204 protein-coding genes and 3 pseudogenes (2 of these 207 only partly in view) are annotated in these 227,279 nt (G+C 70.8%); 101 read left to right on the top strand and 106 right to left on the bottom strand.

Annotated elements, in window-relative coordinates; all coding sequences use genetic code 11:
* The 3 genes in view from ABFX55_RS47510 to rocD are tightly spaced (at most 48 nt apart) and all read left to right on the top strand, a layout consistent with a single transcriptional unit that may run on beyond the window.
* On the top strand, positions 1-144 hold the end of the coding sequence (locus ABFX55_RS47510; protein ID WP_346130602.1) for an Lrp/AsnC family transcriptional regulator. 369 nt of this gene lie to the left of the window's left edge; 144 of the gene's 513 nt are visible here — the last part of the coding sequence; its start codon lies beyond the left edge, outside the window; the stop codon is at positions 142-144.
* Positions 145-192: 48 nt separating this feature from the next.
* A complete protein-coding gene (gene ddaH / locus ABFX55_RS47505) occupies positions 193-990 on the top strand; it encodes a dimethylargininase (protein WP_346130600.1) in 798 nt (265 codons plus the stop codon).
* 1 nt (position 991) lies between these two features.
* On the top strand, positions 992-2,200 hold the full coding sequence (gene rocD, locus ABFX55_RS47500) for an ornithine--oxo-acid transaminase (protein ID WP_346130598.1): 1,209 nt from the start codon (positions 992-994) through the stop codon (positions 2,198-2,200).
* Positions 2,201-2,253: 53 nt separating this feature from the next.
* Here the strand turns inward: rocD and ABFX55_RS47495 are convergent, their stop codons facing one another.
* The 4 genes from ABFX55_RS47495 to ABFX55_RS47480 all read right to left on the bottom strand — a co-directional run bounded on the left by ABFX55_RS47495 (position 2,254) and on the right by ABFX55_RS47480 (position 6,314).
* Complete coding sequence (locus ABFX55_RS47495) at positions 2,254-3,477, bottom strand: CU044_5270 family protein (protein ID WP_346130596.1); 1,224 nt, start codon at positions 3,475-3,477, stop codon at positions 2,254-2,256.
* On the bottom strand, positions 3,470-4,045 hold the full coding sequence (locus tag ABFX55_RS47490) for an RNA polymerase sigma factor (RefSeq protein WP_346131467.1): 576 nt from the start codon (positions 4,043-4,045) through the stop codon (positions 3,470-3,472). The genes ABFX55_RS47495 and ABFX55_RS47490 overlap by 8 nt, the downstream gene beginning before the upstream one ends.
* A 66-nt stretch (positions 4,046-4,111) precedes the next feature.
* Positions 4,112-4,750: a class I SAM-dependent methyltransferase gene (locus ABFX55_RS47485; protein ID WP_346130594.1), complete on the bottom strand. Its 639-nt coding sequence runs from the start codon at positions 4,748-4,750 to the stop codon at positions 4,112-4,114.
* A 52-nt stretch (positions 4,751-4,802) separates the two neighbouring features.
* Positions 4,803-6,314, bottom strand: a complete 1,512-nt coding sequence (locus ABFX55_RS47480; protein WP_346130592.1) for an alkaline phosphatase D family protein — start codon at positions 6,312-6,314, stop codon at positions 4,803-4,805.
* A gap of 183 nt (positions 6,315-6,497) precedes the next feature.
* On the opposite strand from ABFX55_RS47480, the gene ABFX55_RS47475 reads away from it, so the two are divergent.
* Positions 6,498-7,775, top strand: a complete 1,278-nt coding sequence (locus ABFX55_RS47475) for a Glu/Leu/Phe/Val family dehydrogenase (RefSeq protein WP_346130590.1) — start codon at positions 6,498-6,500, stop codon at positions 7,773-7,775.
* Positions 7,776-7,857: 82 nt separating this feature from the next.
* The gene (locus ABFX55_RS47470; protein WP_346130588.1) at positions 7,858-8,337 is read left to right on the top strand and encodes a cupin domain-containing protein; all 480 of its coding nucleotides are present in this window, start codon (positions 7,858-7,860) and stop codon (positions 8,335-8,337) included.
* A 4-nt stretch (positions 8,338-8,341) separates the two neighbouring features.
* Here ABFX55_RS47470 and ABFX55_RS47465 read toward each other — a convergent pair whose 3' ends face one another.
* Positions 8,342-8,713, bottom strand: coding sequence for a VOC family protein (locus tag ABFX55_RS47465; RefSeq protein WP_346130586.1), 372 nt, complete (start codon positions 8,711-8,713; stop codon positions 8,342-8,344).
* Positions 8,714-8,957: 244 nt separating this feature from the next.
* Here ABFX55_RS47465 and ABFX55_RS47460 point away from each other — a divergent pair, with 244 nt between their 5' ends.
* Positions 8,958-9,917: a trypsin-like serine peptidase gene (locus tag ABFX55_RS47460; protein WP_346130584.1), complete on the top strand. Its 960-nt coding sequence runs from the start codon at positions 8,958-8,960 to the stop codon at positions 9,915-9,917.
* 90 nt (positions 9,918-10,007) lie between these two features.
* Here the strand turns inward: ABFX55_RS47460 and ABFX55_RS47455 are convergent, their stop codons facing one another.
* From ABFX55_RS47455 to ABFX55_RS47445, 3 genes are read right to left on the bottom strand one after another with little or no spacing between them, the layout of a single operon-like run.
* Positions 10,008-10,901: a Gfo/Idh/MocA family protein gene (locus ABFX55_RS47455; protein WP_346130582.1), complete on the bottom strand. Its 894-nt coding sequence runs from the start codon at positions 10,899-10,901 to the stop codon at positions 10,008-10,010.
* Positions 10,898-11,809 carry an NAD-dependent epimerase/dehydratase family protein gene (locus ABFX55_RS47450; RefSeq protein ID WP_346130580.1) on the bottom strand — a complete coding sequence of 304 codons (912 nt, stop codon included), beginning with the start codon at positions 11,807-11,809 and terminating at the stop codon, positions 10,898-10,900. Before ABFX55_RS47450 ends, ABFX55_RS47455 begins: the two co-directional genes overlap by 4 nt.
* Positions 11,810-11,865: 56 nt before the next feature.
* Positions 11,866-12,246, bottom strand: a complete 381-nt coding sequence (locus ABFX55_RS47445) for a YrdB family protein (RefSeq protein ID WP_346130578.1) — start codon at positions 12,244-12,246, stop codon at positions 11,866-11,868.
* An 86-nt stretch (positions 12,247-12,332) separates the two neighbouring features.
* On the opposite strand from ABFX55_RS47445, the gene ABFX55_RS47440 reads away from it, so the two are divergent.
* Positions 12,333-13,031, top strand: a complete 699-nt coding sequence (locus ABFX55_RS47440; protein WP_346130576.1) for a TetR/AcrR family transcriptional regulator — start codon at positions 12,333-12,335, stop codon at positions 13,029-13,031.
* 76 nt (positions 13,032-13,107) lie between these two features.
* On the opposite strand, the gene leuA is transcribed toward ABFX55_RS47440, so the two are convergent.
* Together leuA and ddaH (ABFX55_RS47430) are read right to left on the bottom strand one after the other, a co-directional pair.
* Positions 13,108-14,814 (bottom strand): 2-isopropylmalate synthase, encoded by a 1,707-nt coding sequence (gene leuA / locus ABFX55_RS47435; RefSeq protein WP_346130574.1) that lies wholly within the window; start codon positions 14,812-14,814, stop codon positions 13,108-13,110.
* Between the two features lie 154 nt (positions 14,815-14,968).
* Positions 14,969-15,730, bottom strand: coding sequence for a dimethylargininase (ddaH, locus tag ABFX55_RS47430; RefSeq protein WP_346130572.1), 762 nt, complete (start codon positions 15,728-15,730; stop codon positions 14,969-14,971).
* Positions 15,731-15,768: 38 nt separating this feature from the next.
* Between ddaH (ABFX55_RS47430) and ABFX55_RS47425 the strand changes: the two genes are divergently transcribed.
* From ABFX55_RS47425 to ABFX55_RS47405, 5 genes are all read left to right on the top strand, one after another.
* A complete protein-coding gene (locus tag ABFX55_RS47425) occupies positions 15,769-16,014 on the top strand; it encodes a DUF2630 family protein (protein ID WP_346130570.1) in 246 nt (81 codons plus the stop codon).
* A gap of 66 nt (positions 16,015-16,080) precedes the next feature.
* Positions 16,081-17,067 carry a GNAT family N-acetyltransferase gene (locus tag ABFX55_RS47420; RefSeq protein ID WP_346130569.1) on the top strand — a complete coding sequence of 329 codons (987 nt, stop codon included), beginning with the start codon at positions 16,081-16,083 and terminating at the stop codon, positions 17,065-17,067.
* A 325-nt stretch (positions 17,068-17,392) separates the two neighbouring features.
* A complete protein-coding gene (locus tag ABFX55_RS47415; protein WP_346130567.1) occupies positions 17,393-18,706 on the top strand; it encodes an MFS transporter in 1,314 nt (437 codons plus the stop codon).
* A gap of 13 nt (positions 18,707-18,719) precedes the next feature.
* The gene (locus ABFX55_RS47410; RefSeq protein WP_346130565.1) at positions 18,720-19,382 is read left to right on the top strand and encodes a response regulator transcription factor; all 663 of its coding nucleotides are present in this window, start codon (positions 18,720-18,722) and stop codon (positions 19,380-19,382) included.
* A complete protein-coding gene (locus tag ABFX55_RS47405; RefSeq protein ID WP_346130563.1) occupies positions 19,379-20,791 on the top strand; it encodes a sensor histidine kinase in 1,413 nt (470 codons plus the stop codon). The genes ABFX55_RS47410 and ABFX55_RS47405 overlap by 4 nt, the downstream gene beginning before the upstream one ends.
* 59 nt (positions 20,792-20,850) lie before the next feature.
* Here the strand turns inward: ABFX55_RS47405 and ABFX55_RS47400 are convergent, their stop codons facing one another.
* Positions 20,851-21,771, bottom strand: coding sequence for a TAXI family TRAP transporter solute-binding subunit (locus ABFX55_RS47400; protein ID WP_346130561.1), 921 nt, complete (start codon positions 21,769-21,771; stop codon positions 20,851-20,853).
* Between the two features lie 278 nt (positions 21,772-22,049).
* Here ABFX55_RS47400 and ABFX55_RS47395 point away from each other — a divergent pair, with 278 nt between their 5' ends.
* The 8 genes from ABFX55_RS47395 to ABFX55_RS47360 all read left to right on the top strand — a co-directional run bounded on the left by ABFX55_RS47395 (position 22,050) and on the right by ABFX55_RS47360 (position 29,412).
* Positions 22,050-23,588, top strand: coding sequence for an endonuclease/exonuclease/phosphatase family protein (locus ABFX55_RS47395; protein WP_346130560.1), 1,539 nt, complete (start codon positions 22,050-22,052; stop codon positions 23,586-23,588).
* A 75-nt stretch (positions 23,589-23,663) separates the two neighbouring features.
* Entirely contained in the window at positions 23,664-23,966 is a 303-nt protein-coding gene (locus ABFX55_RS47390; RefSeq protein ID WP_346130558.1) for an urease subunit gamma, read from the top strand.
* On the top strand, positions 23,963-24,274 hold the full coding sequence (locus ABFX55_RS47385; RefSeq protein ID WP_346130556.1) for an urease subunit beta: 312 nt from the start codon (positions 23,963-23,965) through the stop codon (positions 24,272-24,274). The genes ABFX55_RS47390 and ABFX55_RS47385 overlap by 4 nt, the downstream gene beginning before the upstream one ends.
* Positions 24,267-25,964 carry an urease subunit alpha gene (locus ABFX55_RS47380; protein WP_346130554.1) on the top strand — a complete coding sequence of 566 codons (1,698 nt, stop codon included), beginning with the start codon at positions 24,267-24,269 and terminating at the stop codon, positions 25,962-25,964. The genes ABFX55_RS47385 and ABFX55_RS47380 overlap by 8 nt, the downstream gene beginning before the upstream one ends.
* A complete protein-coding gene (locus tag ABFX55_RS47375) occupies positions 25,964-26,635 on the top strand; it encodes an urease accessory protein UreF (protein WP_346130552.1) in 672 nt (223 codons plus the stop codon). The genes ABFX55_RS47380 and ABFX55_RS47375 overlap by 1 nt, the downstream gene beginning before the upstream one ends.
* Before the next feature lie 12 nt (positions 26,636-26,647).
* The gene (ureG, locus tag ABFX55_RS47370; protein ID WP_346130551.1) at positions 26,648-27,319 is read left to right on the top strand and encodes an urease accessory protein UreG; all 672 of its coding nucleotides are present in this window, start codon (positions 26,648-26,650) and stop codon (positions 27,317-27,319) included.
* A 125-nt stretch (positions 27,320-27,444) separates the two neighbouring features.
* Positions 27,445-28,242: an urease accessory protein UreD gene (locus ABFX55_RS47365; protein ID WP_346130550.1), complete on the top strand. Its 798-nt coding sequence runs from the start codon at positions 27,445-27,447 to the stop codon at positions 28,240-28,242.
* Between the two features lie 216 nt (positions 28,243-28,458).
* On the top strand, positions 28,459-29,412 hold the full coding sequence (locus tag ABFX55_RS47360) for a helix-turn-helix domain-containing protein (protein WP_346130548.1): 954 nt from the start codon (positions 28,459-28,461) through the stop codon (positions 29,410-29,412).
* A gap of 65 nt (positions 29,413-29,477) precedes the next feature.
* Here ABFX55_RS47360 and ABFX55_RS47355 read toward each other — a convergent pair whose 3' ends face one another.
* Both ABFX55_RS47355 and ABFX55_RS47350 read right to left on the bottom strand, forming a co-directional pair.
* Complete coding sequence (locus tag ABFX55_RS47355) at positions 29,478-33,218, bottom strand: S8 family serine peptidase (RefSeq protein ID WP_346130546.1); 3,741 nt, start codon at positions 33,216-33,218, stop codon at positions 29,478-29,480.
* A 263-nt stretch (positions 33,219-33,481) separates the two neighbouring features.
* Positions 33,482-33,943, bottom strand: coding sequence for a MarR family winged helix-turn-helix transcriptional regulator (locus ABFX55_RS47350; RefSeq protein ID WP_346130544.1), 462 nt, complete (start codon positions 33,941-33,943; stop codon positions 33,482-33,484).
* Between the two features lie 101 nt (positions 33,944-34,044).
* Between ABFX55_RS47350 and ABFX55_RS47345 the strand changes: the two genes are divergently transcribed.
* Both ABFX55_RS47345 and ABFX55_RS47340 read left to right on the top strand, forming a co-directional pair.
* Positions 34,045-35,256 (top strand): MFS transporter, encoded by a 1,212-nt coding sequence (locus ABFX55_RS47345; RefSeq protein ID WP_346130543.1) that lies wholly within the window; start codon positions 34,045-34,047, stop codon positions 35,254-35,256.
* 123 nt (positions 35,257-35,379) lie between these two features.
* Positions 35,380-35,853, top strand: coding sequence for a hypothetical protein (locus ABFX55_RS47340; RefSeq protein ID WP_346130541.1), 474 nt, complete (start codon positions 35,380-35,382; stop codon positions 35,851-35,853).
* Between the two features lie 132 nt (positions 35,854-35,985).
* Here the strand turns inward: ABFX55_RS47340 and ABFX55_RS47335 are convergent, their stop codons facing one another.
* Complete coding sequence (locus ABFX55_RS47335) at positions 35,986-38,352, bottom strand: ATP-binding cassette domain-containing protein (protein WP_379479201.1); 2,367 nt, start codon at positions 38,350-38,352, stop codon at positions 35,986-35,988.
* Positions 38,353-38,515: 163 nt separating this feature from the next.
* Here ABFX55_RS47335 and ABFX55_RS47330 point away from each other — a divergent pair, with 163 nt between their 5' ends.
* Positions 38,516-39,265: a MerR family transcriptional regulator gene (locus ABFX55_RS47330; protein WP_346130538.1), complete on the top strand. Its 750-nt coding sequence runs from the start codon at positions 38,516-38,518 to the stop codon at positions 39,263-39,265.
* A gap of 19 nt (positions 39,266-39,284) precedes the next feature.
* Here the strand turns inward: ABFX55_RS47330 and era are convergent, their stop codons facing one another.
* The 10 genes from era to ABFX55_RS47280 all read right to left on the bottom strand — a co-directional run bounded on the left by era (position 39,285) and on the right by ABFX55_RS47280 (position 48,341).
* Positions 39,285-40,187: a GTPase Era gene (era, locus tag ABFX55_RS47325; RefSeq protein WP_346130536.1), complete on the bottom strand. Its 903-nt coding sequence runs from the start codon at positions 40,185-40,187 to the stop codon at positions 39,285-39,287.
* A 14-nt stretch (positions 40,188-40,201) separates the two neighbouring features.
* Positions 40,202-40,684, bottom strand: a complete 483-nt coding sequence (locus tag ABFX55_RS47320; RefSeq protein ID WP_346130535.1) for an NUDIX domain-containing protein — start codon at positions 40,682-40,684, stop codon at positions 40,202-40,204.
* A gap of 1 nt (position 40,685) precedes the next feature.
* Positions 40,686-41,006: a cytidine deaminase gene (locus ABFX55_RS47315; RefSeq protein ID WP_346130533.1), complete on the bottom strand. Its 321-nt coding sequence runs from the start codon at positions 41,004-41,006 to the stop codon at positions 40,686-40,688.
* A gap of 9 nt (positions 41,007-41,015) precedes the next feature.
* Positions 41,016-41,675 (bottom strand): hypothetical protein, encoded by a 660-nt coding sequence (locus ABFX55_RS47310; protein ID WP_346130532.1) that lies wholly within the window; start codon positions 41,673-41,675, stop codon positions 41,016-41,018.
* A 401-nt stretch (positions 41,676-42,076) separates the two neighbouring features.
* A complete protein-coding gene (locus ABFX55_RS47305) occupies positions 42,077-43,369 on the bottom strand; it encodes a hemolysin family protein (protein WP_346130531.1) in 1,293 nt (430 codons plus the stop codon).
* Positions 43,366-43,842 (bottom strand): rRNA maturation RNase YbeY, encoded by a 477-nt coding sequence (gene ybeY, locus ABFX55_RS47300; RefSeq protein ID WP_346130529.1) that lies wholly within the window; start codon positions 43,840-43,842, stop codon positions 43,366-43,368. Before ybeY ends, ABFX55_RS47305 begins: the two co-directional genes overlap by 4 nt.
* Before the next feature lie 49 nt (positions 43,843-43,891).
* Positions 43,892-44,926: a PhoH family protein gene (locus ABFX55_RS47295; protein ID WP_346130527.1), complete on the bottom strand. Its 1,035-nt coding sequence runs from the start codon at positions 44,924-44,926 to the stop codon at positions 43,892-43,894.
* 90 nt (positions 44,927-45,016) lie between these two features.
* A complete protein-coding gene (locus ABFX55_RS47290; protein ID WP_183657746.1) occupies positions 45,017-45,361 on the bottom strand; it encodes a histidine triad nucleotide-binding protein in 345 nt (114 codons plus the stop codon).
* A gap of 9 nt (positions 45,362-45,370) precedes the next feature.
* The gene (locus tag ABFX55_RS47285; protein WP_346130525.1) at positions 45,371-46,675 is read right to left on the bottom strand and encodes an extracellular solute-binding protein; all 1,305 of its coding nucleotides are present in this window, start codon (positions 46,673-46,675) and stop codon (positions 45,371-45,373) included.
* Position 46,676: 1 nt separating this feature from the next.
* A complete protein-coding gene (locus ABFX55_RS47280) occupies positions 46,677-48,341 on the bottom strand; it encodes a hypothetical protein (RefSeq protein ID WP_346130523.1) in 1,665 nt (554 codons plus the stop codon).
* A gap of 563 nt (positions 48,342-48,904) precedes the next feature.
* On the opposite strand from ABFX55_RS47280, the gene ABFX55_RS47275 reads away from it, so the two are divergent.
* The gene (locus tag ABFX55_RS47275; protein WP_183660508.1) at positions 48,905-49,384 is read left to right on the top strand and encodes a SigE family RNA polymerase sigma factor; all 480 of its coding nucleotides are present in this window, start codon (positions 48,905-48,907) and stop codon (positions 49,382-49,384) included.
* Positions 49,381-50,007, top strand: a complete 627-nt coding sequence (locus ABFX55_RS47270) for a hypothetical protein (RefSeq protein ID WP_346130521.1) — start codon at positions 49,381-49,383, stop codon at positions 50,005-50,007. The genes ABFX55_RS47275 and ABFX55_RS47270 overlap by 4 nt, the downstream gene beginning before the upstream one ends.
* 7 nt (positions 50,008-50,014) lie before the next feature.
* Here the strand turns inward: ABFX55_RS47270 and ABFX55_RS47265 are convergent, their stop codons facing one another.
* From ABFX55_RS47265 to hrcA, 3 genes are all read right to left on the bottom strand, one after another.
* Complete coding sequence (locus ABFX55_RS47265) at positions 50,015-50,746, bottom strand: 16S rRNA (uracil(1498)-N(3))-methyltransferase (RefSeq protein WP_346130519.1); 732 nt, start codon at positions 50,744-50,746, stop codon at positions 50,015-50,017.
* 129 nt (positions 50,747-50,875) lie between these two features.
* The gene (dnaJ, locus tag ABFX55_RS47260; RefSeq protein ID WP_346130517.1) at positions 50,876-52,012 is read right to left on the bottom strand and encodes a molecular chaperone DnaJ; all 1,137 of its coding nucleotides are present in this window, start codon (positions 52,010-52,012) and stop codon (positions 50,876-50,878) included.
* Positions 52,013-52,023: 11 nt separating this feature from the next.
* Entirely contained in the window at positions 52,024-53,028 is a 1,005-nt protein-coding gene (hrcA, locus tag ABFX55_RS47255) for a heat-inducible transcriptional repressor HrcA (RefSeq protein ID WP_183657729.1), read from the bottom strand.
* 207 nt (positions 53,029-53,235) lie between these two features.
* On the opposite strand from hrcA, the gene ABFX55_RS47250 reads away from it, so the two are divergent.
* The gene (locus ABFX55_RS47250; RefSeq protein ID WP_183657725.1) at positions 53,236-54,054 is read left to right on the top strand and encodes a DUF3097 domain-containing protein; all 819 of its coding nucleotides are present in this window, start codon (positions 53,236-53,238) and stop codon (positions 54,052-54,054) included.
* Complete coding sequence (locus ABFX55_RS47245) at positions 54,051-54,686, top strand: DUF4870 domain-containing protein (protein WP_346130515.1); 636 nt, start codon at positions 54,051-54,053, stop codon at positions 54,684-54,686. The genes ABFX55_RS47250 and ABFX55_RS47245 overlap by 4 nt, the downstream gene beginning before the upstream one ends.
* Here ABFX55_RS47245 and ABFX55_RS47240 read toward each other — a convergent pair.
* A complete protein-coding gene (locus tag ABFX55_RS47240) occupies positions 54,670-55,593 on the bottom strand; it encodes a formylglycine-generating enzyme family protein (RefSeq protein WP_446686024.1) in 924 nt (307 codons plus the stop codon). The two genes, ABFX55_RS47245 and ABFX55_RS47240, sit on opposite strands and share 17 nt — an antisense overlap.
* 73 nt (positions 55,594-55,666) lie before the next feature.
* Here ABFX55_RS47240 and ABFX55_RS47235 point away from each other — a divergent pair, with 73 nt between their 5' ends.
* The 3 genes from ABFX55_RS47235 (at position 55,667) to ABFX55_RS47225 (ending at position 59,407) form a co-directional block, all read left to right on the top strand.
* A complete protein-coding gene (locus ABFX55_RS47235) occupies positions 55,667-56,227 on the top strand; it encodes a PadR family transcriptional regulator (RefSeq protein WP_346130511.1) in 561 nt (186 codons plus the stop codon).
* Positions 56,224-57,987, top strand: a complete 1,764-nt coding sequence (locus ABFX55_RS47230; RefSeq protein ID WP_346130510.1) for a sulfatase-like hydrolase/transferase — start codon at positions 56,224-56,226, stop codon at positions 57,985-57,987. The genes ABFX55_RS47235 and ABFX55_RS47230 overlap by 4 nt, the downstream gene beginning before the upstream one ends.
* 79 nt (positions 57,988-58,066) lie before the next feature.
* Positions 58,067-59,407 (top strand): MFS transporter, encoded by a 1,341-nt coding sequence (locus tag ABFX55_RS47225; RefSeq protein WP_346130508.1) that lies wholly within the window; start codon positions 58,067-58,069, stop codon positions 59,405-59,407.
* Here ABFX55_RS47225 and hemW read toward each other — a convergent pair.
* A complete protein-coding gene (gene hemW, locus ABFX55_RS47220; RefSeq protein ID WP_346130507.1) occupies positions 59,372-60,592 on the bottom strand; it encodes a radical SAM family heme chaperone HemW in 1,221 nt (406 codons plus the stop codon). The genes ABFX55_RS47225 and hemW overlap by 36 nt on opposite strands.
* Before the next feature lie 112 nt (positions 60,593-60,704).
* Here hemW and ABFX55_RS47215 point away from each other — a divergent pair, with 112 nt between their 5' ends.
* Entirely contained in the window at positions 60,705-61,952 is a 1,248-nt protein-coding gene (locus tag ABFX55_RS47215; protein ID WP_346130505.1) for a glycoside hydrolase family 18 protein, read from the top strand.
* Between the two features lie 875 nt (positions 61,953-62,827).
* Here ABFX55_RS47215 and ABFX55_RS47210 read toward each other — a convergent pair.
* The 3 genes from ABFX55_RS47210 to lepA all read right to left on the bottom strand — a co-directional run bounded on the left by ABFX55_RS47210 (position 62,828) and on the right by lepA (position 65,450).
* Positions 62,828-63,115: a hypothetical protein gene (locus ABFX55_RS47210; protein ID WP_346130504.1), complete on the bottom strand. Its 288-nt coding sequence runs from the start codon at positions 63,113-63,115 to the stop codon at positions 62,828-62,830.
* A gap of 71 nt (positions 63,116-63,186) precedes the next feature.
* Positions 63,187-63,375 carry an ATP-binding protein gene (locus ABFX55_RS47205; protein ID WP_346130502.1) on the bottom strand — a complete coding sequence of 63 codons (189 nt, stop codon included), beginning with the start codon at positions 63,373-63,375 and terminating at the stop codon, positions 63,187-63,189.
* A gap of 245 nt (positions 63,376-63,620) precedes the next feature.
* Positions 63,621-65,450, bottom strand: a complete 1,830-nt coding sequence (lepA, locus tag ABFX55_RS47200; protein ID WP_346130500.1) for a translation elongation factor 4 — start codon at positions 65,448-65,450, stop codon at positions 63,621-63,623.
* A 55-nt stretch (positions 65,451-65,505) separates the two neighbouring features.
* Here lepA and ABFX55_RS47195 point away from each other — a divergent pair, with 55 nt between their 5' ends.
* The 4 genes from ABFX55_RS47195 (at position 65,506) to ABFX55_RS47180 (ending at position 68,962) form a co-directional block, all read left to right on the top strand.
* Positions 65,506-66,498, top strand: a complete 993-nt coding sequence (locus ABFX55_RS47195) for a glycoside hydrolase family 18 protein (RefSeq protein ID WP_346130499.1) — start codon at positions 65,506-65,508, stop codon at positions 66,496-66,498.
* Positions 66,499-66,667: 169 nt separating this feature from the next.
* On the top strand, positions 66,668-66,940 hold the full coding sequence (gene rpsT / locus ABFX55_RS47190; RefSeq protein WP_183657694.1) for a 30S ribosomal protein S20: 273 nt from the start codon (positions 66,668-66,670) through the stop codon (positions 66,938-66,940).
* A 404-nt stretch (positions 66,941-67,344) separates the two neighbouring features.
* The gene (locus ABFX55_RS47185) at positions 67,345-68,274 is read left to right on the top strand and encodes an ABC transporter ATP-binding protein (protein ID WP_346130497.1); all 930 of its coding nucleotides are present in this window, start codon (positions 67,345-67,347) and stop codon (positions 68,272-68,274) included.
* On the top strand, positions 68,264-68,962 hold the full coding sequence (locus ABFX55_RS47180) for an ABC transporter ATP-binding protein (protein WP_346130495.1): 699 nt from the start codon (positions 68,264-68,266) through the stop codon (positions 68,960-68,962). Before ABFX55_RS47185 ends, ABFX55_RS47180 begins: the two co-directional genes overlap by 11 nt.
* Here ABFX55_RS47180 and ABFX55_RS47175 read toward each other — a convergent pair.
* Positions 68,919-70,097: an MFS transporter gene (locus ABFX55_RS47175; protein ID WP_346130493.1), complete on the bottom strand. Its 1,179-nt coding sequence runs from the start codon at positions 70,095-70,097 to the stop codon at positions 68,919-68,921. The genes ABFX55_RS47180 and ABFX55_RS47175 overlap by 44 nt on opposite strands.
* 100 nt (positions 70,098-70,197) lie before the next feature.
* On the opposite strand from ABFX55_RS47175, the gene ABFX55_RS47170 reads away from it, so the two are divergent.
* Positions 70,198-70,623 (top strand): MarR family winged helix-turn-helix transcriptional regulator, encoded by a 426-nt coding sequence (locus ABFX55_RS47170; RefSeq protein WP_346130491.1) that lies wholly within the window; start codon positions 70,198-70,200, stop codon positions 70,621-70,623.
* 4 nt (positions 70,624-70,627) lie between these two features.
* Here the strand turns inward: ABFX55_RS47170 and holA are convergent, their stop codons facing one another.
* Both holA and ABFX55_RS47160 read right to left on the bottom strand, forming a co-directional pair.
* Positions 70,628-71,566: a DNA polymerase III subunit delta gene (holA, locus tag ABFX55_RS47165; protein ID WP_346130489.1), complete on the bottom strand. Its 939-nt coding sequence runs from the start codon at positions 71,564-71,566 to the stop codon at positions 70,628-70,630.
* A 38-nt stretch (positions 71,567-71,604) separates the two neighbouring features.
* Positions 71,605-72,546 (bottom strand): AraC family transcriptional regulator, encoded by a 942-nt coding sequence (locus ABFX55_RS47160; protein WP_346130488.1) that lies wholly within the window; start codon positions 72,544-72,546, stop codon positions 71,605-71,607.
* A 71-nt stretch (positions 72,547-72,617) separates the two neighbouring features.
* On the opposite strand from ABFX55_RS47160, the pseudogene ABFX55_RS50110 reads away from it, so the two are divergent.
* The 3 genes and pseudogenes from ABFX55_RS50110 to ABFX55_RS47150 form a co-directional block, all read left to right on the top strand.
* Positions 72,618-72,671 (top strand): annotated as a pseudogene (locus ABFX55_RS50110) (hypothetical protein); the annotation flags it as partial.
* A gap of 10 nt (positions 72,672-72,681) precedes the next feature.
* Positions 72,682-73,941, top strand: a complete 1,260-nt coding sequence (locus ABFX55_RS47155; protein ID WP_346131465.1) for an NAD(P)H-binding protein — start codon at positions 72,682-72,684, stop codon at positions 73,939-73,941.
* The gene (locus ABFX55_RS47150; RefSeq protein WP_346130486.1) at positions 73,938-74,600 is read left to right on the top strand and encodes a nuclear transport factor 2 family protein; all 663 of its coding nucleotides are present in this window, start codon (positions 73,938-73,940) and stop codon (positions 74,598-74,600) included. The genes ABFX55_RS47155 and ABFX55_RS47150 overlap by 4 nt, the downstream gene beginning before the upstream one ends.
* Positions 74,601-74,847: 247 nt before the next feature.
* Here the strand turns inward: ABFX55_RS47150 and ABFX55_RS47145 are convergent, their stop codons facing one another.
* The 6 genes from ABFX55_RS47145 to ABFX55_RS47120 form a co-directional block, all read right to left on the bottom strand.
* Entirely contained in the window at positions 74,848-77,019 is a 2,172-nt protein-coding gene (locus ABFX55_RS47145) for a ComEC/Rec2 family competence protein (protein ID WP_346130484.1), read from the bottom strand.
* Positions 77,020-77,983: 964 nt separating this feature from the next.
* A complete protein-coding gene (locus ABFX55_RS47140) occupies positions 77,984-78,955 on the bottom strand; it encodes a helix-hairpin-helix domain-containing protein (protein ID WP_346130482.1) in 972 nt (323 codons plus the stop codon).
* Between the two features lie 637 nt (positions 78,956-79,592).
* Positions 79,593-80,405, bottom strand: coding sequence for a DegV family protein (locus ABFX55_RS47135; protein ID WP_346130480.1), 813 nt, complete (start codon positions 80,403-80,405; stop codon positions 79,593-79,595).
* Between the two features lie 14 nt (positions 80,406-80,419).
* Positions 80,420-81,628, bottom strand: a complete 1,209-nt coding sequence (gene hutI / locus ABFX55_RS47130; protein WP_346130479.1) for an imidazolonepropionase — start codon at positions 81,626-81,628, stop codon at positions 80,420-80,422.
* A 440-nt stretch (positions 81,629-82,068) separates the two neighbouring features.
* A complete protein-coding gene (hflX, locus tag ABFX55_RS47125; protein WP_183657666.1) occupies positions 82,069-83,475 on the bottom strand; it encodes a GTPase HflX in 1,407 nt (468 codons plus the stop codon).
* A gap of 64 nt (positions 83,476-83,539) precedes the next feature.
* Complete coding sequence (locus tag ABFX55_RS47120; RefSeq protein ID WP_346130477.1) at positions 83,540-84,235, bottom strand: DUF4097 family beta strand repeat-containing protein; 696 nt, start codon at positions 84,233-84,235, stop codon at positions 83,540-83,542.
* 114 nt (positions 84,236-84,349) lie between these two features.
* On the opposite strand from ABFX55_RS47120, the gene aceB reads away from it, so the two are divergent.
* From aceB to ABFX55_RS47095, 5 genes are all read left to right on the top strand, one after another.
* On the top strand, positions 84,350-85,945 hold the full coding sequence (aceB, locus tag ABFX55_RS47115) for a malate synthase A (protein ID WP_346130475.1): 1,596 nt from the start codon (positions 84,350-84,352) through the stop codon (positions 85,943-85,945).
* Between the two features lie 27 nt (positions 85,946-85,972).
* Positions 85,973-87,412 (top strand): FAD-binding oxidoreductase, encoded by a 1,440-nt coding sequence (locus ABFX55_RS47110; RefSeq protein ID WP_346130473.1) that lies wholly within the window; start codon positions 85,973-85,975, stop codon positions 87,410-87,412.
* Entirely contained in the window at positions 87,412-88,749 is a 1,338-nt protein-coding gene (locus ABFX55_RS47105) for an FAD-binding oxidoreductase (RefSeq protein ID WP_346130471.1), read from the top strand. The genes ABFX55_RS47110 and ABFX55_RS47105 overlap by 1 nt, the downstream gene beginning before the upstream one ends.
* A gap of 5 nt (positions 88,750-88,754) precedes the next feature.
* Positions 88,755-90,014, top strand: a complete 1,260-nt coding sequence (locus tag ABFX55_RS47100) for a (Fe-S)-binding protein (protein ID WP_346130469.1) — start codon at positions 88,755-88,757, stop codon at positions 90,012-90,014.
* Positions 90,015-90,189: 175 nt separating this feature from the next.
* On the top strand, positions 90,190-90,933 hold the full coding sequence (locus tag ABFX55_RS47095) for an IclR family transcriptional regulator (protein ID WP_379479205.1): 744 nt from the start codon (positions 90,190-90,192) through the stop codon (positions 90,931-90,933).
* 15 nt (positions 90,934-90,948) lie between these two features.
* Here the strand turns inward: ABFX55_RS47095 and ABFX55_RS47090 are convergent, their stop codons facing one another.
* Positions 90,949-91,842: an SPFH domain-containing protein gene (locus tag ABFX55_RS47090; RefSeq protein ID WP_183657654.1), complete on the bottom strand. Its 894-nt coding sequence runs from the start codon at positions 91,840-91,842 to the stop codon at positions 90,949-90,951.
* Positions 91,843-91,971: 129 nt separating this feature from the next.
* Between ABFX55_RS47090 and ABFX55_RS47085 the strand changes: the two genes are divergently transcribed.
* Complete coding sequence (locus tag ABFX55_RS47085; protein ID WP_183657650.1) at positions 91,972-92,184, top strand: DUF2277 domain-containing protein; 213 nt, start codon at positions 91,972-91,974, stop codon at positions 92,182-92,184.
* A gap of 31 nt (positions 92,185-92,215) precedes the next feature.
* Entirely contained in the window at positions 92,216-94,120 is a 1,905-nt protein-coding gene (locus ABFX55_RS47080; RefSeq protein ID WP_346130465.1) for a hypothetical protein, read from the top strand.
* On the opposite strand, the gene ABFX55_RS47075 is transcribed toward ABFX55_RS47080, so the two are convergent.
* Positions 94,101-94,607, bottom strand: coding sequence for a hypothetical protein (locus ABFX55_RS47075; protein ID WP_346130464.1), 507 nt, complete (start codon positions 94,605-94,607; stop codon positions 94,101-94,103). The genes ABFX55_RS47080 and ABFX55_RS47075 overlap by 20 nt on opposite strands.
* A 93-nt stretch (positions 94,608-94,700) precedes the next feature.
* On the opposite strand from ABFX55_RS47075, the gene ABFX55_RS47070 reads away from it, so the two are divergent.
* The 3 genes from ABFX55_RS47070 to ABFX55_RS47060 are packed head-to-tail and all read left to right on the top strand — an operon-like array spanning position 94,701 to position 97,116.
* Positions 94,701-95,381 (top strand): response regulator transcription factor, encoded by a 681-nt coding sequence (locus ABFX55_RS47070; RefSeq protein ID WP_183657641.1) that lies wholly within the window; start codon positions 94,701-94,703, stop codon positions 95,379-95,381.
* Positions 95,378-96,619, top strand: a complete 1,242-nt coding sequence (locus ABFX55_RS47065) for a sensor histidine kinase (RefSeq protein WP_346130463.1) — start codon at positions 95,378-95,380, stop codon at positions 96,617-96,619. Before ABFX55_RS47070 ends, ABFX55_RS47065 begins: the two co-directional genes overlap by 4 nt.
* Before the next feature lie 35 nt (positions 96,620-96,654).
* Positions 96,655-97,116, top strand: a complete 462-nt coding sequence (locus tag ABFX55_RS47060; protein WP_346130461.1) for a PepSY domain-containing protein — start codon at positions 96,655-96,657, stop codon at positions 97,114-97,116.
* 1 nt (position 97,117) lies between these two features.
* On the opposite strand, the gene ABFX55_RS47055 is transcribed toward ABFX55_RS47060, so the two are convergent.
* The 6 genes from ABFX55_RS47055 to miaA form a co-directional block, all read right to left on the bottom strand.
* Positions 97,118-97,783 (bottom strand): HNH endonuclease family protein, encoded by a 666-nt coding sequence (locus ABFX55_RS47055; protein ID WP_346130459.1) that lies wholly within the window; start codon positions 97,781-97,783, stop codon positions 97,118-97,120.
* A gap of 138 nt (positions 97,784-97,921) precedes the next feature.
* On the bottom strand, positions 97,922-98,680 hold the full coding sequence (locus tag ABFX55_RS47050) for an SDR family NAD(P)-dependent oxidoreductase (protein ID WP_346130457.1): 759 nt from the start codon (positions 98,678-98,680) through the stop codon (positions 97,922-97,924).
* Positions 98,681-100,963, bottom strand: a complete 2,283-nt coding sequence (locus ABFX55_RS47045; protein WP_346130455.1) for a tetratricopeptide repeat protein — start codon at positions 100,961-100,963, stop codon at positions 98,681-98,683.
* A gap of 19 nt (positions 100,964-100,982) precedes the next feature.
* Positions 100,983-101,738 carry an SCO6745 family protein gene (locus ABFX55_RS47040; RefSeq protein ID WP_346130453.1) on the bottom strand — a complete coding sequence of 252 codons (756 nt, stop codon included), beginning with the start codon at positions 101,736-101,738 and terminating at the stop codon, positions 100,983-100,985.
* A gap of 42 nt (positions 101,739-101,780) precedes the next feature.
* Complete coding sequence (gene dapF / locus ABFX55_RS47035; RefSeq protein ID WP_346130451.1) at positions 101,781-102,587, bottom strand: diaminopimelate epimerase; 807 nt, start codon at positions 102,585-102,587, stop codon at positions 101,781-101,783.
* The gene (gene miaA, locus ABFX55_RS47030) at positions 102,584-103,477 is read right to left on the bottom strand and encodes a tRNA (adenosine(37)-N6)-dimethylallyltransferase MiaA (RefSeq protein WP_346130449.1); all 894 of its coding nucleotides are present in this window, start codon (positions 103,475-103,477) and stop codon (positions 102,584-102,586) included. Before miaA ends, dapF begins: the two co-directional genes overlap by 4 nt.
* Positions 103,478-103,545: 68 nt before the next feature.
* Between miaA and ABFX55_RS47025 the strand changes: the two genes are divergently transcribed.
* Positions 103,546-103,833: an antitoxin gene (locus ABFX55_RS47025; protein ID WP_346130448.1), complete on the top strand. Its 288-nt coding sequence runs from the start codon at positions 103,546-103,548 to the stop codon at positions 103,831-103,833.
* A gap of 42 nt (positions 103,834-103,875) precedes the next feature.
* On the opposite strand, the gene ABFX55_RS47020 is transcribed toward ABFX55_RS47025, so the two are convergent.
* The 6 genes from ABFX55_RS47020 to ABFX55_RS46995 all read right to left on the bottom strand — a co-directional run bounded on the left by ABFX55_RS47020 (position 103,876) and on the right by ABFX55_RS46995 (position 111,254).
* Positions 103,876-104,403 (bottom strand): methylated-DNA--[protein]-cysteine S-methyltransferase, encoded by a 528-nt coding sequence (locus ABFX55_RS47020; RefSeq protein WP_346130446.1) that lies wholly within the window; start codon positions 104,401-104,403, stop codon positions 103,876-103,878.
* 77 nt (positions 104,404-104,480) lie between these two features.
* Positions 104,481-104,735, bottom strand: a complete 255-nt coding sequence (locus ABFX55_RS47015) for a hypothetical protein (RefSeq protein ID WP_346131509.1) — start codon at positions 104,733-104,735, stop codon at positions 104,481-104,483.
* 280 nt (positions 104,736-105,015) lie between these two features.
* Positions 105,016-106,344, bottom strand: coding sequence for an FAD-binding oxidoreductase (locus tag ABFX55_RS47010; protein ID WP_346130445.1), 1,329 nt, complete (start codon positions 106,342-106,344; stop codon positions 105,016-105,018).
* Between the two features lie 11 nt (positions 106,345-106,355).
* Positions 106,356-108,206, bottom strand: a complete 1,851-nt coding sequence (locus tag ABFX55_RS47005; protein ID WP_346130443.1) for an ABC transporter ATP-binding protein — start codon at positions 108,204-108,206, stop codon at positions 106,356-106,358.
* Between the two features lie 5 nt (positions 108,207-108,211).
* Positions 108,212-111,049: a type 2 lanthipeptide synthetase LanM family protein gene (locus tag ABFX55_RS47000; RefSeq protein WP_346130442.1), complete on the bottom strand. Its 2,838-nt coding sequence runs from the start codon at positions 111,047-111,049 to the stop codon at positions 108,212-108,214.
* A 16-nt stretch (positions 111,050-111,065) separates the two neighbouring features.
* Positions 111,066-111,254 (bottom strand): DUF6229 family protein, encoded by a 189-nt coding sequence (locus ABFX55_RS46995; RefSeq protein ID WP_346130440.1) that lies wholly within the window; start codon positions 111,252-111,254, stop codon positions 111,066-111,068.
* Positions 111,255-111,339: 85 nt separating this feature from the next.
* On the opposite strand from ABFX55_RS46995, the gene ABFX55_RS46990 reads away from it, so the two are divergent.
* Entirely contained in the window at positions 111,340-111,990 is a 651-nt protein-coding gene (locus tag ABFX55_RS46990; protein ID WP_346130438.1) for a response regulator, read from the top strand.
* On the opposite strand, the gene ABFX55_RS46985 is transcribed toward ABFX55_RS46990, so the two are convergent.
* Positions 111,965-113,203 (bottom strand): sensor histidine kinase, encoded by a 1,239-nt coding sequence (locus tag ABFX55_RS46985; RefSeq protein WP_346130436.1) that lies wholly within the window; start codon positions 113,201-113,203, stop codon positions 111,965-111,967. The two genes, ABFX55_RS46990 and ABFX55_RS46985, sit on opposite strands and share 26 nt — an antisense overlap.
* Positions 113,204-113,326: 123 nt before the next feature.
* Here ABFX55_RS46985 and ABFX55_RS46980 point away from each other — a divergent pair, with 123 nt between their 5' ends.
* The 3 genes from ABFX55_RS46980 to ABFX55_RS46970 all read left to right on the top strand — a co-directional run bounded on the left by ABFX55_RS46980 (position 113,327) and on the right by ABFX55_RS46970 (position 115,118).
* The gene (locus ABFX55_RS46980; RefSeq protein ID WP_346130435.1) at positions 113,327-113,476 is read left to right on the top strand and encodes a hypothetical protein; all 150 of its coding nucleotides are present in this window, start codon (positions 113,327-113,329) and stop codon (positions 113,474-113,476) included.
* 103 nt (positions 113,477-113,579) lie between these two features.
* Positions 113,580-113,918, top strand: a complete 339-nt coding sequence (locus ABFX55_RS46975; protein WP_346130433.1) for a hypothetical protein — start codon at positions 113,580-113,582, stop codon at positions 113,916-113,918.
* Positions 113,919-114,221: 303 nt separating this feature from the next.
* Positions 114,222-115,118 (top strand): ribonuclease Z, encoded by an 897-nt coding sequence (locus ABFX55_RS46970; protein ID WP_346130431.1) that lies wholly within the window; start codon positions 114,222-114,224, stop codon positions 115,116-115,118.
* Positions 115,119-115,128: 10 nt separating this feature from the next.
* Here ABFX55_RS46970 and ABFX55_RS46965 read toward each other — a convergent pair whose 3' ends face one another.
* From ABFX55_RS46965 to miaB, 5 genes are all read right to left on the bottom strand, one after another.
* On the bottom strand, positions 115,129-115,971 hold the full coding sequence (locus ABFX55_RS46965; RefSeq protein ID WP_346130429.1) for a class III extradiol ring-cleavage dioxygenase family protein: 843 nt from the start codon (positions 115,969-115,971) through the stop codon (positions 115,129-115,131).
* 178 nt (positions 115,972-116,149) lie between these two features.
* Positions 116,150-116,881, bottom strand: a complete 732-nt coding sequence (locus ABFX55_RS46960; RefSeq protein WP_346130427.1) for an isocitrate lyase/PEP mutase family protein — start codon at positions 116,879-116,881, stop codon at positions 116,150-116,152.
* A 136-nt stretch (positions 116,882-117,017) separates the two neighbouring features.
* A complete protein-coding gene (locus tag ABFX55_RS46955) occupies positions 117,018-117,593 on the bottom strand; it encodes a prolipoprotein diacylglyceryl transferase (RefSeq protein WP_346130425.1) in 576 nt (191 codons plus the stop codon).
* Between the two features lie 331 nt (positions 117,594-117,924).
* Complete coding sequence (locus tag ABFX55_RS46950; protein ID WP_346130424.1) at positions 117,925-118,059, bottom strand: hypothetical protein; 135 nt, start codon at positions 118,057-118,059, stop codon at positions 117,925-117,927.
* A gap of 203 nt (positions 118,060-118,262) precedes the next feature.
* Complete coding sequence (gene miaB, locus ABFX55_RS46945) at positions 118,263-119,735, bottom strand: tRNA (N6-isopentenyl adenosine(37)-C2)-methylthiotransferase MiaB (RefSeq protein WP_346130422.1); 1,473 nt, start codon at positions 119,733-119,735, stop codon at positions 118,263-118,265.
* Positions 119,736-119,859: 124 nt separating this feature from the next.
* On the opposite strand from miaB, the gene ABFX55_RS46940 reads away from it, so the two are divergent.
* The 5 genes from ABFX55_RS46940 to ABFX55_RS46920 are packed head-to-tail and all read left to right on the top strand — an operon-like array spanning position 119,860 to position 125,007.
* Complete coding sequence (locus ABFX55_RS46940) at positions 119,860-120,609, top strand: amino acid ABC transporter ATP-binding protein (RefSeq protein ID WP_346130420.1); 750 nt, start codon at positions 119,860-119,862, stop codon at positions 120,607-120,609.
* 14 nt (positions 120,610-120,623) lie between these two features.
* A complete protein-coding gene (locus ABFX55_RS46935) occupies positions 120,624-121,499 on the top strand; it encodes a glutamate ABC transporter substrate-binding protein (protein WP_346130419.1) in 876 nt (291 codons plus the stop codon).
* A 60-nt stretch (positions 121,500-121,559) separates the two neighbouring features.
* Positions 121,560-122,228 carry an amino acid ABC transporter permease gene (locus ABFX55_RS46930; RefSeq protein ID WP_183657598.1) on the top strand — a complete coding sequence of 223 codons (669 nt, stop codon included), beginning with the start codon at positions 121,560-121,562 and terminating at the stop codon, positions 122,226-122,228.
* Positions 122,225-123,139: an amino acid ABC transporter permease gene (locus ABFX55_RS46925; RefSeq protein WP_346130417.1), complete on the top strand. Its 915-nt coding sequence runs from the start codon at positions 122,225-122,227 to the stop codon at positions 123,137-123,139. Before ABFX55_RS46930 ends, ABFX55_RS46925 begins: the two co-directional genes overlap by 4 nt.
* A gap of 38 nt (positions 123,140-123,177) precedes the next feature.
* On the top strand, positions 123,178-125,007 hold the full coding sequence (locus ABFX55_RS46920; RefSeq protein WP_346130415.1) for a S9 family peptidase: 1,830 nt from the start codon (positions 123,178-123,180) through the stop codon (positions 125,005-125,007).
* 134 nt (positions 125,008-125,141) lie between these two features.
* Here ABFX55_RS46920 and rny read toward each other — a convergent pair whose 3' ends face one another.
* From rny to recA, 4 genes are all read right to left on the bottom strand, one after another.
* Positions 125,142-126,761: a ribonuclease Y gene (gene rny / locus ABFX55_RS46915; protein ID WP_346130413.1), complete on the bottom strand. Its 1,620-nt coding sequence runs from the start codon at positions 126,759-126,761 to the stop codon at positions 125,142-125,144.
* Positions 126,762-127,727: 966 nt separating this feature from the next.
* Positions 127,728-128,417, bottom strand: a complete 690-nt coding sequence (recX, locus tag ABFX55_RS50105; protein WP_379479198.1) for a recombination regulator RecX — start codon at positions 128,415-128,417, stop codon at positions 127,728-127,730.
* 1,921 nt (positions 128,418-130,338) lie between these two features.
* Positions 130,339-130,461: a hypothetical protein gene (locus ABFX55_RS46905; protein ID WP_346130410.1), complete on the bottom strand. Its 123-nt coding sequence runs from the start codon at positions 130,459-130,461 to the stop codon at positions 130,339-130,341.
* 13 nt (positions 130,462-130,474) lie between these two features.
* The gene (recA, locus tag ABFX55_RS46900; protein WP_183657590.1) at positions 130,475-131,581 is read right to left on the bottom strand and encodes a recombinase RecA; all 1,107 of its coding nucleotides are present in this window, start codon (positions 131,579-131,581) and stop codon (positions 130,475-130,477) included.
* A 236-nt stretch (positions 131,582-131,817) separates the two neighbouring features.
* On the opposite strand from recA, the gene ABFX55_RS46895 reads away from it, so the two are divergent.
* A complete protein-coding gene (locus tag ABFX55_RS46895; protein WP_346130408.1) occupies positions 131,818-132,087 on the top strand; it encodes a hypothetical protein in 270 nt (89 codons plus the stop codon).
* Here ABFX55_RS46895 and ABFX55_RS46890 read toward each other — a convergent pair.
* On the bottom strand, positions 132,070-132,495 hold the full coding sequence (locus ABFX55_RS46890; RefSeq protein ID WP_346130406.1) for a MarR family winged helix-turn-helix transcriptional regulator: 426 nt from the start codon (positions 132,493-132,495) through the stop codon (positions 132,070-132,072). The two genes, ABFX55_RS46895 and ABFX55_RS46890, sit on opposite strands and share 18 nt — an antisense overlap.
* A gap of 54 nt (positions 132,496-132,549) precedes the next feature.
* On the opposite strand from ABFX55_RS46890, the gene ABFX55_RS46885 reads away from it, so the two are divergent.
* Positions 132,550-132,903, top strand: a complete 354-nt coding sequence (locus tag ABFX55_RS46885; protein ID WP_346130405.1) for a DMT family transporter — start codon at positions 132,550-132,552, stop codon at positions 132,901-132,903.
* 12 nt (positions 132,904-132,915) lie between these two features.
* A complete protein-coding gene (locus tag ABFX55_RS46880; RefSeq protein WP_346130403.1) occupies positions 132,916-133,236 on the top strand; it encodes a DMT family transporter in 321 nt (106 codons plus the stop codon).
* On the opposite strand, the gene ABFX55_RS46875 is transcribed toward ABFX55_RS46880, so the two are convergent.
* Together ABFX55_RS46875 and ABFX55_RS46870 are read right to left on the bottom strand one after the other, a co-directional pair.
* The gene (locus ABFX55_RS46875; protein ID WP_346130402.1) at positions 133,214-133,750 is read right to left on the bottom strand and encodes an AAA family ATPase; all 537 of its coding nucleotides are present in this window, start codon (positions 133,748-133,750) and stop codon (positions 133,214-133,216) included. The genes ABFX55_RS46880 and ABFX55_RS46875 overlap by 23 nt on opposite strands.
* 31 nt (positions 133,751-133,781) lie before the next feature.
* Positions 133,782-133,977 (bottom strand): annotated as a pseudogene (locus tag ABFX55_RS46870) (DUF3046 domain-containing protein).
* 45 nt (positions 133,978-134,022) lie between these two features.
* On the opposite strand from ABFX55_RS46870, the gene ABFX55_RS46865 reads away from it, so the two are divergent.
* The gene (locus tag ABFX55_RS46865; RefSeq protein WP_183657573.1) at positions 134,023-134,217 is read left to right on the top strand and encodes a hypothetical protein; all 195 of its coding nucleotides are present in this window, start codon (positions 134,023-134,025) and stop codon (positions 134,215-134,217) included.
* 4 nt (positions 134,218-134,221) lie between these two features.
* Here ABFX55_RS46865 and ABFX55_RS46860 read toward each other — a convergent pair whose 3' ends face one another.
* A complete protein-coding gene (locus ABFX55_RS46860; RefSeq protein WP_183657570.1) occupies positions 134,222-134,710 on the bottom strand; it encodes a VOC family protein in 489 nt (162 codons plus the stop codon).
* 41 nt (positions 134,711-134,751) lie between these two features.
* Positions 134,752-136,071, bottom strand: coding sequence for a pyridoxal phosphate-dependent decarboxylase family protein (locus ABFX55_RS46855; RefSeq protein ID WP_346130400.1), 1,320 nt, complete (start codon positions 136,069-136,071; stop codon positions 134,752-134,754).
* A gap of 117 nt (positions 136,072-136,188) precedes the next feature.
* On the opposite strand from ABFX55_RS46855, the gene ABFX55_RS46850 reads away from it, so the two are divergent.
* From ABFX55_RS46850 to ABFX55_RS46840, 3 genes are all read left to right on the top strand, one after another.
* Complete coding sequence (locus ABFX55_RS46850; RefSeq protein ID WP_346130398.1) at positions 136,189-141,282, top strand: Lhr family helicase; 5,094 nt, start codon at positions 136,189-136,191, stop codon at positions 141,280-141,282.
* Positions 141,283-141,358: 76 nt separating this feature from the next.
* Entirely contained in the window at positions 141,359-142,258 is a 900-nt protein-coding gene (locus ABFX55_RS46845; protein WP_346130396.1) for an oxidoreductase, read from the top strand.
* A 14-nt stretch (positions 142,259-142,272) separates the two neighbouring features.
* On the top strand, positions 142,273-143,244 hold the full coding sequence (locus ABFX55_RS46840) for a phosphotransferase enzyme family protein (protein WP_346130395.1): 972 nt from the start codon (positions 142,273-142,275) through the stop codon (positions 143,242-143,244).
* On the opposite strand, the gene ABFX55_RS46835 is transcribed toward ABFX55_RS46840, so the two are convergent.
* From ABFX55_RS46835 to ABFX55_RS46815, 5 genes are read right to left on the bottom strand one after another with little or no spacing between them, the layout of a single operon-like run.
* The gene (locus ABFX55_RS46835) at positions 143,228-149,557 is read right to left on the bottom strand and encodes an amino acid adenylation domain-containing protein (RefSeq protein ID WP_346130393.1); all 6,330 of its coding nucleotides are present in this window, start codon (positions 149,555-149,557) and stop codon (positions 143,228-143,230) included. The two genes, ABFX55_RS46840 and ABFX55_RS46835, sit on opposite strands and share 17 nt — an antisense overlap.
* On the bottom strand, positions 149,550-150,515 hold the full coding sequence (locus tag ABFX55_RS46830; RefSeq protein WP_346130391.1) for an alpha-ketoacid dehydrogenase subunit beta: 966 nt from the start codon (positions 150,513-150,515) through the stop codon (positions 149,550-149,552). Before ABFX55_RS46830 ends, ABFX55_RS46835 begins: the two co-directional genes overlap by 8 nt.
* Positions 150,512-151,372: a thiamine pyrophosphate-dependent dehydrogenase E1 component subunit alpha gene (locus ABFX55_RS46825; protein WP_346130389.1), complete on the bottom strand. Its 861-nt coding sequence runs from the start codon at positions 151,370-151,372 to the stop codon at positions 150,512-150,514. Before ABFX55_RS46825 ends, ABFX55_RS46830 begins: the two co-directional genes overlap by 4 nt.
* Positions 151,369-152,739, bottom strand: a complete 1,371-nt coding sequence (locus ABFX55_RS46820; protein WP_346130388.1) for a condensation domain-containing protein — start codon at positions 152,737-152,739, stop codon at positions 151,369-151,371. Before ABFX55_RS46820 ends, ABFX55_RS46825 begins: the two co-directional genes overlap by 4 nt.
* Positions 152,732-154,114, bottom strand: coding sequence for a class I adenylate-forming enzyme family protein (locus ABFX55_RS46815; protein WP_346130386.1), 1,383 nt, complete (start codon positions 154,112-154,114; stop codon positions 152,732-152,734). The genes ABFX55_RS46820 and ABFX55_RS46815 overlap by 8 nt, the downstream gene beginning before the upstream one ends.
* 183 nt (positions 154,115-154,297) lie before the next feature.
* Between ABFX55_RS46815 and ABFX55_RS46810 the strand changes: the two genes are divergently transcribed.
* The 4 genes from ABFX55_RS46810 to ABFX55_RS46795 are packed head-to-tail and all read left to right on the top strand — an operon-like array spanning position 154,298 to position 163,600.
* On the top strand, positions 154,298-160,285 hold the full coding sequence (locus ABFX55_RS46810) for an amino acid adenylation domain-containing protein (protein WP_346130384.1): 5,988 nt from the start codon (positions 154,298-154,300) through the stop codon (positions 160,283-160,285).
* Positions 160,282-160,518, top strand: coding sequence for an acyl carrier protein (locus ABFX55_RS46805; protein WP_346130382.1), 237 nt, complete (start codon positions 160,282-160,284; stop codon positions 160,516-160,518). Before ABFX55_RS46810 ends, ABFX55_RS46805 begins: the two co-directional genes overlap by 4 nt.
* A complete protein-coding gene (locus ABFX55_RS46800; protein ID WP_346130380.1) occupies positions 160,515-161,750 on the top strand; it encodes a condensation domain-containing protein in 1,236 nt (411 codons plus the stop codon). Before ABFX55_RS46805 ends, ABFX55_RS46800 begins: the two co-directional genes overlap by 4 nt.
* Entirely contained in the window at positions 161,747-163,600 is a 1,854-nt protein-coding gene (locus ABFX55_RS46795) for a N,N-dimethylformamidase beta subunit family domain-containing protein (RefSeq protein ID WP_346130379.1), read from the top strand. Before ABFX55_RS46800 ends, ABFX55_RS46795 begins: the two co-directional genes overlap by 4 nt.
* Here the strand turns inward: ABFX55_RS46795 and ABFX55_RS46790 are convergent.
* Positions 163,567-164,184 carry a M15 family metallopeptidase gene (locus ABFX55_RS46790; protein WP_346130378.1) on the bottom strand — a complete coding sequence of 206 codons (618 nt, stop codon included), beginning with the start codon at positions 164,182-164,184 and terminating at the stop codon, positions 163,567-163,569. The genes ABFX55_RS46795 and ABFX55_RS46790 overlap by 34 nt on opposite strands.
* A 45-nt stretch (positions 164,185-164,229) precedes the next feature.
* Positions 164,230-165,390: an ROK family transcriptional regulator gene (locus ABFX55_RS46785; protein ID WP_346130376.1), complete on the bottom strand. Its 1,161-nt coding sequence runs from the start codon at positions 165,388-165,390 to the stop codon at positions 164,230-164,232.
* Positions 165,391-165,554: 164 nt separating this feature from the next.
* Here ABFX55_RS46785 and ABFX55_RS46780 point away from each other — a divergent pair, with 164 nt between their 5' ends.
* From ABFX55_RS46780 to ABFX55_RS46765, 4 genes are all read left to right on the top strand, one after another.
* A complete protein-coding gene (locus ABFX55_RS46780; RefSeq protein WP_346130375.1) occupies positions 165,555-166,886 on the top strand; it encodes an extracellular solute-binding protein in 1,332 nt (443 codons plus the stop codon).
* A gap of 2 nt (positions 166,887-166,888) precedes the next feature.
* Positions 166,889-167,896, top strand: a complete 1,008-nt coding sequence (locus tag ABFX55_RS46775) for a carbohydrate ABC transporter permease (protein ID WP_346130374.1) — start codon at positions 166,889-166,891, stop codon at positions 167,894-167,896.
* Positions 167,893-168,744: a carbohydrate ABC transporter permease gene (locus ABFX55_RS46770; RefSeq protein ID WP_346130373.1), complete on the top strand. Its 852-nt coding sequence runs from the start codon at positions 167,893-167,895 to the stop codon at positions 168,742-168,744. Before ABFX55_RS46775 ends, ABFX55_RS46770 begins: the two co-directional genes overlap by 4 nt.
* A 216-nt stretch (positions 168,745-168,960) precedes the next feature.
* Positions 168,961-170,394: a glycoside hydrolase family 3 protein gene (locus ABFX55_RS46765; RefSeq protein WP_346130371.1), complete on the top strand. Its 1,434-nt coding sequence runs from the start codon at positions 168,961-168,963 to the stop codon at positions 170,392-170,394.
* Between the two features lie 41 nt (positions 170,395-170,435).
* Here the strand turns inward: ABFX55_RS46765 and ABFX55_RS46760 are convergent, their stop codons facing one another.
* Positions 170,436-171,596, bottom strand: a complete 1,161-nt coding sequence (locus ABFX55_RS46760; RefSeq protein WP_346130370.1) for an ROK family transcriptional regulator — start codon at positions 171,594-171,596, stop codon at positions 170,436-170,438.
* Between the two features lie 52 nt (positions 171,597-171,648).
* On the opposite strand from ABFX55_RS46760, the gene ABFX55_RS46755 reads away from it, so the two are divergent.
* Together ABFX55_RS46755 and ABFX55_RS46750 are read left to right on the top strand one after the other, a co-directional pair.
* Positions 171,649-173,634: an endonuclease/exonuclease/phosphatase family protein gene (locus ABFX55_RS46755; RefSeq protein ID WP_346130368.1), complete on the top strand. Its 1,986-nt coding sequence runs from the start codon at positions 171,649-171,651 to the stop codon at positions 173,632-173,634.
* An 8-nt stretch (positions 173,635-173,642) separates the two neighbouring features.
* Positions 173,643-174,092, top strand: coding sequence for an RrF2 family transcriptional regulator (locus ABFX55_RS46750; RefSeq protein ID WP_183657517.1), 450 nt, complete (start codon positions 173,643-173,645; stop codon positions 174,090-174,092).
* On the opposite strand, the gene ABFX55_RS46745 is transcribed toward ABFX55_RS46750, so the two are convergent.
* Positions 174,023-175,234 carry an MFS transporter gene (locus ABFX55_RS46745; RefSeq protein WP_346130366.1) on the bottom strand — a complete coding sequence of 404 codons (1,212 nt, stop codon included), beginning with the start codon at positions 175,232-175,234 and terminating at the stop codon, positions 174,023-174,025. The two genes, ABFX55_RS46750 and ABFX55_RS46745, sit on opposite strands and share 70 nt — an antisense overlap.
* Before the next feature lie 240 nt (positions 175,235-175,474).
* On the opposite strand from ABFX55_RS46745, the gene ABFX55_RS46740 reads away from it, so the two are divergent.
* Positions 175,475-176,062, top strand: a complete 588-nt coding sequence (locus tag ABFX55_RS46740; protein WP_346130364.1) for a TetR/AcrR family transcriptional regulator — start codon at positions 175,475-175,477, stop codon at positions 176,060-176,062.
* Positions 176,049-176,828: a DNA-formamidopyrimidine glycosylase family protein gene (locus tag ABFX55_RS46735; protein ID WP_346130363.1), complete on the top strand. Its 780-nt coding sequence runs from the start codon at positions 176,049-176,051 to the stop codon at positions 176,826-176,828. The genes ABFX55_RS46740 and ABFX55_RS46735 overlap by 14 nt, the downstream gene beginning before the upstream one ends.
* 13 nt (positions 176,829-176,841) lie before the next feature.
* Here the strand turns inward: ABFX55_RS46735 and ABFX55_RS46730 are convergent, their stop codons facing one another.
* The 14 genes from ABFX55_RS46730 to ABFX55_RS46665 form a co-directional block, all read right to left on the bottom strand.
* Positions 176,842-177,198 (bottom strand): helix-turn-helix domain-containing protein, encoded by a 357-nt coding sequence (locus tag ABFX55_RS46730; RefSeq protein WP_183660494.1) that lies wholly within the window; start codon positions 177,196-177,198, stop codon positions 176,842-176,844.
* Positions 177,199-177,454: 256 nt separating this feature from the next.
* On the bottom strand, positions 177,455-177,958 hold the full coding sequence (locus ABFX55_RS46725) for a CinA family protein (RefSeq protein WP_346130361.1): 504 nt from the start codon (positions 177,956-177,958) through the stop codon (positions 177,455-177,457).
* 4 nt (positions 177,959-177,962) lie between these two features.
* Positions 177,963-178,535 (bottom strand): CDP-diacylglycerol--glycerol-3-phosphate 3-phosphatidyltransferase, encoded by a 573-nt coding sequence (pgsA, locus tag ABFX55_RS46720; RefSeq protein WP_346130360.1) that lies wholly within the window; start codon positions 178,533-178,535, stop codon positions 177,963-177,965.
* The gene (gene rimO / locus ABFX55_RS46715) at positions 178,532-179,941 is read right to left on the bottom strand and encodes a 30S ribosomal protein S12 methylthiotransferase RimO (RefSeq protein ID WP_346130358.1); all 1,410 of its coding nucleotides are present in this window, start codon (positions 179,939-179,941) and stop codon (positions 178,532-178,534) included. Before rimO ends, pgsA begins: the two co-directional genes overlap by 4 nt.
* A 56-nt stretch (positions 179,942-179,997) precedes the next feature.
* The gene (locus tag ABFX55_RS46710) at positions 179,998-180,768 is read right to left on the bottom strand and encodes a helix-turn-helix domain-containing protein (RefSeq protein WP_346130357.1); all 771 of its coding nucleotides are present in this window, start codon (positions 180,766-180,768) and stop codon (positions 179,998-180,000) included.
* A 77-nt stretch (positions 180,769-180,845) separates the two neighbouring features.
* Entirely contained in the window at positions 180,846-183,347 is a 2,502-nt protein-coding gene (locus ABFX55_RS46705; protein WP_346130355.1) for an FtsK/SpoIIIE family DNA translocase, read from the bottom strand.
* 56 nt (positions 183,348-183,403) lie between these two features.
* Complete coding sequence (locus ABFX55_RS46700) at positions 183,404-184,420, bottom strand: LacI family DNA-binding transcriptional regulator (RefSeq protein ID WP_346130353.1); 1,017 nt, start codon at positions 184,418-184,420, stop codon at positions 183,404-183,406.
* Positions 184,411-185,538 carry an alpha/beta hydrolase family protein gene (locus ABFX55_RS46695; protein WP_346130351.1) on the bottom strand — a complete coding sequence of 376 codons (1,128 nt, stop codon included), beginning with the start codon at positions 185,536-185,538 and terminating at the stop codon, positions 184,411-184,413. The genes ABFX55_RS46700 and ABFX55_RS46695 overlap by 10 nt, the downstream gene beginning before the upstream one ends.
* 3 nt (positions 185,539-185,541) lie before the next feature.
* Positions 185,542-186,828 carry a Gfo/Idh/MocA family protein gene (locus ABFX55_RS46690; protein ID WP_346130349.1) on the bottom strand — a complete coding sequence of 429 codons (1,287 nt, stop codon included), beginning with the start codon at positions 186,826-186,828 and terminating at the stop codon, positions 185,542-185,544.
* 61 nt (positions 186,829-186,889) lie between these two features.
* A complete protein-coding gene (locus tag ABFX55_RS46685) occupies positions 186,890-188,164 on the bottom strand; it encodes an ABC transporter substrate-binding protein (RefSeq protein ID WP_346130347.1) in 1,275 nt (424 codons plus the stop codon).
* A 43-nt stretch (positions 188,165-188,207) separates the two neighbouring features.
* Positions 188,208-188,978, bottom strand: a complete 771-nt coding sequence (locus tag ABFX55_RS46680) for a carbohydrate ABC transporter permease (protein ID WP_346131463.1) — start codon at positions 188,976-188,978, stop codon at positions 188,208-188,210.
* Between the two features lie 76 nt (positions 188,979-189,054).
* The gene (locus ABFX55_RS46675; RefSeq protein WP_379479193.1) at positions 189,055-190,056 is read right to left on the bottom strand and encodes a carbohydrate ABC transporter permease; all 1,002 of its coding nucleotides are present in this window, start codon (positions 190,054-190,056) and stop codon (positions 189,055-189,057) included.
* A 290-nt stretch (positions 190,057-190,346) separates the two neighbouring features.
* Positions 190,347-191,303, bottom strand: a complete 957-nt coding sequence (locus ABFX55_RS46670) for an aldose epimerase family protein (protein WP_346130345.1) — start codon at positions 191,301-191,303, stop codon at positions 190,347-190,349.
* Positions 191,300-192,295 carry a LacI family DNA-binding transcriptional regulator gene (locus ABFX55_RS46665; protein WP_346130343.1) on the bottom strand — a complete coding sequence of 332 codons (996 nt, stop codon included), beginning with the start codon at positions 192,293-192,295 and terminating at the stop codon, positions 191,300-191,302. The genes ABFX55_RS46670 and ABFX55_RS46665 overlap by 4 nt, the downstream gene beginning before the upstream one ends.
* A 238-nt stretch (positions 192,296-192,533) precedes the next feature.
* On the opposite strand from ABFX55_RS46665, the gene ABFX55_RS46660 reads away from it, so the two are divergent.
* The 5 genes from ABFX55_RS46660 (at position 192,534) to ABFX55_RS46640 (ending at position 198,707) form a co-directional block, all read left to right on the top strand.
* Entirely contained in the window at positions 192,534-193,427 is an 894-nt protein-coding gene (locus ABFX55_RS46660) for an NAD-dependent epimerase/dehydratase family protein (protein ID WP_346130342.1), read from the top strand.
* A gap of 1 nt (position 193,428) precedes the next feature.
* Complete coding sequence (locus ABFX55_RS46655; RefSeq protein ID WP_346130340.1) at positions 193,429-194,304, top strand: 5-dehydro-4-deoxyglucarate dehydratase; 876 nt, start codon at positions 193,429-193,431, stop codon at positions 194,302-194,304.
* Positions 194,301-195,353 (top strand): mandelate racemase/muconate lactonizing enzyme family protein, encoded by a 1,053-nt coding sequence (locus ABFX55_RS46650; protein ID WP_346130338.1) that lies wholly within the window; start codon positions 194,301-194,303, stop codon positions 195,351-195,353. The genes ABFX55_RS46655 and ABFX55_RS46650 overlap by 4 nt, the downstream gene beginning before the upstream one ends.
* On the top strand, positions 195,341-197,239 hold the full coding sequence (locus ABFX55_RS46645) for a DUF6807 family protein (protein WP_379479191.1): 1,899 nt from the start codon (positions 195,341-195,343) through the stop codon (positions 197,237-197,239). Before ABFX55_RS46650 ends, ABFX55_RS46645 begins: the two co-directional genes overlap by 13 nt.
* A 91-nt stretch (positions 197,240-197,330) precedes the next feature.
* Complete coding sequence (locus ABFX55_RS46640; RefSeq protein WP_346130334.1) at positions 197,331-198,707, top strand: pectate lyase family protein; 1,377 nt, start codon at positions 197,331-197,333, stop codon at positions 198,705-198,707.
* 53 nt (positions 198,708-198,760) lie between these two features.
* Here the strand turns inward: ABFX55_RS46640 and ABFX55_RS46635 are convergent, their stop codons facing one another.
* Positions 198,761-199,555, bottom strand: a complete 795-nt coding sequence (locus ABFX55_RS46635) for an NAD-dependent epimerase/dehydratase family protein (protein WP_346130332.1) — start codon at positions 199,553-199,555, stop codon at positions 198,761-198,763.
* A 136-nt stretch (positions 199,556-199,691) separates the two neighbouring features.
* Between ABFX55_RS46635 and ABFX55_RS46630 the strand changes: the two genes are divergently transcribed.
* From ABFX55_RS46630 to ABFX55_RS46610, 5 genes are read left to right on the top strand one after another with little or no spacing between them, the layout of a single operon-like run.
* Positions 199,692-200,999 carry an ABC transporter substrate-binding protein gene (locus tag ABFX55_RS46630; RefSeq protein WP_346130330.1) on the top strand — a complete coding sequence of 436 codons (1,308 nt, stop codon included), beginning with the start codon at positions 199,692-199,694 and terminating at the stop codon, positions 200,997-200,999.
* Positions 200,996-201,922 carry a carbohydrate ABC transporter permease gene (locus ABFX55_RS46625; RefSeq protein ID WP_346130328.1) on the top strand — a complete coding sequence of 309 codons (927 nt, stop codon included), beginning with the start codon at positions 200,996-200,998 and terminating at the stop codon, positions 201,920-201,922. The genes ABFX55_RS46630 and ABFX55_RS46625 overlap by 4 nt, the downstream gene beginning before the upstream one ends.
* Positions 201,919-202,779, top strand: coding sequence for a carbohydrate ABC transporter permease (locus ABFX55_RS46620; RefSeq protein WP_183657466.1), 861 nt, complete (start codon positions 201,919-201,921; stop codon positions 202,777-202,779). Before ABFX55_RS46625 ends, ABFX55_RS46620 begins: the two co-directional genes overlap by 4 nt.
* 52 nt (positions 202,780-202,831) lie before the next feature.
* A complete protein-coding gene (locus ABFX55_RS46615) occupies positions 202,832-203,578 on the top strand; it encodes an IclR family transcriptional regulator (RefSeq protein WP_346130326.1) in 747 nt (248 codons plus the stop codon).
* Positions 203,579-203,608: 30 nt separating this feature from the next.
* Entirely contained in the window at positions 203,609-204,511 is a 903-nt protein-coding gene (locus ABFX55_RS46610) for a 5-dehydro-4-deoxyglucarate dehydratase (protein WP_346130324.1), read from the top strand.
* Between the two features lie 127 nt (positions 204,512-204,638).
* Here ABFX55_RS46610 and ABFX55_RS46605 read toward each other — a convergent pair whose 3' ends face one another.
* A complete protein-coding gene (locus ABFX55_RS46605; RefSeq protein WP_346130322.1) occupies positions 204,639-206,066 on the bottom strand; it encodes an aldehyde dehydrogenase (NADP(+)) in 1,428 nt (475 codons plus the stop codon).
* 113 nt (positions 206,067-206,179) lie between these two features.
* Between ABFX55_RS46605 and ABFX55_RS46600 the strand changes: the two genes are divergently transcribed.
* Entirely contained in the window at positions 206,180-207,436 is a 1,257-nt protein-coding gene (locus ABFX55_RS46600; protein WP_346130320.1) for a glucarate dehydratase family protein, read from the top strand.
* Positions 207,437-207,601: 165 nt separating this feature from the next.
* Positions 207,602-208,789, top strand: a complete 1,188-nt coding sequence (locus ABFX55_RS46595) for a hypothetical protein (RefSeq protein ID WP_346130319.1) — start codon at positions 207,602-207,604, stop codon at positions 208,787-208,789.
* A 66-nt stretch (positions 208,790-208,855) separates the two neighbouring features.
* Here the strand turns inward: ABFX55_RS46595 and ABFX55_RS46590 are convergent, their stop codons facing one another.
* From ABFX55_RS46590 to ABFX55_RS46580, 3 genes are read right to left on the bottom strand one after another with little or no spacing between them, the layout of a single operon-like run.
* Positions 208,856-209,344: a DUF402 domain-containing protein gene (locus tag ABFX55_RS46590; RefSeq protein ID WP_346130317.1), complete on the bottom strand. Its 489-nt coding sequence runs from the start codon at positions 209,342-209,344 to the stop codon at positions 208,856-208,858.
* Positions 209,341-209,973: a response regulator gene (locus ABFX55_RS46585; RefSeq protein WP_346130315.1), complete on the bottom strand. Its 633-nt coding sequence runs from the start codon at positions 209,971-209,973 to the stop codon at positions 209,341-209,343. Before ABFX55_RS46585 ends, ABFX55_RS46590 begins: the two co-directional genes overlap by 4 nt.
* Complete coding sequence (locus ABFX55_RS46580; protein WP_346130313.1) at positions 209,970-211,058, bottom strand: sensor histidine kinase; 1,089 nt, start codon at positions 211,056-211,058, stop codon at positions 209,970-209,972. The genes ABFX55_RS46585 and ABFX55_RS46580 overlap by 4 nt, the downstream gene beginning before the upstream one ends.
* A gap of 87 nt (positions 211,059-211,145) precedes the next feature.
* Between ABFX55_RS46580 and ABFX55_RS46575 the strand changes: the two are divergent.
* The 3 genes and pseudogenes from ABFX55_RS46575 to ABFX55_RS46565 form a co-directional block, all read left to right on the top strand.
* Positions 211,146-211,787 (top strand): annotated as a pseudogene (locus ABFX55_RS46575) (ABC transporter ATP-binding protein); the annotation flags it as partial.
* A 74-nt stretch (positions 211,788-211,861) separates the two neighbouring features.
* Positions 211,862-212,614, top strand: a complete 753-nt coding sequence (locus ABFX55_RS46570; protein WP_346130312.1) for an ABC transporter permease — start codon at positions 211,862-211,864, stop codon at positions 212,612-212,614.
* The gene (locus ABFX55_RS46565) at positions 212,611-213,378 is read left to right on the top strand and encodes an ABC transporter permease subunit (RefSeq protein ID WP_346130311.1); all 768 of its coding nucleotides are present in this window, start codon (positions 212,611-212,613) and stop codon (positions 213,376-213,378) included. Before ABFX55_RS46570 ends, ABFX55_RS46565 begins: the two co-directional genes overlap by 4 nt.
* Before the next feature lie 78 nt (positions 213,379-213,456).
* On the opposite strand, the gene ABFX55_RS46560 is transcribed toward ABFX55_RS46565, so the two are convergent.
* Positions 213,457-215,142 (bottom strand): ribonuclease J, encoded by a 1,686-nt coding sequence (locus ABFX55_RS46560; protein WP_183657435.1) that lies wholly within the window; start codon positions 215,140-215,142, stop codon positions 213,457-213,459.
* 60 nt (positions 215,143-215,202) lie between these two features.
* The gene (dapA, locus tag ABFX55_RS46555; protein WP_346130309.1) at positions 215,203-216,117 is read right to left on the bottom strand and encodes a 4-hydroxy-tetrahydrodipicolinate synthase; all 915 of its coding nucleotides are present in this window, start codon (positions 216,115-216,117) and stop codon (positions 215,203-215,205) included.
* Positions 216,118-216,502: 385 nt separating this feature from the next.
* On the opposite strand from dapA, the gene ABFX55_RS46550 reads away from it, so the two are divergent.
* Both ABFX55_RS46550 and ABFX55_RS46545 read left to right on the top strand, forming a co-directional pair.
* The gene (locus tag ABFX55_RS46550; protein WP_346130307.1) at positions 216,503-217,225 is read left to right on the top strand and encodes a GntR family transcriptional regulator; all 723 of its coding nucleotides are present in this window, start codon (positions 216,503-216,505) and stop codon (positions 217,223-217,225) included.
* A gap of 290 nt (positions 217,226-217,515) precedes the next feature.
* On the top strand, positions 217,516-218,205 hold the full coding sequence (locus tag ABFX55_RS46545; protein WP_346130305.1) for a JAB domain-containing protein: 690 nt from the start codon (positions 217,516-217,518) through the stop codon (positions 218,203-218,205).
* Between the two features lie 40 nt (positions 218,206-218,245).
* Here ABFX55_RS46545 and ABFX55_RS46540 read toward each other — a convergent pair whose 3' ends face one another.
* Positions 218,246-219,118: a hypothetical protein gene (locus ABFX55_RS46540; RefSeq protein WP_346130303.1), complete on the bottom strand. Its 873-nt coding sequence runs from the start codon at positions 219,116-219,118 to the stop codon at positions 218,246-218,248.
* A gap of 250 nt (positions 219,119-219,368) precedes the next feature.
* On the bottom strand, positions 219,369-219,668 hold the full coding sequence (locus ABFX55_RS46535; RefSeq protein WP_346130302.1) for a transposase: 300 nt from the start codon (positions 219,666-219,668) through the stop codon (positions 219,369-219,371).
* A 151-nt stretch (positions 219,669-219,819) separates the two neighbouring features.
* Between ABFX55_RS46535 and ABFX55_RS46530 the strand changes: the two genes are divergently transcribed.
* Positions 219,820-220,425, top strand: a complete 606-nt coding sequence (locus tag ABFX55_RS46530) for an RNA polymerase sigma factor (RefSeq protein ID WP_346130300.1) — start codon at positions 219,820-219,822, stop codon at positions 220,423-220,425.
* The gene (locus tag ABFX55_RS46525) at positions 220,422-221,543 is read left to right on the top strand and encodes a CU044_5270 family protein (protein WP_346130299.1); all 1,122 of its coding nucleotides are present in this window, start codon (positions 220,422-220,424) and stop codon (positions 221,541-221,543) included. The genes ABFX55_RS46530 and ABFX55_RS46525 overlap by 4 nt, the downstream gene beginning before the upstream one ends.
* 690 nt (positions 221,544-222,233) lie before the next feature.
* Here the strand turns inward: ABFX55_RS46525 and ABFX55_RS46520 are convergent.
* Positions 222,234-222,530, bottom strand: coding sequence for a hypothetical protein (locus tag ABFX55_RS46520; protein ID WP_346130297.1), 297 nt, complete (start codon positions 222,528-222,530; stop codon positions 222,234-222,236).
* A gap of 109 nt (positions 222,531-222,639) precedes the next feature.
* Between ABFX55_RS46520 and ABFX55_RS46515 the strand changes: the two genes are divergently transcribed.
* Entirely contained in the window at positions 222,640-223,128 is a 489-nt protein-coding gene (locus ABFX55_RS46515; RefSeq protein WP_346130295.1) for a GntR family transcriptional regulator, read from the top strand.
* A gap of 26 nt (positions 223,129-223,154) precedes the next feature.
* Positions 223,155-223,634 (top strand): GntR family transcriptional regulator, encoded by a 480-nt coding sequence (locus ABFX55_RS46510; RefSeq protein WP_346130293.1) that lies wholly within the window; start codon positions 223,155-223,157, stop codon positions 223,632-223,634.
* A 120-nt stretch (positions 223,635-223,754) separates the two neighbouring features.
* Here the strand turns inward: ABFX55_RS46510 and ABFX55_RS46505 are convergent, their stop codons facing one another.
* Positions 223,755-224,051: a hypothetical protein gene (locus ABFX55_RS46505; RefSeq protein ID WP_346130291.1), complete on the bottom strand. Its 297-nt coding sequence runs from the start codon at positions 224,049-224,051 to the stop codon at positions 223,755-223,757.
* A gap of 325 nt (positions 224,052-224,376) precedes the next feature.
* Here ABFX55_RS46505 and sigJ point away from each other — a divergent pair, with 325 nt between their 5' ends.
* On the top strand, positions 224,377-225,336 hold the full coding sequence (gene sigJ / locus ABFX55_RS46500; RefSeq protein WP_346130289.1) for an RNA polymerase sigma factor SigJ: 960 nt from the start codon (positions 224,377-224,379) through the stop codon (positions 225,334-225,336).
* A gap of 45 nt (positions 225,337-225,381) precedes the next feature.
* Positions 225,382-225,606, top strand: a complete 225-nt coding sequence (locus ABFX55_RS46495; RefSeq protein WP_346130287.1) for a hypothetical protein — start codon at positions 225,382-225,384, stop codon at positions 225,604-225,606.
* A 9-nt stretch (positions 225,607-225,615) separates the two neighbouring features.
* Here the strand turns inward: ABFX55_RS46495 and ABFX55_RS46490 are convergent, their stop codons facing one another.
* Both ABFX55_RS46490 and ABFX55_RS46485 read right to left on the bottom strand, forming a co-directional pair.
* Complete coding sequence (locus ABFX55_RS46490; RefSeq protein ID WP_346130285.1) at positions 225,616-226,638, bottom strand: acyltransferase family protein; 1,023 nt, start codon at positions 226,636-226,638, stop codon at positions 225,616-225,618.
* On the bottom strand, positions 226,628-227,279 hold the 3' end of the coding sequence (locus tag ABFX55_RS46485) for an alpha/beta hydrolase (RefSeq protein ID WP_346130283.1). 971 nt of this gene lie beyond the right edge of the window; 652 of the gene's 1,623 nt are visible here — the last part of the coding sequence; the start codon falls outside the window, past its right edge; it ends in the stop codon at positions 226,628-226,630. The genes ABFX55_RS46490 and ABFX55_RS46485 overlap by 11 nt, the downstream gene beginning before the upstream one ends.

Below are 227,279 nucleotides of genomic sequence, written 5' to 3'. Positions count from 1 at the left end.
GCGGCCGAGCCGTTCGTCGTCAGGACCAAGAGCTCGATCGTGCTCTCCCGTCTGGTGGACGACGCGCAACGGATCGGCGCGACGCGGCGGCAAGACGCAACGGACCCGCGCGAACACGCAATACCAGCAGCTTGGCCTGCGTAAACGCTGTTCCTAGGCTTACGGCGTCCCCTTCGACGTTGGAGCCGCAGCATGCCCAAGCACTACCTGATGTGCCGCCCTGACTTCTTCACGGTGGAGTACGCGATCAATCCGTGGATGGACCCGGAGGCGGGCGCCGACCGCGACGTGGCCGTCAGGCAGTGGGAGGGGCTGAAAGCCGCCTACGAGGCTCTCGGTCACACGGTCAGCCTGATCGACCCGATCGAGGGCCTGCCCGACATGGTGTTCGCGGCCAACGGCGCGCTCGTGGCGGGCGGCAGGGTCTACGGCGCGCGCTTCGCCTTCCCCGAGCGGGCCGCCGAGGGCCCCGCCTACCTGAACTGGTTCGCCGAGCGCGGCTTCCCGACGCACGAGGCGGTCCATGTGAACGAGGGCGAGGGCGACTTCCTCGCGATGGACGAGGTGATCCTGGCGGGCACCGGCTTCCGCACCTCGCGGGAGGCGCACGGCGAGGCGCAGGAGTTCCTCGGCCGCCCCGTCGTCTCGCTGACGCTGGTCGACCCGCGCTTCTACCACCTCGACACCGCGCTGTTCCCCCTGCACGGGCGGAATATCGCCTACTACCCTGGAGCGTTCTCCGAGGGGAGCCTTCGCGTCCTGCGCAGGATGTTCCCCGACGCCGTGATCGCGGGCGCCGACGACGCCGAGGTGCTCGGCCTCAATGCGGTCAGCGACGGCGAGCACATCGTGATCAACTCGGAGGCCCACGACCTCCAGCTCGACCTCAAGCGGCGCGGATACGAGGTGATCCCCGTCGAGCTCGCCGAGTTGCGCAAGGCAGGCGGGGGTCCCAAGTGCTGCACACTGGAAATCAGGGGGGAAAACTGACATGACCACGAGCGCAGAACACATCGATGTGAGCGAGCGCCGCAGCGCCCACAACTATCACCCGCTGCCCATCGTCATCCACGAGGCGCACGGCGCCTGGGTGACCGACGTGGAGGGCAAGCGTTACCTGGACTTCCTGTCCGGTTATTCCAGCCTCAACTTCGGCCACGGCAACCCGAAGATCCTCCAGGCGGCGCACGAGCAGCTCGACAACCTCACCCTGACCAGCAGAGCGTTCTACCACGACCAGTTCGCCGCCTTCTGCGCCGGCCTGGGCGACCTGACCGGCAAGGACATGATCCTGCCGATGAACACCGGCGCCGAGGCCGTCGAGACCGCGATCAAGGTCGCCCGTAAGTGGGGCTACCAGGTCAAGGGCGTCGCCCCCGAGCAGGCCAACATCATCGTGATGGAGGACAACTTCCACGGCCGCACCACCACGATCATCAGCTTCTCCACCGATCCCGACGCACACGACGACTTCGGGCCCTACACACCCGGGTTCACGGTCGTGAAGTACGGCTCGGTCGAGGCGATCCGCGACGCGATCGACGCCAACACGGTGGCGGTGCTGCTGGAGCCGATCCAGGGCGAGGCGGGCGTGCTGGTGCCGCCGGACGGCTACCTGCGCCAGGTGCGTGAGCTGTGCACCTCGCAGGGCATCCTGATGATCGCCGATGAGATCCAGTCCGGGCTCGGCCGCACCGGCAAGACCTTCGCCTGCGACCACGAGGGCGTCGTGCCCGACATGTACATCCTGGGCAAGGCGCTGGGCGGCGGGGTGGTGCCGGTCAGCGCCATCGCGGCCGACGAGGACGTGCTCGGCGTGATCAAGCCTGGCCAGCACGGCTCCACCTTCGGCGGCAACCCGCTGGCGTGCGCGGTGGGCAACGCGGTGATCGAGATCCTCAACACCGGTGAGTTCCAGGAGCGCGCCGCCCAGCTCGGCGAGGTGCTGCACGCCAGACTGCGCGAGATGATCGGCCACGGCGTGGTCACCGTACGCGGGCGGGGACTGTGGGCCGGAGTCGACATCGACCCCTCGCTGGCCACGGGGCGCGAGGTGTCCAAGGCGCTGATGGCGCGTGGCGTGCTGGCCAAGGACACCCACGGCTCCACGATCAGGCTCGCCCCGCCGATCGTGATCTCGCAGGAGGATCTCCTGTGGGCCGTGGACCAGCTGGCCGACGCGATCGCCTCGTTCAGGTAACGCTCAAGGAGGTACGGCTCGCGCCGCGAGGGCGGGAGCCGTACCTCCTGGGATCAGCCCGTCCTGGTGGGCACGGCAGTGGCCGTCACGGGATCGCCGGGCGTCTCGGTCGGAATGGGCGTGGGCTCGATCGACTCCGGCGCCGAGGGGTCGGCCGAGCGCCTCGACTTCGCCGGAGGTGAGGGGATGGGCGTGGGCTCGACGTCGGGCGCCGTCGCCGTCGGGGTCGGCTTCGCCGGCTCCTGCGAGGGCGTCGGCTGCGGGTCGCACGCGCTGTCGTGCCCCGCCGTCGGAGCGTCGGGCAGGGTGTCCACGACCGAGACCGCCGTCTGGGCCGTGAGAGCCAGCAACGTGCCTGCCGGAGCCTTCGCGGCCTTCTCGTCGACGACCGTGTCCCGCTCGCCCATGAACACGAACGTCTCGGGGTCGAAGATGAGCTGCTCCATCGTTCCCTGCTCAGGGGCCGCCCTGCCGAGAGCGGTCCCCTTGCGCCCCGCCCCGTCCTCCACGCCTTCGGCGACCTCCACCCCCGGCAGCTCCTTCATCGCGGCGAACAGCGCGGCGCGCTGCGCCTTCGGCACGTAGGTCTCCCTGATCAGGTCGGCCGCGGCGCGGAAGGCGTCGTCGTTGGTGGTCTTGGCCCGCTTGGCGAGGAAGTCCTTCATGCGCCCGGGATCGTCCGGCAGCGTGGACAGGAAGGCGTAGTCGTTGCGGAAGGCCCCGAGGGTGTCGGGGCACGAGGCCACGCGGTGCCAGTCGGTTCCCTGCCACTTCTGGGCCTGCTCCGGCAGCGGCCAGCCAGGGAACTGCCTGGGCTCCATGCCCTCGATCGACATCAGCCCGTCGGCGCTGGCGTCCGCCGAGCGCCACAGCTGCCGCTTGGTCCTGTAGAGGTAGCGCGACTCCTGCTCGCCGAGGGAGTAGGAGGGGTACATCGTCTCCGACTCCACCAGGACGAACTGCCCCGGCTTCGGGTCGAGCTCGCCGCCCACGCCCACCGTGACCGCGTCCGTGGGAGGGGCCACCGTGACCGCCCCCGCGGGACGGGCCGCCGTGCCGTCCCGCGGGGTGGACGACAGCGTGAACGCCACGCCGCCGACCAGCGCCACGGTCAGCCCGAAGGCCCCCGCGGCCTGCCAGCCCAGGCGCGGAAATCTGAATCCCCGTCTGGCCCTGGTCTCCTCCAGCAGCCGCCTGCGCGCGGCCTCGCGCGCCTCCCGCGGGTACGGCGGGACGTCCGGGCGTCCCTCGGCGAAGATCCTGATCTCGTCATCCATGCTCGGGCTCCTCTCGGAAAGGGTCGATGCCGCCGAGGGCCCTGCGCACCTTGGTCCTGAGCCGGTGCAGCCGGGAGCGGACAGTGCCGACGGGGATGTCCAGCGCGAGCGCCACATCCTCGTAGGTCAGGTCCGCCCACGCCACCAGCAGCAACAGATCCCTTTCGGCCGCCGAGAGCCGCGTGAGCGCCTTGGCGAGCCTGGGCTGAAGCTGCTCGGCGGTGACACGGTCGGCGCTTCGCTCGTCGAAGGATCCGGGCCTGTCGGGCGCCAGCCGTGCCATGGCCTGGGTACGGCGGCGCTCTGCCCTGCGGTGCTGCGCCACGACGTTGGTCGCGATGCCGTACAGCCATGGCCTGGCGTCCGGTCGCGTGCGGTCGTAGCGCGCCCTGCCGCGGAAGGCGGCGAGGAACACCTCGCCCACGGCGTCCTCGGCCAGTTCGGGGCCGAGCCGCCGTGCGGCGTACCTGAAGATCTCATCGGCGTGCCGGTCGAACAGCGTCGCGAACAGCTCGGGTTCGCTCATTGACTGTCCGACCAGCGTCGCGTCGTCCAACGCCTGCGCCATCACCACGGGAGGGAGTCCTTTCTGCGGTCATTCAGTACTTGGCCGCAGGCCGGAGTCCGGTTCCACCTACTTTGCGAGCCCCCACACGAGCAGCCCCTCGGGCGCGTCCTCCCGCGTGAAGCCCGCCTCGGTCAGCTCGGCGACCAGGGTGGCGAGCGAGGGCCTGTGGGTGACGCTGTCGACGACGTCCTCGCTGATGACCTCGCCCCCGTGCCTGATCACGTAGCGGAAGCGGGCCGAGATGCGCTCGCCTTCGACCTCGAGCGTCCTGCCCCACAGCTCGTAGGTGTGCCTGCCGACCCGGTAGGAGGCCATCTCCGCGTCGTCGCCAGGCGTCGGGGCCTCTCGCTCCCTGAAGTTGAACACCAGCCGCCCGCCGGGGACGAGCTGCCTGGCGAGGGTCGCCCAGAGGCTCGCGCGGTCCTCGATCGAGTAGAGGACGGCGATCATCACGATCATGTCCACCGGCTCGTCGAGCTCGACGTCGAGCGCGCCGTACGGCAGGACGGTCACCCGCTCCAGCAGCTCGCGCCGGCCCGCGAGCCTGGACAGCAGCACCGAGCGCATGCCGAGCGAGGGCTCGAGGGCGAAGATCTCGCCGTCGGTCGCGTCGGCGATGACCTCGGTGATGAGGCCGGTGCCCGCGCCGATCTCCAGCACCGAGCCCTTCACCAGCGCAGGCAGCTTCTCCCGGATCTCGGGCACGTGCCCGTCCTCGTGCCACAAGTCATAAAAAGGGACAGCCACGGCATATTGGTCAGAGGTCATGCACAGTTTCTAGCGGATCCAGCGTCTCGCCGTACCAGGTAACGGTGACCTTCTCGGAGAAGTCCAGCGACGCGAGCGCGTTCTGGAACATCGGCCCCTTGGTCACCCTCCACCGGAACGGCGGGCGGGGGATGCGGGCGAGCCTGGCGAGCGTGCCGCCGATGAGCGTGGCGACGCCGAACTGGGTGAAGATGTTGGCCAGGCGCAGCGCCATGCTCAGCGGGTTGCGGATCGGCGAGCAGACGACCTGGTAGATCCGCCCCGGAGCCTGCGCCAGGTAGGAGTAGTGCACATCGCCGGAGAGGATGAAGACCGGCTTGTCGATCTTGATCAGGAGCCTGGACAGGTCGTCGAAGGAACGACGGAAGGCGCCCCAGTGCTCCAGGTCGAAGGCCTGCCTGAAGATCTCGGACGCCCGCGCGACCAGCCTGCCCCACTTCCCGTCGCACAGCGCCTCGTTCCAGTTCTGCACGAAGTGGACGCCCTCGGGCAGCAGGAACGGGATCGACGAGCCGATGATCAACCGCCCGCTCGCCCCCTCGATCTGCTCCTCCAGCCAGGCCCACTCCCCCGCGTCGAGCATCCTGCGGTCGCGGGGGGTCAGCTGCCTGGCGCACCGGGTGTCGATGATGATGAGCCTGGAGTGCCCGAGGTCGCGGGCGTAGCTCCACCTGTTGCTGGTCGGCTCGGCGTCGGCCTGGTAGGCGAACTCGTCGAGTGCCGTGGCGCCCTCGCCCGCGCGCAGCGCCGTCAGCAGCGGATCGTCCGCGCGCTCCTCCGGTGAGAGGTTGCCCAGGTGCTGGTAGACCCAGTACGCCCCGAGCCCCGCCACGACCCGCCTGCGCCACCAGGTCGTCCTGGCCATCTTGATGCGCCAGTCCTTGGAGGTGTTCCAGTCGTCGCGCAGGTCGTGGTCGTCGAAGATCATCGCTGTCGGCACGGTCGACAGCAGCCACCTGATGTCGGGGTCGCTCCAGGCGGTCCTGTAGAGCTCGGCGTACTCCTCGAAGTCGGCGATCTCCTTGGCGGGCTCCTCGCCCGGCTTCCTGCGCCCCGCGATGAACTCCTGCATCCTGGGCGAGGGTTTGTCGGCGTAGACCTGGTCGCCGAGCATCAGCAGCAGGTCGGGCAGCGGCTCCCCGCTGCGGGCGTAGGCGCGCAGCACGTCCACCCCGTGCGTGGCGGTGTGCGCCGCGTCATGGGGCACGCTGGTACGGCACGAGCCGAACATCACCCTCTCCGGCCCTTCGGGCGGCAGCAGCCTGATGCGGCTGGGCCTGTCGCTCTCGGGCCACACCTGCTCGCCGTTCAGCTCGACGGTGTACTCCCCCTCGAACCCCTCCAGATCGACGATCGCGTAGTGGTGTCCGTGCACGGCGAACGTCGGGGTCCCCCACCGCCCGCACACCGTGACCACGCAGGGCTCGGACGTCTCCACCCAGATGGAGGCGCGGGTGGAGTCGACGTAACGCAGCATCGGACCGACGACCAAAGATGACATCCGAGTCCTTCGTTGTGACAATTCGGCGCGGTTTCACTCTCAAGACTGCCAGAGTGGCACGTTCCCATAGTGCTCATGTCCGGCTTGGATTCTGGCTAGGCTGATCGCCTACAGAACCGCCCATGGGTTAAGCAATGGCGCTTTTCCCTCTTTTGGGCGTACATAACAGGAGGAACTCCTTCCATGAGCGTCATGGTGCCGTCAAGGACGCCGGCCCTGATCACCCCTGGACAACAGGCCCTCGACTCCGCTCTCCACCAGCTCGGCCAGGCCGCCGAGGAGCTCGGTCTCGACGACGGGCTGCGCACGATGCTCGCCACGCCGCGCCGCTCGCTGACCGTCTCGGTTCCCGTCCGCCGCGAGGACGGCAGCCTGGACGTGGTGCAGGGCTTCCGGGTCCAGCACAACGTCTCGCGCGGCCCCGCCAAGGGCGGCATCCGCTTCCACCCCTCCACCGACATCCACGAGGTCACCGCGCTGGCCATGTGGATGACGTGGAAGTGCGCGCTGGTGGGCATCCCGTACGGCGGCGCCAAGGGCGGCGTCTCCGTCGACCCCACCGTGCTCAGCACGCGCGAGCTCGAGCGGCTGACCCGCCGCTACGTCAACGAGATCCTGCCGCTCATCGGCCCCGAGAAGGACATCCCCGCGCCCGACGTCGGCACCGACGAGCAGACCATGGCGTGGATCATGGACACCTACAGCGTCAACGCCGGGTACTCGGTGCCCGGTGTCGTCACGGGCAAGCCGATGACGCTGGGCGGGTCGCTGGGCCGTACGGGGGCGACCTCGCGCGGTGTGCAGATCGCGACGCTGACCGCGCTCGGCCGCTCTCCCGAGGGCGTCACCGTCGCCGTCCAGGGCTTCGGCAAGGTCGGCGCGCTGGCCGCGCAGTACCTCGCCGACGCGGGCGCACGGGTCGTCGCGGTGTCGGACGTCGGCGGCGCCGTCCACGACTCCTCGGGCCTCGACGTGGCCGGCCTGCGCGCCTGGGTGACGGAGACCGGCAGCGTCGCCGGCTACCGCCACGCGGACGCGCTCGCCCTCGACGAGCTGCTGGAGCTGGACGTCGACGTGCTGGTCCCCGCCGCGCTCGAAGGAGCCATCACCGCCTCGAACGCGCCTCGCGTCAGGGCCAGGCTCATCGTCGAGGGCGCCAACGGGCCGACCACGCCCGAGGCCGACGAGATCCTCGCGGCGCAGGGCATCACGATCGTCCCCGACATCCTGGCCAACGCGGGCGGGGTGATCGTGTCGTACCTGGAGTGGGTGCAGAACATGCAGGCCTACTCCTGGAGCGCCAGCGAGGTCGAGGTCAGGCTGCGCGACCTGATGGAAGGTGCCTTCTCGGAGGTGAAGTCGGTCGCCGCGACGCGCGGGCTGACCCTGCGCCAGGCCGCCCACGTCATCGGCGTCGGCCGCGTCGCCGAGGCCCACCAGATGCGCGGCCTCTACCCCTGACTCCTCGCCCGGCAGTCGCGGCCCTCTCGTCCCGTACGCGGGCGAGGGGCCGCGCCTGCGCGGCTCTCCATAGGATCAGCTCATGACATATCCCGATCCGATTTACTTCGACGACAAGGGCGAGTCCAGCGCCGTCTACCGGCCGGCGGGCTCCGAGCCCGACCTCGTCTACCCCACCGGCAACACCGTGGACTACCTGGCCACCGGCGCCTCCACCGGCGGCCTGTTCGGCCTCTACCGCTGGAACATGGGCCCGACGCCCACCGGGCCTGGCCCGCACTTCCACAAGACGATCACCGAGTCGTTCTTCATCCTCGAGGGCACCGTCAAGATCTACAACGGCGACCGCTGGATCGACACCAAGCCCGGCGACTGGGTGCACGTTCCCGCGGGCGGCACGCACGGCTTCCGCAACGAGTCGGGCGAGCCCGCCTCCATGCTGCTGCACTTCTCGCCCGGCGCGCCGCGCGAGGGCTACTTCGAGGGCCTGCTCGACATCGCCGGCATGAGCGACGAGGAGAAGGCGGAGTTCTACCTGCGCCACGACAACTACTGGCTCTGATCCTCTACGCGTAGGGCGCGGTGATGACCTCCAGGTTGTGGCCGTCGGGATCGTCGAAGTAGACGCCGCGCCCGCCGTAGAGGTGGTTGATCTCACCCGCCTCGCGATGTCCTGGATCGGCGTAGTACGCCAGACCTCGCTCCCTGATGCGCCCGAAGATCTCGTCGAACTCGGGCTCGCTGACGATGAAGCAGAAGTGCAGCGCGCGGAACTCCTCCGCGTCCATGTAGTCGAGCGTGACGCCGTTGGCGGTCTCGACGGGGACGAACGGCCCCCACTGCGGCCCCGCCTTCAGCCCCAGGATCCCGGCGAGGAACTCCGCCGAGGCCCGCTTGTCCCTGCTCGGCACGATGGTGTGGTTCAGGTCGACAGCCATGACTCCAGCGCACCACCGACCAGCCGTCCTGGCAATGGGTCAGCCCGTCAGCCAGGCGGGCGAAGCGCCCGTAGGCAACGTCTGCGACACGAACCACCCGATGGTGTCGAAGCTGCCCAAGGCGGTGCTCAAGCACCCCGAGGCGTACGGCTCTGCCCACGCCATGCTGCGTGACCTGGCCGAACGTTACACGGCAAGGAGCGTGCGATCCTCTAGGGTTGAATGATCAACTCAAGGGGGATGGGTGCTCAGGCTGGTTCTCGCGGTGTGTCTGCTCCTGCACGGCGGCCCCGCTCCCACACGGGACTCGCGGGACACCGTCGGCTACTGGAGCCGCGAACGGATCGTCAACGCCAGGCCCGCCGATCTGCTCCCCTTCCCCCGCCTCGACGTGGCACCGCCGGATTCCGCGCCTCCGGCGGTGCCGCTCGGTTACGGCGCGCGCCGTACCGTGCCGGGCAGGAAGGTGCTCACTCCGGGCGGCGACCGTCTGGGCTACTCCCTCGTGGCCAGGCCCTACACGGGGGCGCACCGGCTGGCGGGGATCCTGCTGAGCCACGATCCCGTGGCCGGCACGGACATCGCCTGCGGGGCGGCGGTGATCAGGTCGCGCAGCCGCAGCCTGGTGCTGACGGCCGCCCACTGCCTGTACGCCGGTGGCCGCCCCCTCTCCCACGTGGCCTTCCTGCCCGCCTACAACTCCCTGGACACCGGCAGGTCCTCGCGAGGAGTCTGGCCCGCGGTGCGCGTCTGGGTGCCGCGGCGCTGGAGGGAACGGCCCTACTCCCCCGAGCAGCTGCCCTACGACCTCGGCGTGGCAGGGGTGATGAGGGGCAGCAAGCTCCTGGAGGAGGTCACGGGCCCTGGGCTGCGGCCGCTCCTGACCCCCAGGAGGAGCGCGGTGAAAGGACTCGAGCTGCTCGGGTACCCGGTCGGGCGCTCCTACCCTGGCACCGACATGTACCGGTGCCTGGGCGACGCCGTCGACGGCGGCGCGGCGGGGCCCGGCGTGCTGGTCACGCACAACTGCCAGGCGGCCAACGGGACCAGCGGCGGGCCCGCGGTGCGCGCGGGCGTGGTGGCGGGGGTGGTCTCCTCCTCCAGCCCGCTGCGCGAGCCCGCGGGGTTCACCGTGCTGACGCGGCTGACGCCCAGGCCCTTCGGCCGCATCCTCGCGCGAGCCGACCACGTGATGCGCCACTGAAGACGCGCCCCTCGGACTCGGCGCCCTCAGGCGGCTGTCGCGCCTCGGGGGGCGGGCGGCTTTCGCTGCCTCGGGGGGCGCGGGCGGCTTTCAGGAGTGGCAGGCGGCGACGATGTCCTCGCAGATCTCGTGGGTGACCAGCGCGTCCTCCGCGCTGATCACCTCTCCCTCTCGCACCGCCGACAGGAACGCCAGGCACACCTGCTCGATCCCCCGCTGGCGCGAGACGGGCGCCCAGTCGGGCCGCCGCACGAGCCGCTCCCCCTCGGGGGCGTAGTCGACCACGTCACCGAGGTTGACCACCCGCCGCTTCACCCCGTCGCCCAGCACCTCGACGCTCTCCTCCGAGGCGGCGCCGATCCTGTTCATGACGCCGTGGGCGGTGAACCCCTCGCCCGACAGCTCCAGCACGAGGTGCTCCACCAGCCCCTCGCGCATCCTGGTTCTGATCCGCCGCTCCGTGACGGGACCGGGTGCGAGGAAGCGGAGCGTGTCGACCACGTGGATGAAGTCGTCGAAGACCGCTCGCCTGGGCGTGTCGGGCAGGGAGGGGCGGTTCTTCTGCATGAGCACCAGGTGCCGTGAGAGCTCCATCAGGGCGGTGTAGCCGGGCGCGTGACGCCTGTTGAAGCCGACCATGAGCGAGACGCCCTCGTCGGCGGCCAGCCGTACGAGGTGGCGGGTCTCCTCCAGGGTGTAGGCGATGGGCTTGTCCACGTAGACCTGCACCCCCGCCCTGATCAGCGGCTCCACGATCTCGCTGTGGGCCTCGGTGGCCGCGTGGACGAAGGCCGCGTCGACGCCCGCCTTGATCACCTCCTCGACCGACGTGGACCGCTCGGCGACGCGGTGGGCGTCGCCGAGGCGGCGCAGCGTCCGCTCGTTTCGCGTGCACAGATGCAGGTCGAGGTCGGGCTGGGCGGACAGCACGGGAAGGTAGGCCTTCTCCGCGATGTCGCCGAGCCCGATCATGGCAATCTTCATGCCCCGAGCGTAGTGCGGAGCGCCTGGTCGAGAGGCGTGGGCTTGACGCCGAAGGTGGCGGTGAAGGCCGAGGAGTCGAGCTCGTACGGCGCGACGAACTGGTAGCGGGTGTGCCGCAGCTCACCGATCATCGGGTTGAACAGGCCGACCGCGCGCATCAGCGGCCACGGCAGCTGCATCAGCTTCGGCGCGGGCCTGCCGAGGATGGCCGCCATCCGCTCGCCCAGCTGCCTGAACGTCTGCGGCTCGGTGGTCGGCACGTGCCACGGCCTGCCCCACGCCCGCTCGTCGCCCGCCGCGACGACCAGCGCCTCGGCCACGTCGGGCAGGTAGGTCCAGCTGTGCGGGATGTCGGCGGGCCAGATGAGCGGCACGGTCTTGCCGGCCTTGAGCGGCACGATGAACCTGTCGCCCAGGTACGACTGGTCGGTGGTGCCGGGGCCGAAGTAGTCCGAGCCCCTGATCTCGACCGCCCTGATCCTGCCGGCCTCGTGCGCGGCCCGCATGTCGTTCCACATCTTGGCTCTGACCTGTGCCTTCGGGTTGGTGGACGCCAGCGGCAGGTCCTCGGTCATCGGACCGCGCACAGGACCGTAGGGGTAGAGGTTGCCCAGCGCCACCAGCACCGCCCCGCTCGCCTCGGCCGCGGCCATGAAGGAGGCGGCCATCGGCGGCCAGTCGGTGAGCCAGCGGTGGTACTGCGGGTTGACGCAGTTGTAGATCGCGTCGGCCCCCTTGGAGATCTCGATCATCCTGGCGTGGTCGGTGACGTCCGCCGCGATTCTCGTGGCCTCCTCCGGACCACTGCCCGAACGGGTGACGACGACGACCTCGTGACCCTGCGCGATCAGCCTGCGCGCCACGTGCGGTCCGACCTGCCCTGCTCCGACGACGATGTGCTTACCCATGATCAACTCTCTTTCCGAAGAACGTCAGCTGAAGAAAACCACTCGAACGGACAGGCTCAGGACTGCTGCCAGACCAGCCGGAGGACCGCGTTGACGGCGAAGGCGACGGCCAGGATCGCGGCGGGGGCCGCGGCGCCGGCCAGGTAGAGGGCCAGCGCTCCACCGCCGAACCAGGCGATCTCGAACAGTCCTCTCGCGATCCCGGTCAGCGGGTAGGTGGCGTTGGTCCCGCCACCGGCGGCGAACAGCCCCCACAGCACCGCGAACAGCACAGGGGCGCCGATCCCCGCCAGCAACTTCACCGCCCAGCCGGTGCTGAGCGTGAACCCCCAGTATCCAACGGAGATCAGCACGCCGATCTCCAGCAGGAACATCAGGAGCATGTTGGCACCCTTGGCCATGGCGAGCATGTGCACCTCTTCGTGATTGCCGTTCACTTACGAGAGCAATGCTCTCCCATAAGAGCACCTGTCGTCAAGAGCAGTGCTCTCGTTTATTGGCAGCGCTCTGGTAGCGTGAGCGCATGACCACCGCCAGCCGTACAGCCAGAGAACGTGTCCGCGCGGAGTTGATCAAGGAGATCACCGACATCGCCAGGCGGCACCTGTCGACCGAGGGCGCCGCGGGCCTGTCGCTGCGGGCCGTGGCGCGGGAGATGGGCATGGTCTCGTCCGCCATCTACCGCTACTTCCCGACCAAGGACGACCTGCTGACGGCGTTGATCATCGACGCCTACAACGCGATCGGCGACGCGGTCGAGCAGGCGGACGCTGGCTGCGCCAGGGACGACTTCACCGGCCGCTGGCTGGCGATGACCAGGTCGATCAGGGAGTGGGCGCTGGCCCACCCGCACGAGTACGCGCTGATCCACGGCACCCCTGTTCCCGGCTACCAGGCGCCGGCCGACACCGTCGACCCGGCCTCACGCGACGGGGTGATGTTCGGCCGGTTGATCGCGGACGCTCACGCGGCGGGCGCGATCACGGTGCCGCAGGACACGCGGGCGCCGGTGGGCTTCCACGACGACGCCGAGGCACTGCGCGAGACGATCTTCGTGGGGGTGCCCGACGAGGTCATCCTGCGCGGGCTGCACGCCTGGACCTGGGTGTACGGGGCGGTCAGCTTCGAGCTGTTCGGGATGTACAACAACGTGATCAGCGAGAGGGCGGCCACGTTCGAGCACGGCGCCCTCTCGCTGGCCCACTACATCGGCCTCACCTGACCGAAACGCCGCCCTCGCTCAGCGAGGGCGGCGCAGGGGGCGAGGGCGCGGGACACGCGCCCTCGGAGAACCGCGGTCAGCGTGAGGCGCGGTTGACCGCCGAGATGATCGCCTTGAGCGAGGCCGTCGTGGTGTTGCCGTCGACGCCGACGCCCCACAGCACCTCGCCGTTGACGTCGCACTCCAGGTAGGAGGCCGCCTTGGCGTCGCTGCCCGCGCTCATCGCGTGCTCCACATAGTCGAGGACGCGCACCTGGAACCCGATCGACGAGATCGCGTCGATGAAGGCCGAGATGGGGCCGTTGCCCGTGCCCGCGACCTCGCGGATCTCCCCGTCGATGCGCACGTCGGCGCTGATGCGGTCCTTGTCGTCGACCGTGGACTCGTGCCGGTGTGCCATGAGGCCGAGCCGGCCCCACCTGTTGGCCGGGTTGGGCAGGTACTCGTCGGTGAAGATGTCGTACATCGCCGAAGGCGAGATCTCCCCGCCCTCGGCGTCGGTGCGCGCCTGCACGACCTTGGAGAACTCGATCTGCAGCCTGCGCGGCAGGTCGAGCTGGTGGTCGGCCTTCATGATGTAGGCGACGCCGCCCTTGCCCGACTGGCTGTTGACCCTGATGACCGCCTCGTAGGTGCGGCCGATGTCCTTGGGGTCGATCGGCAGGTACGGCACGGCCCAGGTGAACGAGTCGACGGGCACGCCCGCGGCGGCCGCATCGGCCTCCATGTGCTCGAAGCCCTTCTTGATGGCGTCCTGGTGGGAGCCGGAGAAGGCGGTGTAGACCAGCTCGCCGCCCCACGGGTGGCGCGGGTGCACGGGCAGCTGGTTGCAGTACTCGGTGACGCGGCGGATCTCGTCGATGTCACTGAAGTCGATCTCGGGGTCGACGCCCTGCGAGAAAAGGTTCATGCCCAGGGTCACCAGGCAGACGTTGCCCGTGCGCTCGCCGTTGCCGAACAGGCAGCCCTCGATGCGGTCGGCGCCCGCCATGTAGCCCAGCTCGGCGGCGGCCACGGCGCTGCCGCGGTCGTTGTGCGGGTGCAGCGACAGGATGACGGAGTCGCGGTAGGCCAGGTTCCTGTGCATCCACTCGATCTGGTCGGCGTAGACGTTGGGCGTGGCCATCTCGACGGTCGCGGGCAGGTTGACGATCACCTTGCGGTCGGGGGTGGGCTGCCACACGTCGTTGACCGCGTTGCACACCTCGACCGCGTACTCGAGCTCGGTGCCGGTGAACGACTCGGGTGAGTACTGGTAGTGGACGTCCACGTCGCTGGCCTCGGCCAGCTTGCGCACCAGCTTGGCGCCCTCGACGGCGATCGCGGTGATGCCGTCGCGGTCCTGGCCGAACACCACGCGCCGCTGCAGCGTGGAGGTGGAGTTGTACAGGTGCACGATGGCCTGCTTGGCACCCTGGATGGACTCGAAGGTCCGCTCGATCAGCTCGGGCCTGGCCTGGGTCAGCACCTGGATGACGACGTCGTCGGGGATGCGGCCCTCGTCGATGATCTGCCTGACGAAGTCGAAGTCGGTCTGCGAGGCGGCGGGGAAGCCTACCTCGATCTCCTTGTAACCCATGGAGACCAGCAGCTCGAACATCTTGAGCTTGCGGTGGGAGTCCATCGGGTCGATCAGCGCCTGGTTGCCGTCACGCAGATCGACCGCGCACCAGCGCGGTGCCTTGGTGATGACCTGGTCGGGCCAGGTGCGATCGGTCAGCCTGATGGGCTCGAACGGCTGGTAACGCTGGATGGGCATGGAACTGGGCTGCTGAGCGGTCATCTCGGATATCCCTCGTCGGTCGGATCGAAGCGGCCGACGCGCATGACTCGCTCCGCGACGAGGGAGCCGGCCTTTAGAGGCCCCCGCCGCGGCAGCTAAGAAGCAGTCCATGCAGCATGTCAAGCACGCTACCAGACCGTGCGGAATGCGAGCGTCAAGATCTCACATCGCGAGATCGGACGAGCACGGACAGGCACGTCACGCATCCTTCGAGCTTCTCGAACTCCGAGATGTCCACCCTGACCACCTCCAGGCCCCGCCTCTCCAGCGTGGCCGCGGTCGCCGGCGCCGAGGCGGCCATCAGCACGCGGTCGCCGCCGAGCAGCACCACGTGGGAGCCGGACTCCTCCTCGGGCACGAGCAGGTCCTGCAGGTCCACGCAGGCCGGGTCGCCGATGAGCGTGCCGTCGGGCAGCGCGGTCACCGCCGACTTCAGATGCAGCACGCCGCGCAGCTCCACGGGGACGACCTCCCGCTCGGGCAGGTGCGCGGCCAGCTGCGCGATGCCCTCGTCGTTGGTCCTGGCCGACCTGCCGACGTAGACGCGCGAGCCGACCTGGAGCACGTCGCCTCCGTCGAGAGTGCCCTCCCCCTCGATGCGCCTGATCTCCAGATCCAGCTTCCTGACGGCCGCCGCCACGCTCTCCACCTCGGGCCGCCGCTCGGGCGCTCCCGGCCTGGTGAGCACGGCCCTGCCCGCGCACACCACGACCGTGTCCTCGACGAAGGGCCCGTCGGGCAGCTCGTCGGCGCGCTCGACGTGCTCGGCGCGCCAGCCGTTCTCCTCCAGCGCGCGCACGTAGGCGGCGTGCTGGCGAGCGGCCAGCTCGGCGTCCACGGGCTCCCGCTCGATGTTGGTGACGATTCCCTCCGCCACCCGGGGTCCTGGCGTTCTGACCAGCGCAATACCAGACATAGGAGGCTTTCTACCACGTGGTGGCTAGAGTCTGGTCCATGCGGGACAACGAGATTCTCAGCAGGATCAACGCCCTCGTCAGCGAGGAGCACGAGCTGCGCGGCAGGCTGGCCGCGGGCGAGGTCACGACCGACGAGGAGAACGCGAGGGTCAAGGAGCTGGAGGTGGCGCTGGACCAGTGCTGGGACCTGCTCCGCCAGCGCAGAGCCCGCCGCGGCGTCGGCGAGGACCCCGACAACGCCGCCCCCCGCCCTGCCGGCGAGGTGGAGAACTACCAGCAGTAGGACCACGCGACCGACCTCGGGGTAAACCAGTGGCGGGAGCGGGCAGGCGTGGGGTTGCCTGGGCAGATGGACATCCAGAGCGTCGACCTCGACCGACCCGGTGACCTGCTGGCAGGACTGCACGACGCGCACCAGGCGGCCTTCGCCCACCTCCAGGGCCCCCGGATGTCGCTGCCCGACTTCACCAGGATGGTCTCGCGCGGTCTTCCCGGCGATCTCCTGGAGGCGTGGGCGGTCGTCGAGGACGGCGTGGTGGTGGCCGGGTACGGCCTTGAGCTGCCGATGTCCGACAACACCCACCTGGGGGAGCTGCGCCCGCTGGTGGTCAGGCCCGAGCGCCGGCGCAGGGGCCTCGGCACCGCGCTGCTCGCCCACGCCGCCGACAGGCTCCGTACGGCCGGCCGCCGCCTGCTGGTCACCGAAGGTGAGACGAAGGACCCCGCCGCGGGTTTCGCCCGCGCGAGGGGCTTCACCGCCTCGCTCGGCGAGGCGCGCAGGATGCTCGACCTCCGCACGGCCGACTGGCACCGGCTCGAACGCATGCTCGGGGAGGCGGAGGCGCGGGCCGGCGGCTACCGGCTCGAACGCTGGATCGGCGCCGCGCCGCCCGAGCTCCACGACGACCTGGTGCTGATGATGGAGGGCATGAACGACGCGCCCCAGAGCGACGACGTGGACGACATGAAGTGGGACACCTCGCGCATCGCCGCCTCGGAGGCGCTCGACTCCGAGTTCGCGCAGCTCACCTACAGCATGCTCGCCAGACGCGACTCCGACGGAGCGCCCGCCGGCTACACGCGCGTCTACGTCGACCTCGCCCAGCCCGACGGCTGGGGGCGCCAGGCCGACACCGTCGTCCTGCGCGAGCACAGGGGACACAGGCTCGGGACGGTGCTGAAGGTGTCGAACCTGCTGTGGTTCAGGGAGATGGAGCCGGACGTGGCGCGCATCATCACCTGGAACGCCACCTCCAACGCGCACATGCTGGCGATCAACGAGGCGATGGGATTCGAGCTGATCGACGAATGGAACGCGTGGCAGCTGGAGGTCTAATCCAGCCGGATATGTTCCCCTTGACCGGGAGTGAGCCGCGCCGTGTGGGCCCTTACGAGCTGCTCGGCAGGCTGGGCGCAGGCGGCATGGGAGCCGTCTACCTCGGCCGTGACCCCGCGGGCTCCCGCGCGTCTACCGGCGGGTGGACCCGCCAGGCGGCACGTGGTGGCCCGATCTCGCGCTCGGAAGGATCAAAAGAGCCGATCCTCCCCTGCGCTGATTTCCCCTGTGTTAAGCGGACGTTAGATAACCAGCCATCCCCCTGGACGGAACAACCTTCCGCGGAGAGCCTACGACCTGCAACGACTCTCGCTGGAGGTCCCCCTTGACGACTCACGCAGCCGCGCGCACGCCTTGGAAGGCGGTGCTCGGCGGTTCGATCGGCAACCTGGTCGAGTGGTACGACTGGTTCGTCTACAGCAGCTTCGCCGTCTACTTCGCGAGCGCGTTCTTCCCCAAGGGCAACACCACTGCCCAGCTCCTCAACACTCTCGGCATCTTCGCGGTCGGCTTCCTCATGCGACCGGTGGGCGGCTGGCTGCTCGGCCGCTACGCCGACAGGAAGGGCCGCAAGGCGGCGCTCACGATGACCGTGACGCTGATGTCGGCCAGCGCGCTCCTGATCGCCATCGCCCCGACGTACGAGTCGGTCGGCTACTTCGGCGCCGTGGTCCTGCTGGTGGCCCGCCTCCTGCAGGGCGTCTCGGTCGGCGGTGAGTACGCCGCCAGCGCCACCTATCTCACCGAGGCCACCCCCGCGGGCAAGCGCGGCTTCGCCTCCAGCTTCCAGTACGTCTCCATGACGGCCGGTCAGCTGGTCGGTCTCGGCCTGCAGATCATCCTGCAGAACACGATGTCGGAGGAGGCGCTGACCTCGTGGGGCTGGCGCATCCCGTTCATCATCGGCGCCCTCGCCGCGGCCGTGGTGTTCTACCTGCGCCGCAGCCTCATGGAGACCGAGGTCTTCGACGAGGACAACAAGGGCGCGCAGCCCGAGCGCGGCACCCTGCGCCTGCTGTTCACGCACAAGCGTGAGTTCTTCCTGGTCATCGCCCTCACCATGGGCGGCACGGTCGCATACTACACCTACACGACCTACCTCACGACCTACCTGTCGAACACCGCGGGCCTGCCGAAGTCCACGGCGACGCTGGTCAGCTTCTGCGCGCTGTTCATCTTCATGTGCATCCAGCCGCTGGCCGGAGCGCTGTCCGACAGGATCGGCCGCCGTCCGCTGCTGATCACCTTCGGCTTCGGCTCCATGCTCGGCACGGTGCCGCTCATGTACGCACTGTCCGGCGTCAGCGGCTTCGGGGGCGCGCTGGTGCTGTCACTGGTCGGGCTGATCATCATCACCGGCTACACCTCGATCAACGCGGTGGTCAAGGCCGAGCTGTTCCCGACGAACGTGCGGGCGCTGGGTGTGGCGCTGCCGTACGCGATCGCCAACGCGCTGTTCGGCGGCACGGCCCCCTACGTGGCGCTGTGGTTCAAGGACGCGGGCATCGAGTCCGGCTTCTACTGGTACGTCGCGGGCTGCGCGGCCGTCTCTCTGGTCGTGTACTTCACGATGCGCGAGACCCGCGACGCCGCGCTGTCGTCCAGTGAGCAGACGGGACCGGAGCTCGTTCGCGCCTAATACCCTGAACGACATGCGAGTGCTCCTGGTCGAAGATGACGACCGGCTCGCGGCCGCCCTGACAACAGCCCTGTCGCGGCACGGTCACCAGATCGTGCGCGCGGGGCTGGCCGTCGACGCCCTCCGCCTGGCGGGGGGCGTCGACTTCGTCCTGCTCGACCTCGGTCTGCCCGACATGGACGGGCTCGAGGCGCTGCGCCGCGTCCGGCGGGTCTCCGCGGTGCCGATCATCGTGGTGACCGCGCGCACCGAGGAGCGCGAGGTCCTGCGGGGGCTGCGCTCGGGCGCCGACGACTACCTCATCAAGCCGTTCCGTACGGCGGAGCTGATGGCCCGCATGGAGGCGGTCGTGCGCAGGGGCACCCGCCCCATGCCGGCCCGCGACCACGTGGTGACCGTCGGGGACGTCCGCATCGACCTCGAGACGCGACAGGTCAGCGTCGACGGCGAGGCCGTGACGCTGACCAGGCGCGAGTTCGACGTGCTCGCGCTGCTGGCCAGGCAGCCCGGCGTGGTCCGCAGCCGCGAGGAGATCCTCGACGAGGTGTGGGGCGACCCGCTGCTGTCGGCCTCCCGCTCGCTCGACGTGCACGTGGCGGGGCTGCGCGCCAAGACGGGCCGCCCCGGCCTGGTCGAGACGCTGCGCGGCACGGGCTACCGGCTGGGCGGGCAGTGAACGCCAGGCTCGTCGTCACGTTCACCACGCTGATCGTGTTGATGATCGCGGCGCTGGCCGTCCCTCTCGGGCTGGCCTACGCCTCGCACCGCACCAACCGGCTCCTGCTCGACCGGCGCGCCGATGCCACCCGCTTCGCCGAGCTGGCCGACCAGGCCGCCCGCGAGGGCGACCGTACGGCGCTCACGGCGGAGGTCATCCGCTACAGCGACCTGTACGGCGCCGCCGTCGTGGTCAAGAACCGCGAGGGTGAGAACCTCGTCGACGCCGGCGACATGAGCGTGGACACCTCGGCCGCCGTCCGCCTGGCCCTGGGGGGTCAGACCACCGAGGACCTGCCGACGATCAGCCCGTTCGGCCCTTCCCACGTGCTCGTCGCCGAGCCGGCCGGCCGCGACGCGCAGCTGTCGGGCGTGGTGCTGCTGCTGGCCCCGACCGCCCAGGCCCGCGCGGACGTGTCCCTGGTCTGGGCGGGCCTGGCACTCGGCGCGCTGGTGGCGCTCGGCTACTCGGTGCTGGCGGCCAGGGGTCTGGCCAGGTGGATCCTGCGTCCCGTCACCGAGCTCGACCGCACCACGCAGGCCATCGCCGAAGGCCACCTCGACGCCCGCGCCCACCACGGCGTCGGCCCCTCGGAGCTGCGGCGGCTCGAGGAGCGTTTCAACGCGATGGCCGACGCGGTCTCCTCCACGCTCGACAGGCAGCGGGCCTTCGTGGCCGACGCCTCACACGAGCTGCGCACCCCGCTGACCGTGCTGTCGCTGCGGCTGGAGAACCTGGAGCCGCACCTGCGCAGCGAGGGCACGGCCGAGTTCGAGGAGGCGCTGGCCGAGGTCGACCGCCTGGCGGGGCTCGTGGAGGACCTTCTCGCTCTGGCCAGGGTCGAGGCGGGCGCGGTCACGGGCGAGCTCGACAGGGTGGCCGAGCTGGCTCCGCGTCTTGCCGGGTGGCGGGAGGTCTACGCGGCCAAGCAGCTCACGCTGGAGCTGCCCGCGTCGCTGGTCGCGCCCGAGGCGGTGGCCAGGATCGCCGACATCGCGCTCGACAACGCCCAGAAGTTCGTCCCTCCCGGCGGGACGGTCACCGTGACCCTGCGCGAGGGCGTGCTGCGCATCGCCGACGACGGCCCCGGGCTGCCCGAGGAGGAGCGCTCTCAGGCGATCGGCAGGTTCTGGCGGGCGGGCGCGCACGCGAACGTGCCTGGCAGCGGGCTCGGCCTGGCGATCGCCGCCGAGCTGGCCAAGGCGTGCGGGGCGACGCTCGCACTCGGGCGGAACGAGCCGCACGGGCTGGTGGTGGAGCTGAGGCCGGCGCAGCCGGACACGGGGCGGTGCCGGCGCAGCCGGACACGGGGTAGTGCCGGCGCAGCCGGACACGGGGTAGTGCCGGCGCAGCCGGACACGGGGTAGTGCCGGCGCAGCCGGACACGGGGTAGTGCCGGCGCAGCCGGACACGGGGTGGTGCCGGCTCAGCCGTACACCGAGCGGTAGTAGCGGGCGGCGCCCTCGTGCAGCGGGACGGCTCCCGTGCCGATCGCGTAGCGCCTGTCGAGCCTGCCGCCCGGCGCGTCGGGGGCCTCCAGCCTGTCGCGGCTGGCGAACATGGTCTCGGTGACGGAGAAGGCGACCTCGTCGGGCAGGCTCGTCGCGCACACGAGGTAGCTGGGCGTGCCGATGGTGGGCAAGGGGCCCGGCAGCTCGTACTCCTCGGCGGGCACGACGGCGCTCTCGTACAGCGGGCCGTACGCCCTGCGCAGCTCGGGGACCAGCGTGTCGAGCGGGAGCAGCCTGATGGAGCGCCTGGCCCGCGCCAGCGCGGGCGTGGGCACGCCGCCTGACCAGAAGAAGGCGTCGACGCCACCTGCCGCCAGCGTGCCGAGCGACTCGTCGAGGCCGATGCGGGAGGTGCGGGCGGGCTCCTTGAGCGGCGCCTTCGCCAGCACCCGTTCGGCGGTGAAGGCGGTGCCCGAGCCCTGCGCGCCGATGGAGACCGCGCGGCCGGCGAGGTCCTCGATCCGCAGGATGCCGGAGTCCTTGCGCACGACGAGGTGGACGTAGTTCATGTACATCCTGGCCAGCGCCGAGACGGGGGCGCGGCGCACCCGCACCGCCTCGTCGGCGCTGTCGGCCAGCGACAGGCCGAGGTCGGCCCTGCCGTCGGCGAGCATGGCGAGGTTCTCGATGCTCGCGGCCGTCTTGACCACGCGCACGGTGAGGCCGCGCCGCCTCAGCTCGGTGGCGAGCCTGTCGCCGAGCACCTCGTAGGGACCGCCGGTCGGCCCGGTGGCGAAGCGCAGCGCGGCGGGCTCCTCCGCGCCCGCCGAACAGCCCGCGCACCCCGCGACCACGCCCCCGGCCATGGCGAGGAAGGCACGGCGGGTGGTGGGCATGCCCTCCAAGGTATCCGCTCAGACGGCCGGCATGCGGCTGACCTCCCTTCCTTCAGCTCCTCCGAGGAGCCCGCGCGCACGACCTGGCTCGCGTCGAGGACGGCGGACCGGGGATCGGCAGGCTGGGCCTGATCACCACAACGCTGCGCGCACTTGTCCAGACAAGCTGCACACGCTTGTCCAGTTGGAGATCGCAATGGGCTAGCCAGACTGTGTACATCTGGTCTTTACTTGCCCGCGAGACGCTTCTCCCGCTCATCTACGCACAAGGAGCCTCCATGCGCCTCGCCATCGCCGTCCTCGCGGCCCTGGCCCTCACCGCGACGCCCGCAGCGGCGTGGGCCGCCCCCGACGGCACGCTGACCCCCGCCTCCGCCTCCGTGAAGGCAGGCGACGCGATCACGTTCACCTACTCCACCCCCGCGCCCCACCCGAAGAACTGGATCGGCCTCTACACCGACCCCGGCAACGGCCCCGTCGACCAGAAGTACGTCGGCCCCTCGCTCAAGTGGGCCTACATCCCGAGCGGCAGCGGCACGGCCCGGCTCGACACGGACGGCCTCGAGCCCGGTGACTACGTCGCCTACGCCCTGGCCGAGGACGGCTACGCCTGGCTCGCCCAGCCCGCCAGGCTGAGGATCGTGAGCAGCGAGCCCCTCCGCTTCGTGACGTCATCGATCCCGCTGCGCAACGCCCGCGCCAGGAGCCCCTACGCCGCCACCGTCCGGGGCCTGGTCAGGGGCGAGGTCTCCGGCTTCCGCAAGGTCAGCGGCCCAGACTGGCTGTCCGTCGGCCAGGACGGCACGATCACCGGCACGCCGCCCGCCTCCGCCTCGTCCAAGACGGCCACCGCCACGGTCGAGGCCAGGGGCGCCGCGGGCGAGAGCGCGACCGCGCAGGTCAGCGTCGAGGTCAGGCCTCCAGGAGCGCCGCTGGTGCCCGAGCTGAAGACGTTGAGCTGGAACCTCTGGCACGGCGGCAGCCAGGTGCGCGGCGGCAGGGAGAAGCAGCTGAAGTTCCTGCTCGAGCGCGACATCGACGTCGTCGGCCTGCAGGAGAGCAGCGGCACCTCCGCGAAGGAGCTGGGCGAGGCGCTCGGCTGGGACTACTACCAGGCAGGAGCCGACCTCGGCGTCATCAGCCGCTACCCGATCACCGCGCGCGGCCCGCTGCCCTCGGAGTCGGGACTGCCCGCCTCGAACGTGCGGATCAGGATCGACGACCGGCGCGGCACCGAGGTGGCGCTGTGGAACGTCCACCTGGGCTACACGCCGTACGGCCCCTACGACGCCTGCTTCGGCAAGTACTCCGTCGACAGGCTGATGGCCAGGGAGGCCCAGTCGGGCCGCACCCCGCAGATCCAGAACGTCGTCAGGGCGATGGCCGGCGACCTGGAGTCAGCCGACCGCACCCCCGTGCTCCTCATGGGCGACTTCAACGCCCCCTCCCACCTCGACTGGACCCCCGCCGCCAGGAGGTGCGGCTACGACTCGGTCGCCTGGCCGACCTCCGTCGTCCCCGAGCAGGCGGGGCTGCGCGACTCCTTCCGCGTCGCCCACCCCGACCCCGTCGCCGAGCCGGGCGTCACCTGGTCGCCGGTCTACCCCACCTTCACGGGGGGCTACGGGCACGACTCCCACAAGGGCGAGCCCGAGCCGCAGGACCGCATCGACTTCATCCACTACAAGGGCGCGCTCGAGGTGGCGAGCTCGGCCGCGGTGGTCGAGGGGACGCCGACCGCGATCCCGAACCACAAGGACAACGCCTGGACCTCCGACCACGCGGCGGTGCTGACGGTGTTCACCCTCTCCCACTGAGCGACCGCTGAGCCCGAAACCTCTCCGACACGGCCGCGCAACGCCCAGGTAACCGCGCATTTCTAATGTCCGGCCATGCGGCTTACCCCACACGAGCAGGAACGCCTGCTCATCCACGTCGCCGCCGGGGTCGCGCGCGACCGCCGGGCCAGAGGCCTGCGGCTCAACCACCCCGAGGCCACCGCGCTCATCGCGTCGTTCCTGATGGAGGGGGCCAGGGACGGACGCACCGTCGCCGACCTGATGCAGGCGGGCCGGCAGGTGCTGGCCCGCTCCGACGTCATGGACGGCGTGCCCGAGATGCTGGAGTCGGTGCAGGTCGAGGCGACCTTCCCCGACGGCACCAAGCTCGTCACCGTGCACAGGCCGATCCCGTGATCCCCGGCGAGTACGAGCACCCCGCGGGCGCCGTCCCGCTGAACCCTGGACGGCCGCGCCTGACGGTGCGCGTGGTCAACACCGCCGACCGGCCGATCCAGGTCGGCTCGCACTACCACTTCTCGGCGGCCAACCCCGGCCTCCACTTCGACAGGAAGGCGGCATGGGGCATGCGGCTCGACGTTCCCGCCGGCACCGCGGTCAGGTTCGAACCGGGGGTCGAGCGGGACGTGACGCTCGTCCCCCTGGCGGGACGGCGGATCGTGCCGGGGCTGCGCCCCGAGTGGGCGGGGCCGCTCGATGTCTGAGATCTCACGCGCCCGCTACGCCGCCCTCTACGGCCCGACCACGGGCGACCGCATCAGGCTCGCTGACACCGACCTGTTCATCGAGGTCACCGAGGACCTGTCCATGGGGCCGTCGGGGGCGGGCGACGAGGCGGTGTTCGGCGGCGGCAAGGTGATCCGCGAGTCCATGGGCCAGGCCCGCGCGACCCGCGCCGAGGGCGCAGCCGACCTGGTCATCACCGGCGCCGTCATCCTCGACCACTGGGGGGTGGTCAAGGCCGACGTCGCCGTCAGGGACGGCAGGATCACCGCCGTCGGCAAGGCGGGCAACCCCGACACCATGGACGGCGTCGACATCGTCATCGGCCCCTCCACCGAGATCCTCGCGGGCAACGGCAAGATCCTCACGGCGGGGGCCGTCGACTCCCACGTCCACCTGATCTGCCCGCAGGTCCTCACCGAGGCCATCGGCTCGGGCGTCACCACGATCGTCGGCGGCGGCACCGGACCCGTCGAGGGCACCAAGGCGACCACGGTGACCGGCGCCTGGTACCTGCGCCACATGCTGGAGTCGCTCGACTCCTTCCCCGTCAACATCGCGCTGCTCGGCAAGGGCAACACGGTCAGCACCGAGGGCCTGCTCGAACAGCTGCGAGCTGGGGCCTCCGGCTTCAAGCTGCACGAGGACTGGGGCACCACGCCCGCCGCGATCGACGCCTGCCTGACGGTGGCGGACGCGACAGGCGTGCAGGTGACGATCCACACCGACACGCTCAACGAGGCGGGCTTCGTCGAGTCGACGCTCAAGGCGATCGGCGACCGGATGATCCACGCCTACCACACCGAGGGCGCGGGCGGCGGGCACGCGCCCGACATCATCAAGGTGGCCGCCCACCACAACATCCTGCCCTCCTCCACGAACCCGACCAGGCCGCACACCGTCAACACCCTCGACGAGCACCTCGACATGCTCATGGTCTGCCACCACCTGAGCCCGTCGATCCCCGAGGACCTGGCCTTCGCCGAGTCGCGGATCAGGCCGTCCACCATGGCGGCCGAGGATGTCCTGCACGACATGGGCGCGATCTCCATGATCGGCTCGGACTCCCAGGCGATGGGGCGCGTCGGCGAGACGATCATCCGCACCTGGCAGACCGCGCACGTCATGAAGTCGCGCAGAGGCGGCCTCGACGACAACCTGCGCGCCCGCCGCTACATCGCCAAGTACACGATCTGCCCGGCGATCGCGCACGGCCTCGACGCCGAGGTGGGCTCGGTCGAGGTGGGCAAGCTGGCCGACCTCGTGCTGTGGGACCCCGCCTTCTTCGGCGTGAAGCCCACACTGGTGCTGAAGGGCGGCGTCGTCGCCTGGGCGCAGATGGGCGACGCCAACGCCTCCATCCCCACGCCGCAACCGGTCATGCCCAGGCCGATGTTCGGCGCGTCGCCGGTCACCGCCGCCGCCACCTCGCTCCACTTCGTCTCCCCCCTCGCGCTGGAGTCGGGCCTCGCCGACCGGCTGGACGTGCGTCGCCGCCTGGCTCCCGTCGCCGACGTACGGCGGCGCGGCAAGGACGCCATGCCCCTCAACGACGCGCTGCCCCGGATCGAGATCGCGCCCGACACCTTCGAGGTGCGGGTGGACGGGGAGCTGATCGAGCCCGCACCGGCCGTGGAACTGCCCATGGCCCAGCGTTACTTCCTGTTCTGATGAGCGCCGCCCTGCTCCTGCTGGCCGACTCGCGTCTGCCCGCCGGTGGCCACGCTCACTCGGGCGGCGCGGAACAGGCCGTCAAGACGGGGGCGGTGCACGACCTCGCCTCCTTGCGCGGCTTCCTCGCGGGGCGCCTGCACACCGCGGGCCTGGTCGCCGCCGGCCTGACCGTCGCCGCCTGCCGTAGCGCCGGCCGCTCCCCCGCTCCGCCTGCCCCCATGACCTGGGCGGAGCTGGACGCCGAGGCCGACGCGCTCACCGCCTCTCCCGCCCAGCGCGAGGCCAACCGGCAGCAGGGCAGGCTCCTGCTCAGGGTCGCCAGGCGGGTGTGGCCCTCGCCGGTGCTGGAGGAGCTGGCCCTCGCCGTACCGAACCCCCATCACCCCGTCGCGCTCGGCGCGGTGGCGCACGCGGCGGGAGTGCCGCCGGACGAGGCCGCCGTGGCGGCCGCCTACCACGCGGTGGCGGGAGCGGCCACGGCCGCGGTGCGCCTGCTCGGCCTGGACCCCGTCGAGGTGCACCGCCTGCTCGCCGGCCTCGCCCCCGACCTCGACGCCGTGGCGGAGCGGGCGGCGGCGGCCGAGGTGCTGCCCGCGACCTCCGCTCCCGCTCTCGACCTGCTGGCCGAACGGCACGCACGGGCCGGCCTCAGACTCTTCGCCTCCTAGGAAAGGACCACCATGGGCGCCAACCACGAGGACCACCACCACGCACCCGACGGCCACGGCCGCGCCCTGCGCCTGGGCATCGGCGGACCCGTCGGCAGCGGCAAGACGGCCCTGGTGGCGGCGCTGTGCCGCGCGCTCGGTCCCGAGCTGCGCCTCGGCGTGGTGACCAACGACATCTACACCACCGAGGACGCCGACTTCCTGCGCAGGGCCGGCGTGCTCGACCCCGAGCGCATCCTCGCCGTGGAGACGGGCTGCTGCCCGCACACCGCGATCCGCGACGACATCGCCGCCAACCTCGACGCGGTGGAGACGCTGGAGGAGCGGTTCGGCCCGCTCGACCTGGTGATCGTGGAGAGCGGCGGGGACAACCTGACCGCGACGTTCAGCAGGGGGCTGGCCGACGCGCAGATCTTCGTGCTGGACGTCTCCGGCGGCGACAAGGTCCCGCGCAAGGGCGGGCCCGGCGTGACGACCGCGGATCTGCTCGTGGTCAACAAGACCGATCTCGCGCCGCTGGTGGGCGCGGACCTCGGTGTGATGGAGCGCGACGCCGGAGCCGTACGGGAGGGCAGGCCGGTGCTCTTCACCTCGATCAGGCAGGGCGGTGGCGGGGCCGAGGTGGCGGCATGGGTCGCCGAGCGTGTCCACGACTGGTCTCACGCGCACGCTCCCGTCGCCTGATGTCCCTCCCACCCCGGACGTATCCAGCGGCTCCCGCCCGGGGAGATCAGCCGGCCGCCCCTTCCCACCGGGCACCGGAGGCGGGTGAGGTGGCGGGGCGGCGGAGGATGCGGGCGAGCGCGGCCGTGTCCACCGCGTTGTCCGGCGGACGGACCATCCTGCCTCAGCTGCGCTCCGACCCGCCGCTCACGCTGCGCCAGACGGGCCCGCACACCGTCCATCTGGTCTCCACGGCGGCGGGCCCCCTCGGCGGCGACCACCTCTCGCTCGATCTGGACGTCGCGCCGGGCACCCGGCTCGAGATCGGCTCGATCGCGAGCACGCTGGTGCTGCCCGGCGACGGCGAGTCGCTCTCGGTGATCACCGCGAGGGTCGGAGAGGGCGCCGTCCTGTCGTTCGCGCCTGAGCCGACCGTGCTGGCCGCCGGTTGCGTGCACCGCATGGTGGTACGGCTCACCCTGGCCGAGGGCGCGCGGGCGCGATGGCGCGAGGAGATCATCTTCGGCCGGTACGGCGAGGCGCCAGGCCGCTGCGTCGCCAAATTCGACGCCACGGTGGAGGGGCGTCCGCTGCTTCGCCAGGAACTCGCCGTCGGCGACCCCTCGCTCGACGGCTCGTCCGCGATCTACGGCTCAGCCCGCTGCGTCGGCACCACCCTCCTGGCCTCGCCCCCGCACCCGGCCACCCCGAAGAGCGGTCCCGCGGGGTTCACCGCCGGGCAGGCCGCTTCCACCACGGAGGGCCCGATCGGCGCGAACGCGCCAGGCCAGCGCTCGGCGGGTGTTCGCGGGGGCGGTGTCGTCGCGGAGGGCGTGGCCGTGTTGCCGCTGGCGGGGCCCGGCGTGCTCGTCTCCGCCCTCGCCGCCGACGCCGTCGAGCTGCGCCGTCGCCTCGACCTGGGCGAGGCCCAGACCGCCTGGTGACCGCCCGGACACCCGGCCGACCAGCGAGAAGCTGCGGCGGCCTGGTTCGCCTGAAGCACCTCCTCGAGGGAGCCCGCCCGATCTGACGTTCACCTGCGGCATCGACGGAGGCGGAGCACGTGCGCTCCTTGATCACCCGGATGTTCCCCGCGACCGGGCAGGAGGCATAGTAGCCCCGGACAGATGCTGCGATGTGTGGTCAGAAAGTGATGAAAGATGCTGAATAGGCTGGGGATCAGCGAGCAGGAGGAGGCCGTCTACGTCGAACTCCTGCGATGTCACCGGATGACGGTCTCCGACCTGGCCGAGGTGCTGGACCTGCCGGTGACGACCGTGACAGCCGCCCTGGCCCGGCTCGTCGCGCTCGGCCTGGCCACCCGCGGCGACAGCGGGTTACACATGGTCGTACCGCCCGACGTCGGACTCGGCACGCTGATCGCACACCGGCAGGCCGCGCTGCAACAGGTTCAGGGCAGGCTGGCGGAGCTGGTGGAGGTCTACCGGACAGGCGCCGCCTCGCCCGCGGGTGAGATAGAGGCGCTCACCACGCCGGAACAGCTCGCCACCTGGCTCGACAACATGGAGCGTGGCGCCAGACGAGAGGTGCTGGCCTTCTTCAGGCCCCCCTACGTGCTCGACGTCAACCTCGAGGACTCCACCAACGCGCTGCCCACCTACCGTTACGTCTACGAACGCGCCGCTCTCGACGACCCGCGGGCGCCCGCCGAGATCGGCAGATTCCTCAAGAGCGGGTACGAGATCAGGATCGCCGCCGAGCTGCCGAGCAAAATGATCATCGTGGACCGGGAGTCGGTGCTGCTGCCGATGCTGCCCGACCAGGCAAGCGTCCGGCCGGGTTTCCTCCTGGTACGGGGCCAGTCCCTGGTCCACCTGCTGGTGGCGCTCTTCGAGCGGGTCTGGCAGGCGGCGACCCCGCTGCGGCTCACCGCCACGAGCGTGACCGAGGGGGTTCCCGCATGGGACGACATCGACGTGGCCCTGCTGACGTACCTGCTGTCCGGCATGCCGGACAAGACAGTGGCCAGCCGGCTCGGCACCAGCGAGCGCACCGTGCAACGCAGGATCCGCCGGCTGATGAAGCTGGCCGGAACCGACAGCCGTATGCAGCTCGCCTGGTACGCCGCCAAGTCCGGCATGATCCCCTCGTGAGGTGATCCGCATGGCGCCGGGGCGCCCCGTCCGCGGCGCGGACGCGGGCGCCCCGGCTCGTCGGGTTACGGCCGCAACCGGTACGCGCGGGTCACGGTCTGCAGGACGGTGTTGCCGTCGGCGTCGGTGGCCTGCGCCCGCAGCGAGACGAATCCGTCGCCCTTCACCGACGAGGGGTTCCTGATCCTGCCGGTGAAGGCCGCGTCACCCCCGGCGGCGAGCTCCACCTGGTGCCAGGTGACGCCGTCGTCGTACGACGCCCACAGCTTCGCCTCGGTGATCCGCAGGCCGGCCATGCCCTTCGGGTACCGCAGGCCGAGCCCGACCTGGGTCGTGGAGTTCGCCGAGACGCTGTTGGCCTGGTCGACGTCGAGGTCGTAGTCGACCGAGAGGATCGGCAGCGGCGTCACGGCGTCGGCGCGCTCGGAGCGGAACGTCCAGTCGGTGTTCACCTTGGTGGAGGTGGTCCACCACGGCTGGTCCCGCTGCACGTCCACCACCACGCGGTACTCGGCACGCTCCGGCACCACGGGGAAGGCGACGGCCGCCGACGTCGCCGATCCGAGCAGCTCACCGTTCCTGTACACGGTGGCCTTCTCCTTGTCGGCGAAGGCGCGGAAGACGAACACCTGGTCGGACACCGTGTCGATCAACCCGCCTCCGTACACCACGGCGACGTCTCCGCTGCGGACCGCCGAGCCGTCCATCCCGCCCGGCAGCGCCGTACGGACCACGGCCTTGTTCCAGTCACGGGACACCCGCTGACCGGCCCTGAGCACCGTCGGCGCGGTCTGCTTCCAGGCCTCGCCGGCCTGCCACACGGTGCCGACCTGCATGGTCTCCCAGGTCCGCACGTCGGCCGTGACGAACTCGGTGAGAGGCCGCGGGATGATCATCCGGTCGAAGACCCCGAACGACATGCTCTGCATCGGCGAGACGATCGCTCGGGCGTACCCGGCCTCCGTGCCGGGCGAGGAGGCGTGGAACGACGACTCGACGGTGGCGAGCTCGCTCGCGCGCACCCGGTAGCGCTGGTCGGAGGGGATGCCGCCCTGCCGGTACTTGATCAGCTGGTAGGAGTACGGGCTCACCGCCGTGCCGGTGAGCACGACCATGGCCTTGCCCCTGGCCGCCAGCTCCGCGAGCCGGGAGCCCTGCGCGCCCGATAGCGTCATCGCCGGGATCCTGGTCTCCGTCGTGGCCCAGTTGTCGGCGCCCCAGTTCTCGGGCTTGTCGTTGTAGACGATGACGCCGCGTGCTCCGGCCGCCGCGGCGTCGTCGACCTGCTGCAGCGGCGTGCGGTCGGCGCTGCGCTTCACCAGGGCGAGCCTGCCCTTGACGTCCTGCCCCGCGTTCGCCACCCGGAGGGTCCGGGTGCCGTCGACGCGCGCCGAGCCTGCCCTGCCCCGGAAGTACGCCGGCTCGATCGGCCGTCCAGCGGCGCCCGCGCCGACGATCCGTGCCTGCAGCTCCGGCGCGCCGAGCGACCACGCGACGCGCGACTCGAAGTGGCTGCTGGTGGCCTGTGACGGGACGGAGTACACCTTCGTCTCGCCGTTCATCCACTGCTCGACGCCGTAGCCGTAAGTGTTGGTCGTGTCCCGCATGGCCATGCCCAGCCGGATCCGGTTCGTCTGGCTCGGCTTCGGGGTGTCCATGGTGACAGGGACGGCCTTGCTGCCGTCGAACGTGATGGTCCGGTCGGAGTCGATGAGCGTGCCCGGTTCGCCACCGTAGGTGTACTCCCAGACGCGGTTCCCGTCGGCGCTGTGGTGGAGGATCTCCGCCATGAAGGCGTGCTCGCCGCGGGGCAGCCGCGCCACGACGGTGCCGTCCTCGCCTGGCACGTACAGGTCGGGGAGGCTGGGCTTCCCCAGATTGAAGTCATGGACGACGGCGACGCCGGTCGTCGGCTTGCCGTCCCTGTCGAGCACCTTGAGCGTGACGTCGAAGCGCTCCACGTCCCTGACGAAACCGACCGCCGTCGTCACGACCGTCTGGCCGTCGGAGGAGGTGCCCGTGACGTGCGCGCCGTGCGCCCCCGCTGCGGTGGCGGCCGGGACCACGGTGACGTTCACCGCGGCGCTGCCGTGAGCCGGCACGGTCACCGTTTCGGCGCCGAGGGTCAGCGCCCCGGCCGGCAGGTCCTCGCCCGCGCCCTTGGCCGACAGCGCGAGGGTGACCGGCTGGTCGCCGTCGTTGACGTAGTCGATCTGCTTGGTGACCGGTTGGCTGCCGGAATCCCAGTCCGTGAGGCCGAAGTCGATCGCGCCGGAGCCTGAGACCTGCTGCCGGACGGCGCGGCTCACGTCGACCCGGCCTGCGCCCTGGGAGTGCACCGGCGTACCGGCCGTGGCCTTCGCCGCGCTGATGAGCCGGCTCTTCAGCCGCGCGGCGGTCCAGTCGGGGTGCTTCTGGGCGAGGATCGCGGCAGCGCCTGCCACGTGCGGTGTCGCCATGGAGGTACCGCTCGCGGTGGTGTAGTCGGCGTCCACCGGCGTGCCCATCGCGGTGCCTGCCGCACGGGCGGCCACGATCTTGAAGCCGGGGGCGGTGATCTCCGGCTTGAGGCCGCCGTCGCCTCCGCGGGGCCCGCGGCTGGAGAAGTCGGTGACCGCGTCGGCGGAGTCGACCGCCCCGACGGTCAGGGCCGCGTCGGCCGCGCCGGGTGAGCCCACGGTGGTCGCCCCCGGTCCGCTGTTCCCCGCGGCGATGGTGAACAGCACGCCGGTCTCGGCGGTCAGCTCGTTGACCGCCATCGACATCGGATCGGTGCCGTCGGCGCCCTCCTGGCCGCCGAGGCTCATCGAGACGACCTTCGCGCCCGAGTGGGCGGCCCAGGTCATCCCCTCGAGGATCCACGACTCCATGCCTGCGCCCTCGTCGGAGAGCACCTTGCCCACGAGCAGCCGGGCGCCGGGCGCCACACCCTTGTACGTGCCGCCCGACGCCGCGCCGGAGCCCGCGATCGTGGAGGCGACATGGGTGCCGTGGCCGTGGCCGTCCTGCACCGTCTCGCCGGGGACGAAGCTGCGGCTGTCCGCGATCCTGTCGGCGAGGTCGGCATGGTTCGGGTCCACACCGGTGTCCAGCACCGCGACCTTGACTCCGGTGCCGTCGAACCCGGCGGCCCAGGCCTCGGGCGCGCCGATCTGCGGCACGCTCTTGTCGAGCAGCGCCTTGGCCTTGCCGTCCAGCCAGAGGTGCTGGATGCCGCCGGAGAGCCGGGTCTTGGGGGTGCCCGCCCTGGAGCTGTCGTCGTCGACGGCCTCCCAGAACGCGTCACCCTGCTTCTTGTCCGCGCTGATGGCCGCTCCCCGGACGCCGGGCAGGCTGCGGGTGATCCTGCCACCGTCGGGAGCGCTCGGCTCACCGGCCTTTCTGGCGGCGTTCTCCGAGTACCGCACGATCGTCGGGATCGACTCGCTGTGCGCGTCGTCGTAGCCCTGGGCGATCAGCTGGGTGACGTTGAACAGCCGCTTGTCCACCTGGCCGGAGCCGACGAGCGACTCGGCCTCCTTCGGCATCACGTACACGTCGGTGCCGACCGTGAAGGTGCGGATGTCGCCGGCCGATCGGTTGTGCGGGGTCACGTTGACGGAGACGGTCCTGCCCGCCTGGCTGGTCACGGTGACCTGGTCGCCTGTGATGAGGGTGACCCGCGCGGTGGTGGCCGACGACGCGGGAAGGCCGGTGACCCCGGGGAGAGGGGCCGGCGAATCGCCATGTGCGCTTCCGGTGCCGGCCGCGACCAGCGTGACGGCGAGAGGGACACCGAGTAGTGCCGCTCTACGTCTGATGGGCATGGAGGGGCTCTCTTTCTGCCGGCAGGGGGTCGTCACCGGCAGAACAGAGCTTCGTCAAGGAGAGATCGTCGGCGCTACGAGCGCGCCTGGCGGACAGTGGACATGTCAGGTCGTCGCCACCTCCGGGCCCGCCCGCGATCCGCTGGCGCACGCGTCCACATGCTGATGAGGGCGGCCAGGAACGGACAAGCGCCCTCCGGCCTGGGGCTTCCGGCTCGTCGCGCGGCGGCGACGAGGCTCGGCCCGGCGTTCGGGTGTGAGACCTACGCCGGAGTGAGGACCTGGGGCCAGGTGGAGTCGAGGGCGCGGACCGCCGCCACCAGCGGGACCAGCTCGGGGTGCTGTTCCGCCTCGTCCAGCGCCTCCTTCAGGGCCGCGTCGTTGGTCGGGCGCGCCTGGTCGAGCAGTTCCCGCCCGGCGGCCGTGACCTCGGTGTAGATGCCCCGCCGGTCGGTGGCGCACAGGTACCTCGACAGCAGTCCTCTGTCCTCCAGCCGCGTCACCAGCCTGGTCGTCGCGCTCTGGCTGAGCCCCAGCGCGTCGGCGAGCTGGTTCATCCTCAGGTGCCCGCCCTCGCCCGAGTGCTGCCCGCTGAGCAGCAGCATCGCCGAGAACTCGCGGACGCTGAGTTCGTGGGCCGCCTGCAGCGCGCGCTCGACGTGGCCGTCGATCCGGTTGTGGAGCGCCGACAGCGTGCACCAGCTCTGGGCGAGAAGGTTCGACATGCCTCCAGGATACCTTCATCCCGCAAATTCATGCGTTTGCATTTAGTCCGCGTCTGCAATTATTGTGAGCGCGTTCTACTCTTCTACTCGGGGGATCTGACATGCCCATCGCACTTCTGGCCCTGGCCATCGGCGCCTTCGGGATCGGGACGACCGAATTCGTCATCATGGGGCTGCTGCCCCAGGTCGCAGCGGAGTTCGGCGTCTCCATCCCGACGGCCGGGTACCTGGTCACCGGATACGCCGTGGGCGTCCTCGTCGGCGCTCCCTTCATGACCGTCCTCGGCACCCGCGTCTCCCGCAAGCACATGCTGATGGCGCTGATGGGCATCTTCGTCGTGGGCAACCTGCTCTCGGCCGTCGCCCCCGCCTTCGGCCTCATGCTCGGCGGCCGCGTCGTGGCCTCACTGGCCCACGGCGCCTTCTTCGGCATCGGCTCGGTCGTGGCGGCCAACCTGGTCGCACCGCAGAAGCGGGCCAGCGCGATCGCGCTGATGTTCACCGGGCTCACCGTGGCCAACGTCGTCGGCGTGCCGCTCGGCACCCTGCTCGGCCAGCAGGCCGGATGGCGCCTCACCTTCGCCGTCGTCGCCGCGCTCGGCGTGGTCGCGGTGATCGGCGTCGCGCTGCTCGTCCCCGCCGACCAGAGCTCCCGCGACCTGAACGCGGCGAGGGCAGGGCTCGTCCGCCGCGAGGTGGCCGCCCTCGGCAACGTCCAGGTCCTGCTCGCCATGGCCATGACCGTGCTCGGCTTCGGCGGCGTCTTCGCCGCCATCACCTACATCGCGCCGATGATGACCGAGGCCGCGGGGTTCGGGGAGTCCGGCCTCACGTGGATGCTCGTCCTGCTCGGCGTCGGCATGGTGATCGGCAACCTGGTCGGCGGACGGCTCGCGGACCGCGCGCTGATGCCCCTGCTTCACGTCTCGCTGGCGGCGCTGGCCGTGGTGCTCGGCCTGTTCACCTTCGCCGCCTACTCGCAGCTCGCCTCGGCCGTGGCCGTCCTGCTGATCGGCACCCTCGGCTTCGCGACCGTCCCGCCGCTGCAGAAGAGGGTGCTCGACCTGGCCTCGGGCGCGCCGACGCTCGCCTCGGCCGTCAACGTGGGCGCCTTCAACCTCGGCAACGCGCTGGCCGCGTGGCTCGGCGGGGTCGTCATCTCGGCCGGGCTCGGCATCACCGCCCCGAACTGGGTGGGCGCGCTGCTGGCGGGCTCCGCGTTCGTGCTGGCCGTGATCTCGGGACTGCTGGAGCGCAGGCAGGCGCACCGCCCCGTCAGCGCACCGGCCACCGTCCCCGCCGAAGCCGTCTGACCACTCTCCACGCCCTCCCGCTCGCACTGGCCGATCGCCGCGAGCGGGAGGTCCGCTGTGCGGGGACCGGCCGCCGCGAGGTAGTGATCGGGATCTCGCGACGGGCGGGCGTATCGTGAGGGCGTGGCCGACACTCATCCTCGCCCCGGCCGGCGGGGCCTCGCCGTCGCCGTCGTCCTCACGGGACTGCTCCTGTCCTTCACCGCCCTGCTGCCGTGGGCCGGCGTCGACGCCAGGCTCGACCTGCTGGGCGCGGGCCTCAGCCAGGACGTCCGCGGCGTCGACGATCCGTTCGGCGTCTACACGCTCGTCGCGGGGCTGGTCGCCGCCGCGCTCGGCGCGGCGGGAATGCTGCGCGGCCGCGTGCTGACCGCGCTCGCCGCCCTGCCGGGCGTGGCGGCGTGCGCGCTGCTGGTGGTCTACGTCGCAGACCAGCGCGGCATCGCCGACAGGGTGTCGGTCGATCTCGGCATGCTGTCGATCGAGCCCGGACTGCGAGCCGGCTGGTTCGCCGCCCTCGCCGCCGCGCTCGCGGTGACCGTGCTCGCCCTCCTGTGCCTCCCCCGCCCTCCTCGCGCCGGCTCGCCCGAATCCTGAGATCCCGTACGGCAAGCCGGCGAGAGGCCACCGCGGTCACCCCCGACCGCCCGTCCATCACGCCGCTCCAGCACGACTCCGGCGCGCCGCCGCGACGCGCTCCGTCAGCAGAGGAAGGGGACGGCCGGAGCCCTACGCCCTGCCGACGTAGGCGCGCAGATGCCTGGCGGTCAGGGAGTCGCCGCCCTCGACGAGCTCCTCGGGCGAGCCGGAGAAGACCACCTGGCCGCCGTCGTGTCCCGCTCCCGGCCCGAGGTCGATGATCCAGTCGGCGTGGGCCATCACGGCCTGGTGGTGCTCGATGACGATGACCGTGTTGCCGTCGTCGACCAGGCGGTCGAGCAGGGCCAGCAGCTGGTCGACGTCGGCCAGGTGCAGCCCGGTGGTCGGCTCGTCCAGGACGTAGGTCGTGCCGTTCCTCGCCATGTGGATGGCGAGCTTGAGCCGTTGCCGCTCGCCGCCCGAGAGCGTGGTGAGCGGCTGGCCGAGGGACAGGTAGCCGAGTCCGACCGCCGCGAGCCTGTCGAGGATCGTCCTGGCCTGGCCGCTGGGGAAGAACTCGCGCGCCTCGGCCACCGGCATGCCGAGCACCTCGCTGATGTTCTTCCCGCGCAGCAGGTACGTCAGCACCTCGGGCGTGAACCGCTTGCCCTCGCACTTCTCGCACACCGACGCCACCTCGGCCATCATGGCGAGGTCGGTGTAGATGAGGCCGATGCCCTTGCAGGTCGGGCACGCGCCCTCGGAGTTGGCGCTGAACAGGCCCGGCTTCACGCCGTTGGCCTTGGCGAACGCCGCGCGGATCGGGTCGAGCACGCCGGTGTAGGTGGCGGGGTTGCTCCGGCGGGAGCCGCGGATCGCCGACTGGTCGGCGACGACCACGCCTTCCCTGCCCGCGACGTAGCCGTGGATCAGGGAGCTCTTGCCCGAACCCGCCACACCCGTGACGACGGTGAGCACGCCGAGGGGGATGTCGACGCTCACGTCCCGCAGGTTGTGCAGGGTAGCGCCGGTGATCGGCAGGTACCCGCTGGGCTTGCGCACCTTGTCGCGCAGCGTCACGCGGTGGTCGAGGTAGCGGCCCGTCAGCGTGTCCGAGGCGCGCAGGCCGTCCAGGTCGCCGGAGTAGCAGATGCTGCCGCCTGCCGTACCGGCTCCCGGGCCGAGGTCGACCACATGGTCGGCGATCGAGATCGTCTCCGGCTTGTGCTCGACGACGAGCACGGTGTTGCCCTTGTCGCGCAGGCGCAGCAGCAGGTCGTTCATCCGCTGGATGTCATGCGGGTGCAGCCCCGCGGTGGGCTCGTCGAAGACGTAGGTGACATCGGTCAGGCTGGAGCCGAGGTGCCTGACCATCCTCACCCGCTGGGCCTCGCCGCCCGACAGCGTGGAGGACTCCCTGTCCAGGCTCAGGTAGCCGAGTCCGATCTCGACAAGTGAGTGGAGGGTGTCGCCCAACGTCTCCAGCATCGGCCCGACGGACGGGTTGTCGATGCCCTTGACGAACGCGGCCAGGTCGTTGATCTGCATGGCGGAGCACTGCGTGATGCTGAGGCCGTCGATCAGGCAGGACCTGGCGGCCTCGTTGAGCCTGGAGCCGCCGCAGGAGGGGCAGCCGGTGAGCATGACCGCCCGGTCGGCGAACGCCCGGGCCTGCGCCTGCATCGACTCGCGGTCCTTGGCGAGGTAGAGCCGCCTGACCTTGGTGACGAGCCCCTCGTAGGTGAGGTTGTTCGAGCCGACCTTGATCTTGGTGGCGGGCTTGTGGAGGAAGTCCTCCCACTGCTCGGCGGTGTAGTCCTTCAACTTCACGGCGGGGTCGAACAGGCCCGAGTGCGCCATCAGCTGCCAGTACCAGGTGTCGACCGCGAACCCCGGCACCTTGATCGCCCCGTCGTTCAGCGAGAGCTCCCTGTCGACCAGCTGGTCGACGTCGATGTCGGAGACCTTGCCGAGCCCCTCGCACTCGGGGCACATGCCCTCCGCCCTGTTGAAGCTGAAGGCGAAGGGCGGGCCGACGTAGGGGCTGCCGATCCGGCTGAACATGATCCGCAACATGGTGTGGGCGTCGGTGGCGGTGCCCACGGTGGAGCGCGCGTTGACTCCCATCCGCTCCTGGTCGACGATGATCGCCGCGCTCAGGTTGCGCAGCGCGTCGACGTCGGGACGGCTGAGGCTCGGCATGAAGCCCTGGATGAACGCCGTGTAGGTCTCGTTGATCAGTCGCCGTGACTCGGCGGCGATGGTGTCGAAGACGAGTGAGGACTTGCCCGAACCCGACACCCCCGTGAAGACGGTGAGCCGCCGCTTGGGGATGTCGAGGGAGACCCCTGTCAGGTTGTTCTCCCTCGCGCCTCGGACCTCGATCACGTCGTGGCCGTCGGCGGCGCGATGCAGGACTTCGCTGGTCTGGTCGATGGAGACCACAGATCCCTTTCCCTGAGTGTGTTGGGCGGTGACAGGCTCTACCGCCTGATGACTCTCTTCTCCTCGTGACATCTGGCGCACGGATGCGCCAGGTCTGTTGCCGTCATCCACACCTTCAATTTTCTCATTGAACTGCTTTGTTGAGGCTTTGCGCCAAGGACGACGGCATTCTCCTGCGGAGGAGAGCGCTAACCTTCAAGTAGGCCATGAACCCGCCGGAGAAAGGAGCACGTGCGTGGACCGCGCGCTTCGCCCCGTCGATCTGGCCCGCATGGCGGGCATCTCCACCCAGCAGATCCGCAACTACGCCGACTGCGGCATCCTGCCGCCCGCGCCGCGAACCCCTGCCGGCTATCGCAGGTTCGACGGCGCGCACCGCCGCGCCCTGTTCACCTACCGCGTCCTCGCGAGGGGATACGGGTGGGAGGCCGCGCGCTCTATCATGCAGGCCGTCCACACGGGGGACGTGGGCCTCGCGCTCAGCCTGGTGGATGCCGCTCATGCCGCGCTCCATGACGAACGGCTCTCCCTGCGCGCGGCCGGCGAAGCGCTCGAAGCGGTGGCGCAGCAGGATGTCGACGGCTCCGTGGCGCCGTCGTCAGGCATGCGCATCGGGGAGGTGGCCGCCCACCTCGGGGTGCGCACCTCGGCGCTGAGGGTGTGGGAGTCAGAGGGGCTGCTGACCCCTCGGCGCGCGCCCGGCACCGGCTATCGCAGCTTCAGCTCGGCCGACGTCCGCGACGCGCGAATGATCAACATGCTGCGGCAGGGCCGCTATCCCATGAGCCAGATCCGGCCCATCCTCGACGGCCTGCGCAGGACGGGCAGCAGCGAGGCGCTTCGCGCCGCCATCGCGCGGCGGCAGGCGGAGCTGACCCGGCGCTCGACGGCCATGCTCGAGGGGGCCGCCAGCCTGCATCACTACGTCACCGGCAGGGAACCGGCCGCCTGCCACGAGGACCCGCCGCCGGGGTGCGGCGCGTGACAGGTGGGTCGCGAAGACCTCAGTCGTAGAAGCCCAGCCTGCGCAGCTGCTTCGGGTCGCGCTGCCAGTCCTTGGCCACGCTGATGCGCAGGTCGAGGTAGACGCGGGTGCCGAGCAGCGCCTCGATCTGTTTGCGGGCCCTGGTGCCCACGTCGCGCAGCCGCTCGCCCTTGTGCCCGATGACGATCGCCTTCTGCGAGGGACGCTCGACGAACATGTGCGCGTAGATGTCGAGCAGGTCGTCGCGCCCCTCCCGGGGCAGCATCTCGTCGACCACCACCGCGATCGAGTGGGGCAGCTCGTCGCGCACCCCTTCGAGCGCCGCCTCCCTGATCAGCTCGCCCACCAGCACCTGCTCGGGCTCGTCGGTCAGCTGACCGCCCTCGTAGAGCGGCGGCGACTCGGGCAGCTCCGAGATCAGCACGTCGGCCAGCGGGCCGAGGTTGTCGCCCGACTCGGAGGAGACGGGCACGATGTGGGCGAACTCCGCCAGCTGCGACAGCGCGAGCAACTGCTCGGCGATCTGCTCCTTGGAGGCCAGGTCGCACTTGGTGACCACGGCCACGACGGGCGTCTTCTTCACCGCGCCGAGCTTGTCGGCGATGAAGCGGTCGCCCTTGCCGATCTTCTCGTTGGCGGGGACGCAGAACCCGATGACGTCGACCTCGGTCAGCGTGGACAGCACCAGGCTGTCGAGCCGCTCGCCCAGCAGCGTGCGGGGCCTGTGCAGGCCCGGGGTGTCGACGATGATCAGCTGCGCGTCGGGGCGGTGCACGATGCCCCTGATGGCGCGCCTGGTGGTCTGCGGCTTGGAGGAGGTGATCGCCACTTTGGTGCCGACCAGGGCGTTCATCAGCGTGGACTTGCCGACGTTGGGGCGGCCGACGAAGCAGGCGAATCCGGCGCGATGGTTACTGGTCACCTTAGAATTCTCGCCTATGCCGACCAGCGCTCTCGCCACCAGGCGAACGCCTGTGGCAGAACGCGGGGGCTCCAGGCGGGCATCGGCAGGCCGGTGAGCTCCTCCTCGGTGGCGAAACGGGCGTCGGTGATCTCCTCGCCGTCGGGCCTGAGCACCCCGCCGGCCAGCGCGCAGCCGTAGACGGCGTTGACGTAGGCGACCTGGTGGCCGTTGGGGTAGGTGGTGCGGAACTCCGGGCCGCCGAAGACCCCGATCAGGCCGCGTACCTCGATGTCGACGCCGAGCTCCTCGTGCAACTCGCGCACCACCGTGTGCTCGGGACGCTCGTCGGGGTCGATGCCGCCGCCTGGCGGCGCCCACAGCCCCTTCTCCCCCGCGTGGCGGGCCACCAGCAGCCTGCCCTCGTCGTCGAAGACGCAGCCGGTGGCCGCAGGGAGCATCAGCAGCGCGTTGCCGACCCGCCTGCGCAGGTCGGCCAGGAACGGCGACATGGGCATGTCAGCCCCTGAGGGTGCCGTCAGGGCCCGCCACGAACAGCGCCTTGGCACCCAGCTCGCGCACCACCGCCTCGTCGGCCTCGCCCGCGCGCTCGCCCTCGGTGACCAGCGCCGCCGCCTCGAGCGACTGCGCGCCGCTGGAGACCGCCATGGCCACCGCCACCTGCACGGCCGACAGCCGCAGCGAGGAGAGCTCGACGCTGGTCGCGGAGTAGGTGCGGCCCGTCTCGTCGCGCACCGCCGCGCCCTCCCGCGCGCCGTTACGGGCCCTGGCCGCGCGCGCCAGCGTAATGATCTTGGAGTCTTCGGGATCGAGAGTCACGACCCAAGGTTAGCGAGCCATGTCGGCGAAGGCCCTGGCGAGCTCCACCGTGCGCCTGACGTCGACCGTGCCGAGACCCGTGTGCACCAGCGAGAGCAGCCTGTCGCCCTGGCGGACCAGCACGAGGTCGAGCGCGTAGGGGTAGCCGTTCAGCCGTCCGCGCAGCTGCCTGCTCACCGCCTCGTCCCCCAGCGTGGGCAGCGCGAGCTCGGAGAGCCTGAGCCGCGTGCCGCCCGTGGAGTCGGCCCCGCGCAGCGTGGGGCAGCTGTCCATGGCCCTGCCCATGTCCTCGAGGTGCCCCTCCGCCTCGCCGCCGGCGTAGACGGCCATGCCCACCGCGGCCAGCTCGCCGAGCACGTCGCCCTGGAAGCTCACCGCCGCGTTGCCCTCCAGCGCCCGCAGAGGCGGATGGCCCGTGGCGGCGTCGAGCACCGCCCTGCAGTCGCTGCTCGCCTTCGCCAGCGGCGACTGCCACGCCTCGCGGGCGGGCCCTGAGAAGCCGTCCGGCAGGAGGCGCTCCTGGCTCAGGAGCGCCTTCAGCTCTAGACTCTGCCGGCGCGCCTCCGCGTCGGAGACCGTCCCCTGGCCACCGCATCCCGTCAGCCCGGCCGCGAGCAGCCCGCAGGCCACGGCCATGCCGATGATCCCCGCTCTACTGGTCAGCGCCATGATCTCCCCCGATGATCGCTCACGCCGACGGCATTCCTGCCCCGTCCACGAAAACGGCAATCCACCGGAGTCACCAAAAAGGTGCTCATCAGGCCGCCCAAGGGGCCTAATGCCCCATTCATCAGTTAAGGGTGCTCTCACCCGGTCGAACCGGGCGAGAGCACCCTTCACGAAATGCAACGCCTGGCCGCGGCTAGCAGGCCGGGCGTCGCGTTCCCCCCGGAGCTCCCTCACGCCGCGAACCCCTTCCGGCGCTACGGTCGCTCCCTCCGACACCCACCGCACAGGGTGTCGAGAAACATGGTGGATCGGCGGCCTTGCAAGTCACTTGTAGAACGCTTGCGCCTTTCGCGGAGACTGTCGGCACCTAGGATGACCTGGGATGTTTTGCCGTGAGCGGGTCATTCCTGCTCCGCCGCCGCGGAGACGCTCTGCTCCTCGGGCGGAGCCATCCTGCGCACGACCACCGTGCTGATGCGGTTGCGCCGGCCCGCCAGACTCTCGGCCGTCAGCCGCAGCCCCGCGACCACCGCCTGCGACCCCGCTATCGGCACCCTGCCCAGCGCGTGGGCCAGCAGGCCGCCCACCGTCTCGACGTCGTCGACCTCGATCTCGGTGTCGAACAGCTCGGCCAGCTCGTCCACCGGCATCCTGGCCGTCACCCTCATCGCCCCGTCGGGCTGGGCCTCGACCCTGGGAGCCTCCTGGTCGTACTCGTCGGTGATCTCGCCGACGATCTCCTCGAGGATGTCCTCGATGGTGACCAGGCCCGCCGTGCCGCCGTACTCGTCGATCACTATCGCCAGGTGGATCTGGCGCGCCTGCATCTCGCGCAGCAGCTGGTCGATCGGCTTGCTCTCCGGCACGTAGGTGGCCGGGCGCATGATCGACTCGATCTTCGCCTCCGCGTCGTCGGACGACTCCTGCACCCTGCGCGCGATGTCCTTGAGATAGGCGATGCCGATGACGTCGTCCTCGTTCTCGCCGACCACGGGCACCCGGGAGAAACCGCTCCGCAGCGCCAGGGACATCGCCTGGTTGAGCGTCTTGCCGCGCTCGATGAAGACCATGTCCGTACGGGGGACCATGACCTCGCGCACCAGCGTGTCGCCCAGCTCGAAGACCGAGTGGATCATCTCGCGCTCGTCAGGCTCGATCACCCTGCGCTCCTCGGCCAGGTCGACCAGGTCACGCAGCTCGGCCTCCGAGGTGAAGGGCCCGTCGCGGAAGCCCTTGCCGGGCGTCAGCGCGTTGCCGAGCAGGATGAGCAGCTTGGGGAGCGGGCCGAAGATCCTGGTCAGGCCGTAGACGATGGGGGCGCTGGCCAGCGCGATGGGCTCGGCGTGCTGGCGGCCGAGGGTGCGTGGAGAGACGCCGACGATCACGTAGCTGACCACGATCATGACGGCCGCCGCCGCGGCGTAGGCCCAGCCCTGGTCGCCAAGCAGGTCGATGAAGAGCAGCGTGGCGATCACCGTGGCGACCAGCTCGCAGCTCAGCCTGAGGAGCAACAGCAGATTGAGGTAGCGGGGCGGGTCGGCCACGATGGCCTGGAGCCGCTCGGCTCCCCTGCGCCCCTCACGGACGAATTCCTCGGCGCGCACCCGGGATATGCGGGACAGGGCCGTCTCCGCACTGGCGATCACTCCACCGATCACCACGAGCACGACGGCCGAAGGCAGCCACGCGTTCACCGCTGGGTGCGCACCTCCTGCCACGACTCCAGGAGCTTGGCCTGCAGGCCGAACATCTCCTTGTGCTCCTCCGGCTCGGCGTGGTCGTAGCCGAGCAGGTGGAGTATGCCGTGGGTGAGAAGCAGATCGAGCTCGTCCTCGGTGCTGTGACCCGCGGTCTCGGCCTGCTTGGCCGCCACCTGCGGGCACAGCACCACGTCGCCGAGGAGCGCGGGGTCGGTGGCGCCGTCGCCATCGCCCCGTGCGCCGCCGCCTGGACGCAGCTCGTCCATGGGGAAGGACAGCACGTCGGTCGGGCCTGGCTCGCCCATCCACTTCTCGTGGAGGTCGGCCATGACCGCCTCGTCGACCACGAGGATCGACAGCTCGGCGAGCGGGTTGATGCCCATCTCACCGAGGACGTGGCCCGCGAGGCCGGCGAAAGACCGCTCGTCGACCTCCACCCCTGACTCGTTGTTCACCTCGATGCTCATGCGAGCTCCTTCGTCGGCCGCACGAGCATCAGACGGCTGGGTCGCCCGCTCATGGCCGCTTCCCTCGTCGCTGCTGGTGGATCTGCTTCGGCTCCTGGAGGGCGTCGTAGCGCCCGTAGGCGTCGACGATGTCGCTGACCAGCTTGTGGCGCACCACGTCGGCGCTGCTGAGGCGCGCGAAGTGGATGTCGGGGATGCCTTCGAGGATCTCCTGCACCACCCGCAGGCCGCTGACCGTGCCGCTGGGCAGGTCGACCTGGGTGACGTCGCCGGTCACAACGATCTTGGAGTTGAAGCCCAGGCGCGTGAGGAACATCTTCATCTGCTCGGCCGAGGAGTTCTGCGCCTCGTCGAGGATGATGAACGCGTCGTTGAGCGTGCGTCCGCGCATGTACGCCAGCGGCGCGACCTCGATCGTTCCCGCGGCCATCAGTTTGGGGATGGACTCGGGGTCGATCATGTCGTGCAGCGCGTCGTAGAGCGGGCGCAGGTAGGGGTCGATCTTCTCGTAGAGCGTGCCGGGCAGGAAGCCGAGCCGCTCTCCCGCCTCGACGGCGGGCCTGGTCAGGATGATCCGGTTGACCTTCTTCTCCTGAAGCGCCCGCACGGCCTTGGCCATCGCGAGATAGGTCTTGCCGGTGCCGGCGGGGCCGATGCCGAACACGATCGTGTGCTTGTCGATCGCGTCGACGTAGCGCTTCTGGTTGACGGTCTTGGGCCGGATGGTGCGCCCGCGCGAGGAGAGGATGTCGAGGGACAACACCTCTGCGGGGCGCTCGGAGGTCATCTTCAGCATGGCGATGCTGCGCTCGACGGCGTCGGCGGTCAGCTCGCCGCCGTTGCGCAACACCTCCACCAGCTCCTCGAACAGGCGCACGACGGCGCTGCTCTCGTCTGGGCTGCCGGTGACGGTGATCTCGTTGCCACGGACGTGGATGTCGGCACGGAAGGCGCCCTCGATGACGCGCAGAAGCTCGTCGCGAGAGCCCAGGAGGCTGACCATCGGGTATTCGTCCGGAATCAGCACCTTCGCCTGAGTGCGCGTGGGCGGTGCCGTTCTGCGGGATTCGTTTAGCTCGGACATGGGCAGGCCTGACGGCCTGATGCCTCCCGGTCTCGGTCGGGTGTTCTCACTTCATGGTAGCCGGGCACACCCGCCTGACTCGCGTCAATATCAGCCGGGCGGCCAGGTGAGGTTGCGCCCACCGAGAACATGGGCGTGAACATGGAAAACGGTCTGTCCCGCGCCTGGCCCCGTGTTGAAGACGACGCGGTAGCCGGAGTCGGTCACGCCCTCCTGCAGGGCCACCGCGTGGGCGGCCTTGAGCACGTCGTCGGCGAGGCCGTCGTCGGCCTCGGCGAGCGCGGCCGCGTCGGCGTGGTGCTCCTTCGGGATCACCAGCACGTGCGTGGGAGCCTGCGGGTCGATGTCGCGGAAGGCCAGCACCCTGCCGGTCTCGTAGACGACCTCGGCGGGGATCTCCTTGGCGACGATCTTGCAGAAGAGACAGTCGGTCACGGCAGCACCCTACCGGCACCCGTCCTCTGCGCCAGGTCTGCCGCCGACCGCGTCGGGCAGCGCGCCCGCCAGCGCTGTCTCGACCGCGTCCGCGAAGTCGGCCCCGCTGGTGTGGTCGTCGTCCATGACGGCGCGCACGCATTCCCTCAACGTCTCGCTGAACTGCGCGTAGTGGACCAGTGAGGGCCGCTTCGCCGAGCCGAGCGCCAGGTGGACGGTGCCGAGCAGGCGCGCGAGCTGCGTCCGCGTCGCCGACGGAGGCGCGGGGCCGTCCTCGCGCTGCATCTGGCACGGGTCGACGCGCTCGTAGGCGGCCTCGACCACAGGGGCGTAGCCGCCGCAGGAGAACAGCTGCCGCTGGTTGTCGGCGCGCGTGAGGTAGTCGACGAACGCCCTCGACTCGGCGGCCAGCCCCGACCTGGAGGCGATCGCCAGGTTGGAGCCGCCGAGCGCGCCCCCGCCAGGAAGGGGTGACACCTCGGCCTTCACCCCCGCCTCAGCGAGGCGCAGGTAGGCGTAGGGCCAGTGGCGCAGGTAGCGGGCCCGTCCCGTGACGAACTCGGTCAGGCTCTCGCGCTCCCTGAACGGGCCCTCGGCGATCTTCTGGGTCTCGCGGGCGTGCCACCACGCCGCCAGCCCCTCCTTGGCCCGCGCGCCCATGACCACGCGCTCGCCCTCCATCATTCCGCCCGTCACCTCCAGCAGGCTCACCGTGCCGCCCTCGTAGTCGTCGTTCTGGGTGACGAAGCCCTGCAGGCCCGCGCTGTCGTACAGGTCGCTCCAGGTGGAGGGCGCGGGCGCGCCCTCGCGCCTGAAGAGCAGGCCGACGTCGGTGGCGAACGGCAGCGCGTACTGCCTGCCCCTCCACTGCCCCGTCGCCAGGGCCGCGGGGACGAACCGGTCGCGCGGCACGTCCTCGACGGGCTCCAGCAGCCCCGCGGCGGCGAACTCGGCGGTCCAGGCGGAGTCGAGGATCACCACGTCGTAGCGAGGGCAGCCGTCGCCCTGGAGCGCGGCGAGCATCTCGTTGCGCTTGACGTCGGCGACGGGGGACAGCTCGACGACGTCGACGTCCTTGTCGGTGGGCGCGTTGGTGGTGTTCCAGCTGGTGAACAGCCTGCGGCGGTAGCCGTTGACGGAGACGTCGCTGCCGGTGGCGACCTGGATCCTGTCCCTTCGCCTGCACTCGGGCGGGGCCTTGCCCTGCTGCGGCAGCGTCGCCAGAGGCGCGGCGAGGCCGAGGAGCGCCCCCACGCACAGCGCCGTCCTGTGCCGCCGCAGCATGCCGCCCGGCCGCCCCGCCACGCTCGCCATGTCACGCCCTCCAGAGTTCGTCGAGGAACCTGTCCGCGGCCATGACCGGGTCCTCGTTCACCCAGACGCAGCCGGTCCGCCCGCCCTCGATCAGCGGCGCGAGGGCGGGCATGGCGCAGTCGTCCGCTCCGACCAGGACGATCTCGACCCGCATGTCCGGCAGGTCGATCCTCCCCGCGGGCAGCCTGGTTCCGTCGGTGAGGATCACCAGGACCTTGTTGCGCCAGGTGCCCGCCGCCTCGGCCGCCTCACGCGCCACCCGATCGAGCGGCACGTCGCCGCGCGACAACGGCAGGTTCCGCAGCGACAGCGCCGCCGCCTCGGGGGTGTCGGCCGTCTGCGGCGTCGGGGGCGCCCGCACGGTCCCCTGCGAGAAGAGCCTGAGCCGCACCGCGTCGGTGTCGCCGTGCAGGCGGCCGAGCAGCGCCGTGCCGAACTGCTGGGCCCTGCGCAGCGGGCTGACGCCGTCCAGCAGGGCGTTGTCCATGGTCAGCGAGGTGTCGACGGCCACGACCGCGCCCGTCTGCGGGTGGGCCATGAGCAGCCTGTCGAGCATGGCGGCGTAGGTGGCCCGTCCCGCGGGCGCCACGTCGGCGTGGGTGTCGGCCAGCGACAGCCCGGGGAAGGCACCCTTCCCCTCGGTGTCCCTGAACCCGTTGTCCTGCGCCCACTCCTGCTCCAGCCAGTCCTTGTACCTGGCCACCCAGGCGCTCCGATCGGCGCTGTGGTCGGGCCACTTGACCGCGATCACGCTGTACTCCAGGCGCGGGGCGCCTTCCAGCCCGTACGGCACGGCCGCCTGCCCGCCCTGCTGGCCTGCGCAGCCGCCGAAACGCTCGCCCCTGCTGAAGGCGGCGAAGAGGTACTCGGGGACCAGCACGGGACGCGTCTCGATCTCGAGCCGCGCGCCGAGCCTGCACAGCAGCGACGCCGCGTCGCGCCCCGCGGGCTCGGGCAGCGTGAGCCGCCGCTCGGTGGCCACGTCCGCTGCCGTGGCGTCCGCCTGGTAGAGCGCGAGGCTCCCGGCAAGGGCGCTCTCCGACAGGTCGGCCCTCGGACGCAGCAGCTGCGCGGCCTTGGCGGCCTCCGCCGAGACGCGCGTCTCCCCGTCGGGGAAGGCGGTCATCGCCTGCGGCGGGACGGCGATCACCAGCCCGGAGGTGGCGAAGGCCCCGAGGTCCTCGAGCACCACCTTCGAGGCGACGTTCGCCACCCGCTCCTCGGCCAGCCGCACCGAGGCGGAGGTGGCGGCGATCCAGGCGTCGGGTCGCGGCCCCATCAGCTCCAGGTAGCCGGGGGCGTGGGGCACGGCCCACTCCCTGGCGAACCCCGCGTAGAAGTCCTTCAGCGGCGGCATCGCGTCGGTGCTGATCCTGATGGGCGAGCAGCCCGACTCGTCGGCGACGTCGCGGGCGAACTCCCTGCCCGCCCTGTCGAACAGCTCGACGCCCTCGGGCGCGGTGACGACCCTGATCTGCAGCACGGGCGGGCAGATGCGGCCCGTTCCCCGCAGGGAGCCGTCGGCGACCAGCGGCACGGAGGCGGCCGACAGCACCAGCACACTGGCCAGAAGGCCCGCAAGGCACGCGGCGCCGCTGACGGCCACACCGCCCACCCATGCGAGGAGCTCTCGCGCGGCCTCACGGGGTTTTTTGAGCGCCCGCATCGCCTTTTTCCTGACCATCCATAAAGCCGTCACGAGAGCGCACGCAAGGAGTGCGACGCCCCAGAGAGGCCGGTCGGCGACAAAGGTGGCCAATGCCACTAGCGCGGTTATAAGGGCGGTTATCTCCGGAATGCGGCCATACGGCTTGTTCGCCTGGCCACTACTGGTGCCAGAAGGTGCTCGTGGGTTCTCCTCTGCCATGACCTCGTCCGCAGATCGCCCGTCAGAGTAGTCCGCGCATTCTATGAACCACGCTCGGCTCTCACCAGCAGAACGAGTGACTGGTGAGAAACGTGCCGGCGGTCCGTTGCCAATCGGTAATCCCTCATACCGTGCGCGCAAAGATCCGCGCGGTTAGGGTGTGTGTGCGACTATCCACCGGAAACTAAGACGATTCAGGGTCGGGCGAGGCCACCTGGCGAGGACACGACTGGGTCATGCCCCCTAAGGAACCGCAAGAGCGTAAACCCTCCGGGAAGGCTGAGCGTCCCACTGATGTGACCACCGAAACCCTTCTGGCCGACAGGTCGCTGGGGGCGGTGCCGGTCGGGTGGGATGCCGACATGGCCGTGACTGCGCTCTACAGCGCGCACTTTCGGTCATTAGTGCGTCTCGCTGTGTTGCTGGTGCGCGACATAGCAACAGCGGAGGAAGTCGTGCAGGATGCGTTCGTCGCCATCCATGGCGCATGGCGCAGACTTCGCGACCCCGACAAAGCACTCGCCTACCTGCGTCAGTCTGTCGTCAACCGGTCCCGTTCCGTGCTGCGTCACCGCGCGGTCGTCGAGAAGTACGCTCCCAAGGGTCTGCCCGACGCTCCGAGCGCCGAGAACGGCGCCATCGGGGAGCTCGAGCGCTCCGCCGTCATCGAGGCGTTGCGGGCCCTGCCAGCCAGGCAGCGAGAGGCGTTGGTTCTTCGCTACTACGGGGACCTGTCCGAGGCCGAGATCGCCCATGCCATGGGCATCAGCAAGGGCGCCGTCAAGAGCCACACGGCACGTGGCATGGCCGCCCTGCGTTCCGTTCTGGAGAAGATGTCATGACCCTGCCCCCGGACGAGCACGGCGACATCCTGCGCCGAGTGCTGCGCGCGGAGGCCGACGCCGTCGTGCCGTCTCCCGAGGGTTTGGAGATCATCCGCGCCCGCATCGAAAGGCGTGGGCTACGAGGACTCTTCTGGCTGCGCGCGGGCGCGGCCGCGGGTGGCGCCATCCTCGTAGCGGGGACGATCGTGATGGTCGTCCCTGAACTTCGCCAGAGAGTGATGGACGTCCAGTTCATCGACCCCGTGGAACACACCACCAAGCTGCCGCCCGACAAGTCCGCCACCTCCAGGCCTCCCACGTCGCCACCGCCCGCCGAGCGGTCCAGGCCCGCCGTCCCGCCGCCGATCCCGAACATCTCCCCGAGCAAGCAGACCTCACAGACGCACGCGCCGAGCAGGAAGGCGACGCCGACGCCCTCTCCGACGCCGTGCGCGTCGGAGAGCACGCAGCCTCCGGAGGAGTGCGCCGACGGCACTGCGACCCCGACCCCCACGCCCTCGGCCACACCCTCGGAGAGCGCCGACAGTCCGGGCAACCCCGACTGCGTCCCCGATCAGTGCCCACCGGAGGACCCCGCGCCCTCCCCCACCGACGTCGCCAGCCCGCTGTCGAGCCCCTGACGCGCGGTCACCAGCGTCCGGTGCGCGCCTGTACGACGGCGGCCGCCGCCACCCCCGCCGTGGAGGTCCGCAGCACGGTAGGGCCGAGCAGCGCGGGCACCGCCTTCGCCGCGGTGAACCTGTCGAGCTCGTCCGCCGCGATGCCGCCCTCAGGGCCCACGACCAGCACGATGTCGCCGCTCACCGGCAGCTCGACCGACGCGAGGCTCGCCTCGGCCTCCTCGTGCAGCACCAGCGCCAGCGCCGCGCCCGACAGCAGTTCGGCGACCTGCGCGGTGGATTGGAGCTCCGCCACCTCGGCCGCGTGGAACCTGCGGGCCTGCTTGCCCGCCTCACGCGCGGTGGAGCGCCATCTGCCCAGCGCCTTGGCGACCTTGTCGCCCTTCCACTGGGTGATGCTCCGCGAGGCCGACCACGGGACGATGACGTCGACGCCAGCCTCGGTCATCATCTCCACGGCCAGCTCGCCCCTGTCGCCCTTGGGCAGCCCCTGCACGACGACCAGCCGGGGCGTGGGCGCGGGCACCTCGTAGCGGCGCAGGACCTCCACGCGCAGGGAGTCCTTGAACACCTCGCGGGCCACGCACTCGGCGACCAGCCCCGCCCCGTCGGTCAGGTCGAGCCGCTCCCCCTCACGCAGGCGGCGCACCGCCGCCGCGTGCCGTCCCTCGGGGCCGCCGAGCACGAACTGCCCGAGGTCGAGGTCGGCGGCGTCCGCGAGGAACACGGGAACAGTCACACGCATCTCCCCCTGCACGGGCGATGTAACGGCGGCCAGCCGGCTCGCGCTGGAGAAGCGTGATGGAAGGGCGCCAGCCCCGTGACCGCACTGGCGCCAGACCGGCTGGCCGTACAGAACGACTATCGGTTATCGGCCGTTGAAAGCATCACGGAGCCGAGAGAAAAAACCCTGTTGTCCGGGGGCGAACTTGCCAGGGGGACGCTCTTCCCCGCGAAGCTTGGACAGCTCCCTGAGCAGGTCCTCCTGCGCCTGGTCGAGGCGCATCGGGGTCTCGACGTTGACGTGGATCAGCAGGTCTCCCCTGCCGGTCTCGTTGAGCCGCTGCACGCCTCGGCCGTACATCGTGATGACCTGCCCCGACTGGGTGCCGGGCCGCACGTCGATCTCCTCGGCCCCGTCGAGGGTCTCGACGGTCAGCGACGTGCCGAGCGCGGCCGCCGTCATCGGGATCTGCACCGTGCAGTGCAGGTCGTCTCCTCGCCGTTCGAATATGTCGTGCGGCTTCTCGACGATCTCGAGGAACAGGTCTCCGGGCGGGCCGCCGCCAGGGCCGACCTCACCCTCGCCGGCCAGCTGGATGTGGGTGCCGTCCTCGACGCCCGCGGGGATGCGGACCTTGATCGTACGGCGGGTGCGGACCCTGCCGTCGCCCGAGCACTCCTGGCAGGGGTGCCTGATGATCGAGCCGAACCCGCCACACTGGGGGCACGGCCTCGAGGTCATGACCTGGCCCAGGAAGGACCTGGTGACCTGGGAGATCTCACCGCGGCCCTGACACATGTCGCAGGTGTCGGGGTGGGTGCCTGGCGCCGCGCCCGAGCCCGAGCAGACCTCGCACAGCACCGCGGTGTCGACGTTCAGCTCGCGCGTGGTGCCGAACGCCGACTCACGCAGGTCGAGCTCGACCCTGATCGTGGCGTTGCGGCCCCGCCTGGCCCTGCTGCGCGGCCCCCGGGCGCCGCCCGCCGAGCCGAAGAAGGCGTCCATGATGTCGCTGAAGGGGAAGCCCGCGCCGAAGCCGCCCGCACCCGCTCCCGCACCGGCGCCGCCGAAGGGGTCGGCTCCGAGGTCGTACATCTGGCGCTTGTTGGGATCGGACAGGACCTCGTAGGCCTGCGTGATCTCCTTGAAGCGCTCCTGGGTCTCAGGATCGGGGTTCACGTCGGGGTGCAGCTCGCGGGCCAGCCGACGATAGGCCTTCTTGATCTCGTCCTGACTGGCGTCACGGCGCACCCCGAGGGTGCCGTAGTAGTCGTTTGCCACTTATCGACCTCTTATGAAGCAGCCAGGATCTGGCTGACGTAGCGTGCCACGGCGCGCACAGCGCCCATCGTCACGGGGTAGTCCATCCGGGTGGGGCCGAGCACGCCGAGGCGGGCTCCCGAACCGTAACCGGTCGCGACGAGGGACGTGCCACGCAGTCCTGTGTAGGGGTTTTCCGAGCCGATCCTGACGGTGAGGGTGGTCGGCATGTCGGAGGTCTCGCCGAGCAGGCGCATCAGCACCACCTGTTCTTCGAGCGCCTCGAGAACGTCTCGCAGGCCCGTGGTGAAATCGGCGCCCGCCAGGTTGGCGGCCCCCGCGAAGACGATCTTCTCATCATGGCGCTCGACGAGGGTCTCCAGCAGCACCGACAGAATCGTCGCCGCGGCGGGCCGGTCTTCGACGGGCAACCGTTGGGGCAGGTCGGAGACCTGATCGGGGACCTGGCTGAGCCCGCAGCCGTCGAGGCAGGCGTTGAGCATCGCGCGCAGATGCGCGATCCTCGACTCCTCGATGCGCTCGGGCAGCTCGATGACGCGCTGCTCGACCCGGCCGGTGTTCGTGATCAGCACGAACATCACCCGCCTGTCGGTCAGCGGCACGAGCTCGAGATGGCGCACGGTCGACTGCGACAGCGCCGGGTACTGCACCACCGCTACCTGCCTGGTCAGCTGGGCGAGCAGCCTGACCGTGCGGGTCACCACGTCGTCGAGGTCGACCGCGCCTGCGAGGAAGGTCTCGATGGCCCTGCGCTCGGCTCCTGACAGGGGCTTGATCTGTGAGAGCTTGTCGACGAAGAGCCGGTAGCCCTTGTCGGTCGGCACCCTGCCCGCACTCGTGTGAGGCTGGGTGATGTAGCCCTGTTCCTCCAGCGCGGCCATGTCGTTCCTGACCGTGGCCGGGGAGACGTTGAGGTTGTGGCGATCGGCCAGCGCCTTGGAGCCCACCGGTTCGTTGGTGGAGACGTAGTCCTCGACAATGGCGCGGAGCACCGCCAGCTTCCGATCATCGAGCATGTGCTCACCTCCCTGCCTCTTGAGGAAACGACAGGTCTAGCACTCTGTGTTCCCGAGTGCCAAGTGTACGGCCCTCGCCCACAGGGTGCGATAACGCGCGGAATCAAGCCGGTTGCAAGCCGCACGCCGACAATACTGCCCATGACCGACGATCCCTCCCGTGCGCGCGGCACCCGCGAGCGAGGAGTGATTTGCTACGGTCCCCCCATGTACGAGCGTGACGTGCTTGCGGGGAACTGGCGGCGCCCTGGCAAGGGGACGATCCCTTCCGTGCCCGCCGAGCGCGATCTGGTCGTGGAGGACGCCGACAGCGGCTTCTGCGGCGCGGTGGTGGCCTGCGACAAGGAGGCGGTCACCTTGGAGGACCGCTTCGGCAGGCGCAGGCTGTTCCCCCTGGCCCCCGCCGCCTTCCTGCTGGAGGGCAAGCCCGTGACGCTGGTACGGCCGGCCCCCGCCACGGCGAGGGCTCCCCGCCGCAGCGCCTCCGGCTCGGTCGCGGTCGAGGGACTGCGCGCCCGCGTCGCCAGGGAGAGCCGCATCTACGTCGAGGGCGTGCACGACGCCGCCCTGGTGGAGAAGATCTGGGGCCACGACCTGCGCGTGGAAGGCGTCGTCGTGGAGTACCTGGAGGGCGTCGACGACCTGCCCGCAATCGTCGAGGAGTTCGGTCCCGCGCCTGGGCGCAGGCTCGGCGTGCTGGTCGACCACCTCGTGGAGGGCTCCAAGGAGAGCCGCATCGCCGCCAGGGTGACCTCGCCGCACGTGCTGGTGGTCGGGCACCCCTTCATCGACATCTGGCAGGCGGTCAAGCCTTCCGTCCTGCGCATCCCCGCCTGGCCCGACGTGCCTCGCGGGGTGCCGTGGAAGGAGGGGGTGATCGCGGCGCTGGGGTGGCGGCTCGAACCGGCCGAGGCGTGGCGCAGGATCCTCGGCGCGGTGTCCACCTATTCCGACCTCGAACCCTCGCTGCTCGGCAGGGTCGAGGAGCTGATCGACTTCGTGACCAGTCCTGAGGAGGACGGATGACGAACCAACCCCCCGAGGGAACTCCCCCGCCGCCCGGCTACGGCCAGACGCCTCCGTCGGGCCCCGGCTACGGACAGGCGCCTCCCTCGAACCCTGGCTACGGCCAGGCGCCCCCTTCGGGCCCTGGTTACGGCGCCCAACCGGGGTACGGCTCCCAGCCCGGCTACGGATCCCAGCCCGGTTACGGATCCCAGGCCGGTTACGGCTCCCAGCCCGGGTACGGGCCGCCGCCCGGATACGGCGCGCAGCCCGGCTACGGCCCGCCCGGCTACCAGCGTCCGCCGCACGTGCCCGGCCAGTACGGCCCCAGGCCGGGCAGCGACGACACCAACCTGGCGATGCTCGCCCACCTGCTCGGCATCCTCACCGGTTTCGTCGGCCCGCTCATCCTCTACTTGGTCAAGAAGGACGAGTCCCCCTACGTCCGCGACCAGGCGGCGCAGGCGCTCAACTTCCAGATCACGGTCTTCATCGGCTACATGATCTGCACCGTGCTGGCCTTCGTGCTGATCGGCTTCCTGCTGATCCCGGTGCTGTGGATCGCGGCGCTGATCTTCGAGGTCATCGCCGCGATGGCCGCCAACAGGGGCGAGAACCATCGCTATCCGATCAACATCACGTTCGTGAGCTGACCGTCCTGAAGCCGCAGTTGCCGCTGGCCGAGTCCGGCGTGTTCGCCGAGCGGGCCGCCACGCGGTAGCGGTGGCAGTAGGAGTCGTGGCACAGGTAGGAGCCGCCCCTGATCACCCTGCGCAGGCCCGTCCCGGGGCCGCGCGGGTCCAGGTGGGCGGAGGTGGCGTAGGCGTCGGCGGCGAACCAGTCCGCGCACCACTCCCACACGTTGCCCGAGACCTCGTGCAGGCCGTATCCGTTGGGCGGGTACGAGCGCACCGGCGCCGTCGCGAGCCAGCCGTCCTCGCCGCTGTTGCGACGGGGGAAGTCGCCCTGCCAGATGTTGCACGGCCACCGCCCCTCGGGAGTCAGCTCGTCGCCCCACGCGAAGCGGCGGCCCTCGAGCCCGCCCCTGGCGGCGTACTCCCATTCGGCCTCCGTCGGCAGCCTGCGGCCCGCCCAGGCGCAGTACGCCATGGCGTCGTCCCACGAGACGTGCACCACGGGGTGGTCGGGCTCGGCCTCCGACAGCGGCCCGAAGGGGTGGCGCCAGTCGGCCCCGCGCACCACCGTCCACCAGGGCGCGGCCGGGTCGACGCCCACCAGGTCGGCCCTTCTCGCCGCGACGGCGAGGCCGAACACCGCCGAGGTCCCGTCGCGCTCGGCGCCCGTGACGTACCCGCTCTCCTCGGCGAAGGCGGCGAACATCGCCACCGTCACCGCCGTCACGTCGACCAGGAACGGCTCCAGCCGTACGGCGTGCACGGGGCTCTCGCCGTCGGCGGGATAGCCCTCGCCGTACGCGTCGCCCATCTGGAACTCCCCGCCGGGCAGCGCCACCTCGTCGTGCGCGGGAGGGGCCGCCGACCTGCGCACCGGCGCTCCGGGGCCGGGTGAGGATCCGCCCTCCGGTGAACAGCAACCCATTGACGTCGCCATCCCCGCAGTATAAGACTCCCTATGTATCGATGCACATAGGTGTCCACGCACATAAGGGTTGATGGTGAAGTTCGAGTACGTCCTGCTCGCGTTGCTGTCGTTCCGCCCCTACAGCGGCTACGACCTGCGTAAGTGGTTGGAGGTCGAGGGGCAGTTCCTCAGGTCGCGCGCCCACCACAGCCAGATCTACCGGCTGCTGGGCCGCATGGTGACCGACGGCTGGGTCGAGTTCGAGGTGGATCCGCGCGAGGGACGGCCCGACGCGAAGCTCTACCGGCTGACCGCCGAGGGCCGCAGGGTGCTGCTGGAGTGGGTGCGCTCCCCCTACGAGCCGCCCAGCAGGTTCCAGGACGTCGACTTCATGTCGCGCTTCGGCTTCACCGTGGCTCTGGACAGGCAGGCGGCGAAGGTGCTGGTCGGCACCGAGCTCGAGTACCGGCGGGCGCAGGTGGCCAGGTTCAGGGACAGGCAGAGGACGCTGCGCTTCGAGGATCCGGTCCCCGAGGTCGACCCGGAGATGGCGCGGGCGGCCTTCGAGCGCATGCACGAGCAGGGCGCGCGCTCCGTGGACCTGTGGATCCTCTGGTTGGAGGACACGATGCGGTGGCTGGAGGCCAGATGAAAGCGATCATGGTCATGTTCGACAGCCTCAACAGGCACATGCTTCCGCCGTACGGAGGCGACTGGACCCACGCGCCGAACTTCGCGAGGCTGGCCGAGCGGGCGGTGAGCTTCGACAACTGCTACGCGGGCTCGATGCCGTGCATGCCGGCGCGCAGGGAGATCCACACGGGGCGCTACAACTTCCTGCACCGCAGCTGGGGGCCGCTGGAGCCGTTCGACGACTCGATGCCCGAGCTGCTCAAGCACAGCGGCGTCTACACCCACCTGGTCAGCGACCACCCGCACTACTGGGAGGACGGCGGCGCCACCTACCACGGCCGCTACAACACCTGGGAGTTCTTCCGCGGACAGGAGGGCGACCCGTGGAAGGGCCAGGTGGCCGACCCTCCGATGCCCGACGACCTCAAGCAGATGCGCTTTCCCGTCTACCGCCAGGACTGGGTCAACAGGCAGCACATGGCCACCGAGGACCGTCACCCCCAGACGCTCACCTTCGACGCGGGGCTCGAGTTCGTCAGGCTCAACCACGGTGAGGACCGCTGGTTCGTGCAGATCGAGACCTTCGACCCGCACGAGCCGTTCTTCTCCCACCAGCGCTTCAAGGACCTCTACCCGCACGACTACGAGGGCCCGCACTTCGACTGGCCCGACTACAAGCGGGTGGTGGAGTCGCCCGAGCAGGTCGGGCACGCCCGCATGGAGTACGCGGCGCTGCTGTCGATGTGCGACCACTCGCTGGGCAGGGTGCTCGACACGATGGACGAGCTGGGTCTGTGGGATGACACCATGCTCATCGTCTGCACCGACCACGGCCTGCTGCTCGGCGAGAAGGGCTGGTGGGGCAAGAGCGTCCAGCCCTGGTACAACGAGCTGGTCCACCTGCCGCTGTTCGCGTGGGACCCCCGCGCGGGGACCGCGGGCGAGCGGCGCGAGTCGCTGGTGCAGACCATCGACCTGGCGCCGACGCTGCTCGACTTCTTCGGCGTGGAGCCGCCCGGCGACATGCAGGGCGCGCCGCTTCCCGTCGGGGCCGACGAGCCGGTCCGCGAGGCGGCCCTGTTCGGCATGCACGGCGGGCACGTCAACGTCACCGACGGACGCCACGTCTACATGCGCGCCCCCGTCTCGGCCGACAACGCGCCGCTGCTGGAACACACGCTCATGCCCACGCACATGAGAGGGCGCTTCTCCCCCGCCGAGCTGGCCGACCTGGAGCTGGCCGAGCCGTTCGGCTTCACCAAGGGCGTGCGGACGCTGCGGATGCCAGGCCGTACCCTCTTCAACCCGCACCGGCACGGCACGCTGCTTTTCGACCTGTCCACCGATCCCGAGCAGCGCACGCCGATCGTCGACGACGCGGCCGAGCTGCGCATGGCCGGGCTGCTGGTCGAGCTGATGCGGGCCAACGAGGCGCCGCCGAGCCAGTACGAGCGGCTCGGCCTGCCGTACGAGGGAGAGGTCACCGAGGCGCACCTGCTCGTCGCCGCCCAGCAGGAGCTGGCCGAGCAGGCCGCCGAGCCACTGCCCGACCCCGACGACTATCCCTCGGGACGGTTCTCGTTGCGCAGCCCCGTCGCGGCGCTGCTGGCCGACCCCGTCGCCCTCGAGGTGCTGCGCAGGCACGTGCCGGGCGTGGCCGACTCGGAGCTGCTCCAGATGGTCGGCGCGACCCCGCTGATCGGGCTGGCCGCCATGGCGGGCGGCCTGCTCCCACCCCCCAGACTCCGCCTGATCGCCGAGGAGCTCGCCACGCTCTGACGCGTCACCGGAGCCGGTGACGGGGCTGCATCCCCGTCACCGGCGCACCTTCCCCCTCCGGTCAAGAAAGAGGTGGCGCGTGACAACTATCGCACCTCCTGCCAAAGTCAAAGGCCGCTGGCCGCAGCTGTCGCTGCTGGGCGGCGCCATGCTCGTCGACAACACCGAGGCGAGTCTGGTCAGCAGCCTCTTCCCGGTGATCAGACAGTCCCTCGGCATGTCCCTGGGCGCCCTCGGCGTCCTCACCGCGGCGAGCAAGATCGTCGGAGTGTTCACCGGGCCCTTCTGGGTCTGGGCCGCCCGCCGCTGGTCCCGCAAGGGCGTACTGGTGCTCGCGACCGGCCTCTGGGGCGTCTGGGGCATCGCCGCGGGCTTCTCCCAGAACTTCGGCCAGCTGCTGATCTTCTACACGATCCTGGCCGCGGGCTACGCCGCCGCCCATCCCGTCATCACCGAGATCATCGGCGACCTGTTCGACTCCTCGGCCAGAGGCAAGGCCGTCGGGCTGCTGTACGGCACGATCGCGCTGGTCGGGTCGGTGCTCGGGCCGATCAAGGGCCAGTTGTCCAACGTCGACGACGGCTGGCGATGGGGCCTGTGGGGCATCGGCGCGTTCAACGTGCTGCTCGGGCTGGCCATCTGGGTGTGGTTCCGCGACCCCGGCACGGGAGCGGCCGAACGGCAGCTGGCCGACCTCGACGCGGCCACCCGCGAGGCGCACGGCAAGCTCACCTGGGCCAAGGCGGTCTCGCTGGTGCGGATCCCGAGCTTCGCGATCCTGCTGGTCTCCAGGCTGCTCTCCGGCCACCTGCTGGTGGGCACGTTCGGCGTGGTCTTCCTGGTCGACGTCTACGGCTTCAGCACCGCGGTCGCCTCCATCGTGCTGCTGCCGTTCGGGGTCGGCTACTTCCTCGGCAACCTGCTGGGCGGCTTCCTCGGCGACGCGGCCCAGCGGCGCAGCCCGCGCCACGGGCTGGTCGCGGTGCTGCAGGGCGCGCAGTTCGCCTTCGCGATCGTGGCCTTCCTCGGCACCCAGTTCGACTACGGCGACATCGCGCTCTTCGGCCTGTTCTTCGCCCTGATGGGCGCCGCGCAGGGGGTCAACCCCGGCATCAACCGGCCGATCGTCATGGCGATCACCCCGCCCGAGCTGCGCGGCGCCGCGTTCGCCATCTACATCTCGATCTTCGAGGCGATCGGCTGGGCGGTGTTCAGCCTGGGCGCGGGCTTCCTCGGCGACCAGCTCGGGCTCAAGACGGTGTTCCTGTGGGTGCTCGTGGTGCTCATGCTGGTCAACGGCGCCGTCCTGAGTCTGCTGTACCGCACCTACGCCTCCGACGTGGAGCGCGTGCAGCGCGAACTCGACGCCCGCAGGGCGGCCGCGCTACACGGTCAGGTCGCGGATGAGGGCATCGGCTAGCAGCCGTCCGCGCTGGGTGAGGACCATGCGTCCGGCCTTGAACGGCTCGGTCTGCAGCAGACCGTCGCCCAGCGCCCTGGCGACCGCGGTGCGGGCCTCGCCCTTCACCTCCGCCACCGGATAGCCGGAGACCAGCCGGAGCTCCAGCATGAGCCGCTCCACCTCGCGGTCGTCGTCGGTGAGCACCTCGCGCGCGTGGGCGGGCGAGGTGCCCGCCGCCAGGCGCTGGGCGTAGGCGGCAGGGTGCTTGACGTTCCACCAGCGGGTGCCGCCCACGTGGCTGTGCGCGCCGGGGCCGACGGCCCACCAGTCGCCGCCGGTCCAGTAGAGCAGGTTGTGACGGCAGCGCCCGGCCTCGGAGGTGGCCCAGTTCGACACCTCGTACCACTCGAACCCGGCCCCCGAGAGCATCTCGTCGGCGATCAGGTAGCGGTCGGCGGCCACGTCGTCGTCGGGCATCGGTAGCTCGCCGCGCCTGATCCTGGCGGCCAGCCTGGTGCCGTCCTCGACGATCAGGGAGTAGGCCGAGACGTGGTCGGGCTCGGCCTCGATCGCCTTCTCCAGCGACGCCCGCCAGTCGTCGTCGCTCTCTCCGGGGGTGCTGTAGATCAGGTCGAGGTTGACGTGGTCGAACCCGGCCTTCCTGGCCTCCTGTACGGCCTGCCCGGCCCGGCCTGGGGTGTGCTGCCTGTCGAGCACCTTCAGGACATGCTCGCGCGCGCTCTGCATGCCGAAGCTGACCCGGTTGAACCCGCCTTCGCGCAGCCTCTCCAGGTAGGCGGGGTCGACCGACTCGGGGTTGGCCTCGGTGGTGACCTCGGCGCCTCTCGCCAAACCGAACTCCTCGTCGATCGCGCGCAGGATCCTGGCCAGGTCGTCGGCGGGCAGCAGCGTGGGGGTGCCTCCACCGAAGAACACCGTCTCGACGGGGAGCTCGGCGTCGCCCAGCACGCGGCGGGCCAGCCGTACCTCGTCGATGGCGGTGTCGGCGTAGTCGCGATGCGACGCCCCTGGGCCCAGCTCGGCGGCGGTGTAGGTGTTGAAGTCGCAGTAGCCGCAGCGGGTCACGCAGAACGGGACGTGGACGTAGAAGCCGAAGGGCCGCTCGCCCAGGCCGCTCAGCGCGCTCGCGGGCAGCTCACCTGAGGCGGGCGCGGGATCGCCGTCGGGAAGGGTGGATGGCACGCTTCCAGTCTGCCCTGTGCCGCGGACCACCATTGACGCGCCGATCGACCGGGCCTACGATCCGGTGAACTTAAAGGAAAGTTTCCTATAAGTTGCGCCTCGGGAGACGCCCGTGAAGAAAGCCCTCATCGCCCTCTCGGTCTTGGTCCTGACACTCACCGCCACCGCTCTCCCTGCCGAGGCCGGCGGCGGTTTCAAGCGGGTCGCCTACTTCATCCAGTGGGGGATCTACGGCAGGAACTTCCACGTCAAGGACATGGACACCAGCGGCGCCGCCGCCAAGCTGACCCACATCAACTACGCCTTCGGCTTCGTCGGCGCCGACGGCACCTGCGTCTCGGCCGACCCGTGGGCTGACTGGCAGCGTCCCGTCCCTGCCGAGCAGAGCGTGGACGGCGTCGCCGACGCGCCGGGCCAGGCGCTCAACGGCAACCTCAACCAGCTCCGCAAGCTCAAGGAGAAGCACCCGGGACTGCGCGTGCTCCTCTCGCTCGGCGGCTGGACGGGCTCCCGCCACTTCTCCGACGCCGTGCTCACCCCCGAGGCGCGCGCCAAGCTGGCCGCCTCGTGCGTCGACATGTGGCTGAAGGGCAACCTGCCGGGACTGGAGGCAGGCGCGGGCGAGGGCGTCTTCGACGGCCTCGACCTCGACTGGGAGTGGCCGGGCTCCGAGGGCGCCCCCGGCAACGTCATCAGGCCCGAGGACAGGCAGAACTTCACCCTCTTCCTGTCGGAGCTGCGCTCCCGGATGAGGGCCCACTCCCGTACGGCCGAGCTGACCGCCTTCCTCCCCGCCGCCGCCGCGAAGATCGACGCGGGCTTCGACGTACGACAGGTCTTCAGGCAGCTCGACTTCGCCACCATCCAGGGCTACGACCTGCACGGCTCGTGGGAGCTGCGGACCGGGCACAACGGCAACCTGCTCACCGACAGGCGCGACCCCAACCCGGTGCGCTACAGCGTCGACCAGACCGTGCGCGACTACCTGACCCGCGGCGCCCCCGCCCGCAAGATCGTGGTCGGCGTCCCCGCGTACGGCCAGGGCTGGACCGGCGTGACGGCAGGCGGCGACGGTCTCTACCAACCGGCCACGGGACCGGCGCCTGGCAGGTGGGCCGCGGGCTCGGAGGACTACAAGGACCTGGTGAACAAGCCGGGCAAGCGCTACCGCGACCTGCGGACCGGGACGATGTGGCTGTATGACGGCAACGAGTTCTGGTCCTACGACGATCCGGCGGTGATGGCGCAGAAGGCGGCCTACATCAGGCTCAAGGGGCTGGGCGGCTCCATGATGTGGTCCATCGACCAGGACGACGCCAAGGCCTCCCTCACCTCCGCCCTGTACCGCATCCTCCGCTGACCGCTCGGAAGGCCGAGCTGCCTGAGGCCCTTCGGAGAGCCGCCTCCGAGACCTCGCGACTCGGCCTCCCTGGAACACCCCGGCTTCCGCCTCCCCGACGACCCGCAACCACCTTCCCCCCGGCCCCTCCCGAGGCCGGGACCGGGACCGGGACCGAGAACCTCCACCCTCACGGAAGGCCAGGCTCCCTTCCGCAGATCCGAAGGGAGCCCGAACCCGGAGACGAGACGCCCCGCCTACCGGAAGGCCCGGCCCTCCGTCGCTCGGAGACCAGGCGCTGAGCCTTCCGGGGAGATTGGGCATTCGCTCGCAAGCCGGACTCCGAGCCTTCCGGCAAGACCGGCCTCCATCACTCAAAGGCCAGGCGCCAAGCCTTCCCGGAAACCGGGCCCTCCATCACACGAAAACCAGACCCCCAGCTTTCCGGGAGACCGACCCTCCGTCACACGGAAGTTGGGCGCCAAGCATTGGGAGACCGCGCCCTCCTTGGTCGAAGGTCAGGCTTCCCGGTTTCGGAGAGGGGCCCTCGACTCGCGGGGACGGTGGCAGGGTTCGCCCCGTCCCCGCGACACCACCCCGGGCCTGTCCACGCGGAGAGCCGTCTCGACGCCGCCTCCCGACCCCGGGCGCTCCGAGCATCCGGCCCCAAGCGAACGAATTGTCGCGCTCAGGAAGCGATCCCCGGGGTGCGCGGTGCCCTGCCCCGCTCCTCCGCAGGCGGAGATCTCCGCTCCCGACCGGTCGCGCCGCACAGCCCCTCCGGGCTCCGGACGACCGGTGAAGCCGCTCAGCGGGCGTCCTCAGCAGGCCGGGCGTCCTCAGCAGGCTGAGCGGCTCTCAGCAGGCTGGGCGGCTCTCAGCAAGCTGGGCGGCTCTCAGCAGGCTGGGCGATTCAGGAGGGAGTCGTCGTCGAAACCCGCCAGTTGTAACAAGCTGTCGAGCGCGTCCTGGTGGGTCTGGCCGAAGCACTCTGCCGCCACCTCCAAGACCGTCTCCACCACTGCGGAGTCCGGATACGGCACCTCGACGTGCACCCTGCCGTCGGCCCCCACCTCGGCCGGGGAGAAGTGCAGCCGCAGCAGCCGACGGGTCTCCTCGGCCACCGCCACTCCCAGCAGGGCGGCCTTGACGAACCGCTCGGATTCGACGCTGTCGCCGTCCATGCCACCTCCACAATCGGACACCTGTTCGATCCGAGAAGCTACGGCACGGCACCGACAAAATCGGGGACCGTTCAGAAGGCGACCCGGACGTCCAGACCGCCGAGGGGAAGGGCCGTGGCGTGGAGGTCCGCGTCGTGGGCGGTGGCGATGGCGGAGACGATGGACAGACCCAGCCCGAGGCCGCCGTCGTCGCTCGTTCTGGTCGCCTCCACGCGGAGGAACGGCTGGAAGAGGGCGTCCACCCGCGCCGGAGGGACCACGGGCCCGAGTTGGCCACCCGCACCGTGGGGGCGAAGGCGTCGACCCGTTCTCGGACAGGCTCAGGACGGCGGTGTAGTCCTGCGAGCACCTCCTGCCGAAGGGGACCGCGCGCCCCACCCGTCCGACGCCGCCCGAGCCGCCTTCGACGCCCGAGGTGAAGCTCGGCGAGCTGCCCGAGATCACCTGCTCCTGACACGAAAGGTCCGGCGCTCGACCCGAGCGCCGGACCTTGGGGCGGCCGGTGTTACTTCTTCGGCTTGTCGGTGCCGGACTCGGTCGACAGTGCGGCGACGAAGGCCTCCTGCGGCACCTCCACGCGCCCGACCATCTTCATCCGCTTCTTGCCTTCCTTCTGCTTCTCCAGCAGCTTCCGCTTACGGGAGATGTCACCGCCGTAGCACTTGGCGAGCACGTCCTTGCGGATGGCCCTGATGTTCTCGCGGGCGATCACCCGCGCGCCGATCGCCGCCTGGATCGGCACCTCGAACTGCTGCCTCGGGATCAGCTCGCGCAGCTTCTTGGCCATCTCGACGCCGTAGCCGTAGGCCTTGTCCTTGTGCACGATCGCGCTGAAGGCGTCGACGGGCTCGCCCTGCAGCAGGATGTCGACCTTGACCAGCTCGGACTCCAGCTCGCCCGCGGGCTCGTAGTCGAGGGAGGCGTAGCCGCGCGTGCGCGACTTCAGCTGGTCGAAGAAGTCGAAGATGATCTCGCCGAGCGGCAGCGTGTAGCGGATCTCGACGCGGTCCTCCGACAGGTAGTCCATGCCCTGGAGCTGGCCGCGCCTGCCCTGGCAGATCTCCATGATCGCGCCGATGAACTCGGAGGGCGCGAGGATCGTGGACTTGGTGACGGGCTCGAAGACCTGCGCGATCTTGCCACCGGTCGGGAACTCCGACGGGTTGGTGACGGTCAGCTCCTTGCCGTCCTCCATGACGACCCGGTAGACCACGTTCGGCGCGGTGGAGATCAGCGACAGGCCGAACTCCCGCTCCAGCCGCTCACGGATGATCTCCATGTGCAGCAGGCCGAGGAAGCCCACGCGGAAGCCGAAGCCGAGCGCGGCGGAGGTCTCGGGCTCGTAGACCAGGGAGGCGTCGTTGAGCTGCAGCTTGTCGAGCGCCTCGCGCAGCTCGGGATACTCGTCGCCGTCGATCGGGTAGAGCCCGGAGAACACCATCGGCCTGGGGTGGTCGTACCCGGCCAGCATCTCGGTGGCGCCGTGCGCGGCCGAGGTGACGGTGTCGCCGACGCGCGACTGGCGCACGTCCTTCACGCCGGTGATGAGGTATCCGACCTCGCCGACGCCCAGCCCCTTGTCCGCGACCTTCGGCTCGGGCGAGATCACGCCGATCTCGAGCGTCTCGTGGGTGGCCTGCGTGGACATCATGGTGATGCGCTCGCGCTTGCCGAGGTGGCCGTCGACGACCCTGACGTAGGTGACGACGCCCCTGTAGGTGTCGTAGACCGAGTCGAAGATCAGCGCGCGGGCCGCCGCGTCGGCGTCGCCCACGGGGGCCGGCACGGTCTGCACGACGTGGTCGAGCAGTTCCTTCACCCCGACGCCCGTCTTGCCCGAGACGCGAAGCACGTCGGAGGGGTCGCAGCCGATGAGCCCTGCGAGCTCCTCGGCGAACTTCTCCGGCTGGGCGGCGGGCAGGTCGATCTTGTTGAGCACCGGGATGATGTGCAGGTCGTTGTTCATGGCCAGATAGAGGTTGGCCAGCGTCTGCGCCTCGATGCCCTGGGCGGCGTCGACCAGCAGGATCGCGCCCTCGCACGCCTGGAGGGAGCGCGAGACCTCGTAGGTGAAGTCGACGTGCCCCGGCGTGTCGATCATGTTGAGGACATGGCCGTCCCACGGCAGGCGTACGGCCTGCGACTTGATGGTGATGCCGCGTTCGCGCTCGATGTCCATCCTGTCGAGGTACTGCGCACGCATGGAGCGATCGTCGACCACGCCGGTGATCTGCAGCATCCGGTCGGCAAGCGTGGACTTGCCGTGGTCGATGTGCGCGATGATGCAGAAGTTGCGGATCAACGCGGGGTCGGTCTGGCCAGGCTGAGTGCGCACCGAAGTCCGTTTCGACAGGGTTGAGGTCAAGCGTCTTTCATGGTGACATGCCCGGGTGATTGCCCGAACCGTCATCCGCCGCTGCCTGCGCGTTCTCGCGCTGGCTTTAGCCGTCCTGGTCGCGCTCGCCGTCGTGGTGGCAGTCGCGTTCCGTCTCCAGTTTACCGGGGCGCCGGAGGCTTGGGCGAAGAGCACGGGTAACGACGCCCTGTGGCTGGGCCACGCGTGGGTCGACGGCCGCCGCACCGAGCAGGACGTCGAGAGGATGGCCGTACGGCTGCGCGCCACCGGCGTCAAGGACGTCTTCGTCCACGCGGGCCCCTTCGAATGGGACGGCGCCCTCGACCCCGCGAAGCACCCTAACGCCGGAAACTTCCTGAAATGGTGGAAGGAGCACCTTCCAGGGGTCCGCGTCTCCGCCTGGCTCGGACAGGCCGTCAAGAACGGTCTCGACCTCGACGACCCCGCCGCCCGCGACCGGGTGCTCGCGGGCGCGAAGCACATCATGGATCTCGGCTTCGACGGGATCCACTACAACTTCGAGCCCATCGGCGACGGCGACGCCGACTTCCTCGAGCTGCTCGAGCGCACCCGCCCGCTGACCAGGCTCCTGTCGGTGTCGACCCCGCAGATCGAGCCCTACCCGCTCATGCGCCTGGCCGCCCGTGCCACGCTCGGCCACGACAAGTACTGGTCGCACGGCTTCTTCCGGCAGGTCGCGGAGCGTACCGACCAGGTGGCGATCATGACCTACGACTCCTTCCTGCTGATGGAGTCGCTCTACGGCGGCCATGTCGCGCGGCAGGCGAGCCTCGCCCTCGACCTCGCGCCCGCCAAGACGGCGATCTTCATGGGCGCTCCCGCCTACCACGACCACGCCGTGCCCTTCCTCGACGACTCCGAGAGCGTCGCCAAGGCCGCGGAGGGGGCCAGGCTCGGCCTGTCCTCGCACGGCGCGCGCGACCGCTTCGGCCTGGCGCTCTACGTCGACTTCGCCGCGACGGAGGAGGACTGGAAGGAATACACCGATCACTGGATGGCGAAGTGAACGCGGCGACACGGTCCGATCCGGCGCGACACCCCGTATGCTGGTGCCGCGAGGTCGCCGATTTGAGAGGTGACCTCGATTATTGGTAACCTGTTCAACTGCGTGTGGCGCGCCCTCTCATCGAGCCCGCGCGCCCCATCCGATTTCTGACCTTCACCGAGGCTTCTTCGTGGCGAACATCAAGTCCCAGATCAAGCGCAACAAGCAGAACGAGAAGGCTCGTCTGCGCAACAAGGCTGTCAAGTCTTCCCTGAAGACGGCGATCCGCAAGTTCCGCGAGGCCGCCGACCAGGGCAACGTCGACGAGGCCGTGGCGCTGCAGCGTGTCGCCGCCCGCCAGCTCGACAAGGCCGCGAGCAAGGGCGTCATCCACAAGAACCAGGCCGCCAACCGCAAGTCGGCGATCGCCGCGCGCGCCGCCGCGCTGCAGGTAGCCAAGTAGTACGCAACAAGCGCCGCACTCCATAACGGAGTGCGGCGTTTTCGTGTGCGCTCAGTCAGATATCCGGATTTCATCGGGAAACTGTCACAGTTTCGACATCACTCCAGCGTATCGGCTGTGTCACCGTTGAGAAGATCGGCTTGCCCGCCACCCCTTTCATCCCCAAAGGTTCACATCAACGGGGAGCGCGGAAGGGGCGGGCGATATGCGGAGGCGCGTTCCGCTGGTCATCGAACACCCGGCCGACGAGCGCGCCGCTGACGATCACCCTGCTCGAAGCGGACGGGAGCCCTGGCGATCCTGCGTACGCCGGGCCGCACCGCGGTCTCCCTGCTCGGTGCCTACGCGCCCACCGCCATCGGCCGTCGGCGCAGCCTCGGCTCCGCCCTTCGAGTAGGTGACCAGTGACGAACACCCCCACCCTTTCCGACCTGGAGGCGCAGGCCACGCGCGAACGGGCCGCCTTCGGCGGTGACGCGCACATCGTCTGCGACAACCTCGTCCGTATCTACAAGACCGAGGGGGTCGAGGTCGTCGCGCTCCAGGGACTCGACCTGCTCATCCAGAAGGGCGAGCTGATCGCCATCGTCGGCGCCTCAGGCTCGGGCAAGTCCACCCTGCTCAACGTGCTGTCCGGTCTCGACGTCCCGACCGCGGGCCTGGCCAGGGTGGCGGGCATGGACCTGCTGTCGATGACGGCCAAGGACCGGCTGCGCTACCGCCGCGAGGTGGTCGGCTTCATCTGGCAGCAGACCGCGCGCAACCTGCTCTCCTACCTGACCGCCAGGGAGAACGTCGAGCTGCCCATGAGGCTGGCGGGCAGGAACCGCAGGAACCGCGCGATGGAGCTGCTGACGCTGCTCGGCGTCGACTACTGCGCGGACAGGAAGCCGTCGGAGATGTCGGGCGGTGAGCAGCAGCGTGTGGCGATCGCCGTGGCGCTGGCCAACTCCCCCCAGCTCATCCTGGCCGACGAGCCGACGGGTGAGCTCGACAGCGACACCTCCGAGGAGGTTTTCGAGGCGCTGCGCAGGGCCAACCGCGAGCTGGGCGTCACCGTGGTCATCGTGACGCACGACGCGCTGGTCTCCGAGCAGGTCGACCGTACCGTCGGCATCCGTGACGGCCGCACCAGCAGCGAGACGCTGCGCAGGGAGGGCGCCGAGGGCGAGATCATCGCCGAGGAGTACGCCGTGCTCGACCGCGTCGGCCGCCTGCAGCTGCCGCGCGACTTCATGAACGCCCTCGACATGGAGCGCAGGGTGCGCCTCGAGCTCGAGTCCGACCACATCGGCGTGTGGCCGTCCCGTGAGGAGTCCCCTGATGAGCAGTGAGCCCCTGGTCGTCGTGGAGGGCCTGCGCAAGGTCTACAGGACCGGGCCCAAGGAGGTCGTCGCGCTGCGCGAGGTCTCCTTCGAGGCCTACCCGGGCGAGCTGGTCGCGATCCGCGGCCGCTCGGGTTCGGGCAAGACCACGCTGCTCAACCAGATCGGCGGGCTGGACAGGCCGGACGCGGGCCGGGTGGTGGTGGCGGGCCAGGAGGTCACCTCGCTGCCGGAGGAGGCGCTGCTGGCGCTGCGCCGCGACGTGGTGGGCTTCGTCTTCCAGTCCTTCGGCCTGATCCCCGTCCTGTCGGCGGCCGAGAACGTCGGCGTGCCGATGCGCCTGGCCCGCACGCCCGTGGAGGAGCGGGAGAAGCGGGTGCGCATGCTGTTGTCGCTGGTCGGCCTGGAGCAGCACGTCAACCAGCGTCCCTACGAGCTGTCCGGCGGTCAGCGCCAGCGCGTGGCGATCGCCAGGTCGCTGGCCAACAGGCCGCGCCTGCTGGTCGCCGACGAGCCGACGGGCCAGCTCGACTCGCAGACCGGCCGCCAGATCATGCAGCTGATCAGGGCGCTGGTGCGCAGCGAGGGCGTCACCGCGCTGGTGGCCACCCACGACCAGAGCCTGATCACGCTGGCCGACAGGGTCCTGGAGATCAGCGACGGGGCGCTGCGAGAGGCGGCGCTGCAGGACTCCTGACCTCCCGCACGCCCAGCACGCTGAGACTCGCCGCGGCCACCGCGACCGCGGCGATCCACAGCGGCGGCGCCGTACCCGCCCACCCGGCCAGCGGGGCGGCGACGGCCAGGCCGAGCGGCCTGGCGGCGAAGGAGATCAGTGAGTCGAACGAGCGCACCCTGCCCAGCGCCTCCACCGGGATCCGGTCGGCGACGACGGTCTCCCACAGGGGGACGAGCAGGCCGAGACCGAACATCGCCACGGCGTACGCCACGGCCACCGCCCACCCGTTCAGCGGTACGGCCAGCGCCGCCAGCGGAGCGGCGTAGAGCGAGGCGCCCACCGCGCACCCGGCCAGCGGGCGGCGGCGGATGGGCAGGCGAGGGGCGGCGAAGACGCCGGCGAGCATGCCGACCGTGCCGCACTGCACGATGATCACCCACATCGCCTCCCCGCTCCTGACGGTGATCAGCGGGCCGAGCGTGAGGAACAGTCCGGCGCAGAGGTGCCAGACGCCGTGGCCCATGACGCTGACCAGGAACCAGGGGCGCTGCCTGATCTCCCGCCAGCCGCTGAACAGCGAGTGCGCGCCCGTGGGGGCGGCGGCTCTCGCCGTACGAACGCCGCCGAGAGTGAACGCGGAGGCCGCGAAGAGGACCGCGGTGAACAGCGACGCCCAGCCTGGCCCGACCCCGAGGACCAGCGCGCCCGCGATGGCGGGCGCGCCCACGGCGGACAGGCTGGTGGCCAGGCCGATCCGCGCGTTGGCGCGCAGCCTGGCCGCTCCCTCGACGGTCGCGGCCACCAGCCTCGGTACGGCAGGCGTCCCGAACGCGGCCGCCGCGCCCGTGACCGCCGCCAGCACGGCCAGGTCGGCGATCCGCTCCACCCCGAGCAGCAACTCCACGCCGATCGCCGCCTGTGCCGCACACCTGGTCAGGTCGGCGAGCAGCACCACGCGTTCGGGTGGGAAGCGGTCGGCCACCACCCCGCCGAACGGCAGCAGCACCAGCATCGGCACCAGCTCGCAGGCCAGCACGATGCCGAGGTCGGCGGCGTCGCCGCTACCCATGAGCACGACGAGCGTCAGCGTGGTGGGGATGAGCGCCGTCGCCAGCGCCGACAGAGCGCGGCCGATCACTAGTCTGGTCAGCATGGCTCCGGATAATAATTCGCCAGCTGATATTTCGTCAACGTACGATTCTGTCGACACGCATCTGGCACGCTGGCGCGGCAAGGCGCCCTACGACGAGCGGGTGGAGGCGATCATCACGCGCATGCAGCTGCTGGTGAAACATGTCCGTCAGGCCAAAGAGGCGGCCCTCGCCGCGGTCGGGATCCAGGACTTCGAGTTCGAGACCCTGCACAGGCTCGTCTCCCGGTCCTCGCGCCAGGCCACCCCCTCGGAGCTGGCGGGCGAGCTGATGCTGTCGCCCGCGGGGATGACGGGCCGCATCGACACCCTGGAGAAGGCAGGGCTGGTGCGCCGCGTCCGCAGCGAGGAGGACAGGCGCAGGGTCGACGTGGAGCTCACGGACAAGGGCCACGAGCTATGGGCGGCGGCGATGGCCGTCAGGGCCACCGCCGAGGCGGAGATGCTGACGGTTTTGGCCCCCGAGGAGCGGGAGACGCTCGACGAGCTGCTCAAGCGGATGCTGATCAGCGTCGAGGCCAGAACCTGACGGCCTACGTGCCGTTCCTGCTGGCGACGATCGTCTGGACGGCATGCTCGAGGGCGTAGGCGGGGTCCGCGCCGCCCCCCTTGACCTGCTCGTCGGCGATCGCGACCGCGCGCAGCGCCGCGGACAGGCCCTCAGGCCCCCACCCTCGGAGCTGCCGCTTGGCGTTGTTGATCTGCCAGGGTGCCATGCCGAGCTGTGCGGGCTGGACGTTGCGCCCTGCGCCGCCGACCTTGGCCAGCGACCGCAGGGACCGGGCCAGCGCGCTGACCAGCAGCACCGACGCCACCCCCGTGCTCAGCGCCCAGCGCAGCTGCTCCAGCGCGTCGGCCAGACGCCCCTCGACCGCGGCGTCGGCCACCGTGAACCCGCTGACCTCGGCCCTGCCCTTGTGGTAGCGGGAGACGGCGTCGAGGTCGATGCTCTTGCCCTCGGTGTCGAAGGCCAGCTGCCCGCAGGCCGCCGCCAGCTCGCGCAGGTCGTTGCCGACGGCGTCGAGGAGCGCCTGCGCCGCGTCGCCCGTGATGGTGCGGCCCGCCCGCCTGATCTCGCCCCTGATGAACTCGAGGCGCTCGGCGGGCTTGGTGAGCTTGGTGACGGTGACCACGTCGGCCCTGGTCTTCTTGATGCCGTCGATCAGCGCCTTGCCCTTGACGCCGCCCGGATGCACCAGCACGAGCACGGTGTCGTCAGCGGGGGCCTTCGCGTAGCCGACGACCTCGGCGATGACGTCCTTCGACAGGTCCTGCGCGGACCTGATCACCACCACGGACGTGTCGCCGAACAGCGAAGGCGAGGTCAGCCTGGTCAGCTCGCCGGTCTCGACCTTGGAACCGACCAGGTCGTGCACCTCCGCGCCCGCGTCGCGCGCCTTCGCGGCGGCCACGACCGCGCCGACCGCGCGCTCGGCGAGCAGCTCTTCGTCCCCGACGACCAACGTCACCATGCTTCACATTCTCCTGGCTCTCTCGTACCGCCGCCGCATCACGCTACTGCGGGTCCGCCCCGCCGGAGACCCAGCCGCCTGTACTCCCCAGGCGTCATCCCGCACCACTGGCGGAAGGCCAGGTGGAATCCCACGCCGGAGCGGTAGCCGACGCGCTCGGCGATGCGCCCGTGCGCCAGCGTCGACTCCTTCAGCAGCCGCGCCGCCTCCTGCATCCTGCGCGCGGTCAGGTGCCGCATCGGCGCCTCCCCGACCAGCTCCCTGAAGCAGGCCGCGAAGGCCGACCGCGACAGCCCTGCCTCCTCCGCCAGCGACTCCAGCGTCCACTGCTCACCGAACCTCGTGTGGACGGCCAACAGCGCCCTGCTGATGCCGGGATGGCGCAGAGCCTGCAGCACTGGGGTGTCGAGATCGGCGAGCGCCACCCGCAACGCCAGCACGAAGACCAGCTCGAAAGCCCTCAACGCCACCAGCACCGCGCCGGGCTCACCACCCGCCCACTCCCCCGCCAGCCTGTCGAGCGTGCCCGACAGCAACGGCTGGCGCTCCAGCATCTCTCTGTCGAACACCAGTACCGGCGGCAGCGCCCTGTAGAGCGGGGCCGCGGCCGAGTCGTCGTAGTGCAGCCCACCGCAGAGCATCGTCGTGGCCGGGCCGGGGCCGGCGATCTCGACCGTGCGCACCGCCCCCGGCGACCGGTCCGGCAGCAGCGAGGCCAGCGGCACGGTGGGCCTGCCTGGGCTGTCGGCCAGGCGGTGCGCGGTGCCGTGCGGGAAGACGACCAGGTCGCCCGCGTTCAGCCGTACGGGCTCGGGCAGTTCGGGGAGCTCGACCGTGCACGCGCCCTCCTGCACGTAGTGGATCAGCGCGCAGTGCTCCCGCTCCCCCGCCACCCCCCACGGCGCCCGCGCCGACCATCGGCTGTGAAAGACGCCCTGCAGGCGCAGAGGGGCAAGCAGCTCGCTCAGCAGATCTTCCACGGACGATCCTTAAACTTCAGAAGACTCGGCTTTATGGATCGTAGCCGGTGGGTGGGGCAGGCTCGGTTGCCATGAACATCCTCGTCATCGGCGCCACCGGCGCACAGGGCGGCGCCGTGGCCAGGCGCCTGGTCGATTCGGGACACGCGGTGCGCGGCCTCACCCGCTCGGGCGCGGGACTTCCCCCCCGGCGTCACGCCCGTCACCGGGGATCTGGCCGACGCCTCCGCGGTGCGGGCCGCCTTCGACGGGGTGACGCACGCGAGCGTCGTGCTGCCCATGGTCTTCGAGCCCTCCGTCGTCGAGACCTACATCCGCAACATCGCCGAGGCGGCGGTCGCGGCGGGGGTGCGGCGCCTGGTCTACAACACGGCCAACCGCATGCCGTCGGTCCCGACCTCGGTGGCCGCCTTTGAGACGCGCCGCTTCGCGACGTCGGTCCTGGTGGAGAGCGGGGTGGAGACCGTGGCGGTCAGGCCGCCCCTCTACCTCGACAACCTGTGCGCGCCCTGGGTGGCGGGGCCGCTGGTGCACGAGGGGGTGCTGCGGTATCCGCTGCCGGCCGACGTGCCGGTGTCCTGGCTCAGCCACGCCGACCTCGCCACAGCCACCATCGCCGCCCTCACCGCCCCGACGGCGGACCTCGCCCCGGCTGAGGACCTCGACCCGACCGCGGACCTCAACCCGACTCCGGACCTCACCCCGACTGCGGATCTCGCCCCAGCCGCCGCACTCGCCCCGCCCAGCGCAGCCGCCGTCATCCCCACACTCGCCTCGCCCGCTGCCGATCTCACCGCAGCCGCCCTCCCACGCAGCGCGACCACCGCCGACTTCACCTCTGCGCCTTCCATCGCGTCCGTTGCCCCTGTCGATCCCGTCGCGCTCATCCCGCCGGTCGAGCAGGTCTCGCCGGTCGAGCAGGTCTCGCCGGTCGAGCAGGTCTCGCCGGTCGAGCAGGTCTCGCCGGTCGAGCAGGTCTCGCCGGTCGAGCAGGTCTCGCCGGTCGAGCAGGTCTCGCCGGTCGAGCGGGTCTCGCCGGTCGAGCGGGTCTCGCCGGCCTCGCCCGCTCGCGTGGGTGCGGGTGCGGGGTTCGCCGTCGACCTGGGCGGTGCGGACGTGGTGACGGGGACCGAGCTCGCCGCCGCCTTCTCCGCCGTCCTGGGCCGCCCCGTCCGTTACGTCGCCCAGGACCTCGACGAGTTCGAGGCAGGCCTGACCCACGCCCTCGGCGCCACCACCGCCGCGGGCGTCGTCTCGACGTACCGCTGGGTAGCCGAGCACGGCCACGACCTGTACGACCTCGACCCGGCCGCCCTCGAGAAGACCCTCGCGATCAGCCTGACCCCCCTGAGCACATGGATCGCCGCCCAGCCCTGGACGGAGCTCGCCCGATGACCACCCCCACCCCCGAATCCACACCCGCCCCCGTCCCCACGCCGACGCCCACTTCCACACCCAACCCCGCGCCCACCTCCCCGCCGACCTCCGCCACCACGCCCGACCACACACCCGCATCCACACCCAACCCCGCCCCCGCTTCCACACCCAACCCCGCTCCTGCCTCCGCACCCGCACCCAACCCCGCGCCGACCTCCGCCTCCGCGCCCAGCCCCACCCCGGTGTCCACGCCGCCGGACTCCCCACCCGATCTCACGCTCGCCGACGCGGACGCCTGCCGGGCGGAGATCGTCCGGCACCACCGGGTCATCGAAGACTGGCTCACCGGACGCGCCGCGCGCGCCGACCTCCCCGCCTTCGCCGACGCGCACACGCCCGCCTTCACCCTCATCACCCCGGACGGCGAAGCGCTGCCGTTGCCGCGCGTGCTGACCATGATCGAGCCCGCGTACGGCGCCGCCCCCACCCTCACGATCGCCATCCGCGACGTGAAGGTCGTCGTTTCGGCGGAGTCGTTCCTGGTCGCCACCTACGAGGAACACCACGGAGGCCAGAATCCCAGCGTCCGGCGCGCCACAGTGGTCCTCGTCAGGGACGCCACCGCCCCCCACGGCCTGCGCTGGACCCACCTCCACGAAACCTGGACCAACGTTTGATCGGAGCAGCCACCCGCCTGAGCCAGAGCAGCGGCCACCGACCACCGACCCCTGCACGAGGGCAGCCGCAGCCCACCGCGCGACGGCCGCATCTGGAGCCAGTCCTCACCCGCCGCATCAGGCATCCAACAGACACTCGCTCAACCATCCCTGCGCATCCCCTCGGCCCATGCGCACCCTGGTCTTTCGACGCCCCCCGCCCGGCCGACCTGGTGTCCGAACGCCCGAACCAGGCAGGGAGCGAGGCTCACTCGTCGGACCGTCCCCTCGACACCACCGCCAGCCGTCCCGACTGGTCGATCACCGCCAGCGCGCCCGACTCGTCCGTGCGGTAGACGCGCATCCCCAGCCTGTGCAGCATCCCCAGCGTCGGCGGCGCGGGATGCCCGTACCCGTTGTCCGCCCCCACGCTGATCAACGCCGCCCTCGCCCCCGTCGCCGCCAGGAAGCGCGCGTCCTGCCGAGCCGATCCGTGATGGGGAACCTTCAGGAGATCGGCGGGCGGAAGCCCCGCGCGGAGAAGCTCGGCCTGCGCCTCCGTCTCGACATCGCCGCTGAGCAGGATCGAGCCCGCCGCCCAGCGCACCAGCATGACCACGCTCTCGTTGTTGATCATGCTTCCCTCCCCTGACCCGCCCGGCACGGCACCGGCCGCAGGCCCCACGACGATCAGTTCCGACGGGCCGAAGCGCCAGCGCGCGCCAGGGGACGCCACCCACTCGGCGATCCCCTTCCGGCCCAGCGCGGCCGAGATGCGGGCGGACTCGTGCGCCGGAGCCCTCCCCGGGCTGACGATCACCGCGCCGACGCGGCGCCCTGATCGGAAGATCCCGTCCAGCCCGCCCACGTGATCGCGGTGCGGGTGGGTGAGGATGACGAGCGGGACCTCGTGGACGCCGAGGTCGCGCAGGCAACGGTCCGCCAGCGTGGGATCGGGTCCGGTGTCCACGACGACCGCCCGCCCAGGGCCCGCCGCGATCGCGAGGGCGTCGCCCTGCCCCACATCGCACGCGACGAGGAGCCAGCGCGCGGGAGGCCAGGGGGCGATCACGGGCCCTGCGACCAGGACGGCCGCGAGGCCTGCCGTACCCATGGTCAGGACGATCACGCGGGCGTCCGCGCGGCGCAGCAGCGGCACCGCCACCGCGACGGCCGCCGCGAGCAGGAGCAGTCCGGTGAGCCCTCCGGGCCAGGGGAGCCCGGCCAGCGGCACGCGGGCGGCGTGCTCGGCCACGGTGATGATCCAGCCGACCGCGTAGCCCGCGGGCAGCACGAGCAGCCTGGCCACCTCGATGGACAACGGCGCCACCAGCGCTGCCGCGAACCCCAGCACCGTGGCCGGAGCGACGGCGGGTCCTGCGAGCAGGTTCGCGGGCACCGCGACCAGTTGCACCTGTCCCGCCATGAGCACGAGCACGGGCGTCACCGCCGCCTGCGCGGCAGCCGGTACGGCTATCGCCTCCGCGGCCCATCGCGGCATCCTGACCGCCATCCTGTCGCGCCAGCCCGGCGCCAGCAGCAGGATGCCGCCGGTGGCGCAGACCGACAGCGCGAAGCCGTACTCACGGGCCAGCCCTGGATCGAACAGCATGAGCAGCAGCACCGTCGCCGACAGCGCCGCGACCCCGTCCCTCGGACGCCCCGTGCCCAGCGCGATCGCCCCGACCAACCCCATGAGAAGGGCCCGCAGCACACTCGGCGACGGCCGCGCCACCACCGCGAAGGCCAGCATGGCGAGCGCCGCCAACCCGGCCCGTACGGCAAGCGGCAGCCCGGCCAACCGCGACAACGCCACCACCGCACCGGCCACGATCGCGAGGTTGGCCCCGCTGACGGCCGTCAGGTGGCTGAGTCCCGCCTCCTTGAAGTCGGCGCTGACCTCGGGATCCATGCGGGACACGTCGCCCACCACGAGCCCCGGCAGCAGGCCACGCTGGTCGGGAGGCAACCCGTCCGTCGCCGCGCGCAGCCCGGCCCGCAGCAGGCCCGCCACGCTCTGCAGCCCTGAGGGCTCCGACAGCACCGTCGGCGGGCCGCGCACGAGCAGCACCGCGCCGACGAGCTCGCCGGGCTCCGCGCCGCCCAGCCTGCCCGCCACCCGCAGGCGCTGGCTGGGCAGGAGCGAACGCCACCTGCTGCCCGATCCGAAGACCACGACAGGGGTGTGTACGGCGAGCCGTCCCGTGGGGGTGTCCAGCGACTCCAACGTGGCCTCGACGACCACGCTCTCGCCCCTGAAGGCCGCTTGGGCCTGCCGTACCTTGGGGTCGCCCGTGAGGACGAGCTCCGCGTGCACGACCGCCCCTCTGGCGGCCAGCACGGCGACGGGGCCCGTGGCGACGGCGTGCACACGGAAGGCGACACCGGCCGAGGTGGCCGCCATGCACCCGAGCACTGCGACGGCGACATTCACCCACACACCGGTTCTCCGGACGGACGGGCGCGAGCCAGCCGACCCGTTCGCCGCACCGGACGCTGCCCCGCGCCGGATCGCCTCGCGGGACGGTCCTGGTCTCCTCCTGCGGAAGACGAAGAGGGCGAGCTTCGCTCCCACCGGCACCGATGTCCGTCCGGACCGACCGGCGCGCCGATGACGCGCCGCGAAAGGGACCCCGGCCGCGCCCAGTGCCGACACCGCCGCGCACGCAGCGCCGATCGGGGCAGGACAGCCGAGGAGGATGAGCGCTGTGACCCATGACGCGAGTGCCGGCAGCACCAGGACCAGCGTGTACGCCGACCACCGGTCCTCGGCATCACCCGGTGATGCGGGCACGCCCGGGTCTCGGCCCGCCTCCTCGCTTCGCGCCATGGTCAACACGACCCGCCGGTGACGTCCTGCGACCACGAGCCACCCGTCGGCCCGGCGACCACACCCCACCGACCCCCGGCAGCGGACGAAAGGGCCCGGCCGTGGACGCTGTGCGGCAGCAGACCTGCACCCCGCCTCTCTGGCGCCCCCAACCGAACCAGGACCACAGACGAAACGCCCCGGCCGCAGGCGGAGTCCGACAGCGGGCCTCCTGACAGCCCCTCTGGCACCCGAATTCGACCCAGGCCTCCACCCAGCCCCTCCGGCACGCCCAATCCACCCAGGCCTCCACCCGGCCCCTCCGGTGCGCCCAATCGACCCAGGACCACAGAGGACACGGCCAGGCCGCAGGCGGTGCGGAGCAACGGGCCTTCTGGCGGCCCGGCCATCACCCCCGCTCGGGCCAGGGCGACGGACGGAGATGTCCCGCCGCTGGAGGCGGTTCGCGGATGCGAGTGTTCCGGCGGTCTGGGGGACACACCCGGCCGGACTTCGGAGAAGGGCCGGGGTGTCCGATGGGGGGACGGGGTGGCGCTTCGCTCCCAGGCAAGCACTTCGCTCCCAAGCAAGCCGGTCAGACTCGGACCTTGTCCTTCAGCTCGGCGTACTTGCGATCACCGATCCCCGAGACCTCGCGCAGTTGCTCGACGCTTCGGAAGCCGCCGTGCGTGGTGCGGAACTCGGCGATGCGGGCCGCCAGCACCTCGCCGACCCCTGGTAATTCCTCCAGTTGCTCAGGGGTGGCGGTGTTGAGGTCGAGGACGGCCGGAGCGGCAGTGACCACGCCACCCTCGACGCCTCCTGCGGCGCCGGGGGCGGCGGGTGCACCGACGACGATCTGCTCGCCGTCGACCAGGCGTCTCGCGAGGTTGACGGAGCCCATGGGGGCGCCCGATCGGACCCCGCCTGCGGCCTTCACCGCGTCGGTGACCCTGGAGCCGCCAGGGAGGGTGTAGACACCCGGCCTGCGCACCTTGCCCGCCACGTGCACCATCACCTCGGGTGAGGCGGGGGTGGAGACGGACGTGACGATCGGCGGCGCCGCCGAGCCGCTGATCGGGCGGGGCGCGGCCAGAGGCTCTGGGGTGGGGCTGGAGCGCCAGACGTAGACGCCGCCGACGAGGGCCGCCACCACGCCCAGCACCAGCAGGACGCGCAGGCCAGGGCGTCCTGGGTCGAGGTTGGGCGCTTGGGCGGAGACGGCGGCGCGGAAGGCGGCGAAGGAGGTGGGGATGGGCGGGGAGAGCCTGGAGGGTCCGTCGTGCGGCGCGTCCTCGGTGGGCGATCGACGGGGCGACGGCTCAGCGCCGAAGTCAGCGCGGCCGGGGAAGCTGTCCGAGGCGGAATCCGCCGCTGCCCAGGAGATCGCCATCGCGTCCAGCCCCGGGCGTCCCGACGGGCGGCCTGGAGCGGCGTCCAGGTTCGGCCGCCCCAGCGCCGATTCCGAGGCGGCCTCTGACCACGGCGAGCCGTACGCCGACCTGGCCCCGTGCGGAGGAGAGATCGCCTCCGAGTCGAACCTGGAGCGACCCGAGATGTTCTCCACGACAACCGCAGGACGGATCGACGACGGCAGGTGATCCGAAGAGGCTGCTGGGTCGAAGGCGGCCCGATCCGATGAGGAGCGCCCAAAAGCGGTCTCCATGTGCATGTCAGATCGGCTTGAGGACGACGAGCCACCCGAAACCGTCCCCGCACCATCGCCAGGTCGACTCGATGACGACGAGCCACCCGAAGCCGTCTCCGCATGAAAGTCAGGTCCACCCGATGACGACGAGCCACCCGAAACCGCCCCCGCATGAAAGTCAGGCCGACCCGATGACGACGACTGGCCCGAGGAGGGACCGCCCGGAGAGGAACCGCCCGAAGAGAGGCCACCCGGAGAGAGGCGGCCCGGAGAGAGGCGGCCCGGAGAGAGGCGGCGAGCAGACGGGTTCGGCGGTGCGGAGCGCCCAGACGGGCCAGGGTTCGCTTCCACCCCTGAGGGCTCCCCCGGGGACCCCGGTGGGCCCGGACGCGGGAGAGGGGAGCTCACAGCGCGCCACAGCCGTCTCTCCGCCACCGCGCGCTCCACGTTCTCCTCAGCGTTCCGCACAGCCCGAGACCGTAGGCCATGCCCTCAAGGGGCGCAGCCGCCGAATCGGGTTCTGTGGACAGGCGGAACGCCCTGGGGACAACCGGTGTCAGCCGGCCGGCGACACCGTGATGCCGAGCGCCCCGGGCCCCACGTGCACGCCGATCACCGCCCCCACCTCGACCACGCTCAGCCGTACTAACTCGGGCAGTCTGCGGGTGAGACGTTCGGCCAGCGCCTCTGCTCTGCTCTGGGCCGACAGGTGCTGTACCGCCACCTCCACCGGCGCCGTGCCCGCCGCCGCCACCGCGAGGTCCTCCAGGCGCGACAGGGCGCGCGTGGCCGTCCGCACCTTCTCCAGCGGCACGATGCGCCCACTCTCGAGGTGGAGCAGCGGCTTGATCAGCAGCGCGGAGCCGACCAGCGACGCCGCTGCTCCGATGCGCCCGCCCTTGCGCAGGTACTCCAGGGTGTCGACGTAGAAGTAGGTCTGCGTGCGAGACGCGACGGCCCTGGCGATCGAGGCCACCTCGTGCATCGGCGACCCCGAGGCGGCGGCTCGTGCCGCCGCCAGGACGGGGAAGCCGAGGCCCATCGCGATCGACCTGCTGTCGACCACCTCGACGGGGACGGAGGCCGTCTCGGCTGCCAGGCGGGCTGCCTCCGCCGTGCCCGACAAATCACCCGAGAGATGAATGGAGACAATTCCTGAAATACCAGACAAGGAATCATAAATGTCAGAAAAGCGGGCGGGAGAGGGGCGGGACGTCGTTACCGGCGTCCATTCTCCGACCGCCGGAGAAACGCCCTCGTCGTACGGCCGACCACCCACGATCACCTGCAAAGGCACCACGGTCACCCCGGAAGGGACGGAAGGCAGGTAAGCGGTGGAATCAGTGACGATCGCGACCGGAGGTGACATGACCCCGAGAGTAGCTACTGGACGGGGGTGCCGCCTCGCCAGACCCTGCGCGGCTTCAGCCCGAAGGACCAGGCGAACGCGCCCTCGTGGTCGGCGTCCCACTGGACGATGTCGGCCAGCCGTCCCGGAGCGAGGACGCCGCGGTCGGGCGCGCCCAGCACGGTCGCGCCGCCGAGCGTGGCGGCCCTCAGGGCGTCGCCCACGCTCATCCCGAACGCCGCCACCGCCAGGCTGATGACCAGCGACATGGAGGTGATGCCGCAGTGGCCGGGGTTGTGGTCGCTGCCGAGGGCGATGGTGACGCCCTGGGAGATCATGCGGCGGACGGGCGGAAGGCTGCCGCGCTGCATCGCGGTGGCGGGGCAGAGCACGGCGGGCACGCCGTAGCGGGAAAGGACCGCGATGTCCTCGTCGGAGGTGTGGTGGAGCAGGTCGGCGGAGGCGCAGCCGAGCTCGGCGGCCAGCTGGACGGCGCCGCGGCGGCTGAAGGCGCCCGCGTGGACGCGCGGCAGGAGGCCGACGTTGCGCCCCGAGGCCAGCACCCAGCGGGATTCCTCGGTGGTGAAGTGACCCTCGTCGCAGTAGACGTCGACGCTGTCGGCCCCCGCGGCGGCCGCGTCGGCGCACCAGGCGCCCACGGCCTCGACGTAGTCGCGCTGACGGCCGAAGTACTCGGGAGGCACGACGTGAGCCGCGAGGAACGTGACGTGCACGCGCGGCATCATCGGCTCCTTCTCCAGCTCGCGCAGCAGCCGCACGTCGGCCAGCTCGCCGTCGCGGGTGAGGTGGTAGCCGGTCTTGGCCTCGACCGTGGTGGTGCCGCTGAGCAGCCAGGAGCGCAACCGCTCGCGCACGCCGTTGCAGAGGGTCCACGGGTCGGTGCCGCGGGTCACGGTGACGGTGGAGCCGATGCCGCCGCCCGCCGCGTTGATCGCCGAGGAGGAGGAGCCGCTGGAGCGCATGGCCATCTCGGCGTAGCGGTTGCCCGCGTAGACGGGGTGGGTGTGCGCGTCGATCAGGCCGGGGGTGACGAGCGCGCCGCTGAGGTTCTCGACCTGGTCGACGTCGACGATGTCGTCGACGACGCCGGGGACGCTCTGCGGGAGGTCGGCCGCGCGGCCCACCCAGGCGATGCGGTCGTTGTGCACGAGAAGGGCCGCGTTGCTGATGACGTCGTTTCCGGTCCACATGCGGCCGATGTTGGTGAGCAGCCGAACAGTCATCGCACCACCCCGCACGCAGGCAGCGGCAAGCGGGCGGGGGTTACCGCGCCCACTGAGTCCGCTCCGGGTCCGGCCGACATCGGGGGTCTCCTGCTCTCATCCGCAACGATCCTGCGGTGACCGATCGCCGGGCTCATGATCCGGCGATTTCAGTTCAGTTACGTTATTTCACAGGTCGGCTCGCTGTACAGGGTTATTCGGAAGAAAGCCCGCGCATCAGAACGACCCATGCGCCCCTTGTGGCAGGTCGGCCTCGCATTTCCGCTCTGGCCCCCGCATGCGACATCACTCGCAGCAGCCATCTCGATACCCGCGCCATTAGTGTCGTAAGGCTTGCCTTATCGTAGCAATCCCAGCGGAGATCGACCACTGTCGCGTTTATCCCCTAACGCGAAGTACGGCCCGCGCCGTGGGCGCGAGCCGTACGTTCACCAGTGTCGTCAGCCGACCCGCTCGACCGGCTTGCCCACCCGCTCCAGCTCGTGGAAGAGGCTGGGAAGCACGCGGGCGTGCAGCACGGTGCCGTCACCGCCGTGCTCGACCGAGATCACCTCGCCCTCCTTGTGGGCGCGGGAGATCAGGTCACCCCTGTCGTACGGCACCAGCATGAGGACCTCGTGGTCGAGCCTGGGCAGTTCCCGCTCGACCAGCTCGAGCAGCTCGTCGATGCCCGCGCCCGTACGGGCGGAGACGACGATGCTGTTGCGCTCTCGCCTGGCGATCCTGTCGAGGACCTCCTGCTCGGCCGCGTCGGCCTTGTTGATCACCACGATCTCGGGCACGTCGAGCGCGCCCTCGATGTCGGCGAACACCTCGCGGACCGCCGCGAGCTGGCCTTCGGGGTCGGGGTGGGAGCCGTCGACCACGTGCAGGATCAGGTCGGCGTCGGCCACCTCCTCCAGCGTGGAGCGGAACGCCTCGACCAGCTGGGTCGGCAGGTGCCTGACGAAGCCGACGGTGTCGGCGATCGTGAAGAGCCTGCCCTCGGGCGTGCGCGCCTTGCGCACGGTCGGGTCGAGGGTGGCGAACAGCGCGTCCTCGACCAGCACGCCCGCACCGGTGATGCGGTTGAGCAGCGAGGACTTGCCCGCGTTGGTGTAGCCGGCGATCGCGACCGCAGGGACCTCACGGCCCTGGCGGTGCGCCCGCATGGTCTCACGCGAGGTCGACATGCCGGAGATCTGACGGCGGAGCTTGGCCATGCGCTCGCGGATGCGGCGCCGGTCCAGCTCGATCTTGGTCTCACCGGGGCCGCGGCCGCCGATGCCCACGCCGCCGGCGGCACGACCACCGACCTGCCTGGACAGGTTGCCACCCCAGCCTCGCAGGCGCGGCAGCAGGTACTGCAGCTGCGCCAGCTCGACCTGGGCCTTGCCCTCGCGGCTCTTGGCGTGCTGGGCGAAGATGTCGAGGATCAGCGCCGTACGGTCAATGACCTTGACCTTGACGATCTCCTCGAGCTGCCGCAGCTGGCCAGGGCTCAGCTCTCCGTCGCAGATCACGGTGTCGGCGCCGGTCGACTCGACCACGTCACGCAGCTCGAGCGCCTTGCCCGAGCCGATGTAGGTGCCGGGGTCGGGCTTCTGCCGCCGCTGGATCAGGCCGTCGAGCACCTGGGAGCCGGCCGTTTCGGCCAGCAACTTGAGTTCTAGAAGGGAGTTGTCGGCGTCGTCGGCCGTGCCGGAGGTCCAGACACCGACCAGGACGACCCGCTCCAGCCTCAGCTGGCGGTATTCGACCTCGGTGACATCCTGGAGCTCGGTGGAGAGCCCCGCCACACGCCGGAGCGCCTGGCGCTCTTCAAGGTCGAACTCGCCTACTTCGAAGTCGTTTTGCATTCGTGTCATCTCTAATGGGCAACGTCTGGACGTACCAGAATCATCCCCGAACTGCGCCCATCCAGTCACCTGGTTAAACAGGCAGTACCTTCACATCGCCCGCGCCCGAGGAAATCACGACCTTTCGCGGCGAGGCGGCGTCGTCGGTGACCTTCACGTCGGAGCTGCCAGCGCCGGTGTCGGCGGTGACGTCGTAGGCGCCCTGCGGGAGATAGAGGGTCGAGGTGCCCGCGCCGGTCTCGAGCTCGACCTTGTCGGGGGAGCTCTCGTACTTCAGCTTGATGTCGCCCGCGCCGGTCTCGGCGAACAGGCGCTTGCCCGTCAGCCCGTTGGCGTCGATGTCGCCCGCGCCCGTGGTCACCTCGATCTCGCCCGACAGCGAGCGCAGCGTGATGTCACCCGCCCCGCTGTCGGTCTTCACGATCACGCCCTTGGGCACCTCGATCGTGTAGTCGATCCAGCAGGAGTTCCAGCCCTTCTTGCAGTCGTAGGACAGCTCGAGGGTGTCGCCGTTCACCTCGTGAGAGGGCTTCGGCCGCTCGTTGCGCCAGTGCATGTTCTCGGTGACCTTGATGCCGGTCCTGTCGGAGCCGTTCACCACGATGGCGCCCTCGTCGCCCTTGACGGTCAGCCTGACGACGTCGTCCTTCACCTCGTAGGAGACCGTCTTCTCCTCCGTGGGCCCGCCGATGCCCGCCAGTCCGCATCCGGTCAGCAACGTCGCGGAGGCCAGGAGTCCCGCTGCGGCGATCACGCCCTTCTTGTTCATGGGGCAATTCTCCCCTTCGGCTGGAGAGGAGGGCATCGGGGATCACCCCTACCTTGTCCCCGACCGACCCTGTGAAGTAGCGTCACTTCCATAATTCAGAAGTAGTTTTCCACTATGCGGAAAGAGGCTCCGATGGAGATCACCGGCCCGATGCTCGAGCGGTTCGAGGAGATCCTCACGCCGGAGGCGCTCGCCTTCGTGGCAGGGCTCCACAGGAAGTTCGACGCCCGAAGGCTGGAGCTGCTGGAGGCCAGGCAGGCGAGGCAGGCCGAGCTCTCGGCGGGCGGCACGCTCGACTTCCTGCCCGAGACGAAGGCGGTCCGCGAGGGCGAGTGGCGGGTGGCGCCGCCCGCGCCGGGCCTGGAGGACCGCAGGGTCGAGATCACCGGGCCGGTCGACCGCAAGATGACGATCAACGCCCTCAACTCCGGCGCCAAGGTGTGGCTGGCCGACTTCGAGGACGCCAACTCCCCGCTCTGGGAGAACTGCGTCAGCGGCCAGCTCAACCTTCGCGAGGCGCTGGACCGTGCGATCGACTTCGAGACCGGCGGCAAGAGCTACACCCTGAAGCCCGACGCCGAACTGGCCACCATCGTGGTCAGGCCGCGCGGCTGGCACCTGAACGAGAAGCACGCGCTGGTCGACGGCCGGCAGGTCTCAGCCTCGCTGTTCGACTTCGGCCTCTACTTCTTCCACTGCGCGGCCAGGCAGATCGCCAAGGGCAAGGGCCCCTACTTCTACCTGCCGAAGATGGAGTCGCACCTGGAGGCCCGCCTCTGGAACGACGTCTTCGTCCACGCCCAGGAGGCGCTCGGCATCGACCACGGCACGATCAGGGCCACCGTCCTGATCGAGACCTACCCCGCGGCCTTCGAGATGGAGGAGATCCTCTACGAGCTGCGCGACCACTCGGCGGGGCTCAACGCGGGACGCTGGGACTACCTCTTCAGCGTCATCAAGAAGTTCCGCACGCGGGGCAGGGAGTTCCTGCTGCCCGAGCGCAACGCGGTGACGATGACCGCTCCCTTCATGCGCGCCTACACCGAGCTGCTCGTGCGCAGCTGCCACAAGCGCGGCGCCCACGCGATCGGCGGCATGGCCGCCTTCATCCCCTCGCGCAGAGACCCCGAGGTCAACGCGGTGGCGCTGGAGAAGGTCCGCGCGGACAAGACCCGCGAGTCGGGCGACGGCTTCGACGGCTCCTGGGTCGCCCACCCCGACCTGGTGCCGATCTGCGGCGAGGTCTTCACCTCCGTGCTCGGCGAGCGCCCCAACCAGCTCGACCGCCTGCGCGAGGACGTCGACGTCTCGGCCGCCGACCTGCTCGCCGTCTCCGCCACCCCTGGCGACATCACCGAGAACGGCCTGCGCAACAACGTCGACGTCGCGCTGCGCTACCTCGCCGCCTGGATGGGCGGGCTCGGCGCGGTCGCCATCCACAACCTCATGGAGGACGCGGCCACCGCCGAGATCTCCCGCTCCCAGATCTGGCAGTGGATCCACAACGGCATCGAGCTCGCCGACACCGGCGCGGTGGTGACCAAGGAGCTGGTCGAGCAGATCATCGCGGAGGAGCTTGCCAGGATCGCCGCCGAGCCCGGCTACGACGAGGCCCTGTACGCCCAGGCCGAAGCGCTGTTCAAGGAGGTCGCGCTCGACGACGACTTCGCCGAGTTCCTCACCCTGCCCGCCTACGCCCGTATGCCGTAGTCTGCGAGTTTCCGAGGAGGTGGCGCGGTGCTGGCAGAGCTGATCGGCAGGCTCGGCGAGGTGCTGGAGCCTGAGGCGGTCATCACCGATCCCGTACGGCTGCGCACCTACGAGTGCGACGGCCTCACCTACCATCGCGCCACGCCGGGCGTCGCCGTCCTGCCGGAGAACGCCGAGCAGGTCGCGGGCGTGATCAGGCTGTGCAACGAGTACGGCGTGCCGTTCGTCGCCAGAGGCTCGGGCACCGGCCTCTCGGGCGGCGCGCTGCCCCGCACCGACGGCGTGCTGATCGTGACCTCGAGGATGCGCTCGATCGTGGAGATCGACCTGCCCAACCGCAGGGCCGTCGTCGAGCCCGGCGTGACGAACCTGGCGATCACCGAGGCGGTCCGCGACCAGGGCTACTACTACGCGCCCGACCCCTCCAGCCAGCAGGTCTGCTCGATCGGCGGCAACGTGGCGGAGAACTCCGGCGGCGCGCACTGCCTGAAGTACGGCTTCACCGTCAACCACGTCGAGGCGTGCGAGATCGTCACGCCCGACGGCGACATCGTCACCCTCGACCGCGCCGACCCGGGCTACGACCTGCTCGGCGCCTTCATCGGCTCGGAGGGGACACTCGGCGTCACGACCAAGGTCACCGTACGGCTCAGCCGCACTCCCGAGGCCGTGACCACCGTCCTGGCGGCCTTCGAGAACATCGAGCAGGGCGGTGAAGCGGTGTCGGCGATCATCGCGGCCGGCATCCTGCCCGCCGCGATCGAGATGATGGACGCGCTGGCGATCGCGGCCGCCGAGGCGGCCGTGGCCTGCCGCTATCCGGAGAACGCGGGCGCCGTGCTGATCGTCGAGCTCGACGGGCCTTCGGCCGAGGTCGAAAGGCAGTTCGCGCTGCTGAGCCAGATCTGCTCGAAGGCGTTCGAGCTGCGGGTGGCCGAGGATCCCGCCGAGCGGGCGGCGATCTGGAGGGGACGCAAGTCGGCGTTCGCGGCGGTCGGCCGCATCAGCCCCGCCTACATCGTGCAGGACGGCGTGGTGCCGCGCACCTCGCTCCCCGAGGTGCTGGCGGGGATCGACAGCCTGTCCCGCGAGCACGGCATCAAGGTCGCCAACGTCTTCCACGCGGGCGACGGGAACCTGCACCCGCTGGTGCTCTTCGACGACACCGAGCCTGGCGCGGGCGAGCGGGCCGAGATCGTCTCGGGCAGGATCCTCGACCTGTGCATCGAGCACGGCGGGTCGATCACCGGCGAGCACGGCGTGGGCGTCGACAAGGCCCGCTACATGCCCAGGATGTTCACCGACGCCGATCTCGACACCATGCAGCTCGTCAGGTGCGCCTTCGACCCGCGCGGGCTGTCCAACCCCGGCAAGATCTTCCCGACGCCTCGGCTGTGCGGGGAGGTGCCTGGCGTGCGCAAGGGCGTTCATCCGCTGGTCGAGTCGGGAAAGGCGGAGCAGTTTTGATGCCTTCGGGGGTCACCGTCAGGCAGGCGGGGCCCGAGGACGAGGTGGCGGGCGTGCTTCCCCGATGGGTGGCGCTGCCCGAGACCACCGAGGAGGTCGCCGCGATCATGTCGGCGGCGGCCGAGCACGACCTCGCCGTCGTCCCGGTCGGCGGGGGCTCCAAGCTGCACTGGGGGCCGCCGCCCGAGCGGTGCGACGTGCTGCTCGACACCTGCTGCCTCAACCAGGTCCTCGAGCACGCGGAGGGCGACCTGGTGGTGCGCGCGCAGGCGGGCGTCACCATGGAGGCGCTCGCGCGGACGCTCGCCGCGCGCGGGCAGGAGCTGGCGCTCGACGTCCCCGTGGAGGGCGCGACCGTCGGCGGCACACTCGCCACCGCGATCCCCGGCCCGCGCTCGTTCCGCTATGGCGGCGCCCGCGACCTGCTCATCGGCATCACGGTCGTCCTCGCCGACGGCACCGTCGCCCACTCGGGCGGCAAGGTGGTCAAGAACGTGGCGGGTTACGACCTCGGCAAACTCTTCACCGGCTCGTACGGCACGCTCGGCGTGATCACCGAGGCCACCTTCCGGCTGCACCCGCTCGCCTCCGAGCGCCGCTGGATCCAAGCCCACCTGCCCGTACGGCACGCCGACGAGAGCGCCACCCCCGGCACGGGGCCGGGTCCCGTCCAGGGATACGCCTCACCGAGCGCGCGGGGCGGGCCACCCCAACGGAAGGCCACCCTCGCCACCGTCCTGGCCACCTCCCAGGCCGAGCCCACCGCCGTCGAGGTCAACCGTGCGGGCGACGACGCGGCCTGCGAGCTGGCCGTCCTGGTGGAGGGGTCGGCCGCCGAGTCCCGCGCCGAGGCCGTCGCCGCCCTGATGCCGGGCGCGACGGTCGGCGCCGAGCCACCCTCGTGGTGGGGCGCGCTTCCCGACGGGGACGTGCTCATGGAGCTGCGCTTCCCCTCTTCGCGGGGCGAGGCCGTGCTGGAGGCGGTCCACGGGCTCGGCGCGACGGTCAGGGGCTCCCTCGCCTCGGGCGTCCTCTGGCTGGCCCTCTCCCCTTCGGAGAGCTCTTCAGGGAGCGCTTCCCAGGAGTCTTCCGAGAGGTCATCCGAGTCTTCCGCGTCTTCTGCAAAGCTCGGTCCCGAAGGGCTCGCCGGGCTCGTGGCGGGGCTTCGGGCGCGGTTGGCGGAGGTGGGCGGGCGCGTGAGCGTGCTGGCTTCGCCGTACGCGGAGGGTCTCGACAGGTGGGGCGAGATCAGCGCGCTGCCGCTGATGCGGCGCGTGAAGGAACGCTTCGATCCCGGGCGCAGGATGTCCCCCGGCAGGTACGTGGGAGGGATCTGACCGCGATGGACCCCGAGCTGATCAAGGACTGCGTGCACTGCGGGTTCTGCCTGCCCTCGTGCCCGACCTACGTCCTGTGGGGCGAGGAGATGGACTCGCCGCGCGGCCGCATCCACCTGATGAGCCAGCACGTCGAGGGCACCCCGATCACCCCGGAGATGGCCGGCCACTTCGACGCGTGTCTCGGCTGCATGGCGTGCGTGACCGCCTGCCCCTCGGGCGTGCAGTACGACAGGTTGATCGAGCAGACCCGCGCCGAGGTGGAGCGGGAGCACGTCCGCGAGCCGAGGGAGCGGGCGGTGCGCGGGCTGGTGTTCGGGCTCTTCCCGTACCCGCGCAGGCTGCGCGCGCTGCGGCCGACGCTCGGGCTGGCCAGGCGGCTCCAGCCGCTGCTCGAACGGGCGCACCCGAGCCTGGGCGCGATGATCGCGCTCGCCCCGACCCCGGGGAGGCGGCAGCGGCTGCCGGGACGGGTCAGGGCGGTCGGCGAGCGCAGAGCGGTGGTCGGGATGCTCACCGGGTGCGTGCAGAACGAGTTCTTCCCCCAGGTCAACGCGGCCACGGCGCGGGTGCTGGCGATGGAGGGCTGCGAGGTCGTCATCCCGCCGCACCAGGGGTGCTGCGGGGCGCTGAGCGTGCACTCGGGGCGGGACGACCAGGCCAGAAGGTTCGCCAAGCGGACGATCAGGACGTTCGAGCGCGCGGGGGTCGACACGGTCGTGGTGAACGCGGCGGGGTGCGGCTCCTCGATGAAGGAGTACGCCGAGCTGCTCGCCGACTCGCCCGAGTGGGCGGGAAGGGCCCGCGCGCTCAGGACCGTGGATCTGGCCGAGTGGCTGGCCGAGCTGGGCCCGGTGGCCGAGCGGCATCCGCTGCCGGTCACGGTCGCCTATCACGACGCCTGCCACCTCGCGCACGCCCAGGGGATCAGGGCGCAACCCCGTGAGCTGTTGCGCGGCATTCCCGGGCTGTCGCTGCGGGACATCCCCGAGTCGGACCTGTGCTGCGGGTCGGCGGGCACCTACAACATCTTCGAGCCTTCGGCCGCCCGTGACCTGGGTGACCGCAAGGCGGAGCGGGTGCGCTCGACGGGCGCGCAGCTGCTGGTGTCGGCCAACCCCGGTTGCACGATGCAGATCGCGGCGGCGATGCGGCGGCCGGGCGGGGAGATCAGGGTGGCGCACACGGCCGAGGTCCTGGACGCCTCCCTGCGCGGGGTCAGCCCTTCGTTCCTGGACGCCGCCGGCGGGAAGTCCCGCTCGTGAACCCACAGACCGGGGACGCCGAGCCCCTGACGATGGTCGGGGCCGGCGCCGGGCTCGAGGCTGGGGCCGGGTCCGAGGCTGGGGCCGGGTCCGAGGCTGGGGCCGGGTCCGAGGCAGAGACCGGGTTCGTTGTGGGAGCCGGGTTCGTTGTGGGGGCGGGGAGGGTGGCGTGAGCGTGCAGTCGGTCGACAGGGCGCTGGACGTGCTGGAGGCGCTCGCGGCGCACGGCGGCGAGGCGGGCCTGTCGGAGATCGCGGCCCGCACCGGCCTGCCGTACGGGACGATTCACCGCCTGCTCCAGACGCTCCTGTCGCGCGGCTACGTCCGGCAGGAGTCGGACCGCCGCTACGCGCTCGGCGGTGCGCTCGTGAGGCTGGGCGGGGTCGCGGAGCGGATGGTCGGGGTGTGGGCGCGGCCGTACCTCACCAGGATGGTCGAGCTGTCGGGCGAGACGGCCAACCTCGCGGTGCTGGAGGGCGACTTCATCGTCTACGTCGCCCAGGTGCCCTCGCCGCGCAGGCTGCGGATGTTCGCCGAGGTGGGCAGGCGGGTGCTGCCCCACAGCACGGCCGTGGGCAAGGTGCTGCTCGCCGACAGGGCCGACGGCGAGTCGATGGCGCTGTTCGAGCGGACCGGCATGCCCCGCCGTACGGCCAACACGATCACCTCCCACGAGGCCATGCGGGAGGAGCTGGCCACGGTCAGGTCGAGGGGGTACGCCATGGACCTGGGCGAGGAGGAGCTGGGCGTGCACTGTCTCGCCGTCCCCGTGCGCGACGGGGCGAGGGTGGTGGCCGCCATGTCGGTCTCGGGCCCCGCCGAGCGCATCGACGCGCTCGACAGGGACGAACTGGCGGAGGGGATGCGCAAGATCGCCCTCGACTTCGGCCGCGAACTCGGCTCGGACGAGGCCCTCTGACCCCGAGGCAGCGGCTCAGCGTCTCGGGGTGATGTTGATGGTGCCGTTCTGGGGGACGGGGACCACGTCGACCTTGCCGTCCTGGATCGCCTTCCAGAGGATCGCGCCGTTCGGACCGAGCACCCGCACCAGGTCCTGGATGGATTCCAGCTCGGTCTTCACCTTGGCGTTGATCTGCTGCTGGGCCAGGTTCTGCTGTTTGGCGGCCTGCTCGGCGGCCAGCGCGTTGATCAGGCTCTCGGGCGGCTGCGGCTTCTGGATGGTCAGCACCACGTCACCGCAGTCGCCGACCCCCGCGTAGTTGGGCTGGCAGAAGTAGTCCGCGCCCGCCGTCTCCTTGATGAACTGCCTGGCCAGCTGGCCGACCCGCTGCTCCCACTGCTGTTTGACCGTGGGATCGTTGAACAACTTCTTCCACTCGAACTCCTGGGAGGCGGCGTCCATCGCCCGGTCGAGCGGCTGCTTGAAGTAGAAGTTGAGCATCTTGGTCCAGCCGCGGGAGTCGCCGTCCTCGAAGTAGGCGCCGAACTTGCGCCCGATCTTCTCGTGGAACTGCGTCAGCACCTTGCAGTCGGTGTTGAGCGTGAAGGTGGCCGACCCCGACACCTTCATCTCGACGTTGTCCCGCGAGACGATGCTGATGCCGCCCGACTCCGCGCTGTCACCGCCCGAGAAGTCGAAGGTCCGCTGGCCGAACGGGTAGTGGTAGTCGGTGTCGCCGGGCCCGAGCCAGGTGGCGCCGCTGGAGGGGTTGATGCATCGCTCGAACTTGATCGCTTCGAATGTGCCGCCCGCGTAGTGGAGCACCACCTCGTCGGGCTCGGTGCTGACCCGGGAGAAACTGGTCAGCACGGTGATCAGGCCGACGAGGACCGCCACCGCCGCCGCTATTAAGAGTCCTCTTCTCACGCGCCGAGATCATAGTCGCGCCATGGGCGACAGCTCGGTCCGGTCAGGTGATCGGGCGAGCGGGCGCTCGGGAGATCTCCCTGCGCACCGGCTACTACCGCCGGCCCTCGCGCGGGTAGCGTGCCAACCATGTGTAGAAGCATCAAGACGCTGCGCCCGCCGTACACCGAGGACGTCACCGAGGAGGACGTGCGCGCCGCGGCCCTGCAGTACGTCAGGAAGATCTCCGGGTTCCGCGCCCCCGCCGCGCACAACGCGGAGGCGTTCGACAGGGCCGTGGAGGCGATCACCATGGCCTCGGAGGAGCTGCTCGCCTCGCTGCAAGTCCGCGGAGCCCATTGACAGCCCTCTTGAGCGGGGGAATGGTCCTGATATGCCCCCCATCAGCGGCCTGTACCGCGGCCAGGACGGTGAATCCCAGCTCGACCTCAGGGTCGATGTCGACGGAAAGAGGCCCACAGGACGGCTCAGCGGCGACCTGTTCACCACGACGGGCTCGACCACCGCGTACCACGGCTCGTTCGTCGTTCACTCCACCACCAGGCAGGGTGATCGGGTCGAGGGCCAGGGCGCCTTCACCTTCGCCGCGCCCGACCGGCACGTGACCGTCACGATCACCGAGGACAGCGCCACCGCCACGGTCGCGGGACGCACCTACGGGCTGCACCGCGCCTCGCCGTACTTCAGGAGCGTGCTGCTGGAGCAGGACTCGGTGGCGGGCGCGGCGCCCTTCGTCTCTTACGACACGGGCGCGCTGCAGGGCCCGCCGGGACGGCGGACGCTGACGGTGGCCGAGGCGTACGCCGAGGCCGGAGTGGAGCTGCGGATCGCCGAGCCCGGCGTGATCCCGGTGGACGGCGCCGGCCAGGACCTCGCGTGGGACGACTCCGAGCTGCACAACGCGATGACGCAGCAGTTCGCCTCGTTCGGCGACCAGGCGGCCTGGCGGGTGTGGCTGCTGGTGGCCAGCAAGCACGTCGGCGGCTTCCGGGGCATCATGTTCGACTACAACGACGCCTGCCAGCGGCAGGGTGCCGCCGTCTTCTACGACGCGATCAAGGGCGAGTCGCCGCAGGCCCAGCGCGCCCAGTTGCGCACCTACGTGCACGAGCTCGGTCACGCCTTCAACCTGCTGCACTCGTGGCAGAAGAACCTGTCGCGCCCGCCGCAGCCCCTCGGCCCCCACGGCGGCTTCGGCGACCTGTCCTGGATGAACTACGTCCAGAACTACCAGCCGGGCGGGGAGCGCGCCTACTGGCAGGCCTTCCCCTTCCAGTTCACCGACCCCGAGCTGGTCCACCTGCGTCACGGCTTCTTCCGCGACGTCGTCATGGGCGCCAACGCCTTCGGCACAGGGGCGGCCGAGATCGACCCCTTCGAGCAACCGGTCTCCGACCAGTCGGGTCTGCTGCTCGAGGTGCGGGCCAAGGACTTCTTCGAGTACGGCGAGCCCGTCGTGGTCGAGCTCAAGCTGTCGCACTCGGGGGAGCCCAGGACCACCCACGGCCACCTGCACCCCGACACCGAGTTCACGCAGGTCTCCATCACCCAGCCGTCGGGCAGGACCGTCCTGTACCGGCCGATGATGCGGCACTGCGTGGACGACTCCCCCGAGATCAGGCTCGATCCCGGCAACCCCGCGATGTACCGCAGCGCGTACATCGGGCACGGGCGCGACGGGCACTACTTCCAGCAGCCGGGCGACTACCAGGTGCGCGGGCAGTACATCGGCGCCGACGGCTCCCGCATCGTCTCCGCGCCCTGCCTGGTGCGGGTCCGTCACCCGATCACCACCACCGACGCGCGGGTCGGCGAGCTGATGCTGGGCGAGGAGCAGGGCAAGCTGTTCTCCCTGCTCGGCTCCGACTCCCCTGCCCTGCGCTCGGGCAACGAGGCGCTGGAAGAGGTCATCGAGCGCTACGGCGAGCACCCGCTGGCCGTCTACGCGCGGATGGTGAAGGGGCTGAACGCCGAGCGCGAGTTCAAGGACCTGGGCGCGGACAAGAAGCTGCACGTGCGCCCGCCCGACACCGGCGAGAGCATCGAGCAGCTCGGCGCGGTGGCCAGGCAGGCGACTGTCGACAACATCACGCTGAACATGGTCATGCGCAGGCTGGCCAGGGCCGTGGCGAGGAGGGGCGACCTCGATCTGGCCCACGGGGTGCTGGACGACATGGTGTCGACGTTCGCGGCGAAGGGGATCAACGACATCGTGCTGGGGCGGATCAGGCAGCAGGCGGAGCTGACCAAGCGGGCGCTCAGCGCCGAGACGTCATGAGGGGACGGCCCTCGGCGTCGCAGCGGAGCACGACCTCGACCTCGGAGGTCTCCGACTCGAACTCGACCGTGACGTGGTCGTCGGGCTCGGTGTCCACGTCGTCGGTGGTGTAGCCCTGGGCGGGGCTCCACGACCGCAGCCGCACCAGCCCGCGGTCGCACGCGGCGACCACGGTGCCACCGGCGGTCCTGAACGCCCTCACCTGCCCTGCTCCTGGGCTCTCCTGACCCGGACCGGCGGGCGAGGGGCCGGGGCTGGCCGGGGACGAGCCGGTAGGCGAACCGGTGGGCTCGGGGCCGGGGTTCTCTGGGGCCGGACCGGTGGGCGGGGCGGAGGTGGCGGCGGAGAGGGCGGCGCGGACGTCGGCGTCCGACATCGTACGGCTCGCCGTCCCCGCCAGCGATGAGCCGAGCAGCCCCAGCACCGCCACGCCCGCCACGGTCGCGGTCAGCGCGGCGGCCGCCCAGGCCAGTACGAGTCGTCTCACCCGCTCACCCTCCCCCATCTCGGGATAAGGCGAGGTTAACGCCGGGATAAGCCTGATGTCGGAGCGGTCGGGCACGGTCTACGGTTGACGGATATGGCCGACATCCTGCTCATCGAGGACGACGTGACCATCCGCACCGCCCTCAGCCGTGGGCTGCGCGAGCTGGGCCACGCCGTCTCCTCCTCCCCCACCGCCCTCGACGGGCTGCGCCTGGCCGTACAGGACCGCCCCGACCTGATCGTGCTGGACCTCGGCCTGCCCGACCTCGACGGCGTCGACCTCCTGCGCATGCTGCGGGCCGTCAGCAAGGTCCCCGTCATCGTGGCCACCGCCCGCGACGGCGACGCCGAGATGGTGCCCGTGCTCGACGCGGGCGCCGACGACTACGTGGTCAAGCCGTACAGCTCCGCCCAGCTCGACGCCCGCATCCGGGCGGTGCTCAGGCGTGGGGGGCAGGTGAGGGAGCGGCAGGAGCTCGCCGTGGGCGCCCTGGTCCTCGACGCCAAGGCCAGGACGGCGGCGCTCGGCGGCGTCACGCTCGACCTCACCCCGCGCGAGTTCGACGTGCTGCACTACCTGGCCGAGCGGCCGGGCGAGGTGGTGACCAAGCGCGAACTGCTGACCGAGGTGTGGCAGGTGCCGTACGGCGGGGCCGACAAGACCGTGGACGTCCACCTGTCGTGGCTGCGGCGCAAGCTCGGAGAGAGCGCCGCGAGCCCGCGCTACCTGCACACGGTGCGCGGCGTCGGCGTCAAGCTCGTGGACCCCTCGTGAGGAGATGGCTGGCGCTGCTCGCCGCCGCGATCACCTCGCTCGTGCTGATCGCGCTGCTGGTCCCGATGGCGCTGCTGATCCGCTCGGTGGCCGAGAACGGCGCCATGTCCCGCGCCACCGCCACCGCCGAGTCCGTCGCGGTCGCCGCGGGCTCCCCCGGGCTGGCGCTGACCGTCGAGCAGGCGCGCGGCGGCCCGTTCCCCGTGACCGTCTTCCTGCCGGACGGCGGCGTGCTGGGCGCCACGGCCGCCCGCGACGACGCCGTACGGCTGGCCGCCACGGGCCGCAGCGTCACCGCCCACGCGCCCGACGGCAGGGCGGTGCTCGCCTCCGCGCTCACCCCCGAGGGCACGGTCGTCGTCAGGGTGTTCGTGAGCGACGCCGAGCTGACCAGGGGCGTGCGCGAGGCCTGGCTGGGCCTGGCCGCGCTCGGCCTGGTGCTGGTCGCGCTCGGCATCGTGCTGGCCGACCGCCTGGCGCTGGCGATCACCCGTCCGATCGGCGCGATGGCGCAGGTCTCACACCGGCTGGCCGGGGGCGACCTGACGGCGAGGGCCGCGCTGGACGGTCCCCCGGAGGTGCGGTCGGTGGCGCTCGCGCTCAACCACCTGGCGGGACGCATCGACGACCTGTTGGCCGCCGAGCGGGAGTCGGTCGCCGACCTGTCCCACCGCCTGCGCACCCCGCTCACGGGGCTGCGCCTGGACGCGGAGTCGCTCGCCGACCCCGCCGAGGCGGCCAGGATCGCGGCGCGGATCGACGAGCTGCAGCGGGCGGTCACCAGGGTCATCACCGAGGCCAGGCAGCGCTCGAACGAGCAGTCCTGCGACGCGGCCGAGGTGGTGGCCGAGCGGGCCGCGTTCTGGTCGGTGCTGGCCGAGGACCAGGGGCGCGAGATGCGCCTGGACCTGGCGAAGGGCCCGCTGCCCGTGCGGGTGGGCGCGGCCGAGCTGGGCGCGTGCGTGGACGCGCTGCTCGGCAACGTCTTCGCGCACACCCCCGAGGGCGTGGCGCTCGCCGTACGGCTGACGCCCGGGGTGCGGCTCGTCGTCGCCGACGAGGGCCCTGGCTTCCCCCCTCAGGCCCTGGAGCGCGGGCGCAGCGGCGCGGGCTCCACCGGGCTCGGGCTCGACATCGCCCGCAGGACGGCCGAGTCGGCTGGCGGCTCCCTCGAGCTCTCGCCCGGCCCCGGCGCGACCGTCACCGTCACCCTTAGCCCGGCCTTAGCGCTCTCCTAGCGCGGCGCTATCTCCGCCGGGGCGAGTCTGTGTCCATGACGACAACACTGATCGCCGCAGCGCTTCTGTTCGCCACTCCCGTCCCCGTCACTCCTGCCCCAACCGTTTCCGTCCCTGCCGCCAGCGCGCCCCCCACCGCCGCGCCCGTCACCGAGGCGCAGGCGGTCGAGATCGCCAAGGCCCGTGTGCCCGGCGCGACCGTCGGGGACGTGGAGCGCGACGACGAGCAGGGCGAGCCCACCTGGGAGGTCGAGCTGACCAAGGGCGGGCAGGAGCACGAGGTCCACGTCTCGGAGCAGACCGGCAAGATCGTCAAGCACGACACCGACCAGGCCGACGCCCGTGACGACGCCGACGACCGTGACGACGCCCGTGACGAGACCGACGACCGTGACGGAACCGACGACCGTGAGACCGACGACCGTGACAATGCCGACACCCGTGACCAGACAGACGACCGTGACGGGGCCGACGACCGTGACGGGGCCGACGACTGAGTCAGCAGGAGGACAGGATCCCGTCCATCGCCGCCTTCTCCGCCGCGGTGACCCACAGCGCGTACTTCGTCTTCACCTTGACCTGCCTGGCGATGTAGGCGCACCTGTACGCCTTGCGCGGCGGCAGCCATGTCGCCGCGTCGGCGTCGCTCTTCTGGTTGTTGAGTGGGCCGTCCACGGCCAGCAGGTTCAGCGGGTCGTTGGCGAACTCTTTGCGCTTGTCCTTGCTCCACTGCTGGGCGCCCTTCTGCCAGGCGTCCGACAGCGGGATGAGGTGGTCGATCTGGACGGCCATGCTGGTGTCCTGGCCGCGCGTGAACTTGATGGTCTTGCCTGAGTACGGGTCGTCGAGGATCCCGGTCAGCACGATGCAGTCGTGCGTCCCCTTCTTGAACGTCTCCTCGCGCAGGTCCCGCTTGAGTATGTCGTTGCGCGTGTCGCATCCGTTGCGGTCGACGTCGGCCCAGGCGGGGCCGAACTTCTCGCGTTCGAAGCCGGTCTTCGGGGCACGGCCCTTGACGGCCAGCTTCTTCAGGTCGTCGCGCGCCTTGCCGATGTCGGCTGACGGCGGCTTGCCGGCGTCGGACTCGAGGTCGGCGGCCTGGGTGGGCCCGCATCCGGTCACCAGCGCCAGAGAGGCCAAACCCACCAAGAGTTTCCTATTCACGGTTAAAGTCTAGGCAATGGCACCAAGCACGCATTCAACTAGAGACAAAGCGAATGGCGTGGGCATGTGTCCCCGTGATGACCTGCCCAGACGGCACCTCGACGCCCGCCTCCTATCCCGCGGGGCGGACGGCAGCGGTCAGGTGGTGAGGAGACCGCCGTCGACGGGGAGGGTGACGCCGGTGATGTAGGACGAGGCGTCGCCGGCAAGGAAGATCGCGGCGGCCACCAGTTCAGCGGGGTCGCCCGCGCGGCGCATCGGCACGCGCGCCTCCAGCGTCGCCTCCAGGTATCCCGGCTGGTAGGTCTCGGTCATCTCCGAGTGGAAGAATCCGGGCTCCAGGCAGTTGACCCTGATGCCCTTGCGGCCCGTCCACTGCTGCGCCAGGTCTCTGGTCAGCCCGATCACGGCCGCCTTCGAGGCGCTGTAGGCGGCCTGCGGCAGCCCCGCCGTCGTCTCGCCGAGCACGCTGCCCACGTTGATGATCGACGACCCTGGCCGCATGACCCGCCCGCAGGCCTGGGCCATCCAGTAGGTGCCGTGCAGGTTGACGTCGACGACCTGCCTGAACTGCTCGGGCGTCTCCCGCGTGGCGGGCACCGCGGTGCCCACCCCCGCGTTGTTGACCAGCACGTCGACGGCCCCGAAGGCCGACATCGCGGCCTGGACCAGCGCGTCGCAGTCGGCGACGACGCTCACGTCCGTGGGGACGGCCACGCAGCGCCGTCCCGTCGCCTCCACCAGCTGCCGCGTCGACTCGAGCCGGTCCTTGCGACGGGCGCCGATCACGATGTCGGCGCCCGCCTCGGCCAGCCCTCGCGCGAAGGCCACCCCGAGCCCCGACGAGGCTCCGGTGACGATGGCGACCTTTCCCTGAAGGCTGAACCGTTCGAGCATCTAGAGACCGTACTCCTTGGTGATCCGCTCGTGCCGCTCGACCTCGACGTCGACCTCTCTTGCCAGGTCGAGCCAGGCCAGCGGGTGCACCCAGCGCTCGGTGGCGTCGTCGAGCAGCGCGTCGACCTCGACCGCCTCCACGTTCGGAGGGACCGCGACCCAGCCGAACACGCCGGGCAGCTGCTCGCCGGAGGTCGGGTGGGTGACGCGGTAGTTCTCGTCGCTGTAGACCCACATCGGCCAGCCGCGCTCGGCCATGACCTCGGTGAACTCGGCCCAGTCGGCCTCGCTCGGAGCGGCGCCGTCGAAGAAGTAGCTGGTGTAGCCGCCTGGACGCAGCATGCGCACGGCCGCGAACGGCGGCACGAAGTTCTGCTGCTCCTCGGGGTCGTCGGGGATGGGCTCGAGCAGCTGCGGGTCGAAGACGACAAGGTCGCCCGCGTTGTACTCCATGCCGCGCGGCTGCGGCAGCGCCAGCCTGGCCGTGGCCGGGCCCGTGCGGATGGACAGCACCTGACGCTGGCCGCCGTCGGGCGCGGGCAGGATGATCCTGACCAGGCCCAGCTCCTCCTCGATCGGCCCCTCGGACGACTTGATCGGCATGCCGACCCGCTTGGCGCCGATGCGGACGGTCTCCCAGTCCTCGGCGGAGGTCGCCATGACGATCATGCGCCAGACGTCCTCGTCGGTCATGTCGTCGCTGTCGAGGGCCTCGCGCAGCGCCAGAGCGCCCTTGGCGTCCTGGTCGAGCTGCTGGGCGGCGCTCGCGAACGCGCGCCTGGCCTCGATGCCGGCGCCCGCCTCCATGGCCTGCTCGGCCTCGGAGGCCGCCTGCTCCCATCGCTCGCGGGCGATGTGGAGCCTGGCCAGCGCGAGGTGCTTGCCCGCGGGCGGCAGCAGCTCGGCCATCTGCTCGAGGCGCTCGTCCTGGCGGGCCTCGACGAGCAGGTTGGTCAGGAAGTCGAGGTCCTGGGCGTCGGCGGTGGCGATCTGGCCGGTGTCGACGAGCATCTTCCAGTAGATGTCGGCGCCGGTGACCGGGTAGCCGAGGAAGCCGAGCGTGGTGGTGTGGCGGCGGGTGGCCTCGATGTCCTTGCCCGACAGCGGGGCCAGCCAGCCGACCCACTCCTCGGGGTTGGCGTTGATGCCGTCGGCGGCGTCGAAGTAGGCGACGCGCTCCTCCAGCGGGCTGGTGGCCTCGGGAGCCGTGGTCGCCGCGGCGGCCGCGCGCAGGGCCGCGACCCGCTCGGCCACGCCCTCGGCCGAACGCAGCTCCGCGGAGCCCTGCTCGGCCAGGTCGGCGAGAAGCTCGGCCTGCCACACACCCTGACGCGCGACCGCGAGCTCGCCGGCGATCAGCGCGAGCTCGACGCGGGCGCGGTAGCCGCCCATCATGCCGAAGTAGTCGATCCACTGGCGCAGGACCCTGCCCAGCTGCCAGGTGTTGGTGATCTGCGCGGAGCCCGCCAGCTTGTTGACGGCCTGGGCCCACTCCACGAAGTCGCGCGGGTGGTCGCCGACGACGTCGAGGTCGGGCAGCGCGTCGACGGCCTCGGCCGTGCGCTCGAGGGTGGCGAGGATGAGCGAGCGGCGCACGCCCTCGCGGTGGGGCTTGGCGACCGGGTCGTCAGGCTTGAAGTCGGCGGCGGCCTGGATGGCGGCCAGTGCGTCGTCGGCGCGGCCGAGGGCCAGCAGCGCGCGTGAGCTCTCGGCGCCCAGCTCCCAGCTCGCCGCGCGGCCGACCGCGCCCAGGCGCTGGATCGCGGTCTCGGCGTAGGAGACGGCCTCGTCCGCGCGGCCCGCGTCGGTGAGCGCGGAGACATACTGGGTCACCAGGCCCGCGTAGGCGGCGTCGGTCGGCTCGAGCGCCTCGATGGCGGGGCCGAGCAGGGCCAGGCGGTCGGCGGCGTAGCCGGGACCGTCGGCGTTGGCCTGCGCGACGGCGAGCGCCTCGACGGCCGCGGGGACCGAGGGGCACTCGCGCACGTCTTCGCGCTGGGCGAACGCCACGAGGCTCTCGGCGTCGCCGATGGCGACGGCGCCCTGCGCCCTGTCGCCGACGCGGCCGATGAGGTGCCAGTAGCGGGCGTAGAACTCAAGCCAGGGCAGGTCGACGCTCTCGGCCTGCTGTGCGATCGCCGGGGCCATCACGTCGAGCTGCGGGTATCGCCCCTCGTAAGCCTGTGCGGGCAGATCACCCAGCGCCATGGCGAACCCGGCGTTACCTGCCTCAGAAAGCTGCTGCTGGGTTTCGCCGACCCAGGCCCAGATGTCCACGTCCATGGGCAGTCAGTCTGCCAGGTCAATGGACATGCCCCAAACGCATCAAGGTGACGACCTCGTCGCGTTCCGCCTCGGTCAGGACGGAGAAGGCGGGTGCCATCAGCTCGTCCGTCAGATCCTCGGCCTCCCGCCTGCGCGCGATCGTCTCCTCGTCGAGCGCGGGGTAGGGCTCGGGCCAGGTGAAGAAGCGCGCCATGCTCTCGCCGGAGGAGATGCCGAGCGGCGTGCCCTCGTGGTCGGCGGCCAGGGTCGCCATCAGCGGGTCGAGCCCCTTGGCGAGGACGGCAACGGCGTGCAGGCCGCCGCGCAGCTCCCTCACGACGTGCATGAGCTGGGTGGCCCTGGCGATGGGCTCGTCCGGCAGCGGCACCGCCCTCCAGCCCGCGAACAGCGGCGCTCCCAGGACCGACGCGGCGCCCGCCACCTTCTCCAGCAGCTCGGCCAGGCGGCCGCAGGCCTCGGCTTCGCTCAGCCTGCGCCTGCCCCATGCGTGACACGCCCCGGCGTAGAGCGCGACCGCCTCCTCGACGGGCAGCTTCCTGCCGCCCTCCCAGCTCTCGCGCACGTGGGCGGCGGGGAAGAAGACGGCGACCGAGGTGACGACGTCGGCGTCCACCTCGCCGAGGACGCCGCACCTGCCGCGGAAGTACAGCTCTCGCGGACCGAGCCCGGTTCGCGCGCAGAGCTCCTTGGCCTCCCTGGAGACCATGAAGCCGCCGCCCAGCCTGCCGATCGTGCCCTTGACCGCCGCCGCCGTGTGCTTGGAGTCGACCATGCGGCCAGCATCGCTCAGCAGAACATCATTCTGCAAGAGTCGTCAGAGGCTCAGTTCGCCCGAGGCGATGATCACCGCGGGTCCCGCGAGGTAGCTCGTCTCCTCCTCCAGCGTGACCGTCAGGTGGCCGCCCGGCACGTCGATGTTCCATGTGCCGGTGCTCTCGCCCGCCAGGTGCGCGGCGGCCACGGCGGTGGCGACGGCTCCCGTGCCGCACGAGCGGGTCTCTCCCGAGCCGCGCTCGAACACGCGCATCACGGCCCTGCGCTGCCCGACCGGGTTGAACAGCTCGATGTTCACCCCCGTGGGGAAGACTCCCGGGTCGAAGCCGGGCTGGTGGCCGAGGTCGAGCTGGACGACCGGCTCGCCGATGGCGCAGGCCAGGTGCGGGTTTCCCATGTCGATGTGCAGCCCGGTGAACTCGTGGCCGCTGACGGTGGTGACGCTCTCACCGAGCACGACGGGCTTGCCCATGTCGACGCGCACGTCACCGTCGGCCTCGATGCGGACCAGCTTGAGCCCTCCCCTGGTGGCGACGGCGAACTCGCCCGGCGAGGCCAGGCCTGCGGAGACCAGGTAGCGGGCGAAGACCCGCACGCCGTTGCCGCACATCTCGACGACGCTGCCGTCGGCGTTGCGGTAGTCCATGAACCACTCGGCGCTGTCGGCCTGGTCGGCCACCTCGTGGCTGGCCTTGGTGCGCATCACGTGGAGCACGCCGTCGGCGCCGATGCCGGTCCTGCGGTCGCAGATCGCGGCCACCGTGGCGGGGGGCAGGTCGAGCGCTCCGTCAGGGTCGGGAAGGATGACGAAGTCGTTCTCGGTGCCGTGCCCTTTGAGAAATCTCATGCCACAACCCTATCGAGGGCCTGCTGGAGCAGGTCCCCCGCGTCGAAGGGCAGCCAGAGCACCCTGGGGTCGCGGCGGAACCACGACTCCTGCCGCCTGGCGAACCTGCGCGTGGCCCTGACGGTCTCCTCGAAGGCCTGGTCCTCGCTCCACTCCCCTTGGAGGAAGCGCAGCGCCTGCGCGTAGCCGAGGGCCCTGCCTGCCGTACGGCCGTGCGCCAGGCCGAGCGGGAGCAGCCCGCGCACCTCGTCGACCAGGCCCGCCTCCCACATGCGCCGGACCCGCAGCTCGATGCGCTCGTCGAGGACCGGCCTCGGCACCTCCACGCCGATCTGAACGCTGGGATACAGGGCGTCGTAGGAGGGCATGCTCGCCGAGAAGGGCCGCCCCGTCAGCTCGATGACCTCGAGGGCGCGCACGATCCTGCGCCCGTTGCTGGGCAGGATCGCCTCCGCGGCCTTCGGGTCGAGCGCTCTCAACCGCTCGTACAGCGCCCCCGACCCCACCCCGGCCAGCTCGTCCTCGAGCCTGGCCCTGATCGAAGGATCGGTGCCGGGAAAGTCGAGGTCGTCGAGTGCCGCGCGGACGTAGAGGCCGGAGCCGCCCACGAGGATCGGCACCTCGATGGCGTCCATGAGCGGCCTGACCAGACGCTGGTACTCCGCCACGCTCGCCGTGACCGTCACGTCCCAGATGTCCAGGAGGTGGTGCGGGACCCCTCTGCGCTCTTCCTGGGTGAGTTTGGCGGTACCGATGTCCATTCCTCGGTAAAGCTGCATGGAGTCGGTATTGATGCATTCCCCACCCAGCCGGAGTGCCAGATCCACGGCGAGATCGGACTTTCCGGCCGCGGTCGGTCCGACGACGGCGATGACTGGCTGCTTGCCCACACGGATAAGTGTGTCAACCCTCGGGGTATGACTCGTCCCAGTGCATCGACACAAATCGGGGGATTGTCATGTCGATCTTTGACAAGGTCAAGGAGATGCTGGGCGGCGAGGAGAAGTCGCGCAACGTTCCCGAGCAGGCGACGAACGCCGAAGGAACACCCGCGCAGGGGAAGGACTCCTCTGGCGACCCGCTCGACGGCCTGAAGGACACGGCCGAGGACGCGGCGAACAGCCACATCGACAAGGCCGCAGGAGCTGCGGACTCGGCCACGGGGGGCAAGTACACCGACCACATCGACACCGGCGCCGACAAGGCGAGGGACGCCGCCGACCGGATCGACGGCCAGCAGGGCTGATGACGGGACCGGGGCCGCCGCGCCCGGCGGTCCCGGTGATCGTCAGAGGTCGAGCAGCGTCGGCTGCAGGTAGCCCTCGTGGGTGAGCAGCCAGCGCTTGGTCTCCACGCCCTCGCCGCCGCTGAACCCGCCGAGCCCGTTGCCCGCCACCACGCGGTGGCAGGGCACCACGATCGGGATGGGGTTGGCGCCCATGATCGAGCCGATGCCTCGGGCGGGGACACTCGAATGCGCCCGCCGCGCCAGCTCGCCGTAGGTCACGACCGTGCCGAAGGGCACCCGGTGCAGCGCCTGGAGCACCTGGCGCGGGGTGGGCGAGACGAACCGCCAGTCGATGGGCGTCTCGAAGGCGCGAAGCCGACCGGCGAAGTAATCGGTCAGCTCCGCCACGGCGCCGGCCGTACGGCCGGGATCGTCGACTTCGACCAGGTCCTTCAGCCGCGGTCTGGAACCCCAGCCTGAGGCGACGAGGCCCTCCTCTGTGACGGCCAGCACGAAGCGACCGACCGGCGTCGGCAGTTCGGCGAACGCGACGGTGCCGACAACAGTGCCGCCAACGGTGGTCATCATGTCCTCACCACAACAGGTAGAACTGCCAGGAATCACATCCTACGAGGGTCGTCCAGGAGGTTCTCCCTCATGGCTCCCTACCGGAACCACGGCGCCGGGCGAGCGGCGGATCCGCTGCCGGACGAGATCCACGAGGCTGCTCGAACGGCGGCACCGGCGAGGCCGCGTCGATGACGATCATCGGAGCTCACGGCCCGCCTGGCCACCGCCGCGCTCGACGGCATCCTGGCACGGAGCCCGACGATCGCGACCAGGCCCAGAATCAGGTAGGCGACCGCAGCCGCGCTCCACCAGCCGGGAGCGGTGCCGAACAGCCTGCTGCGGGTCCACATCGGGGATCCCGGCACCCCGATCGAAGAGACCATCCGGGCCCTGGACGACGTGGTCCGCGCCGGCAAGGTGTTGTACGAGCGGCATGGTCGCCGCTGGCCGGTGGCATCCTGTCCGACACGTTCACCCGTCGCGACGGGACCCTGTCCGGCCCCTCGGGGGCTCTTTCACCGCCGCCGCTTCCCATCGCAGGGGAGAGTCAGGAGGCAGGGATGAGGTTGACTATCGTCTTGGTGGGGTCGGGAAAGGTGCCCCTGCCATGGCTGGCGGGCGCGGACCGCTTCAGCGCAGGGACTGAGCGAAGCGGAACAGGCCGCCGGGGTCGTAGGCGGCCTTCACCTCCCGCAGCCGCGGCAGGTTGCTCCCGTAGTACGCCTGCGCCCAGTTCTCCAGGTCGGCGTCGGGGTAGTTAGGGTAGACCGCGCCTGAGGCCCACGGCGACAGCCGCGCCCACGACCGGCACAGCCACGCGTGCGCGTCCCGTCTGCGGCTGTCGGTGGCGCGGAATCCCACCTGGACGGCCTGCTTGAGCAGGAAGCGCGGGGCGCGGTGGACGAAGGCGCTCGCGCCTGGGGCGACGCGGGCGATCGCGCCCGCCCAGGGCACGAACTCCAGATCCCGGATCTCGCCGCGCACGCGGTCGGCGGCGAGCCGTCCCAGCAGGTCCTCGACGGCCGTCCTGGGCAGGTACCCGTCGAAGAAGCCCGACTTGTTCAGGCGAAGCCCTGGCCGCTCGCCGTACGGCAGCTCCGTGACGGCGCCCTCCCCGCCGTCGGCGTAGGCGTGGTGGCAGGCGGCCGCGGCGCCTTCCACGCGGGTGAGCCGGAGCCGGTCCAACGGCGCGAGCTCGCCGACCAGCTTCCTGGCCCACTCCTCCGGCCCGGCGACGATGCCGAAGAGCACGGCGTAGGGCGGTTCTTCGGGCTCGTCGCCCGAGATGACGGCGATCTCCAGGTTGACCTCGTCCGGTGCTTCGGGCGCCCAGTGCTGCCAGGCGTCGATGAGATCGGCGGCGCGGCCGAAGCCGCAGATCGCCTGGACGGTGGTGATCGGCACGATGGGCCGGGTGCGCAGTGTCAACTGTGTGACCACGCCTAAGTTGCCGCCACCGGCTCCGCGCAGCGCCCACAGCAGGTCGTCTCCCGCCTCGACGCTCCGCCCGTCGGCCAGGACCACGCGAGCCGCCAGCAGATGGTCGGCGCCGAGCCCGTACAGGCGGCCGAACACGCCGTATCCGCCGCCGAGCACCGCTCCGACCACGCCCACCGTGGGGCACCAGCCGCAGGGCACCATGCGCCCGTGCTCGGCCAGGCGCCGGGCCAGCTCGCCGATCTGCACGCCAGGGCCCACCCGCACGCTCTCAGCGCCGACCTCGATCGCCTTCATCGCGCCGAGGTCGACGAGCAGCCCGGTCGTGGAGGAGTGCTCGGCGAAGCTGTGGCCGCCGCCGCGCAGCGCGAACGGCAGGCCGCGGGCGCGGACGAGCTCCAGAACGCTCACCACGTCCGCTTCCGAGGCGCAGCAGGCCACGGCGGCGGGCAGTTCCTCGGCGAGCGTGCCGAGGAAGGCCTTGCGCCGCGACTGGTAGCCCGGCTCACCGGGGTGGATCATGCGCGGGCCCCTCATCGGCGGGCCGCCTTCCCTGTCTGCAACGCGTACAGCTCGGCGTAGCGTCCCCGCAACGCCAGCAGTTCCTCGTGCGTGCCCTCCTCTGCGACGCGCCCCCGGTGCAGCAGGTAGATGCGGTCGGCGTGCCGCACGCTCGTCAGCCGGTGCGTGATGAGCAGGACGGTCCGCTCTCCCGCGATCTTGCGGAGCGTCTCGTAGACGGCGTACTCCGCTTTGGCGTCCAGCGGCGCGGTCGGCTCGTCCCAGATCAGCAGGGGCCCGTCGCGGAACAGCCCGCGGGCCACGGCCAGGCGTTGCCACTGCCCCGCCGACAGCTCATGACCGCCCCTGAATTGCCTGGACAGCAGGGTGTGCCAGCCGGCGGGTAGACCGGTGACCATGTCGTCGGCCGCGGCGAGCGAGGCGGCCTCGCGCAGGGCGTGGTCTCCCGGGTCCTGGCGGTCGTGGCGGCCCATGCGGACGTTGGTCCTGGCGTCGTGCGGCCAGCGGACCGGGTGCTGCGGCACCAGGACCACCCGGTCGGCCAGAGTGTCCGGATCCAGGTCGGCGCTGTCGAGCCCGTCCCATCGCATGGTGCCGCTGGTGGGCCGGTAGAGCCCGGCCAGCAGCCTGGCCAGCGTGGTCTTGCCGGAACCGTTCTCGCCGACCAGCGCGATCGTCTGGCCCGCGTGGATGGTCAGGTCGATCTCCCGCAGCGCGGGGCGCCGGCTGCCCGGATAGGTGAAGCCGACGCCGTGCAGGGTGATGCGTTCGGGACAGCGCGGCGCCGCCGTACCGCCTGCCGGTCGCCTCCTGGTCTCGGCGTCGGCGAGGAAGTCGTGGTAGTCGGCCACGTACAGGGACTGCTCGAACAGCTGATTGGCGGCCTGGGCGAGCTGCCTCAGCGCGGCGGCCGCCACCCTGACAGCGATCACCGCGGTGCCCGCCCCGGCCAGCGCGATCCAGCCGGCGTGCAGCATCAGCCCGAGTACGGCCAGCACCCCGGCCATGGCCAGACCGCCCGCCGCGCGGCCCGCGGCTCTGACCCGCGCCATGGACAGCCCGACCCGCGTCTCCTCCTCCTTCAGCGCGTCTGCCGCCTGGCGGTATTCGGCCAGCACGTACGGCTGGGCCTGGCAGGCCCGCAACTCGCCCGCCGGTTCGCGCTCGGTGGCCAGCTCGGCGAGCATATCCACTCGGCGGTTCAGCGTGACCATGCCTCTCATGCCCGCGTATCCGCGCTGCGCGGCCTTCAGCACCGCCCACGCCTCCGGGATCACGCCGGCCACGATCAGCGGCACAAGCAGCGGGTGCAGGACGGCCAGCCCGATGGCCGCCGCCGTCACCCCGCAGGTGGCGCCGAGCAGGTCGATGGTGTTGCCCACCGCGCGGTCGAGGTGGAACAGCCCGCGGTCGCGTGCCCGGTGCAGGCCCTCGTAGAAGTCCACGTCGTCGAAGTCGGCCAGCTGTACGCCGAGGGAGGCGGCGAACAGCCGCTCCTCCGCCGCCCGCCGCAGCGCGGGCTCCAGCCGCGCTCTGGCCAGCTCCACTGCTGCCTCGGCCGCCCCGCGCAGCGCCACGATCGCGGCGACCAGGGCCAGGCCGGGCATCGCCGCCAGGAGCCGATCGGGCGCCGCCCCCGCGGCCAGCAGCTCGTCCAGCACCGCCGTGGTCGCCAGCAGCCCGCTGGCCGTCGCGGCGCCCGAGGCGAGCTGGAGGGCGAGGATGGTGAGTGCGGGCCACCGCCCGCACTGCCAGATGAGTCGCAGCACCGGTGTGGTGAGCGCCGGCAGGCGCCGCAGCGTACGCCGAGGTCCGTCCGGCCGATCCAGGTGCCAGTAGGGAGTGACGAGTTCCTCCTCCATATCGCTCACTCCGGGTCCGGGAGCAGGACGGAAGGCAGCGCGCAGTCCGGGTGCATGCGCAACAGCTGGTAGGCCACCCCGCCCAGCCCGGGTAGCAGGCCCGGCGCGAAGGCGTCCCTGGCCAGGCCGCTGACCGGGCCGTTGGCCTCCAGGCTGCCCAGGATGTGGGCGTCCAGCCGCGCCCGGTCCACCGGCGCGACCCCGGCCGCTCGAGCGTGCTCGATCACTTCCCAGGACCCGAGATCGCCGTGGCAGAGCGTGTGGTTCCATCCTGTGCCGTCGGCCCAGCAGGAGGCGGCGGCGCGCGCCAGCCTGTCGCGCCATCGGGCGCCGCCCTCACGGGCCAGCCGGTCGGCGGCGACGATCCCGACCCCGCCCGCGCCATGGCACCATGCGGCGGCGGTGAAGCCGTTCCCGCGCAGGTCCACCCAGCCACGCTGGCCCGGGTCGTAGAGGGTGTCCTCGTAGGCGAACGCCGCCTCGGCCAGCTCCCGCAGGCCGTCGGGGCCACCGGGGGATTCCGCCAACCGCGACAGGGCCCAGCCGATGCCGGTGGCGCCATGAGCCAGCCCCCCGAGCCCCTGCGGGAAGCGCGGGCTGGGCCAGCAGGCCCCGCCGGAGCGGCGCTCCGCCAGGCCGGCGAGGCGCGCTCCGATCGATCGGGCCAGCTCGGCCCACCGCGCTTGCCCGGCCTGCTCGCTCAGCCGCAGAAGAGGGACGATCGCCCCCGCCATCCCGGAGAGCAGATCGTAGCTGTCGTCGGCCTCGATCGACTCCGGGAGCAGTTCGGCCAGCGCGAGGGCACGCGCCAGCGCCTCCTCTCCGGCCACGCCGAAGGCGCGCAGCCGCAGCCAGCCCCACACCTGCGAGGTGATCCCGAGGTAGGCGCCGGGGGGCTCCGGCCGCATCCGCATGTCCTCCCGCCGCATGGCGGCGTCGCGGTCTTCCGTGAGGCGGATGGTGCGCAGGACCGCCTCCAGGAGGCCGGATAGCTCCTCGATCGGCTCGGCCCTGCCGTTGGCGGCCTCCTGGGTGTACGCGGTCAGCAAGAACGCAACGCCGTGGGCTCCGCCGTACAGGTCGGCCGACAGCGGCTGTACGGCCCAGCCGGTGGGGTTGAGCGCGGGCGTGATCCAGGTGACCGTGCCGTCCGTGCCGCGCACGGCACTGTCCAGCACGCCGCGCATGATGCCGGCCGCGGCCGCGCGCCGCCGGGGCTCCAGGCGGTCGGTACGGATCAGGCCAGGCGAGAGCTGCTTGTCCTCCGGCATCCAGCCCTCGTTGAGGTAGGCGCTGACCAGCGCCGCCTGCGCCACCCGACGGTCCAGGGCGTGGTCGCGCGCCCGCCACCGGGCGACGGCGTCGGCGATGAGATCGCGTTCCGGACCGCACCTGGTGCCCCCGGGGCCGCGCAGCACGCCGACGCGCGGGGTGGTGTCGAACATCGGGATGTCACCGTGGCACAGCTCGTTCACCTCGGCGGCGATGATGGCGGGGTCGCCGGGAGCGCCCGGCACGTTCTCCGACATCTTGGCCAGTAACGCGGCGGCCTTCGCGCGGGCGGGCGCCTCGTCGTGCAGCGCGACGGGATGCCAGAGCATGCGGCCCAGCTCGGCGTACGACTCGGTGGAGCGCAGCACCGCGCGGACCGGGCAGTCGGCGAAACCCGCCAGCAGCGACTCCACCTTGCCCGACCGGTCCAATTCGGTCAGGCGGTCGTCGAGCTCGTCGAATCCTGCGATGATCACGTCCCAGTAGTGGCCGAGCACCGGCTCGGGGCTGGGATGGTTGGCCGCCGGGGGCAGCTCCACCCGCTCGGTGCCCATCCGGGGGCTGTCGGTGCCCGCGCCGAGCACCACCGGCAGTTCGACCTGCGGCTGCTGGCCGGGCAGTGCGCCCGCCGCCGACATGTCCACGCCCCGCCAGCCCAGGGCCACCCCCCGTCCCGGGAGCAGCCCGGTACGCATCACCGAGGTGTCCACCAGCTCCACCGCCAGGTCGACGGCCTGGCCGTACCCCGAGGGACGCGCCTTGGCGTGCGGGGTGAACAGACTCTCGCAGTCGACGACCACGGGGTGCGGTCCTGCGGCGATGACGTTCTCGGCGTGCAGGTCGCTGCCGCCGAGCAGGCGCATGAGCGCCAGCCAGTGGCCCATGCCGCGATAGAACGCGCGCAGTTCTCCGGCGTCGGCGCAGTGGCGGTGCTCGATGTGCTCGGCCCAGCCGTACCCCTGCCTGGTCACGACCGTGGGCACGCGCATGGTAGAGGCGCCGAGGTGGGTGAGCAGCTCGGCGAGCGCCGCGTCCACCGCCAGCGAGCGTGGTTTGTAGATCGCGCGGCCGTCCTCGCCGTGCAGCACGACGACCGTCTGCCCGCCCCGGTGGCTGTCTCCGGCGCCGAACTCGACACGTTCGAGCTCGCCTGACGGTGCTCCCGGAAGGGTGGCCAGCGCCGCACGGTCCTCGGCGAAGCGTTCGGCGAAGCGGTAGGCGGCCTCGCAACGATGGCGTATCACCATCGTGAGCCTGGCCATCATGCCGGGGTACGGCACCGCCAGGTCGTGCCAGAACGTCGGTTCCGCCACACTTCGCTTCCATTCCTCCCATCGCGCGGCGGAGTCGGCGGCGGTCAGGCGCCCGGACAGCCGGGCGGCGTTCAGCTCCAGCACCAGCACCCTGGTGATCTTGCGGCGGACGTCCTCCTCGACGGACTGCGCGGAGCCTGCCAGGATGGCGCCGCGCTCGGCCGGGGCGAGGCCGGTGAGCGACCCCAGCCGGGCCTCCAGGTCGGCCAGAGCCGGTCCGATCAGCGGGTCCAGCGGAGGGTCGAACTCACCGGCCATCAGCTCCGGTCCCCGCTCAGCAGCAGTAACGGGTGTAGGAGCCTGAGCAGGCGGTCCCGCACTTGCCGGAGTAGCCCGGTCCGGTCATGGTGATCTCGGACTCGACGTACATGCCGGGCAGCAGTGGGCCGACCGGGCTGTCCGGCTCGTCGCCCACCCTCCAGGCGGCGATGATCTCCTCGGCCCTTTCGAGCGTGACGGTCATGCTTGCTCCCTTCTCGGACTTGGCGCCATGATCCGTTGCCCGCCCTGTGAACCGGTAGCCGCCATAACTGCGCACTTGACATGACATGCGAGATATGAGACAGACAGGCGTGATCACCGTTTCTGTAGTAGACGATGACCGGATGCTCATCGAGGGGCTGGCCGCCTGGCTGGCCGGTGTGCCCGACGTACGGCTGACCGGCCGGGCCGCGACCGTCGCCGAGCTGCTCGGAACGGAGCCTTCACCGGCCGACGTGGTGCTGCTCGACCTGCTGCTGGCCGACCGCTCCGACCCCGTGGGCAACGTGCGCACGCTGGTGCGGCTGCGGCGGCGGGTGCTCGTGGTCAGCGTGCTGACCTCGGGCGACATGGCCAGGCAAATGATCGACGCGGGAGCGGGAGGGTACCTCACCAAGGACCACGACCTGGCGGCCCTCGTAGAGAAGATCAGAGAGGTGGCGAAGGAGGAGGTGGCCATCTCCCCCGAGCTGGCGCTGGGCTGGCTGGCCGACCGGGACGGCGATCGGCCCATCCTGTCTCCGCAGGAGCGTGCGGTGCTGCTCGCCTATGCCTCCGGCATGACGCTCACCGCGGCGGCCCGCAGCGCCGGGGTGCAGCCGGGGACCGCCAAGAACTACCTGGAACGCGTCAAGGACAAGTACCGGAAGGCGGGCCGTCCCACCTACACCAAGCTGGAGCTCGCCGCCCGCGTCAGGGAGGACGGCCTGACCATCTGAGCTCCACGCACACCCCCTCGCCGGGAGCCGTGATGATCTTCGCGCTGCCGCCCACCTCGGCCATGCGCCCGATGACCGAGGAGCGCAACCCGTAGCCGGGCTCGACCCAGCCGGGATCGAAGCCCCTGCCTCGGTCGACCACGCGGACGGTGACCACGCCGTCCACCGCGACGGCGGTGAGCCAGGCCTCCCGCTCCCCGGAGTGCCTGGCCGCGTTGTTGAGCGCCTCCGCGCCTGCCTCCGCCATGGCCACGGCCACGTCGGCGGGCAGATCCTCGGGCAGCGCCTCGGCGGCGTAGCGCACGCACAACCCCAGCCCCGCCGCCCTGGCCACGGCGCGGGCCAAGCCGTTGCACAGCCCGGTGGCAGGGCCCGCGGTGTCCTGCCTGATCAGCGCCCGCACGTAGGCCGCGTCGGCCGCGCACCGCCGCCGCACCTCCTCCGTGTGGTGATCCAGCCCCCCTCGGGCGATCGCGGTCAGCGTGGCCAGGACCGTGTCGTGCAACTGCCGGTAGTGCGCCAGCCGGGCCTGCTCGGCGACCCGCTCCGCCTCGGCCGCCAACCGCTGCTCGGCCAGCCCGTCCAGCCGCGTCGCCTGGGCGGCCAGGTAGCGGCGGATGAAGAAGACGATGACCGCGAACCAGACGTAGCTGTTGACGCGCACAGCCATCTCCAGCACGGGCGGGAAGCGCTGGCCGAGATCGTCGGCGTGCGCGATCGCGTAGACCACGATCGGCGGCAGCAGGGCGGCGAACTGGATCGGACGCTCGCTGACCGCTCCGATCAGCGCTCCGGTCGCCAGCAGGGCGTGCGAGGACCAGTTGGTCACACACGTGCCCGACTCGGTCAGGCAGACACCGGTGACTCCGATCATGAACGCGCAGGTGGCAAGGACGTCGATCACCACGGCCCGGGGCACGAACCAGCCGCGCCGCGCGACCCAGTGGAACAACGTCACGTTCCAGGCCAGCGCCAGCGCCAGCAGCACCGCGTTGCGGCCGCGGTCGGAGAAGAGCGCCTCCTCGGCGAACAGGCTCGCGAACGCGGGCAGCAGGTAGCTGAGCCGCTGCAACATCAGCAGCATCGCCACGAACCGGCGCACGCGCTCGCCGCTGGGCCTGGACGCGAGGAACAGCGGATCTCGCCAGCCGAGGGAGCCCCGCCCACCCGTCGCGGCCTGCTCGACGGGGTCACGCGCGGGTGGTGGCTGCATGAAGATCGATGCCCTTCTGACGAGCTGGCTTCAAAGTTCCATCGAGCGCGACGTGATCTCAAGCGCAGGCCGTAAACGGACGTCCGGATTTGCGCCCCCGAGCGGGCCCGGTCTGGCGCGGCCGTGCGGAACGGCAGGGTCTTCACCGCGGGAGACCTGTACCGGCCGGCGAGCGGCGTCGCCACCGCGCTGACCTCGATTCACGACGCGGGCGCGATCCGCAGGGACATGAAAACGGACAACGTCCTGCTCGGTCCCTACGCTCCCGGCTGATCGACTTCGGGCTCGCGCGGACGCCGAAAACTCCACCATCACCACCGCGCCCGCCGCCGACATCGACGTCGACCTGGCCGCCCGACCCCGCCTGGGCATCTTGGTGCCGTACCTGGAATACACCATGGCCGCCCGCAACACCGGCCCGAACGTGGTTACCTCCGCCACGGTGGCGGCCACCCTGCCGCCAGGCGGGTCGGCGACCGACCTGTCGGCCGGCTGCACCGCGGCGGGCACCACGATCACCTGCACCTATGGCGCCCTCACCAACGGAGCCGGCACCGACAAGACCTTCAGGGTGCCGCTGTCGCTGCTGTCGCTGGGCCAGGTCACCGTCACCGCAACCCGCACCACCAGCGCCCCGGCCGACCCCAACCCGGCCAACGACAGCGCCTCAGCCAGCTGCACCGTCGTCTCCATCGTCCTGGCCACCTGCTCCTGACCACGCGCATCCGGACAGAACGGCAACGACACCCTGTCCGACACCTCCGGCGTCGACACCATGAGTGGCAGCCTCGGCAACGACACCATCAACGTCCAAGACGGCGCCGGCGGCGACAAGATGGGAGTCGACTGGCGCGCGCATCCACCGGTCCGACTGGAGATCGGTCCGGTCCTTCACCCGGACGACACGGCCGGGAACAATGTGGCCGCCCTCCATGGCAGGGCCGATGACATCGCGGAGCTACAAGAGCGATTCGAGTGCTGGGAGCGATCGACTCTCCGAGCGTCTAGCATCGCGCTAGTGTCCAACCGCGAACTCGTCGTCCTCGGCACCTCCAGCGCCGTCCCTACCAGACACCGCAACCACAACGGGTACTTCCTGCGCTGGGACGGACAGGGCGTGCTGTTCGACCCTGGTGAGGGCACGCAGCGGCAGATGCTGCACGCGGGTCTCAGCGCGCACGACATCCACTGGATCTGCGTCACCCACTTCCACGGCGACCACTGCCTGGGCGTGCCAGGCGTGGTGCAGCGCATCGCTCGCGACCGCGTCACCCATCCCGTGCGCGCCGTCTTCCCCGCCTCAGGCGAGCTCTACTGGCGCAGGCTGAGGAACGCGGCCGTCTTCGCCGACACCGACAAGATCACCGAGCACCCCGTCGCAGGCCCCGTCGCCGAGCTCGCGCCGCTGACCGCCCGCCGCCTGTCACACCCCGTCGAGTCGTACGGCTACCGCCTCCAGGAGCCCGACGGCCGCAGGATGCTGCCCGACAGGCTCAAGGCCCACGGCATCAAGGGCCCCGAGATCACCGAGCTCCAGCGGAAGGGCTCGGTACGCGGAGTCACCCTCGAGCAGTGCAGCGTGCCCCGCCCCGGTCAGTCGGCCGCCTTCGTCATGGACACCAGGCTCTGCGACCCGGTGTTCGAACTGGCCGACGGCGCGGACCTGCTCGTGATCGAGTCGACGTTCCTGTCGCCGGAGGCCGCGCTGGCCAAGGAGTACGGTCACCTGACCGCCTACGACGCGGGGCTGGTCGCCGCCCGCGCGGGAGTGCGCAGGCTGGTGCTGACCCACTTCTCCGAACGGTACGGCCTGGCCGAGGAGCCCGCCTTCCTGGAGGAGGTGCGGCGCAGCTATGACGGCGAGGTGGTGCTGGCCCGCGACTTCACGACGGTCCCGGTGCCCGGACGGCGCTGAGCGCCCACCGTCAGGGAGCCCGGCCCTCGAGCCAGGTCGCCACGCAGTACCCCACTCCATAAGGAGAGGACTCGTCCAGCAGGGCGGGCCGCAGCGCGGTGCCCTCGGCCGCGCCCGCCAGCACCTGCAACGCGGCCCTGCCCGCCACCCAGAGCGCGGCGGCCTGCGCGGGGTCCATCGCGGCCAGCGCTCCCGTGTCGGCCTCGGCCAGCGCCCTCACGATCTCTTCGTTGTACGGGGCGGCGGCCGGATGCAGGTAGCCGGGCGACTTCTCGGTGAGGCAGGCCGAGCCGTCACCCATGACCAGCAGCGCGGTCCTTCGCCCCTCGACCAGCTTCGCGCCCAGAGCCAGGCACTCGGCCACACTCGCGTCCGACGCCACACCCTGGAACACCAGACCCCGCCCGCCCGCTGCTGTGCCGTCCGGTTCGCCGTCCGTTCCGCCGGTCGGTTCGCCGGTCGGTTCGTCGGCCGCTCCGATCGTCGGTTCGCCGGCCGGTTCGCCGGCCGCTCCGGCGTTCGGTTCGCCGGCCGGTTCGCGGGTCGGTTCGTTGGTCGGTTGCTTGGTCAGGAGCCAGCGGCCGATCGTCAGCGACAGCGGCAGGACGGGCTCGCCCTCGCCCACCCTGACGTCGACGCCCCACGGTCCGAGCGTGCCCGCGGCCTGCCTGCCGTACGCTCGGGTCCGCTCGTCGGAGCCGACGACGACGAGCAGGTCGTGATCCACGGCGAGCACCGCCCCGATCGCGGCGGCGCAGGCGGCGCGCAGGCCGTCGAGCTCGGGCGCGGCGGCCCCCGCGAGCTCGGGCACGATCAGCGGGGGGTGCGGGCACACGGCCGCGGCGACAAGCATCCGCCCAGGCTAACCGAGCCGTCGCCTCCCCCGGCCGCGAGCGTCCCCCGCGGCCGGCGGCTTCCTACCGGCAAGGCCCACGGCCCCGCGGCCGGCGGCTTCCTACCGGCAAGGCCCACGGCCCCGTGGCGGGTGGCTTCCTACCGGCAAGGCGCACGGCCCCGTGGCGGGTGGCTTCCTACTGGTAGGGGTTGCGGCCCTCGCGGACCGCGGCGAACAGGCGCTCGGCGTAGGTGTGGGCCGCCTGGTGCAGGCCGTGGCCGTAGCTGACCCTGACGACGCCCAGCGCGGCCAGCTCGTCCAGCGAAGGGGCACCAGGCCGGAACAGCACGTTGATCGGCAGTTGGGCGGCCAGCGCCCCGATCTCCTCGGCGTCGGCCAGGCCGATCGGGTAGACGCAGTCGGCGCCCGCCTCGAGGTAGCGGCGGCCCCTGATCAGCGCGTCCGCGGTGGTGCGGTCTCCGGCGATGTAAGTGTCGACACGGGCGTTGACGACCAGGTCGGCACCTGCCGCCGCCCTGACGGCGGAGAGGAAGTCGGCCTGCTCCTCCCTGTCGATGAGGCCGTCGCGGCCTGAGTCCTCCAGGTTGCAGCCGGACGCGCCGGTCTCCAGCAGGCGCTCGACCAGCTCGGCGGGCTTGAGACCGTAGCCGCGCTCCATGTCGGCGGTCACGGGGACGCCGACCGCCCTCACGATCCTGGCCACCGCCGCGAGCATCTCTCCAGGCGGGGTGTGCTCGCCGTCCTCGTAACCGAGCACGGCCGCCATCGCCGAGCTGCCGGTGGCCACGACGGGGAAGCCCGCCGCCTCCACGGCTCCGGCGGAGGCGGCGTCCCAGACGTTGGGCAGGATGAGCGGGCTCGTCCTGGTGTGGAGGTCGCGCAGGCGGGTGGCTGTCTCGGTGGTCATGCGGGGACCCTACGGCGCGACCGCCGGGCGCTGAAGGTCCAATCGGCTCGCATACCCATGAGCCACCCGCTACTCGGGAGCCCCCGCTACCCGGGTGCGACCTCCGCGGGCGAGCTGAGCCGCCGCCCGTACGGTCTCAGCAGCCGTCAGCCGCGCACTGGCCCGCGACCTCGCCCGCGGGGCCGTCGGCGGGACCGCCCCCCGCGCTCTGCTGCTCCTTGGAGGTGTCCTTCGACGTGTCCTTGGACGTGTTCTTCGAGGAGGAGCCGTCACTGCCGGCGGCCTGGCCCGCGGAGCCTCTGTCAGAGTCAGAGTCAGAGTCAGAGTCGGCGGGAGGGTCGGCCTGGACGGCGTCGCCCTCGGCCGATTCACCGCTCTCGACAGGCAGCGCGTCGCCCTCCGCCGACTCGCCCGAGTCACCGAGGTCCTCGCCTGGGCCCGAGTCGCCCTCCTTCTCGGCTCCGGACTCCGACCCGGACCCTGGCTGCTGGGCCTGCTCGCTGGTCTGGGAGGCAGGACCGCCCTGAGCCCTGTCGTTGCCCAGGAGCGTGAAGCCGACGCCGCCTGCCACCAGCAGGGCGACGAGCGCCGAGGCGGCGATGACGAGGGGCTTGCTGTTCCTTCGTGGTCGGTGATCCTGACCAGGCCCGGAAAGGATCTCCAGGCGATCCTGATCAGGCTGGCCCGTCGGTGAGGGGACGTGCCCGTGCATGAGAGAACTCCCTGCGGTCGTATCGGGGGGAAACGCGATGGCTTCCGCGGGCGATGGACCACACTAACCGCAGGAGTGGAATGCCCGCACACCAATCACGAAGGAATCACGACTTGTCTACTCTTGGACCCATACGCCCAGGTTGGCGGACCAGGGCGGTTCCTGTGGCGGGCGTGGCCGGGGTTCTCGGCACCGCCGGACTAGGCGTTTTCCTGGCGTTTTCCGGGATTTTCGATGATCGTCCGCGGATTTCGGAGACTGCGGAGATAAGGCCGCTTACCCCTGGCCCGGAAATATCAACTTCCGTGGAGGCGGCGAGGCTCGTGCCGCCTCAGGCCCGCGGCAGCGGGTGGGTCAGACCGGTGCCCGCTCCGCCGTACCGGACGGCGCCCTCGCCGCGTCGGACGGCGGACGACCAGGGGCAGGCCACGGCTCCGACGGCGCGCAGACCCTCGACAGCGCGCACTCCGGGCAGCGCGAGCGCGCGCCCGGCCGAGCCACGGGCGCAGCGCCCGCTGCCCGACCCGTGCGCGACCTTCAGGGACCTACGGCGCGACTACTGCTACGAGGTCCTCGACGACCTCACGAGGTGACGGCGCATCCGCGCGGGAAGAGGCCCGCACCCCTCACCAAGCGTCCGCGCGTCCGCGCGAAGGTGACGGGTGTCCCCTACGAGGTGACGGCGCAGCCCGAGGGTTCGACGGGCAGGGGCGCGGGGCGACCGATGGAGGGCATGCCGAGCGAGACGCCCTTGGCCTGAGCGGGAGCGCCCTGGCGGGCCTGCCACGCGTCGCCCGCGCGGGTGCGGCGCAGGCCGAGGGCACGGTCGGCGACCAGGTGGTGCGGGGCCGCGTAGGTGACCTCGACGGTCACCATGTCGCCCGGCCTGGGCGTCTCGTCGCCCACCGCGAAGTGCACGAGCCTGTTGTCGGCGGCCCGTCCTGACAGGCGTCTCGTGGCCTCGTCCTTGCGGCCCTCACCCTCGGCGACCAGCACCTCGAGAGTGCGACCCACCTGCTTCTTGTTCTCCTCCCACGAGATCTCCTCCTGGAGCGCGACCAGCCGCTCGTAGCGCTCCTGGACGACCTCCTTCGGCACCTGGTCGGCCATGGTGGCGGCGGGGGTGCCGGGGCGGATGGAGTACTGGAAGGTGAAGGCGTTGGCGAAGCGGCTCTGGCGCACCACGTCGAGGGTGGCCTGGAAGTCCTCCTCGGTCTCGCCGGGGAAGCCGACGATGATGTCGGTGGAGATGGCCGCGTCGGGCATGGCCGCACGGACCCGCTCGATGATGCCGAGATAGCGCTCTGCCCTGTACGAGCGGCGCATGGCCTTCAGCACCCGGTCGGAGCCGGACTGGAGCGGCATGTGGAGCTGGTGCATCACGTTGGGCGTCTCGGCCATGGCGGCGATGACGTCGTCGGTGAAGGCCGCGGGGTGCGGCGAGGTGAAGCGGACCCGCTCGAGGCCCTCGATGTCGCCGCACGCGCGCAGCAGCTTGCCGAAGGCCAGCCGGTCGCCGAACTCGACGCCGTAGGTGTTGACGTTCTGCCCGAGGAGGGTGACCTCGAGGACGCCCTGCTGGACCAGCGTCTGGACCTCGGCCAGCACGTCGCCTGGGCGCCTGTCCTTCTCCTTGCCGCGCAGCGCGGGCACGATGCAGAAGGTGCAGGTGTTGTTGCAGCCGACCGAGACCGACACCCACGCCGCGTACGGCGACTCGCGCTTGGTGGGCAGCGTCGAGGGGAAGACCTCGAGCGACTCCTTGAGCTCGACCTGCGCCTCGCCGGCGATGCGGGCCCGCTCCAGGAGCACCGGCAGCGAGCCGATGTTGTGGGTGCCGAAGACCACGTCGACCCACGGAGCCTTGCGGACGATCTCGCCCTGGTCCTTCTGCGCGAGGCAGCCGCCGACGGCGATCTGCATGTCGGGGTTCTTCACCTTGGCGGGCCGCAGATGGCCGAGGTTGCCGTAGAGGCGGTTGTCGGCGTTCTCGCGGACGGCGCACGTGTTGAACACGACCACGTCAGCGGTCTCGCCGTCGGGAGCGGGCACGTAGCCGGCGTCCTCCAGCAGGCCCGAGAGGCGCTCGGAGTCGTGCACGTTCATCTGGCACCCGTAGGTGCGCACCTGATAGGTCCTCATGGCACTCTCAAGGGTAGGCGTTCCCGTGCAACACTTGCGCCCGAGGGTAAAATGAGGCTGCCGTGATCGGATCGGTACCGCCCGGTTAGTGACCGGTGCATCTCACCCCTCTACGTTGTCATCCATGACGGACCACTCGACTCCGCTGGTCAAGCTGGAGAACGTCAATAAGCACTTCGGGGCGTTGCACGTTCTGAAGGACATCAACCTGACCGTCTCCCGCGGCGAGGTCCTGGTCGTGATCGGTCCTTCAGGCGGTGGCAAGTCCACGCTGTGCAGGGCGATCAACAGACTGGAGACCATCGACGGCGGCCAGATCGTCTTCGACGGCAGGCCCCTGCCCGCCGAGGGCAAGGCGCTGGCCGCGCTGCGCTCCGAGGTCGGCATGGTCTTCCAGTCCTTCAACCTCTTCGCGCACAAGACCATCCGCGAGAACGTGACGCTGGGCCCGGTCAAGGTGCGAGGCATCGCCAGGGACAAGGCCAACACACGGGCCATGGAGCTGCTCGAACGCGTGGGCATCGCCGCGCAGGCGGACAAGTACCCCGCCCAGCTGTCCGGCGGACAGCAGCAGCGCGTCGCGATCGCCAGGGCGCTCGCGATGGACCCCAAGATGATCCTTTTCGACGAGCCCACCTCCGCGCTCGACCCTGAGATGGTTCAGGAGGTGCTCGACGTCATGGTGGCCCTCGCTCGTGACGGGATGACCATGGTGGTCGTCACGCACGAGATGGGCTTCGCCCGGAAGGCGGCCAACCGGGTGGTGTTCATGGCCGAGGGCCAGATCGTCGAGGAGAGCACCCCTGAAGAGTTCTTCACCAACGCCCGCACCGAACGGGCCAAGGATTTCCTCTCCAAGATTCTTACGCACTAGAAGAGGTGTCACACATGCGAATCCAACGTGCGGGAGCCGCTCTCGCGGCCGCTGGCGTCCTGGTAGGCAGCCTGGCGGCCTGCGGCGGCGGCAGTGAGCAGACCTACGGCAGCGTGGTCGAGAAGGCGCAGGGTGGCGGCACCGTCGTGGTCGGCACCAAGTGGGACCAGCCCAGCCTGGGTCTGAAGAAGGGCGCGGAGCCCGAGGGCTTCGATGTTGACGTGGCCAAGGCCGTGCTCAAGGAGATGGCCGGCGGCAAGGATGTCAAGATCGAATGGAAGGAGTCCGCCTCTTCCAACCGTGAGCCCTTCCTGGCCAACGGCACGGTCGACATCATCTTCGCCACCTACTCCATCACTGACGAGCGCAAGCAGAAGGTGACCTTCGGCGGGCCCTACGTCGTCGCCCACCAGGACGTGATGACGCGCGGTGACGACACCTCGATCAACGCGCCGACGGACCTGAAGGGCAAGAAGATCTGCAAGGCGTCCGGCTCGAACTCCTACAAGCGGATCACCGACCCGCCGCCGGACGGCAAGCTCGACATCGACGCCACGCCCGTCGACGCCGCCAACTACTCCGAGTGCATCCAGAAGCTGCAGGGCAGCAACCTTGACGCGGTGACCACCGACGACCTGATCCTGGCGGGCTTCGCCAAGCAGGCGGCGGCCTCCGGCGGCAAGTTCAAGGTCCTGGGCCAGGGCTTCACCGACGAGAAGTACGGCATCGGCCTGAAGAAGGGCGACACCAAGACCTGCGAGGCGGCCAACGCGGCCGTGGCGAAGCTGTGGCAGAACGGCACCATGAAGCAGCTGTTCGACAAGTGGTTCGGCGGCATTCAGGGGCTCAAGCTGGCCGACAGCGCGCCGCCTGCCGAGGGTTGCGCCTAGGAAGACACGACGCGGCGGCCGGTGACCCGGCCGCCGCTGTCATATCGACGGTGGAGCACGATGGACGAACTTATTACGTATGGCCCTCAGCTGCTCGAGGGTTTCCTGGAGAACATCAAGCTCTCCCTCGTGGCCGGGGTGTTCGCGCTCATCGTCGGCACGCTGCTGGTGGCGATGCGCGTCTCGCCGACCCCCGTGCTGCGCGCGGCGGGCACGGTCTACGTCAACGTCGTACGGAACACGCCGCTGACGCTGGTGCTGGCCTTTTCCGCGCTGGGCCTGAGCGACACACTCGGACTGGTTTTCTCCGGTGTGCCGCGCACCAACTCGTTCTGGATCGTGTCGCTGGGCCTGGGGGCCTACACCGCGGCCTTCGTCTGCGAGGCGCTGCGGTCCGGTATCAACACCGTCCCCACCGGGCAGGCCGAGGCGGCCAGGGCGATCGGGCTGACGTTCTTCCAGACGCTCACGCTGATCATCCTGCCGCAGGCCTTCCGCGCGGTGGTGGCCCCGCTGGGCAGCGTGTTCATCGCGATGATCAAGAACACCACGGTCGCCACGGCGGGCGGGCTCCTCACCGAGTCCGCGGCGAACATGAAGGAGATCTTTGACACCACCGGTGCCTCGATCCCGATCTTCCTGGGCATCGTGGCGGGCTTCATGATCCTGACCATGCCCATCGGCTTCTTCACTGGCTGGCTCTCCCAGCGCCTGGCGGTGGTCCGATGAGCACCTCGGTCCTGTTCGACACCCCTGGCCCGCGCGCGAGAGTCCGCAACGCCCTGCTGACCGTCCTCGGCGTCGTGCTGGTCGGAACCGTCCTGTACCTCATCTACGCGGGCTTCGACGCCAAGAACCAGTGGGACGGCCGCATCTGGGAGCCCTTCCTCCGGGCCGAGACGTGGGAGTTCTACATCATCCCCGGCCTGATCGGCACGTTGAGGGCCGCGGCGGTCGCAGCCGTCCTCGCGCTGATCTTCGGCGCGGTGTTCGGCCTGGCCAGGCTCTCCGACCACCGGTGGATCAGGATCCCGGCAGGAGCGGTCGTCGAGATCTTCCGCAGCATCCCGCTGCTGCTGCTGATCTTCTTCATCTTCTACCTGGCGCCCTCGCTCTTCGGTGGCGGCGACTACGCCTTCATCGCCCTGGTCACCGCCCTGATGCTCTACAACGGCTCGGTGCTGGCCGAGGTGGTCAGGGCGGGCGTGCGCGCCGTGCCGAAGGGACAGTCCGAGGCGGCCTACTCCGTCGGCATGCGCAAGAACCAGGTGATGCGCCTGGTTCTGCTTCCGCAGGCGGTGACGGCCATGATGCCGGCGATCGTCAGCCAGCTGGTGGTGCTGCTCAAGGACACCGCCCTCGGCTACATCATCGCCTACGTCGACCTGCTCAACACCGGGTTCAAGATCCTGCCCGCGGCCTTCTTCGGCTCGCTGATCCCGGCCGCGATCGTCATCGGCATCATCTACATCGGGCTCAACATGGCGCTGAGCGCGCTGGCCAACTGGCTGGAGAAGCGCAGCAGGCGCAGCCGCAAGACCGCGGCTCCGCCCGTGGCCCCGCCGGGCGCGTCGGTTCTCGGCGTCGGCCCGGGCGCGGGCAGCGGCGCGGGAGCCGAAGCCGTGGCGACGATGGAGTAAGGGCCACGGGAGGCATGGTTTTCGGGCAGGATGCCGCTATGCCTCTCTGGCCTTCTCCCATCTCCACCACCGATGTCGCGAGCTCGGGCCTGCGCCTGGCCTGGCCGTCCGTCGTGGGTGACGAGGTCTGGTGGACCGAGGACCGGCCCGACGAGGGCGGCCGCACCACCATCGTGCACAGGGCCGCCGACGGCACCCGCACCTCGCTGCTGCCCGCCCCGTGGAACGCCCGCTCCAGGGTCCACGAGTACGGCGGGCAGCCCTACCTCGTCACTCCCCGTGGCGTGGTCTTCGTCAACTTCGACGACCAGCGCCTCTATCTCGCCACCTCGGGTGAGCCCACACCGCTCACCCCCGACGACGGCTCCCGCTACGCCGACCTGCACCTGGGTGAAGGCCACCTGTGGTGCGTGCGCGAACGCCACGACGGCAAGGTCACCCGCTCCATCGTCTCGGTCCCCCTCGAAGGGGGCGAACCACGTGAACTGGTGACCGGCAGCGACTTCTACGCCTTCCCCACCCTCTCCCCCGACGGCCTGCACCTGGCCTACATCTGCTGGAACCACCCGCGCATGCCGTGGAACGGCACCGAGCTGCGCGTCACCCGCCTGGCCGACGGCAACTCCTGGACCGTCAAGGGAGGCTCCACCGAGTCGGTTCTGGCGCCGCAATGGAAGGACGACAGCCACCTCTACGTGGTCTCCGACTGGTCGGGCTGGTGGAACCTCTACCAGATCGGCATCTACGGCACCTCCTCCCAGGCGCTCCACCCCGCCGAGGAGGAGTTCGCCTGGCCGCTGTGGCAGCTGGGCGGCAGGCCGTACCTCGTGCTGGCCGACGGACGGCTCGCGGTTCTGCACGGCCAGGGCGACCTGCGCCTGGGCATCCTCGACCCCGAGACGGGCGAGCTGCGCGACCTCGACGTGCCGTACTCAGGGTGGGACCCTGCCCTGTCCGCCGACGGCGCCACCCTGGTCGGAGTCGCGTACGGCGCGGCGATCCCCCGCTCGATCGCCAGGCTCGACACGGTGACCGGCAGGGTGGAGGGGCTGCGGCGCGACATCGGTGAACTGCCCGACGTGGCCTACCTGCCCTCCGCCGAGCCCGTGGAGTTCCTCAGCGAGTTCGGACGGCACGTCCACGCGTTCCTCTACCGGCCCGCCAACCCCGAGGCCACGGCCGAGGGGCCCACCCCTTACGTGGTGTTCGTGCACGGCGGGCCCACCGGGCACAGCAACTCCGCGCTCGACCTGGAGAAGGCGTTCTTCACCTCGCGCGGCATCGGGGTGATCGACGTCAACTACGGAGGCTCCACCGGCTACGGCAGGGCCTACCGCGACAGGCTGCGCGGCCAGTGGGGCGTCGTCGACGTCGAGGACACCGTCGCCGCCGCCGAATGGCTGGCCGCCGAGGGCCTGGCCGACCCTGCGCGCATCGCGGTCAGGGGCGGCAGCGCGGGCGGCTGGACGGTGATGGCCGCCTGCTGCAGGTCCTCCGTGTTCGCCGGAGGGGTGTCCTACTACGGGGTCAGCGCGCTCGCCGCGCTCAACGCCGCCACCCACGACTTCGAGTCGCGCTACACCGAGTGGCTGGTCGGCCCCGAGGACCCCGCCCTCTACGCGAGCCGCGAGCCTCTCGCGCTGGCCGACGGCGTGACCTGCCCGATGCTGCTGCTCCAGGGGCTGGACGACCCCGTGGTGCCGCCTTCGCAGTCGTCGGCGTTCGCCGACGCACTGTCGGAGCGCGGGGTGGCGTGCACGTACCTGTCGTTCGAGGGCGAGTCGCACGGCTTTCGCCGCATGGAGACGCGCACCGCTGCCCTGGCCGCCGAGCTGGCCTTCTACCAGCAGGTCTTCGGCATGTACTGAGCCGCTGCCCTCTTCGAGGGTTTCGACGTAGCGGCGGGAAGCGGAGTCCCGCTGGAGGACGCGTGGCGCGACGGGCGGTCACCGGTGACCGCGGTGGCCTCTTCTGGGCTGTGCCGTACGGGATGAAAGGGGATCTAGCGGGCGAACTCCGTCGCGCGCGACTCGCGGACGACGGTGATGCGGATCTGGCCGGGATAGGTGAGCTCCTCCTCCACCTGCTTGGCCACGTCACGGGCGATCACCTGCGCCTGGATGTCGTCGATGGCGTCCGGCTTCACCATGACGCGGATCTCGCGCCCCGCCTGCATGGCGAACACCTTCTCCACGCCCTCGTAGGAGGTGGCGATCTCCTCGAGTCGCTCCAGCCTCTTCACGTACGCCTCGAGCGACTCACGGCGGGCGCCCGGCCTGGAGCCGCTGATCGCGTCGGCCGCCTGGGTGAGCACGGCCTCCACCGTGCGCACCTCGACCTCGTTGTGGTGCGCCTCGATCGCGTGCACGACGTCCTCGTGCTCGCCGTACCGCCTGGCGATCTCCGCGCCGATCAGTGCGTGGCTGCCCTCGACCTCGTGCGTCAGCGCCTTGCCGATGTCGTGCAGCAGCGCGCACCGCTTCATCAGCGACTGGCTCATGCGGAGCTCCGCCGCCATGATCCCGGCGATGTGCGCGGACTCGATGAGGTGCTTCAGCACGTTCTGCCCGTAGGAGGTGCGATACCTCAACTGTCCGAGCAGCAGCGTCAGCTCCGGGTGCATGTCCGTGATGCCGAGCTCCACCAGCGCGTCCTCGCCCGCCCTCGCGCACAGGTCCTGCACCTCGGCGCGGCTGCGGTCGTAGGCCTCCTCGATGCGCTGCGGGTGGATGCGCCCGTCCAGTACGAGCTTCTCCAGCGTGAGCCGCGCCGTCTCCCTCCGCACCGGATCGAAACACGACAGCAGCACCGCCTCGGGCGTGTCATCGATGATCAGGTTGACCCCGGTCGTCGACTCGAACGCCCTGATGTTGCGCCCCTCACGGCCGATGATCCGGCCCTTCATCTCGTCACCCGGCAGGTGCAGGACGCTCACCACGGACTCGGCTGTCTGCTCCGCCGCGATGCGCTGCACGGCCAGCGTCACGATCTTGGTGGCCCGCTTCTCGCCCTCCTTGCGGGCGTCGCCCTCGATCTCCCTGACGATCAGCGCCGCCTCACGCTTGGCCTGGTTCTCGATCTCCCTGACCAGCTCGCTCTTGGCCTGCTCGGAGGTCAGCCCCGCCACCCGTTCGAGGATCGCCCTGCGCTCACCCTCGACCTGCAGCAGCTCCTCGCGCCTGTCGGCCAGCTCCGTCTCGGTCTCGGCCAGCTTCCTGGCGCGTTCGACCTGCCTGCGCGCCTCCTCGTCGAGGCGCTGCTCCCGCTCGGCCAGACGGCTCTCCCTGCGTTCGAGGTCGGAGCGCAACTCCTTGAGCTCGTTCTTGAGGATGCGGCTCTCCTCTTCGACCTCCTTACGCATCTGCGCGGCACTCTCAGCGGCCATCTCCGACCTGCGCACGATCTCACCGGCGTCGGACTGCGCCTTGTCCCTGATCAGTACGGCTTCGCGCCGCGCCTCCTCCAGCTCGCTGTGCACCTCGGCCAACTGATCGGGCGACGGTTTGGAGACGGGTGGCGAAGCCAGCGCGGCGGTTCGGCGCAGAAGTATGACAAACGCGACGATCATCACGCATGCCAGCAGGAGCACTGCCACCGCCAGCACCACGACAGGCGTCTCCATGTGCGCCCCGCCCTCCTCGCGTCATAGATGTGCCCAAACGCTCCAGGAGGGGTCACGCGCACAGCACAGATCGCCCCAACGGTGTTGCCACCAGGACAAATATCAAGCCAAGGCAGACGCGGCACCGACTGAACAGCCGGCACCTTGCCTTCCCTGGGTCAATCGAGCTCGCTCGTCCGTAGTTCACCGGTATGGCAATCCGCACTGCGCGGAGTAACTCCTCACTGCCGTCGAGGTTATGCGTCGAAGAGGTAACGGGCAAGCAAAGACGTGCTGTCAAGCGCGCCCTACCGTCGAATCGAACACAAACCGTACGATCTTGCCGGATATAGCCGACATGCCCTCATTTACCCAGCTAACTCGGTCCTGACGCCCCATGCCGGCACCCGCCTGAAGAGTTTCCGAGGCCCCACAGACGTCCCACCCCTGCGGGCAACGGCCTCGGGCCACCGGACGCGTAACCGATCCCGCCCTGGCAGCCGGAGGCGTAGCCGATCCCGCCCGGCAGCACAGGCATACCGACCCGCAACGCAGACATGCCGACCCGCAACGCAGACATGCCGACCCGCGACGCAGGCATCCCAACCGCGACGCAGGCGCGCCACCGCAGAGCACGCATGCCAACCGCAGCACAGACGGGACGACCGACCAGGCAAGCGCACCAACCGCGCAGCGCAGACATGCCACCGCAGATGGGACCACGGGGAGCAGGCGCACCAACCGCAGAGCAGACGGGGCGACCGCACAGCAGGTTGGGGACCACCGAGAAGGCAGGCGCATCAACCGCAGAGCAGGCCTGCCTACCCGCAGCACAGACGAGACGACCCGCAGAGCAAGCCTCCCGACCGCAGCCCCAACACTGCCACCGAAGGCAGGCGTGCCGACCGAAGGCAGGCGTGGGGAGATTTCAAGAGACGCCGCTCGGACACGTGCAGAGGAGAGGAGCCCGACAAGGTCATCCCGGCGTTACGGGAAGTCGTCCTCGATCTCGACGCCTTCGCTCTCCAGCGCCTCGCGAACCACCCGATAGGCCAGCCCCGCGCCATACCCCTTGCGTGCCAGCATCCCCGCCAGCCGTCGAGTACGGACCTGCGCGTCGAGCCCTCGCGTCGAGGCCAGCTTGCGCTCCACCAGCCTGCGGGCGGTGTCCGCCTCCTGGTCGGAGTCAACCCGCTCCACGGCCTCGTTGACCGTGTCGCTGTCGACCCCCCTGTGCCGCAGCTCGGCCGCCAGCGCCCGCCGGGCCAGCCCTCGCCCGTGGTGCCGTGAGTCCACCCACGCCTCGGCGAACGCCTCGTCGTTGATCAGGCCCAACTCCGTGAACCGATCGAGTACGGCGTCGGCGGCCTCGTCGGGCACCTCGCGCTTCCGCAACGCCTCGGCGAGCTGCGCCCTGGTCTTGGGCCCCATGGTGAGCAGCCTCAGACAGATCGCCCTCGCGACCGATTCGGGATTCGCCGGAGGACCCGAGGCAGCCCCTGAGCCCTCATCGGGCCCCTCCGGCCCGCCGGAACGCCTCCTCGACGAGCCCCGGCGCGCGCCACCGCCACCGCGCCGCCCACCCGAGCGCCGCCCTTCACGCGGCCCCTCAGTCTCCGAACCCGCACCGCCCTCACGACCCCCGTAGCCTCCCGGGCCATCACTGAACAGCCCCATCGTGGGAGCGGCGTCCTCGTAGTGACGGGAGTCGTCTTCGGGCTGGCGCTCCGAGGCAGCCGAATAACCCCGGAAGCCGTCACGCGGCCGGCCGTCCGCAGCAGCCGAATAGCCCTCGAAGCCGTCACCCGGCGAATCGGTCGAAGCGGCCGGATGGTCCTGGGAGGATTCGGACGGCTGGTCGGCCGAAGCGCCTACATAACCCTGAGCCCGGTCACCCGACCGACCACTCGGAGCCGCCGAATAGCCCTGGAAGTGATCGGACGGCTGATCGGTCGAAGCGGCCACATAACCCTGAGCCCGGCCAGCCCACTGACCGCTCGGAGCCGCAGAATAGCCCTGGGAATGATCGGACGGCTGGTCGGTCGAAGCGCCCGCATAGCCCTGGGCTTGGTCAGCCGACTGACCGCTTGGAGCAGCCCAAGAGCTCCCCCGGGGATCGGCTGACCGGCCGGTCGGGGCAGCGTGATCCCGCGCCCATTCAGGGGGCTCTCCAGTCGAGTCGAAGGGGTCGCCGACGTCTCGAGGGGAGGTGTTGGCGCGGCGAGTGGCTCTGCGCGGGCGACGGCGGGGGGTCGACCCGTCGTCACCGGAGGCCAGGCCGCGCTGCGGGCGGTCGCCGTCATCGCCGGAAGCCAGCCCCGAGTACGGCCCGCCGCCGTCGTCACCGGAGTCCAGCCAGCCGTGTGACCGACCGCCATCGTCGCCCGAGCCGAGGCCTCCCTCAGGGATGGCCCACTCGCCCTCCACCCCCGCAGCCCGCTCACGCACCTTGCGCTTCGGACGGGTCGTGCGCCGGGTGACGTCCGGCCACGCGCCCCAGTCGCGGGACGCCCCCGGATGGTCGTCGGCTTCGCGTCCATGCCCGCCGCTCTGGTTCCCCCGACGGTCGATCCCGCGTCCAGCGCCTTCGGTCTCACGACCCCGAAGCTCGGCATCACGCCCAAGTTCAGCGGCTGGGCTCTCTCGGTGACCGGTTGGAGGCCGGGGGTCGTCGGGAAGCCGGCCCTCGGCGGCAGTCAGGAGGGCGTCGGGTGCCTGCGAATGACCGCTGTCTGCCCCCGGCCTGCGAGGTTCGGTGTTCTCCCGAGGGTCAGGGTCGTGGTCGCTTTTCGTGGCCTTCGTAGACCATGGGGAACGGCCGGTTGGTTCGAAGCGCCAGATCGGGCCGTCGTCCTCCGTGTCCCGTGACGCCCGGCGGCTCTTGCGGGCTCGGGTTGGGCGGGCGAGGTCGGCGACGCCGTCAGGGACGCTGGACCAAGCGTCCGTGCCCGCCTCGTCGCCGCCAGGGCCCCATCCGCCCGAACTCCACACGCCGGCAGCCGAGCGGTCCCCACTCCAGGTGTTGTCTGGCGAGCCGCTGCCGTCATCGGCCGACCCGCCGCCCAGGCCCCAGCTCTCCCGGGCCGACGAGTCCTGCGAACCCCAACCGTCCTGAGGCGTCGTGTCGTTCGAACCCCAGCCACCGGGGGGCGCGTTCGAACCCCAGCCGCTCTGGGGCGCCGAGTCGTTGGTGCTCCAGCCGTCCCGAGTCGCCGGGTTGTCGGTGGTCCAGCCCTCTGCGGTCGACGGGTCGTTGGCGGTCCAGCCGTTGTCGGCTCGTGTGACGTCCTGCCCCCAGCTTCGGGTAGCCGCTGCGCCTTCCTCACCCCACACGGGGGTATCCGATGCGCCGTCCGCGCCCTCGCCCAGACCGATCTGAGCCGATGGGCCGTCCGCTCCGCCACCGGGTCGACCCGATGCGCCGTCCGAACTCCCGGCCTTACCACTCGCCGCGCGAGCCGCCTCCGCACGGGCGCCGGGTGCCGGGCGGTCAGCAGCCGGGCCATCGCTCGCCGTGCCGGTCGCTGCCCCGCTGACGTCGGGCTCGGGCGTCATGTCGGCCGTGCCCCTGCCCTCGTCGTTCGCTTCCGCTCTCACGTCAGACACCGTGCCGTTCCGGGGTCGGGTGCTCGGCCTGATCGTGGTCGTTGGCGGTGGGCCCGCCGTCCCTCTGGGGGGCGGCGGGGTTCGGGCGGTGGGCGGGGGCCGGCGACATGCTCATGCCTCAGACCGGATCAGACGTCACCGGGCTTGGGCGTGGCGGCGGCCTTGGAACCACGGCCGGAGGGCGCGGCGGCGACCGGAGGAGCGGCCGGGGCCGCGGGAGCCTCGGCGGGGGCGTCGACACGCGGCCCCACACCCAGCTTCTCCTTGATCTTCTTCTCGATCTCGTTGGCCACGTCGGGGTGGTTGCGCAGGAAGTTGCGCGCGTTCTCCTTGCCCTGGCCGAGCTGGTCGCCCTCGTAGGTGTACCAGGCACCGGACTTGCGGACGAAGCCGTGCTCCACACCCATGTCGATGAGGCCGCCCTCGCGGGAGATGCCCACGCCGTAGAGGATGTCGAAGTCGGCGACGCGGAAGGGCGGCGCCATCTTGTTCTTGACGACCTTGACGCGGGTGCGGTTGCCGACCGCCTCCGTGCCGTCCTTCAGCGTCTCGATGCGGCGGATGTCGAGGCGGACCGAGGCGTAGAACTTCAGCGCCTTACCACCGGTCGTGGTCTCGGGCGAGCCGAACATGACGCCGATCTTCTCGCGCAGCTGGTTGATGAAGATGGCCGTGGTGCCGGTGTTGTTGAGCGCACCGGCGACCTTGCGCAGCGCCTGGGACATCAGGCGGGCCTGGAGACCGACGTGGCTGTCGCCCATCTCGCCCTCGATCTCGGCCTTGGGCACCAGGGCCGCGACCGAGTCGATGACGATGATGTCGACGGCGCCCGAGCGGATCAGCATGTCGGCGATCTCGAGCGCCTGCTCACCGGTGTCGGGCTGGGAGACGAGCAGGGCGTCGGTGTCGACGCCGAGCTTCTTGGCGTATTCGGGGTCGAGGGCGTGCTCGGCGTCGATGAACGCCGCGATGCCGCCCGCCCGCTGCGCGTTGGCCACCGCGTGCAGCGCGACCGTGGTCTTACCACTGGACTCGGGACCGTAGACCTCGATGATGCGGCCCCTGGGGAAGCCGCCGATGCCGAGCGCGACATCGAGTGCGATCGAGCCGGTCGGCGTCACCTCGATGGGAGCCCTGACGTCATCGCCGAGGCGCATGACGGAGCCCTTGCCGAACTGCCGCTCGATCTGTGCGAGGGCAGTCTCAAGGGCCTTCTCGCGGTCGTTGATAGCCATGGGAACTCCCCTGGAGGGTCGTGTCTGGTCGGTCGAGTGAAAGCTACGCGGTGGGACCGACAATTTTCCGCCGAGCCGTGCAGGAAGCGGTTCGGCGAGCTTCATAGTAGCCGAACGGCTGTTCGATGGCGCCCCGAACACGCCGAGTCGCAAGACATTCCCTGACATTACGCCGGGCGTGTTGCCATGGCCGCTGAGCTGGGGAGATCCTTAGGAAAAGGTCGAGAGGCGGCGACGTGACGAGCACCTACACCGGGCAGCGGCGTACCCAACTGGAGGCGCTCGCCGAGCTGCTCCCCGCCCACGCGCTCGTCGGGCGCATGGTCGGTGGAGACGATCCCGTGCTGTGGGTCTGGCATCCGCGCACGGGCCGGCAGACGATCATTTTCGCGACGCCGTCGACGTCGGCGTGGGTCTTCCTGTGGTCGCCGGGCGGCCACGGCACGGCCGACGACCTCGAAGGGACGGTACGCGCGGTCGCGGCGGTCCTAGCCGACGGCGAATGACCCTCGCAGTGCGGACACCGTGGCCGTGAGGCCGTCGGAGGCGGCGCGGTCGAGGGCTGCGGTGAGCGTCTGCTCGTAGAGGTCGCTCGCCCCGTCCTTCCGCTCCCTCCCCGCCTCGGTGATGACGGTGTAGACGCCACGGCGGTCGTTGGCGCACAGGTCGCGGCGGGTGAGCCCGGCGGCCTCCAGCCGTCCGACCAGGCGGGTGACGGAGCTCTGGTTGAGCCCGAGCAGGTCGGCCAGCTCCTGCATGCGCAGCTCGCCGCTCCTGGCCGTCGACAGGTGGCACAGCGCGCGATACTCCGACAGGCCGAGGCCGTGCCGCTGCAGGGCCGCGGCCAGTTCGTGCTCCACTCTGGCGTGCAGCCGTACCACTCCGACCCACATGTCGTCGTCGAGCGTCGCCATCTGTCTCCCCTCCCGTGTTGACATCCATTCTATGTGTATGCACAGAATATGTATGTGCATACAAGAACTCAAGCATGGACCTACCTTCTTATCGCCGCCGTCTTCGAGGTGGTCTTCGCCCTGGGCACCAACGCCACCGAGGGCTTCACCCGGCTCGGCCCCTCCCTGCTCACCGTGGCCGCCGCGGCGGGCGGCATCTTCTTCCTCAGCCTGGCGCTCAGGACACTCGACGTGGGTGTCGGCTACACCGTCTGGACGGGCATCGGCTCGGTCGGCACCGTCGTGTTCGGCACCGTGATCTTCGGTGAGTCGCTGAGCGCGTGGAAGGTGCTGGCCTTCCTTCTGATCATCGGCGGGGTCCTCGGCCTCAAGCTTGCCGACCGCCTCTCCCCCTCCACCACCGCCTGAGGAGTGACTGTCATGGCCTGGATCTATCTCTCCATCGCGATCGTCTTCGAGGTCGCCTTCGCGCTCGGCACCAACGCCACACAGGGCTTCACCCGGCTGTGGCCGTCCGTCTTCACACTGATGGCGGCGGCCGGCGGGATCTTCACCCTCAGCCTGGCGCTCAGGACACTCGACGTGGGCGTCGGCTACACCATCTGGACCGGCGTCGGCTCCATCGGCACCGTGCTCCTCGGCGCGCTGATCTACAAGGAGCGGATCACCGCCGCCAAGCTGGTGTCCTTCGCCGCGATCATCGGCGGGATCGTGCTGCTCAAGCTCTCCGCAGGTGTCTGAGCACGAATCCGACCCGCTCCCGTACGGCGAGGCGGGGCAGCTCGACCAGCGAGTAGCCGTAGTCGAGGTACGCCTCCGTGACCCGGTCGTAGGTCAGGGAGGCCTCCTCGAGCGTCTGCCTGCGCTCGGCGTCGTTCTCGAAGATCTCCGGCCACGGGGGCGCGACGAAGACCTCGTGGTGGTAGCGGAAGCTCTTCGCAGCGGCGTCGACGTGCGCGGGGACCGGCCGCCCCTCCAGACGCAGGTAGCCCACGACGTCGGGCACTCCCCTGTCGAAGAAGACGGGCCCCTCCTCGTCCTGGGCCGCGCGGTGCGAGCGCAGCTCCCACTGGAGCATCACCTCGGCGAACAGGGCGGGGTCGAGCCAGGGCAGCGCGGGGCCGCCGATCGCGACCTGGTCCTGGATGATCGCGCGGCCGGCCTCCTCCGTACGGCGGAAGCCCGCCGCCTCCAGCCCGTCGATGAGTGTGCTCTTGCCCGCTCCCGGCCCTCCCGTGACCACGACGAACGTCATCGGCCGTGCTCCCTCCCCTTGCACGGCAGGCTCAGCGCAGGCGGCTCGACACGTCCTCCACCTGGCACACCGCCCGCCAGACCTCCTTCGCGCTCACGCCCTGCGCGAGCGCCTGCTCGACCGTTCGTCCCCCCCAGGGGCGCGATCACGTAGTCGCGGGCCCACGACTCAGCGTAGGGATCGCCGAAGTGGGCGCGCATCCGTCTCCAGAACTCGGTCAGGCGCATGCCACCAAGTATGGAACCCGCCGCCGGATGGGTAGGACAAGCCTCATGGCGAAAACCCCCAAATCGGCTCCCAAGCCGTCAGCCACCGCCAGGACACATCGGGAGCGTCGCCGCAGCCTGCTCCTCCAGCTGCGCCTCGCCGTACAGAAGGACAAGGCCGACCGCGCCGAACGGCACGCGGGCCTGAAGCGGCAACCACGGCAGGGCAGGCCGCGCGATCGCAGGGCGTCGAGGAGATAGACGTCTACAGCACGCGCGAGCCGTACATCTCTCCGAGATGGTCGGCGAGCAACTCCAGTCTGGCGCCGTCGGGGTCCCTGAAATAGATGGAGGCGCCGCTCTCGATCTGGTGCGGCACGCCGGCCATCTCCAGCTTGCCCTTCAGCCGTTCCCACGTGGCGGGGTCCACGGAGATCGCGATGTGGTGCAGCCCGCCGAGGACCTCCTGGTAGGGCGCGAGATCGAGGCCGGGGAAGTCGAAGAAGGCCAGCAGGTTGCCGTTGCCGATGTCGAAGAAGAAGTGGTTGGACCCCTTGTAGTCGCGGTTCTCGAAGATCTCCGTGAGCGGGAACTCCAGGAGGTCCTGGTAGAAGCGGATGGTCTGTTCCACATCGGAGGAGAGCAGCGCGAAGTGGTGCAGGCCGCGCGCACTGCTCGAGGGACGGTGCGGGAGGAGGTACTGCCGCCTGATGCGCTCGCGATCAGCCTCGATGGCCGAATGGTCGATGGTCACGTCGCTCACCTCTCCCGCTCTATGTCCCCGCAATTCCCGCCTCAATCGCGCATGGTGGCGACAATCTCCTTGACGATCTCGATCGTGGTGCCCGGGTGCAGGAAGGCGAACCTGGCGACGGTCTCACCCTCCCAGCCTGTCGGGGTGACGAATCCGACCTGTCCCGCGAGCAGGCGTTCCGACCAGGCGTAGTAGTCGTGAGAGGTCCATCCGCGGCGGCGGAAGAGCACGGCGGACAGCTCGGGATCGCGGATGAGCTCCAGGTGGTCGCTCTCCCTGATCAGCTCGGCGCTCTCCCTCGCCAGCGTGAGCCCCCGCTCGACGGCCTCGGTGTAGGCGTCGGTGCCGTTGACCGCCAGGGAGAACCACAGCGGCAGGCCGCGGGCCCGCCTGGTCAGGTGGTAGGCGTAGTCGGTGGGGTTCCACTCGCCGCCGTCGGTGTGCAGGACGTCCAGATACGAGGCGTCCTGCGTGTGTACGGCACGCGCCAGGCGCGGGTCGCGATAGATCAGCGCGGCGCAGTCGAACGGGGCGAACAGCCACTTGTGCGGGTCCACGACGAAGGAGTCGGCGTGCTCGATGCCCTCGTAGCGGTGGCGCACGGAGGGGGCGAACAGGCCCGCGCCGCCGTACGCGCCGTCGACGTGGAACCACAGGTTGCGCTCGCGGGCGACCTCGGCGACGCCCTTGAGGTCGTCGATGATGCCCGCGTTGGTGGTGCCCGAGGTGGCGACGACGCCGATGACGTTCTCCTGGCCTTCGAGCGCGCGCCGGAGGGCCTCGCCCGTGAGGCGGTGGTCCTCCGACGGCACGACCAGCGCCTCTACGCCGATGATGCGCAGGGTGTTGGAGATCGACGAGTGCGCCTGGTCGCTGACGGCGATCTTCGCGTTCGGCAGGCCGGCCGTGTCGCGGGCGACGACCAGGGCGGACAGGTTGGCCGCGCTGCCGCCCGAGACGAAGCAGCCGCCGGCGGTGCCAGGCATGCCCGCGCGGTCGGCGATGAGCCTCAGGACCTGGTTCTCCGCCGCGATGGCGCCCGAGGCCTCCAGCCAGCTGATGCCCTGCAGGGAGGCGCAGGAGACGACCATGTCGAACAGCAGCGCGGCCTTGGTGGGGGCGGCGGGGATGAAGGACAGGAAACGGTTGCTGTCTGCGGAGATGACCGCGCGCGAGAGCTGCTGGTCGTAGATGTCCAGGACCCTGGCGGGGTCGTTGCCCTTGGCCGTCATGAGTCCGGCGAGCGCCGCGTCCAGCTTGTCCTTCTCGCCCGGGTGGTCGAGGGGAACGGGATCGAGGGCGAGGCGCTGCCTCATGTAGTCGAAGACCAGGGTGGTGAGGCGCTCGTCATAGCTATGCACGCGTGCATTATGCGGATAAAACCGAAAAAGGGGTAAATAACGGGCAGCGATCTTCTTAACCGCCTGTCCGGGACGGCCCGTCGAGGTTTTGTCGGTACGGCGAGGCACCATGGGGGAATGAGCGCGCTCGACCACTTCAGCAGGATGACCCGTGACTGGTTCACCGGGGCCTTCCTGGCTCCCACGCAGGCCCAGGAGGGCGCGTGGGAGTCGATCGCGCGCGGCGACAACACGCTGGTCGTCGCGCCCACCGGGTCGGGCAAGACGCTGGCCGCCTTCCTGTGGTCGCTCGACCGGCTGGCGGCCGAACGAGTCGGTGTGGCCGGCCCCGCAGGCGCTCGCAGGTGCAGGGTGCTCTACGTCTCGCCGCTCAAGGCGCTGGCCGTCGACGTGGAGCGCAACCTTCGAGCTCCGCTGGCAGGGCTCAAGCAGACGGCGCGCAGGCTCGGCCTCGCCGTCCCCGAGATCTCGGTGGCGATCCGCTCCGGCGACACCTCGGCCGAGGATCGCAGGCGGTTCGCCAGCAAGCCGTCCGACATCCTCATCACCACGCCAGAGTCGCTGTTCCTGCTGCTCACCAGCCAGGCGCGCGAGGCGCTGCGCGGCGTCGAGACGGTGATCGTCGACGAGGTGCACGCGGTGGCCGCCACCAAGCGGGGCGCGCACCTCGCGCTCAGCCTGGAGCGGCTCGACGCCCTCCTCGAACGGCCCGCCCAGCGCATCGGGCTGTCGGCGACCGTGCGCCCCGTGAGCGAGGTGGCCGCCTTCCTGGGCGGAGCCCGGCCCGCCGCCGTGGTGCAGCCGCCTTCCGACAAGCGCATCGAGGTGCAGGTCGTCGTCCCGATCGAGGACATGACCGAGCTGGAGGCTCCGGCCGTCCCCGATCCTGAGGCGTTCGCGGCCGAGCCCGCGCGCCGCTCGATCTGGCCGCACGTGGAGGAGCGGCTCTTCGACCTGATCGAGGCGCACAGCTCGACGATCGTGTTCGCCAACTCGCGACGGCTGGCCGAACGGCTGTGCACACGGCTGAACGAGCTCGCCTACGAGCGGCAGCAGGGCGTGGAGGCGATCGACCTGTCGATCTGGGAGACCGTGCCCGAAGACCACGAAGACCTGGGGCCCGACGATCCTCGCCTGACGACCGATCCCGAGGCTCGTCGGCCCGGTTCGGAGGTGGCGGAGGGACCGGCGGCTCGGCGTCCTGGTGGAGAGGTGACCGCGGCGGGGGCGCGACGGGCGCCTGCGGAGATGATGGCGCAGGCCGGAGCGAGCAAGGGCGCGGTCCCCGAGATCGTGCGCGCCCACCACGGGTCGGTCTCCAAGGAGGAGCGGGCGCAGATCGAGGAGGCGCTGAAGTCGGGACGGCTGCCCGCCGTGGTGGCCACCTCCAGCCTCGAGCTCGGCATCGACATGGGCGCCGTCGACCTGGTCGCCTGCGTGGAGGCGCCACCCAGCGTGGCCAGCGGCCTGCAGCGCATCGGCAGGGCAGGCCACCAGGTGGGCGCGGTCTCCAAGGGCGTGATCTTCCCCAAGTACCGCGGCGACCTGATCCAGACCGCCGTCGTCGCCGAGCGCATGCAGAGCGGCGAGATCGAGGAGATGCGCTACCCGCGCAACCCGCTCGACGTGCTCGCTCAGCAGATCGTCGCCATGACCGCGCTCGAGGACTGGACGGTCGACGAGCTCGAGGAGGTCGTGAAGCGGGCCGCGCCGTACGCCACGCTGCCGAGGAGCGCCCTGGAGGCCACGCTCGACATGCTGGCGGGGCGCTATCCGAGCGAGGAGTTCGCCGAGCTGCGTCCGCGGCTGGTCTGGGACAGGGTGACGGGCGTGCTGCAGGGCCGTCCGGGAGCGCAACGGCTGGCGGTGACCAACGGCGGCACGATCCCCGACCGCGGGCTGTTCGGCGTGTTCCTGGTCGGCGAGAAGGGGTCGAGGGTCGGCGAGCTCGACGAGGAGATGGTCTACGAGTCGAGGGCGGGCGACGTGTTCGTCCTCGGCGCCACGTCCTGGCGGATCGAGGACATCACCTCCGACAGGGTGCTGGTCTCCCCCGCTCCCGGTCAGCCGGGCAAGCTGCCGTTCTGGCACGGCGACGCGCCAGGGCGGCCCGCCGAGCTGGGCAGGGCGATCGGCGCGTTCCTGAGGGAGCTGTCAGCCGAGGCGGCTCCCGTCGGCGCGAAGGGCGCCGAACCTTCCAGCAAGAAGTCTTCGGGGCCCGGGTCTTCCGGCAAGGCGGGAGCCGGGTCTTCCGGCAAGGCGGGAGCCGGGTCCTCGGGCAAGGCAGGAACCGGGTCCTCAGGCACGTCGGCCAGGTCTCGTGCCAAGGCGGCCGAGTCTGCGAGCAGGGTCGATGCCCATGCGTCGGAAACCGTCTCCGTCGAGCGGACAACGGAGGCCCGCTCGACGGAGACGGTGGAGACCGAACGGCAGGCCGAAACCGGCTCGACGAGGGTTGCGCAGGCGAAGGACGAGGCCGTCTCCGGGCGGAGGGGTGGGGCTGCCTCGCCGGAGACCGCTGGAGGAAAGCCCGGGAACGGTTCGTCGGAGACGGCCGGGCCAAAGGCGGGCGGGGCGGTCGAGCGGATGCGGGCGGCGGGGCTCGACGAGTGGGCTGCCGGCAACCTGCTCTCCTACCTGAGCGAGCAGCGCGAGGCGACCGGCTACGTGCCCGACGACCGCACGCTGCTCGTCGAGCGCTTCCACGACGAGCTGGGCGACTGGCGGGTGGTGATCCACTCCCCCTACGGCGCGCGTGTGCACGCCCCCTGGGCGCTGGCCATCAACCGGCGGCTGCGCGAGCGCTACGGCGTCGACGTGCAGGCCGTGCACTCCGACGACGGCATCGTGCTGCGCATCCCCGACACGCTGGCCGAGCCCCCGAGCGACGTGGCCGCCTTCGACGCCGACGAGATCGAGCAGATCGTCACCGAGGAGCTGGGCGGCTCGGCGCTGTTCGCCTCGCGTTTCAGGGAGTGCGCGGGACGGTCGCTGCTGCTGCCCCGCCGTACGCCGGGCAAGCGGACCCCGCTGTGGCAGCAGCGCCAGCGGGCCGCGCACCTGCTGGGGGTGGCCTCGAAGTACGCGAGCTTCCCCGTGGTGCTGGAGACGATGCGCGAGTGCCTTCAGGACGTCTTCGACGTGCCCGGCCTGGTGCGCCTCATGCGCGACATCGCGGCGCGACGCGTGCGGGTGGTGGAGGTGGAGACCTCGCAGGCCTCGCCGTTCGCGGCGTCGCTGCTGTTCCACTACATCGGCGCGTTCATGTACGAGGGCGACGCGCCGCTGGCCGAGCGGCGGGCGCAGGCGCTCGCGCTCGACACGACGCTGCTGGCCGAGCTGCTCGGCCAGGCGGACCTGCGCGAGCTGCTCGACCCCGACGTGATCGCCGACGCCGAGCGCGAGCTGGCCAGGCTCGACAGGCCGCTGCGTGACGCGGAGGACCTCGCCGACCTGCTGCGCTCGCACGGCCCCCTGCTGGCGGCCGACGTGAGCGTGCGAGGCGGCGACCCGGGCTGGCTGTCCGATCTCGAGCGGGCGCGCAGGGCGATCAGCGTGCGCGTCGCCGGTGAGGAGCAGTGGGCCGCGATCGAGGACTCCGCCAGACTGCGCGACGCCCTCGGCGCGCCGCTTCCTGTCGGCATCCCGCACGCCTTCCTCGAGCCGGTGGCCGATCCGCTCGGCGACCTCGTCGCCAGGCACGCCCGTACACGTGGCCCCTTCCACGCGGGCACGGCCGCCGCCAGGTTCGGGCTCGGCGTCGCCGTGGTCACCGACGCGCTGCGCAGGCTCGCCGCCTCGGGCCGGGTGGTGAACGGCGAGTTCAGGCCGGGAGGGCGCGGCGAGGAGTGGTGCGACGCCGGGGTTCTCAGGCTGCTGCGGCGCAGGTCGCTGGCCCGGCTGCGCAAGGAGGTCGAGCCGGTCCCGCACGAGACGCTCGCCCTGTTCGCGCCGACGTGGCACGGCATCACAGGCCGCGGCGGTCAGGCGCCGAGGTCCACGCCAGGCGGGGCGATCAGCTCGGCCAGGTCGATGGACGCGCTGGTCAACGCCATCGAGCAGTTGCAGGGCGCCGCGGTGCCCGCCTCCTCGCTCGAGACGCTGGTGCTGCCCTCCAGGGTGCCCGGCTACCATCCCGCGCTGCTCGACGAACTGACCTCCTCCGGCGAGGTGATCTGGGCGGGTCAGGGATCGCTGCCCGGCGGCGACGGCTGGGTCTCGCTCTTCTTCGCCGACACCGCCCCTCTCCTGCTCCCCACCCCTGCCGAGATCACGATGACGCCGCTGCACGAGCAGGTGCTCGACGCGCTCGGCGGCGGTGGCGCGCTGTTCTTCCGCGGTCTGTCCGACCGGGTCGGCTCGATGGACGACCTGACGCTGACCACCGCCCTCTGGGACCTCGTGTGGTCGGGCAGGGTCTCGGGTGACACGCTCGCGCCGCTCAGGGCGACGCTCGGCTCGGGCCGTCCCGCCCACCGTCCCGCCACCACCAGGCGGCGGCGGGCGGTGCTGCCGAGCAGGAGCGGCTCTCCGCTGGTGGGCGGCCGGTGGTGGCTGCTGCCCTCCGCCTCGCCCGACACCACTCAGCGCGCGCACGCGCAGGCCGAGGTCCTGCTCGAACGGCACGGCGTGGTGACCAGGGGCGCGGTGATGGCCGAGCGGCTGCCAGGCGGGTTCGCCGCGGTGTACCAGGTGCTCAGGGCCTTCGAGGAGAGCGGACGCTGCCGTCGCGGCTACTTCGTCGAGGGGCTCGGCGGTGCCCAGTTCGCCCTGCCCGGCGCCGTCGACCGCATGCGGGCCCTCTCCCCCAACGCCTCGGGCTCCTTCGCCGACACGGGGTCGGGGCAGAGCGCGGTGGTGCTGGCCTCAGCCGACCCCGCCAACCCGTACGGCGCGGCGCTCCCCTGGCCCACTCGCCCAGGCGAGGTGGGGCACAAGCCGGGCCGGAAGGCGGGAGCGCTCGTCGTGCTGGTGGACGGGCATCTCGTGCTGTACGTCGAGCGGGGCGGCAAGACGTTGCTGTCGTTCGCCGACGATGGACGGCTGCGGCCGGCGGTGGACGCGCTGGCGCTGGCCGTACGCGACGGGGCGCTCGGAAAGCTGACGGTCGAGCGGGCCGACGGCGGCTCGATCACCGACTCGCCGCTGGCGGCGGCGCTGGAGGAGGCCGGCTTCCACCCCACCCCCCGAGGCCTGCGCCTACGCGCCTGACCTTCCCCGGCTCTCCACCCACACCGGGGTATGGCTGGCGAAAGCGGCGAGCGGGCAGGGGGTTAGCGTGGGGTCCATGGTGTGGACTGCGGCGGAGATTCCCGACCTGTCGGGGAAGACGGCGATCGTGACGGGCGCCAACAGCGGTATCGGCATGATCGCGGCGGGCGAGCTGGCCAGGCGGGGCGCCGCCACGGTGCTGGCCTGCAGGGACACGGCCAAGGGAGAGGCGGCCAGGTCCCGCATGCTCGCGGCGGGGCCCAAGGGCTCGATCGAGGTCAGACGGCTGGACCTCGCCGATCTGTCCTCGGTGCGGGAGTTCGCCGCGACCGTGGAGGGCGACGTCGACATCCTGCTCAACAACGCCGGCGTGATGGCGCTGCCGTACAGGAAGACGGTCGACGGGTTCGAGATGCAGTTCGGCACCAACCATCTCGGGCACTTCGCGCTGACGGGGCTGTTGCTTCCGCGGCTGCGCGGCAGGGTCGTGACGGTGAGCAGCCTCGTGCACGTCGGCGGCAGGATGCGGTTCGACGACCTGAACGCCGAGCGCGGCTACCGGAGGTGGTCGGCCTACTCGCAGTCGAAGCTGGCCAACCTGCTGTTCGCCTACGAGCTGGAGCGCCGGGCGGGCGGGCGGCTGACCAGCGTGGCGGCCCACCCCGGCTACTCCTCGACGAACCTGCAGACGGCAGGCCCGCGCATGGCCGGCGACAAGCTCGCGGAGCTGGGACAGACGGCGTTCAACGCGCTCTTCGCGCAGAGCGCCGAGCGAGGGGCGCTGCCGCTGCTGTTCGCGGCGACCGCGCCCGGCCTGCCCGGCGGGAGCTACGTGGGTCCGGATGGGCCCTTCGAGGTGTGGGGCTATCCCAAGATCGTCAACTCCTCGCCCGCGTCGAAGGACGAGGCGGCCGCAGCCCGATTGTGGGAAATTTCGGAACAGCTGACGAATGTCAGCTATTCGTTCGCGGACTAAGGCAGACTTCCCGTGTGAGCGATCTTGACGTTGCGTCGGTCTGCGACAGGTTCGGGCTCGGTCTGGCGGTGACGCCGGGGTTGCGGGTCGCTGGCTACTACCACAACCAGGTCTGGCGGCTCGACACGATCACCGGCGCCTACGCGGTGAAGCGGCTGACCTGGACGCCCTCCGCCGAGGCTATCGAGATCGAGCGCAGGGCGCTGGCCGTGGGAGTGCCGCTCCCCCCACCCGTGCCCGAGACGGCCACCGGCCGCCACACGGTCGAGCTGGGCGGGGCGGTGGTGCGCGTGCACCGCTGGCTGGACGGCCGCGCGCCCGGCATCGACGACCTCACCCCCGCGCTGTGCCGCCGCATGGGTGCCCTGCTGGCCACCGTCCACCACGCAGGCTCCAGCGGCCCGCCTGGCCCCGGTGCGGACTCGGACGGTCCACCCGCCCCAGGTGCAGGCTCAGGCGGCCTGATCGACCCCGATGCAGGCTCAGGCGGCGCGCCCGCCCCCGGTGCAGGTGTAGGCCTGCTCGACGCCGGTTCCGGGGAGCCGGGACGGCCGCTGGGCGGGGGTGGTGAGGAGCTCGCGCGGCTGCGCGCCGACACCGAGCGCCCCGAGGGGCGGGGCACCATGGTCGGCTCCCACGGCGACCTGCACCCGAAGAACGCCCTCCTGCGCGCAGACGGCAGCCTGGCGCTCATCGACTGGGACACCGCCGGCGCGTACGTCGCCGAGCAGGAGGCCGCGGGCGTCGCGCTCGACTGGTCGACCAGGCTGGGCGGCGACGTCGACCTCGACCGCTTCGACGCCGTCGTCGAGGGCTACCGGTCGGGCGGCGGGGTGATCCCCTCCGAGCCGTGGGTGTTCGGCGGCTGGGTCCGCGGCTACCTGGACTTCATGCGGCGCGCCGGCACCGACGAGCGCGAGCAGACCCACGCGCGGCTGAGCCTGCTCGCCACGATCCTTCCCGACCTGGTCAAACGCCTGAAGTAGGGGCTCGCTCCGCCCTTCTCGCCGTGATCGTCTCCACGCCCACCTGGTCGTCCGGCAGCGCGTCGGGCACGTCGGTGTCGAAACGGGCCAGCCGCCCCAGCCGCAGCGCCCCCGCGACCACCGCCAGCATGCCGACCGCGCACACCAGGTACAGCAGGGCGATCCCCCGCCCGGGTCCGACACCGATCACCGCGCCCACCGTGGAGGCGAGCGCGCCTCCCTCGGCCATCAGCGGGTCGAACAGCGCGGCGCCGAGCGGCGCGACCAGTCCCATCCCGATCGGCAGCGTCGACCACGCGACGAGGGTGTTCAGCGCGAAGACCCTGCCGTGGTAGCGGTAGGGCACCTTGATCTGCACGATCAGCGAGTAGATGCCGTTCATGAGGGTCAGGACGTACGTGATCGCGAACGCCCCCGCGCCGATCAGCACCAGCGAGGGCGCGAGCCCGGTGAGCACGCTGCCCGCCGCGATCGCCACGGTGGCCAGCAGCACCCCCCTGAACCTGCGCCTGGCAGGGCCGCCCCACAGCGCCATGGTCAGCCCGCCGAGCAGCGCCCCGAGCCCTGTCACCACCGAGACCACGCTGACGTCACGCAGGGTGGCGAAGGACAGCACCAGCGGCGAGACCAGCAGCAGGAGCGGCGACAGGAAGATGTTGAGCACGGCGAACCAGCCGAGCATCGCCCGCAGGCCGCGCGAGTGCCAGGTGTAGGCGAAGCCCTGGCGGATCTCGGTGGCCAGCGGCTCGCGCGGCCTCCACGGCAGCGTGTCGGGGAAGCGGACGAGCAGTACCACGGCGAGGGCGAAGGCGTAGCTGATCACGTCGATGACCACGATGCCGCCGAGCCCGATCCAGGCCAGCAGCCCCGCCGCGATGAGCGGCACGATCAGCTGGGCGACGCCGTTGGTCATCTGGGTGACGCCGACGGCGTGCCCGAGGTAGCGCTTGGGCACCAGCTGCGGCACGGCCGAGGTGTAGGCCAGGCGCTGGAAGCTGGTGGCGATGGAGAGGGCGACGATCAGGGTGTAGATCTGCCAGAGCTGGAGGTCGCCGAAGAAGATCAGCCCTGCGAGCACCGCCTGGATGCCCGCCGCGCAGAGGTCGGCGACGACCAGCACCCTGCGCCTGTCGCCCCTGTCGACGATCGCGCCCGCCAGCGGCGAGATGAGCAGCCCTGCCAGGTTGAGCACGGCCAGGATGGAGAACTGCGTGACCGAGCCCGAGTCGACCAGGATCGTGATCGGCAGCGCCCATCCGGTGAGCGCCGACCCGATCATCGACAGCTGCTGTCCCGAGGCGATGGTGAGGAAGCGCCGCATGCTGGGCGCGACCTCGTCGCGCGAGGGCGCCGCGGCCGCGTCCGCCGCGGTGGAGACGGCGTGCACCCACCAGCTCCCCGTACGGTCACCCGCCTCGAGGCGCCGGTGGGTGCGCAGCACCGCGGCCAGCTCGTCGGCCCTGTAGCGCAGGAAGTAGTGGCCGCCCTCGTCCAGGACGACCAGCGCGGTGGTGTCGCTGAGGAAGCCCCACTCGGTGTAGCGCTCCTCGTAGTAGTCGGTGGCGGGGTCGCGCTCGCCGATCACCGAGATGATCGGGGCGCGCAGCCTGGGCCTGTCGTCGGCGTGGAAGAGTGAGGTGAAGTACTTCTCCGCGGCTTTGGAGTCGTGCCGCATGGTCGCGATGATGCGGTCGGCGACGCCGGGTTCGAGCTCCTCCAGGTCGACGCCGCGGGCCTTCAGCCTGTTGATGTCGGTCTGGCTGGAGCGCAGCCGGTCCATCAGCCCGAACCGCAGCCAGCCCCGTGGCCTGGCGAAGGGGAAGATCGCCCCGATGTAGAGCGCCTCGACCTCGCGGCCCGCCTGCTCGACCCTTCTGGCCAGCTCGACGGCGAGCGCCGCGCCGACCCCGCAGTGCCCGTAGATCACCAGGGGGCCCTCGATGCGCAGGATCTCCTCGGTCGTCCTGGCCGCCAGCTCGTCGAAGTCCATCGGCTCCTCGTCCAGGCCGATGTCGTGGCCGGGGATGGCCAGCGCGTAGAGCGCCTGGTCGGCGGGGAGGGCGTCGGCCAGCGGCTGGTAGACGATGGCGCTGCCCGACCCGTACGGCACGCAGACGTAGCTGACCGTCGCGCTTCTCGGCGGGGTCAGCCGCTGGAGCAACGGCCTCGCGCCCTGCTCGGAGGAGGCGGCGAAGGCGGCCAGCTCCCGCACCGTCCTGTAGGTGAACACGTCGACCAGGCCGACGGGCCCGATCCCCGCCCTGCGCAGCTTCGCCACGACCTGGATGGCCAGCAGCGAGTGGCCTCCGAGGTCGAAGAAGTCGTCGTCGATCCCCACTCGTGGAACGCCGAGCACCTCGGCCCAGACCTCGGCGACGACCCTCTCGGCCTCCGTCGAGGGAGGGGCGTAGACCGCGTCGGCCGACAGGACGGGCTCGGGCAGCGCCTTGCGGTCGAGCTTGCCGTTCGGGGTGAGCGGCAGCGCCTCCATCCGGACGAACAGCGAGGGCAGCATGTACTCCGGCAGGAATCCCCTGATCGCGGCCCTGACCTGGGCGGGCTCGGACGGCCCTCCCACCAGGTAGGCGACCAGCTGGTCGGCGCGCACGACGACGACGGCCTCGGCGGCCCCCGCCTTCTCGCGCAGCGCCGTCTCGATCTCGCCGAGCTCGATCCGCAGGCCGCGCAGCTTGACCTGGTCGTCGAGGCGGCCGAGGAACTCGATGGTGCCGTCGGGCAGCCAGCGGGCGGCGTCGCCGGTGCGGTAGCGCCCGCCGGAGAACCTCTCGGCGGTCAGCGAGGGGCGGTCGTGGTAGCCGAGCGCGACGCCGACGCCGCCGATGTGCAGCTCGCCTGGCACGCCGACGGGGACCTGCGCGCCGTGCCTGTCAAGGACGTGCAGGGTGATGTTCTGGATGGGCGAGCCGATGGGCACGGTGGCCCGCCCCTCGAGCCCTTCGAGCGTGCACTGCCATGACGAGACGTCGATGGCCGCCTCCGTCGGGCCGTACAGGTTGTGCAGCTCGGCGGGCAGCGTCCGCAGGCAGCGGACGGCCAGGTCGACGGGCAGCTCCTCGCCGCTGCAGATGATCGTGCGCAGCGAGGCGCAGGTGTCCACGTCCTCCTCGGCCAGGAACATCGCCAGCATGGACGGTACGAAGTGCAGCGTGGTGACGCGCTCGGCGTTGATCAGCTCACGCAGGTAGGCGGGGTCGCGGTGGCCGTCGGGCGCGGCCAGGACGAGGCGGGCTCCGGAGATCAGCGGCCAGAAGAACTCCCACACCGAGACGTCGAAGCCCGCGGGGGTCTTCTGCAGCACCACGTCGTCGGCGGTCAGCCGGTAGCGCTTCTGCATCCAGTCGAGGCGGTTGACGATGCCGCGGTGCCCGTTGGGCACGCCCTTCGGCTTGCCCGTCGAGCCCGAGGTGTAGATCATGTACGCCGCCTCGCCCTGCGCGACGTCGGGTGGCGTGGCGGGCAGGCCGTCCCAGACCTGGGGGTTGTCGAGCGGCAGGATGGTCGCGCCGCCCGAGGCCAGCAGCGGGATCAGCGCGCTCTGGGTAAGGACGACGGGCGCGGCGGCGTCGGCCAGCATGAACGTCAGCCTGTCCTGCGGGTACGACGGGTCGAGCGGCACGTAGGCGGCGCCGGCCTTGAGGATGCCGAGCAGGCCCGCGACGAGTTCGAGCGAGCGCTCGGCGCAGATGGCGACCAGCCCGCCCGCGCCGAGCCCCGCGAGCCTGTGCGCGATCTGGTTGGCGCGCTCGTCGAGCTGCCTGTAGGTCAGCGACTGGCCCTCGAAGGTGACGGCCACCGCGTCGGGGGTCCGCGCCACCTGCTCCTCGACCAGGGCGTGCAGGGTCAGGCCGGGGAAGTCGGCCGCCGTCGCGTTCCACGCCTCGATCTCGGAGACGTCGCCGAGGGAGAGGCGGCTCACCGGCGTGGAGGGGTCGGTGACGGCCGCTCTGAGCAGCGTCTCGAAGTGCCGTGCCGTCCTGGCGATCGTGGGGGCGGAGAACAGCGTGGTCTTGTAGGTGAACGCGCAGGCCAGCCCCTCGCCGCCGGGGACGACGTAGAGCTCGAGGTCGTGGCGGGCCGAGCCGGGGCGCAGCGGGAAGTCGTCCTCGCCCGCCGCCAGGTCGTGCAGCGAGAACAGCGCGTCGACCAGCGGCTGCCTGCTCGGGTCGCGCGGCACACCGAGCGCCTCGACCAGCTTGGCGAAGGGCAGCTCCTGGTGGTCGAGGGCGTCGACGACCAGCTCTCTCGTCCTGCCGAGCAGGTCGGCGAAGCTCGGGTCGTCCCCCAGGTCGGCGCGCAGCACGAGCGTGTTGACGAACATGCCGACCACGTCGTCCAGCTCGGGGCGGGTCCTGCCTGCCACGGGGGTGCCCACGGCCACGTCGTCCTGGGCCGAGAGCCTGGCCAGCAGCACGTGGAAGGCGGCCAGCAGGGTCATGAACGGCGTCGCGCCGTGCCTCTTGCCGAGAGCGGTCACGCGCTCGACCAGCTCGGGGTCGAGCTCGTGCACGTGGGTGGCCCCTTCGAGGCACTGCGCGGCGGGCCTCGGCCTGTCGAGGGGCAGCTCGACGCGCGGCAGCCCGTCGAGCCGCCCGCGCCAGTAGGCCAGCTCGCGCTCGAAGGAGCGCTCGCTCTGCCACAGCGCGACGTCGCCGTACCTGACGGCCGGCGCCTCCCGGCTCTCGCCCCTGTAGAGCGCCAGGAGGTCCCGCATGAGCAGCTGCGCCGACTGCCCGTCGGCCACGATGTGGTGCACCAGCAGCGCGAGCACGTGCTCGGCACCCCCGATGGACACCGCGAGCGCCCTGAGCAGCGGTCCCTCCGCCAGGTCGAGCGGCACCGCGGCGGCCGCGTCGATCAGGGCCAGCGCCTCCTCGTCGTCGGCCGCCGTGGCGAGCGCGAGCGGCGCCTCGCTCTCCTCGGCCACGTGGACGGCGGGCAGGCCGTCCTCGCTGGTGGGAAAGCGGTGCCGCAGGCTCTCGTGTCTTCTCGGCAGCTCGTCGAGCGCAGCGCGCAGGCGCTCCTCGTCGAGCGGGCCGCGCAGCCGTACCGCGGTGGTGAGGGTGTAGGTGGCGGTTCCTGGCGTGAGGTGCTCCATGAACCACAGAGGCTCCTGGGCGGGGGCCAGGGGAGGCTGACTGCCCTCGGGGCGGCGAGGGATGCTCTCGGCCGCGTTCGCGCCTTGCAGCCTGCGCCGCAGCAGCTCCCTCTTGGCTCCGGACAGATCCACGACGGACATCAGCTCAGCCCTTCGACGGCGGCCTTGAGTGCGTTCATGAAGAGTGCGGCCTCCCGGCCGTTGATCAGCCGGTGGTCGTAGGCCAGGCCGATGTCGGCGCCGCCGTCCTCCCCCGGTGCGGTGACGGCCAGCGCGCAGGCGGTGCCGGGGAAGACGAACGGGATCGCCATGACCACGCCCCCCCTCGGTGTGCAGGGTGACGACGAAGTTGGCGCCGCTGAGGTCGGACGGCCTGAAGTCGCCGGTGGTGGCGGCCAGACGGTGGCGCATCAGCGCGCTCGCCAGCTCCTTGGTGGTACGGCCGCCCGCGTCGTGCAGCACGGGCACGTAGAGGCCCTCGCCGAGGTCGAGCGTGACGCCGATGTCGGCGGTCCTGGACAGGCGGATCCGGTCGCCCTCGAGGGTGGCGAAGAAGAGCGGGAAGCGCTCGTGCAGCCCGGCCACGGCCTGGACGAAGGTCTCCGCCAGCCCGACAGGGCGTCTGACGGCCCTGGTCTCGGCCTTGGCGTGCTCGATCGCCCCCGCCAGGTCCATGCGGACGGCCAGGTAGGCGGCGGGGATGGTGCTGTGGGACAGCTCCACGGCCCTGGCGACGGCCCGCTGCACCTTCGGCAGGTCGCGCACGTGGCCGAGGAGCCGTTCGAGGTCGGACTTCCTGACGACCTTGAGCCCGAGCTCCCTGAGCTGCTCGCCGGTGACGCCGTGCTCGTCGGCGAACGCCTGGGCGGGGGCGGTGACCAGAGGCAGGCCGTCCCGCGCGGTCGAGAGTTCGGGCTGCCCGGCTGACACGGGCGGCGAGGCGGGCTCGGGCCGCGCGCCCGCCGCGTCTCCGCCGATCGTGGCGATCACCTGGTCGGGACGGCACCAGGCGCCCGCGGCCACCTGGTGGCGCAGCACGCCCGTGGCGTCGGCCGGCAGCTCCTCCGCCGCCTTGGAGGTCTCGACCAGGGCGACCAGGTCGTCCTCGTGGACCGAGTCCCCGTCCTGGACCAGCCACTCCACCAGCAGGTACTCGCTGTCGTTGGTGTTCAGCTTCGGCATGCGCAGCTCAGCCACGGAGCGTCTCCATGATCACGCGATGGACCGTCCGCTCCGAGACCAGCACCGACTCCTCCAGGTGGGCGGCGGTGGGGATGACGGAGTCGGCGGAGTGGACGAGGGTGACGGGACCTGCCAGCCGTCCCCAGTGCCGCCGGTGGATCTGGTGGGCGACCTCGGCGCCCCAGGTCCCGCCCGCGGTGCTCTCCTCCACGACGAAGACGCGCGGCGCGTCGGGGAGCTCCACGTCGAACGGGTACAGGCGGGAGGGCACCACCAGCGTGCAGACGATCTCCTCCTCGAGCAGCAGCGAGCGCATCGCCGCCAGCACCATGGGGGCGCTGCCCCCTGGCGCGACGACCACGCAGTCGGGACGCTCGTCGAGGAAGGCCCGCGCCACGCCGTTCTCGACCGCGAGGGAGAACGGCTCGGGCACGGCGTGCATGGGCCTGGTGTAGAGGACCTTGTCCTCGAACAGGACGCAGGGCTCCTCGCGCGCCAGCATCTCGGTGAGGACCGCGAGGTTGTCGTGGAAGGGCGACATCTCGTACAGCGCCAGGCCGGGGATGCCGACGAAGTGCTTCTGCAGGCTCTGGCTGTGCGTGGGGCCGTAGCCCCTGCCTCCGCCGACGGGGCAGCGCACCACCATGCGCATGGGGACGCGGGAGCCGTACATGGAGACGGACTTGGCGGCGAAGTTCAGGAGCTGGTCGAAGGCGAGCGTGGCGAAGTCGCCGAACATGATCTCGACGATCGCCGCGTCACCCGACAGCGCCAGGCCCGCGGCGACGCCGGTGATGGCGCTCTCGCTGATCGGTGTGGACATCACCCTGCCGGGGAAGCGGGTGGACAGCCCTCGGGTGATCTTGAAGGCGCCGCCGTAGGGGTCGGCCACGTCCTCGCCGAGCAGGTAGAGGTTCCGCTCGGCCGCCATCAGCTCGTGGAGCGCCGCGTTGAGGTTCTCCGCGACCCTCATCGCGCCTCCCACCGTGACAGCGGGCGGGCGATCACGTCGGCGGCGACCGCCTCGATCCGCGACACGGCCGCGGCTTCGAGCCGGTCGAGCCGGGGGGAGGCGTACTTGTCCCGCCAGTCGACGCCGACGGCGTGCGCGGGCCTGGTGTCGTCGCCCTTGCTGTGCGGACCGAGCCTGTGGGTGACGAACTCGACCACGGCGGGCCTGCCCGCCCGCACGCCGGAGACGAGCGGCGCGAGCCTGGCCCTGATGTCGTCCACGTCGGCGCCCTCGACCAGCTCGTGCGGGAGGCCGAAGGCCGCGGCGCGCCCCGCGATCGTGCCCGCGAGGTGCTTGTCGGTGGGCGTGGACTGGGCGATGCCGTTGTTCTCGACGACCACCAGCAGGGGCAGCGCCCAGAGCGCGGCCAGGTTCAGCGCCTCGTAGACCGCGCCCTCGCCGAACGTGCCGTCGCCGATGTAGGCGCAGGCCAGGCGGCCGGGCTCGGCGCGCTTGAGATGGAGCGCGACGCCCGCCGCCACCGGCAGGCTCTCCCCCTGGACGCCGGTGGACAGGTAGCGGTCGCGGCGGATGTGCTGGCTGCCGCCCACCCCTGCGCACACCGCGCCCTCGCGGCCCATGATCTCGGCCAGCAGGCCCTCGGGGTCGTCGAAGCGGGCCAGGTAGTGGCCGTGTCCCCGGTGGTTGCTGAAGACGTGGTCGGCCGGGTCGAGCAGCCCCTCCATGGCGACGGGGACGTACTCCTGCCCGAGGCAGGTGTGGGTGGTGCCGTTGAGCAGGCCCCTGCCGTACAGGTCGAGGAGGGTGCGCTCGAAGGCGCGGATCACGAGCATGCGGGAGAGGTCGGCGTCGATCACTGCCTGATCACTCCGATGACGCCCGCGATGGTCGGGTTGTCGAAGAAGTCGTCCAGCTCGACCTCGACGTCCAGGCGCTTGCGCATGCGGGCGATGATCTGCGTGATCGTGAGGGAGTGCCCGCCCAGGTCGAAGATGTCGTCGTCCGGCTCGATCGGCGACAGTTGGAGCACCTCCTCCCAGATCGCGGTGATGCCGGCGAGGAGCGGATCGCCCTCGACCCGCCGCTCCTGTCCCGAGGCGACGGCCACGGGGGCGGGGGCGGAGGCGGGCGGAGGGGCCTGCGTCGTGCTCAGCGGGCGGGAGAGATCTCCCGACAGCCAGGAGCGCAGGTCGGCCACGACGCGCTCGGGATCGGGCAGCTCGTCGGGGTCGTGGCGCAGGCTGGCGACGAGCCCGGAGGGCCTGTCGAGGAGCTGGAGCTGCAGGGCGCCCCGCACGGCCTGGTTGAAGGCCAGCCACTCCACGCGATCGTCCTGCCCTCCGCGACGGTAGCTCACCGACACGGGTGCGAGCGCGGCGTGCGGCCTCAGCCCGGGGACCGCTCTGGCGAGGGGGACCTGCCGGTGCCGGTAGACCTCGCGCAGCTCGGCCCGCAGCGCCAGGGCGAACCGCCCGAACGGGGTCCCGTGCTCGGGGGCGGAGAAGACGGGCAGCTCGGTGACGAAGGGCCCGATGTGCCCCTCCTGGCCGGGGGTGCGGGTGGACAGGTCGATCGCGGTGACGGGGGCGGCGTTGCCGTACGAGGCGAGGACGGCGTGCACCGCGGCGAGCAGCACCTCGAACCTGGTCAGCCCCTCGGCCTCCGGCACATCGAGCGTGAACTCCAGCACGCGCCCCGGGCTCGCGCGCCGCGAGCGCAGCACTCCACCTGGCACCACCACCTCCTCGGGCGCGCGCCATCTGGAGGCCCAGAACGCGCGGGCCTCCTCCGCGGGGGCCTCCCTGGGCGCGAGCGGGGGGAGCGCGGGCAGGACCTCGCCCCTGTAGAGCGCCAGCAGGTCGGCGACGAGCACCTCCTTGGACTGGCCGTCGAAGACCGCGTGGTGCGCCTCGACCCTCAGCTCGTCGCCCTGCAGCGCGAACCTGACGAGCGGTCCCTTGGCCAGGTCGAAGGGGCCCTTCACCTCCTCACGCGCGAGGAAGGGCGGCTCGGCGGCGGGCACCAGCGACGGCAGGCCGTCGCGCTCCTCGAAGGCCGCGCCCAGCAGCGGATGCCGTTCGACCAGTGCGGCGACCGCCTTGGCCAGCGCCCCCTCGTCGACGGGCGCCCCGAACCTGATCACCAGCGGCATGTGGTACGCCGACCAGGCGCCCGCCCGCTCGTTGATCCAGATCCCGTGCTGGGCGGGTGACACCTCAGTCATGCCTCAACCTCCGCTTGTCGACCTTGCCGCCTTGGTTGCGCGGCAGGGCGTCGAGGGTGACGAGCCTGGCGGGCAGCTCGTGCGGGGCCAGCCGCCCCTTAAGGAAGATCCGCAGCTCCTCGTGGGCCACGGGGCCGACCACCGCCACCTCGACGGCCTTGCCGAGCGTGGGGTGCGGCACGCCGTACGCGGCCGCCTCGACCACGTCCGGATGCTGGTGGACGACGTCCTCCACGTGGATCGTCGACACCTTGTAGGCGCCCGACTTGATCACGTCGCTCTCCCTGTCGACCAGGTAGAGGTAGCCGTCGTCGTCGAGGTAGCCGAGGTCGCCCATCCGGACCCAGCCGCCTCTGAACACCTCGCCGCTGGCCTGCGCGTCGCCGTAGTAGGTGCGGGTGACGGCAGGCGAGCGCATCCACACCTCCCCGGTCACGCGGGGCGGCAGCGGGTCGCCCTTGGCCGTCGCGATCTTGACCGCGCCGCCCGAGGCGGGCCGCCCGACGCTGGCGGGCCTGTCGGGGTCGAAGAGCATCACGGTCTGGGCGGGCGCCGCCTCTGTCGAGGTGTAGTAGTTGGCGATCGCGGCGTTGCCGAAGGCGGCGCCGAGGTCGACGGCGACCTGCGAGGGCAGCGGCGCCGCGGCCGAGCCGAGCAGCAGCACGCTCGACAGGTCGTGCTTGTGGTGGACGCGGGCGGAGAGCATCTCGATGGCCATGGCCGGCACGAGGAAGACCGTGCCCGCCCTGTAGTGCTCGATCAGCCCGGCGAACCTGCCGGGGGTGAACCTGGGTAACGTCACGACCTGCGGATGGGCGTCCAGGGCGTTGACGAGCATCCACTGGCCCGCGTTCGTGCCGATCGGGAAGGCGTGCGCCAGGTGCGCGCTGTGCATGAAGGGCCTGCGCCTGCCGCCGCAGCCGTAGGCCAGGTTGGCGTGGCCGGCCGCGACGCCCTTGGGCCTGCCCGTGGTGCCGGAGGTGTAGAGGATCTGGGCGAGGTCGCGCGGGCGCGGAGGGTCGGGTGCCGGGCCCTCCGCGAAGGGTAACGCCCCGGGGCGCAGCGTCCTGGACGCGCCGCAGTGCGCCAGCATCGCCTCCACGTCGGCGCCTGCCAGCCGGTCCGACAGGGGGACGGCCACGGCCCCCGCCCTGACGACGCCGAGGAAGGCGACCGCGTACTCCAGCCAGTCGCCGTTGCCGAACACCAGGCCCACCCGGTCGCCGGGCTCGACTCCGAGCCCCGCAGCGACGCCTGCGGAGCGGCGTTCCCACTCGCCGAAGGTCAGCGACCCGGCACCGTGGACGGTCATCGCCACCCGCTCGGGGTCGGCCTTGGCCCGCTCCCGCAGCAGATCAGGAAGGGTCACGCTCACGACAGACCCCCGAGAATACTGATAAGAAACTTTCCTTACCCACCGGACGGCCGACAGTCTGACACGGGCACGGGAGGGTGACAAGAGCGCAAACCCCGTGTTTATCGGGCCTTGCGGGCAGGTCAAGATCCGTGGTTGACTCCCGAACAGTTAAGAACCTTTCCAGATTCGGGGGAAGGGCTTGTGACGCTTTCGTACGCCCAGGAGCGCCTGTGGTTCCTCCATCGGCTCGATCCTGACGACCCCTCGTACAACACCGCCTACGCCTACAGGCTGCGCGGAGAGCTCGACCTCACCAGGCTGGAGGCGGCCTTCACCGCCGTCGCCGCCAGGCACGACGCGCTGCGCACCCGCTTTCCCGAGGTGGACGGGCGCCCCGTGGCGGTCGTCGAGCCGCCGGGCCGCATCGCCTTCGAGGTGGTCGAGGGCGATCCGGAGAAGCTGGTGTCCGAACGCACCAACGCCCCCTTCGACCTGGCAGGGCGACCTCCCTTCCGGGTGAGCGTCATCCCGCTCGGGCCGCGCGAGCACGTCCTGTGCGTGGTGCTGCACCACATCAACGGCGACGGCTGGTCGTTCAACGTGCTGCGCGAGGAGGTAGCCGCCTGCTACGCGGGCAGGCCGCTGCCCGCCGCCCCTCCCCCGTTCAGCCCCGCCCCTCGTGACTTCGCGGCCGAGGAGGAGTGGTGGGCCGAGCGGCTGGCGGGGGCGCCGGTGCTGGAGCTGGTCACCGACAGGCCGCGCCCTCCGCAGCGGGGAACAGCGGGCGGCGAGGTGCTGTTCAGACTGGCTCCCGAGCTGGTCGCCGGGGTGGCCGAGCTGGCCAGGAGCGCGCGGTGCACGCCGTACATGGTGCTGCTGGCCGCCTACCAGGTGCTGCTGGCGCGGCACAGCGGACAGGACGACTTCTGCGTGGGCACGCCCTCGGCGGGGCGGACGAGCACCGAGCTCGAGCGGGTGGTCGGCTACCTGTCGACGATGCTGGTGCTCAGGTGCGACCTGTCGGGCGAGCCGAGCTTCGCCGAGTTGCTCCGCCGGACGAGGAAGACCGTGCTGCAGGCGCTGGCGCACCAGGAGGTGCCGTTCGAGCGGCTGGTCGGCGCGCTCGGCCTCCAGCGCGACCTCAGCAGGACCCCGCTGTTCCAGACCATGTTCGCGCTGCACACGCAGGGCGAGATCGCCGACCCGCTGCCCGGCCTGGAGGCCGAGCCGTTCCCGCTGGGCTGGCATCCCGCGCGCTTCGACCTGTCGCTCGACCTGTACGCCGAGGACGACGGCGGCCTGCTCGGGGTGGCCATCTACAGCGAGGAGCTGTTCGAGCGCGCGACCGCCGAGCGCATGATGGAGCGCTTCGCCGTCCTGGTCTCGTCGATCGTCGCCGATCCGTCGTCGCCGGTCGCCGGGCTGGAGCTGACCCCTGCCTCCGAGCGCGCCCTGCTGGCCTCGTGGAACGACACGGCCGCGGAGCTGCCGCCCCTCACCCTCGTCGACCTGGTGCTTGAGCGCGCTGACGCCCGTCCTGACGCGGTCGCGGTCATCTGCGGCGACACCACGCTGACCTACCGCGAGCTGACAGAGAGGGCGGCGGTCCTGGCGGGCGCGCTCGCCGAGCGGGGCGTCGGCACGGGCTCCCTGGTGGCGGTACGGCTCTCGCGCGGTCCTGACATGCTGGTCGCGCTGCTCGGCGTGGCCATGGCGGGCGCCGCCTACCTGCCGGTGGACCCCGACTACCCGCAGGCCCGCGTCTCCTACGTGCTGGAGGACTCGGGCGCGGCGCTCGTCCTCACCGACGAGCTCCCCTCGGGAGCGCCGCACGTCGTCAGGCCGCGCCCCGACGACACCGCCTACGTGCTCTACACCTCGGGCTCCACGGGCCGTCCCAAGGGCGTGGTCGTCCCGCACAGGGCGCTGACGAACTTCCTGCTCGCGATGCGTTCACTCGTGGGGTCGGCGCCCTCCGACGTCTGGCTGGCGCTCACCTCGCTCTCCTTCGACATCTCCGCGCTGGAGCTGTACCTGCCGCTCGTCACGGGCGGCACGGTGGTCATCGCCGACGCCGACACCGCCCGCGACGGCGCCGCGCTGTCGAGGCTGATCACGACGACGGGCGTCACGCACGTCCAGGCCACGCCCTCGGGCTGGCGGGTGCTGCTCACAGGGGAGCTGCCCCCGCTGACCGCGCTGGCGGGCGGCGAGCCGCTGCCGCCGAAGCTGGCCGCCGAGCTGCGCTCGCGCGTCGGCAGGCTCGTCAACATGTACGGCCCGACCGAGACGACCATCTGGTCCACCGCGTGGGAGGTCCCCTCCGATCCCGCCAGGGTGACGATCGGCCGCCCGATCGCCAACACGACCGTCCACGTCGACGCGCCCCTCGGCGTCCCCTGCGAGCTGCTGATCGGCGGCGCGGGCCTGGCCACCGGCTACCTGGGCAGGCCCGACCTGACCGCCGAGCGGTTCACCGAGCACGCGGGCGAGCGCGTCTACCGCACGGGTGACCTGGTCCGCTGGCTGCCCGACGGCACGCTGGAGTTCCTCGGCAGGACAGACAACCAGGTGAAGCTGCGCGGCCACCGGGTCGAGCTGGGCGAGATCGAGGCGGTACTGGAGTCGTGGCCCGGCGTGCGGCAGGCCGTCACCGCCGTCCGCGACGACCTGCTCGTGGCCTACGTCGTCGGCGAGGCGGAGGGGCTGAGGGAGCACGCCGCCGCCCAGCTGCCCGGCTACATGGTGCCCTCGGTGGTGGTGGAGCTCGACGCCCTGCCCCTCACGCCCAACGGCAAGGTGGACCGCAAGGCCCTCCCCTCGCCCGAGGCGTCCGCTGTCCCGGCCTCCACTCCGCCGAGGACGCCGCACGAACTCCTGGTCGCGCGGGTCTTCGCGGACGTGCTCGGCGTCGCGGACGTCGGCGCGGAGGACGACTTCTTCTCACTCGGCGGGCACTCGCTGCTGGCCACCGTCGTCACCTCCCGCCTGCCAGGACGGGTGCCCGTCCGCGAGCTGTTCCTGCGTCCGACCGTCGAGGCGATGGCCGCCCTCCTCGACGCCGCGCAGGACTCTCCCGGCCGCGCCTATGACGGGCCTCGTCCGCGTCCCCAGGGCGCGGCCGTCCCGCTCTCCCGCTCCCAGGAGCGGCTGTGGTTCCTGCACCGGCTCGACCCAGGCGACGCCGCCTACAACATGTGGATCGTGCGCCGCCTGCGCGGCCCGCTCGACGTGGCGGCGCTGCGCCTGGCCGTGGACGCGCTGGCCGCCAGGCACGAGAGCCTGCGCACGCGCTTCCCCGAGGTGGACGGCGTGCCCGTGGTCGTCGTCGAGCCCCCCGGCCCGGTGTCCTTCGAGATCGTCACGGGCGAGCCCCAGCGGCTGGTGGCCGAGCGCGTCAACGCCCCCTTCGACCTGGCCTGCGCCCCGCCGTTCAGGGTGACGCTCGTCCCCGTCGGCCCCGAGGACCACGTGCTGTGCGTCGTGCTGCACCACATCCTCGGCGACGGCTGGTCGCTCAACATCATGATCGACGAGCTGGCCCTCCTCTACTCCGGCGAGCGGCCGCCCGAGCCGCCCCTGCAGTTCGGCGACGTCGCCCGCTGGCAGCTCGGCCAGGACTCCATGGACGACTACTGGAGGGAGCGGCTCGCCGGTCAGCCTCCGCTGAACCTGCCCACCGACAGGCCGCGCACCGGCGCGCCGCGCCAGGCCGCCTTCCACACGTTCGCGCTGCCGGTCGAGGCGGTCAGCAGGACGCAGGGCGCGACGATGTTCATGACGCTGATGGCCGCCTACCAGGCGGTGCTCGCCGCGCAGAGCGGCCTGACGGACGTCTGCGTGGCCACCGTCACCTCGGGCCGCGACGACGCCCTCCTGGAGGGCGTCGTCGGCTACTTCGCCGACACGCTCGTGATCCGCGGCGACCTGACGGGCTCGCCCACCTTCGGCGAGCTCGTGGAGCGGACCCGCGCCACGGTCGTGGAGGCCTTCGCCCACCAGGGAGCGCCGCCGGAGCGCGCGCCCTCGTTCGAGACGATGGCCATCCTGCACACCCAGGACGCGGGCCGCGCGCCCGCCGCCTTCGCCGGGCTGGAGGCGGCGCCGTTCCCCCACGGGTTCGCGCAGGTCAAGTTCGACCTCATGCTGGAGGCCTGGCAGGACCCCGACGAGCTGCTGCTCATCCTCTCCTACGACGCAGCCCTGTTCGACGCGGACACGGTGCAGGCGCTGGCCCGCAGGCTGGAACGCCTCCTGCGCCAGGACCCAGGTCTGCCGCCCCGGCTGCTGTCCCCCGACGACCTCGCCCTGCTGCGCGCGTGGGGGCGGGGTCCCGCACCGAGCCGGCCGGTTCCTCCCGCTTCCCTCTCCGACCGGCCCTCACCGGTCACGCGGGAGGGACCGGTCCCACCCCCGGGATCCTTCGACGCGCCGATCGTGCCCGACAGGGTGGCGAGGGCCGTCCTCGGGCACGCGGAGCTGCCCGCGGTGGGCGATCTCGACTACGCCTCGTTCGACCTGCGGGTCACCGAGCTGGCCGGGCTCCTCCAAAGCAAGGGGGTACGGCGGGGCGACCTGGTGGGCGTCTGCCTCGGCCGGGGTGTCGACGCCGTCGCCGCGCTGCTCGCGGTGTGGCGAGCGGGCGGCGCCTACCTGCCGCTCGACCCCGCCCACCCGACCGCCCGACTGGCGCACCTGCTGACCGACAGCGGCGCGACGCTCGTGCTCACCTCGCCCGACCTGGCCGACCGGCTGCCGCAGGGCACCCCGCTCGCCTACACCTGCGAGCCCACAGCGCCCCTCACCCCCGTGCCGCCCGCCGAGATCGCCTACGTGCTGTACACCTCGGGCTCGACGGGCGAGCCCAAGGGCGTCGTCGTCGACCACCGCAACCTGGCTGCCCGCGTCGACTGGATGGCGGAGGAGTACGGCCTGCGTCCGGGCGACAGGGTGGTGCAGTTCGCCTCGCTCGGCTTCGACACCCACGCCGAGGAGATCTATCCCGCGCTGTCCCGCGGCGCCCACGTCGTCGTCCTGCCCGACGGCGCGCTCAGCCTGCCCGACCACCTCGAGGGCGTGACGGTCCTCGACCTGCCCACGGCCTACTGGCACCACCTCGTCGACCAGATCGACGCGGTCGCCTGGCCCTCGACGCTGCGCCTGGTGATCCTCGGCGGCGAGCAGGCGCACGCCTCCGCGGTGGCCCGCTGGCACGAGCGCTTCGGCCTGAGCGTCAGGCTGGTCAACACCTACGGCCCGACGGAGACCACCGTCATCGCCACGGCCACCACGCTCGACGCCTCGCGGGGCGTGCCGCCCATCGGCCGCCCGATCGCCGCGACCACCGCCTACGTGGTCGACGCCGCAGGGCGCCTGGCCCCGCCCGGCGTTCCTGGCGAGCTGTGCGTCGGAGGGGAGGGCGTGGCCCGCGGCTATCTCGGCCGCCCCGACCTCACCGCGGACCGCTTCGTGCCCTTCACCGGCGACAGGATCCTCCATACCGAGACCGACGCCCCCCAGGACAGCGCCCACGAGCGGGTCTACCGGACGGGCGACAGGGTCAGATGGCGGCCCGACGGGCAGCTGGAGTTCCTCGGCCGCCTCGACGACCAGCTGAAGATCAGAGGCCAGCGGGTCGAGCCCGGCGAGGTCGAGGCCGCGCTCATGACCCACCCCGACGTCGGCGCCGCCGCGGTGACCGCGAAGGGCGAGACGCTGGTCGGCTACGTCGTGGGCGAGGCCGACCTCGACGAGCTGCGCGACCACGTGGCCGCGACGCTGCCGCCGTACCTGGTGCCCACGCGGTGGGCGCGCCTCGACGCGCTTCCGCTGACCCCCAACGGCAAGGTGGACAGGGCCGCGCTGCCCGAGCCAGAGGCGGCGAGGGCGGAGTACAGGGCGCCGGACGGCGACGCCGAGCACCTGGTGGCGGCCGTCTTCGCCGAGGTCCTCGACCTGGAGAAGGTGGGGGCGCACGACGACTTCTTCGCGCTCGGCGGGCACAGCCTGCTGGCCGTCCGCGTGGTGGCCAGGATCAGGGCCGCGATCGACCTGGACGTCCCGATCAGAGCGCTGTTCGCGAGGCCGACGGTCGAGGGCCTGGCCAGGACGGTCGAGGACCTGCTGGTGGCGGAGCTGGACCAGATGTCCGACGAGGAGGCCGAACGCCTCGCCAGGGAGCTGACATGATCAAGGAAAGACTCGCCGAGCTGGTCGAGGAGTCCTCCGACGGCGCGCTGACCGCGCAGGAGGCCCTGCGGGCGACCGTGCCGCTGTCGGCGCTCGGCCTGACCTCCGTGGGGCAGATGCGGCTCATCGACGCGATCGAGAGCGAGTTCGGCGTCGAGGTCGACCTCACGGAGGACGGGCTGGAGTTACTCGACGACCTGGACCTGCTGGCCGGACGCCTGTCCAGCCGATGATCGTCGAGTTCGCCGGTCCCGACGAGGGAACCGCGCCGCTGACCTGGGGCCAGCAGGCCATCTGGGAGGCGATCCTGCACACCGAGCCCGACGATCACTACTTCAACTTCGACAGGGTGGTGAAGGTCCCAGGCGACAGGAGCGTGCCCGAGGTGCTCGCCGCCGTGAGGGCGCTGGTCGAGCGGCACGGCTCGCTGAGGACCAGACTGGGGGCGCGGCGGGAGCCGTACCAGAGGCTGGAGAGGAAGGGACGGCTGCCCGTCACGTTCGGCGCGCCGGCGGCCACCAGGTTCGACTACGAGCGCGAGTGGCCGCTGCGGGTGGGCCTGACGACGGACGGCGACAAGGTAACCCATGTCACGCTGCTGTTCTGCCACCTGGCCGCCGACGGGGCCGGAGCCGAGGTCGCGGTGCGCGACCTGCGCATGCTGCTGCTGGGCAGGCCGCCGTCCGCGCCCGCGCCGCGAGCGCTCGACCTGGCCCTCTGGCAGCAGGGCGAGCAGGGACGGCGGGTCGCCACGGCCGCCGCCGCGCACTGGGAGCGCGAGCACCGGCGGATCGCGGCCACCATGTTCCCCACCCCCGCGAAGGGCTCGGACCCGCCGATCTGGCGCGCCCTGCTCCACTCGCCCGCGCTCGACCTGGCCGTACGCTCGATCGCCGCCGCCCACGGCGCCTCCACCTCGACGGTCCTGCTCGCGGCGGTGGCCGAACTGGCGGGGCGCCACACGGGCCAGGAGATCAGCTCGGTGCTGCCGATCGTGAGCAACAGGTTCAGGCGCGACACCATGGCCGTCGTCAGCACGCTGGCCATGGAGGGCCTGTTCACGCTGGAGGTGGGCCGGCCCTTCGCCGAGGCGCTGAGGGCGGCTGGTCCCGCCGCTCTGCGCGCCTACCGCAGCGCCTATCACGACCCCGCCGACCGGGCCAGGATCGTCCGGGCGGAGAGCGCGCGGCGCGGCGAGCGGGTGCACCCGCACTGCTGCTTCAACGACCTGCGTTTCGCCGATCCCGGGCCCGCCGCGTGCGAGCCCGACGAGATCGAGAAGGCGCGGGCGCAGACCACGCTGACCTGGCCGCTGAGCCAGGACAACCTCGACTGCCGCTTCTGCGTGCACGTCACCACGGAGGGCGTCTCGCTGACCGCCGACACCCGCTACCTGTCCAGGCCGGACATCGAGCGCTACCTGCTCGACCTGGAGTCCCTGCTAGTGGAGACGGCCACCGCATGACCGTGCGCGCCTACGCTCTCGCGACCTCCCTCGCCCAGGGCCAGACGCTGGAGTTCGTGCTCGACCGTCCCTCGCCCGTGGTCGTGACCGACGCCACCGACGACCGCGTCGTCCACACGGGACCGGCCGGCGCCCGCTGGTCGCTGGAGATCCCCCGCGAGTGGCCGAGCTCGCTCTACGTGGCCCGCTTCGGCCCCGCCGAGCCGTGGCCCCGCTCGCTTCCGGGCGGGGCGCCCTGTCCCGACAACGAGGTCCACTTCGTCGTACGGGAGGCAGAGCCGACGGCGCCGATCCTGGTCAGCGTGCCGTTCACCACCTGGCAGGCCTACAACAGGGCGGGCGAGCCCGACCAGAGCGTCTACTGGACCGAGTCGCCCACCCGCGCCTCCACGGTCAGCTTCGACCGGCCGGGCGGCGGCCCGCCGCCCGAACGCTGGGAGGAGGGCCTGACGCGCTGGCTGCGTCCGGCGGGCTACGAGGTGGCCTACTGCTCCAACCTCGACCTGCACGACGGGCTCGGTTTGCTCTCCCGCCACCGGCTGCTGGTGGTCAACGGGCACGACGAGTACTGGTCGGCGGGCATGCGCGACGCCGTCGAGGAGTTCGTGCGGCGAGGCGGCAACGTCGCCTTCTTCTCCGGCAACACCGCCTGGTGGCAGATCCGGCTGGAGGACGGCGGCCGCACCATGGTCTGCCACCGCGACCCGCTGTCCGACCCCGTCGCCGACCCGCGTCTGGCCACGGTCGAGTGGTCGGCGGCCGGCCGCCCCGAGAACACGCTGACCGGCGTCAGCTTCAGGGCGGGCGCGGGAGCGTGGGGCGAGCACATGCCGCGCATGCTCGAGGAGTCCTACACCGCCCGCTTCGCGGGGCACTGGGCCTTCGAGGGCACGGGGCTGACCGACGGCGACAAGTTCGGCCAGGGCTGCCTGGGCTACGAGACCGACGCCGCCGAGTACGAGGAGGTGCGCGGCGTGCCCAGGGCGACCTCCCTGGACGGCACGCCGTCCAGCTTCGTCGTGCTCGCCACCGCCGACCTGCGGCACTGGAGCGCCTACGGCCAGGGCGGCGCGGCCACCATGGGCGTGTTCACCAGCGGCCTCGGCACCGTCTTCACCTCGGCCACGGTCAACTGGGGCAACACCCTGCACGACCCCGTCGTGGAGCGCGTCACCCGCAACGTCCTCGACCGGCTGTCGGGCGACCGCCGGCCTTCGTGGGAGGTGATCGGCCCCGTCGCGGACGTGCGGAACCTCGCGGTGCTCGGACGCGTCCTCCACGCGGTGGACGGCTCGGGTGCGCTGCTGTGCCGTGAGCTGTGCGGCCAGAACCTGTCCTGGCAGCCGCTGTCGGGCCTCTCGGAGGTCAGGGCCCTGGCCGTGCCCCGCGAGGCGGCCGGCGGGATGGGCGTCGGCCTGTACGGCGTGACGTCCTCTGGCGCCCTGGTCGCCAGGGAGGGCGACGACTGGCGCCGCGTCGGCCCCGCCCCCGAGGACGCGGTCGGCCTCGCGGTCGCGGACTGCGCGTTCTACGTCGCGACAGGGGACGGCGCACTGTGGCGGCTGCCCTTCGGGTCGGCGGAATGGGAGCCCGACGGCCCCTCGGCGGGCGCGGTGTCACTGGCCGGCATGAACGGCAGGCTCTTCTCCCTCGACGACGCGGGCGCGCTCCACACCCGTGTCCCGGGAAGGCCGTGGGAGCCGTACGGCACTGCGCCCGGCCGCGCGCTCACCGCCCACGCGGGGCTCCTCGTCACGGCGGGACCCGGTGACCCGCTGCGCCTGCACCGGATCCGCCCCGCGCACCCTCCCGAGGCTCAGGAGGCGGGCGGAAAGCTCGTCGGCCCGTAGAGGGCGTGCGGGGCTCCGGTGGACATCGCCCAGTAACGGTCGCCGTAGGACCAGTGCCACCACTCGGTCGGGTAGTTGACCAACCCCACCGACTCCAGCGCCGCCACGAGGATCTCGCGGTTCGCCCTGGCCTGCGCGGAGATGGTGGCCGCGGCCGTGTAGCACGCGCCCTCACTCTCCTCGGGGTTGTCGTTGACCGCCGTTCCCATGTCGTGCTCCACCCCGTCGGGCGAGCACAGCGTCAGGTCGACGGCGGCCCCCGCCGTGTGCGGCGCGACCTCGACGGGCGAGACGTACCTGCTGGCCGCCGCGTGCGCCTCGTCGGCCGACAGGTCGGGGAAGTCGATGAGCAGCCGCGTCTTGTACTCCTCGAAGTACGTGCGCTGCGTCGTGATCGGCCGGTAGCCCTCGACGATCAGCAGTTCGTAGCCCTCGGGCAGCGCCGCCTTCTCCAGACGCTCCAGCAGCCCCGACCGCAGGTGCGCGTAGGCGCCGTCCACGTCGGCCAGCCGCGAGTCGACCCGCAGCCTGCCCCGGACGTCCACGAGCGGCTCCCCGCACTCGCGCACGGAGATGGCAGCCACCCTGGGATCAGAGATCAACACGATGTCGCGCATAGTCGAAAATTCTCACACAGTGTCAGAGAAAACCTGCTCCCGGGCCTGCTCCAGCGCGGCGACCAGCGCGCCTCTCAGCACCGGGTTGCCCGCCACCGCCGTGGCGGCCACGCGTGGCTGGCTCGGGCACACCTTGGCGACGGCCTGCTCCACCCGCTCGGCCAGGGCGGGGCCTCCCGCGCGGCCGAGGTCGCCGCTCAGCACGATCAGCCCGGGGTCGAGCACCACGGCGATGGCGGCCACCCCGACGGCCAGCCGTCCCGCGACCTCCTTCAGGTAGGCGTCGTTGCCGGTGGCGGTGGCCGTACGGACCTGGTCGGCGGCGGTGGCGCCCGCGACGCCGTAGATGTCGGCCAGGCCGGCCAGCGCCTCCTGTCCGACCAGGCGCTGGAAGGAGCCCGACTGCGGGTGGGAGACGTCGACGGGCAGCGGCTCGCCCGGCACGGGCAGCCAGCCGATCTCGCCCGCGCCGCCGGTGATGCCCCTGTGCAGGCGTCCGCCGAGCATGACGCCCAGGCCCTGCCCGACACCCGCCCAGACGACGGCGAAGTCGTCGTGGCCCACGGCGGCGCCGTGGCGGTGCTCGGCCAGCGCGACGAGGTTGACGTCGTTCTCGATCGTGACCGAGGCGCCGAGCCGCTCGCGAAGGCTGGCCAGCACGCCGACGTGCCAGGACGGCAGGTCATAGGAGAAACGCACGTCGCCGGTGCGCGGGTCGACCACGCCCCTGGTGCCGATGACGAAGGCGCGCAGCTGGGACATGTCGATATGGGCGGTGTCGCAGGCCCTCTGGACGGCGTTGCGCACCGTCCTGACCGGGTCGCGCCCGTCGGAGGGGTCGACAGTGACCTCGACCACGATTTTACCTGTGATGTCGGCCACACCCACGGTGATGCTCTCCGGCAGCACCTCCAGGCCCGCGACGTACGCGCTGGAGGGAACGACGCCGTAGAGCGCGGCGTGAGGCCCCCTGCCTCCCGCGCGCTGCCCCGCCACCTCGACCAGCCCCCTGTCCTCCAGTCGGGACAACAACTGGCCTGCGGTTACCTTGGAGAGCCCTGTGCGTTCTCCCAGCTCAGCACGGGTGAGTGGCCCCTCCGAGAGAAGGAGTTCCAGCGCCGTGCGGTCGTTCAGTCTGCGCAACAACTGCGGGGTTCCCGGGTTCCGCGCCATGGACGCCCCTCCTCTCGTCACGATCCGCTAACGCCCGTTTCTTTTAAGAAAGTTTCTTGTTAGTTTAGCAGCAGTCAACCGAGGCCGGCGATCAAGGCTTCGGTGATCTCTACGGCATCGAATGAGCGCAACCCCGACGCGTTAGCCGGGAAGGGAGAACCCTAGTGAAGATCGCGAAGATCACGGCCGCCACGGCGACCACCGCCGCCCTGGCCCTGGGTCTGGCCGCCTGTGGCTCGAGTGAGCCCACGAAGACCGCCGAGCCTGCCGCCTCCGGCTCGGCCGCCGCATCCGAGGCAGGCCCCAAGTACGCCGGCAAGACCCTCACCGTGTGGCGCCTCGGCGACAGCAACCCCGCCGCCGCCAAGTACATGGAAGAGCTGAACGCCGAGTTCAAGAAGCTCACGGGCGCTGACGTCAAGCTGGAGTGGATCCCCTGGCCGCAGGTGAACGACAAGTTCGCCGCCGCCGCGACCGGCACGGGCCCCGACGTCACCGAGATCGGCAACGACCAGGTGCCGCTGTGGCAGAGCCAGGACGCGCTCGCGCCGATCACCGACATCGCGCACGCGGGCGACCAGGCCGCGATCCCGAAGAACCTGTTCGGCCTCGAGACCATTGACAACGAGGTGTACGGCCTGCCCTGGGGCGCCGGTGCGCGCGCGGTCCTCTACCGCGCCGACTGGTTCAAGGAGCTCAAGATCGAGGTCCCGAAGACCTGGGACGAGCTCGTCGCCGCGGCCAAGAAGATCCAGGCCGAGAAGGGCGCCGACGTCGACGGCTTCGCCTTCAACGGCGGTTCCGACGCCAACCACCTGCTCGGCGCCTTCGCATGGGCCGAGGGCGGCGAGTACGCCGTCAAGGAGGGCGACAAGTGGGTCGGCAAGGTGAGCGACCCCACCTTCGCCAAGGGCTTCGAGACCTACACCAGCCTGGTCACCGGAGGTCTGTCGGGCAAGTCGCGCCTGACCCAGAACACGGTCGACATCCGCAAGCGCTTCGCCAACAACAAGGTCGGCATGTACCTCACCGCCGGCTGGGACCTGCCCGGCATCGAGGTCGACTCCAAGGGCAAGCTGAAGGGCGACAAGCTCGCCTTCTTCCCGCTTCCCGCCAAGGCCGGTGGCGAGGCCCCGTCCTTCTTCGGCGGCAATGACATCGCGCTCTGGGGCAGCACCCAGCAGGCCGACCTGGGCAAGGAGTACCTGAAGCTGGCCACCAGCAAGACCTGGGCCGACAGGTACGCCAAGGAAGGCGGCCTGCTGCCCATCTACCCCGACACGCTGGCCGCGCTCGCCGAGGACCCGGTGCAGGGCCCCTTCGCCCGCGCCTTCGCCAAGGCCAAGGCGTTCCCCGCCGACCCGAACTGGACCGAGGCCAACGAGACCAAGGCCGTGCTCCAGAACGCGGCAAGGGCGGTCATCGAGGGCAAGAAGGACACAGCCACGGCTCTCGCTGACGCCAACAAGGAAATCGAAGAGATCCTGAACCAGTAGTCATGGCGAACACGACCACGGTCACCCGGGGCGGGGGTTCCTCCGCCCCGGGGCGCCGCCGAAAGCGGCCAGGCGGGCCCCCGAGGGCCAGCGGGCTTCCCAACTGGGCCATCCCGTACGTCCTGCTCGTGCCCGGCCTGCTGGTGATCGCCGGGCTCCTGCTGTACCCGATGGTGCAGCTGGTCATCATCTCCTTCCAGAAGTTCGGCATCGCCCAGATCCGCGGCAAGGCCGCCGAGTGGGTCGGATGGGCCAACTTCGAGAAGGTCCTCGCCACCGAGATCTTCTGGACCTCGCTGCGCAACACCGTGGTGTTCGCCTCGATCGCCGTCACCCTCACCCTGGTGGTCGGCACCGCGGTCGGCGTCCTGCTGCACAAGCTGGGCAAGAAGATGTCGCTGTTCGTGGTCATCGGCTGCATGTTCGCCTGGGCCATCCCGCCGGTCGCGCAGGCCGCCATCTGGCGGTCGTTGTTCGACGCCGACTCCGGCATCGTCAACTGGGCGCTGAACCTGCTGCCCGACTGGCTGTCGCAGGCGGCCTTCGGCCGGGCCGACTGGACCGGCGAGCCGTGGCTGAACGACGCGTTCACCGTCTACGTCGTCCTGGTCTTCTGCGTGGTCTGGGCGGGCTTCCCGTTCATCGCGGTGTCCGTGCTCGCCGGGCTCAAGGGCATTCCCAACGAGCTCTACGAGGCCGCCAGGGTCGACGGGTCGGGCGCCTGGCGCACCTTCAGGAAGATCACGCTGCCGCTGCTGAAGCCCGTCTTCGCCGTGCTGACCGTCCTGTCCATCATCTGGGACTTCAAGGTCTACACGCAGCTGCACATCCTCCTGAACGGCCCGACCAACCGCGAGGCGTTCAACCTGTCGATGTACGCCGTGGCCGAGGCCTTCAAACCGCCGCCCAAGATGGGCACGGGCGCGGCCATCTCCATCGTGCTGACGATCATCCTGCTGATCATCACGGTGTTCTACGTCAGGCAGATCGTGAAGCAGGAGGAGATGTGAGTCCGGCACAGCGCAAGAGGCTCGGCAGGATCCTGCTGAACACCGCCGGAGTCCTCGTCTTCCTCTACGCGATCTTCCCCGTGTACTGGATGGTCTCGACCGGGTTCAAGACCAACGACCAGATCTTCACCACCGAGTTCATCCCGTTCCCGACCAGCTTCACCCTCGAGCACTTCTCGCGGGTGCTGACCGAGGGCGTGGCCAACAACTCGATCTGGCTCTACCTGCGCAACAGCGCGATCGTGGCGCTCGGCACCGTGCTGATCGGCTCGCTGTTCGCGCTGCTGTCGGCGACGGCCATCGCCAGGTTCAGGTTCAAGGGCCGTGGCAGCTTCCTCATCACCCTGCTGGTGGTGCAGATGCTGCCCGCCGAGGCCATGCTCATCCCGCTCTCGGTGATGATCAGGCGCGTCGGCCTCGGTGACCAGCTGCTCGGCATCATCGTCGCCCAGGTGGCGGTGACCCTCCCCTTCGGGATCTGGATGCTGAGGACCTTCGTCGCGGCGGTGCCCAAGACGCTGGAGGAGGCGGCCTGGATCGACGGCGCCAGCCGGATGACCACCTTCTGGAAGGTGCTCTTCCCGCTCGTCGCCCCCGGTCTGGTGGCCACCAGCATCTTCTCCTTCATCACCGCGTGGAACGACCTGGTCTTCGCGCTCTACCTGATGTCCAGTTCAGAGGGCTACACGATGCCGGTCGCGCTGCAGTACTTCTTCGGGCAGAAGGGCGTCGACTGGGGTGCCATCATGGCCGGCTCGACGCTGATGACCATCCCGGTCGTCATCTTCTTCCTTCTGGTCCAGCGCCGCATGGTCTCCGGCCTGGTGGCCGGCGCCGTGAAGGGCTGACCGACCCACAGGTGCTCGTACGGCCGCCGCACCACCCGCGCGGCGGCCGTACCCGGCCCTGCCCACCTGCAGGGAGGTACGGCCCGCGGCCCGGACCGCGGGCTCGCGGGCCGTACCGGCTCCCTGCCACAGACCACCATCCATTCGCACCCACTCCCCGCAAGACCCCCATCAAGGGAGACGGGAGGGGTTGACCGCCAAAAGGGGAGTTCCAAGATGAGCCAGAGTGATCGGGGGCTGCGCCGTCTCGCGGCCGGCACGCTGCTCGTCGCCTTCCAGGGCACCACGGCCCCGGACTGGGTCCTGCGCGAGCTGGAGGCCGGCCTCGGCGGCGTCACGCTCTTCGGGTTCAACGTCGCCGACCCCGCCCAGCTGAGCGCTCTCACCACCGCGTTGAAGGCCGCGGGAGAGCCCGTCATCTCGCTGGACGAGGAGGGCGGCGACGTCACCCGCCTCGCCTACCACATCGGCAGCCCCTACCCGGGCAACGCCGCCCTCGGCGCCGTGGACGACGTCGAGCTGACCCACCGCGTCTACCGGGCGATCGGCTCCGAGCTGGCCGCCTGCGGCGTGAACCTCGACATGGCGCCCGACGCCGACGTCAACACCGCCGACGACAACCCGGTGATCGGCACCCGTTCGTTCGGCAACGACGCCGCCCTCGTCGCCAGGCACACCGTCGCCGCCCTCCAGGGCCTGCAGTCGGTGAACGTCGCCGCCTGCGTCAAGCACTTCCCCGGCCACGGCGCCACCCGCGTGGACTCCCACCTGGCGGTGCCGGTGGTCGACGTGCCGCTCGACGTGCTGCGCGAGCGCGAGCTGGTGCCGTTCCAGGCCGCGATCAAGGCAGGCGCGAAGTCAGTCATGACCGCGCACGTCGCGGTTCCCGTGATCACCGGCGACCAGCCCGCCACCCTCTCGGCCGCCGCGCTGACCGAGCTTCTCAGGGGTGAGCTCGGATACGACGGCGTGGTCGTCACCGACGCGCTCGACATGCACGCGATCACCAAGAGCGTCGGTCTCGCCGGCGGCGCCGTCCGCACGCTGGCCGCGGGCTCCGACCTGCTGTGCCTTGGGCCGCTGCCGACCTACGACGACGTCAGGCAGATCATCGCGGAGATCGTCGCCGCCGTGGGCGAAGGACGGCTGCCGCTGTCCCGGCTGGAGGAGGCCGCCGCCAGGGTGGCCGACCTGCGCGCCTGGTTCGGCTCCGGCACGGCGGGCGCCGCCGAGGCGAGCGTCGTCGGCCTGGACGCGGCCCGCAGGGCGGTCACCGTCACGGGCGCCACCGCCGCACTGCTGAACCCGCTGGTGATCGAGATCGACACCCCGCCCACGATCGCCGTCGGTGACGTCCCCTGGGGGCTGGCCCTGCCCTCGGCCGAGACCGTGCGCGTCAAGCCGTCGGACGCCGACGCCGAGGCGCTGCTCGAACGCGCCGCCGGACGGTCGCTGGTGGTGGTCGTCAAGGACGCCCACCGCTACGAGGAGAGCAGGACGCTGGTCTCGCGCCTGGTCGCGGCGAGGGCCGACACCACGGTGATCGAGATGGGACTGCCGATCTGGCGTCCCGAGAGCGCCGCCTACATCGCGACGTACGGCGCCGCCCGCGCCAACGCCCAGGCCGCCGTCGAACTCCTGACCGCCTGACCCAGCCCCCCGGAGCGGTTCTCGGGTTCGGGGTTTCGCGGTCAGGAGGCGAAGATCTCCTCGCGGGCCTGGTCGAGGGCCGCGAGGACCGCGCCGCGCAGCACCGGGTTGTCCTCCACCGCGGTGGTGACCACCTCGGGCCTGATCGGGCAGATCCTGACCACGGCCTCCTCCACGCGGGACGTGAGCGCGGCTCCCCCCGCCTTCCCCACGTCACCGGCCAGGACGACGAGCCCGGGGTCGAGCACCACGCACACCGACGCCACCCCCAGCGCGAGCCGGTGCGCGATCTCGTCGAGCAGCGGCTCGCCCCTCGCACCGTCGGCGACGGCCTGGGCGATGCCGTCGTAGCCGTACCCCCTGGCGAGCTCGGCCACCGCCTCGGCGCTGACCAGCGACTGCAGGCCGCCCGCCAGCGACGGCAGCCGCCCTGGCACCGCCCTGATGTCCTCGGCCAGCGGCACCCCAGGAACCGGCAGGTAGCCGATCTCGCCCGCGCTGCCCGACCGCCCCCTGTGCAGCTTGCCGCCGAGCATCACCGCGAGACCGAGCCCTCGCCCCGCCCAGAGCAGCACGAAGTCGTCGACGCCCTTGGCGGCTCCCGCGGCGCGCTCGGCCAGGGCGGCCAGGTTGACGTCGTTCTCGATCGTGACCTCGCGCTTGAGGTCTCCCGCCAGCGCCTCGTGGATGCCTTCGTGCCAGCCCGGCAGGTCGAAGGAGAAGCGCACGTCGCCGCTGCGAGGGTCGACCACGCCAGGCGTGCCGATCACCACGCCGCGCAGCTTGGCCAGGCTCACCTTGCCGCTGCGGCAGGCCTTGACGACCGCGCTGTGCACCACGGAGACAGGGTCGTCGTGGCCGTTGGGCGCGACGGTCACCTCGGCGATCGTGCGGCCGTGGATGTCGGCGATCGCGGTCGAGACCAGCTCGGGACCGACGTCGAGCCCCGCGACGTAGGCGCTGGAGGGCACCACCGAGTAGAGCGCGGCGTTGGGCCCCCTTCCACCGGCCTGCTCGCCGACCACCTCGACCAGCCCGCGCTCCTCCAGCCTGGCGAGCGTCTGGGAGGCGGTCACCTTGGACAGGCCCGTCAGGTCACCGATCTGCCCGCGGGTCATCGGCCCGGTGTCGAGCAGCAACTCCAGCGCGGCCCGGTCGTTGATCTCCCTCAGCAACCTGGGCACACCAGGACGTCGCTCCACGCGCAAAGCTTAGCCCTCTTGCCTGATGACCCGCAGGACGTGAGGATGGCTCATGCTCTTGCTCGCCATAGGCCTGGCGCTGCTGATCGACGTGCTGCGCGTCTTCCTTCCCTCCCTGATCACGCTCTTCGGCCGCGCGGGCGAGACCCCCGCCGAACTCATGGGCCTCTATGCCGCCCTGTGGTTCGTGCTGCCCTGCCTCGCGCCCCTCCTGCGCCCCCGCTGGTCGCTGATGGGCGGCGCGGCCGCCCTCGTCGCCGCCCGACTCGGCCTGCAGGCCTTCGACGGCGGCACGCCCCAGCTCGCGCTCGCCTCGGTGGGTGTCAGCGCCGCCCTCTTCTTCCTGTACGGCTGCAGCCGCACCCTCCCCCGCGCGGCCGTCCCGACGGGCATCGCGGCAGGTCTGGCGTTCGCCGTCGCGGTCCACCTGCTGCTCGACGGCGTGGACCTCGTCTGGCGCGACGGTCCCCTCCCCTGGCTCGCCATCCTGATCCTGAGCGCCGCCTTCGCCGCGGCACTCCTCCGCACTCCCGCCTTCGCGGCACTCCTCCGCACTGCCTCCTTCCGCGGCCCGCGGGCCCCTTCAACCGGCACTCGGGCGCAGAGCCCACCTGACGCGCGCCGACAGGCGGCGTCCGGCGGTCACGCCTCCACCCGGGATCCGTCGCCGTTCTCGCAGGTCGCCCCAGGGGTAGGGGAGCTCGCCCCCGGGGCCGCGTGGTTCCTGCTCGGCCCCTCGCTGCTGCTCGTCGGCATGAGCGCGGGCCTGTCGACGGCCGCGTGGCACGGCCTGCCCCTGGGCGGGGCGGCGCTGGGGCTCGGGTCGTTCGGGTTGAGCGTGGCGCTCATGGTGTGGCTCGCGGCCCGTCCCGTGTCCTCGAAGCGGGCCGCCCTGCTCCTGGCCGTCCTCCTGGTCGCGGGCACGGTCCTCATGCTCGCCACCGGACACGGCCAGCTCGTCCCCCTGAGCGTCGGCGGCCTGCTGGCCGTGACCGCCCGGCCAGGCCCGCCCGCCGTACGGCCGGGGGCAGGGGTCCTGGGCGGCGGGCTGGTGTTCCTGGTCGGCGTGTTCGGCTACTACGCGGCCTACGACCTGGACCTCGGCTTCCCCAACGGCCTCGTCGCCACCGCCGTGGCCGTCGTCGCGGCCCTGGTGGGCGTCACCTCCGCCCTGCGCACCACGGAGCCCCTCGCCCGCAGGGCGGCCGCACAGGTCTCCGGTCTGTGGCGGTTCTCCGGTCTGTGGCGGCCGGTGGGCGCGGCCGTGCTGCTCACCGGGCTCTCGCTGGCGGCCGGATGGCGGAGCGCACCCGCCGTCCAGCCCAAGGAGGGTGCGTCATTCACGCTCCTCGCCTACAACATCAGGATGGGCTTCGGCCTCGACGGCAGGCTCTCGCTGGACGACATCACCGCATGGGCCGCGGCCAAGCGCCCCGACGTGGTGCTGCTCAGCGAGGTCGACAGGGGCTGGCTGCTCAACGGCGGCCACGACGACCTCGACAGGATCGCGCGTGGCCTGGGCCTGCGGGCCTACTTCGCACCGGCCGCCGACCAGGTGTGGGGCGACGCGCTGCTGACGAACCTGCCGGTCAGGCAGGTCGTCTCGCACCCGCTTGGCAAGCACGGCTACCCGACGGGCGCCCAGGCCCAGACGGCGGTGATCGAGGTCGGCGGAAACGAGGTGGGCATCGTCAACACCCACCTGCAGTCTCCTTCGGGGCAGGCTCCCGAGGTGGCCGCGCTCGTGCGCGACCTGTCCGCGGGCGGACGGCGCCCCGTGGTGCTGGCCGGCGATCTCAACACCCGTCCAGGGGATCCGGAGATGCGGGTGCTGGAGTCGGCAGGGCTGTCGGACCCGCTGATCGCGCTCGGAAATCCCGCCACCTCGCCCGCCGACGCTCCGGTGGAGCGCATCGATCATGTGCTGGTCACCGGCGGGGTGCGGGTGGAATCGGCGGACGTGCCGCGCCTGCCGTACTCGGATCATCTGCCCGTGATGGCCGCCCTGCGCATAACCAGTGTTGACCAGGAGGGATAATCGACAACATGCGCCTTTCCGCTCGTGTCGACTACGCCCTCCGTGCCGCCGCTGAACTCGCCGCAGCAGGCGCCGGCCCGACCACCGTGGGCGAGCTGGCGAAAGAGCAGGACATGCCGCCCAAGTACCTGGAGAACATCCTGCTCCAGATGCGCCGCGCGGGGCTCGTGCGCGGGCAGCGAGGACCTGAGGGCGGCTACGTGCTCGCGCGTCCCGCCGCGGAGATCTCGCTGGCCGACGTGATCCGCGCGGTCGACGGCCCGCTGGCCAACGTCAGGGGCGAGCGTCCCGAGCACGTGGGCTACCGGGGGCCTGCCGAGTCGCTGCAGCAGGTCTGGATCGCCCTGCGCGCCACCGAACGGGCCATCCTGGAGGAGGTCACGCTCGATCAGGTCGCCACCGGCGCGCTGCCCGAGCGGGTCCGCTCGCTCGCCGCCGACCCCGCCGCCTGGGACTGACGGCTCGCCCACCAGAACGACAGCAACGCCACGAGCTCCGCGACGGCGGCGCCGACCGGCAGGGCGCCGGGGCCGTACCCCTCGATCAGCAGGCCGCCCAGCGCGCCGCCCGCCGACACCCCCACGTACACGGCGCTGCTGTTGAGCGCGAGCGCCTGCGGTCCCGCCTCTCCCGCCAGCGCCAGCAGGCGCGCCTGCGCGGGCGGCGGGATCCACCACGAGGCGACGGCCCACACCAGCAGCAACGGCAGCAGCCCGAGCAGCGGAAGTGGGCGCAGCAGCCAGCAGGCGACGAACGCGGCCATCACGACGGTGAACGCCGTGACCCCGATGAGGAGCGCCCTGTCGGCGCCCCACCTGTCGGCGGCCCTTCCGCCGAGCTGCCCACCGGCGAGTCCCGCCACGCCCGCGACCGCGAACACCGCGCCGAGCTCGGCGGGGCCGGTGCCCGCCAGGTCGCGGAGGAAGGGCGCGAGGTAGGTCATGACCATCATGCTGCCGAGGACGATGGCCATCACGCCGAACAGCCCCGCGAGCACGGGCGCCCTGCCGAGCGGTGCGAGGCGGGCCCTGATCGGCATGGCGGGCTGAGCGGGCGCGTCAGGCAGCGTCGCCATCACCGCCACCAGCGAGATCAGGCCCATCAGCGCGCCGAGCGCGAAGGTGGCCTGCCAGCCGTACGCGCCGCCGACCCAGGTCCCGATCGGGACGCCGAGCACGAGCGAACCGGTGAGCCCGCCCATCACCAGCGCCAGATAGCGGCCCTGCCTGCCCTCAGGGGCCAGGGAGGTGGCGATCGCATAGGCCGCGGGAACGACGGCGGCCGCCGCCAGCGCCGCCAGCACCCTGAGCCCCATCAGGGCGGCGTATGACGTGGTGAGAGCGGCCGCGCCGTTGGCCCCCGTGAACACCAGCAGTGCCCAGAACAGCAGCCTCCTGCGCGGCCAGGTGGCGGTCACGACCGAGGCGACGGGCGCGGCCAGCGCGAAGGCCAGGGAGAACGCGGTGACCAGCTGACCGGCCGCCGCCTCGCTCACCAGGAGGGCGGCGGCGATCTCGGGCAGCACCCCGGCCACCACGTAGTCGTCGGTGGCGAAGGTGAACGTGGTGAAGACCAGCGCCGCCGGCCAGGCGCGTCTCATGCTGCCTCCATAAAGGTAACGAACGTTTCCTCTATAAGGTAACACTCGTCACCCTCATGCCGCTCCGCGAAAGAGGTCCGGCCGTGGTGCCGCTCCCGGAGGCGCGCGTTTCCAGGGACGCGGATTTCCCGGGGGCGCGCGTTTCCCAAGGGCGCGTTTCCCTGGGGCGCGCGTTTCCCTTGGGCGCGAGAGACTGGAAGTTCACGACGCCCGAGGGGGCATGCGGTGAAGGGGGAGGGTGTGGCGAGGACGGCGAATCCACGGCGGCGGGCCGAGTTGCTCGACTCCATCGTCGACTACCTGGCCGACCACGGCCTGTCGACGCTGTCCATGCGTCCGCTCGCCGAGCACCTGGGCAAGAGCACCAGGGTTCTCACCCACCACTTCGCCGACAAGGAGGAGCTCCTGTCGGCGACCATGGAGCGCCTCGACGCCCGCCACCGGGCCTGGCTGCGCGAGCTCCCAGGATGGCAGGGCGACGACAGCGTCGGCACGATCGTCAGGCGCACATGGGACTGGCAGCTCCAGGAGGACAACCTCCCCGTCGCCAGGCTCATCCGCGAGATCGAGGGACTTGCCGCGGGAGGCCGTCTCGCGGGACACGTGCCAGGACTGCTGGCCGACCGGTCGGCGTTCGTGGCCGAGCTGCTGCGTGAGCGCGGAGTCCCCTCAGCCGACGCGCTGCGCATCTCCACGCTGGTCAACGCCGCCTACGCGGGGCTGATGAACGACTTCCTCACGACCGGGGACCGTCCGAGGGTGGAGGCGGCCCTCAACGAGCTCACCGCGCTCGTGGACACGTGGGTGAGCGCGCATGCCCGAGGGTGACGCCGTCTACAGGACCGCGCGACGGCTGCGGGGGGCGCTCGACGGCCGCGTGCTGACCAGGTCCGACTTCCGGGTGCCGCGCCACGCCACCGCCGACCTGACCGGCCGTACGGTCCTGGAGACCAGCTCGTACGGCAAGCACCTGCTCACCAGGGTCGAGGGCGGCCTGACGGTCCACACGCACATGCGCATGGACGGCCGCTGGGTGGTCATGCCGGAGGGCCGCCGCATGCCGGGCGGTGACCTGGTCAGGCTCGTGCTCGCCAACGCCGAGTGGCAGGCCGTGGGCGTCAGGCTGGGCATGGTGGACCTGCTCAGGACCGAGAGGGAGGACACGGTGATCGGCCACCTCGGCCCCGACCTGCTCGGCCCTGGCTGGGATCAGGCAGAGGCGGTACGGCGGCTGCGGGAGCATCAGGACACGACGATCGGGGAGGCGCTGCTCGACCAGCGCAATCTCGCAGGGATAGGCACGATCTACCGCGCCGAGACACTGTTTCTCAGGGGGGTGTCGCCCTGGCGTCCCGTCGGGGGCATCGATGACCTCGACGGCCTGGTCTCGCTGGCGCGGCGGCTGCTGGAGGCCAACAAGCACCACGCGGACACGGTCACCACGGGTGATCGCCGCCGTGGCTACGAGACGTGGGTTTATGGCAGGGCAGGCAGACCCTGCCGCCGATGCGGATCTCGCATCAGGCGAGGAGAGATGGGGTCACGACCGCAGGAACGCCTCATCCTGTGGTGCGACCACTGCCAGCGGGACTGAGCCCCACCGGCGGTCAGGCCGCGACCATGTCCTTGACTTCAGGGAAGACCGAGTCGGAGATCGACCCTGGCACTGTCTCCGACAGCGGCAGGCGCTCGCGTTCGGGAACGTCCGCGAGCACAGGAGCGGCCTGGAGCTCCGCCAGCGCGAACTGGTCGGAAACCTCACGCAACACCTGCGACAGGGGGACACCCAAAGCACCACAGATCGAGGCAAGCAGCTCGGAGGACGCCTCCTTCTGACCACGCTCCACCTCGGACAGGTAGCCCAAAGACACGCGCGCCAGCGTCGACACCTCGCGAAGGGTGCGTCCCTGCCGCACCCGCAGCCGCCTCAGAACGTCTCCAAGAAGCTGACGCAGCAGAATCATCTGTCGCTCCCTCCCCGGCGCGGTGGTCTTCACCGTGCCATGCGCGATCGGATCGTGCCGCCCGTTTTTCTTCTTCGCTTCGTACATACTCCTCGCCGTCATCATCGGGCGCCTGCGCGGATCGTTGGGCCCGCCAGCCTGGCTCGCGGGGCTTGCAGATGGCTCACGGACCTCACTCACAGCTCCACCGTACCCGTATCCACCGACACCGCGTCAGACCGTGGTTCGCATGTTCGCTCGGGACGTAACACGGTAATCACCCGGAATGTTCCCCCATGTTCGCCTTCAGCACACCTGCGAGGAGATCTACAGCCTCGTCCACGGTCCTCTGCCTGATGCGTCCTCGCGACCCTCCGCGAGCCAGTTCGCGGTGCCAGATCTTGCCCTCAGGGCCGCTCAGCGCCACGTGAACGGTGCCGACCGGCTTCCCGTCCTGCGGGTCGGGTCCTGCCACCCCGGTGACCGCCAGGCCGTACGTGGCGCCGCAGAGCCTGGCCACCCCCCGCGCCATCGCCGCGGCCACCTCGGGGTGCACCGCCCCTTCCCTCTCGAGCAGCTCTCCCGGTACGGCCAGCAGCTCGCGCTTCAGATCGGTGGCGTAGGAGATGACCCCGCCCCTGAAAGCCGCAGAGGCGCCGCCCATCGCGGTGAAGGTCGCCCCGAGCAGACCGCCGGTGAGCGACTCGGCCACCGCGAGCGTCGCGCCCTGGCGGATCAGAAGGCGGATGACGCCTTCGGCGCCGAGCACGTCGGTTCTCATCGGCTCACTCCGCTCTGGCCCGCTTGGCCACCTGCCTCAGCCTGATCGCGCGGACGACGTAGTCGGCTCCCGTGACGACCGTCACGACCAGCGCGGCACCCATGACCACCCAGCGCAGCACGTCAGGCACCCCGGGCAGGAGGTAGAGCACGATCGCGGCGATCTGCAGGGCGGTCTTGACCTTGCCGCCGTAGCTGGCCGGTATGACCCCGTGCCTGATCACCACGAACCGCAGCGCCGTGATGCCCAGCTCGCGGGCGAGGATCACGAGCGTGACCCACCAGGGCAGCTCCTGGAGTATCGACAGGCTCACCAGCGCCGCGCCGGTGAGCGCCTTGTCGGCGATCGGGTCGGCGATCTTCCCGAAGTCGGTGATCAGGTGGTAACGCCTGGCCAGCTCGCCGTCCAGATGGTCGGTGAGCGAGGCCACGCCGAACACGACCAGGGCCGCGACCCGCCACCCGTCGCCCGGCAGGAACAGGCAGACCACGAAGAAGGGGACGAGCGCCAACCGTAGGACCGTGAGGACGTTGGCGATGTTCCACGGACTTACCACGCGGCGCTCGTCAGGGGTCATGGACCGGCCTTGATCCGGGCGATCAGATCGACCCCCTCGGCGTCCATCACGGCCGCCCTGACAATCTGGCCGGGAACCAGACCGATGCCCTGCACGGTGACGGAGCCATCGACCTCGGGGCCCTGGTGGGCGGCCCTGCCCTCGTAGCCGCCGTCGCCGAGGTCCTCGTCGATCAGCACGTCGACCTCGGTGCCGATGCGCTCCTCCGCGCGCTGGGAGGTCAGTTCCTCGGCCAGCTCGGTCAGGATGCGCACCCGCTCGTCGACGACCTCCTGCGCCACCTTCGACTCGAAGGTCGCCGCCTCGGTGCCGTCCTCGTCGGAGTAGCCGAAGACGCCGATGACGTCGAGCCTGGCCTCCTCGAGGAAGCCGACCAGCTCGCCGAACTCCTCGTCGGTCTCGCCGGGGAAGCCCACGATGAAGTTGGAGCGCACGCCCGCCTCAGGAGCCTTGGCCCTGATCTGCTCCAGCAGGCCCAGGAAGCGCTCCGGGTCGCCGAAGCGCCGCATCCTGCGCAGCACGGTGCCGCTGGCGTGCTGGAAGGACAGGTCGAAGTAGGGCGCGATGCCCTCACTGGCGGCGATGACGTCGAGCAGCCCAGGGCGCAGCTCGGCGGGTTGCAGGTAGCTGGCGCGCACCCGCTCGATGCCCTCGACGGCGGCCAGCTGCGGCAGCAGCTTCTCCAGGGCGCGCAGATCGCCCAGGTCCTTGCCGTAGGAGGTGGAGTTCTCGCTCACGAGGACCAGCTCCCTGACCCCGCGGTGGGCCAGCCAGTCGGCCTCGGCGAGCAGCTCCTCGGGCGCACGCGAGACGTAGGCGCCGCGGAAGGCGGGGATGGCGCAGAACGAGCAGCGGCGGTCGCAGCCGGAGGCCAGCTTCAGCGAGGCCACAGGGCTCTCGTCGAGCCGCTTGCGCAGCACGCGAGGACCGCTGGCGGGCGCCAGGCCCGCCGGCAGGTCGCCATGGCCTGGGATGTTGGTCTTGGCGGCCGAGGCGCGCTCGACGGGCGAGATGGGCAGCAGCGTGCGGCGGTCGCGCGGCGTGTGCGGCTTGAGCGCCTTGCCGGCGAGCACGTCGTCGAGGCGCTCGCCGATCTCGGTGTAGTCGTCGAAGGAGATGACCGCGCTGGCCTCGGGCAACGCCTCGGCCAGCTCGTTGCCATAGCGCTCGGCCATGCAGCCCGCGGCGACCACCTTGGCGCCCGAGTCCGCCGCGGCCAGCAGCGTGTCGATGGAGTCCTTCTTCGCCGAGTCGATGAAGCCGCAGGTGTTGACGACGACGACGTCTGGGTCGTCGTCACCCAGCTGCCAACCGGCAGCATCGAGTCGCGCGGCGAGCTCCTCGGAGTCGACCTCGTTGCGCGCGCAGCCCAGAGTGATCAGCGATACGGTTCGGCGGGATGACATGGTGGACACTACGGTATCGGCACTTGGCCACTACCGTCGCACCTCCCCCGCACTAGTCACCTCGGACGAGGCGTCGCCGGACCGTAGGAGCGCCTGACCAACTCGCCGCTGGCTCCCGGTGTGCCCAGGTTCCTTCCGTTGACCTGCAGCGAGACCGCCCCCGCGTCGCGCAGCACCAGATTGAGCCCCGCCTTGGCCGTCCAGGTGTCGCTGCTGCCCGCCCTCAGCGTGCCGGCGAAGAGGCGCTTGCCCTCGGAGTCGCGCACGTTGATGTAGGACGAGCGGTTCGCCTTCACCTTCACCACGACGAGGTCGCTGTCGTTCTGCGTCGACTGCGCCGCCGTACGGCGCGCCGGAGCAGGCCGGATGGGCGCGTTCGGCGGCACGGTCGGCCCCGAGGACGACACGGGTGTGATCTCGGCCGTGGGGATCTGCCCCGTGCCCCCCATGACCTTGACGACCCCGAAGACGACCACGATGGCCAGCGCGACGCCCAGCGCCATGGTCCAGTTGGGTGAGCCGCGCTCGCGCAGCTTGACGCCCTTGCTGCTCTGGAAGACGGTCGCGGCCTTCACCGGCTTCGGCAGCCCGCCGTGCTGTTCGTTGTAGAGATGGACCATGGCCTCGGGATCGAGCCCGACCGCCTTGGCGATGGCCTTGATGTGGCCCCTGATGTAGAAATCGCCCCCGCACAGTGAGAAGTCGTCCCGCTCGATGGCGTACAGCAGCGCCTCACGAATCTTCGTGACGCCGCTCAGCTGCGCGACAGTCAGCCCTGCCGCGTGCCTGGCCTCGGCCAGCATCGTTCCGATGGTCTGTTCGTTCACGACGAACGCCTCCCCGCCCCCGACGTTGCGTAGTTACCCATATTCAATCAGTAACCGGGGGCAAGGGTGCGCAGGGGTCACTCCCCGCGCAAGTCGGCCAGCAGTCCGGGCAGATCGTCGGGCTTCAGCAGCACCTCGCGAGCCTTGGATCCCTCGCTCGGCCCGACCACGCCACGCGACTCCAGCAGGTCCATCAGCCTGCCCGCCTTGGCGAAGCCGACCCTGAGCTTGCGCTGCAGCATCGAGGTGGAGCCGAACTGGGTGGTGACGATCAGCTCGGCGGCCTGGATGAGCACATCGAGGTCGTCGCCGATCTCCTCGTCGATCTCCTTCTTGACCGCGACCGCCGCCACGTCGTCGCGGTACTCGGCCTGCATCTGCTGCTTGCAGTGCGCGACGATCCCGGCGATCTCCTTCTCCGAGACGAAGGCGTTCTGCAGGCGGATCGGCTTGCTGGCGCCCATCGGCAGGAACAGCGCGTCGCCCTGGCCGATCAGCTTGTCGGCGCCGGGCTGGTCGAGGATGACCCGCGAGTCGGTGAGGCTGGAGACGGCGAAGGCCAGGCGGGAGGGGACGTTGGCCTTGATCAGACCGGTGACCACGTCCACCGAGGGCCGCTGCGTGGCGATCACCAGGTGGATGCCGGCCGCGCGGGCCAGCTGGGTGATGCGGACGATGGAGTCCTCCACGTCGCGGGGGGCGACCATCATGAGGTCGGACAGCTCGTCGACGATCACCAGCAGGTAGGGGTAGGGCTGGTAGACCCGCTCGCTGCCGGGCGGCGGCACCAGCTTGCCCGCGCGCACCGCCTTGTTGAACTCGTCCACGTGCCTGAAGCCGCTGGCGGCCAGGTCGTCGTAGCGGCGGTCCATCTCTCCCACCACCCACTCGAGGGCCTCGGCGGCCTTCTTCGGGTTGGTGATGATCGGAGTGATCAGGTGGGGGATGCCCTCGTAGACCGACAGCTCCACGCGCTTGGGGTCGACCAGCACCATGCGCACCTCGTCGGGCGTGGCGCGCAGCAGGATCGAGGTGATCAGGCCGTTGACGCAGACGGACTTGCCCGCGCCCGTCGCGCCCGCGATGAGCAGGTGCGGCATCTTGGCCAGGTTCGCCACGATGGTGCGGCCCTCGACGTCCTTGCCCAGCCCGACGATCATCGGGTGGTGGTCGGCCTGCGCCACCTGCGAGCGCAGCACGTCGCCGAGCGCCACCAGGTCCTTGTCCGCGTTCGGGATCTCGACCCCGATCGCCGACTTGCCGGGGATCGGGGAGAGGATGCGCACGTCGGCCGACTTGACCGCGTAGGCGATGTTCTTGGTGAGCGCGGTGACCTTCTCCACCTTCACGGCGGGGCCGAGCTCGATCTCGTAGCGCGTGACGGTCGGCCCTCTGGTGAAGCCGATCACCTGCGCGTCGATGGTGAACTGCTCCAGCACGCTGGTCAGCGCGTTGACCACCGTCTTGTTCGCCTTGGTCTCCTGCTTGGGCGCGCTGCCGGCGCTCAGCGACTGCAGGTCGGGCAGGATGTACGGCCCCGCCTGCGGCGACAGCACCAGCTGCTCGACCTTGCGCGGCGCGGGAGTCGGCTCGGGCGCCGCGGCCACGACCGGCTTCGACGGCTCGGGCGCCTCCTGCGGCTCGTCGTCCACCAGGCCAGGCACGATCTCGGGAGAGTGCTTGTCCTTCTCGGCGATCACCGGGGTGTCGTACGGCTTCACGCCGTCGGGCAGGTCGGGCTTCTTGCTCCTGACCCGCTTCCTGACCTGGTCGCCCTGCTTGGGCGCGCCGCTCTTCTCGAACAGCATGTGCCGCAGCTCGCCCAGGCGCTCGGGGATCCTGTGCACGGGCGTCGCGGTGATCACGAGCACGCCGAATCCCGAAAGGAGCAGCAGCAGCGGGATCGTCACCCACGCGGGCAGGATGCTGGCGGGCGGGGCCGAGACGATGAAGCCGACCATGCCACCGGCGGCCGACACCTTGTCCATGCCGTCGGTGGAGTCACCCGCCGGGTACGGCACGTCGTTGACCACGTGGATGACCCCGAGCACGCCGGTCAGCAGCGCGCCCCAGCCGATCACCATGCGGCCGGTGTCGGCGTTCTGGTCGGGGTGGCGCAGGAAGCGCCAGGCCAGCAGACCGAGCAGCAGCGGGATCGCCCACGCCAGCGAGCCGAACACGCCGTGCGCGACGGCGTTGACGACCTCGGAGACCGCGCCCCTGGACTGTCGCCAGGTCATGGCGGCCAGCACGATGGCGCCGGCCAGCACGGCCAGCCCCACGCCGTCGCGTCTGTGCACGGGGTCGAGTTCGCGCGCCTGGTTGCCCAGGGCTCTGGCGGCTCCTCCGATGCCGTTGGCCACCAGCATCCACAGCCCCACGATCAGCTTGCCGATCATGGTGAAGACCCAGCTGATCGGGTCCTGGTGGGTGGCGGGGGGTCTGCGGGCCGACGCCGTCGTCTTCGCCTTGGGTCTCGCGGAGGACTGGGCGGTCGTCCGCTTGGCCGGAGTCGAGCGTGACGAGGTCGACCGCTTCGCCGGCCCCTTCGATGCGCTTTTCGGCGTACGGGTGGCCATGATGCCAAAGGTACGTCGGAGACGGGGGCGATGGCGTGGAGGCTCGCCGATATCCCTTATGTCGGGGTCAGGACGGAGCGTCCTCCGTCACGGGCTGGCGCGGCGGTCGACTCGCGTACGACCAGGTGGGTCTCCAGCCTGGCGAGCGTGGGCGTGCCCGCGTCGCCCGCGTTGACAGCGGCCAGGAGCAGATCGACGGCCATGCGGCCCGCGGCGGCGGTGGGCATCGTGATCGTCGTGAGCTTCGGCCTGTTGAGCCTGCCGGGCAGGCTGTCGTCCACGCCGATGACACTCACGTCACCGGGGACGTCCACACCGCGCTCCCTCAACCCCTCGATCAGGCCCAGCGCGACCAGGTCGTTGTAGCAGAGCACCGCCGTCACGCCCGAGGCCGCCACCGCCTGGGCCGCGGCCAGGCCGCCCTGCTCGGTCGGCTCGTTCGGCCCCATCACGACCAGCTCGACGTCGCGCTCGTGGGCGGCGAGCGTGGCGGCGGCCAGCATCTCCTCGCTGGTCCAGGAGGACTGCGGGCCTGTCAGCAGCGCCATCCTGCGATGACCCAACCCCGCCACATGCTCCACCGCCACCCCAGCACCCTGCCCCACATCCATCAACACCGTCGTCAAACCCTTCAACCGACGATTCACCACCACAAAAGGCACCTGCGCCCGCAACCGCTCGATCACCCGATTCGACAACCGCGGACTACACAACAACACCCCATCCACCTGCTTGCACAACGTCTCGATCAACTCCTGCTCCAACAACGGATCCTCATCCGTGTCCGCCACGAACACGTGATAATCCCGCTCCCGCGCCTGAGCCTGAGCAGCCTTGATCAACGGCGGAAAAAACGGATTCGCAATATCCGCCACAATCAACCCCAAATTATGCGTCCGCCCCGTCGTCAACGCCCGCGCCGCACGATTAGGCCGATACCCCAACCCCTCAGCCACCGCCAACACCCGCGTACGCGTCTCCGCATTCACCAGATGCGGAGCCGAGAACGTCCGCGACACCGTCGAGACATGCACCCCCGACGCCCGCGCCACATCCCTGATCGTCACGGCCACGCCGTACCTCCGTCTGCTTTCAAATGGCGGGCGAGCCAGCCGAAGACCCGCTCCTGCGCGACGAGGCCGAAGCTGTGCCCCGCATCGGCGAAGACCCCCGTGTAGCCGGCCGGAGCCCGCCGATAGTGTGCCGCGATCATCGCATGTGCCCGGCGCATCCCGCTCAGCGGCAGGATCTCGTCGCGCTCGCCGTACCAGACGAGCAACGGCCTGGGAGCGCCGCTCGCGACCAGGTCAGGGAGATCGCACAGCCGGGACAGCCCCGGCGGGTACAACATCCAGGTGTGGCGGGCCACGAAGCCGTCGAGCAGGTCGCGGTAGGAGGAGATCATGGCCACCACCGCCACCGCCTCGACGTCGGGGTCGAAGGCTCCGAGCAGCGCGGCCCGCAACCCGCCGCCCGACAGGCCCGCGCAGCCGACGGCTCCGACGTCGGGACGCGAGCGCAGGTAGGCCGCCGCGGCGAGGTCCTCCCCCGCGACGACGCCCGCGTACGAGGTCCCCAGCACGGTGCAGTACTTGGCCAGCACGTGCTCGTGGCGGGCGGCCGCCACGTCGTAGCGGTCGGCCTCGCTGAGCGGCGGGTCCAGATCATCCGGCACGCCGTCCGGCATGTCGGCGGGAGAGAACCTGCGGCTGCCCCAGCCGAGCACGTCGGGCACCAGCACGGTGAACCCGCGCAGGGCCAGCTCCGCCGCCCATGCCCTGCCGTCGTAGAGCGTGGCTCTCAGCCTGGCGACCTCGGGTGAAGGACCCTCGGGGCCGTCGGCGATCTTCTCCTTGCCCGCCCACTTCATCCCCGCGTGGCAGTGCAGCGCGACGACGCCGGGCAGCACGCCGTCCGCTGCGCGCGTCGGGCGCAACACGTAGGCGTGTGTTCTGGGACCGAATCCGACCTCCCACGAGACCTCCTCCCCCGACAGCTCGCCCGCCGTCCAGGTCCGCTCGGTGCGCACGTGCGCGGCGGTCAGAGCGAGCACGCCCAGCGCTTCGCGTGCCCTGTCGCGCAGGTCAGGGGCCGGTGGGGGGAACAGCTCCCGTTGCGCCATGGCGATCTCGGCGAGCCCGGAGAAGTCGCCGAGGTGTCGCAGGCGACTCGAGTCGAGGGGGCCAGGCACGGCTCAGCTGTCAGCCATGCGCGTGCCGCCGTCGGCCAGCAGGACCGGCCTGCCCGAGCGGATCGACTCGTTGGCCGCCGCGCCCACCAGGACGCTGCGGATCCCGTCGACGTAGCCGGCCTGCCTGGCGAGGGGGTCGTCGCCCGCCCCTCGGAAGAGGTCGTTCAGCAGGAGCCTGTCGCCGCCGCCGTGCCCGCCCTCGCCCTGCTCGATCGGGATCTCGCCGGGCTGCTGCCAGTGCCGGTGCAGCGTGAGCCGCTCCCATGAGCCCGCCGCGTGCTCCTTCGACGAGGCGCTCGGGTCGATCGCGGCGTGCGGGGAGGTCCACGACCGCTCGCACACCTCCAGCTCGATCCGGCCTCCTGTGCCGTTGAACACGACGCGGTAGCCCTCGTGCGGCGCGTGGGCGTTCAGCGAGTAGGTGAGCATCGCGCCGCTGTCGTAGCGCACCAGGACCGCCATGTTGTCCTCGATCGTGATGCCCTCGCTGAAGACGTCCCTGTCGCGCAGGTAGCCGTCCTCGTGCTCGGCGTCCAGGTAGAGCCGCTTGAGCCTCGGGTCGGCGGACAGGTCGAGCAGGAAGGGGTCGCTGCCGAGCTCGGGCGCGCCATGAGCGCGCTCGGGCCTGGCCGTCATGCCTCTGGCCTTTGCGTTCTGCGCGCCGTAGAAGCGCAGCTCGCCCTGGGCGTACACGCTGCGCGCCGCGGCGGCCAGCCACCAGTTCACCAGGTCGAAGTGGTGGGTGGACTTGTGCACCAGCAGGCCGCCCGAGATGGCCTTGTCGCGGTGCCAGCGGCGGAAGTAGTCGGCGCCGTGGATGGTGTCCAGCGCCCACTCGAAGTGGACGGAGGTGACCTCGCCGATCGCGCCGTCCATGAGCAGGCGCCGCACCGCGGAGTTGCGCGGCGAGTAGCGGTAGTTGAAGGTGACGATCAGAGAAGCGGTGCTCCGCTCGGCGGCGGCGGCGATCGCGGCGCATCCTGCGGCGTCGGTCGTGAGCGGCTTCTCCACGATCACGTGCTTGCCGGCGTCCAGCGCCGCGCAGACGTAGGCGGCGTGGGTGGCGTCCACGGTGGTGATGATCACCGCGTCGCACAGCTCCAGCATCGCGGAGAAGTCATCGGGTCCGAAGCACGGCACCGGCCGTCCCACGAGCTCGTTGTAGTAGTCCATCCTGGTCTGGTTGGTGTCGCAGAAGGCGACGATCTCGCCGGTGTCGCTCCAGTCGCCCGTCAGCGCGCCGACGTACATCTGGGCGCGGTGCCCGAGTCCTGCGATGCCGTATCTCATCTGTCTCCCCGATGGGTGTGCCGTACGGCTCGCGCGAGCCGTACGGCGGTGAAGGTGATCGTCAGCCCGCCAGGGCCGCGTTGGCCTCTTCGAGCAGCTTGGTGGCGGCCTCGTCGGGGCTCTGCTGGCCCGAGGTCACGGCCTCTGAGTAGCGCTTCAGGATGTCCTCCATCTTCGAGCCGCCCTTGGGCGGCACGATCACAGGGGACAGCTCGCTCTTGACCGAGTCGAGGAAGGTCAGCGTCTGCTGGTCGGCGGGGGGCAGCTTGCTCTTGATCGCCTCGAGGACCTTCGAGTTGATCGGCAGTCCGCGGTCGCTCAGCAGGAGGCCGCCCGCCTCGGGGTCGTTGATCAGGAAGTCGATGAACTTGTGCGCCTCGGCCTGGTGCTCGCTCTTGCTGGAGGCGGTCCAGTGCATGGCGGGCTGCAGGAACATGCCGGCGTTCGTCGCGTCGGGCAGCTTCGGCAGGCGCAGCAGGGTCAGCTCCTGCCCCGACGACTTGGCCATCGCGCCGAGCTGGTTGCTCCACCACATGCCGAAGGCGCCCTTGTTGGTGGCGATCAGCGACTGCTCCTGGCCCGCCGCGGCGATCTCACCCATCTTCGCCGCGTCGGGCGACCCCTTGGTCTCGATGAGCTTGGTGAAGGTCGCCCACCACGCCTTGAGCGTGTCGGGCGTGATGCCGATCTTGCCGTTGTCGTAGAACTTCTCGCCGCGCTGCGCGGCGAAAATGGTCAGGTAGGCGGGGTTGAAGTTGTACTCGGCGCCGTAGACCGAGCCGTCTCCCCCCGCGGTGATCTTCTGGGAGAGGCTGACGAACTCGTCCCACGTCCAGGTCTTGTCGTCGGGGAGCTTCTGGCCCGCCTTCTCGATGGTCGCCTTGTTGGCCAGCATCGAGAAGACGTTGACGCCGGTCGGAATGGCGTACTGCTTGCCGTCGACGCTGCCCGAGGCCAGCACCTGAGAGTCGAGGTCGGCGGTGTTGACCTTGCCGGTGAGATCGGCGAGTGCGCCGCGGCCCGCGTACTCGGCCAGGCCGCGGATCTCGATGGTCATCACGTCGGGGGCGTCGTTGGCGGCCACCTTGGTGGCCAGCGACTCGTAGTAGCTGGGCCAGTCCGAGAACTCCCCGACCACGTCGATGGTCGGGTTCTTCTTCTCGAACGCGGCGATGACCTGCTCGGTGAGCTTCTGCCTGGAGTCGCTGCCCCAGTAGGAGAAGCGCAGCTTGACCTTGTCGTCGCCTGAGGCGTCGCCGCCGCTGCCGCCTCCGCCGCAGGCCGCCAGTGCCATCGCGGCCGCCGCGAGCAGAGCCGTGGTCTTGAGAGAGCGCATCTCTCCGTCCTTCCTCTTGATCGTTCGCAGGGGGTGAAGAGGACTACTTGAGACCCGTGGTGGCCACACCACGGATCAGGTACTTCTGGCCGGCCAGGAAGAAGCCGAAGATCGGGCCGAGCGCGATGATCGACATGGCGAACATCGGCCCCCATGACGACTCGCCGCTGGAGTCCAGGAAGGTGCGCAGCGCCACGGGAACGGTGAAGTTGTCGGGGTTGTTGAGATAGAGCAGCTGGCTCAGGAAGTCGTTCCACGTCCAGATGAAGGTGAAGATCGCCGTGGTGGCGAGCGCCGGGGTGCAGAGCGGCAGGATGACGCGGAAGAATGTGCGCCAGTAGCCGGCTCCGTCGATCGAGGCCGCCTCGTCGAGCTCGCGCGGCAGCGTCCTGATGAACTGGACCATCAGGAAGATGAAGAACGAGTCGTGGGCCAGGAATTTCGGCAGGATCAGCGGCCACACCGTGTTGATCATGTCGAGCTTGGAGAACATGATGTACTGCGGGACGATCACCACGTGCAGGGGCAGCATGATCGAGCCCAGCATGATCGCGAACCAGAACTTCTTCATCGGGAAGTTCAGCCTGGCGAAGGCGTAGGCGGCCATCGAGCACGCCGCCAGGTTGCCGACGATCGACAGCCCGGTGACGACGGCGGAGTTCCACATGTAGTAGCCGAACGGGTGGGCCAGCGCCGTCCAGCCCTCGGTGAAGTTCTCGAGGGTGATCTCGCTCGGGATCAGTCCGGGCTCCCTGAAGATCAGCTCCTCAGGCTTGAGCGCGCTGGAGATCATCCACAGCAGCGGGTAGAGCATGATCAGGCCGAAGCCGATGAGCAGCAGGTGCTTGGCACCCCTGGTGACGCGGCGCCGGTAGAGGACCGGCAGCCGCCTACTTGCTGTCGCCATAGAAGACCCAATACTTGGACGCGAGGAAGTTGACCCCGGTCAGACCGGCGATGATGAGGACGAGCACCCAGGCCAGCGCCGCGGCGTAGCCCATCTCGTACTCCTTGAACCCGTTGACGTAGAGGTAGAGCGTGTAGAAGAGCGTCGAGTCGTTGGGACCGCCCGAGCCGTTGCTCACGATGAACGACTGCGTGAACGACTGGAACGACTTGATCACCTCGAGCACGAGATTGAAGAAGATGATCGGCGTCAGCAGCGGCAGGGTGATCGTCTTGAACTGCCTGAGCGTGGTCGCGCCGTCCACGGCCGCGGCCTCGTAGTAGCTGCGCGGGATCTGCCGCAGACCGGCCAGGAAGATGACCATCGGGGCGCCGAACGTCCAGACGTGCAGGAGGATCAGCGTGCCCAGCGCGGTGTCGGGGTTGTTGACGTAGCTGGTGCCCTGGATGCCGAAGAGGCCGAGCACCGAGTTCACCAGACCGTCGGCGCCGAAGATCTTCCGCCAGAGGATCGCGATCGCGACGCTGCCGCCCAGCAGCGAGGGCAGGTAGTAGATCGAGCGGTAGAACGACAGGCCCCGCAGTCCGCGGTCCAGCAGCAGCGCCAGCCCGAGGGCGAAGCCGAGCTGGAGGGGCACCGAGACGACCACGTAGATCGTGGTCACCTTCAGCGACGTCCAGAACCTGGGGTCCTGCTCGAACATCGTCGTGTAGTTGTCCAGCCCGACCCATTTCGCCTCGTCGAGGAGGCTGTAGTCGGTGAAGGACAGGTAGAGCGACGCGGCGATGGGACCGATGGTGATCAGGAACAGGCCCACGAACCACGGCGCCAGGAAGACGTAGGCCGTCAGCGCCTCGCGACGGGAGCGGTTGACGGCGGTGCGCCTGCGCCTGCCCTTGGGAGCGTGGGGCTCGGTCGCGACCGCGGACTTCAACGACAGCGAATCAACCACGGCGGGGCCCCTGCATGGATCGAGCCCGGACATTTCTTGACTCAGTCGTCATCACGGGACCTCCCGATGTGACGTGAATGGATGGCGCTTTCCTATAGCGCCGAGGAAAGTTACGTCAACCCTTTGCAGGCGTTACACGGCTGTTACCGATATATCGCTAAGATAATCAGCGCAGGTCAGAGCGTTTCCATCAGATGTCGACCGTCCAACAATCTTGAAAATATGACCCACTTGCTACAAGCGGTTGCAGTGGCAGCAGCACGAAGGGAACCGTGACGCGAGAGTCGGGCGCGTCACGGTTCCCGAGGTCGAGCGGGGCTACCTCACCAGGTGAAGCGGTAGGTCGTGGTCGAGCGGTGCTCCTCCCCCGGCCTCAGCACCGCGGAGGGGAAGTCGGGGCGGTTGGGCGCGTCGGGGAAGCGCTGCGTCTCGAGGCAGAGACCCGCGAACCTGTCGTACGGCGTGGCGACGCCGTCCAGCATGTGGCCGGTGTAGAACTGCACGCCAGGCTCGGTGGTCGTCACCTCCATCGCCCTGCCGCTGACCGGCTCCTCCACGCGCACCACGCCTCCTGGCCGCAGGACGTAGCAGTGGTCGTAGCAGCCGTCCAGCCTGTCGCCGACGCGCGTCGGGACAGTGAAGTCGTACGGCGTGCCCTCCACGGGCGCGGGAGGGCCGGGAAGGGGGATCTTGCCCTCGTCGACGTCGAGGTAGTGGTCGGCCTCGATCGTGACGATGTGGCCGCGCACGTCCGCGGGGCGCCCGAGGGTGAAGTAGGAGTGGTTGGTCAGGTTGAGCACCGTGGGCGCGTCCGTGGTCGCGTGGTAGTCGATGCGCAGCTCGTCCTCGTCGGTGAGCGTGTAGGTGACCGAGGTGGTGAGCGTGCCCGGGTAGCCCTCCTCGCCGTCCTTGCTGACGTAGGTCAGCCTGACGGCCCGCTCGCCGTCAGGGTCGGCGTGCCAGATCCGCTTGTCGAAGCCGCGCTCCCCGCCGTGGAGGCTGTGGCCGTTGTTGTTGAGCGGCAGCTGGTACGTGACACCGTCGAGGGTGAAGCGGCCGTTGGCGATGCGGTTGCCGTACCTGCCGACCACTGCGCCGAAGTAGCGGCTGCGCTCGAGGTAGTCGGCCACGGTGGGCAGGCCGAGGACGACGTCGCCGCCGTCGGGCAGCTCGATCGACTGGACGATCGCGCCGAGAGTCAGGACCGCCGCGCGCATCCTGCCGTTCGACAGGACGTGCCGGTCCACGGTGTCGCCCGCGGGCGTGGTCCCAAATATCACGATGAACTCACTCTCTGAGTCGATTCTCTGATCAGCAGGCCGGTCTCCAGCCTGACGGTGGTGCGCGGAGGCGCCCCGGCGTCGGGGCCCGCGATGGTGGCGAGCAACAGGTCGACGGCCATGCGGCCCGCGGCGGCGGTGGGCATCGTGATCGTGGTCAGCTTCGGTCTGCTCAGCCTGCCGGGCAGGCTGTCGTCCACGCCGATGACACTCACGTCACCGGGGACGTCCACACCGCGCTCCCTCAACCCCTCGATCAGGCCCAGCGCGACCAGGTCGTTGTAGCAGAGCACCGCCGTCACGCCCGAGGCCGCCACCGCCTGGGCCGCGGCCAGGCCGCCGTGCTCGGTCGGCTCGTTCGGCCCGATCACCGTCAGTTCCACGCCCAGCTCGGCGGTCCTGGCGGTGGTCGCCTGGCGCATCTCGCCGCTGGTCCACGATCCCGCCGGCCCCGTCAGCAGCGCCATCCTGCGATGACCCAACCCCGCCACATGCTCCACCGCCACCCCAGCACCCTGCCCCACATCCATCAACACCGTCGTCAAACCCTTCAACCGACGATTCACCACCACAAAAGGCACCTGCGCCCGCAACCGCTCGATCACCCGATTCGACAACCGCGGACTACACAACAACACCCCATCCACCTGCTTGCACAACGTCTCGATCAACTCCTGCTCCAACAACGGATCCTCATCCGTGTCCGCCACGAACACGTGATAATCCCGCTCCCGCGCCTGAGCCTGAGCAGCCTTGATCAACGGCGGAAAAAACGGATTCGCAATATCCGCCACAATCAACCCCAAATTATGCGTCCGCCCCGTCGTCAACGCCCGCGCCGCACGATTAGGCCGATACCCCAACCCCTCAGCCACCGCCAACACCCGCGTACGCGTCTCCGCATTCACCAGATGCGGAGCCGAGAACGTCCGCGACACCGTCGAGACATGCACCCCCGACGCCCGCGCCACATCCCTGATCGTCACCGCCATGACGCCTCCAGCCCTCCGCCGCACCCTAACGCAAGCGGTTGCACCCTCACCAGGGCAGATACCCCCGATCCTGCGACCGGTTGCGGCCGTGCGCAGACTGGGGAGGCGTTGAAGGACGCAGGTCAAGCGGGCTGTGCCAAATTGCGCTCTTGACGTTTCCGGCTGGCACCGACAGTGTTTCATGCAACTGGTTGCAGTCCTGAGCGCGCTCGGGACTGCCAGAAGGGAAAGACAACCCGTGAGCAGAACTCTTGTCACCGGGAGCGCGGGGCGCCTCGGGCGCAGCGTCGTGTCCGCGTTGGCCGCCGCAGGCCACGAGGTGATCGGCGTGGACAGGGCGCAGGGCACCCCCGCCGACGCCGCCGCCGAGCTACCCGCCGACCTGACGGATCTGGGCGAGGCGTACGAGGTGATCGCGCGCTTCCGTCCGGACGCCGTCGTCCACCTGGCCGCGATCGCCACCCCGTTCAGCCGGAGCGACGTGGTGACCTTCCGCACCAACACGCAACTGGCCTTCAACGTGTGCGACGCCGCGGTGGCCCTCGGCGTGGGCAAGGTGATCGTGGCCAGCAGCCCGACCGTCATCGGGTACGGCTCGCCGAACGGCTGGGCGCCCGACTACCTGCCCATCGACGAGGCCCATCCGGCCAGGCCGTGGAACACCTACAGCCTCTCCAAGCTGGTGGCCGAGGAGACCATGCGCTCCTTCGCCCGCACCGCCGCCACGCGCCTGGCCGCCGTCAGGCCCTGTTTCGTGATCGCCCCCGAGGAGTGGGAGGGCGCCCCCACCCAGTCGGGCCACACCGTGGCCGAGCGGCTGGACAGGCCCGACATCGCGGGGGTCTCGCTGTTCAACTACATCGACGCGCGGGACGCGGCCGACCTGGTGATCACCCTCCTCGACCGACTGCCCGACCTGCCCAACGGCGAGGTGTTCTTCGCCGGCGCCGCGGACGCCCTCGCCCGCGAGCCGCTGGCCGAGCTGCTGCCGAAGGTCATCCCCTCCACGGCGGAGTTCGCCTCCGCTCTCACCGGCTGCGCCCCCGCCTTCTCCTCCGCCAAGGCCGAACGACTCCTCGGCTGGCAGGCCAAGCGCAGCTGGCGCACCGAACTTACTCAAGGGAGCATCTGACATGGATCTCAGCGGCGTCCTGTTCTTCCCCGTGACGCCTTTCGACACCCAAGGCGCGCTGGCGGAGGACGTGCTCGCCGAGCACATCGGCAAGGGGCTGGCCAACGACCCCGGCGCGGTCTTCGTGGCCTGCGGCACGGGAGAGTTCTCCGCCCTGTCGCAGGGCGAGCACGCCCGTGCCGTAGCGGTGGCGACCGACACCGTGCAGGGCAGGGTGCCGGTGCTGGCGGGGGCGGGCGGGCCGCTCGGCGCGGCGCTGGAGCAGGCGCGCGCCGCGCGCGCGGCCGGCGCGGACGGACTGCTCCTCATGCCGCCCTACCTGGCGCAGGGCACGGGAGCGGGATTCACGGCCTACGTGCGCGCGGTGGCCGCCGAGCTGCCGGTGATCATCTACCAGCGCGGGCCGGTGGTGCTCGACCCCGACACGGTGGTGGAGCTGGCCCGCGTTCCCGGCGTGATCGGGCTCAAGGACGGCCTGGGCGACGTCGACAGGCTGCAGCGCACCGTGCTGGCGATGCGGAGGGAGATCGGCCCCGGCTTCACCTTCTTCAACGGCCTGCCGACCGCCGAGCTGACCATGCCCGCCTACCGCGCTCTCGGCATCGAGCTCTACTCCTCGGCGGTGTTCGCCTTCGCCCCCGAGATCGCCGTCGCCTACTTCAACGGCCACGACCGGCTGCTGGAGGAGTTCTACGCGCCGTTGGTCGAGCTGCGCAGCAGGGTTCCCGGCTACGCGGTCTCCCTGGTCAAGGCGGGGCTTCGGCTGCGGGGCCTGGACGTCGGCCCGGTCAGGGCGCCGCTGACCGACCTCACCCCCGAGCACGTGCGCGAGCTCGACGAGCTGATCGGCACCGGCCTCAGGCTGGTATCGGCATGATCGCCGACCTGAGGACCACGCTCAGGTCGGTGCCGCTGCGCCGTCCGTGGGGCGAGGACGTGCGGCACAACCATGTGATCGTCTGCGAGATCACGCTGGCCGACGGGCGGAGGGGCACCGGGTTCTCCTGGACGCCGCAGATCGGCGCGCACGCCGTGCAGGCCCTGCTCGACCATGACGTCCGCGAGGCGCTGATCGGCCTGCCCGCCCACCCCGAGCTGGTCTGGGACCGGCTGTGGCGGCACCTGAGAGAGGCGGGGGCAGGAGGGATCACCACGATCGCTCTGGCGGGGATCGACCTGGCGCTCTGGGACCTGCGCTGCGGGCAGGACTCTCTCGTGGACGTGCTCGGACCGCGCCGCGAGAGCGTTCCCGTGTACGGCAGCGGCGTCAACCTGCACTACACGCTCGACGAGCTGGCCGGGCAGGCCAAGCGCTGGGCGGCGGCGGGCCTGCCCGCCGTCAAGGTCAAGGTGGGCAGGCCCGACCTGGCGGAGGACGTCGAGCGGGTCGCGACGGTGCGCGAGATCGTCGGTCCCGGCACGCTCCTGATGATCGACGCCAACCAGCGCTGGGACCTGCACAGGGCCAGGCGCGCGATCGCCGCGCTCGAGCCGTACGACCTGCACTGGATCGAGGAGCCGCTGCAGGCCGACGACCTCGCCGCCCACGTGGAGCTGCGCCGCCGCATCGACGTCCCCGTGGCGGTGGGCGAGAACGTCTACACCACCTACGGCTTCCGCGACCTGCTGACCGCGGGCGCGTGCGACGTGGTCCAGCCCAACGTGGTCAGGGTCGGCGGGATCACCCCGTTCCTGCGGATCGCGGAGCTGGCCCGCACCTTCGGCGTCCCCGTCTATCCGCACCTGCTCACTGAGCTGTCGGGGCAGTTGGCCCTCACGCTGCACCATCCCGCGATGGTGGAGCTGGTCGAGGACGCGTCGCTGGCCGACCTCGGCCTGCTCGCCGAGCCGTACCCCGTGGTGATCGAGGGCGCCGCGCTGCGGTCGGCAGGGCGCCCCGGGCTGGGGCTGACATGGGCGGCGTGACGAGGGTCGTGCTCGCGGGCGCGTACGGCCACGGCCGCTCGCACCTGGACAACCTGCGCAGGCTCACGGCGCGCGGCCTGGTCGAGCTGGCGGGGATCTGCGACGTGCGTCCCGTGGAGGCCGCCACGCTGCACGGTCTGGGCGCTCCCGTGCAGGCGGGCCCCGGCGACCTCGCCGCGCTGGTCAAGGGCACGGGCGCCGAGATCACGATCCTGTGCACGCCCATCAACACCCATGCGGACCTCGCCGTCACCGCCCTCCGGGCCGGCTCGCACGTCCTGCTGGAGAAGCCTCCCGCCGCCTCGCTCGCCGATTTCGAGCGGATCGTCTCGGCCCAGAGGGAGAGCGGGCTCGGCTGCCAGGTCGGCTTCCAGAGCCTCGGCTCCTCGGCCGTGCCCGCGCTGCGCGAGCTCATCGCCTCCGGCGAGCTCGGCGACATCCACGGCATCGGGGTGGCGGGCGCGTGGGAGCGGCCCTCCGACTACTTCACCCGCTCGCCGTGGTCCGGCCGTCGCCGCCTGAACGGCCAGGACGTGGTGGACGGCGCGCTCACCAACCCCTTCGCCCACGCGACCGCCACCGCGCTGGCGGTCGCAGGGGCCGAGGAGCTCGGCTCCGTCGCCTCGGTGGAGCTCGAGCTCTTCCACGCCAACCCGATCGAGGCGGACGACACCTCAGCCGCCAGGATCAGGCTGGCCGACGGCCGGATGATCACGGTGGCGGTGACGCTGTGCGCCACGGGGCGCACCGAGCCCTACCTGATCGTGCACGGCACCGGCGGCACGGCGCGGCTCGTCTACACCACCGACGAGCTCAACGGCGCCGTCCACCCGCGCGCGGACCTGCTGGAGAACCTGGTCGAACACGTCACGACCGGCGCCGAGCTCCTGGCTCCGCTGGCCAGGACGGGGGCGTTCATGGAGTTCCTCGAGGCGGTGCGGCTCGCGCCCGACCCGTTGCCGATCGCGGAGGAGCACCAGAGGATCCATCCCGGCCGCCGCGAGGTCGAAGGCGTCAGGGAGCTGACCGACCTGAGCGCCGAGCGGCTGGCCCTGTTCTCCGAGCTGGGCGCGCCGTGGGCGGGCAGCCGGGAGCTGCGGGCCGGCACGACCCCCGTGGCCTCGTACGTCTGGAGGCCCGCACTGCCCTTCACCGACTCCCCCAGGCCCTACCTGCATCCGGTGCGGACGCTCGGGGGCGTGGAGGTGAGCGAGTTCCGCCCCGCCGACCACGTCCACCACCTCGGTGTCAGCCTGGCCGTCGCGGACGTCGGCGGGGTGAACTTCTGGGGCGGCAGGACCTTCGTCGAGGGCAGCGGGCCCACCTGGCTCGACGACCACGGCCACCAGCGGCACGACGTCTTCGAGGAGCTCGAGCAGGGGTTCAGGGAGGCGCTGACCTGGCTCGGGCCCGACGGCGCGGCCGTCGCGCGCGAGCAGAGAACCGTGCTGGCGCGCCCCCAGGGACAGGCGTGGGCTCTGGACTTCTCCTTCACGCTCGCGGTGGCCGAGCCGTTGGAGATCAAAAGCTCGGCGTGCAAGGGACGGCCGGGCGCGGGATACGGCGGGTTCTTCTGGCGGGCGCCCGCGGCCTCCACGCGCCTGGAGGTGTTCACCGCCGAGGCCGAGGGCGAGAGCGACGTCCACGGAAGCGTGACGCGGTGGCTGGCCATGGCGTCCGACGCGTGGAGCCTGGTCTTCGTTCAGTGCGGCCCTCCCGACCCGTGGTTCGTCAGGGTGTCGGAGTATCCGGGCGTGGGCCCCGCGCTGGCTTGGGAGCGACCTCTTGAGGTCGCGCACACGCTGAGCAGGCGCGTGGTCACCGTCGTGGCGGACGGCCGGCTCGACAGGGCGGCCGCCGCAGAGCTGGCGGCCGGGGTCGCGTGAGCGGCTGACCCTCCTCCTTCTCCCCCGTTTCTCCCCCGTGCGGCCCGCGACGCTAGGGCCGTACGGGCTCACCGACCTCTCAAGGAGCACCGTGCGCCGCACCCTCACTCTGATCACCGCACTCGCCTGCGCGCTGGCCGTGGCGCCACCCGCGCACGCCGTCCCGCCGCTGCCCGATCCGGACCGCCCCATCGGCTGGGGCGAGCGCGCCACCGGCGGCGCGGGCGGCCCTGTCCACGTCGTCACCACCCGCAAGGAGCTCAAGGACGCCCTGGCCACCGGCGGGCCCAAGACGATCCACGTACGCGGGACGATCTACGGCAACCAGACCGACGACGGCGTCCTGCTCGGCGAGCAGGACTACGCGCCGGGCTACGACCTCGGCAAGTACCTGGCCTGCTTCGTCGGCGGCAAGGTGTGGAGCGACCAGGCCCACGCGTGGTGCGGCCAGATGCGCAGGCTCAGGCAGACCGGCTCGAACAACCAGAAGCGGCAGATCCAGCTCACCGTGCCGAGCGACACCACGCTGCTCGGCATCGGCGCCGACGCCCGCCTCGAGGGCGTCTTCCTCTCGGTCAACACCGGCTCGAACATCATCGTGCGCGGCCTCGAGTTGGAGTCGCCCATCGATCACTTCACCAGCTGGGATCCGGGTGACGGGGAGAGCGGCTCGTGGAACGCCCGCTTCAAGGCGTTCGGGATCGTCACGGGCTCGACCATCTGGATCGACCACTGCACCTTCACCGATGGGCAGCACCTCGACAGGGACGCTCCCACCGGCCCCAACGGCAAGCCGGTCAACCGCCACGACGGCCTGCTCGACATCGAGGACGGCTCCGACCTCATCACCGTCTCCTACAGCCGGTTCGTCAACCACGACAAGAACATGCTGGTCGGCTCCGGCGACGGCAGGGGCGACAGGGATCGCGGCAAGCTGCGCGTCACCTACTACGGCAACCTCTTCGACGGTGTCTCGCAGCGCTCGCCGCGCGTCCGCTACGGCGCCGTGCACGTCTTCAACAACTACTACAGGGGCTCGGTGACCGGAGAGCAGCCCCTGGTCAGCAACGAGCTCGGCGGTCCGAGTCACTACCTCGGCCTGGGCATCGAGTCCAGGGTCTACTCCGAGCACAACGCCTTCGAGTACGACGGGCCGCAGGACATCGTGGTCCAGAACTGGAACGCCCACCGCTTCTTCGACAGGCGGTCCTGGTTCAACGGCCGCCCCGTCGACGTGGTCGCCGTGGCCAGGCGCAAGTTCGAGGCGGCCAAGGCGGCCGAGCTGGCCAAGGCCGCCGCGGCGGGGAGCGCCCCGCCCGCGTGGACGGCACTGGAGTTCACCACCGACGTGGGCTGGGCCCCCGCCGAGGTCTACGCCTACCGCCCGCTGGTCAACGCCAACCTGGTCAAGCGCACAGTGCTGGAGTACGCGAGCCCCGCCGCGCTGAATCTGCCCGCGCCGGGCTGACGGCGGGTGAAGCCGAAGGGCCGGTGATCGTCGCGATCACCGGCCCCTCGCCGTCACCACCGGCCGCCTAGCTCGTTCAGGGTGAACACCCCGCCGGCCCGATCGTGCAGCGGCTCGGTCAGGTCGGGCTCACCCTGCTCGGCGAGGATCGGCCCCGCGTGCGCCTCCGAGTCGTCCAGCGACTCGTAGCCGATCGCCTTGGCCTCCTCGAGCGACCACCAGCGCCGCGTGTTGTCCGACACCCCCCACACCACGTGGTAGCCGGTCGCCGTCAGCGCCGCCTCCACCAGGCGGGCGCAGTCGTCGGGGGAGATCCAGGTGGACAGGCCCCTGGTGTCGGCCGAGCCCTCGTTGCAGGTGCCGAGCCTGACCACCGTCACGTTCATGCCGAACCGGTCGTGGTACAGGCTGCCCAGCGCCTCCATCACGACCTTGCTCACGCCGTACAGGGTGTCGGGCCTGGGGAAGGCGTAGTCGGGCAGCTCCGAGCCGTCGGCGGGGCGGGTGTGGAAGCCCGCCGCGTGATGGCTGCCCATGAGGACGACGTGGCGGACACCCTCCTGGCGCGCGGCCTCCATGAGCACGTACGTGCCGTCCATGTTGGCCCGCACGATGTCGGCCCAGGGGTGCTCCCGGCTCTGCCCGCCCAGGTGGATCACGGCGTCGACGCCCTTCATCGCGGCGGCCACGGCGTCGGCGTCGGCGAGGTCGGCGAGCACGACCTCCTCTCCGGGGCCCGCCTCCAGCGGGACCACGTCGGACAGGCGGACGATCCGTCCCTCCCTGGCGAGCCGCGGGCGGAGCAGGGTGCCGACTTTGCCGGCGGCGCCGGTGACAAGGATTCGCATGGGGACTGTTGTACACGCATATGACGTGAATTCACATCCATGGAATGTTGACGTGATCCAGGCCACTCGTTACGTTCACATGAACGCGAAACACATCCGCGAAACATGTCCACGTATGTGAACAGGAGGCGGTCTGATGCCACGTCATCTGCTCGGGGCCGCGATTGTCACGGCGCTCGCCGTCACCCTGGCCGGCTGCGGCTCCGGTGGGGGTTCGGGCGACGACGCCCTGGAGATCTGGATCCGGCAGGCTCCCGACTCCGACTCGGCCAAGACCGCCGTGAAGCTGGCCGACGCCTTCACCAAGGCCAGCGGCGTGAAGACCAAGGTCGTCGCGCTCTTCGACGACTTCGAGACCAAACTGCAGCAGCAGGCGGCGCAGAAGAACCTGCCTGACATCGTCATCAACGACACCGCGCAGCTGGGCAACATGCAGTCGCAGGGCTGGCTCCGCGCGGTCGACAAGGCCAAGCTCAAGGGCGGCGACCAGCTGGCCGACCGCGCATGGCAGGCAGCGGCGGCCGGCGACGGCAAGCACTACGCGGCGCCGTTCTCCGCCCAGGCCTTCGCCCTGATCATCAGGAAGGACTGGAGGGAGAAGGTCGGCCTGGAGCCCCCGCAGACCTGGGACGACCTCGGCAAGCTGGCCAAGGCCTTCACCGAGGACGACCCCGACGGCAACGGGCAGAAGGACACCTTCGGCTTCGTCGCCCCTGCGGGCACCAAGCGCGGCTACGCGTCCTGGTACGCCTCCTCGCTGATCTACGCCAACGGCGGCAACTTCCTCACCGACGCGGGCGGCGGCAAGTTCACCCCCGCGGTCTCCGACCCCAAGACCGTCGAGGCGGTCAAGTGGCTGCAGGACCAGTTCTGCGTCGCCAAGACCGTCAACCCCGGCGCGGTCAGCAACGACACGACCGTCACCCACGAGGTCTTCGAGAAGGGCCAGGGCGGCATCTACCTGGTCGGGCCCTACGTGCTGGCCAGGTTCGTCAAGAGCATCGGCACCGACAAGATCGAGGTCGTCAAGGTGCCCAAGGGCCCCTCCGGCGGTCCGGGCACGCTCGGCGAGGGCGAGAACGTCTACCTCATGGCCGGATCGGCCAACGAGGAGGGCCAGCAGAAGTTCGCCGAGTTCGCCGTCTCCCCAGAGGGCCAGCGGATCGGCATGAACAAGGACGCGCCGGGCGCGATCGTGCGCCTGCCCGTCCACAAGGGCGTGGACATGGCGGCCGAGCGGTCGGACGCGCGATGGAAGGTCTTCCAGGAGGCCTACGCCGACGCCGTCTACAGCTCGCCGGTGCCGAACTGGGCGCCCATCAGGCAGACCACCGCCGACGCCATCAACGCCGTGTGGGCCGACTGCGGCGCCGACGTCAAGGCGGGCATGGACGGCCTGGCCACCAAGCTGACCGCGGAACTGCAGGCGCAGAAGGCATCGTGACCACCACCCTCGAGCGGCCGTCTCAGCGGACGGAACCGCGTCGCCGCCCCGGCAGGGGGCGGTGGCGCGGCACCGCCGTCGCGTGGCTCTTCCTGGCCCCCGCGCTGATCCTCTTCCTGTACTTCAAGTTCATCCCCATGTTCGAGGGCCTGAGGATGAGCTTCTTCAAGGTCCAGCCGTTCCTCGGCGACGAGTGGGTGGGGCTGGACAACTACGCCACGATCATGTCGGACGACGCGTTCGTCAGCGCCGTCTGGCACAGCGTGCTGCTGGCCGTGGGCACGACGGTCGGCTCGCTCGTCCTCGGCCTCGCGCTCGCCCTGCTGATCGAGGGCCCCGCCCGCTACCTGTGGTTCGTCAGGACGGCCGCCTTCCTGCCCGTGGTCACGACCATGGCGGCGGTGGCCGAGGTGTGGCGGATCATGTACCACCCCGGGGACACCGGCCTGCTCAACTCCATCCTCGGCTGGGTGGCGATCGACCCCCAGCCCTTCCTGGCCAGCGAGGACACCTCGCTCTGGTCGATCATGGGGATGAGCATCTGGCGCGGCACGCCGTACGACATGATGATCTTCCTGGCGGGGCTGGTCGGGATCGACAGGACCCTGTACGAGGCGGCGGCGGTGGACGGGGCGAGCACCTGGTCCAGGCTGCGGCACATCACGCTGCCCGCGCTGCGGCCGGTCTTCTGGATCCTGTTCACGCTGGCGGCCATCAGGGGCCTTCGGGTGTTCGTCGAGGTCTACGTGCTCACCAACGGAGGGCCCAACGGCTCGTCCGAGGTGCTCATGACCCTCATCTACAAGCTCGGGTTCCAGCGGAGCGAGCTGGGCATCGCGGCGGCAGGCGGCATCGTCCTGTTCGTCGCCACGCTCGTGCTCACGGTCTCGGTCCAGCTGATGCGCAGAAGGCAGGCGTCATGAGATTCGACAGCGCGCTCGGCCTGGAGGCGAAGAAGGGCCCGCTGGCGACGACGGGGAAGGTCCTCGTCTATTCGGTGATGGTGCTGGTCTTCACGGGACCGCTGGTCGGGCTGCTGGTCAGCGCGTTCAGCAAGACGCTCGACCCGACCAGCTTCTCGCTGTGGCCCGACGAGTTCACGCTGGAGAACTTCACCCAGGCCGCCGACAAGAACGTCTACCTCTACCTGTTCAACTCCTTCGTGGTCGTCGGGTTCGGCCTGGCGCTGCAGATGATCGTGAGCGTCTTCGCCGCCTACTCGCTGGCCCGCAAGAAGTTCAGGGGCATGACGTTCGTCATGCTGATCATGCTGGCCACGATGATGCTGCCCGAGGAGATCATCGCGATCCCGCTCTCCCTGGTGCTCGCCGACATGCCGCTCATCCACGCCAACCTGATCAACAGCTACGCGGGCATGATCCTGCCGGTCGGCGCGTGGGGCTTCTCCATCCTCGTCATGACCGAGTTCATGAAGGAGGTGCCGGTCGAGCTGGAGGAGGCGGCGCGCATCGACGGCGCGGGCGAGCTGCGCACCTTCTTCACGATCATCCTGCCGCTGTGCAAGCCCGCGCTCGGCGTGATCGGCGTCTTCGGGTTCACCATGATCTGGGACCAGTACCTGCTGCCGCTGATCGTGGCCAACGAGTCGAGTCACTGGACACTCCCCATCGCGCTGCGCTCGCTGCGTTCGGACGAGGAGGTGGGCATCGGCATCCTGCTGGCCGCCTCGCTCCTGGCGCTGCTGCCCTCGGTGATCGCCTTCCTGGCCTTCCAGCGGCAGTTCATGCGGGGTCTCACCAGCGGCGCCATCAAGGGTTAGATGTCCATGTATATGGATGGCATCCATTATTCTGGCACCCATGGAGCCCTCGATGGTCAAGTCAGCGGAGCGGACAGTCCGGATCCTCGAGGCGTTGGCCGCCTCACCGGAACGCCTGACGCTGTCGGAGCTTCAGAAGCGCACCGGCTTCCCCCGCAGCAGCCTGCACGCGCTGATGCGCACGCTGGTCGAGCTGAAGTGGATCGAGGCCGACACGGGCAGTTCGGCCTACGGGATCGGGCCGCACGCGCTGCTGACGGGCACCGCCTACCTCGACAAGGACCCGGCGCTGCCGCTGGCGCACGACGCGCTGGAGGACCTGCGCGAGGAGATCGGGCACACGGTGCACTTCGCCCGCCGCGACGACGGGCACGTGCTCTACCTGGCGACGAGGGAGTCCCGCGACAGGCACGCGATCTCCAGGGTGGGCCGCAGACTGCCTGCCAGTGTCACGGCGCTCGGCCAGGCACTGCTGGCGCAGCTGACCGACGACGAGGTGGCGGCGCTGCTGCCGGATCCGCTGCCCGCGCTCACCGAGCAGTCGATCACCGACCTGACCAAGTTCACCGACGAGCTGGATCAGGTCCGCGCCCGCGGCTACGCGCTCGAGCGCGAGCAGGGCACCCCCGGCGTCGCCTGCGTGGCCGTGGCCGTGGACTACCGCATCCCCGCCACCGACGCCATCAGCTGCTCGATGCCCGCGGGGCTGCCCCAGGAAGAGATCGAGCGGATCGCCGAGGCAGTCATCAGGCATACCCGCACATTCGCTGCCACTCTGCGCCGGGAGGGCATCCGATAAATCATCATCCGGCGCATTTCTGGAGGAAAAATGCGTCTTGATGGTGTTCTCTTCTTCCCGGTGACCCCCTTCGATACCGACGGGTCCGTGAACGGCCAGGCGTTGGCCGCGCATGTCGCCAAGGGGGTCGCCGCGGGGGCCGGAGGGGTGTTCGCCGCCTGCGGCACCGGTGAGTTCAACGCCCTGAGCCTGGACGAGTACGCCACCGTGGTCGCCACCTCGGTCGCAGCCGCCTCCGGTCATGCGCCGGTCCTGTCGGGCGCGGGCGGGTCGCTCCCGTTCGCGCAGTCGTGCGCGAGGGCCGCCGCCGAGGCCGGCGCCGACGGCCTGCTGCTGATGCCGCCCTACCTGGTGACCGCCCCCGCGACGGGTCTGGTCGACTACGTACGGCAGGTCGCCGCCGTCACCGACCTGCCGATCATCGTCTACCAGCGGGGCACGGCCAGGTTCACCCCGACGGCCGCCGTCGCGCTGACCGAACTGCCCAGCGTCATCGGCTTCAAGGACGGCCTCGGTGACTTCGACCTGCTCCAGCGCATCATCCTGCGCGTACGGGAGGCGACCGATCGCGACTTCACCTTCTTCAACGGCCTGCCCACGGCCGAGCTGACGGTCCCCGCCTACAGGGGACTCGGCGTGCCCCTGTACTCCAGCGCGGTGTTCGCCTTCGCCCCCGAGATCGCGCTCGCCTTCTACAAGGCCGTGACGGGCGGGGACGAGGTGCTGGTCCAGCGGCTGCTGACCTCGTTCTACCTGCCGCTGGTCGAGCTGCGCGACCTCGTGCCCGGCTATGCGGTGTCGCTGGTGAAGGCGGGCGTACGGCTGCGCGGGCTCGACGCGGGCAGCGTGCGCGCGCCGCTGGTGGACGCGACGCCCGAGCACGTGGCCGTGTTGGAACGCATCATCGCCACGGGCCTGGAGCTGGCCGGGTAGCCGGCGATCCGGCCCGCAGGGAGAGCGGAGCCCGTGCGGGAGGGCCTGATGGCTCTCCCGCACGGGCCCCTTGGGCTGTCCCGCCGTCTCTGCCGGTCGGTTCTGCCGGTCGGATCAGCCGGTCGGATCAGCCGTCGACGCGCTGCGGGACGCCCAGCGGGTTGTCGTCGCGCAGCTCCGGCGGCAGCAGCTCCGACGGCCAGCCCTGGTAGGCCGTCGGCCGTACCCAGCGCCTGATCGCCATCGCGCCCACCGAGGTGTGCGCGGAGGCCGTGCTGGCCGGCCACGGTCCGCCGTGGTGCATCGCCCAGCACACCGCGACCCCCGTCGGCCAGCCGTTCCAGATCAGCCGGCCCGCCCTGCGCGCCAGCGCCTCGGCGACGGGGCGCGCCTCGTCGACGTCGGTGGCGTGGACGGTGGCCGTGAGCGAGCCCTCCAGGCGCTCCAGCACCGAGGGGAGCTCGGCGGCGTCTCCGTAGGTCACCACGATCGACGAGGGCCCGAAGCACTCCTCGGCGATCGCGGGCAGCCCCTCGGCGAAGGCCGCGAGGTCGATCGTGAAGACGCGCGGCGCGACGGCCCACGCCGCCTCGCCCTGCGCGCCCTCGGCCAGCAGGGTGAGCTTGGCCAGGCGCTCGACGCCGTCGAGGTAGCCCTGCCTGATCCGCTCGCTGAGCATGGCCGAACCGCTGCTGCCCGCCACCGCCGTACCCAGCGAGGCCACCAGGTCGGCGTCGTCCGGCACGAACACCAGCCCGGGGTTGGTGCAGAACTGGCCCGTGCCGAGCGTGAGGGAGGCGGCGAAGCCGGAGGCGAGCCCTTCGCGCGCCGCCGAGGGCAGCACGACGACCGGGTTCACGCTGCCCAGCTCACCGAAGAACGGGATCGGCTCAGGACGCTCGTCGATGAGCGCCTGGATCGCCTTGCCGCCGGGGATCGACCCGGTGAACCCGACCGCGACCACGTCGGGATGCTGCACCAGGCGCTTGCCTGCGGCGAGGCCGTGGACCAGGCCGAGCAGCGCGGGGTCGGGCAGCGCGGACCTGATCACGCCGGCCGACAGCTCGGAGGTCAGCGGGTGGGCCGGGTGCGCCTTGACGACGACGGGACAGCCTGCCGCCAGCGCCGACGCGGTGTCGCCGCCCGCGACGGAGAAGGCGAAGGGGAAGTTCGAGGCCGAGAAGACGCCCACGACGCCGGGCAGCGGATGGTTCATGCGGCGCACGTCCGCCTGGCGGGAGATGACCGCCTCCAGGTGGCCGCCGTCCCTGAGGACCTCGGCGAACAGCCTGAACTGGCTGGCCGCGCGGGCCACCTCGCCGCGCAGCCTGGTCTCGCCGAGCGCGGTCTCCCTGTCGGCGACCGTCCAGAGCTCCTCGACGTTGGCCTCCAGCGCGGAGGCAACCGCCTCCAGCACCTCAGGCCTGGCGGCCGCGCGCCAGGCGGGGGCGGCCGCGTGGGCCGCCTCGACGGCGGCGTCGACCTCCGCGTCGGTGCTCTCGGCGATCGCCTCGCCGAAGCTCTCGCCGGTGCGCGGGTCGTATGCGTGGATCATCGCTTCACCCCTGTGCAATATCACACTTCACTTTAGCCTGCTATTGACACTCACTGCGCCCGATTCTTACAGTTACCGACAGTCGTCCACAATTCTGGCGGTCGTTCACATATATGAACATCAGAGAGATCACTGTCACCCCCGTCGCGTTCCGCGACCCTCCCCTGCTCAATGCCGCGGGAGTCCACGAACCGTGGGCGCTGCGCACCGTCGTCGAGGTCGTCACCGACGAGGGCCTGTCCGGGCTCGGCGAGACCTACGGCGACCTGGCTCACCTGGAGAAGGTGCGCACGGCGGCGAAGGCGCTGATCGGGCTCGACGTCCACGCGCAGAACGAGATCTACTCCCGCGTCGCGGCCCTGGTCGGCGACGTGGTGTCCGACCTGCACGGCCTGACGGGCGCGGCCACCAAGGAGAAGAGCGTCGACCGGGTCTACTCCCCGTTCGAGGTGGCCTGCCTGGACATCCGCGGCAAGGCGCTCGGCCGTCCCGTCAGCGACCTGCTCGGCGGCGCGGTGCGCGAGGCCGTGCCGTACAGCGCCTATCTGTTCTACAAGTGGGCGGGGCACCCGGGCGAGGCCGACGACAGGTTCGGCGCGGCGCTCGATCCCGAAGGGATCGTGGCGCAGGCCCGCCTGCTCATCGAGGAGTACGGCTTCCGCTCCATCAAGCTCAAGGGCGGCGTCTTCGAACCCTCGCAGGAGGTCGACGCCATCCTGGCGCTGCGCGAGGCCTTCCCCTCGCACCCGCTGCGCCTGGACCCCAACGCCGTCTGGTCGGTCGAAACCTCGCTCGAGGTGGCGCGGGCGCTGGAGGGAACGCTGGAGTATCTCGAGGACCCCACGGCGGGCATCGAGGACATGGCGGCGGTCGCCGCTCAGGCGCCGATGCCGCTGGCCACGAACATGTGCGTGGTGACGTTCGAGCACCTGCCGCCCGCCATCAGGCAGGGAGCTATCGGTGTGCTGCTGTCCGACCACCACTACTGGGGCGGGCTGGAGCGCTCGGTGCAGCTGGCGCGGTTGTGCGAGACGTTCGGGATCTCGCTGTCGATGCACTCCAACTCCCACCTCGGCATCAGCCTGGCCGCCATGACCCACCTGGCCGCCGCCGTGCCGAACGTCGCCACCGCCTGCGACACCCACACCCCGTGGCAGGACGGTCAGGACGTGGTCGCACCCGGCGCGCTGCGCTTCGTGGACGGCGCGGTACCGGTGCCGAAGGGGCCGGGGCTCGGCGTCGAACTGGACCGCGACGCGCTGGCGGTGATGCACGAGCAGTACCTCACGTGCGGGTTCACGGCGCGTGACGACACCTCGTACATGCGCAGGTTCAACCCCTCCTTCACCAACACCCGGCCACGCTGGTGACTCCAGGGGATGCCGCCCCGCCGGTCGGCACCCCCTTGTAGTCACCTCCGCCGGCTCCGGAACCGGCTCCGCGGAGATCGGCCCTCCCTCACCAGAGGCGCCCACCGTCCGCCGCGGGCCGCTTGTCGAGAGCGCGCCCACACGATCCCTGGAGAATCGGCCCCCATGAACATCGCTTACGTCTACCCCTGGGACGTCGTCGGCGACCCCGCCGCGCCCGGCAGGATCGCCGCGCTCGGGGTGGACGCGGTCGCGCTGGCCGCCTCCTACCACTCCACCCGCGCCGCCACCCCCCTCCACCCCGCGCACCGCGTGCTCGACGTGCCCTACTCCGCCTTCTACCTGCCCGTACGACCGTCGGCATGGGGCAGGCTCGTCCCCCCGAACCCCACCTGGACCTCCCCCGACGCGTTCCTGCAGGCGCGCGACGCCCTGCACGCCGTCGGCCTGCCCGTCCACGCCTGGACGATCCTCACCCACAGCAGCCACCTCGGCGCCGCCCACCCCGACGTGGTGGTCCGCAACGCCTTCGGCGACGCCTACCCGTACGCTCTGTGCCCCTCCCACGAGGACGTCGCCGAGTACTGCGAGCGGCTGGTCAGGGAGATCGTCTCAGTGGGCGCGCCCGACGGGCTGATCCTGGAGGCGTGCGGGCCGATGGGGTTCGGTCACCAGAGCGTCCACGAGAAGACGGGCGGCGCGGACTGGACCTCCGTCCACTCGGCCCTGCTCTCCCTCTGCTTCTGTACGGCCTGCCTGCCCGGCTACCCCGACGCCGACGAGCTGCGCACGAGAGTCCGCACCGCCATCGACGGCCCTTCCGACACCATCGGGGCCCCGGGCACGGGAGCGGGGCGGGGGCCTGTGAATGCCGGGCCTGTGGAGGCCGGGTCGGTGGAGGAGGCGCTCAGGGAGCCGGCAGGGGCCGTGCGGGAGCGTCGGGGCAGGCTGGCGAGCTCGCTGCGCGCCAGGCTGGTCGCGGCCGCCAGGGAGCTGTCCCCCGGCCTGCCGATCAGGACGCACGCCAGCCCCGACCCGTGGGCGGCCGGCCCCTTCGCTACCCTGCCCGACGCCGACCCCTCGCTCGACGGGCTGGTGGGCATGTGCTGGGGCACCCAGGAGGAGGCCGTCTCGAACCTCACGAGGCTGTCCGCGCTCTCCTCCCCCGGCCAGCGCCTGGGGGCCTACGCGCTGTTCCTGCCGCCCAAGCCCGCCGACGAGGCCCAGCTCGCCGAGTCGTTCACCGCCTACGCGAAGGCGGGAGCCGACGAGCTGCACCTCTACCACGTCGGCCTCGCCTCACCGGCCCGCCTGGACACGCTGGCCAGGGCGTTGCGCGCCGTCCGGTCCTGAGATCCCGACGACTTTCCCGAAGGCTGCGCCCTTGAGAGTCCTTCGGGGCGGTATCGCGGCGGCGCGTCAGCGGACCTGGGAGAGATACGGCAGATGGGTGCCGTCGAAGGGCGGCACGCGGTCGGTCACCGCCTTGACCAGCCCGCGCGCCGCCGCCTCGGCCTGGGCGATCACCTCGGGCGGATACCCCAGCAGCACCTGGTGCTCGGCGAACTCGTCCTCGTCGTCGACGAAGACCCGCCCCTCCTTCGTGCGCACCACGTCGAGGTCGAGGTCGATCATCGTGACCTCCCCGTCCCGCCACTCGGGCACGGTGGTGACGTCGACGTAGACGTCGAGCTTGTGGCCCTCGTCGTTGAACAGCGCCACCCACCACGCGTCGCGCGGGAAGAGCATCACGAACGCGCGCTCCCACACCACCGGCGGCCCGTCGCCCTTGGCGCCCGTCGTGCCGGCCTCGCAGCCCACCCACACGCCGTGCGCGTCCTCGCCCAGCAGCCTGGCGGGGTGGTGCCAGTGGAGGGAACCGCCATATTTCCGGAAAATGACCTTCATGCCCCCGACCGTACAACGAGCCCGCTCTCGTACGCCGCGATCACCAGCTGGGCCCTGTCGCGGGCCTCGAGCTTGGTCAGCAGGCGGCCGATGTGCGTCTTGACCGTCGCCATGCTGAGGTGCAGGCGCTCGGTGATCTCGGTGTTCGACAGGCCGCGCGCGATCAGCGTGAGCACCTCGCGCTCCCTGTCGGTGATGCCCTCCAGCCCCCGTACGGCAGGCCGCGCGAACTCCTCGATCAGCCTGCGCGTGACCGTGGGCGCGAGCAGCGCCTCCCCCCTGGCCACGAGCCTGATCGCCGCCAGCAGGTCGGCGGGAGGGGTGTCCTTGAGCAGGAACCCCGACGCGCCCGCCCGCAGCGCCGAGTAGACGTAGGCGTCGAGGTCGAACATGGTCACGATCAGCACCCTGGCCACGCCGCCGATCCTGCGCGTGGCCTCGATGCCGTCCATCTCCGGCATCCTGACGTCCATCAGCACCACATCGGGGCGCGTGGCGCGCGCGAGCTCCACCGCCCGCGCGCCGGTGCCCGCCTCGCCGACCACGCTCAGATCGGGCTCGCTGTCGACCAGCACCCTGAAGCTGCCGCGCAGCAGCACCTGGTCGTCGGCGATGAGGACGCGGATCATGGGTAGGGCAGGGTCGCCGCCACCCTGAAGCCCCCCGACGGGCCCGGCCCCGCCGAGAACGTGCCGCCGTACATCATGACCCTCTCCCTCATCCCGATCAGCCCGTGACCTTCCACCGTGGCGGGCAACGTGCGCCGCCCCGGCCCTTCGTCGACCACCTCGACGAACGCCTGCCCGCCGTCGGCCGTCACCGTCACCCTGCAGGGGGCGGGGGCGGCGTGCTTGACGACGTTCGTGAGCGCCTCCTGCACGATCCTGTGCACCGCCAGCCGTACGCCCTCGGGCAGGTCGTCCACCCCGGTGGCCCGCAGCTCGACCGCCACCCCCGCCAGCCTGGTCCGCTCGGCCAGCTCCGCCAGCTCGGGCACGGGACGCAGGTCGGGCGGCTCGGTGCGCAGCACGCCGAGCAGATGGCGCATCTCGGTCAGCGCGTCGCGGCTGGCGCTCTCGATCACCTTCAGCGCGTCGTGCGCCTCCTCTGGCCTGCTGCGCATCACGTGGTTGGCCACGCCCGCCTTGACCGCGATGAGCCCCATGCTGTGCGCGACGACGTCGTGCAGCTCGCGGGCGATGCGCAGCCGCTCCTCGGTGACCAGCCGCTCGGCGGCGCGCGCCGCGTAGAGCCTTCTCTCGTGGACGGCCCGCCCGACCGTCCACGCCCCGCCCATGGCGGCCAGCCCGAACAGGACGTCGCCGACGCCGCGCGCCCAGCCGGCCGGCGCTCCCGCCACGGTCAGCGACACCGCCGTGACCACGGTCACGATCGCGACCGTGTTGGTGGGCACCCTGCCGGGCCGCTCCAGCGCCACGACGTAGAGCGCGTAGGTGGGCGACAGGTAGGCCATGCTCACCACGCCGGAGACGCTCGCGACCATCGACACCGCCAGGACGAAGCCGAAGACGCTCACCGGCCACAGCCTGCGCACCGCCAGCGGAGGGCCCAGGCCGAGGGCGAGGGCGAGCTTGGCCCAGACCGGCGCCTGCGCGGTGGCCGCGGAGGTCAGGCTGACCATGGCGATGGCCCATCCGGCCAGGCAGTCGAGGCCGATGAGCTGGCCTCGGGTGAGCCGCCTGGTGAAGTCCACGACCCGAACGCTATCCGGCGGCGCCGACAGTCCACGTCATACCGGGGTCCGATGTGCGGGGCGCCCGCCTTCCCCGACCGTGAGGGGGTGATCGAAGTGAAACAGCTGACCAAACGCTACGGGACGGCCCGCGCCGTGGACGACCTGTCGTTCACCGTCGAGCCGGGTCACGTCACCGGCTTCCTCGGCCCGAACGGCGCGGGCAAGTCCACCACGATGCGGCTGATCCTCGGCCTCGACACCCCGACCTCGGGCGAGGCGCTGGTGAACGGCCGCCGCTACGCGACGCTCGGCAGGCCCCTGCACGAGGTGGGCGCGCTCCTCGACGCCAACGCTCTTCATCCCACCCGCTCGGCCTACAACCACCTGCTCTGGATGGCTCGCAGCAACGGCATCGGCCCCGTGCGCGTCGCCGAGGTGCTCGAGCAGGTCGGGCTGGCCGGGGTGGCGCGCAAGAAGGCGGGCGGCTTCTCCCTCGGCATGAAGCAGCGTCTCGGCATCGCCGCCGCGCTACTGGGCGACCCCGGCGTGCTGATGTTCGACGAGCCCGTCAACGGGCTCGACCCCGACGGCGTGCGGTGGATCCGCGACCTGATGCGCTCGCTGGCCGCCGAGGGCAGGACCGTCCTGCTGTCCAGCCACCTGATGAGCGAGATGGCGCTGACCGCCGACAGGATCGTCATCGTCGGCAGGGGCCGGCTGATCGTCGAGACGTCGGTGAAGGACCTCACCGAGCGGTACGACTCCCTGGAGTCGGCCTACCTCGCCCTGACCGCAGGCAGCGTCGAGTACGGAGCGGCCCTGTGATCGCCTCGGAGTGGCTGAAGCTGCGCTCGGTCTCCTCCACCCGCTACGCGATCGGCGCCGCCGCGCTCGTGATCGTCCTGGGCGCGGTCTGGAGCTTCTACGTCGGCACGCTGGCCGACGCGCGCGGCTCCATCAGGGCCGCCGCGCCCGAGGAGGGGTTCCTGCCGCTCGTCCAGATCAGCCTGGCCCTGGTCGGCGTGCTGGCCGTCACCGCGGAGTACGGCACGGGCACCGTCCGCGCGAGCCTCACCGCCGTGCCGCGCCGCGGGGCGCTGCTGGCGGCGAAGGCGACGGTCGTGGCGGCCGCCACGACGCTGTCGGCGCTCGCCGTGATCTTCATCACCTACGCCGTCAGCCACCTCATCGCCGGTGACCGCGCGGTCGGCTACAACGCGGGCTCCTTCAGCGACGACCTGCCGCTGCTGCTCGGCTCGGTGCTGTCGGTGACCGTCCTCGCGCTGGTCGGACTGGGCCTCGGCGTGGTCACCCGCTCGACCGCCGCGGCCGTCGGCTTGGTCGTGGGGCTGCTGTTCGTCCTGCCTGGCATCGCGCCCTACCTGCCGCAGCCGTGGAACGTGAGGGTAGGCGCCTGGATGCTGCCGAACCTGGTGCCGCAGATCGCGGGCGAGCGGATCTCCACCCGGCTGGACGGCCTGCTGCCCCCTGCCGCCGCGGTCGCCGTCCTGGCCGGGTACGCGCTCGTGGCGCTGGTCGCGGCCTTCCTGGTCTTCGAGAGGAGGGACGCGTGAACGTGCTGGCCGCCGAATGGCTGAAGATCCGCTCGATCCGCTCCAGCCCTCTCATCCTGGCGATCTCCCTCGGCGCGATCCCGCTCGCGGTGGCGGTGGCCATGTCGGCGATCGCGATGTACGACAGCGCCCCCGCCTCGATGCGCGCCGGCGCCAGGGTCGCCGAACTGGAGGAGGTGGTGCTGATCGTGCCCCAGCTGGCCATGGGGATCATGGGCGTGCTCGCGATCACCTCCGAGTACGCCACCGGCCTGATCAGGACGAGCCTCGCCCTGGTACCCGGACGCTGGCCGGTGCTGGCGGCCAAGTCCGTGGTCGTGGGCGGCCTGGGCCTCGTCGTCGGGCCCGTCGTGGTGTTCGCCACGTACGCCGTCTCCTGGTGGATGCTGGAGAGCCGCTATCCCGTGGCCGGCTTCGCCGACAGGCTGCCGACACTCGTCACCTCCAGCCTCACCGTCGCGGTGTACGCGCTGCTCGGCCTGGGCCTCGGCGCGGTGCTGCGCTCGGCGGCGGGGGCCATCGCGATCCTGGTGGGGCTGGTCTACGTCATCCCGATGATCGTCGGGAACCTGCCGGAGCCGTGGAGCGAGCGGCTCGGCTCGGTGATGCTCGGCGCGCTGCCCCGCGAGATCACCGGCGAGGACCTCACGTCCTCGGTCTACGGCGCCCTGCTGTCCCCCTTCGCGGCGGCGGTGGCGCTGGTGCTGTACGCGGTGGTGCCGCTGGGCGCGGGCCTCCTCCTCATCCGGGGACGAGACGTCTGACCACGCACGCGGCCACGCCGTCCCAACGGGAAAGACCCCAGCCCCGGACTGCGGGCTGGGGTCTTCGCAAGGCCTGGCTCAGACCTCCACGATCACCGGGATGATCATCGGGCGGCGGCGGTAGGTGTCGCTCACCCAGCGCCCCACCGTCCTGCGGACCACGCGGCGGATCTGCTGCATGTCCACCACCCCGTCGGCGGCGTTCTGCTCGATCGCCTTCTCGATCACCGGGATGATCTCGTCGAAGCGCTCGGGGTCTATTCCCGAACCACGGGCGTGGATCTCGGGCCCCGCGGTGAGCTTGCCGGTGTTGGAGTCGACCACCACGACGACCGAGACGAAGCCCTCGTCACCGAGTATGCGCCGGTCCTTCAGCGAGGTGTCGGTGATCTCGCCGACCGAGATGCCGTCGACGTAGACGTACCCCGCCTGCACCGCACCGGTGATCTTCGCGACGCCGTCGACCAGGTCCACCACGACGCCGTCCTCGGCGATCACGATGTGGTCGTCGGGCACGCCGGTCATCGAGGCCAGCTTGGCGTGCGCGCGCAGGTGGCGCCACTCGCCGTGCACCGGCATGAAGTTCGACGGCCTGGTGAGGTTCAGGACGTACAGCAGCTCGCCGGCCGCCGCGTGCCCCGACACGTGCACCTTCGCGTTGCCCTTGTGGATGACGCGCGCGCCCCACCTGGTCAGCCCGTTGATGACCTTGTTGACCGCGGTCTCGTTGCCTGGCACCAGCGAGGAGGCCAGCAGCACCGTGTCGCCCGGCGCGATGCGGATCGCGTGGTCGCGGTTGGCCATGCGCGACAGCGCGGCCATCGGCTCGCCCTGCGAACCGGTGCAGATCAGCACCACGTCCTCCGGCGGCCACTCCTCGATGTCACGCGAGTCGACGACCAGGCCGTTCGGGATGCGCAGGTAGCCGAGGTCGCGGGCGACCCCCATGTTGCGCACCATCGACCTGCCGACCAGCGCGACCTTGCGGCCGTGCTTCTCCGCGGCGTCGATCACCTGCTGCACGCGGTGCACGTGGGAGGCGAAGCTCGCCACGATCACGCGCTTGGACGAGGTGCGGATCACCTCGTCGACGACGGGACCGATCTCCCGCTCCGAGGTGACGAACCCCGCCACCTCGGCGTTGGTCGAGTCGGACATCAGCAGGTCGACGCCCTCGGAGCCGAGCCTGGCGAACCCGCCGAGGTCGGTCAGGCGGCCGTCGCTGGGCAGCTGGTCCATCTTGAAGTCGCCGGTGTGCAGGACGATGCCCGCGGGGGTCCTGATCGCGACCGCGAGCGCGTCGGGGATCGAGTGGTTGACCGCGAAGAACTCGCACTCGAACGGCCCGAAGTGGTGCCGCTCCCCCTCGACGACGTGCCGCTTCTCCGGCTGGATGCGGTGCTCGGTGAGCTTGGCCTCGATGAAGGCCAGCGTCAGTCTCGACCCGACGAGCGGGATGTCGCGCCGCTCACGCAGGAGGTACGGCACGGCGCCGATGTGGTCCTCGTGGCCGTGCGTCAGGATCAGCGCCTCGACGTCGTCGAGCCTGCCCCTGATGTACTCGAAGTCGGGCAGGATCAGGTCGACACCAGGCTGCTCCGGGTCGGGGAACAGCACCCCGCAGTCGACGATCAGCAGCCGGCCTTCGTACTCGAAGACCGCCATGTTCCTGCCGATCTCGCCCAGGCCGCCGAGCGCCACGATGCGCAGTCCGCCGTCGGGCAGGCGCGGCGGGGGGCCGAGTTCCGGATGCGGATGGCTCATGCGGCGCCCCCATGCCGGTCAGATCGTGTTCTCAATATCTCCGTTCCTCCCCGTTGTCATTCAGTCAGCCAACTTCACTCCACCGGCCACGAGGCACGCCCGCAGCTCGGCGATCTGTCCTTCGGTGGCCTCCACCAGCGGAGGCCGCATCGGGCCGACCGACCGGCCCATCAGCTTCAGTGCCGCCTTCGTCATGATCGCGCCGCCCGCGCGGTTCATGACCCCGTCGACCACGGGAAGCAGCTGCCGGTGCAGGGCGGTCGCCTGCGCGACGTCGCCCGCCCTGTGCAGCTCGATCATTCTGGCCAGTTCGGCGCCGACCACGTGCCCGACCACGCTGACGAACCCCGCCGCGCCCACCGAAAGCCACGGCAGGTTGAGCGCGTCGTCACCCGAGTAGAAGACCAGGTCGGTCGCCGTCATCACGAGGGAGGCGGCGAACAGGTCGCCCTTGGCATCCTTGACCGCCACGATCGTGTCGTGCTGGGCCAGCCTGAGCAGCGTCTCGGTCTGGATCGGCACGCCGCTCCTGCCGGGAATGTCATAGAGCATGACGGGCAGCCCCGTCACGCCGGCCACAGCCGCGAAGTGCCGGTAGAGGCCCTCCTGCGGAGGCTTGTTGTAGTACGGCGTCACCACGAGCAGCCCGTGCGCGCCCGCGCGCGCGGCCTGCCTGGCCAGTTCGATGCTGTGATGGGTGTCGTTCGTCCCCACGCCCGCGACGACGGTGGCCCTGTCGCCGACCGCCTCCACCACGACCCGCAGCAGACGCTCTTTCTCCGCGTCGCTGGTGGTCGGGGACTCCCCCGTCGTGCCGCTCACGATCAGACCGTCATTGCGCTGCTCGTCCACCAGGTAGGCGGCGAGCCTGCGCGCGTTGTCATAATCGACGGCGCCGTCGTCGGTGAACGGCGTGACCATGGCGGTCAGCATGCGCCCGAAGGGGGCTTCGGAGGTTCGAGTGGGCGATCCCATAGTGCGAACGCTACCCGGATTCCCCCGACTCCCGAACCCCGCCACCCCCATAACGCCATTTCCAGGCCCTTATCACGCCGCTTTCGCGTTCATGCGCGCCTGCCGTACGGCGGGCACGCGCGCCGCTCACCTGGAGCGCGTCGTCGGTCGCAGAGCGTCACGACTGGCACGAGACATGGAAGAGGCCGCCGATATGTGCTCGGGGGTACACACATCGACGACCTCTACCGGAGAATCGCAGCCCCTTACGCCCGCGTTACAGAGTTCTCGGAATATTTTTACGGCCATCCAAAGTTGGAACTCCATCTCCCGTCGATGACGGTGGGTTACCTGCCGAATACGGCAACATGGGGCAACGCCTCACAGCAACCCCAGGGATGGACTAGTGGCAAGTTCCGATCCGGTCTACCTGCGCGTCGTCGAAGACATTCGGCGGCAGATCAACGACGGCACCCTTCCCCCCGGCGCGCCCATCCCCTCACGGGCGCAGCTGACCCGCAAGTACCAGGTCGGCGAGACCGCCGCCCGCCATGCGCTGCGCGTACTGGCAGGCGAAGGGCTCATCTTCGGCCGGGTGGGGTCGGGACACTACGTCAGGGAGCGTCCCGACCTCGCTCCCTTGCACAGATGGCGCTTCCACGACCACCAGGCCCCTTTCGCCGCCGACCTGCAGAGCCAGGGCCGGCGCGTGACCTGGGACTGGCACAGCGAACCCGTGGAGGCCACGGCCGACATCGCCCAGCGCCTGCGCGTGGAGGAGTCGACCACCCTCACCAGGACCCACTACGTGTTCCGCGCCGACGGCAAGCCCCTCCAGCTCGCCACCTCCTACGAGCCGCTGGAGTTCGCTCCGCACTCCGACGAGGAGCGCCGCAGCCTCATCGGCCGCCTGTCCTCCTATGGCATCAAGGTGACCGAGATCGTGGAGAGCGTGCACACCCGCGTGCCCCGTCCCTCCGAGATCGACGCGCTCGATCTGCCGGCGGGCGTGCATGTGCTGCACCTCAAACGAACGCACTGGGCAGGCGAACGTCCTGTGGAGACGAGCGACATCGTGGTTCCAGGCGACCGCTTTGAAATCGTCTACAGCATGGCCGTCCACCTCTGACCAGCCCGCCTGCTCGTCTGGAACCTCGTCCCCGAACCCCGCCCGGGCGGCGCCCCATGCCCGCGCCGCCCGGCCGCACCCACCCACTCTCCACCCCCTGCGGCTCCAGCCTCCTCCCGTGCCCCGGCGCGGCTCGTCGCCCCTTGCCTCACGCCTGCCGTTCGCCATGGATCGGCCCCGCCGCCCCGACGGAGGGGCTCCTCACCATCCCGCGCGCGAGCTCCCCGTCCGCCCCGGATTTGTCGGTGCCCGTTGATACAACCGGCAAGGTGCCGATCCGGAGGTGTCGATTGCGAGTCAAGGACCTGCCCACCGCCGACCGCCCACGCGAGCGCCTGCTCGCCAGCGGTGCTGGAGCGCTGGCCGACAGAGAGCTCCTCGCCCTCCTCCTGGGCCAGGGCACCAGGGGGAGCGACGCCGTCGACCTGGCCGCCCAGCTCATCGAGCACTGCGGCGACCTGGGCGAGCTGGCCCGCTCCGACGCTCACCGCCTGCTCGCCGTCCGAGGCGTCGGTCCCGCGAAGGCCGCCCGCATCGCCGCCGCCTTCCACCTCGTACGGCGGGCGCAGGAGGGCCCCGCCCGCGCCCGGATCACCTCATCGAGCGAGCTGGCCGCCCAGGCCGCCCCGTTCCTGCGCGGACACCCCCGCGAACGCCTCGTCGTCATCGTCTGCGACCCTCGCGGCGCCGTCCTGCGCCGGGCCCTGATGACGGAGGGCGGCGCCGACCACACCCCGGCCCCGATCCGCGAGATCATCACCACGGTGCTCACCTCGGGCGGCGCGGCGTTCGGCGTCGCGCACAACCACCCCAGCGGCTCCCTCGACCCGAGCGAAGCCGACCTCGCCACCACCCACCGCCTGTCCGAGGCCGCCGAAACGGTCGGCCTCCGCTTCCTCGACCACGTGATCGTCACCGACACCGCCTGGCGCCGCATCCCGCACCCCTCAGCCGATCCGTCACACCCGGTAGGCCCCTGAGCAGCTGTCCGTGATCCCTCCAACGACGCATGACAACCGGTTACACCCGGGCGAGCTGGGTGGCCGTGATGGGACGCAAACTGTCGAGGAGCGCGAACAGCTCCCGAGGGGTGGTCATGCCGACGGCCTGGATCAGAGCGGTTCCCTCCCAGGCGAACACCGCGGCCTCCTTGTACGAGTCCTTACGAATCCATCGGTCACCCCCTGCCGGGGTGCAGGAGACGCCGTTTGTGCCCCATGTGCGGGGAGGGTAGGGCGAGCCGCACGCAGCCCTGGGAGTGGAGGCCGAGGAACGACGGAGGAGAACCTGAACGTCCATCCGGCCCGGGCGCGTGTACTCGAGCAGGATGGCCGGGCCGGCCTCCTCGCTGTTCCACAGTTCGGCTCGCCTCATGGTGTAGCCAGGGATCTCCGGTGCGAGCAGCGGGATGCCCGACCGTTGGAAGGCCACGACCTCCTGCTGGAAGGCCAGGACCTCCTCCCATTCGTTCAGTTGATCCAGCACCTGCTCCGAGATCACATGCGCGGACAGCAGCAGGCCGGTGACCGTGATCGCGACCCACCGGTCGCGGGCCCACCAGGCTGCCGCCACGTATCCGAGCACTCCAGCGGCGACCCACACCCCTGTGGTCCACATCTCATCGAAGCCGAAGAGGCGGAAGTCGGGGATGACCTGCATCAGCGCCGTCCCCAGCACGGACGTCGCGATCGGCCCGGCGATCGCCACGACGCCCCAGCGCTGCATTCGCAGCAGCGCCGCGCCCGCCGCGCCAATCGGGAAGGGGACCACGAACATCAGCATGTGGTGGAGGATCGTGCCGATCTCGTGCTTCAGTGCGATCGCATGGGCGTAGATGAGAGCCACGACCACCCCGACCGCGAGCCCTACCACTGCGCCTCTCAGTGATCTCATATGGCAGGATCCCACCACATTTCGGGATGGCCACCGGCGGAAACGAGCAGCCAGCGCACGTCGTCGCCCCGATGAGAGGCGGGTCGTCACAGCGGTGCACCAGGGGCGGTCGGTAAGCGCCGTGAGGCCTCCAAGCGATGCCCACCTGGGATGGGAGACAACTTCTGAAGCCGAGAAGCCGCCCGGTGGACAGCAGACGGCCCCGCTCTGTGTTGGGACACTGTTGGCGAATTGGTCCCCGTGGCGGTTGTTACGCGGCGGGGGCCAGGGCTGCGAAGTGGGAGACCCGGGTTGGTGCCAGAGGTTTGTCGGTCAGCCATGCGTCAAGCCGCACCAGGTTGATCGCGGCGGCAGTCAACAGGTGCTGCAGGTGCGTCTTGGCCGTGCCCCGGTAGCGTGATCGTCGCAGGCCGAACGCCTTGACGCCCTGGGCGATGGTGGCTTCGATGCCCTGCCGTGCCTGGTAGCGATTTTTCCACTGGTCGGTTTGCGCGAAACACGGCCCGGAGATGGACCCGGCCAGATAGCCGGAGAGCTTCCAACGGTGCACCCACGCGCTGCGGGCCTATGGGACGGGGCCACGCTGAGACTGCTCCCCAGCCGGCGCGCCGAAATTCAGGGGAAGGCGCAAGCGGCCTGCGGACAACAACAGGTGAACGATGTCCCGCCGACCTCAAGGCCTGTGAATGAATGAGCCCTATTTGGCCGATCCCTCGGGCGACGCCCCACCGTCGCAGGACGACGCCGTGGTGATCGAGCGGTCCTGGGACGAACCCGAGCGTTTCGGCGCCGTCTTCGACGCGCACTACGCGGAGATTCACCGGTACGTATCCCGCCGGCTCGGTCCGCACGCCGCCGACGATGTCTCCGCTGAGACGTTCGCCCTCGCCTTCCGTCAGCGTCGCCGGTACGACACGAGCCACCGCAGCGCCCGCCCTTGGCTCTACGGCATCGCGACCAACCTCATCAGCCGGCACCGCCGCAACGAGGTGCGCCTCCTTCGTGCCGTGGACCGGCTGCATCCGGAGGCGAACTCGGCCCGAGGTCACGAGGACGAGGTGACGGCGAAGGTGAGCGCGCAAGCCGTCAAAGGCGCGCTGGCCAGGGCCATCGCCGCCCTGCCCGCGGACCAGCGTGACGTGCTGCTGCTGGTGGCGCTTTCGGGGCTGAGCTACGACGAGGTGGCGCAGGCTCTGGACGTGCCCTTCGGCACGGTGTCCTCGCGGCTCAACCGGGCTCGCAAGAAGCTGCGCAAGGCGCTGGGCGGAACGAATCCGCTGTTTGACGAGGAGGAGACACATCGATGAACGAGCTGCATCTCGTACGTGGGGTGTACGACGACCCGGCCCCGCCTTCCGCAGAGGCCGCGGCGGCCGCCCGTACCCGGATGTTGAGCCAGGACGACACCGCACGGCCGCGCTCTCGCCGTACGTGGCGCATGCCGCTCGGCTTGGTAGCCGCTGCCACGGCCGCGGCCGTGGCAGCGGGTATGACGCTCGCTCACGACGATCCCGCACGACCACCGACAGGCGTGCCGGCCATCCCTCATCCTCTGTCGCCTCGCGACATGATGCTGGCCGCCGCCTCTCAGGCGGAGCTGCAGCAGCAGGGCCGCTACTGGTACACCCACCAGCGCTCCGCCTTCGCGGCGCTCGCGCTCGGCAGGACCGGTGGCTACGTCGTGGAGGAGCGCCGCGAGATCCTCAGATGGACGGGGCGCGCCCGCGGCGACGGCCAGTCCTTCTACGGCCGCTCCTTCGCGGGTAAGCCCCAGACCAGCGCCGACGCCGCTGCCTGGCGCGCGGCGGGTTCCCCTTCGAGCTGGACGGTGGGCTCGTCGGGCGTGAGCAGGACCGTCAGGACGAAGTCTGGTGCCTGGCAGGAGGAACATCCGAACGACCAGGGCGGCGGCACATTCCTCATCGGCGGCGTCGGCCAGTTCACCTATCAGGAGCTCCAAGAGCTGCCTACCGACCCCGGAGAGCTGCGCAAGCTGCTGTGCGAAGGCTCGGTCAAGTTCATAGCGGGCGGGTCTGGAGCGCCGAGGCGCTGCAACGGCCCTACAGGGGTGCTCGGCCGGGTCTACTTCGCCCTCGTAGATACGCCCGTGCCGCCCAAGGTGCGAGCCGGTCTCATGCGTCTGATCACCGATTATCCGGGCGTGCGGCAGCTAGGCGCCGTCACGGATCCGCTCGGCCGGTCGGCGGTCGGCCTCGCGGTCCCATTCGACAGCGCCGATGGCCGTGGGAAGATCCAGCGGGAGGTGTTCTTCGACCAGAAGACCGGCAAGGTCCTGGGCAGCCGTGACATCCAGCTTGAACCAGGCCCCAAAAGCCAGAAGTGGCAGGTTCCCGGCAGGACGCTGTACTATCGGGCGGTCTTGGACACGGGCTGGAGCAACGCCAAGCCCACCCCTCCCAACTAGAGCAGCGGACTGCGCGGGCTCGACAGCTCCTAGCATGGGAAAGGCCCCATGATCGCTTCTGTGATCACGGGGCCGTTTCTGTTTGGTCTACTTCGCCAACAGTGTCTGTTGGAAGAGCGGGGCCGCCGCTCCAGCCGAGGGGAAAGGGGATCCCCCCGCTGGAGGCCGCGGGAGCTTGCCAGAAGCCCAGATACGACCGGCACCACGTGCACAGAGAGGACGCCCGGCGAACCTCCGACTCCCTTCCCCAGTCACTCGGAGGCCCGCCAGGCGCCCATTTTCTAGACGGGTCTCAGCTCCACCCGGAGGAGCGACCCCGTCTATCCAGCGAAGCCTTCCGCGCTGCGCAGAGCGGAGCCTCCACATCTCCCCGCCCCTCCGGCGGACCGGGCCCTGCCCGCCGGAGGAACGGCTCCGCGGGCAGGCCGGGATGGAGCATGCCCGCGGAGGTCAAAGCGCCCTGGGCCGAGCGGCCGCCAAGCGCCCGCCCGAAAGGCCACTGGGCCCAGAGCACGTATCAGGGTTCGCGGTGGGCGCCGCGTTCGTGAAACTGCCCGACCAACGGCACCCACCACCCCCACGTCTGCGCCCCCGACCGGTGCCGCGCCACGCGTGCGACGGTGGACGCCTTCCAGCGCGTCTGCCCCCACCGGAGGAGGGCGCGCCAGCCCACGACTCTGCGTATCGCGATCACCGCGCCATCCCTTCCAGGAGGCGCCGCCACAGCTCCTCCACCTCGCGCACCCGCTCCCACGGGGACTCGTGCACCACCGTCGCCCCTTCCCCTCGACTCGTGCGCCGGATGAACATGAGCCCGGCCGCCTGGCACAACTCGTACGCCACCGGCACGCAGTCGCACGTATGCGCCCGCACTCGAACGCGATCCGCGCGGGGCGTTGCGACTGCCCAGTCGATCGGCACGAACGTTTCGCTCACCGGTGAGAGGTGAGGAGAGTTGCAGCGGTCCAGCTCGTCGTCCACCGCCATGCTCCTCACTATAGGTAACACGTCTTCCTAGGTCTACCTACTTCTCTCTATAGGTTCACTTGAGCGTCTGCTTTGTATGCGCATGTACCTTTTGGTCTATAGTTCGAGTGTGCTTGACCGAGACGGCCCCGTACCTATCTACAAGCAGGTCGCCGAACTGATCCGCGCCAGGATCGAGAGCGGCGAACCGAAGCCAGGCGAGCCCGTGCCCAGCGAGGCGCAGCTCGAGGCCGACTACGAGATCGCCCGCACCACCGCACGGCGGGTCGCCAGAGAGCTGCGCGAGCAGGGTGTGGCCTACACGATCCAGGGCGAGGGCACCTTCGTCGGCGAGCCTGGAATCCCCCGCGCCCCGCGCAAGACGCCGCTCTACCAGAAGATCGCCGAGGAGATCGCCGTCAGGATCCGCCGAGGCGACATCGCCCCGAACCGGCCCATCCCGAGCGAGAAGGCGCTGATGAAGGAGTACGGCGTCGCCAAGGTCACAGCCCGCCAGGCGGTGGCGCACCTCAGGGAACAGGGGTGGGCGTTCACCGTTCCCTACCGTGGCACCTACGTGTCGGCCAAGGACAAGTGGCCCCCTTCTCCTCCCCACTAGTCCCATCGCCTGTATATGCTTAGACCATGCTCGACCCTGATGGTGACACCCATCTCTACCTGCAGATCAGTGAGATCATCCGGTCGCGCATCGTCCACGGGCTCTCCCCCGGCGACCCTGTCGCCAGCGAGGCCGAGCTGCAGAGGGAGTTCGGTGTCGCCCGGACGACGGCCCGGCGCGCCCTGCGCGTGCTTCGTGAGGAGGGCCTGATCTACACCGCCCCCGGATCGGGCGCCTTTGTCGACGAGCCTGGCCAGGCGCCGCGCGGGGCGCGCAGGGTTCCGCTGTATCGCCAGATCGCGGGCGACATCGAGCAGCGCATCAGAGCGGGTCAGCTCCAGCCGCGCCGCCCGATTCCGGGTGAGTCCACCCTGGTCCAGGAGTATGAGGTGGCCAGGGAGACCGTACGGCGGGCCATGGCGCTGTTGCGCGAGCAAGGGTGGATCTACACCGTGCCGGCCCGTGGCAGCTTCGTCTCACCCAAGGAGTCGTGGCCCCAGGCCTGAAGCCGCTCAGCTGCTCGTATCGCGACGCCCGGGCTACGTGGTGAATCTGGCCCATCGCGGGCTTCTGTGATCACATGTTGCGGCCTCAGGCAGCTCCCCGGGCCGCCATGTGCCCGGTGGTCAGATCTGCCCTGCCGGTGTTGACTCCTCGGAAGTGACGCCGTCGGCCCGGCCGACCGTCGATGGTGCGGCAGCCCCGTGAGCGCGGCGGCCGGTCCAGATCCGGACGAGTTGGAGGACGCTCAGGCCGAACATCAGGACTCCCACGGGGACGTGCAGGGCCGTCATGTGCGCGAGGCCCAGCGCCACCTGTGCCGAGGTGAGCGCGAAGAACCCGGCGGCGTACCGGATGGGCCTGGGTGAGCCGCCGCCCGGCCGCCACACCAGGATCGCGACGATCAGGTGCAGCAGCGTCACGATGAACACCGTGTACGACCCGGCACTGTGCAACGCCCCACCACTGGGGGTGGACAACAACAGCCCAGCAGTGATCGCTTGGACGAAGACGGCCACGGTTTGTAGGGTGATGGCGACCTGCAAGACCATGAGGAGGCCTCGCTTCGTCGTCGTGTGCGTGGGCATGGCGGGTTTTCCTTCTCCCTGTCAGCGGTGTCTGAGGCTCGGTGATCCGGGTGTCTCAGTAGTCCGACGAAACAGGTGCCGGAAATGTTAGGCGACGCGCCGACCTCACCTTTCGTCGATCTGGTGAGGGCCCGATGCGACCAAGGGAATCGGCGAAACGATGACCACCCCATCCGAACCGGGAGACGGTCTGCTCGATCCGGGTTTGAGCGCGATCATGAGCGAGCGGCGTCAGCTGATCAATCTCTCCTACCGGCTCCTCGGCTCCCTGGCCGAGGCTGAGGATGTCGTACAAGAGACCTACGCCCGCTGGTACGCCATGTCCCGCAAGCAGCAGGAGGCCATCGAATCCCCCGGCGCCTGGCTGACGAGGGTCGCCGGCCGCATCTGCCTGGACCTGCTCGGCTCGGCACGGGCCCGGCGCGAGAGCTACGTGGGCGAATGGATTCCGGAGCCGCTGCCCGATCACACGGAGTGGATCAACGGGCAGAGCGCCGGCACGGACGACCCGGCCGACCGGATCACGCTCGACGAGTCGATCAACATGGCGTTCCTGGTCGTGCTCGAGTCGATGACCCCGGCCGAGCGCGTCGCGTTCATCCTGCACGATGTCTTCCGGTATTCCTTCGCGGAAGTGGCCGAGATCGTCGGGCGTACCCCGGTGGCATGTCGCCAGCTGGCCTTCTCGGCCCGCCGCCGCATTCACGCGTCGCAGACTCCGTCGGCTCCGGCAGCCCGGCACGCCGGGCTCGTAAGGGACTTCAAGCAGGCGTGGGAGGCCAAGGACATCTCCGCCCTCGTCGGTCTCCTCGACCCCGACGCCACGATGATCGCCGATGGCGGCGGTCTGGTCAGCGCCGCGCTCCACCCCGTCGAAGGCGGCGAGCAGGTTGCCCGCTACATCCTCGCTCTTGCCGACCGAGCGCCCAACCTGACGCTCCTGGAGCGTACGGTCAACGGTCAGCCAGGTCTGGTGGCCCAGCACAACGGCGTCACCATGACGGTGGCGGCGTTCGACGTCGCAGGCAGCCGGATCATGCACGTCTGGGCGGTACGCAACCCCGACAAGCTTTGGTCCTGGCGCGCCAGCGCCCCGGCCCGCTCCTCCAGCGGCAGCTAGAGGATCGCGGACATCGGCGCGAGGGTGTCGTGAACGATGAATTCCATGCCGCCGGGCGCAAGGGCCTCACGCTACGTGAGGCTCAAGGCGGAGGTCTCGCTCGGCGACCGGCCCTGCGTCGTGTCATCGCCGCCTGGCCGCGCCCCTGACGTCCAGGCCAGAGTGGAGAAGCCGAGGAGCTCCTCCGCCTGCGCCACCACGGCCGTCGCGGCATCTCCCCTGGGACGGCTCCGCCAGGCCGTGACGATCACGCGTGACAGGCTGCTGTGATCCGCATGGTCAGGGCTTCGGCAAGCGCGGCCATCGCTCCCGCGGCCGTGCCAGCGCCAGCAATCCGATCAGCGTCGTCACGCAGAGGGGCATCCAGGCAAGCCGCAGCGTCAGCCAGGTCGTGCTGGTCGGCGGGCTGGTGAGCCCGGCGATCGGGCCGAGCTGGACCGTGGCCAGCGAGATGAGAGCAAGCGCCGTCTGATGCCAGAGGTAGAGCGGGAAGGCCGCGTCGCTGATCATGACCGCGACGCGGGAGTCTTCGGCCCAGCGGCCGAGCCGATCGCCCGCCAGTGCCGCGAGCCCGCACTGCGCGCATCCGAAAGCGAGTAGAGCCGCGGTCGGTGGCGCCATGTTCGACACCGGCGCGCCAGGTACATCCACCATGCCGACGGGGTAGTCGCCGAAGGCGATCAGCATCGCCGTGAGCATCCCGCCCCCGATGAGCAACCATGCTCCGCTGATGCGGCCCTGCCTCCATGCCAGGCCCAGAAGGAACGGCACCGCCCAGGCCGAGATCGCGTTGACGGAGCTCAACCACTCCAGCTGGGGCCAGGCGAAACGGGCAAGGTCGACAAGAGCCACAGAGACTCCGGGAACGAGCGCCGTCCCCCAGCCGTGTCGAAGCACCGCCCGACGTAGCCATGGAGCGACCGCGGTCAGCAGCAGGTAAGGCACCAGGAACCACAGCGGCTGGAGCACGGGGTTGAGGATCTCCCGGATGGCGGCGAGGGAGAATCCGTTGACCGACAGGACCGCCAGGCCCGCTCCCCAGGCGAGCAGGAAGGTCAGCATCGGGCGCAGCCGCAGCGCTGCCGAGGACTCGTCTCCACCATGGGCATATCCGCTCGTGAAGAAGAACACGGGCAGGGTCTGCAGCAGCCAGGTGGCGGGCGCCAGCTCCGGCAGGGCCACGAGCAGGCTCGCCACGTGGAGATCGTCCGTGACGACGTACGAGGTGACGAGCCATTGTCCGAGGATGCCGACCGTGACAGACGTGGCGAGCAGCACGTCGATTCGCTGCTCACGCTGCACGCTCCCGCCCCCTCACCGCGATGTGGGTGATCTCCGTCAAGGTCCGGGTGCCGGGCCTGAGGTAGGTGTGATGCTGGGCATCGCCGCCATCGACGACTCGCGCGCCGAACTCGGCGCTCACAGGATCGGTGCCGAACCCGAACGGCCCGATCAGCAGGCCGGAGCGGAGCACGTCGTCGCGGCCGCCGAGCGCCGCCCAGATACGCGCCGAGGTGTGCAGGTCCGATGCCCTTCTGACACCCAGGCCTGGGCTGCCGGTGACGATGAGATCGCGGACCGGCGATCCCGCGACGGCACGAGCGCAAACCACCGAGCCATAGCTGTGGCAGACCAGACTGATCCGCACGTGTCGCGGCAGCATGGAGAGGAAGGACCTCAGCCGCCGGGCGCCTCTGTCGGCCGGCCAGATGGTGGCGATCTCCGGGTTGACGAGGTCCGGCGGATCGTAGCCCAGCCAGCCGATCACCGCGGTCCCCTGCCCCAACGCGGCGGCCTCGTCATAGAGCGCGCGGGCCGCTCGCCCGGGGCTTTCTGCGGAGTCGTCGAAGGAGGCCAGGCTCTGTCCCGAGCCTGGCACATAGACGATGACTCTCCGCGCGTTGGCAAGATCTCCTACGACCTCGATCGCCTGGCCGTCGCCC

The sequence above is a fragment of the Nonomuraea roseola genome, assembly GCF_039535395.1.
GTDB lineage: Bacteria > Actinomycetota > Actinomycetes > Streptosporangiales > Streptosporangiaceae > Nonomuraea > Nonomuraea roseola.
Note: the sequence above shows the minus strand (reverse complement) of the source record. Positions and strands in the feature narration are given on the sequence as shown.

Excerpts from the sequence above, each read along its gene's own strand:
- ddaH (WP_346130600.1), top strand. The coding sequence starts at position 193 with ATGCCCAAGCACTACCTGATGTGCCGCCCTGACTTCTTCACGGTGGAG.
- rocD (WP_346130598.1), top strand. The coding sequence starts at position 992 with ATGACCACGAGCGCAGAACACATCGATGTGAGCGAGCGCCGCAGCGCC.
- ABFX55_RS47495 (WP_346130596.1), bottom strand. The coding sequence starts at position 3,477 with ATGGATGACGAGATCAGGATCTTCGCCGAGGGACGCCCGGACGTCCCG.
- ABFX55_RS47490 (WP_346131467.1), bottom strand. The coding sequence starts at position 4,045 with ATGGCGCAGGCGTTGGACGACGCGACGCTGGTCGGACAGTCAATGAGC.
- ABFX55_RS47480 (WP_346130592.1), bottom strand. The coding sequence starts at position 6,314 with ATGTCATCTTTGGTCGTCGGTCCGATGCTGCGTTACGTCGACTCCACC.
- ABFX55_RS47475 (WP_346130590.1), top strand. The coding sequence starts at position 6,498 with ATGAGCGTCATGGTGCCGTCAAGGACGCCGGCCCTGATCACCCCTGGA.
- ABFX55_RS47470 (WP_346130588.1), top strand. The coding sequence starts at position 7,858 with ATGACATATCCCGATCCGATTTACTTCGACGACAAGGGCGAGTCCAGC.
- ABFX55_RS47465 (WP_346130586.1), bottom strand. The coding sequence starts at position 8,713 with ATGGCTGTCGACCTGAACCACACCATCGTGCCGAGCAGGGACAAGCGG.
- ABFX55_RS47455 (WP_346130582.1), bottom strand. The coding sequence starts at position 10,901 with ATGAAGATTGCCATGATCGGGCTCGGCGACATCGCGGAGAAGGCCTAC.
- ABFX55_RS47450 (WP_346130580.1), bottom strand. The coding sequence starts at position 11,809 with ATGGGTAAGCACATCGTCGTCGGAGCAGGGCAGGTCGGACCGCACGTG.
- ABFX55_RS47440 (WP_346130576.1), top strand. The coding sequence starts at position 12,333 with ATGACCACCGCCAGCCGTACAGCCAGAGAACGTGTCCGCGCGGAGTTG.
- leuA (WP_346130574.1), bottom strand. The coding sequence starts at position 14,814 with ATGACCGCTCAGCAGCCCAGTTCCATGCCCATCCAGCGTTACCAGCCG.
- ddaH (WP_346130572.1), bottom strand. The coding sequence starts at position 15,730 with ATGTCTGGTATTGCGCTGGTCAGAACGCCAGGACCCCGGGTGGCGGAG.
- ABFX55_RS47425 (WP_346130570.1), top strand. The coding sequence starts at position 15,769 with ATGCGGGACAACGAGATTCTCAGCAGGATCAACGCCCTCGTCAGCGAG.
- ABFX55_RS47420 (WP_346130569.1), top strand. The coding sequence starts at position 16,081 with ATGGACATCCAGAGCGTCGACCTCGACCGACCCGGTGACCTGCTGGCA.
- ABFX55_RS47410 (WP_346130565.1), top strand. The coding sequence starts at position 18,720 with ATGCGAGTGCTCCTGGTCGAAGATGACGACCGGCTCGCGGCCGCCCTG.
- ABFX55_RS47400 (WP_346130561.1), bottom strand. The coding sequence starts at position 21,771 with ATGCCCACCACCCGCCGTGCCTTCCTCGCCATGGCCGGGGGCGTGGTC.
- ABFX55_RS47395 (WP_346130560.1), top strand. The coding sequence starts at position 22,050 with ATGCGCCTCGCCATCGCCGTCCTCGCGGCCCTGGCCCTCACCGCGACG.
- ABFX55_RS47390 (WP_346130558.1), top strand. The coding sequence starts at position 23,664 with ATGCGGCTTACCCCACACGAGCAGGAACGCCTGCTCATCCACGTCGCC.
- ABFX55_RS47380 (WP_346130554.1), top strand. The coding sequence starts at position 24,267 with ATGTCTGAGATCTCACGCGCCCGCTACGCCGCCCTCTACGGCCCGACC.
- ABFX55_RS47375 (WP_346130552.1), top strand. The coding sequence starts at position 25,964 with ATGAGCGCCGCCCTGCTCCTGCTGGCCGACTCGCGTCTGCCCGCCGGT.
- ureG (WP_346130551.1), top strand. The coding sequence starts at position 26,648 with ATGGGCGCCAACCACGAGGACCACCACCACGCACCCGACGGCCACGGC.
- ABFX55_RS47360 (WP_346130548.1), top strand. The coding sequence starts at position 28,459 with ATGCTGAATAGGCTGGGGATCAGCGAGCAGGAGGAGGCCGTCTACGTC.
- ABFX55_RS47355 (WP_346130546.1), bottom strand. The coding sequence starts at position 33,218 with ATGCCCATCAGACGTAGAGCGGCACTACTCGGTGTCCCTCTCGCCGTC.
- ABFX55_RS47350 (WP_346130544.1), bottom strand. The coding sequence starts at position 33,943 with ATGTCGAACCTTCTCGCCCAGAGCTGGTGCACGCTGTCGGCGCTCCAC.
- ABFX55_RS47345 (WP_346130543.1), top strand. The coding sequence starts at position 34,045 with ATGCCCATCGCACTTCTGGCCCTGGCCATCGGCGCCTTCGGGATCGGG.
- ABFX55_RS47335 (WP_379479201.1), bottom strand. The coding sequence starts at position 38,352 with ATGTCACGAGGAGAAGAGAGTCATCAGGCGGTAGAGCCTGTCACCGCC.
- ABFX55_RS47320 (WP_346130535.1), bottom strand. The coding sequence starts at position 40,684 with ATGCCCATGTCGCCGTTCCTGGCCGACCTGCGCAGGCGGGTCGGCAAC.
- ABFX55_RS47310 (WP_346130532.1), bottom strand. The coding sequence starts at position 41,675 with ATGGCGCTGACCAGTAGAGCGGGGATCATCGGCATGGCCGTGGCCTGC.
- ybeY (WP_346130529.1), bottom strand. The coding sequence starts at position 43,842 with ATGAGCATCGAGGTGAACAACGAGTCAGGGGTGGAGGTCGACGAGCGG.
- ABFX55_RS47295 (WP_346130527.1), bottom strand. The coding sequence starts at position 44,926 with ATGTCCGAGCTAAACGAATCCCGCAGAACGGCACCGCCCACGCGCACT.
- ABFX55_RS47285 (WP_346130525.1), bottom strand. The coding sequence starts at position 46,675 with ATGGCGAGCGTGGCGGGGCGGCCGGGCGGCATGCTGCGGCGGCACAGG.
- ABFX55_RS47280 (WP_346130523.1), bottom strand. The coding sequence starts at position 48,341 with ATGCGGGCGCTCAAAAAACCCCGTGAGGCCGCGCGAGAGCTCCTCGCA.
- ABFX55_RS47275 (WP_183660508.1), top strand. The coding sequence starts at position 48,905 with ATGGCCGTGACTGCGCTCTACAGCGCGCACTTTCGGTCATTAGTGCGT.
- ABFX55_RS47270 (WP_346130521.1), top strand. The coding sequence starts at position 49,381 with ATGACCCTGCCCCCGGACGAGCACGGCGACATCCTGCGCCGAGTGCTG.
- hrcA (WP_183657729.1), bottom strand. The coding sequence starts at position 53,028 with ATGCTCGATGATCGGAAGCTGGCGGTGCTCCGCGCCATTGTCGAGGAC.
- ABFX55_RS47250 (WP_183657725.1), top strand. The coding sequence starts at position 53,236 with ATGTACGAGCGTGACGTGCTTGCGGGGAACTGGCGGCGCCCTGGCAAG.
- ABFX55_RS47245 (WP_346130515.1), top strand. The coding sequence starts at position 54,051 with ATGACGAACCAACCCCCCGAGGGAACTCCCCCGCCGCCCGGCTACGGC.
- ABFX55_RS47240 (WP_446686024.1), bottom strand. The coding sequence starts at position 55,593 with ATGGGTTGCTGTTCACCGGAGGGCGGATCCTCACCCGGCCCCGGAGCG.
- ABFX55_RS47235 (WP_346130511.1), top strand. The coding sequence starts at position 55,667 with ATGGTGAAGTTCGAGTACGTCCTGCTCGCGTTGCTGTCGTTCCGCCCC.
- ABFX55_RS47230 (WP_346130510.1), top strand. The coding sequence starts at position 56,224 with ATGAAAGCGATCATGGTCATGTTCGACAGCCTCAACAGGCACATGCTT.
- ABFX55_RS47210 (WP_346130504.1), bottom strand. The coding sequence starts at position 63,115 with ATGGACGGCGACAGCGTCGAATCCGAGCGGTTCGTCAAGGCCGCCCTG.
- ABFX55_RS47180 (WP_346130495.1), top strand. The coding sequence starts at position 68,264 with ATGAGCAGTGAGCCCCTGGTCGTCGTGGAGGGCCTGCGCAAGGTCTAC.
- ABFX55_RS47175 (WP_346130493.1), bottom strand. The coding sequence starts at position 70,097 with ATGCTGACCAGACTAGTGATCGGCCGCGCTCTGTCGGCGCTGGCGACG.
- holA (WP_346130489.1), bottom strand. The coding sequence starts at position 71,566 with ATGGTGACGTTGGTCGTCGGGGACGAAGAGCTGCTCGCCGAGCGCGCG.
- ABFX55_RS47150 (WP_346130486.1), top strand. The coding sequence starts at position 73,938 with ATGACCACCCCCACCCCCGAATCCACACCCGCCCCCGTCCCCACGCCG.
- ABFX55_RS47135 (WP_346130480.1), bottom strand. The coding sequence starts at position 80,405 with ATGTCACCTCCGGTCGCGATCGTCACTGATTCCACCGCTTACCTGCCT.
- hutI (WP_346130479.1), bottom strand. The coding sequence starts at position 81,628 with ATGACTGTTCGGCTGCTCACCAACATCGGCCGCATGTGGACCGGAAAC.
- hflX (WP_183657666.1), bottom strand. The coding sequence starts at position 83,475 with ATGACACGAATGCAAAACGACTTCGAAGTAGGCGAGTTCGACCTTGAA.
- ABFX55_RS47120 (WP_346130477.1), bottom strand. The coding sequence starts at position 84,235 with ATGAACAAGAAGGGCGTGATCGCCGCAGCGGGACTCCTGGCCTCCGCG.
- aceB (WP_346130475.1), top strand. The coding sequence starts at position 84,350 with ATGCGGAAAGAGGCTCCGATGGAGATCACCGGCCCGATGCTCGAGCGG.
- ABFX55_RS47105 (WP_346130471.1), top strand. The coding sequence starts at position 87,412 with ATGCCTTCGGGGGTCACCGTCAGGCAGGCGGGGCCCGAGGACGAGGTG.
- ABFX55_RS47100 (WP_346130469.1), top strand. The coding sequence starts at position 88,755 with ATGGACCCCGAGCTGATCAAGGACTGCGTGCACTGCGGGTTCTGCCTG.
- ABFX55_RS47085 (WP_183657650.1), top strand. The coding sequence starts at position 91,972 with ATGTGTAGAAGCATCAAGACGCTGCGCCCGCCGTACACCGAGGACGTC.
- ABFX55_RS47080 (WP_346130465.1), top strand. The coding sequence starts at position 92,216 with ATGCCCCCCATCAGCGGCCTGTACCGCGGCCAGGACGGTGAATCCCAG.
- ABFX55_RS47070 (WP_183657641.1), top strand. The coding sequence starts at position 94,701 with ATGGCCGACATCCTGCTCATCGAGGACGACGTGACCATCCGCACCGCC.
- ABFX55_RS47060 (WP_346130461.1), top strand. The coding sequence starts at position 96,655 with ATGACGACAACACTGATCGCCGCAGCGCTTCTGTTCGCCACTCCCGTC.
- ABFX55_RS47050 (WP_346130457.1), bottom strand. The coding sequence starts at position 98,680 with ATGCTCGAACGGTTCAGCCTTCAGGGAAAGGTCGCCATCGTCACCGGA.
- ABFX55_RS47045 (WP_346130455.1), bottom strand. The coding sequence starts at position 100,963 with ATGGACGTGGACATCTGGGCCTGGGTCGGCGAAACCCAGCAGCAGCTT.
- ABFX55_RS47040 (WP_346130453.1), bottom strand. The coding sequence starts at position 101,738 with ATGGTCGACTCCAAGCACACGGCGGCGGCGGTCAAGGGCACGATCGGC.
- dapF (WP_346130451.1), bottom strand. The coding sequence starts at position 102,587 with ATGAGATTTCTCAAAGGGCACGGCACCGAGAACGACTTCGTCATCCTT.
- ABFX55_RS47025 (WP_346130448.1), top strand. The coding sequence starts at position 103,546 with ATGTCGATCTTTGACAAGGTCAAGGAGATGCTGGGCGGCGAGGAGAAG.
- ABFX55_RS47020 (WP_346130446.1), bottom strand. The coding sequence starts at position 104,403 with ATGATGACCACCGTTGGCGGCACTGTTGTCGGCACCGTCGCGTTCGCC.
- ABFX55_RS47015 (WP_346131509.1), bottom strand. The coding sequence starts at position 104,735 with ATGTGGACCCGCAGCAGGCTGTTCGGCACCGCTCCCGGCTGGTGGAGC.
- ABFX55_RS47010 (WP_346130445.1), bottom strand. The coding sequence starts at position 106,344 with ATGATCCACCCCGGTGAGCCGGGCTACCAGTCGCGGCGCAAGGCCTTC.
- ABFX55_RS47005 (WP_346130443.1), bottom strand. The coding sequence starts at position 108,206 with ATGGAGGAGGAACTCGTCACTCCCTACTGGCACCTGGATCGGCCGGAC.
- ABFX55_RS47000 (WP_346130442.1), bottom strand. The coding sequence starts at position 111,049 with ATGGCCGGTGAGTTCGACCCTCCGCTGGACCCGCTGATCGGACCGGCT.
- ABFX55_RS46995 (WP_346130440.1), bottom strand. The coding sequence starts at position 111,254 with ATGACCGTCACGCTCGAAAGGGCCGAGGAGATCATCGCCGCCTGGAGG.
- ABFX55_RS46990 (WP_346130438.1), top strand. The coding sequence starts at position 111,340 with ATGCGAGATATGAGACAGACAGGCGTGATCACCGTTTCTGTAGTAGAC.
- ABFX55_RS46985 (WP_346130436.1), bottom strand. The coding sequence starts at position 113,203 with ATGCAGCCACCACCCGCGCGTGACCCCGTCGAGCAGGCCGCGACGGGT.
- ABFX55_RS46965 (WP_346130429.1), bottom strand. The coding sequence starts at position 115,971 with ATGCTTGTCGCCGCGGCCGTGTGCCCGCACCCCCCGCTGATCGTGCCC.
- ABFX55_RS46960 (WP_346130427.1), bottom strand. The coding sequence starts at position 116,881 with ATGACCACCGAGACAGCCACCCGCCTGCGCGACCTCCACACCAGGACG.
- ABFX55_RS46955 (WP_346130425.1), bottom strand. The coding sequence starts at position 117,593 with ATGCACGGGCACGTCCCCTCACCGACGGGCCAGCCTGATCAGGATCGC.
- miaB (WP_346130422.1), bottom strand. The coding sequence starts at position 119,735 with ATGAGGACCTATCAGGTGCGCACCTACGGGTGCCAGATGAACGTGCAC.
- ABFX55_RS46940 (WP_346130420.1), top strand. The coding sequence starts at position 119,860 with ATGACGGACCACTCGACTCCGCTGGTCAAGCTGGAGAACGTCAATAAG.
- ABFX55_RS46935 (WP_346130419.1), top strand. The coding sequence starts at position 120,624 with ATGCGAATCCAACGTGCGGGAGCCGCTCTCGCGGCCGCTGGCGTCCTG.
- ABFX55_RS46930 (WP_183657598.1), top strand. The coding sequence starts at position 121,560 with ATGGACGAACTTATTACGTATGGCCCTCAGCTGCTCGAGGGTTTCCTG.
- ABFX55_RS46925 (WP_346130417.1), top strand. The coding sequence starts at position 122,225 with ATGAGCACCTCGGTCCTGTTCGACACCCCTGGCCCGCGCGCGAGAGTC.
- ABFX55_RS46920 (WP_346130415.1), top strand. The coding sequence starts at position 123,178 with ATGCCTCTCTGGCCTTCTCCCATCTCCACCACCGATGTCGCGAGCTCG.
- rny (WP_346130413.1), bottom strand. The coding sequence starts at position 126,761 with ATGGAGACGCCTGTCGTGGTGCTGGCGGTGGCAGTGCTCCTGCTGGCA.
- recX (WP_379479198.1), bottom strand. The coding sequence starts at position 128,417 with ATGGGGCTGTTCAGTGATGGCCCGGGAGGCTACGGGGGTCGTGAGGGC.
- ABFX55_RS46905 (WP_346130410.1), bottom strand. The coding sequence starts at position 130,461 with ATGAGCATGTCGCCGGCCCCCGCCCACCGCCCGAACCCCGCCGCCCCC.
- recA (WP_183657590.1), bottom strand. The coding sequence starts at position 131,581 with ATGGCTATCAACGACCGCGAGAAGGCCCTTGAGACTGCCCTCGCACAG.
- ABFX55_RS46890 (WP_346130406.1), bottom strand. The coding sequence starts at position 132,495 with ATGGCGACGCTCGACGACGACATGTGGGTCGGAGTGGTACGGCTGCAC.
- ABFX55_RS46880 (WP_346130403.1), top strand. The coding sequence starts at position 132,916 with ATGGCCTGGATCTATCTCTCCATCGCGATCGTCTTCGAGGTCGCCTTC.
- ABFX55_RS46875 (WP_346130402.1), bottom strand. The coding sequence starts at position 133,750 with ATGACGTTCGTCGTGGTCACGGGAGGGCCGGGAGCGGGCAAGAGCACA.
- ABFX55_RS46865 (WP_183657573.1), top strand. The coding sequence starts at position 134,023 with ATGGCGAAAACCCCCAAATCGGCTCCCAAGCCGTCAGCCACCGCCAGG.
- ABFX55_RS46850 (WP_346130398.1), top strand. The coding sequence starts at position 136,189 with ATGAGCGCGCTCGACCACTTCAGCAGGATGACCCGTGACTGGTTCACC.
- ABFX55_RS46845 (WP_346130396.1), top strand. The coding sequence starts at position 141,359 with ATGGTGTGGACTGCGGCGGAGATTCCCGACCTGTCGGGGAAGACGGCG.
- ABFX55_RS46830 (WP_346130391.1), bottom strand. The coding sequence starts at position 150,515 with ATGAGGGTCGCGGAGAACCTCAACGCGGCGCTCCACGAGCTGATGGCG.
- ABFX55_RS46820 (WP_346130388.1), bottom strand. The coding sequence starts at position 152,739 with ATGACTGAGGTGTCACCCGCCCAGCACGGGATCTGGATCAACGAGCGG.
- ABFX55_RS46805 (WP_346130382.1), top strand. The coding sequence starts at position 160,282 with ATGATCAAGGAAAGACTCGCCGAGCTGGTCGAGGAGTCCTCCGACGGC.
- ABFX55_RS46800 (WP_346130380.1), top strand. The coding sequence starts at position 160,515 with ATGATCGTCGAGTTCGCCGGTCCCGACGAGGGAACCGCGCCGCTGACC.
- ABFX55_RS46795 (WP_346130379.1), top strand. The coding sequence starts at position 161,747 with ATGACCGTGCGCGCCTACGCTCTCGCGACCTCCCTCGCCCAGGGCCAG.
- ABFX55_RS46785 (WP_346130376.1), bottom strand. The coding sequence starts at position 165,390 with ATGGCGCGGAACCCGGGAACCCCGCAGTTGTTGCGCAGACTGAACGAC.
- ABFX55_RS46775 (WP_346130374.1), top strand. The coding sequence starts at position 166,889 with ATGGCGAACACGACCACGGTCACCCGGGGCGGGGGTTCCTCCGCCCCG.
- ABFX55_RS46765 (WP_346130371.1), top strand. The coding sequence starts at position 168,961 with ATGAGCCAGAGTGATCGGGGGCTGCGCCGTCTCGCGGCCGGCACGCTG.
- ABFX55_RS46755 (WP_346130368.1), top strand. The coding sequence starts at position 171,649 with ATGCTCTTGCTCGCCATAGGCCTGGCGCTGCTGATCGACGTGCTGCGC.
- ABFX55_RS46750 (WP_183657517.1), top strand. The coding sequence starts at position 173,643 with ATGCGCCTTTCCGCTCGTGTCGACTACGCCCTCCGTGCCGCCGCTGAA.
- ABFX55_RS46745 (WP_346130366.1), bottom strand. The coding sequence starts at position 175,234 with ATGAGACGCGCCTGGCCGGCGGCGCTGGTCTTCACCACGTTCACCTTC.
- ABFX55_RS46735 (WP_346130363.1), top strand. The coding sequence starts at position 176,049 with ATGCCCGAGGGTGACGCCGTCTACAGGACCGCGCGACGGCTGCGGGGG.
- ABFX55_RS46730 (WP_183660494.1), bottom strand. The coding sequence starts at position 177,198 with ATGATTCTGCTGCGTCAGCTTCTTGGAGACGTTCTGAGGCGGCTGCGG.
- ABFX55_RS46725 (WP_346130361.1), bottom strand. The coding sequence starts at position 177,958 with ATGAGAACCGACGTGCTCGGCGCCGAAGGCGTCATCCGCCTTCTGATC.
- pgsA (WP_346130360.1), bottom strand. The coding sequence starts at position 178,535 with ATGACCCCTGACGAGCGCCGCGTGGTAAGTCCGTGGAACATCGCCAAC.
- rimO (WP_346130358.1), bottom strand. The coding sequence starts at position 179,941 with ATGTCATCCCGCCGAACCGTATCGCTGATCACTCTGGGCTGCGCGCGC.
- ABFX55_RS46705 (WP_346130355.1), bottom strand. The coding sequence starts at position 183,347 with ATGGCCACCCGTACGCCGAAAAGCGCATCGAAGGGGCCGGCGAAGCGG.
- ABFX55_RS46690 (WP_346130349.1), bottom strand. The coding sequence starts at position 186,828 with ATGAGATACGGCATCGCAGGACTCGGGCACCGCGCCCAGATGTACGTC.
- ABFX55_RS46685 (WP_346130347.1), bottom strand. The coding sequence starts at position 188,164 with ATGCGCTCTCTCAAGACCACGGCTCTGCTCGCGGCGGCCGCGATGGCA.
- ABFX55_RS46680 (WP_346131463.1), bottom strand. The coding sequence starts at position 188,978 with ATGCTCTACCCGCTGCTGTGGATGATCTCCAGCGCGCTCAAGCCTGAG.
- ABFX55_RS46675 (WP_379479193.1), bottom strand. The coding sequence starts at position 190,056 with ATGTCCGGGCTCGATCCATGCAGGGGCCCCGCCGTGGTTGATTCGCTG.
- ABFX55_RS46665 (WP_346130343.1), bottom strand. The coding sequence starts at position 192,295 with ATGGCGGTGACGATCAGGGATGTGGCGCGGGCGTCGGGGGTGCATGTC.
- ABFX55_RS46655 (WP_346130340.1), top strand. The coding sequence starts at position 193,429 with ATGGATCTCAGCGGCGTCCTGTTCTTCCCCGTGACGCCTTTCGACACC.
- ABFX55_RS46650 (WP_346130338.1), top strand. The coding sequence starts at position 194,301 with ATGATCGCCGACCTGAGGACCACGCTCAGGTCGGTGCCGCTGCGCCGT.
- ABFX55_RS46645 (WP_379479191.1), top strand. The coding sequence starts at position 195,341 with ATGGGCGGCGTGACGAGGGTCGTGCTCGCGGGCGCGTACGGCCACGGC.
- ABFX55_RS46635 (WP_346130332.1), bottom strand. The coding sequence starts at position 199,555 with ATGCGAATCCTTGTCACCGGCGCCGCCGGCAAAGTCGGCACCCTGCTC.
- ABFX55_RS46630 (WP_346130330.1), top strand. The coding sequence starts at position 199,692 with ATGCCACGTCATCTGCTCGGGGCCGCGATTGTCACGGCGCTCGCCGTC.
- ABFX55_RS46620 (WP_183657466.1), top strand. The coding sequence starts at position 201,919 with ATGAGATTCGACAGCGCGCTCGGCCTGGAGGCGAAGAAGGGCCCGCTG.
- ABFX55_RS46615 (WP_346130326.1), top strand. The coding sequence starts at position 202,832 with ATGGTCAAGTCAGCGGAGCGGACAGTCCGGATCCTCGAGGCGTTGGCC.
- ABFX55_RS46610 (WP_346130324.1), top strand. The coding sequence starts at position 203,609 with ATGCGTCTTGATGGTGTTCTCTTCTTCCCGGTGACCCCCTTCGATACC.
- ABFX55_RS46605 (WP_346130322.1), bottom strand. The coding sequence starts at position 206,066 with ATGATCCACGCATACGACCCGCGCACCGGCGAGAGCTTCGGCGAGGCG.
- ABFX55_RS46600 (WP_346130320.1), top strand. The coding sequence starts at position 206,180 with ATGAACATCAGAGAGATCACTGTCACCCCCGTCGCGTTCCGCGACCCT.
- ABFX55_RS46595 (WP_346130319.1), top strand. The coding sequence starts at position 207,602 with ATGAACATCGCTTACGTCTACCCCTGGGACGTCGTCGGCGACCCCGCC.
- ABFX55_RS46590 (WP_346130317.1), bottom strand. The coding sequence starts at position 209,344 with ATGAAGGTCATTTTCCGGAAATATGGCGGTTCCCTCCACTGGCACCAC.
- ABFX55_RS46585 (WP_346130315.1), bottom strand. The coding sequence starts at position 209,973 with ATGATCCGCGTCCTCATCGCCGACGACCAGGTGCTGCTGCGCGGCAGC.
- ABFX55_RS46560 (WP_183657435.1), bottom strand. The coding sequence starts at position 215,142 with ATGAGCCATCCGCATCCGGAACTCGGCCCCCCGCCGCGCCTGCCCGAC.
- dapA (WP_346130309.1), bottom strand. The coding sequence starts at position 216,117 with ATGGGATCGCCCACTCGAACCTCCGAAGCCCCCTTCGGGCGCATGCTG.
- ABFX55_RS46540 (WP_346130303.1), bottom strand. The coding sequence starts at position 219,118 with ATGAGATCACTGAGAGGCGCAGTGGTAGGGCTCGCGGTCGGGGTGGTC.
- ABFX55_RS46525 (WP_346130299.1), top strand. The coding sequence starts at position 220,422 with ATGAACGAGCTGCATCTCGTACGTGGGGTGTACGACGACCCGGCCCCG.
- ABFX55_RS46520 (WP_346130297.1), bottom strand. The coding sequence starts at position 222,530 with ATGGCGGTGGACGACGAGCTGGACCGCTGCAACTCTCCTCACCTCTCA.
- ABFX55_RS46510 (WP_346130293.1), top strand. The coding sequence starts at position 223,155 with ATGCTCGACCCTGATGGTGACACCCATCTCTACCTGCAGATCAGTGAG.
- sigJ (WP_346130289.1), top strand. The coding sequence starts at position 224,377 with ATGACCACCCCATCCGAACCGGGAGACGGTCTGCTCGATCCGGGTTTG.
- ABFX55_RS46495 (WP_346130287.1), top strand. The coding sequence starts at position 225,382 with ATGCCGCCGGGCGCAAGGGCCTCACGCTACGTGAGGCTCAAGGCGGAG.